At 66.4% G+C, this 219766-nt stretch carries 233 protein-coding genes, 2 tRNA genes and 1 riboswitch (2 of these 236 only partly in view); of the genes, 97 read left to right on the top strand and 138 right to left on the bottom strand.

The genetic code is table 11. From position 1 onward, the window contains the following. The 28 genes from ACP7C5_RS03340 to rpsL all read right to left on the bottom strand — a co-directional run. A protein-coding gene (locus ACP7C5_RS03340; protein WP_133189619.1) for a response regulator transcription factor crosses the window boundary here: on the bottom strand, positions 1-481 show its 5' portion. 212 nt of this gene lie to the left of the window's left edge; only the first 481 of its 693 coding nucleotides appear in the window; it begins with the start codon at positions 479-481; its stop codon lies beyond the left edge, outside the window. 234 nt (positions 482-715) lie between these two features. Next, positions 716-1366, bottom strand: coding sequence for an adenylate kinase (locus ACP7C5_RS03335; RefSeq protein ID WP_426263167.1), 651 nt, complete (start codon positions 1364-1366; stop codon positions 716-718). A gap of 42 nt (positions 1367-1408) precedes the next feature. Then, positions 1409-2761, bottom strand: a complete 1353-nt coding sequence (gene secY / locus ACP7C5_RS03330; protein ID WP_133189623.1) for a preprotein translocase subunit SecY — start codon at positions 2759-2761, stop codon at positions 1409-1411. Between the two features lie 269 nt (positions 2762-3030). Next, positions 3031-3573: a 50S ribosomal protein L15 gene (gene rplO / locus ACP7C5_RS03325; protein ID WP_426263166.1), complete on the bottom strand. Its 543-nt coding sequence runs from the start codon at positions 3571-3573 to the stop codon at positions 3031-3033. Positions 3574-3832: 259 nt separating this feature from the next. Then, positions 3833-4009, bottom strand: a complete 177-nt coding sequence (gene rpmD / locus ACP7C5_RS03320; protein WP_010164564.1) for a 50S ribosomal protein L30 — start codon at positions 4007-4009, stop codon at positions 3833-3835. Positions 4010-4014: 5 nt separating this feature from the next. Beyond that, on the bottom strand, positions 4015-4761 hold the full coding sequence (gene rpsE / locus ACP7C5_RS03315; protein ID WP_133189625.1) for a 30S ribosomal protein S5: 747 nt from the start codon (positions 4759-4761) through the stop codon (positions 4015-4017). Positions 4762-4763: 2 nt separating this feature from the next. Continuing rightward, a complete protein-coding gene (gene rplR, locus ACP7C5_RS03310; RefSeq protein WP_010185509.1) occupies positions 4764-5123 on the bottom strand; it encodes a 50S ribosomal protein L18 in 360 nt (119 codons plus the stop codon). Further along, complete coding sequence (rplF, locus tag ACP7C5_RS03305; protein ID WP_010185508.1) at positions 5123-5656, bottom strand: 50S ribosomal protein L6; 534 nt, start codon at positions 5654-5656, stop codon at positions 5123-5125. Before rplF ends, rplR begins: the two co-directional genes overlap by 1 nt. A gap of 1 nt (position 5657) precedes the next feature. After that, positions 5658-6053: a 30S ribosomal protein S8 gene (rpsH, locus tag ACP7C5_RS03300; protein ID WP_010185507.1), complete on the bottom strand. Its 396-nt coding sequence runs from the start codon at positions 6051-6053 to the stop codon at positions 5658-5660. A gap of 10 nt (positions 6054-6063) precedes the next feature. Further along, positions 6064-6369, bottom strand: coding sequence for a 30S ribosomal protein S14 (gene rpsN / locus ACP7C5_RS03295; protein ID WP_010185506.1), 306 nt, complete (start codon positions 6367-6369; stop codon positions 6064-6066). 1 nt (position 6370) lies between these two features. Then, positions 6371-6964: a 50S ribosomal protein L5 gene (rplE, locus tag ACP7C5_RS03290; protein ID WP_029625217.1), complete on the bottom strand. Its 594-nt coding sequence runs from the start codon at positions 6962-6964 to the stop codon at positions 6371-6373. Beyond that, on the bottom strand, positions 6957-7274 hold the full coding sequence (gene rplX, locus ACP7C5_RS03285; protein ID WP_133189627.1) for a 50S ribosomal protein L24: 318 nt from the start codon (positions 7272-7274) through the stop codon (positions 6957-6959). Before rplX ends, rplE begins: the two co-directional genes overlap by 8 nt. A gap of 1 nt (position 7275) precedes the next feature. Beyond that, on the bottom strand, positions 7276-7644 hold the full coding sequence (gene rplN / locus ACP7C5_RS03280) for a 50S ribosomal protein L14 (protein WP_010164574.1): 369 nt from the start codon (positions 7642-7644) through the stop codon (positions 7276-7278). Positions 7645-7788: 144 nt separating this feature from the next. Beyond that, positions 7789-8061: a 30S ribosomal protein S17 gene (gene rpsQ, locus ACP7C5_RS03275; protein ID WP_010185503.1), complete on the bottom strand. Its 273-nt coding sequence runs from the start codon at positions 8059-8061 to the stop codon at positions 7789-7791. A gap of 10 nt (positions 8062-8071) precedes the next feature. Continuing rightward, a complete protein-coding gene (gene rpmC / locus ACP7C5_RS03270) occupies positions 8072-8290 on the bottom strand; it encodes a 50S ribosomal protein L29 (protein WP_133189629.1) in 219 nt (72 codons plus the stop codon). Position 8291: 1 nt separating this feature from the next. Continuing rightward, positions 8292-8726, bottom strand: a complete 435-nt coding sequence (gene rplP, locus ACP7C5_RS03265) for a 50S ribosomal protein L16 (protein ID WP_010185500.1) — start codon at positions 8724-8726, stop codon at positions 8292-8294. A 10-nt stretch (positions 8727-8736) separates the two neighbouring features. Further along, positions 8737-9438, bottom strand: a complete 702-nt coding sequence (gene rpsC / locus ACP7C5_RS03260; protein WP_010185499.1) for a 30S ribosomal protein S3 — start codon at positions 9436-9438, stop codon at positions 8737-8739. After that, the gene (gene rplV / locus ACP7C5_RS03255) at positions 9438-9818 is read right to left on the bottom strand and encodes a 50S ribosomal protein L22 (protein WP_010185498.1); all 381 of its coding nucleotides are present in this window, start codon (positions 9816-9818) and stop codon (positions 9438-9440) included. Before rplV ends, rpsC begins: the two co-directional genes overlap by 1 nt. Then, positions 9818-10093, bottom strand: a complete 276-nt coding sequence (gene rpsS, locus ACP7C5_RS03250) for a 30S ribosomal protein S19 (protein ID WP_010164582.1) — start codon at positions 10091-10093, stop codon at positions 9818-9820. Before rpsS ends, rplV begins: the two co-directional genes overlap by 1 nt. A gap of 1 nt (position 10094) precedes the next feature. Then, positions 10095-10949 carry a 50S ribosomal protein L2 gene (gene rplB, locus ACP7C5_RS03245; RefSeq protein ID WP_133189631.1) on the bottom strand — a complete coding sequence of 285 codons (855 nt, stop codon included), beginning with the start codon at positions 10947-10949 and terminating at the stop codon, positions 10095-10097. 4 nt (positions 10950-10953) lie between these two features. Further along, entirely contained in the window at positions 10954-11265 is a 312-nt protein-coding gene (locus tag ACP7C5_RS03240; RefSeq protein WP_010185496.1) for a 50S ribosomal protein L23, read from the bottom strand. Further along, entirely contained in the window at positions 11258-11884 is a 627-nt protein-coding gene (rplD, locus tag ACP7C5_RS03235; RefSeq protein ID WP_426263165.1) for a 50S ribosomal protein L4, read from the bottom strand. Before rplD ends, ACP7C5_RS03240 begins: the two co-directional genes overlap by 8 nt. Positions 11885-11886: 2 nt before the next feature. After that, positions 11887-12642, bottom strand: coding sequence for a 50S ribosomal protein L3 (gene rplC / locus ACP7C5_RS03230; RefSeq protein WP_010185494.1), 756 nt, complete (start codon positions 12640-12642; stop codon positions 11887-11889). Positions 12643-12858: 216 nt separating this feature from the next. Further along, positions 12859-13167, bottom strand: a complete 309-nt coding sequence (gene rpsJ, locus ACP7C5_RS03225) for a 30S ribosomal protein S10 (protein WP_007406109.1) — start codon at positions 13165-13167, stop codon at positions 12859-12861. Between the two features lie 201 nt (positions 13168-13368). Then, positions 13369-14559 (bottom strand): elongation factor Tu, encoded by a 1191-nt coding sequence (gene tuf / locus ACP7C5_RS03220; protein ID WP_010185493.1) that lies wholly within the window; start codon positions 14557-14559, stop codon positions 13369-13371. Positions 14560-14677: 118 nt separating this feature from the next. Then, positions 14678-16774, bottom strand: a complete 2097-nt coding sequence (gene fusA / locus ACP7C5_RS03215) for an elongation factor G (RefSeq protein ID WP_189675332.1) — start codon at positions 16772-16774, stop codon at positions 14678-14680. Positions 16775-16854: 80 nt separating this feature from the next. Then, positions 16855-17325, bottom strand: coding sequence for a 30S ribosomal protein S7 (gene rpsG / locus ACP7C5_RS03210; RefSeq protein WP_133189639.1), 471 nt, complete (start codon positions 17323-17325; stop codon positions 16855-16857). A gap of 55 nt (positions 17326-17380) precedes the next feature. Continuing rightward, positions 17381-17752 (bottom strand): 30S ribosomal protein S12, encoded by a 372-nt coding sequence (gene rpsL, locus ACP7C5_RS03205; protein WP_019516007.1) that lies wholly within the window; start codon positions 17750-17752, stop codon positions 17381-17383. 263 nt (positions 17753-18015) lie between these two features. Here rpsL and glpD point away from each other — a divergent pair, with 263 nt between their 5' ends. The 3 genes from glpD to ACP7C5_RS03190 all read left to right on the top strand — a co-directional run bounded on the left by glpD (position 18016) and on the right by ACP7C5_RS03190 (position 21725). Then, complete coding sequence (gene glpD, locus ACP7C5_RS03200) at positions 18016-19506, top strand: glycerol-3-phosphate dehydrogenase (RefSeq protein WP_426263164.1); 1491 nt, start codon at positions 18016-18018, stop codon at positions 19504-19506. A gap of 64 nt (positions 19507-19570) precedes the next feature. Continuing rightward, the gene (locus ACP7C5_RS03195; RefSeq protein WP_426263163.1) at positions 19571-20635 is read left to right on the top strand and encodes an NAD(P)-dependent alcohol dehydrogenase; all 1065 of its coding nucleotides are present in this window, start codon (positions 19571-19573) and stop codon (positions 20633-20635) included. A gap of 157 nt (positions 20636-20792) precedes the next feature. After that, positions 20793-21725, top strand: a complete 933-nt coding sequence (locus ACP7C5_RS03190) for a rhodanese-related sulfurtransferase (RefSeq protein WP_426263162.1) — start codon at positions 20793-20795, stop codon at positions 21723-21725. A 150-nt stretch (positions 21726-21875) separates the two neighbouring features. Here ACP7C5_RS03190 and ACP7C5_RS03185 read toward each other — a convergent pair whose 3' ends face one another. The 8 genes from ACP7C5_RS03185 to ACP7C5_RS03150 form a co-directional block, all read right to left on the bottom strand. Next, complete coding sequence (locus tag ACP7C5_RS03185) at positions 21876-23408, bottom strand: aminoacyl--tRNA ligase-related protein (RefSeq protein ID WP_426263161.1); 1533 nt, start codon at positions 23406-23408, stop codon at positions 21876-21878. Positions 23409-23584: 176 nt separating this feature from the next. After that, the gene (locus ACP7C5_RS03180; protein WP_426263160.1) at positions 23585-24208 is read right to left on the bottom strand and encodes a DUF938 domain-containing protein; all 624 of its coding nucleotides are present in this window, start codon (positions 24206-24208) and stop codon (positions 23585-23587) included. Continuing rightward, positions 24205-24708, bottom strand: coding sequence for a DUF1453 domain-containing protein (locus ACP7C5_RS03175; RefSeq protein WP_426263159.1), 504 nt, complete (start codon positions 24706-24708; stop codon positions 24205-24207). The genes ACP7C5_RS03180 and ACP7C5_RS03175 overlap by 4 nt, the downstream gene beginning before the upstream one ends. 12 nt (positions 24709-24720) lie before the next feature. Next, positions 24721-26289 carry an aminomethyl-transferring glycine dehydrogenase subunit GcvPB gene (gene gcvPB, locus ACP7C5_RS03170; protein ID WP_426263158.1) on the bottom strand — a complete coding sequence of 523 codons (1569 nt, stop codon included), beginning with the start codon at positions 26287-26289 and terminating at the stop codon, positions 24721-24723. Then, positions 26286-27644 (bottom strand): aminomethyl-transferring glycine dehydrogenase subunit GcvPA, encoded by a 1359-nt coding sequence (gcvPA, locus tag ACP7C5_RS03165; protein ID WP_133189655.1) that lies wholly within the window; start codon positions 27642-27644, stop codon positions 26286-26288. Before gcvPA ends, gcvPB begins: the two co-directional genes overlap by 4 nt. Positions 27645-27745: 101 nt before the next feature. Then, positions 27746-28117 carry a glycine cleavage system protein GcvH gene (gene gcvH, locus ACP7C5_RS03160; protein ID WP_426263157.1) on the bottom strand — a complete coding sequence of 124 codons (372 nt, stop codon included), beginning with the start codon at positions 28115-28117 and terminating at the stop codon, positions 27746-27748. Between the two features lies 1 nt (position 28118). After that, positions 28119-29354: a glycine cleavage system aminomethyltransferase GcvT gene (gcvT, locus tag ACP7C5_RS03155; protein WP_426263156.1), complete on the bottom strand. Its 1236-nt coding sequence runs from the start codon at positions 29352-29354 to the stop codon at positions 28119-28121. A 163-nt stretch (positions 29355-29517) separates the two neighbouring features. Further along, a riboswitch (glycine riboswitch) is annotated at positions 29518-29620 on the bottom strand. A 65-nt stretch (positions 29621-29685) separates the two neighbouring features. Next, on the bottom strand, positions 29686-30363 hold the full coding sequence (locus ACP7C5_RS03150; RefSeq protein ID WP_426263155.1) for a hypothetical protein: 678 nt from the start codon (positions 30361-30363) through the stop codon (positions 29686-29688). 103 nt (positions 30364-30466) lie between these two features. On the opposite strand from ACP7C5_RS03150, the gene ispH (ACP7C5_RS03145) reads away from it, so the two are divergent. From ispH (ACP7C5_RS03145) to rnhA, 3 genes are read left to right on the top strand one after another with little or no spacing between them, the layout of a single operon-like run. Further along, a complete protein-coding gene (gene ispH, locus ACP7C5_RS03145) occupies positions 30467-31429 on the top strand; it encodes a 4-hydroxy-3-methylbut-2-enyl diphosphate reductase (RefSeq protein ID WP_426263154.1) in 963 nt (320 codons plus the stop codon). A gap of 3 nt (positions 31430-31432) precedes the next feature. Further along, positions 31433-32383, top strand: a complete 951-nt coding sequence (gene thrB, locus ACP7C5_RS03140; RefSeq protein WP_426263153.1) for a homoserine kinase — start codon at positions 31433-31435, stop codon at positions 32381-32383. Then, positions 32380-32844: a ribonuclease HI gene (gene rnhA, locus ACP7C5_RS03135; protein ID WP_133189665.1), complete on the top strand. Its 465-nt coding sequence runs from the start codon at positions 32380-32382 to the stop codon at positions 32842-32844. The genes thrB and rnhA overlap by 4 nt, the downstream gene beginning before the upstream one ends. 10 nt (positions 32845-32854) lie before the next feature. Here rnhA and ACP7C5_RS03130 read toward each other — a convergent pair whose 3' ends face one another. The 3 genes from ACP7C5_RS03130 to ACP7C5_RS03120 are packed head-to-tail and all read right to left on the bottom strand — an operon-like array spanning position 32855 to position 35127. Beyond that, entirely contained in the window at positions 32855-33028 is a 174-nt protein-coding gene (locus ACP7C5_RS03130; protein ID WP_189675341.1) for a YegP family protein, read from the bottom strand. A 45-nt stretch (positions 33029-33073) separates the two neighbouring features. Continuing rightward, complete coding sequence (locus ACP7C5_RS03125) at positions 33074-34168, bottom strand: NAD(P)/FAD-dependent oxidoreductase (protein WP_426263152.1); 1095 nt, start codon at positions 34166-34168, stop codon at positions 33074-33076. Next, entirely contained in the window at positions 34165-35127 is a 963-nt protein-coding gene (locus ACP7C5_RS03120; protein WP_322160203.1) for an alpha/beta hydrolase, read from the bottom strand. The genes ACP7C5_RS03125 and ACP7C5_RS03120 overlap by 4 nt, the downstream gene beginning before the upstream one ends. A 48-nt stretch (positions 35128-35175) precedes the next feature. Between ACP7C5_RS03120 and ACP7C5_RS03115 the strand changes: the two genes are divergently transcribed. The 8 genes from ACP7C5_RS03115 (at position 35176) to ACP7C5_RS03080 (ending at position 43173) form a co-directional block, all read left to right on the top strand. Beyond that, the gene (locus ACP7C5_RS03115; protein ID WP_426263151.1) at positions 35176-35658 is read left to right on the top strand and encodes an A24 family peptidase; all 483 of its coding nucleotides are present in this window, start codon (positions 35176-35178) and stop codon (positions 35656-35658) included. 35 nt (positions 35659-35693) lie between these two features. Further along, positions 35694-36725, top strand: coding sequence for a Flp pilus assembly protein CpaB (gene cpaB, locus ACP7C5_RS03110; RefSeq protein ID WP_189675345.1), 1032 nt, complete (start codon positions 35694-35696; stop codon positions 36723-36725). After that, positions 36725-38416, top strand: a complete 1692-nt coding sequence (locus tag ACP7C5_RS03105; protein WP_426263380.1) for a type II and III secretion system protein family protein — start codon at positions 36725-36727, stop codon at positions 38414-38416. Before cpaB ends, ACP7C5_RS03105 begins: the two co-directional genes overlap by 1 nt. Before the next feature lie 18 nt (positions 38417-38434). Then, entirely contained in the window at positions 38435-39076 is a 642-nt protein-coding gene (locus tag ACP7C5_RS03100; protein WP_133189677.1) for a CpaD family pilus assembly protein, read from the top strand. Further along, the gene (locus ACP7C5_RS03095) at positions 39076-40362 is read left to right on the top strand and encodes a pilus assembly protein CpaE (RefSeq protein ID WP_133189679.1); all 1287 of its coding nucleotides are present in this window, start codon (positions 39076-39078) and stop codon (positions 40360-40362) included. The genes ACP7C5_RS03100 and ACP7C5_RS03095 overlap by 1 nt, the downstream gene beginning before the upstream one ends. 83 nt (positions 40363-40445) lie before the next feature. Beyond that, positions 40446-41420, top strand: coding sequence for a type II secretion system F family protein (locus ACP7C5_RS03090; RefSeq protein WP_189675347.1), 975 nt, complete (start codon positions 40446-40448; stop codon positions 41418-41420). A gap of 4 nt (positions 41421-41424) precedes the next feature. Next, a complete protein-coding gene (locus ACP7C5_RS03085) occupies positions 41425-42423 on the top strand; it encodes a type II secretion system F family protein (protein WP_133189683.1) in 999 nt (332 codons plus the stop codon). A 93-nt stretch (positions 42424-42516) separates the two neighbouring features. Continuing rightward, entirely contained in the window at positions 42517-43173 is a 657-nt protein-coding gene (locus ACP7C5_RS03080; RefSeq protein WP_426263150.1) for a hypothetical protein, read from the top strand. 82 nt (positions 43174-43255) lie between these two features. Here the strand turns inward: ACP7C5_RS03080 and ppdK are convergent, their stop codons facing one another. From ppdK to ACP7C5_RS03065, 3 genes are all read right to left on the bottom strand, one after another. Beyond that, positions 43256-45919 carry a pyruvate, phosphate dikinase gene (gene ppdK / locus ACP7C5_RS03075; protein WP_426263149.1) on the bottom strand — a complete coding sequence of 888 codons (2664 nt, stop codon included), beginning with the start codon at positions 45917-45919 and terminating at the stop codon, positions 43256-43258. A gap of 80 nt (positions 45920-45999) precedes the next feature. Then, positions 46000-48399 carry a glycine--tRNA ligase subunit beta gene (gene glyS, locus ACP7C5_RS03070; protein WP_426263148.1) on the bottom strand — a complete coding sequence of 800 codons (2400 nt, stop codon included), beginning with the start codon at positions 48397-48399 and terminating at the stop codon, positions 46000-46002. A gap of 214 nt (positions 48400-48613) precedes the next feature. Next, positions 48614-49513, bottom strand: coding sequence for a glycine--tRNA ligase subunit alpha (locus ACP7C5_RS03065; protein ID WP_426263147.1), 900 nt, complete (start codon positions 49511-49513; stop codon positions 48614-48616). A 248-nt stretch (positions 49514-49761) separates the two neighbouring features. On the opposite strand from ACP7C5_RS03065, the gene ACP7C5_RS03060 reads away from it, so the two are divergent. The 6 genes from ACP7C5_RS03060 to pth all read left to right on the top strand — a co-directional run bounded on the left by ACP7C5_RS03060 (position 49762) and on the right by pth (position 53799). Beyond that, a complete protein-coding gene (locus tag ACP7C5_RS03060) occupies positions 49762-49977 on the top strand; it encodes a helix-turn-helix transcriptional regulator (RefSeq protein WP_133189689.1) in 216 nt (71 codons plus the stop codon). After that, the gene (locus tag ACP7C5_RS03055; RefSeq protein WP_426263146.1) at positions 49943-50392 is read left to right on the top strand and encodes a hypothetical protein; all 450 of its coding nucleotides are present in this window, start codon (positions 49943-49945) and stop codon (positions 50390-50392) included. The genes ACP7C5_RS03060 and ACP7C5_RS03055 overlap by 35 nt, the downstream gene beginning before the upstream one ends. Positions 50393-50422: 30 nt before the next feature. Further along, complete coding sequence (locus tag ACP7C5_RS03050) at positions 50423-51349, top strand: TraB/GumN family protein (RefSeq protein ID WP_426263145.1); 927 nt, start codon at positions 50423-50425, stop codon at positions 51347-51349. Further along, the gene (locus ACP7C5_RS03045) at positions 51346-52203 is read left to right on the top strand and encodes a TraB/GumN family protein (RefSeq protein ID WP_426263144.1); all 858 of its coding nucleotides are present in this window, start codon (positions 51346-51348) and stop codon (positions 52201-52203) included. The genes ACP7C5_RS03050 and ACP7C5_RS03045 overlap by 4 nt, the downstream gene beginning before the upstream one ends. A 252-nt stretch (positions 52204-52455) precedes the next feature. Further along, positions 52456-53139, top strand: coding sequence for a 50S ribosomal protein L25/general stress protein Ctc (locus tag ACP7C5_RS03040; protein WP_133189697.1), 684 nt, complete (start codon positions 52456-52458; stop codon positions 53137-53139). A 90-nt stretch (positions 53140-53229) separates the two neighbouring features. Then, the gene (gene pth, locus ACP7C5_RS03035; protein ID WP_426263143.1) at positions 53230-53799 is read left to right on the top strand and encodes an aminoacyl-tRNA hydrolase; all 570 of its coding nucleotides are present in this window, start codon (positions 53230-53232) and stop codon (positions 53797-53799) included. 15 nt (positions 53800-53814) lie between these two features. Here the strand turns inward: pth and ACP7C5_RS03030 are convergent, their stop codons facing one another. After that, positions 53815-55002 carry a JmjC domain-containing protein gene (locus ACP7C5_RS03030; RefSeq protein WP_426263142.1) on the bottom strand — a complete coding sequence of 396 codons (1188 nt, stop codon included), beginning with the start codon at positions 55000-55002 and terminating at the stop codon, positions 53815-53817. Between the two features lie 65 nt (positions 55003-55067). Between ACP7C5_RS03030 and ACP7C5_RS03025 the strand changes: the two genes are divergently transcribed. Further along, positions 55068-55682, top strand: coding sequence for a TIGR02466 family protein (locus tag ACP7C5_RS03025; RefSeq protein WP_426263141.1), 615 nt, complete (start codon positions 55068-55070; stop codon positions 55680-55682). 131 nt (positions 55683-55813) lie between these two features. Here ACP7C5_RS03025 and ACP7C5_RS03020 read toward each other — a convergent pair whose 3' ends face one another. After that, positions 55814-56464, bottom strand: a complete 651-nt coding sequence (locus tag ACP7C5_RS03020; protein ID WP_426263140.1) for a hypothetical protein — start codon at positions 56462-56464, stop codon at positions 55814-55816. A gap of 198 nt (positions 56465-56662) precedes the next feature. On the opposite strand from ACP7C5_RS03020, the gene ychF reads away from it, so the two are divergent. The 5 genes from ychF (at position 56663) to ACP7C5_RS02995 (ending at position 61802) form a co-directional block, all read left to right on the top strand. Beyond that, complete coding sequence (gene ychF / locus ACP7C5_RS03015; protein ID WP_133189705.1) at positions 56663-57763, top strand: redox-regulated ATPase YchF; 1101 nt, start codon at positions 56663-56665, stop codon at positions 57761-57763. A 38-nt stretch (positions 57764-57801) separates the two neighbouring features. Further along, positions 57802-58116 (top strand): hypothetical protein, encoded by a 315-nt coding sequence (locus tag ACP7C5_RS03010; protein WP_322160225.1) that lies wholly within the window; start codon positions 57802-57804, stop codon positions 58114-58116. A 49-nt stretch (positions 58117-58165) separates the two neighbouring features. Next, positions 58166-59788 (top strand): hypothetical protein, encoded by a 1623-nt coding sequence (locus tag ACP7C5_RS03005; RefSeq protein WP_426263139.1) that lies wholly within the window; start codon positions 58166-58168, stop codon positions 59786-59788. A gap of 251 nt (positions 59789-60039) precedes the next feature. Continuing rightward, entirely contained in the window at positions 60040-61314 is a 1275-nt protein-coding gene (locus ACP7C5_RS03000) for an ectonucleotide pyrophosphatase/phosphodiesterase (RefSeq protein ID WP_426263138.1), read from the top strand. A gap of 38 nt (positions 61315-61352) precedes the next feature. Continuing rightward, positions 61353-61802 carry a MaoC family dehydratase gene (locus tag ACP7C5_RS02995; protein WP_426263137.1) on the top strand — a complete coding sequence of 150 codons (450 nt, stop codon included), beginning with the start codon at positions 61353-61355 and terminating at the stop codon, positions 61800-61802. 41 nt (positions 61803-61843) lie between these two features. Here the strand turns inward: ACP7C5_RS02995 and ACP7C5_RS02990 are convergent, their stop codons facing one another. From ACP7C5_RS02990 to petA, 5 genes are all read right to left on the bottom strand, one after another. Next, complete coding sequence (locus tag ACP7C5_RS02990) at positions 61844-62275, bottom strand: hypothetical protein (RefSeq protein ID WP_426263136.1); 432 nt, start codon at positions 62273-62275, stop codon at positions 61844-61846. A 93-nt stretch (positions 62276-62368) separates the two neighbouring features. Beyond that, positions 62369-62905 (bottom strand): adenine phosphoribosyltransferase, encoded by a 537-nt coding sequence (locus ACP7C5_RS02985; RefSeq protein ID WP_426263135.1) that lies wholly within the window; start codon positions 62903-62905, stop codon positions 62369-62371. Positions 62906-63014: 109 nt separating this feature from the next. Next, positions 63015-63833 (bottom strand): cytochrome c1, encoded by an 819-nt coding sequence (locus tag ACP7C5_RS02980; protein WP_133189715.1) that lies wholly within the window; start codon positions 63831-63833, stop codon positions 63015-63017. Between the two features lie 15 nt (positions 63834-63848). Then, a complete protein-coding gene (locus ACP7C5_RS02975) occupies positions 63849-65156 on the bottom strand; it encodes a cytochrome b (RefSeq protein WP_189675365.1) in 1308 nt (435 codons plus the stop codon). 10 nt (positions 65157-65166) lie between these two features. Then, positions 65167-65739, bottom strand: a complete 573-nt coding sequence (gene petA, locus ACP7C5_RS02970) for a ubiquinol-cytochrome c reductase iron-sulfur subunit (RefSeq protein WP_133189719.1) — start codon at positions 65737-65739, stop codon at positions 65167-65169. Between the two features lie 188 nt (positions 65740-65927). On the opposite strand from petA, the gene ACP7C5_RS02965 reads away from it, so the two are divergent. The 3 genes from ACP7C5_RS02965 (at position 65928) to ACP7C5_RS02955 (ending at position 67887) form a co-directional block, all read left to right on the top strand. After that, a complete protein-coding gene (locus ACP7C5_RS02965) occupies positions 65928-66377 on the top strand; it encodes a tRNA (cytidine(34)-2'-O)-methyltransferase (RefSeq protein WP_426263134.1) in 450 nt (149 codons plus the stop codon). Between the two features lie 75 nt (positions 66378-66452). Next, entirely contained in the window at positions 66453-67292 is an 840-nt protein-coding gene (hemF, locus tag ACP7C5_RS02960; protein ID WP_426263133.1) for an oxygen-dependent coproporphyrinogen oxidase, read from the top strand. A gap of 4 nt (positions 67293-67296) precedes the next feature. Further along, entirely contained in the window at positions 67297-67887 is a 591-nt protein-coding gene (locus ACP7C5_RS02955) for a GNAT family N-acetyltransferase (protein ID WP_426263132.1), read from the top strand. Here the strand turns inward: ACP7C5_RS02955 and ACP7C5_RS02950 are convergent. Next, positions 67860-68600 carry a hypothetical protein gene (locus tag ACP7C5_RS02950; RefSeq protein WP_426263131.1) on the bottom strand — a complete coding sequence of 247 codons (741 nt, stop codon included), beginning with the start codon at positions 68598-68600 and terminating at the stop codon, positions 67860-67862. The two genes, ACP7C5_RS02955 and ACP7C5_RS02950, sit on opposite strands and share 28 nt — an antisense overlap. Further along, the gene (locus ACP7C5_RS02945; RefSeq protein WP_426263379.1) at positions 68597-69415 is read right to left on the bottom strand and encodes a hypothetical protein; all 819 of its coding nucleotides are present in this window, start codon (positions 69413-69415) and stop codon (positions 68597-68599) included. The genes ACP7C5_RS02950 and ACP7C5_RS02945 overlap by 4 nt, the downstream gene beginning before the upstream one ends. Positions 69416-69540: 125 nt before the next feature. On the opposite strand from ACP7C5_RS02945, the gene lipB reads away from it, so the two are divergent. From lipB to ACP7C5_RS02930, 3 genes are all read left to right on the top strand, one after another. Further along, a complete protein-coding gene (gene lipB / locus ACP7C5_RS02940) occupies positions 69541-70224 on the top strand; it encodes a lipoyl(octanoyl) transferase LipB (RefSeq protein WP_189675371.1) in 684 nt (227 codons plus the stop codon). A gap of 88 nt (positions 70225-70312) precedes the next feature. Next, positions 70313-70567 (top strand): hypothetical protein, encoded by a 255-nt coding sequence (locus ACP7C5_RS02935; RefSeq protein ID WP_426263130.1) that lies wholly within the window; start codon positions 70313-70315, stop codon positions 70565-70567. Positions 70568-70729: 162 nt separating this feature from the next. Then, positions 70730-71407, top strand: a complete 678-nt coding sequence (locus tag ACP7C5_RS02930; protein ID WP_426263129.1) for a hypothetical protein — start codon at positions 70730-70732, stop codon at positions 71405-71407. A 21-nt stretch (positions 71408-71428) separates the two neighbouring features. Here ACP7C5_RS02930 and queE read toward each other — a convergent pair whose 3' ends face one another. The 8 genes from queE to ACP7C5_RS02890 all read right to left on the bottom strand — a co-directional run bounded on the left by queE (position 71429) and on the right by ACP7C5_RS02890 (position 78506). Beyond that, complete coding sequence (gene queE, locus ACP7C5_RS02925; RefSeq protein WP_426263128.1) at positions 71429-72061, bottom strand: 7-carboxy-7-deazaguanine synthase; 633 nt, start codon at positions 72059-72061, stop codon at positions 71429-71431. 4 nt (positions 72062-72065) lie between these two features. Further along, on the bottom strand, positions 72066-72776 hold the full coding sequence (queC, locus tag ACP7C5_RS02920; protein WP_426263127.1) for a 7-cyano-7-deazaguanine synthase QueC: 711 nt from the start codon (positions 72774-72776) through the stop codon (positions 72066-72068). A gap of 180 nt (positions 72777-72956) precedes the next feature. Next, a complete protein-coding gene (locus ACP7C5_RS02915) occupies positions 72957-73388 on the bottom strand; it encodes a DUF3617 domain-containing protein (protein ID WP_426263126.1) in 432 nt (143 codons plus the stop codon). 90 nt (positions 73389-73478) lie between these two features. Continuing rightward, positions 73479-74393 (bottom strand): Hsp33 family molecular chaperone HslO, encoded by a 915-nt coding sequence (locus ACP7C5_RS02910; protein ID WP_426263125.1) that lies wholly within the window; start codon positions 74391-74393, stop codon positions 73479-73481. Positions 74394-74510: 117 nt separating this feature from the next. Then, on the bottom strand, positions 74511-75428 hold the full coding sequence (argF, locus tag ACP7C5_RS02905; RefSeq protein ID WP_426263124.1) for an ornithine carbamoyltransferase: 918 nt from the start codon (positions 75426-75428) through the stop codon (positions 74511-74513). A gap of 157 nt (positions 75429-75585) precedes the next feature. Next, positions 75586-76785: an aspartate aminotransferase family protein gene (locus ACP7C5_RS02900; RefSeq protein WP_426263123.1), complete on the bottom strand. Its 1200-nt coding sequence runs from the start codon at positions 76783-76785 to the stop codon at positions 75586-75588. 108 nt (positions 76786-76893) lie between these two features. Beyond that, positions 76894-77604 (bottom strand): efflux RND transporter periplasmic adaptor subunit, encoded by a 711-nt coding sequence (locus tag ACP7C5_RS02895; RefSeq protein WP_426263122.1) that lies wholly within the window; start codon positions 77602-77604, stop codon positions 76894-76896. 53 nt (positions 77605-77657) lie between these two features. Next, on the bottom strand, positions 77658-78506 hold the full coding sequence (locus tag ACP7C5_RS02890; RefSeq protein WP_133189749.1) for an ABC transporter permease: 849 nt from the start codon (positions 78504-78506) through the stop codon (positions 77658-77660). A 63-nt stretch (positions 78507-78569) separates the two neighbouring features. On the opposite strand from ACP7C5_RS02890, the gene ACP7C5_RS02885 reads away from it, so the two are divergent. Next, on the top strand, positions 78570-79331 hold the full coding sequence (locus ACP7C5_RS02885) for a GcrA family cell cycle regulator (protein WP_426263121.1): 762 nt from the start codon (positions 78570-78572) through the stop codon (positions 79329-79331). 110 nt (positions 79332-79441) lie between these two features. On the opposite strand, the gene ACP7C5_RS02880 is transcribed toward ACP7C5_RS02885, so the two are convergent. Next, positions 79442-80311 (bottom strand): outer membrane protein, encoded by an 870-nt coding sequence (locus ACP7C5_RS02880; RefSeq protein WP_322160259.1) that lies wholly within the window; start codon positions 80309-80311, stop codon positions 79442-79444. Positions 80312-80482: 171 nt separating this feature from the next. Here ACP7C5_RS02880 and parE point away from each other — a divergent pair, with 171 nt between their 5' ends. The 3 genes from parE (at position 80483) to ACP7C5_RS02865 (ending at position 85137) form a co-directional block, all read left to right on the top strand. Continuing rightward, positions 80483-82465, top strand: a complete 1983-nt coding sequence (gene parE, locus ACP7C5_RS02875; RefSeq protein WP_426263120.1) for a DNA topoisomerase IV subunit B — start codon at positions 80483-80485, stop codon at positions 82463-82465. Positions 82466-82532: 67 nt separating this feature from the next. Then, positions 82533-83852 carry a serine hydrolase gene (locus ACP7C5_RS02870; protein ID WP_426263119.1) on the top strand — a complete coding sequence of 440 codons (1320 nt, stop codon included), beginning with the start codon at positions 82533-82535 and terminating at the stop codon, positions 83850-83852. A 94-nt stretch (positions 83853-83946) separates the two neighbouring features. Further along, the gene (locus ACP7C5_RS02865) at positions 83947-85137 is read left to right on the top strand and encodes a hypothetical protein (protein ID WP_426263118.1); all 1191 of its coding nucleotides are present in this window, start codon (positions 83947-83949) and stop codon (positions 85135-85137) included. A 6-nt stretch (positions 85138-85143) separates the two neighbouring features. Here ACP7C5_RS02865 and ACP7C5_RS02860 read toward each other — a convergent pair whose 3' ends face one another. The 5 genes from ACP7C5_RS02860 to ACP7C5_RS02840 all read right to left on the bottom strand — a co-directional run bounded on the left by ACP7C5_RS02860 (position 85144) and on the right by ACP7C5_RS02840 (position 88519). Beyond that, the gene (locus ACP7C5_RS02860) at positions 85144-85419 is read right to left on the bottom strand and encodes a hypothetical protein (RefSeq protein ID WP_322160266.1); all 276 of its coding nucleotides are present in this window, start codon (positions 85417-85419) and stop codon (positions 85144-85146) included. Beyond that, positions 85416-85943, bottom strand: coding sequence for a GNAT family N-acetyltransferase (locus ACP7C5_RS02855; RefSeq protein ID WP_426263117.1), 528 nt, complete (start codon positions 85941-85943; stop codon positions 85416-85418). Before ACP7C5_RS02855 ends, ACP7C5_RS02860 begins: the two co-directional genes overlap by 4 nt. Then, positions 85940-86731 (bottom strand): LysR family transcriptional regulator, encoded by a 792-nt coding sequence (locus tag ACP7C5_RS02850; protein WP_426263116.1) that lies wholly within the window; start codon positions 86729-86731, stop codon positions 85940-85942. Before ACP7C5_RS02850 ends, ACP7C5_RS02855 begins: the two co-directional genes overlap by 4 nt. Positions 86732-86918: 187 nt before the next feature. Next, positions 86919-87317, bottom strand: coding sequence for a Co2+/Mg2+ efflux protein ApaG (apaG, locus tag ACP7C5_RS02845; protein WP_133189767.1), 399 nt, complete (start codon positions 87315-87317; stop codon positions 86919-86921). Beyond that, positions 87314-88519, bottom strand: coding sequence for a trans-sulfuration enzyme family protein (locus ACP7C5_RS02840; protein WP_133189769.1), 1206 nt, complete (start codon positions 88517-88519; stop codon positions 87314-87316). Before ACP7C5_RS02840 ends, apaG begins: the two co-directional genes overlap by 4 nt. Positions 88520-88576: 57 nt before the next feature. Here ACP7C5_RS02840 and ACP7C5_RS02835 point away from each other — a divergent pair, with 57 nt between their 5' ends. Together ACP7C5_RS02835 and ACP7C5_RS02830 are read left to right on the top strand one after the other, a co-directional pair. Continuing rightward, entirely contained in the window at positions 88577-89935 is a 1359-nt protein-coding gene (locus tag ACP7C5_RS02835; protein WP_426263378.1) for a phospholipid carrier-dependent glycosyltransferase, read from the top strand. Positions 89936-90149: 214 nt separating this feature from the next. Beyond that, complete coding sequence (locus ACP7C5_RS02830; RefSeq protein WP_426263115.1) at positions 90150-90590, top strand: hypothetical protein; 441 nt, start codon at positions 90150-90152, stop codon at positions 90588-90590. A 63-nt stretch (positions 90591-90653) separates the two neighbouring features. Here ACP7C5_RS02830 and ACP7C5_RS02825 read toward each other — a convergent pair whose 3' ends face one another. The 5 genes from ACP7C5_RS02825 to ACP7C5_RS02805 form a co-directional block, all read right to left on the bottom strand. Next, positions 90654-91754, bottom strand: a complete 1101-nt coding sequence (locus ACP7C5_RS02825) for a glycosyltransferase (protein WP_426263114.1) — start codon at positions 91752-91754, stop codon at positions 90654-90656. Continuing rightward, a complete protein-coding gene (gene leuB / locus ACP7C5_RS02820) occupies positions 91751-92803 on the bottom strand; it encodes a 3-isopropylmalate dehydrogenase (RefSeq protein WP_426263113.1) in 1053 nt (350 codons plus the stop codon). Before leuB ends, ACP7C5_RS02825 begins: the two co-directional genes overlap by 4 nt. A gap of 46 nt (positions 92804-92849) precedes the next feature. Next, complete coding sequence (gene recO / locus ACP7C5_RS02815; RefSeq protein ID WP_426263112.1) at positions 92850-93476, bottom strand: DNA repair protein RecO; 627 nt, start codon at positions 93474-93476, stop codon at positions 92850-92852. Positions 93477-93578: 102 nt separating this feature from the next. Further along, positions 93579-94334, bottom strand: coding sequence for an SDR family NAD(P)-dependent oxidoreductase (locus ACP7C5_RS02810; RefSeq protein WP_426263111.1), 756 nt, complete (start codon positions 94332-94334; stop codon positions 93579-93581). Between the two features lie 122 nt (positions 94335-94456). Next, positions 94457-94939 (bottom strand): (R)-mandelonitrile lyase, encoded by a 483-nt coding sequence (locus ACP7C5_RS02805; RefSeq protein WP_426263110.1) that lies wholly within the window; start codon positions 94937-94939, stop codon positions 94457-94459. Positions 94940-95083: 144 nt separating this feature from the next. Between ACP7C5_RS02805 and ACP7C5_RS02800 the strand changes: the two genes are divergently transcribed. Continuing rightward, the gene (locus ACP7C5_RS02800; RefSeq protein ID WP_426263109.1) at positions 95084-95992 is read left to right on the top strand and encodes a LysR family transcriptional regulator; all 909 of its coding nucleotides are present in this window, start codon (positions 95084-95086) and stop codon (positions 95990-95992) included. Between the two features lie 189 nt (positions 95993-96181). Here ACP7C5_RS02800 and ACP7C5_RS02795 read toward each other — a convergent pair whose 3' ends face one another. The 7 genes from ACP7C5_RS02795 to ACP7C5_RS02765 form a co-directional block, all read right to left on the bottom strand. Then, positions 96182-97102, bottom strand: coding sequence for a GNAT family N-acetyltransferase (locus tag ACP7C5_RS02795; protein WP_426263108.1), 921 nt, complete (start codon positions 97100-97102; stop codon positions 96182-96184). Continuing rightward, positions 97099-98055, bottom strand: a complete 957-nt coding sequence (locus ACP7C5_RS02790) for a polysaccharide deacetylase (RefSeq protein WP_426263107.1) — start codon at positions 98053-98055, stop codon at positions 97099-97101. The genes ACP7C5_RS02795 and ACP7C5_RS02790 overlap by 4 nt, the downstream gene beginning before the upstream one ends. A gap of 73 nt (positions 98056-98128) precedes the next feature. Next, entirely contained in the window at positions 98129-99532 is a 1404-nt protein-coding gene (locus ACP7C5_RS02785) for an NAD(P)H-dependent flavin oxidoreductase (RefSeq protein ID WP_426263106.1), read from the bottom strand. A 64-nt stretch (positions 99533-99596) separates the two neighbouring features. Further along, the gene (locus ACP7C5_RS02780) at positions 99597-100739 is read right to left on the bottom strand and encodes a glycosyltransferase (protein ID WP_426263105.1); all 1143 of its coding nucleotides are present in this window, start codon (positions 100737-100739) and stop codon (positions 99597-99599) included. A 194-nt stretch (positions 100740-100933) separates the two neighbouring features. After that, a complete protein-coding gene (locus tag ACP7C5_RS02775; protein WP_426263104.1) occupies positions 100934-102049 on the bottom strand; it encodes a glycosidase in 1116 nt (371 codons plus the stop codon). Continuing rightward, the gene (locus ACP7C5_RS02770; protein ID WP_133189793.1) at positions 102046-102807 is read right to left on the bottom strand and encodes an SDR family oxidoreductase; all 762 of its coding nucleotides are present in this window, start codon (positions 102805-102807) and stop codon (positions 102046-102048) included. The genes ACP7C5_RS02775 and ACP7C5_RS02770 overlap by 4 nt, the downstream gene beginning before the upstream one ends. Before the next feature lie 167 nt (positions 102808-102974). Next, positions 102975-103835: an alpha/beta fold hydrolase gene (locus ACP7C5_RS02765; protein ID WP_426263103.1), complete on the bottom strand. Its 861-nt coding sequence runs from the start codon at positions 103833-103835 to the stop codon at positions 102975-102977. A 70-nt stretch (positions 103836-103905) separates the two neighbouring features. Between ACP7C5_RS02765 and ACP7C5_RS02760 the strand changes: the two genes are divergently transcribed. The 9 genes from ACP7C5_RS02760 (at position 103906) to ACP7C5_RS02720 (ending at position 111596) form a co-directional block, all read left to right on the top strand. Then, the gene (locus ACP7C5_RS02760; RefSeq protein ID WP_426263102.1) at positions 103906-105264 is read left to right on the top strand and encodes a protein adenylyltransferase SelO; all 1359 of its coding nucleotides are present in this window, start codon (positions 103906-103908) and stop codon (positions 105262-105264) included. 190 nt (positions 105265-105454) lie between these two features. Further along, on the top strand, positions 105455-106867 hold the full coding sequence (astD, locus tag ACP7C5_RS02755) for a succinylglutamate-semialdehyde dehydrogenase (RefSeq protein ID WP_133189799.1): 1413 nt from the start codon (positions 105455-105457) through the stop codon (positions 106865-106867). After that, on the top strand, positions 106860-107315 hold the full coding sequence (locus ACP7C5_RS02750; protein WP_322160293.1) for a GAF domain-containing protein: 456 nt from the start codon (positions 106860-106862) through the stop codon (positions 107313-107315). Before astD ends, ACP7C5_RS02750 begins: the two co-directional genes overlap by 8 nt. Positions 107316-107389: 74 nt before the next feature. Next, positions 107390-107551: a hypothetical protein gene (locus ACP7C5_RS02745; protein WP_189675398.1), complete on the top strand. Its 162-nt coding sequence runs from the start codon at positions 107390-107392 to the stop codon at positions 107549-107551. 92 nt (positions 107552-107643) lie between these two features. Beyond that, positions 107644-108432 (top strand): uroporphyrinogen-III C-methyltransferase, encoded by a 789-nt coding sequence (gene cobA / locus ACP7C5_RS02740; RefSeq protein WP_426263101.1) that lies wholly within the window; start codon positions 107644-107646, stop codon positions 108430-108432. Beyond that, positions 108429-108725 (top strand): DUF2849 domain-containing protein, encoded by a 297-nt coding sequence (locus ACP7C5_RS02735; RefSeq protein WP_426263100.1) that lies wholly within the window; start codon positions 108429-108431, stop codon positions 108723-108725. The genes cobA and ACP7C5_RS02735 overlap by 4 nt, the downstream gene beginning before the upstream one ends. A 1-nt stretch (position 108726) precedes the next feature. Beyond that, the gene (locus ACP7C5_RS02730; protein WP_426263099.1) at positions 108727-110358 is read left to right on the top strand and encodes a nitrite/sulfite reductase; all 1632 of its coding nucleotides are present in this window, start codon (positions 108727-108729) and stop codon (positions 110356-110358) included. After that, positions 110351-110848 carry a DUF934 domain-containing protein gene (locus tag ACP7C5_RS02725; RefSeq protein ID WP_426263098.1) on the top strand — a complete coding sequence of 166 codons (498 nt, stop codon included), beginning with the start codon at positions 110351-110353 and terminating at the stop codon, positions 110846-110848. The genes ACP7C5_RS02730 and ACP7C5_RS02725 overlap by 8 nt, the downstream gene beginning before the upstream one ends. Beyond that, entirely contained in the window at positions 110841-111596 is a 756-nt protein-coding gene (locus ACP7C5_RS02720; RefSeq protein WP_426263097.1) for a phosphoadenylyl-sulfate reductase, read from the top strand. The genes ACP7C5_RS02725 and ACP7C5_RS02720 overlap by 8 nt, the downstream gene beginning before the upstream one ends. Before the next feature lie 225 nt (positions 111597-111821). Here ACP7C5_RS02720 and ACP7C5_RS02715 read toward each other — a convergent pair whose 3' ends face one another. Beyond that, positions 111822-113204, bottom strand: coding sequence for an RNB domain-containing ribonuclease (locus ACP7C5_RS02715; RefSeq protein WP_426263096.1), 1383 nt, complete (start codon positions 113202-113204; stop codon positions 111822-111824). Positions 113205-113214: 10 nt separating this feature from the next. Further along, entirely contained in the window at positions 113215-114717 is a 1503-nt protein-coding gene (locus tag ACP7C5_RS02710; RefSeq protein ID WP_133189813.1) for a replicative DNA helicase, read from the bottom strand. Positions 114718-114828: 111 nt separating this feature from the next. Here ACP7C5_RS02710 and ACP7C5_RS02705 point away from each other — a divergent pair, with 111 nt between their 5' ends. The 3 genes from ACP7C5_RS02705 to ACP7C5_RS02695 are packed head-to-tail and all read left to right on the top strand — an operon-like array spanning position 114829 to position 116472. Next, positions 114829-115311 (top strand): UPF0262 family protein, encoded by a 483-nt coding sequence (locus ACP7C5_RS02705; RefSeq protein ID WP_133189815.1) that lies wholly within the window; start codon positions 114829-114831, stop codon positions 115309-115311. Between the two features lie 19 nt (positions 115312-115330). After that, positions 115331-116020 carry a GH25 family lysozyme gene (locus tag ACP7C5_RS02700; RefSeq protein WP_426263095.1) on the top strand — a complete coding sequence of 230 codons (690 nt, stop codon included), beginning with the start codon at positions 115331-115333 and terminating at the stop codon, positions 116018-116020. Next, the gene (locus ACP7C5_RS02695; RefSeq protein ID WP_426263094.1) at positions 116017-116472 is read left to right on the top strand and encodes a cytidine deaminase; all 456 of its coding nucleotides are present in this window, start codon (positions 116017-116019) and stop codon (positions 116470-116472) included. The genes ACP7C5_RS02700 and ACP7C5_RS02695 overlap by 4 nt, the downstream gene beginning before the upstream one ends. Before the next feature lie 121 nt (positions 116473-116593). Here the strand turns inward: ACP7C5_RS02695 and ACP7C5_RS02690 are convergent, their stop codons facing one another. Further along, positions 116594-117265, bottom strand: a complete 672-nt coding sequence (locus ACP7C5_RS02690) for a hypothetical protein (protein ID WP_426263093.1) — start codon at positions 117263-117265, stop codon at positions 116594-116596. 118 nt (positions 117266-117383) lie between these two features. Here ACP7C5_RS02690 and dcd point away from each other — a divergent pair, with 118 nt between their 5' ends. Further along, positions 117384-117938 carry a dCTP deaminase gene (gene dcd / locus ACP7C5_RS02685; protein WP_189675407.1) on the top strand — a complete coding sequence of 185 codons (555 nt, stop codon included), beginning with the start codon at positions 117384-117386 and terminating at the stop codon, positions 117936-117938. A gap of 70 nt (positions 117939-118008) precedes the next feature. Here dcd and ACP7C5_RS02680 read toward each other — a convergent pair whose 3' ends face one another. From ACP7C5_RS02680 to ACP7C5_RS02650, 7 genes are all read right to left on the bottom strand, one after another. After that, on the bottom strand, positions 118009-119826 hold the full coding sequence (locus tag ACP7C5_RS02680; RefSeq protein ID WP_426263092.1) for a TadE/TadG family type IV pilus assembly protein: 1818 nt from the start codon (positions 119824-119826) through the stop codon (positions 118009-118011). A 26-nt stretch (positions 119827-119852) separates the two neighbouring features. Then, the gene (locus ACP7C5_RS02675; protein ID WP_426263091.1) at positions 119853-120548 is read right to left on the bottom strand and encodes a TadE/TadG family type IV pilus assembly protein; all 696 of its coding nucleotides are present in this window, start codon (positions 120546-120548) and stop codon (positions 119853-119855) included. Beyond that, the gene (locus ACP7C5_RS02670; RefSeq protein ID WP_426263090.1) at positions 120521-121189 is read right to left on the bottom strand and encodes a TadE/TadG family type IV pilus assembly protein; all 669 of its coding nucleotides are present in this window, start codon (positions 121187-121189) and stop codon (positions 120521-120523) included. Before ACP7C5_RS02670 ends, ACP7C5_RS02675 begins: the two co-directional genes overlap by 28 nt. A 781-nt stretch (positions 121190-121970) precedes the next feature. Beyond that, positions 121971-122399, bottom strand: a complete 429-nt coding sequence (locus ACP7C5_RS02665; RefSeq protein WP_133189829.1) for an ExbD/TolR family protein — start codon at positions 122397-122399, stop codon at positions 121971-121973. Positions 122400-122453: 54 nt separating this feature from the next. Beyond that, a complete protein-coding gene (locus tag ACP7C5_RS02660; protein ID WP_165954502.1) occupies positions 122454-122936 on the bottom strand; it encodes an ExbD/TolR family protein in 483 nt (160 codons plus the stop codon). Between the two features lie 92 nt (positions 122937-123028). Continuing rightward, entirely contained in the window at positions 123029-123817 is a 789-nt protein-coding gene (locus ACP7C5_RS02655) for a MotA/TolQ/ExbB proton channel family protein (protein WP_133189831.1), read from the bottom strand. A 69-nt stretch (positions 123818-123886) separates the two neighbouring features. Then, positions 123887-124555: an energy transducer TonB gene (locus ACP7C5_RS02650; protein ID WP_189675411.1), complete on the bottom strand. Its 669-nt coding sequence runs from the start codon at positions 124553-124555 to the stop codon at positions 123887-123889. A gap of 221 nt (positions 124556-124776) precedes the next feature. Here ACP7C5_RS02650 and ACP7C5_RS02645 point away from each other — a divergent pair, with 221 nt between their 5' ends. Next, entirely contained in the window at positions 124777-125628 is an 852-nt protein-coding gene (locus ACP7C5_RS02645; protein ID WP_133189833.1) for a hypothetical protein, read from the top strand. Positions 125629-125661: 33 nt separating this feature from the next. Here ACP7C5_RS02645 and ACP7C5_RS02640 read toward each other — a convergent pair whose 3' ends face one another. Together ACP7C5_RS02640 and ACP7C5_RS02635 are read right to left on the bottom strand one after the other, a co-directional pair. Beyond that, positions 125662-125979, bottom strand: a complete 318-nt coding sequence (locus ACP7C5_RS02640) for a Rossmann fold domain-containing protein (RefSeq protein WP_426263089.1) — start codon at positions 125977-125979, stop codon at positions 125662-125664. Further along, positions 125976-126347, bottom strand: a complete 372-nt coding sequence (locus tag ACP7C5_RS02635; protein WP_133189837.1) for a dihydroneopterin aldolase — start codon at positions 126345-126347, stop codon at positions 125976-125978. Before ACP7C5_RS02635 ends, ACP7C5_RS02640 begins: the two co-directional genes overlap by 4 nt. A gap of 151 nt (positions 126348-126498) precedes the next feature. Here ACP7C5_RS02635 and ACP7C5_RS02630 point away from each other — a divergent pair, with 151 nt between their 5' ends. The 4 genes from ACP7C5_RS02630 to ACP7C5_RS02615 are packed head-to-tail and all read left to right on the top strand — an operon-like array spanning position 126499 to position 129428. Continuing rightward, on the top strand, positions 126499-127011 hold the full coding sequence (locus ACP7C5_RS02630; protein WP_426263088.1) for a GNAT family N-acetyltransferase: 513 nt from the start codon (positions 126499-126501) through the stop codon (positions 127009-127011). A 46-nt stretch (positions 127012-127057) separates the two neighbouring features. Continuing rightward, positions 127058-127624, top strand: coding sequence for a DUF1285 domain-containing protein (locus ACP7C5_RS02625; protein WP_354286629.1), 567 nt, complete (start codon positions 127058-127060; stop codon positions 127622-127624). Then, on the top strand, positions 127621-128217 hold the full coding sequence (locus ACP7C5_RS02620) for a CoA pyrophosphatase (RefSeq protein WP_426263087.1): 597 nt from the start codon (positions 127621-127623) through the stop codon (positions 128215-128217). The genes ACP7C5_RS02625 and ACP7C5_RS02620 overlap by 4 nt, the downstream gene beginning before the upstream one ends. Then, entirely contained in the window at positions 128205-129428 is a 1224-nt protein-coding gene (locus ACP7C5_RS02615; protein ID WP_426263086.1) for a CCA tRNA nucleotidyltransferase, read from the top strand. Before ACP7C5_RS02620 ends, ACP7C5_RS02615 begins: the two co-directional genes overlap by 13 nt. Here the strand turns inward: ACP7C5_RS02615 and ACP7C5_RS02610 are convergent. Together ACP7C5_RS02610 and parC are read right to left on the bottom strand one after the other, a co-directional pair. After that, a complete protein-coding gene (locus ACP7C5_RS02610) occupies positions 129398-131068 on the bottom strand; it encodes a putative bifunctional diguanylate cyclase/phosphodiesterase (protein ID WP_133192052.1) in 1671 nt (556 codons plus the stop codon). The two genes, ACP7C5_RS02615 and ACP7C5_RS02610, sit on opposite strands and share 31 nt — an antisense overlap. 155 nt (positions 131069-131223) lie before the next feature. Beyond that, positions 131224-133470: a DNA topoisomerase IV subunit A gene (gene parC / locus ACP7C5_RS02605; RefSeq protein WP_133189847.1), complete on the bottom strand. Its 2247-nt coding sequence runs from the start codon at positions 133468-133470 to the stop codon at positions 131224-131226. A 112-nt stretch (positions 133471-133582) separates the two neighbouring features. On the opposite strand from parC, the gene ACP7C5_RS02600 reads away from it, so the two are divergent. From ACP7C5_RS02600 to purQ, 6 genes are all read left to right on the top strand, one after another. Continuing rightward, a complete protein-coding gene (locus tag ACP7C5_RS02600) occupies positions 133583-134455 on the top strand; it encodes an alpha/beta hydrolase family protein (protein ID WP_426263085.1) in 873 nt (290 codons plus the stop codon). 271 nt (positions 134456-134726) lie between these two features. Further along, a complete protein-coding gene (gene kynU, locus ACP7C5_RS02595) occupies positions 134727-135941 on the top strand; it encodes a kynureninase (protein WP_426263084.1) in 1215 nt (404 codons plus the stop codon). A 114-nt stretch (positions 135942-136055) separates the two neighbouring features. Next, on the top strand, positions 136056-136835 hold the full coding sequence (gene purC, locus ACP7C5_RS02590; protein WP_133189851.1) for a phosphoribosylaminoimidazolesuccinocarboxamide synthase: 780 nt from the start codon (positions 136056-136058) through the stop codon (positions 136833-136835). Positions 136836-136841: 6 nt separating this feature from the next. Next, positions 136842-138446, top strand: a complete 1605-nt coding sequence (locus tag ACP7C5_RS02585; protein ID WP_426263083.1) for a hypothetical protein — start codon at positions 136842-136844, stop codon at positions 138444-138446. 81 nt (positions 138447-138527) lie between these two features. After that, on the top strand, positions 138528-138758 hold the full coding sequence (gene purS / locus ACP7C5_RS02580; protein ID WP_010185224.1) for a phosphoribosylformylglycinamidine synthase subunit PurS: 231 nt from the start codon (positions 138528-138530) through the stop codon (positions 138756-138758). Beyond that, complete coding sequence (gene purQ, locus ACP7C5_RS02575) at positions 138755-139426, top strand: phosphoribosylformylglycinamidine synthase subunit PurQ (protein ID WP_354286613.1); 672 nt, start codon at positions 138755-138757, stop codon at positions 139424-139426. Before purS ends, purQ begins: the two co-directional genes overlap by 4 nt. A 129-nt stretch (positions 139427-139555) precedes the next feature. Here the strand turns inward: purQ and ACP7C5_RS02570 are convergent, their stop codons facing one another. Continuing rightward, the gene (locus ACP7C5_RS02570; protein ID WP_133189857.1) at positions 139556-140320 is read right to left on the bottom strand and encodes a queuosine precursor transporter; all 765 of its coding nucleotides are present in this window, start codon (positions 140318-140320) and stop codon (positions 139556-139558) included. An 80-nt stretch (positions 140321-140400) separates the two neighbouring features. Here ACP7C5_RS02570 and ACP7C5_RS02565 point away from each other — a divergent pair. Then, positions 140401-140477: transfer RNA gene (locus tag ACP7C5_RS02565), tRNA-Arg, on the top strand. Between the two features lie 5 nt (positions 140478-140482). On the opposite strand, the gene ACP7C5_RS02560 is transcribed toward ACP7C5_RS02565, so the two are convergent. The 7 genes from ACP7C5_RS02560 to ACP7C5_RS02530 all read right to left on the bottom strand — a co-directional run bounded on the left by ACP7C5_RS02560 (position 140483) and on the right by ACP7C5_RS02530 (position 147825). Further along, positions 140483-141487 (bottom strand): MBL fold metallo-hydrolase, encoded by a 1005-nt coding sequence (locus tag ACP7C5_RS02560; protein WP_426263082.1) that lies wholly within the window; start codon positions 141485-141487, stop codon positions 140483-140485. A 150-nt stretch (positions 141488-141637) separates the two neighbouring features. Beyond that, positions 141638-142495 (bottom strand): RDD family protein, encoded by an 858-nt coding sequence (locus ACP7C5_RS02555; RefSeq protein ID WP_322160390.1) that lies wholly within the window; start codon positions 142493-142495, stop codon positions 141638-141640. Then, positions 142476-143501: a stage II sporulation protein M gene (locus tag ACP7C5_RS02550; RefSeq protein ID WP_426263081.1), complete on the bottom strand. Its 1026-nt coding sequence runs from the start codon at positions 143499-143501 to the stop codon at positions 142476-142478. Before ACP7C5_RS02550 ends, ACP7C5_RS02555 begins: the two co-directional genes overlap by 20 nt. Beyond that, positions 143501-144811 carry a DUF58 domain-containing protein gene (locus ACP7C5_RS02545; protein ID WP_426263080.1) on the bottom strand — a complete coding sequence of 437 codons (1311 nt, stop codon included), beginning with the start codon at positions 144809-144811 and terminating at the stop codon, positions 143501-143503. The genes ACP7C5_RS02550 and ACP7C5_RS02545 overlap by 1 nt, the downstream gene beginning before the upstream one ends. Positions 144812-144953: 142 nt before the next feature. Beyond that, on the bottom strand, positions 144954-145934 hold the full coding sequence (locus ACP7C5_RS02540) for an AAA family ATPase (protein ID WP_133189867.1): 981 nt from the start codon (positions 145932-145934) through the stop codon (positions 144954-144956). Then, positions 145916-147127: a hypothetical protein gene (locus ACP7C5_RS02535; protein ID WP_426263079.1), complete on the bottom strand. Its 1212-nt coding sequence runs from the start codon at positions 147125-147127 to the stop codon at positions 145916-145918. Before ACP7C5_RS02535 ends, ACP7C5_RS02540 begins: the two co-directional genes overlap by 19 nt. After that, positions 147124-147825 carry a DUF4129 domain-containing protein gene (locus tag ACP7C5_RS02530; protein ID WP_426263078.1) on the bottom strand — a complete coding sequence of 234 codons (702 nt, stop codon included), beginning with the start codon at positions 147823-147825 and terminating at the stop codon, positions 147124-147126. The genes ACP7C5_RS02535 and ACP7C5_RS02530 overlap by 4 nt, the downstream gene beginning before the upstream one ends. Before the next feature lie 196 nt (positions 147826-148021). Between ACP7C5_RS02530 and ACP7C5_RS02525 the strand changes: the two genes are divergently transcribed. Further along, positions 148022-148492: a DUF2141 domain-containing protein gene (locus ACP7C5_RS02525; RefSeq protein WP_133189873.1), complete on the top strand. Its 471-nt coding sequence runs from the start codon at positions 148022-148024 to the stop codon at positions 148490-148492. Next, positions 148489-151083: an MMPL family transporter gene (locus ACP7C5_RS02520; protein WP_426263077.1), complete on the top strand. Its 2595-nt coding sequence runs from the start codon at positions 148489-148491 to the stop codon at positions 151081-151083. The genes ACP7C5_RS02525 and ACP7C5_RS02520 overlap by 4 nt, the downstream gene beginning before the upstream one ends. A gap of 153 nt (positions 151084-151236) precedes the next feature. Here ACP7C5_RS02520 and ACP7C5_RS02515 read toward each other — a convergent pair whose 3' ends face one another. Further along, positions 151237-152259 carry an MlaA family lipoprotein gene (locus tag ACP7C5_RS02515; RefSeq protein WP_426263076.1) on the bottom strand — a complete coding sequence of 341 codons (1023 nt, stop codon included), beginning with the start codon at positions 152257-152259 and terminating at the stop codon, positions 151237-151239. Between the two features lie 35 nt (positions 152260-152294). Further along, complete coding sequence (locus tag ACP7C5_RS02510) at positions 152295-152900, bottom strand: ABC transporter substrate-binding protein (RefSeq protein ID WP_426263075.1); 606 nt, start codon at positions 152898-152900, stop codon at positions 152295-152297. 282 nt (positions 152901-153182) lie between these two features. On the opposite strand from ACP7C5_RS02510, the gene ispH (ACP7C5_RS02505) reads away from it, so the two are divergent. After that, positions 153183-154139: a 4-hydroxy-3-methylbut-2-enyl diphosphate reductase gene (gene ispH / locus ACP7C5_RS02505; RefSeq protein ID WP_426263074.1), complete on the top strand. Its 957-nt coding sequence runs from the start codon at positions 153183-153185 to the stop codon at positions 154137-154139. Between the two features lie 8 nt (positions 154140-154147). Next, entirely contained in the window at positions 154148-155293 is a 1146-nt protein-coding gene (hpnH, locus tag ACP7C5_RS02500) for an adenosyl-hopene transferase HpnH (protein ID WP_133189883.1), read from the top strand. Here hpnH and ACP7C5_RS02495 read toward each other — a convergent pair. Genes ACP7C5_RS02495 through hpnA form a run of 7 tightly spaced genes read right to left on the bottom strand, consistent with a single transcriptional unit; the run spans position 155213 to position 163097 of the window. Continuing rightward, positions 155213-155989 (bottom strand): phosphorylase, encoded by a 777-nt coding sequence (locus ACP7C5_RS02495; RefSeq protein ID WP_426263073.1) that lies wholly within the window; start codon positions 155987-155989, stop codon positions 155213-155215. The genes hpnH and ACP7C5_RS02495 overlap by 81 nt on opposite strands. Further along, the gene (gene shc, locus ACP7C5_RS02490; RefSeq protein ID WP_426263072.1) at positions 155986-157935 is read right to left on the bottom strand and encodes a squalene--hopene cyclase; all 1950 of its coding nucleotides are present in this window, start codon (positions 157933-157935) and stop codon (positions 155986-155988) included. The genes ACP7C5_RS02495 and shc overlap by 4 nt, the downstream gene beginning before the upstream one ends. Positions 157936-157944: 9 nt before the next feature. Further along, on the bottom strand, positions 157945-159198 hold the full coding sequence (hpnE, locus tag ACP7C5_RS02485; protein ID WP_426263071.1) for a hydroxysqualene dehydroxylase HpnE: 1254 nt from the start codon (positions 159196-159198) through the stop codon (positions 157945-157947). Next, a complete protein-coding gene (gene hpnD / locus ACP7C5_RS02480; RefSeq protein WP_426263070.1) occupies positions 159195-160034 on the bottom strand; it encodes a presqualene diphosphate synthase HpnD in 840 nt (279 codons plus the stop codon). Before hpnD ends, hpnE begins: the two co-directional genes overlap by 4 nt. Continuing rightward, on the bottom strand, positions 160031-160882 hold the full coding sequence (gene hpnC, locus ACP7C5_RS02475) for a squalene synthase HpnC (RefSeq protein WP_426263069.1): 852 nt from the start codon (positions 160880-160882) through the stop codon (positions 160031-160033). Before hpnC ends, hpnD begins: the two co-directional genes overlap by 4 nt. Beyond that, on the bottom strand, positions 160879-162102 hold the full coding sequence (locus ACP7C5_RS02470) for a glycosyltransferase (protein ID WP_426263068.1): 1224 nt from the start codon (positions 162100-162102) through the stop codon (positions 160879-160881). The genes hpnC and ACP7C5_RS02470 overlap by 4 nt, the downstream gene beginning before the upstream one ends. Beyond that, positions 162099-163097 (bottom strand): hopanoid-associated sugar epimerase, encoded by a 999-nt coding sequence (hpnA, locus tag ACP7C5_RS02465; RefSeq protein ID WP_426263067.1) that lies wholly within the window; start codon positions 163095-163097, stop codon positions 162099-162101. Before hpnA ends, ACP7C5_RS02470 begins: the two co-directional genes overlap by 4 nt. A 355-nt stretch (positions 163098-163452) precedes the next feature. Here hpnA and hpnI point away from each other — a divergent pair, with 355 nt between their 5' ends. The 7 genes from hpnI to ACP7C5_RS02430 all read left to right on the top strand — a co-directional run bounded on the left by hpnI (position 163453) and on the right by ACP7C5_RS02430 (position 169897). Beyond that, the gene (gene hpnI, locus ACP7C5_RS02460; protein ID WP_426263066.1) at positions 163453-164610 is read left to right on the top strand and encodes a bacteriohopanetetrol glucosamine biosynthesis glycosyltransferase HpnI; all 1158 of its coding nucleotides are present in this window, start codon (positions 163453-163455) and stop codon (positions 164608-164610) included. A gap of 3 nt (positions 164611-164613) precedes the next feature. Next, positions 164614-166038 carry a hopanoid biosynthesis associated radical SAM protein HpnJ gene (hpnJ, locus tag ACP7C5_RS02455; protein ID WP_322160422.1) on the top strand — a complete coding sequence of 475 codons (1425 nt, stop codon included), beginning with the start codon at positions 164614-164616 and terminating at the stop codon, positions 166036-166038. Between the two features lie 9 nt (positions 166039-166047). Beyond that, positions 166048-166248 (top strand): hypothetical protein, encoded by a 201-nt coding sequence (locus ACP7C5_RS02450; protein ID WP_426263065.1) that lies wholly within the window; start codon positions 166048-166050, stop codon positions 166246-166248. Further along, positions 166245-167069, top strand: coding sequence for a hopanoid biosynthesis-associated protein HpnK (hpnK, locus tag ACP7C5_RS02445; RefSeq protein ID WP_426263064.1), 825 nt, complete (start codon positions 166245-166247; stop codon positions 167067-167069). Before ACP7C5_RS02450 ends, hpnK begins: the two co-directional genes overlap by 4 nt. Before the next feature lie 14 nt (positions 167070-167083). Continuing rightward, positions 167084-167986 carry a ferritin-like domain-containing protein gene (locus tag ACP7C5_RS02440; RefSeq protein ID WP_426263063.1) on the top strand — a complete coding sequence of 301 codons (903 nt, stop codon included), beginning with the start codon at positions 167084-167086 and terminating at the stop codon, positions 167984-167986. Positions 167987-168342: 356 nt separating this feature from the next. Continuing rightward, on the top strand, positions 168343-169317 hold the full coding sequence (locus ACP7C5_RS02435) for a lysylphosphatidylglycerol synthase domain-containing protein (protein WP_426263062.1): 975 nt from the start codon (positions 168343-168345) through the stop codon (positions 169315-169317). Positions 169318-169378: 61 nt separating this feature from the next. Beyond that, a complete protein-coding gene (locus ACP7C5_RS02430; protein ID WP_426263061.1) occupies positions 169379-169897 on the top strand; it encodes a hypothetical protein in 519 nt (172 codons plus the stop codon). Here the strand turns inward: ACP7C5_RS02430 and ACP7C5_RS02425 are convergent. Beyond that, positions 169881-170267: a winged helix-turn-helix domain-containing protein gene (locus ACP7C5_RS02425; RefSeq protein ID WP_426263060.1), complete on the bottom strand. Its 387-nt coding sequence runs from the start codon at positions 170265-170267 to the stop codon at positions 169881-169883. The genes ACP7C5_RS02430 and ACP7C5_RS02425 overlap by 17 nt on opposite strands. Before the next feature lie 115 nt (positions 170268-170382). Here ACP7C5_RS02425 and ACP7C5_RS02420 point away from each other — a divergent pair, with 115 nt between their 5' ends. After that, positions 170383-172434 carry an NAD(+) synthase gene (locus ACP7C5_RS02420; RefSeq protein WP_426263059.1) on the top strand — a complete coding sequence of 684 codons (2052 nt, stop codon included), beginning with the start codon at positions 170383-170385 and terminating at the stop codon, positions 172432-172434. Positions 172435-172446: 12 nt separating this feature from the next. Here ACP7C5_RS02420 and ACP7C5_RS02415 read toward each other — a convergent pair whose 3' ends face one another. The 5 genes from ACP7C5_RS02415 to ACP7C5_RS02395 form a co-directional block, all read right to left on the bottom strand. Then, entirely contained in the window at positions 172447-172887 is a 441-nt protein-coding gene (locus tag ACP7C5_RS02415) for a response regulator (protein WP_189675445.1), read from the bottom strand. Beyond that, complete coding sequence (locus tag ACP7C5_RS02410; protein WP_426263058.1) at positions 172884-173477, bottom strand: sensor histidine kinase; 594 nt, start codon at positions 173475-173477, stop codon at positions 172884-172886. Before ACP7C5_RS02410 ends, ACP7C5_RS02415 begins: the two co-directional genes overlap by 4 nt. Before the next feature lie 54 nt (positions 173478-173531). Then, a complete protein-coding gene (locus tag ACP7C5_RS02405; protein WP_426263057.1) occupies positions 173532-173990 on the bottom strand; it encodes a PAS domain-containing protein in 459 nt (152 codons plus the stop codon). Between the two features lie 148 nt (positions 173991-174138). Then, positions 174139-174471, bottom strand: a complete 333-nt coding sequence (locus ACP7C5_RS02400; RefSeq protein ID WP_133189919.1) for a DUF6481 family protein — start codon at positions 174469-174471, stop codon at positions 174139-174141. Between the two features lie 36 nt (positions 174472-174507). Further along, positions 174508-174597, bottom strand: a tRNA-Ser gene (locus ACP7C5_RS02395). A 147-nt stretch (positions 174598-174744) separates the two neighbouring features. Here ACP7C5_RS02395 and hspQ point away from each other — a divergent pair. Next, positions 174745-175125, top strand: coding sequence for a heat shock protein HspQ (hspQ, locus tag ACP7C5_RS02390; RefSeq protein WP_133189921.1), 381 nt, complete (start codon positions 174745-174747; stop codon positions 175123-175125). Positions 175126-175244: 119 nt separating this feature from the next. Here hspQ and ACP7C5_RS02385 read toward each other — a convergent pair whose 3' ends face one another. After that, the gene (locus ACP7C5_RS02385; protein ID WP_426263056.1) at positions 175245-178016 is read right to left on the bottom strand and encodes a TonB-dependent receptor plug domain-containing protein; all 2772 of its coding nucleotides are present in this window, start codon (positions 178014-178016) and stop codon (positions 175245-175247) included. 489 nt (positions 178017-178505) lie between these two features. Here ACP7C5_RS02385 and rplU point away from each other — a divergent pair, with 489 nt between their 5' ends. The 3 genes from rplU (at position 178506) to ACP7C5_RS02370 (ending at position 179873) form a co-directional block, all read left to right on the top strand. Beyond that, positions 178506-178868: a 50S ribosomal protein L21 gene (gene rplU, locus ACP7C5_RS02380; RefSeq protein WP_133189923.1), complete on the top strand. Its 363-nt coding sequence runs from the start codon at positions 178506-178508 to the stop codon at positions 178866-178868. A 13-nt stretch (positions 178869-178881) separates the two neighbouring features. Beyond that, entirely contained in the window at positions 178882-179154 is a 273-nt protein-coding gene (gene rpmA / locus ACP7C5_RS02375) for a 50S ribosomal protein L27 (RefSeq protein WP_426263055.1), read from the top strand. A 167-nt stretch (positions 179155-179321) separates the two neighbouring features. Continuing rightward, on the top strand, positions 179322-179873 hold the full coding sequence (locus ACP7C5_RS02370) for a GNAT family N-acetyltransferase (protein WP_426263054.1): 552 nt from the start codon (positions 179322-179324) through the stop codon (positions 179871-179873). Positions 179874-179990: 117 nt separating this feature from the next. Here ACP7C5_RS02370 and ACP7C5_RS02365 read toward each other — a convergent pair whose 3' ends face one another. Further along, a complete protein-coding gene (locus ACP7C5_RS02365) occupies positions 179991-180851 on the bottom strand; it encodes a metal-dependent hydrolase (RefSeq protein WP_426263053.1) in 861 nt (286 codons plus the stop codon). A 54-nt stretch (positions 180852-180905) separates the two neighbouring features. Here ACP7C5_RS02365 and ACP7C5_RS02360 point away from each other — a divergent pair, with 54 nt between their 5' ends. The 10 genes from ACP7C5_RS02360 (at position 180906) to lptG (ending at position 191231) form a co-directional block, all read left to right on the top strand. Continuing rightward, positions 180906-181502, top strand: coding sequence for a TetR/AcrR family transcriptional regulator (locus tag ACP7C5_RS02360; protein ID WP_133189927.1), 597 nt, complete (start codon positions 180906-180908; stop codon positions 181500-181502). Between the two features lie 28 nt (positions 181503-181530). After that, complete coding sequence (gene obgE, locus ACP7C5_RS02355) at positions 181531-182571, top strand: GTPase ObgE (protein WP_133189938.1); 1041 nt, start codon at positions 181531-181533, stop codon at positions 182569-182571. Between the two features lie 30 nt (positions 182572-182601). After that, on the top strand, positions 182602-183159 hold the full coding sequence (locus ACP7C5_RS02350) for a Uma2 family endonuclease (protein ID WP_133189940.1): 558 nt from the start codon (positions 182602-182604) through the stop codon (positions 183157-183159). A 43-nt stretch (positions 183160-183202) separates the two neighbouring features. Next, on the top strand, positions 183203-184321 hold the full coding sequence (gene proB, locus ACP7C5_RS02345; RefSeq protein WP_426263052.1) for a glutamate 5-kinase: 1119 nt from the start codon (positions 183203-183205) through the stop codon (positions 184319-184321). Between the two features lie 31 nt (positions 184322-184352). After that, positions 184353-185261, top strand: coding sequence for an NAD-dependent epimerase/dehydratase family protein (locus ACP7C5_RS02340; RefSeq protein ID WP_426263051.1), 909 nt, complete (start codon positions 184353-184355; stop codon positions 185259-185261). A 61-nt stretch (positions 185262-185322) separates the two neighbouring features. Continuing rightward, complete coding sequence (locus ACP7C5_RS02335; protein ID WP_010185174.1) at positions 185323-185565, top strand: acyl carrier protein; 243 nt, start codon at positions 185323-185325, stop codon at positions 185563-185565. Positions 185566-185569: 4 nt separating this feature from the next. Further along, positions 185570-186832: a serine palmitoyltransferase gene (gene spt, locus ACP7C5_RS02330; RefSeq protein WP_426263050.1), complete on the top strand. Its 1263-nt coding sequence runs from the start codon at positions 185570-185572 to the stop codon at positions 186830-186832. A 62-nt stretch (positions 186833-186894) separates the two neighbouring features. Next, entirely contained in the window at positions 186895-188847 is a 1953-nt protein-coding gene (locus ACP7C5_RS02325; RefSeq protein WP_426263049.1) for an ATP-binding protein, read from the top strand. A 90-nt stretch (positions 188848-188937) separates the two neighbouring features. Continuing rightward, positions 188938-190137, top strand: a complete 1200-nt coding sequence (gene lptF / locus ACP7C5_RS02320; protein WP_189675456.1) for an LPS export ABC transporter permease LptF — start codon at positions 188938-188940, stop codon at positions 190135-190137. Further along, complete coding sequence (gene lptG, locus ACP7C5_RS02315; protein WP_189675457.1) at positions 190134-191231, top strand: LPS export ABC transporter permease LptG; 1098 nt, start codon at positions 190134-190136, stop codon at positions 191229-191231. The genes lptF and lptG overlap by 4 nt, the downstream gene beginning before the upstream one ends. Before the next feature lie 168 nt (positions 191232-191399). Here lptG and ACP7C5_RS02310 read toward each other — a convergent pair whose 3' ends face one another. After that, on the bottom strand, positions 191400-192497 hold the full coding sequence (locus ACP7C5_RS02310; RefSeq protein WP_426263048.1) for a fatty acid desaturase family protein: 1098 nt from the start codon (positions 192495-192497) through the stop codon (positions 191400-191402). 126 nt (positions 192498-192623) lie between these two features. On the opposite strand from ACP7C5_RS02310, the gene ACP7C5_RS02305 reads away from it, so the two are divergent. Then, positions 192624-193781, top strand: coding sequence for an N-acetyltransferase (locus ACP7C5_RS02305; protein WP_426263047.1), 1158 nt, complete (start codon positions 192624-192626; stop codon positions 193779-193781). Between the two features lie 47 nt (positions 193782-193828). Here ACP7C5_RS02305 and ACP7C5_RS02300 read toward each other — a convergent pair whose 3' ends face one another. The 6 genes from ACP7C5_RS02300 to ACP7C5_RS02275 form a co-directional block, all read right to left on the bottom strand. Next, positions 193829-194083: a hypothetical protein gene (locus ACP7C5_RS02300; protein ID WP_133189954.1), complete on the bottom strand. Its 255-nt coding sequence runs from the start codon at positions 194081-194083 to the stop codon at positions 193829-193831. A 178-nt stretch (positions 194084-194261) separates the two neighbouring features. Then, on the bottom strand, positions 194262-195032 hold the full coding sequence (xth, locus tag ACP7C5_RS02295) for an exodeoxyribonuclease III (RefSeq protein WP_189675460.1): 771 nt from the start codon (positions 195030-195032) through the stop codon (positions 194262-194264). 30 nt (positions 195033-195062) lie between these two features. Continuing rightward, positions 195063-195401, bottom strand: coding sequence for an iron-sulfur cluster insertion protein ErpA (gene erpA / locus ACP7C5_RS02290; RefSeq protein ID WP_133189958.1), 339 nt, complete (start codon positions 195399-195401; stop codon positions 195063-195065). A 47-nt stretch (positions 195402-195448) separates the two neighbouring features. Further along, positions 195449-196642: a M23 family metallopeptidase gene (locus tag ACP7C5_RS02285; RefSeq protein ID WP_426263046.1), complete on the bottom strand. Its 1194-nt coding sequence runs from the start codon at positions 196640-196642 to the stop codon at positions 195449-195451. A 221-nt stretch (positions 196643-196863) separates the two neighbouring features. Further along, positions 196864-197346, bottom strand: coding sequence for a peroxiredoxin (locus ACP7C5_RS02280; protein WP_426263045.1), 483 nt, complete (start codon positions 197344-197346; stop codon positions 196864-196866). After that, positions 197343-200021, bottom strand: a complete 2679-nt coding sequence (locus tag ACP7C5_RS02275) for a glutamine-synthetase adenylyltransferase (protein WP_426263044.1) — start codon at positions 200019-200021, stop codon at positions 197343-197345. The genes ACP7C5_RS02280 and ACP7C5_RS02275 overlap by 4 nt, the downstream gene beginning before the upstream one ends. A gap of 128 nt (positions 200022-200149) precedes the next feature. Here ACP7C5_RS02275 and ACP7C5_RS02270 point away from each other — a divergent pair, with 128 nt between their 5' ends. Continuing rightward, the gene (locus ACP7C5_RS02270) at positions 200150-200287 is read left to right on the top strand and encodes a hypothetical protein (RefSeq protein WP_165954504.1); all 138 of its coding nucleotides are present in this window, start codon (positions 200150-200152) and stop codon (positions 200285-200287) included. Between the two features lie 16 nt (positions 200288-200303). On the opposite strand, the gene ACP7C5_RS02265 is transcribed toward ACP7C5_RS02270, so the two are convergent. The 3 genes from ACP7C5_RS02265 to ACP7C5_RS02255 all read right to left on the bottom strand — a co-directional run bounded on the left by ACP7C5_RS02265 (position 200304) and on the right by ACP7C5_RS02255 (position 202043). Next, positions 200304-200948 (bottom strand): sigma-70 family RNA polymerase sigma factor, encoded by a 645-nt coding sequence (locus ACP7C5_RS02265; RefSeq protein WP_133189967.1) that lies wholly within the window; start codon positions 200946-200948, stop codon positions 200304-200306. A gap of 76 nt (positions 200949-201024) precedes the next feature. Beyond that, on the bottom strand, positions 201025-201168 hold the full coding sequence (locus ACP7C5_RS02260) for a hypothetical protein (RefSeq protein WP_165954505.1): 144 nt from the start codon (positions 201166-201168) through the stop codon (positions 201025-201027). 68 nt (positions 201169-201236) lie between these two features. Then, positions 201237-202043, bottom strand: coding sequence for a response regulator (locus tag ACP7C5_RS02255; RefSeq protein ID WP_133189969.1), 807 nt, complete (start codon positions 202041-202043; stop codon positions 201237-201239). A 249-nt stretch (positions 202044-202292) separates the two neighbouring features. Here ACP7C5_RS02255 and ACP7C5_RS02250 point away from each other — a divergent pair, with 249 nt between their 5' ends. The 3 genes from ACP7C5_RS02250 to ACP7C5_RS02240 all read left to right on the top strand — a co-directional run bounded on the left by ACP7C5_RS02250 (position 202293) and on the right by ACP7C5_RS02240 (position 204514). After that, positions 202293-202469 (top strand): NepR family anti-sigma factor, encoded by a 177-nt coding sequence (locus ACP7C5_RS02250; protein WP_229839242.1) that lies wholly within the window; start codon positions 202293-202295, stop codon positions 202467-202469. A gap of 7 nt (positions 202470-202476) precedes the next feature. Beyond that, the gene (locus ACP7C5_RS02245; protein ID WP_426263043.1) at positions 202477-204072 is read left to right on the top strand and encodes a sensor histidine kinase; all 1596 of its coding nucleotides are present in this window, start codon (positions 202477-202479) and stop codon (positions 204070-204072) included. A 307-nt stretch (positions 204073-204379) separates the two neighbouring features. Further along, complete coding sequence (locus tag ACP7C5_RS02240; protein WP_189675467.1) at positions 204380-204514, top strand: entericidin A/B family lipoprotein; 135 nt, start codon at positions 204380-204382, stop codon at positions 204512-204514. A gap of 101 nt (positions 204515-204615) precedes the next feature. Here ACP7C5_RS02240 and tatC read toward each other — a convergent pair whose 3' ends face one another. The 8 genes from tatC to argS all read right to left on the bottom strand — a co-directional run bounded on the left by tatC (position 204616) and on the right by argS (position 211153). Beyond that, positions 204616-205395 carry a twin-arginine translocase subunit TatC gene (gene tatC / locus ACP7C5_RS02235; RefSeq protein WP_322160462.1) on the bottom strand — a complete coding sequence of 260 codons (780 nt, stop codon included), beginning with the start codon at positions 205393-205395 and terminating at the stop codon, positions 204616-204618. Then, entirely contained in the window at positions 205392-205859 is a 468-nt protein-coding gene (gene tatB / locus ACP7C5_RS02230) for a Sec-independent protein translocase protein TatB (protein WP_426263042.1), read from the bottom strand. Before tatB ends, tatC begins: the two co-directional genes overlap by 4 nt. Positions 205860-205878: 19 nt before the next feature. Next, a complete protein-coding gene (locus ACP7C5_RS02225) occupies positions 205879-206127 on the bottom strand; it encodes a twin-arginine translocase TatA/TatE family subunit (protein ID WP_133189979.1) in 249 nt (82 codons plus the stop codon). A 26-nt stretch (positions 206128-206153) separates the two neighbouring features. Continuing rightward, positions 206154-206741, bottom strand: a complete 588-nt coding sequence (gene scpB, locus ACP7C5_RS02220; protein ID WP_133189981.1) for an SMC-Scp complex subunit ScpB — start codon at positions 206739-206741, stop codon at positions 206154-206156. Continuing rightward, positions 206738-207481, bottom strand: coding sequence for a segregation and condensation protein A (locus ACP7C5_RS02215; protein ID WP_426263041.1), 744 nt, complete (start codon positions 207479-207481; stop codon positions 206738-206740). The genes scpB and ACP7C5_RS02215 overlap by 4 nt, the downstream gene beginning before the upstream one ends. Positions 207482-207559: 78 nt before the next feature. Further along, a complete protein-coding gene (locus ACP7C5_RS02210; protein WP_426263040.1) occupies positions 207560-208567 on the bottom strand; it encodes a glycoside hydrolase family 3 N-terminal domain-containing protein in 1008 nt (335 codons plus the stop codon). 190 nt (positions 208568-208757) lie between these two features. Beyond that, positions 208758-209429, bottom strand: a complete 672-nt coding sequence (locus ACP7C5_RS02205) for an SPOR domain-containing protein (RefSeq protein ID WP_426263039.1) — start codon at positions 209427-209429, stop codon at positions 208758-208760. After that, complete coding sequence (argS, locus tag ACP7C5_RS02200) at positions 209429-211153, bottom strand: arginine--tRNA ligase (RefSeq protein ID WP_426263038.1); 1725 nt, start codon at positions 211151-211153, stop codon at positions 209429-209431. The genes ACP7C5_RS02205 and argS overlap by 1 nt, the downstream gene beginning before the upstream one ends. A gap of 221 nt (positions 211154-211374) precedes the next feature. On the opposite strand from argS, the gene ACP7C5_RS02195 reads away from it, so the two are divergent. Next, positions 211375-213291 (top strand): CocE/NonD family hydrolase, encoded by a 1917-nt coding sequence (locus ACP7C5_RS02195; protein WP_426263037.1) that lies wholly within the window; start codon positions 211375-211377, stop codon positions 213289-213291. Positions 213292-213500: 209 nt separating this feature from the next. Here ACP7C5_RS02195 and ACP7C5_RS02190 read toward each other — a convergent pair whose 3' ends face one another. Together ACP7C5_RS02190 and ACP7C5_RS02185 are read right to left on the bottom strand one after the other, a co-directional pair. Further along, complete coding sequence (locus tag ACP7C5_RS02190) at positions 213501-214652, bottom strand: DUF1501 domain-containing protein (RefSeq protein WP_322160474.1); 1152 nt, start codon at positions 214650-214652, stop codon at positions 213501-213503. A gap of 3 nt (positions 214653-214655) precedes the next feature. After that, the gene (locus ACP7C5_RS02185; protein WP_426263036.1) at positions 214656-216206 is read right to left on the bottom strand and encodes a DUF1800 domain-containing protein; all 1551 of its coding nucleotides are present in this window, start codon (positions 216204-216206) and stop codon (positions 214656-214658) included. Positions 216207-216418: 212 nt separating this feature from the next. Here ACP7C5_RS02185 and ACP7C5_RS02180 point away from each other — a divergent pair, with 212 nt between their 5' ends. Continuing rightward, the gene (locus ACP7C5_RS02180; RefSeq protein WP_189675475.1) at positions 216419-216712 is read left to right on the top strand and encodes a hypothetical protein; all 294 of its coding nucleotides are present in this window, start codon (positions 216419-216421) and stop codon (positions 216710-216712) included. Between the two features lie 78 nt (positions 216713-216790). Here ACP7C5_RS02180 and ACP7C5_RS02175 read toward each other — a convergent pair whose 3' ends face one another. Both ACP7C5_RS02175 and ACP7C5_RS02170 read right to left on the bottom strand, forming a co-directional pair. Continuing rightward, entirely contained in the window at positions 216791-217963 is a 1173-nt protein-coding gene (locus tag ACP7C5_RS02175) for a deoxyguanosinetriphosphate triphosphohydrolase (RefSeq protein WP_426263035.1), read from the bottom strand. Positions 217964-217991: 28 nt separating this feature from the next. Then, positions 217992-219766 carry the 3' portion of an SPOR domain-containing protein gene (locus ACP7C5_RS02170; RefSeq protein WP_426263034.1) on the bottom strand. The gene runs 637 nt beyond the window's last position, so only the last 1775 of its 2412 coding nucleotides appear in the window; its start codon lies off the right edge, out of view; its stop codon occupies positions 217992-217994.

Below are 219766 nucleotides of genomic sequence, written 5' to 3'. Positions count from 1 at the left end.
ACTCGCGCGCGCCAAGCGCAATCGTTCGCCCCTGCCGGACGACGCTGCGCGCGAGCAGGTCGATCTCGAGGTCCCCAACCGACAGCTTGGTCGGCTGCCCCTCGGTGCCGCCCCGGTCGACGCGCCGGAAGATCGCGTCGATCCGCGCGGTCAGCTCGGCGAACGAGAAGGGTTTGACGAGATAATCGTCGGCGCCGGCGTTCAGCCCATCGATACGGTCGTCGACGGTGCCGAGCGCAGAGAGGATCAAGGCGGGGGTCGCGACGCCCGCAGCGCGAATCGCGCCGAGCATCGCCAGCCCGTTGAGGCCGGGCAGCATTCGATCCGCCACGATCAGGTCGAAAATGCCTTCGCTCGCCAGGAACAGCCCGTCGCGACCATCGCCGCAGGTCTGCACGACATAGCCCGCCTCCCCCAGCCCCTTGGCGAGATAGGCGGCGGTCGAGGCATCGTCTTCGACGATCAGGATTTTACGCGACATAGGTGGCATTCCGGGCGGTTTCCTCGTGCCTAGAATGAAATGAGGCTGGCGGAAAGCAAGCCTTCCGCCAGCCAACGACACTCCCGGGAGTGCGAGTGCCGATCTCGTCAAATCTTCCCGCCGCATGCACTCGGCGATGCACACCGTATGGCGCCGCGCGGCTGCCACGGCGGTGACGGCGAGGTGACGAAATCGTCATTTGGAATGAATCGGGGACCGAAGCGGGCGCCGCGGTCAGGCGGCGTCGAGGATCGCTTCGATCGCGTGCGTCACGGCACCGATCTCGCCCATGCCGTCGACGCGCGCGAGCAGGCCGCGTGCTTGGTAGATCGGGATGATCGGCTCGGTCTTGGCGCGATATTCGGCCATGCGCGTGCGAACGGTGTCTTCATTGTCGTCGGGACGACGCTTGAAGTCGTGGCTGCCGCAGACGTCGCAAGTCTCGGCGACCTTGGGCTGCTTGAAATGGTCGTGATAACCCGCACCGCACACCGCGCAGGTGTACCGGCCGACGATCCGCGCAACGAGCTTGTCCTCGTTGACCTCGAGCTCGATCACCTTGTCGAGCGTGCGGCCGCGGCCGGCGAGGATCGTGTCGAGCTGTTCGGCCTGCGCCGCGGTCCGCGGGTAGCCGTCGAAGATCACGCCCTGCGCGGGATCGAGCGACGCAAGCTTCTCATCGATGATACCCGAGACAATCGCATCGGAGACGAGCTCGCCCGCTTCCATCACGGCCTTCGCCTGCAATCCGACCGGGCTGCCCGACTTTACCGCCGCACGCAGCATGTCACCGGTCGAGAGCTGGATCATCCCGCGCGTCGCCTCGAGATGGCTCGCCTGGGTGCCCTTGCCCGCGCCCGGAGGCCCCAACAGAATGATATTCACGCCACAATCCCCTCTTCGACCCGCTCTTCGGCGGCGTCGCGCTCAGCGCAGACGCCCGCCCTTCAGCTTCGCCTTCTTGATCAGATCGCCATATTGATGCGCAAGCAAATGGCTCTGGATCTGCGTCACCGTATCCATCGTTACGTTGACCACGATCAGGAGGCTAGTGCCACCCAGGTAGAACGGGATCGCCAGCGCCGACACGAGATATTCGGGCAACAGGCAGATGATCGCGAGATAGCCCGCACCGATCACGGTGATCCGCGTCAGCACATAGTCGAAATAATTCTCGGTGTTCTTGCCGGGACGGATGCCGGGGATGAACCCGCCATGCCGCTTGAGATTGTCGGCGGTCTCTTCCGGATTGAACACCACGGCGGTGTAGAAGAACGAGAAGAACACGATGCCGGCACCGTAGAGCAGCATGTACACCAGGCTGCCGTGCTGGAGATACTGGTTGAGCGTGATGACCAGGTCACCATACCAAGTTTCCTTGGCGCCGGCGGTCTGCTTGCCCGCGAGCTGCATCACCGTCAGCGGCATCAGCAGCAGCGACGAGGCGAAGATCGGCGGGATCACACCCGCGGTGTTGATCTTGAGCGGCAGATGGCTGCGGTCCGACTGCATGCCGCGCTGCGTCTGGCGCTTGGGATACTGGATCAGGATGCGGCGCTGTGCGCGCTCCATGAAGCAGATGAACAGGATCAGGCCCGCGACGGCGACCGCGATCGCGATGATCGTGAAGCCGTTGAGGTTACCCGCGCGGCCGCCCTGCGCGAGATTGTATAGCGTGGTGGGCAGGTTGGCGACGATGCCCGCCATGATGATCAGCGACATCCCGTTGCCGATCCCGCGCGCGGTGATCTGCTCGCCGATCCACATCAGGAACATCGTGCCCCCGACGAGGCTTACGATCGAACCGACGATGAACATCGGGCCCGGATCGACCACCACGCCCTGGCTCTGGAAGCCGAGCGTGAGGAAATAGCCCTGGATGATCGTCAGCGCGACGGTGCCGTAGCGTGTGTACTGGTTGAGCTTCTTGCGCCCGCTCTCGCCTTCCTTCTTGATCGCGGCAAGCGTCGGCGACAGCGAGGTCGCGAGCTGCACCACGATCGAGGCGGTGATGTACGGGGTGACGCCCAAAGCGATCAGGCTGGCGCGCTTGAGCGAGCCGCCCGAGAAGGCGTTGAAGAAATCGAGCACGCCGCCGCTGGTGCGATTCGCGAGCTCGGTCAGCGCGGTCGGATCGATGCCGGGGAGCGGAACATAGCTCAGCAGGCGGAACACGATCAGCGCGCCGATGGTGAACCACAGCCGCTTCTTGAGGTCGGTCGCCTGTGCGAATTTCGACAGGCTGATGCTGGAAGCCATCTGGTCGGCTGCGGATGCCATGCTGCGTATCGTCCCGGTAACTCAGGTGTCAGGAAACAAAAAACGGCGGAAAGCGTTACCGCCCCCCGCCGCTCATATAGGGGCCCGTAAGGGCTTGTCTAACCTTGCGGTTATATTTCCCGGTGTTGCCGTGCATCCCAGCCCGCCACCCCCGCGAAAGCGGGGGTCCCGCTTCTCCTGCTATCGTACGCAGAAGAAGAAGCGGGATTCCCGCTTTCGCGGGAATGGCGGCGGTGGGCGTCGGCCAGGGAAACTCAGGCCCGAAGCGTTCAGGCCTTGAACGATTCCTTGTGCGCCTTGCGCTCGCGATACTTGACGCCCTTCTTGGCGGCAGCCTTTTCGGCAGCCGGCACGACGTGGATCACGTCGACCTTGCCGCCGAGCTTCTCGACTGCCTCGATCGCGCCCTTCGACGCGCCGGCGACGGTGAAGCTGAGCACAGCCGCCATCTCGCCCTTGGCGAGCAGACGGACGCCGTCCTTGCCGCCACGCGCCAGGCCAGCGGCCTTGAGTGCGTCATGGTCGAGCGTCGCGCCGGCTTCGATCTTGCCTGCGTCGACTGCTGCCTGGATCGCACCGAGGTTCACCTCGGCATAGTCCTTGGCGAAGATGTTGTTGAAGCCACGCTTCGGCAGACGCATGTGGAGCGGCATCTGGCCGCCCTCGAAGCCTGCGATCGAGACGCCTTCACGGCTCTTCTGGCCCTTCTGGCCACGACCGGCAGTCTTGCCCTTGCCCGAACCGATACCACGGCCGACACGCATCTTGGATTTACGCGCGCCCTGATTGTCGCGGATTTCATTGAGTTTCATGAGTGCACTCGCTTTCGCTTTTGTCGCGCTGATAAAATGGAGAAAGGGGCCGTTAGCCCCCTGCCCCGCGTTTGTCTATATCCGACTGTCCCCAGTATCCTCTCCCGCATGCGGGAGAGGCAACGGAGACTTGGTCCGCCTACTTCAGGCGGGCCTAGTCGTAGTCGGTGAGGGCCTTCTTTTTCTGCGAGCTTCGCAAAAGAAGAAGACCCTCACCCAACCCTCTCCCGCGAAAGCGGGAGAGGGCTTGAGAACGGGCTTACGCCTCGATCTTCACCATATGCGCGACCTTGCGGATCATGCCACGAACTTCGGGGGTATCCTCGAGCTCACGCGTCTTGTGCATCTTGTTGAGGCCGAGGCCGATAAGCGTTGCGCGCTGGTCGGCTTCGCGGCGGATCGGCGAACCGGTCTGCGTGATCTTGATGGTTGCCATGTCGCTTACTCCACAACCGCGGCCGCATCGGCCTCGGCAGTCTCGGATCCACCACGGCCCAGCAGGTCGGCAATCTTCTTGCCGCGACGCTGTGCAACCGACTTCGGCGAAACCTGCGAGGTCAGCGCCTCGAAGGTTGCCCGGATCATGTTGTAGGGGTTCGACGTGCCGACCGACTTGGTCACGACGTCGGCAACGCCGAGCGATTCGAACACGGCGCGCATCGGACCACCAGCGATGATGCCCGTACCCGCCGGCGCCGAGCGCAGCGTGACGAGACCGGCACCGAAGTGACCGTTACCGTCATGATGCAGCGTGCGGCCTTCCTTGAGCGGAACTCGGACCATTGCCTTCTTGGCAGCAGCCGTCGCCTTCGAGATGGCTTCCGGCACTTCGCGCGCCTTGCCATGACCGAAGCCGACCCGGCCCTTGCCGTCGCCGACGACGACGAGTGCTGCAAAGCCGAAGCGCTTGCCGCCCTTGACCGTCTTCGAGACGCGGTTGATGTGAACCAGCTTCTCGATCAGCTCTTCGCCGCCATCGTCGGCGCCAGGGCCGCCACGACCGCGATTGTCGCGACCGCCACGGTTGTCACGGCCGCCACGGTTCGCACCGCCGCCAGGACCACGACCGCCGCCAGGGCCGCCACGGTTGCCACCAGGGCCACCACGACCACGCGGCGCTTCCTGCTGCGGAACCGGTGCGCCGTCGGGCGACGCTGCGATTTCGTTCGGAATGTTGTCGTCAGCCATAATTAGAACTCCAATCCGGCTTCACGCGCGGCAGTCGCCAGCGCCTTGACCCGGCCGTGGAACAGGAAGCCACCGCGGTCGAACACGACCTGCGTCACGCCAGCAGCCTTGCAGGCTTCGGCGATGCGCGTGCCGACGCCGGTCGCTGCGTCGAGGTTGGCGCCGGACGTGTCGCGCACGTCCTTTTCCAGCGTCGAAGCGGCAGCGATCGTCACGCCCTTGGCGTCGTCGATGATCTGCGCATAGATGTGGCGGCCCGAGCGGTGGATCGACAGCCGCGGACGGCCCGAACCCCGTGCACGAAGCGCGGTGCGGTTGCGGCGGCGCCGCTTCTCGAAGAGAGACATACCCTTGGTCGACATTACTTCTTCTTCCCTTCCTTGCGGAAGATGAACTCGCCGTCGTACTTGATGCCCTTGCCCTTGTAAGGCTCGGGCTTGCGCCAACGACGGATTTCAGCTGCCAGCTGGCCGACCTTCTGCTTGTCCGAACCCGAGATCTCGATCGTCGTGTTGTCGGGGGTCTTGACTTCGATCCCCTCCGGCACGTCGATGTTGACGTCGTGGCTGTAGCCGAGCTTGAGGTTCAGGTTCTTGCCCTGCGCCGCAGCACGATAGCCAACGCCGTTGATCAGCAGCTTCTTGGTGAAGCCGTCCGACACGCCGGTGATCAGGTTCTGCACGAGGGTACGCTGCATGCCCCAGAACGCGCGAGCACGCTTGGTCTCGTTTGCGGGGTTGACCGAAACGCCACCCTCTTCGAGCACATAGCTGATCTCTTCGCGCAGCGGCATCGCGAGGGTGCCCTTGGGCCCCTTCACGGTGAGCTGCTGGCCTTCGATCGTCGCGGTCACGCCGCTGGGGATCGCGACCGGCTTTTTACCGATGCGGCTCATATCAGAACACCTCCGCGAGGACTTCGCCGCCGACATTCTGTTCGCGCGCTTCGGCGTCGGACAGAACACCGCGAGGCGTCGAGACGATGGTGATGCCGAGGCCGTTCATGACGCGCGGCAGTTCGGTCGAAGCCGAATAGACGCGACGGCCAGGCTTCGAAACGCGGGCAACGTGCTTGATCGCAGGCTGGCCCTCGAAATACTTCAGCTCGATGCGGATGCCGGCCGCAGGGCCCATCTGCTCTTCGCTATAGCCACGGATGTAGCCTTCGCGCTGGAGAACGTCGAGAACGCGGGCCCGCAGCTTGGAGCCCGGCGTCAGGACGGAGTCCTTGCGCGCGCGCTGGCCGTTGCGGATGCGGGTGAGCATATCACCCAGGGGATCGGTCAATGCCATCTGTTGATCCTTACCAGCTCGACTTCGTAACGCCCGGGATCAGGCCCTTGTTGGCCAGATCGCGCAGCTGAATACGGCAGAGGCGGAACTTGCGATAATAAGCGCGCGGACGACCCGTCAGCTCGCAGCGGTTGCGGATGCGCGTCGGGTTCCCGTTGCGGGGAATCTCGGCCATCTTCAGACGGGCTTCGATCCGCTCGCCGTCGCTGAGCGAGTTGTCGCCAGCGATTGCCTTGAGCGCCGCATACTTAGGCGCGTACTTCTTGACGAGCATCTTGCGACGCTCGTTCTTGTTGACAGAACTTACCTTCGCCATCTTATGCCGCCTTCTTTTCGGTCGCGTCTTCAGTGACTTCCGGCGGGAACGGGAAGCCGAACAGGCGGAGCAGCTCGCGCGCTTCGTCGTCGGTCCGTGCCGTGGTCGTGACGATCACGTCCATGCCGCGGATCTTGTCGATCCGGTCGTAGCTGATTTCCGGGAACACCAGCTGCTCCTTCAGGCCGCAGGCATAGTTACCGCGTCCGTCGAACGACTTGGGGTTGAGCCCGCGGAAATCGCGAACGCGCGGGAGCGCGATCGTGATGAAACGGTCGAGGAACTCGTACATGCGCTCACGACGAAGGGTAACCTTCACGCCGATCGGCATGCCTTCGCGCAGCTTGAACTGAGCGATCGACTTCTTGGCCTTGGTCACGACGGGCTTCTGGCCGGCGATCAGCTCCATTTCCTGGGCTGCCTGGTCGACCTTCTTCTTGTCCTGCGTCGCTTCGCCAACGCCCATGTTGAGGACGATCTTGTCGATGCGAGGAACTTCCATCGCGTTCTTGTAGCCGAACTTCTCGGTCATCGCAGCGACGATCTTGTCGTCGTACATGCCCTTCATCCGGGGCTTGGTTGCAGCATCAGCCACTGATCTTCTCCCCGGTCTTGACCGCAACGCGGACCTTCTTGCCGTCCTGGGTCTCGAAGCGAACGCGCGTCGGCTTGCCGTCGGCGGTCACATGCGCAACCTTGGAAATGTGCATCGGCGCTTCCGAACGCTTCAGGCCACCCTCGGGGTCGCCCTGGCTCGGCTTGGTGTGGCGCACAGCGACGTTGACGCCGGCGACAACGACCTTGCCGTCCTTCGGCATGGCCATCGTGACTTCGCCAGTCTTGCCCTTGTCGCGGCCCGACAGGACGATGACGCGATCGCCCTTCTTGATCTTAGCGGCGGCCATTTTACAGCACCTCCGGTGCGAGCGAGATGATCTTCATGTGCTTCTTGCCGCGGAGCTCGCGCACCACTGGGCCAAAGATACGCGTGCCGATCGGCTCTTCGTTCTTGTTGACCAGCACGGCTGCGTTCGAATCGAAGCGGATCACGGTGCCATCGGCCCGGCGAATGTCCTTCGCCGTACGCACGATGACGGCACGGTGCACGTCGCCCTTCTTCACGCGGCCACGGGGGGCAGCTTCCTTGACGCTGACGACGATGATGTCGCCCACGCCTGCAACACGACGCTTGGAACCCCCAAGCACCTTGATGCACATAACCCGCTTCGCGCCGCTGTTGTCAGCGACCTCGAGATTGGATTGCATCTGGATCATTGGATCCGCTTCCTTCTCATTCCAGGCACCGATTCCGACCGGTGCCGCCTAAACTCAGTCGTCACCCCAAGACCGGGGTAGCACGACTATTGCCTGACCCTTTCCATGCGGCCCCGGCTTTCACCGGGGGACCGCGCGGAGGTGTCAGGCGTCGACGTCGACCCGCTCAGGCGTCGCGTGGGTGTTAACCCGATCGATCACCTTCCAGGTCTTCAGCTTGGAGATCGGTGCGGTCTCTTCGATCCGCACGGTTTCGCCCTGCTTGAACTCATTGCCCTCATCATGGGCATGATACTTCTTCGTACGACGGATGATCTTGCCGTAGAGCGCGTGCTTGACCTTGCGCTCCACGTTCACGACCACCGTCTTGTCGCCCTTGTCGGAGACGATCAGCCCCGTCAGCACGCGCTTTGGCATGTCTAAATCCTTACTTTGCCGCAGCGTCGCGCGAACGCGTCGACTGCAGGGTCTTGATGCGAGCGATGTCGCGACGGACTTCCTTCACCCGGCTCGACTTTTCGAGCTGGTTGGTCGCCGCCTGGAAGCGGAGGTTGAACGCCTCACGCTTCAGGTTGCCGAGCTCTTCGCCCAGCTGGTCTTCGGTCTTGGCGACCAGGTCGGAACGACGCGTGTCGAGCTTTGCCATCTTATGCAACTCCCAGATGCGAGGTGTCGCCGAGACGGGCAACGACCTTCACCTTGATCGGCAGCTTCATCGCTGCGCGGCTGAACGCCATAGCGGCGATGTCACCCGGAACGCCATCGAGTTCGAACAGGATGCGGCCCGGCTTTACGCGGGCTGCCCAATATTCCGGCGAACCCTTGCCCTTACCCATGCGGACTTCGGCAGGCTTGCCCGAGACGGGAAGATCCGGGAAAACGCGGATCCACAAACGCCCCTGGCGCTTGATGTGACGCGTGATCGCGCGGCGAGCCGCCTCGATCTGGCGTGCAGTGATCCGGTCCGGCTCCATCGCCTTCAGCCCGTACGAGCCGAAGTTGAGGGTCGTGCCGGACTTGGCGTCGCCATGGATGCGGCCCTTGAAGGCCTTGCGAAACTTGGTCTTTTTCGGTTGCAGCATGATCTATTCCTTAGCGGCGCGGATCAGGCCGGACGCCGGAAGTCTGTGCTTCCATCATCAGCCGGTCGGTCGCCATCGGGTCATGACCCAGGATTTCGCCCTTGAAGATCCAGACCTTCACGCCGCACACGCCGTAGGCCGTGTGTGCAGTCGCTTCGGCATAATCGACGTTGGCGCGCAGCGTGTGGAGCGGAACGCGACCTTCGCGATACCATTCCGAACGCGCGATTTCAGCACCGCCGAGACGGCCACCGCAGTTGATCCGGATGCCCTCTGCGCCGAGACGCATCGCCGACTGGACCGCACGCTTCATGGCGCGGCGGAAAGCGATACGACGCTCGAGCTGATCGGCAATGCCCTGTGCGACGAGCTTCGAATCGACTTCCGGCTTGCGGATTTCGACGATGTTCAAGCTGACGTCGGACGTGGTCATCTTGCCGAGCAGGCGGCGCAGCTTTTCAATGTCTGCGCCCTTCTTGCCGATGATCACGCCGGGGCGTGCTGCGAAGATCGAGACGCGGCACAGCTTGGCCGGACGGTCGATCACCACCTTGGAAATCGCTGCCTGCGGCAGCGTCTTCATGATGAACGCCCGCATCTTGAGATCTTCGAGCAGAAGACGACCGTAGTCGGCGCCTTCGGCATACCAGCGGCTGTCCCAGGTGCGGTTGATCTGCAGGCGCAGACCGATGGGGTTCGATTTCTGACCCATTACGCTTCTTCTTCCATTTCGCGAACGACGATGCGCAGGCGGCTGAAGGGCTTGAGGATGCGGGTCGACTTGCCGCGGCCGCGCGTGGCGAACCGCTTCATGACGATCGACTTGCCGACCGAGGCTTCCGAGACGACGAGCGAGTCGACGTCGAGGTTATGGTTGTTCTCAGCGTTGGCGATGGCCGAGGCCAGCACCTTGCGCGCCTCGATTGCCATGCCCTTGGTCGAGAATTGCAGGATGTTCATCGCTTGGCCAACCGGCTTGTTGCGGATGAGCGCTGCAACGAGACCCAGCTTCTGCGCCGAACCACGGATCTGCGTGCCGACCGAGAGGGCTTCCTTCTCGCCGACCTTGCGGGGGGATTTCGCCTTAGACATTAGCGCTTGCCCTTCTTGTCCGCGGCGTGGCCGGGGAAGTAACGGGTGGGCGCGAACTCGCCGAGCTTCATGCCCACCATGTCCTCGTTGACCGAGACCGGCACAAACTTGCGGCCGTTATAGACGCTGAACGTGAGGCCCACGAACTGCGGCAGGATTGTCGAGCGACGCGACCAGGTCTTGATCGCACCGCGCGCATTGGTTTCCTGCGCGGTTTCTGCCTTCTTGAGCAGGTGGAGGTCCACGAAGGGACCCTTCCAGACTGAGCGAGCCATCTTAGCCCTTCCTCTTCGTCGAATGACGCGAACGGATGATCATCTTATCCGTCGACTTATTGTGACGGGTGCGCGCACCCTTGGTCGGCTTGCCCCATGGCGTAACCGGATGACGGCCACCCGAGGTACGGCCTTCACCACCGCCGTGCGGATGGTCGACCGGGTTCTTGGCGACACCACGCGTCAGCGGGCGGATGCCCAACCAGCGGCTGCGGCCTGCCTTGGCGAGGTTGGTGTTGCCGTTGTCGGGGTTCGACACGGCGCCGACCGTGGCCATGCAGTTCGCATGGAGGTAGCGCTGCTCGCCCGAGTTGAGGCGGACCATGACCATGCCCTTGTCGCGACCGACGACCTGCACATAAGTGCCGGCCGAACGCGCGATCTGACCGCCCTTGCCCGGCTTCATCTCGACGTTGTGGACGATCGTGCCGACCGGCATCTGGCCCAGTTCCATCGCGTTGCCCGGCTTCACGTCGGTCTTCTTGTCCGCGATGACCTTGTCACCGACGGCCAAGCGCTGCGGCGCGATGATGTAGGCAACGTTTTCCTTGCCATCGGCGGTCTGACCATAGTTGATCAGCGCGATGAACGCGGTGCGGTTGGGATCGTATTCGATCCGCTCGACCACGCCATCGACGCCCCAGTTACGGCGCTTGAAGTCGATGATGCGGTAGCGCTGCTTGTGACCGCCGGCGATGCCGCGCGACGTGATGTGGCCCTTGTTGTTACGGCCACCGGTCTTGCGCTTGCCTTCGGTCAGCGCCTTGACGGGGCCGCCCTTGTGCAGTGCCGAACGGTCGACGAGGATGAGCCCGCGGCGTGCCGGGCTCGTCGGGTTATAATGCTTCAGTGCCATCGGATCAGATCCCCGTCGTCACGTCGATGGACTGGCCGTCCTTCAACGTCACGATCGCCTTCTTGATGTCGGAGCGGGTGTAGGGCGCGCCCTTCCACTTCTTGGTCTTGCCCTTCTGGACGATCGTGTTGACCCCCAGAACGGTCACGTCGAACAGCGCTTCCACTGCAGCCTTGATCTGCGGCTTGGTCGCGTCGTTGGTGACCTTGAACACGACGGCGTTATGCTCGGAGAGCAAGGTCGCCTTCTCGGTGATGTGCGGAGCAACGATCACGTCGTAATGACGTGCGTCGATCCCGGTTTTTGGCTTAGCCATTGAAGCGCGCCTCCAGCAATTCGACGGCAGCGCGGGTCAGGACCAGCGTGTCGTGCTTCAGGATATCGTACACATTGGCGCCAGCCGCCGGCATCACGTTGATCGTGTGCAGGTTGCCCGCCGCCAGTGCGAAGCTCGTGTCGACCATGTCGCCGTCGATGACGAGCGCGGTCTTGCCGGTGCCGAGCTTTGCCCAATCCGCGATCAGCGTCTTGGTCTTGTTCTCGGCAACGCCCAGGCTGTCCATGACGACCAGCGTACCGGCCTGTGCATGCGTCGACAGCGCCATCTTGAGACCGAGTGCGCGGATCTTCTTGTTCAGGCCGGGGTTGAAGTCGCGGGTCCGCTGACCGTGCGCCTTACCACCACCGACGAAGATCGGAGCGCGGCGATCGCCGTGACGTGCCGTACCGCCGCCCTTCTGGCGACCGAACTTCTTGCCGGTACGCGCAACGTCGGAACGCTCACGCGTGCCGCTTGCGGTCGCACGGCGCTTCTCGAGCTGCCAGGTGACGACGCGGTGCAGGATGTCGGCGCGCGGATCGAGACCGAAGACCTCGTCGTTGAGCTCGACTTCCGTGCCGGCTGCGCCGTCGAAAGACTGAGATGTAACCTTCATGATCAGCCCTCCTGGCCGTCGGTCGCGTCCACGGTCGCGACGTCAGCAGGCGTCTCGGCGGGAGCGGTGTCGTTGGTGTTGGCAACCTGGCGGAGGCCGGCGGGGTACGGCGCATCGGCGTGACGCGCGACCTTGACCGAATCCTTCACCAGCAACCAGCCGCCCTTCGAGCCAGGGACCGAACCCTTGACGAAGATGAGGCCACGCTCGACGTCGGTCGAGACGATTTCGAGGTTCTGCTGGGTGCGGTTCTTGTCGCCCATGTGCCCGGCCATCTTCTTGTTTTTGAAGACCTTGCCCGGATCCTGGCGCTGACCGGTCGAACCGAGCGAACGGTGCGAGACCGAAACGCCGTGGGTCGCGCGCAGACCGCCGAAGCCCCAACGCTTCATGCCGCCCTGGAAGCCCTTACCCTGGGTCACGCCCTGAATATCGACGATCTGGCCGGAAACATAATGGTCGGCAGAGATGGTCGCGCCGACTTCGAGCACGGCATCATCGCTCACGCGGAATTCCGCCAGCTTCGCCTTGGGCTCGACTTCGGCCTTGCCGAAGTGGCCACGCTGCGGCTTGGCGACATTCTTTGCTTTTGCGGTACCTGCGCCCAGCTGGACTGCAACATACCCATCTCGATCGGCCTCGCGAACGGCCACAACTTGAAGATTTTCCAGTGCCAGAACGGTCACGGGCACATGGCGCCCGTCGTCCTGGAACCAGCGGGTCATCCCCATCTTTTTCGCGATCACGCCAGTGCGCATGATCAATGCTCCATACAATGCAGAGGCACCCCTCGGACCATTCCGAAGGGTGCGTACTCAGCCCAAACTTATTTTATACTGCGGCCCCGACCCGGGCTGGTGCTCCCCGCGTTGGCGGTGGAGCGTGTCGGGGGACGCAGACCCGGATAAATCCGGCGGTATCCCGTCTATTTGATGCCGCCGAAAGCGGCACCGAATCTCGTAGAGGAGCGGCCTTTAAGCCAGCTTGATCTCGACGTCAACGCCTGCGGCGAGGTCGAGCTTCATCAGCGCGTCGACCGTCTGCGGGGTCGGCTGAACGATGTCGAGCATGCGCTTGTAGGTACGGACCTCGAACTGCTCGCGCGACTTCTTGTCGATGTGCGGGCCGCGGTTGACCGTGAACTTCTCGATGCGCGTCGGCAACGGAATGGGGCCACGGATGAGCGCGCCGGTGCGGCGGGCAGTGTCGGCGATGTCGCCGGTAGCCTGGTCGAGCACGCGATGATCGAATGCCTTCAGACGAATGCGGATATTGCTGTCCATAGTCCCTACCGATGCGAAAGAGCGGGGCAACTCACCCATTCGTCATCCCGGCATCTCGCGCCGGGGATGACGGCTGAATGGCCGCCTCTACTGATTAAAACCAAAACTGGAGGCGGGCCACTACAGGGCCCTTCCATAAAAAGCAACAGCCCGCGCCTCTCATCGAGGCGCGGGCTGCACTTATTTCTATTGCTAGAAAATTTAGGCCGAAATGCCCGAGACGATGCCCGAACCAACGGTACGGCCGCCTTCGCGGATCGTGAAGCGCTGGCCGACGTCCATGGCGATCGGTGCGATCAGCTTAACGCCGAGCGCGATGTTGTCGCCAGGCATGACCATTTCGGTGCCCTCAGGCAGCTCGACGGTGCCGGTGACGTCGGTCGTGCGGAAGTAGAACTGCGGGCGGTAGTTGGCGAAGAACGGCGTGTGACGGCCACCCTCGTCCTTCGACAGCACATAGACTTCCGACGAGAACGCCGTGTGCGGCTTGATCGAGCCGGGCTTGCAGAGAACCTGGCCACGCTCGACTTCTTCACGACCAACGCCGCGGATCAGCGCGCCGATGTTGTCGCCAGCCTGGCCCGAGTCGAGCAGCTTGCGGAACATTTCGACGCCCGTGACCGTGGTCTTGCGCGTGTCGTTGATGCCGACGATCTCGACTTCCTCGCCAACCTTGACGATGCCGGTCTCGACGCGGCCGGTGACGACCGTACCACGACCCGAGATCGAGAACACGTCCTCGATCGGCATCATGAACGGCTTGTCGAGCGGACGCTCGGGCTGCGGCAGGTACGTGTCGACAGCTTCCATCAGCTTGAGGACGGCGTCATGGCCGATCTCAGGCGTGGTGTCGTTGAGCGCTGCAACAGCCGAACCGCGGATGACGGGGATGTTGTCGCCGTCGAAATCGTACTTCGAGAGAAGCTCGCGGATTTCCATCTCGACCAGCTCGAGGATTTCCTCGTCGTCGACGAGATCGACCTTGTTCATGAACACGACCATCGTCGGCACGCCGACCTGGCGTGCGAGCAGGATGTGCTCGCGGGTCTGTGGCATCGGGCCGTCGGTCGCCGAGACGACGAGGATCGCGCCGTCCATCTGTGCCGCACCGGTGATCATGTTCTTCACATAATCGGCGTGGCCCGGGCAATCGACGTGCGCGTAGTGACGTGCCAGCGTCTCATACTCGACGTGTGCGGTCGAGATGGTGATGCCGCGCTCGCGCTCTTCGGGAGCCTTGTCGATGTTGGCATAGCTGGTGAACGTGGCGCCACCGGTCTCGGCGAGCACCTTGGTGATCGCAGCCGTGAGCGACGTCTTGCCATGATCGACATGGCCGATCGTGCCGATGTTGAGATGCGGCTTGTTCCGCTCGAACTTTGCTTTCGCCATGATTTCCTACCTTATTGATTCGCTCGCGGCCTTCAGAGCTCCACGCGAACGCGGGCCCATAGCGACCTATTTCGGGATACGCTAGCCCTAGCGCCCAACCGGGCGCCAGGGCTTGCAATTACGCCAGCTTTGCCTTGACCTCGTCCGCGACGTTGGCCGGGACTTCTTCGTAATGCGAGAACTGCATCGAGTAGTTCGCGCGGCCCTGGGTGAACGAGCGGAGCGCGTTCACATAGCCGAACATGTTCGCCAGCGGGACCATCGCGTCCACCGACTGCGCGTTGCCGCGCGTATCGGTGCCCTGGATCTGGCCACGACGGCTGTTCATGTCGCCGATGACGTCGCCCAGATAATCTTCCGGGGTCACGACTTCGACCTTCATGATCGGCTCGAGCAGCTTGATGCCGGCCTTCTGCGCGACTTCACGCATCGCGCCACGCGCACAGATTTCGAACGCCAGCGCGGACGAGTCGACGTCATGGTAGGCGCCGTCATAGACGAGGATTTCGAAATCGATGATCGGGAAGCCGACCAGCGAACCCGTAGCCGCCGTCTCGCGGAAGCCCTTCTCGATCGCCGGGATATATTCCTTCGGAATATTACCGCCCTTGATCTCGTCCTTGAAGACGATGCCCGAACCGCGCTCGCCCGGCGTGACCTTGACCTTCACGCGACCGAACTGGCCGGTACCACCCGACTGCTTCTTGTGCGTGTAGTCGACGTCGACCGGCTTGCCGAGATACTCACGGTAAGCAACCTGCGGCGCGCCGACGTTTGCCTCGACCTTGAACTCGCGCTTCATGCGGTCGACCAGGATCTCGAGATGGAGCTCGCCCATGCCCTTGATGATGGTCTGGCCCGACTCGGCGTCCGACGAAACGCGGAACGACGGATCTTCGCGTGCGAGACGATTGAGCGCGACGCCCATCTTCTCCTGGTCGGCCTTGGTCTTGGGTTCGACCGAGAGCTCGATCACGGGCTCGGGGAATTCCATCCGCTCGAGGATGATCGGAGCGTTCATCGCGCAGAGCGTGTCGCCCGTCGTGGTGTCCTTGAGGCCTGCGAGAGCGACGATGTCGCCGGCATAGGCCACTTGGATGTCCTCGCGCTCGTTCGCATGCATCAGCAGCATGCGACCGACCTTTTCCTTCTTGTCCTTGACCGAGTTCGTGACCTGCGACGCGGTCTCGAGCTTGCCCGAGTAGATGCGCGCGAAGGTCAGCGTACCCACGAACGGATCGTTCATGATCTTGAACGCAAGCGCCGAGAACGGCGCTTCGTCCGACGAAGGACGCTCGTCGACGGTCGTGCCGTCGAGCTTGAGGCCCTGGATGGCCGGAACGTCGAGCGGCGAAGGCAGATAGTCGACGACGGCGTCGAGCAACGGCTGAACGCCCTTGTTCTTGAACGCCGAACCGCAAACGACCGGCACGAACGAGAAGTTGAGCGTGCCCTTGCGGATCAGCTTCTTCAGGTCGGCGGTCGAAGGCTCGTTGCCCTCGAGATACGCCTCCATCAGCGCGTCGTCCTGCTCGACAGCCATTTCGATCAGGTCGCTGCGATACTTGGCGGCCTTCTCGGCGAGATCCTCGGGGATCTCGGCATATTCGAACTTCGCGCCGAGGCTTTCTTCGAGCCAGATGATCGCACGGTTCTCGACGAGGTCGACGAGGCCCTTGAAGCCGCCTTCCATACCGATCGGGAGATACAGCACGGCCGGACGCGCACCGAGGCGATCGATGATCGACTGGACGCAGAAATAGAAGTCGGCGCCGGTACGGTCGAGCTTGTTGACGAAGCACATCCGCGGCACTTTGTACTTTTCAGCCTGGCGCCACACGGTCTCGGACTGCGGCTCAACGCCGGCAACGCCGTCGAAGCACGCAACCGCGCCATCGAGCACGCGGAGCGAACGCTCGACTTCGATCGTGAAGTCGACGTGGCCCGGGGTGTCGATGATGTTGATCAGGTGCTCTTCGCCCTTGCCTTCGCTGGCGCGCCACTTGCAGGTCGTCGCAGCCGACGTGATCGTGATCCCGCGCTCCTGCTCCTGCTCCATCCAATCCATCGTCGCGGTGCCTTCGTGCACTTCGCCGATCTTGTAGGACTTGCCGGTGTAATAGAGGATACGCTCGGTCGTCGTCGTCTTGCCGGCGTCGATGTGCGCCATGATGCCGATGTTGCGATAGCGTTCGAGCGGATGGCTGCGGGCCATGTCAGTGCTTCCTTAGCGATGTGGGGAGCCGGATGGTCCGGCTCCCCACGATATAGGTTACGATTGCAGCGAGCGCTAGCTTACCAGCGGTAGTGCGAGAACGCGCGGTTGGCCTCGGCCATGCGGTGCGTGTCTTCGCGCTTCTTGACCGCGTTGCCGCGGTTGTTGGCGGCGTCCATCAGCTCGCCCGAAAGGCGGGCCGACATGGTGTTCTCGCTGCGCGCACGGGCAGCCGAGATCAACCAGCGAATCGCCAGAGCCTGAGCGCGCTCGGGGCGCACTTCGACCGGGACCTGATAGGTCGCACCACCGACACGGCGGCTGCGGACTTCGATGCCGGGCTTCACGTTGGTGAGCGCGTCATGGAACACCGCGACGGGATCCTTCTTCGCACGGGCTTCGACGGTTTCCATCGCGCCGTACACGATCAGTTCTGCGACCGACTTCTTACCGTCGAGCATAACCGAGTTCATGAACTTCGAGAGGACCTCATCACCGTACTTAGGATCGGGGAGGATGATACGCTTTTCTGGGCGACGACGACGTGCCATTTCAATTTCCTTCTAAACTTCAGCCATTCGATGATCGGCTATCGAGCCGACCGGCTTACTTCGGACGCTTGGCGCCGTACTTGGAACGCGACTGGCGACGATCCTTGACACCCTGTGTATCGAGGACACCGCGCAGGACATGGTAGCGCACGCCGGGAAGATCGCGAACGCGACCGCCGCGGATCAGCACGACCGAGTGCTCCTGCAGGTTGTGACCCTCGCCCGGGATGTAGCTGATGACTTCGCGCTGGTTGGTCAGGCGAACCTTGGCCACCTTGCGCAGAGCCGAGTTCGGCTTCTTCGGGGTCGTCGTGTAGACGCGGGTGCAAACGCCGCGCTTCTGCGGGTTCTGCTCCATTGCAGGGACCTTGGACTTGGCCTTCTGCGGATCGCGGCCCTTGCGGACCAGCTGGTTGATTGTCGGCATTGAATCTCTTCACCTTGACTGTTGGTTACTTTGCTGGAGCCTTGACGCCCCCCCAGAACAATTCGGGGAATACAAAAAGGGCCGTTGGCAGCGAAACCGCCACCGGGCCCTGGAATGCATCCAGCAATGTTCAAGCACCGTCCCGGAGCAAAACTCCGGTCGAGCGGGGGTGCGCATACAATGCGACTCGGTTTGGGTCAACCGCGCACCGCTGCAATCTTCGGCGCTTCCGATGGGCCGATCATGCTGGTAAGGCCAGTCGCATGACACCATCACCCTATGACCTGCTCATCGTCGGCGGCGGGATCAACGGCTGCGCGATCGCGCGCGAAGCATCCCTCTTAGGGCTCAGCGTGCTGCTGGTCGAGCGCGACGATCTTGCCGCGCATACCTCGTCGGCCTCGACCAAGCTGATCCATGGTGGCCTGCGCTATCTCGAATATTACGAGTTCAAGCTCGTCGCCGAGGCGCTGCGCGAGCGCGAGCGGCTGGTGAAGGCGGCACCGCACATCATCCACCCGATGCGCTTCGTGCTGCCGCAGACCAATGCGGTGCGGCCGTGGTGGATGGTTCGGCTCGGGCTCTACCTCTACGATTTCCTCGGCGGCAAGATGACGCTGGCGCGCTCGCGCGGGCTGCGCAAGACCGACACCGCCTATCTCGCGCCGCTCAAGGGTGCGGCGACCGGGTTCGTCTATTCGGACGCGTTCGTCGACGATGCGCGGCTGACCGTGCTCAACGCGATCGATGCCGCCGCCAATGGCGCCGACGTGCGAGTCGGCACCGCAGTCGAGTCGGCACGGCGCGAGGATGGGCTGTGGCAGGCCGCGCTCTCTGATGGGAGGACGGTAAGCGCCCGCGCGATGGTCAACGCCGCCGGCCCGTGGGTCCACCAGATGCTCGGCAAGCTCGGCGTCAACGCCGCGTCGGGCGTGCGACTCGTCAAGGGCAGCCATATCGTCGTCCCCAAGCTGTTCGAGGGGACGCATTCGTACATCCTCCAGCAACCCGACCGCCGCATCGTCTTCGCCATCCCCTATCAGGGCGAGTTCACCGAGATCGGCACGACCGACATCCCGGTCGATGCGCCCGAGGACGCCAAGATCGACGATGCCGAGATCGCCTATCTCTGCGACGCGGTGAACCTCCACTTCAGCAAGCAGATCACCCCCGCCGACGTCACTTCGACCTGGTCGGGCGTGCGCCCGCTCTACGACGACGGCGCGAGCGAGGCGAAGGCGGTGACGCGCGACTATGTGCTCGAGCTCGACACCAATGGCCCGCCCCTGCTCTCGATCTTCGGCGGCAAGATCACCACCGCGCGCCATCTCGCCGAGGAAGCGATGGAGAAGCTCGCGACGCCGATGGGCTTCACCGCGCACCCGGTGAGCCGCGCGCGCGTTTTCCCCGGCGGCGCGATCGCCGATTTCGACACCTTCCTCGCAAGCGTTCGCGCGACTTGGCCGTTCCTCGGCGATGCCCGCGCCGAGCGGATGGCGCACGCCTATGGCGCGATGCTGGCAGAGCTGCTGGCCGAGGTGACGGGCGCCGACGAGCTCGGGCCGGACCTCGGCGGTGGCCTGACCGAAATCGAGGCGCGCTGGCTCCACGACCGCGAATGGGCGCGCACCCCCGACGATGTGCTGAAACGTCGCAGCAAGCTCGGGCTTCACTTGTCCGATGCCGCGCAGGCGCGTTTTGCCGAGCATTGGGATCGGCTCTTTTCTGCCGCGGTGCAGCAAGGCGCCTTGTAACGAGCGGTACACAACCCGATCTTGAGGACCTCGACATTCCGTTTCCAAATCCGAGGACTCCCCCATGACCACCACCGCCCACGCGTTCGCGGCGCCATCCGCCGACGCGACCTTCGCGCCTTTTTCGTTCGAGCGGCGCGACCTGCTCGCCGACGACGTCGCGATCGACATCCTGTTCTGCGGAGTCTGCCATTCCGACCTCCACACCGCGCGCGGCGAGTGGGGCTCGGTCAATTATCCGTGCGTCCCCGGGCATGAGATCGTCGGCCGCGTCTCGGCGGTCGGCAGCGACGTCACCAAGTTCGCGGTCGGCGATCTCGCCGGCGTCGGCTGCATGGTCGACAGCTGCGGCCATTGCCCGTCGTGCACCGATGGCGAGGAGCAATATTGCGAGACCACGGGTTTCGTCGGCACCTATGATGCGCCGGACACGCGCTCGGGCGGCTACACCTTCGGCGGCTATTCCGACCATATCGTCGTGAAGCAGGATTTCGTACTCAAGGTCGGGCATGACGAGGCCGATCTCGCTGCCGTCGCCCCGCTGCTGTGCGCCGGCATCACCACCTATTCGCCGCTGCACCACTGGAAGGTCGGTCCGGGCCAGAAGGTCGGCATCGTCGGTCTCGGCGGGCTCGGTCACATGGGCGTCAAGATCGCCAAGGCGATGGGTGCCGACGTCTATGTCTTCAGCACCTCGCCGAGCAAGCGCGAGGATGCCAAGCGGCTCGGCGCGACCGACCTGATCGTGTCGAAGGACGAAGCCGTGATGGGCGAACATGCCAACAGCTTCGACTTCATCCTCAACACCGTTGCGGCAAGCCACGATCTCGACCCGTTCCTCAACCTGCTCAAGCGCGACGGCACGATGACGCTGGTCGGCGTCCCCGAGACGCCGCATCCCTCGCCGAGCATCGGCGCGATGGTGTTCAAGCGTCGCTCGATCGCGGGCTCGCTGATCGGCGGGATCCAGGAGACGCAGGAAATGCTCGATTTCTGCGTCAAGCACGGCCTGACTGCGGATATCGAGATGATCGATATCCAGAACATCGACACCGCCTATGACCGGATGATCAAGAGCGACGTGAAGTATCGCTTCGTCATCGACATGGAGTCGTTGAAGGCGGCGTAACCCGGCCTGCTTCCCCCCACCCGTTCGCCCTGAGCTTGTCGAAGGGCAGCCCTCCCCTGGCGCGCGTTCGCCTGTGGCGAGGGCCCTCCGACAGGCTCAGGGCGAACGGATGGGTGTTGTTCACCTAATGCCTGAAACGCGTTAGAGGGGCCGTGCCATGACTGCCCCCTCCCCCATCACCGTCGCCGCGCTCTACCGCTTCGCGCGCTTCCCCGATCCGGCGGCGCTCCGTAAACCGCTGCTCGATCTCTGCTCCGCCAATGGCGTGCGCGGCACGCTGCTGCTGGCGCAGGAAGGCATCAACGGCACGATCGCCGGCCCGCAAGCCGGCATCGCCGCGGTCGTCGCGCACATCCGCACCCTGCCCGACTGCGCCGCGCTTGCCCCCAAATACAGCCACGCGGAAACGATGCCGTTCCACCGCCTCAAGGTCCGCCTCAAGCGCGAGATCGTGACGATGGGCGAACCCGACATCGACCCGCTCGGCGGCGTCGGCACCTATGTCAAACCCGCCGACTGGAACGCGTTGATCGATTCGCCCGACACGATCGTGATCGACACGCGCAACGCGTATGAAGTGAAGGTCGGCACCTTCGCCGGCGCGATCGACCCGGAGACCGCAAGCTTCAGCGATTTCCCCGCCTGGGCGCGCGCGCACCGCGCCGAGCTCGAGGGCAAGAAGATCGCGATGTTCTGCACCGGCGGCATCCGCTGCGAGAAATCGACCGCCTTCCTCAAGGCCGAGGGCCTCGACGAAGTGTATCACCTCGACGGCGGCATCCTGAAATATCTCGAGGAAGTGCCAGAGGCCGAGAGCCGCTGGCAGGGCGAATGCTTCGTCTTCGACGAGCGCGTCGCGGTCGGCCATGGCCTCGCACCGGGAACGCACGCACTGTGCCGCGGCTGCCGGATGCCGGTCAGCCCTGAGGACCGCCTTTCGCCGCTCTATGAGGAGGGCGTCGCCTGCCCGGCCTGCGCCGAGACGATCGACGCAACCAAGCGCGCTTCAGCCGCCGAGCGCCACCGCCAGGTCAAGCTCGCCGAAGCCCGCGGCGCGGCGCATGTCGGGGCTTCGTTCGAGAAGCTCTAGACTCGCTAGGATGCGGTTCCCCGGCGAAGGCCGGGGCCCAGTTGCGGGCGGTCAACGCTGGCGTTGCGCATGATGACGTTGGCCATCACGACTGGGCCCCGGCATTCGCCGGGGAACCGGGTCTTGTTAGCTGACCCGCCAGCCGCAGCCTCAGTACGACCGCCCGATCAGCACCCGCTCGACCGCAGGCTCGCCCGTGAAGACGCAAGTGCCGTCGATCGCGCCCTGCGCCATCGGCGCGTTGCGGATGGTGAGCTTGAGCTTCTTGAGCCGCTCGACGACACCGTCGAGCGCTGCGCCGGTCGGCTTCGACCATTGCACTTCGAGCCAGCCCGGGTTCTTCACGCCCTCGGCGAAATGCGTCTCGAGCGCTGCGAAATCAGCACCCGGAACGATGCTCGCCTCGAGCCGCGCACGCGCCTCGCTGTGCAGCGATCCCTGGATCTCCTCGAGCGTCGCCGAGACGGCAGCGACGAAATCACCCTGCGCGACGATCGCGCTGTCGAGCTTGCCATCGGCGCGGTACAGCCGGTCGCGGCGGATCACCGAGACGTTGCCGCCCGCCATGTCGCGTCCGCCGACTTCGATCACGATCGGCGCGCCCTTCTTGACCCAGCCCCAGCGCTTGGTCGCGGCCTTGCCGAACTTGAGGTCGAGCAGCGCGCGCACCGGCTCGCCGAGCGCCGATTGCTGCGCCAGCTCGGCCTGAAGCGCCTTGCAATAGTCGATCAGCGCTGCGTCCTCAGGGCTTTCGCGCAGCATCGGCACGATCACCACCTGCCACGGCGCGATCCGCGGCGGCACGCGCAGACCGTCGTCATCGCCATGCACCATGATCACGCCGCCGATCATCCGAGTCGACACGCCCCAGCTCGTCGTGTTGGCGAGCTCGAACACGCCCTCCGAATTCTGGAACTTGATGTCCTGCGCCTGCGCGAAGTTGGTGCCGAGGAAGTGCGAGGTGCCCGCCTGGAGCGCCTTGCCGTCCTGCATCATCGCCTCGATGCTGTAGGTCGAGACGGCCCCTGGGAAGCGCTCATTCTCGGGCTTCTCGCCCGCGACGACCGGCAACGCGAGGCAATCCTCGGCGAACGAACGATAGACTTCGAGCATCTTGAGCGTCTCTTCGCGCGCCTCTTCGGCGGTCGCGTGCGCGGTGTGCCCCTCCTGCCAGAGGAACTCGCTGGTGCGCAGGAACATCCGCGTGCGCATCTCCCAGCGCACCACATTAGCCCATTGGTTGATCAGCACCGGCAGGTCGCGCCACGACTGCACCCAGCGCGCGAACGCCGCGCCGATCACCGTCTCCGAAGTCGGGCGCACGACGAGCGGTTCCTCGAGCTTGGCGGTCGGGTCGGGCATCAACCCGCCCTTGCCGTCGCTCACCAGCCGGTGATGCGTGACGACCGCCATTTCCTTGGCGAAGCCTTCGACGTGATCGGCTTCCTTCTCGAAATAGGAGAGCGGGATGAACAGCGGGAAATAGCAATTCTCGTGACCGGTCGCCTTGATCCGGTCATCGAGCAAGCGCTGGATGCGCTCCCAGATGCCATAGCCCCACGGCCGGATCACCATGCAACCGCGCACGCCCGATTCCTCGGCGAGGTCGGCCTCCGCGATGACGGACTGGTACCAGGCCGAGAAATCGGCCTCGCGGGTGACGGGGAGTGCATGCTTGATCATGCTGGCGCGGATAGCGCGGAGAAGCGGCGGCGTCACCCCCGGGTGATCTCGATCCGGGCCGGCGGCCCCATCTCCGTTCGGGCTGAGCCTGTCGAAGCCCTGCCCTCCCCGCGCGAGCGCACGGAGGTCGAGCGCAGGCTTTCAGCACGCTCGGGGCGACCGGACGGGGGCCTTAGCTAACCAGCGCGCCGAAACACCAGCAGCAGATTGTTCGCGGGCATCGGTATCGTCTGCTCGAGCACGAACCCCGCAGCGGCCTCGCGTACCGCATCGACCGAGCGAATCCCCCACCGCGGATCACGCGCGCGGAGCGACTCGTCGAACGCCAGATTGCTCTGCGCCGTCGGCACGTCATACTGGAGAAACGGGCCATACAGGATCAGCGGCGCTCCTGCCGGAAGCAGCCGTGCCGCGCCCGCCATCAGCCCGAGCGTCGCTTCCCACGGGCTGATATGCACCATGTTGATGCACAGCACCGCATCGGCGCTATCGACCGGCCACGCAGCGGCGGCCGCATCGATCTCGAGCGGCGGCAGGACGTTCTCGATTCCCTCGCACCACGCCGCGATCGACACGCGCGCAGCGGCATCGGGGTCGCTCGGCTGCCAGTCGAGCGCGGGAAACTCCCCCGCAAAATAGGCGGCATGCTCGCCCGATCCGCTCGCGACCTCGAGCACGCTTCCCGACAACGGCAACACGCCGCGCAGCGTGTCTGCAATCGTCATCCGGTTGCGCAAGGTTGCCGGCGCATGGCGCCGCGCTTCGACGCCCGCCTCGGCCGGGATCCACGGCTCGCTCAAGCGGGTGCGCCTTCGAGCAGGCGTTTGGCGCGCAGGTACATCTCCAGCCGCTGCACCGCGAAGATGCCGAGCGACAGCGCCGCCAGCCCGTCGACCAGCACGCTGACGTCGAAATGGAGCGCGCTGCCCTCGGCCTGCGCGACCGTCTTGACCGCGATCAGCACGACGATGATCGCCAGCGCCCAGATCGAGCCCTTCTGCATCAGCAGCCCGGTCGCTGGATCGATATGGATCCGCATCGTCTTGCCGCGCTGCCAGCCGATTGCCCCGCCGATCACCAGACCGAGTGCCGAGACGGCCCAACCGAGCGCGCTCGGCGGGAAGCGGACGAACAGATAGGCGACGACCAGCGCATAGACCGCCGGCACGATCCACAATTGCTCGATCTTGAGCGGCCGCACGCGCATCAGGCTCCGTCCGCGGATCGCAAAGACGATGACGAAGACGACGGCCATGATGGCATATTGCTGCCAGCTGGCCTGCACCTGATGCACCTGCATATATTCCCCCCGTTATTCCGCGGCTTGCGCGAGTCCCGGGTCCTTCCATACCAGTATCGGCTTGCGCGCCGCCAGCGTTTCGTCGAGCCGGCTGCGCGGCGCGAAATGCGGCGCGGACTTGAGGCGCATATCACCCGCCTTGGCGCGCTCGGCGACCGAGCGGAGCGCCACGATGAACTGGTCGAGCGCGGCCTTCGATTCGGTCTCGGTCGGCTCGATCAGCATCGCGCCGTGGACGACGAGCGGGAAATACATCGTCATCGGGTGGAAGCCCTCGTCGATCAGCCCCTTGGCGACGTCGATCGTCGAGAAGCCGTCGGCGAGGCCATTATCCGAGAACAGCGCCTCGTGCATGCAAGGCCCCGAACCACCGAACGGCGCCTCGAGCGTCGAGTCGAGACTGCGCAGGATATAGTTCGCGTTGAGCACCGCATCTTCCGACACCTGCCGCAGCCCATCGGCGCCGTGGCTGAGGATGTAGGTCAGCGCGCGCGTGAACATCCCCATCTGCCCATGGAACGCGACCATCCGGCCGAACGCGCCGGCATGATGCTCGCCGGCGGTTTCCTCCTCGACGAGGTGGAAGCCATCGTCGGTCTTCTCGACGAACGGCAGCGGCGCGAAGGGGCTCAGCGCCTTCGAGAACACCACCGGCCCCGAACCCGGCCCGCCGCCGCCATGCGGAGTCGAGAAGGTCTTGTGGAGGTTGATGTGCATCGCATCGATGCCGAGATCGCCCGGCCGGACGCGCCCGACGATCGCGTTGAAGTTGGCGCCGTCGCAATAGACGAGCCCGCCTGCCGCATGCACCGCGTCCGAGATCACGCGCATGTCGCGCTCGAACAGGCCGCAAGTGTTGGGGTTGGTGATCATCACGCCCGCCACGTCGGGGCCGAGTCGCGCGATCAGCTTCTCGGTATCGACGCGGCCGTCGGCGGTCGCGGGAATGTCCTCGACGCTATAGCCCGCGAACGCCGCGGTCGCCGGGTTGGTGCCGTGCGCGCTCTCGGGGACGAGGATGATCTTGCGATGCCCCTCCCCGCGCGCCTCGAGCGCGGCGCGGATCGCCAGCACGCCGCACAGCTCGCCATGCGCGCCCGCCTTGGGGCTCATCGCGACCGAGTCCATGCCGGTGAGCGTGACGAGCCAGTGCGCCAGCTGCTGGATCACTTCGAGCGCGCCCTGCACGCTCTGCACCGGCGCGAGCGGGTGGATGTCGGCGAAACCAGGGAGCCGCGCCATCTTCTCGTTGAGGCGCGGATTGTGCTTCATCGTGCACGAGCCGAGCGGGAAGAAGCCGAGGTCGATCCCGTAATTCTGGCGCGACAGGCGCGTGTAGTGGCGCACCGTTTCGGGCTCGGACAAACCAGGAAGGCCGATCGGCGCGGTACGGGCGAGGTCGCCCAGCCGCGAGGTGGCGGCGACGGGTTCGACAAGGTCGACGCCTGTGGTCGTCGTATCGCCGATCTCGAAGATCAGCGCTTCCTCCAGCATCAGTGCCTTGTTGCCGGTGGTCGTTGGCGCAGCCTTACCGCCCGAGATCGGCGCTTCGGGGCGCCATCCGCTTGCGTTGATGCTCATGCCAGTACCTCCTGAAGCGCAGCGGCAAGGATTTCGACGTCCTCCGCGGTGGTCGTCTCGGTGACGGCGACGACGAGGCCGTTCGCCAGCGAATCCTCGCCCGGATAGAGCCGCCCAAGCGACACGCCCGCAAGGATCCCGCGATCGGCGAGCGTGCGCACGATCGGGCGTGCTTCCTTGGACAGTTTCAGCGTGAATTCGTTGAAGAAGTGCGTCGTCACCAGTTCGACGCCCGGCACCTGCGACAGCCGCTCGGCCGCCGCCACCGCGCCCGCATGGTTGATCGCCGCGAGCTGGCGCAGGCCAGCCTCGCCGAGCAAGGTCATGTGGATCGAGAACGCCAGCGCGCACAGCCCGCTATTGGTGCAAATGTTCGACGTCGCCTTCTCGCGGCGGATATGCTGCTCGCGCGTGCTGAGTGTCAGCACGAAACCGCGGCGCCCATCGGCATCGAGCGTCTCGCCGCACAGCCGGCCCGGCATCTGGCGAACGTACTTTTCCTTGCAGCCGAACAGCCCAACGTAAGGCCCACCGAACTGCAAGCCGACGCCGAGCGATTGCCCCTCGCCCACCACGATATCGGCGTCCATCTCACCCGGCGCCTTGATCGCGCCCAAAGCGACCGGCTCGGTCACGACGGCGATCAGCAGCGCCTTGTTGGCATGGCACGCATCGGCGAGCGGCTTCAGATCAGCGATGCGGCCGAGAATGTCGGGGTATTGCACCACGACGCACGACGTATCGGTGTCGATCGCCGCGATCAGCGCGTCGATATCGGTATCTGCCCCGAGCGTCGGTGCCGAAGTCTCGAGCGCATCGCCGGTGAACTTGGCCATCGTCTTGGCGACCGAGACATAATGCGGGTGGAGCCCCGACGAGAGGAGCGCCTTGCCGCGCTTGGTGATGCGCCGCGCCATGCCGATCGCCTCCCAGCACGCGGTCGAGCCGTCGTACATCGAAGCATTGGCGACATCGGTGCCGAGCAGCCGCGCGACCTGCGTCTGGAACTCGAACAGCATCTGCAGCGTGCCCTGCGCGATCTCGGGCTGGTACGGCGTATAGGCGGTGAGGAACTCGCCGCGCTGGATCAGATGATCGACCGAAGCGGGCACATGATGCTTGTACGCGCCGCAGCCGAGGAAGAAGGGCACCTCCCCCGCGGTGAGGTTTTTCCGCGACAGCGCGGTCATGTGGCGTTCGACCGCCATCTCGCTCGCATGCATCGGCAGGCCGGGGATCGGGCCCTCGAGGCGAGCGGCTTCGGGCACGTCGACGAACAGATCGTCGATCGTCGCGACGCCGATCACGCCGAGCATCGCGTCGCGATCGATTTGGGTCAGGGGCAGGTAGCGCATCAGAATTCCCGTCGCCCCGGCGAAGGCCGGGGCCGCTAGGTTTGGATTACGCGCCGGGCAAGACAACCCAGCGGCCCCGGCCTTCGCCGGGGCGACGCATCTTAAAGCTTCTCGACGAACGCCGCGTAGGCGATCTCGTCCATCAAACCGCTCAGCTCGTCCGGATCGGACAGCGTCAGCTTGAAGAACCAGCCGTCGCTCTCGGGCTCCTTGTTGACGAGGCCCGGCGTCTCGGTGAGCGCAGGATTGCCCTCGATCACCGTGCCCGACACCGGCGAATAGACGTCGGATGCCGCCTTGACCGATTCGACCACGGCGGCTTCGTCGCCCTTGGTCAGTGCCTTGCCCTCTTCGGGAACGTCGACGAACACGATGTCGCCGAGCTGGCTCTGCGCATATTCGGAGATACCGACGGTGCCGATATCGCCATCGACATCGACCCATTCATGGTCTTCGGTGAAATAACGGCTCATATCACTTGCCTCCTGCACGAACGTAGCGGTGGGGAATGAAGGGCATTGCGGTGACAGTCGCGGTGTGGACCTTCCCGCGCTGCGACAGCGAAACGGTGGTGCCTGGCGTCGCGAGCTCGGCCGGAACATAGGCCATCGCGATCGCCGCACCGACGCTCGGCGCGAAGCCGCCGCTGGTGACGCGGCCGATGTCGGCGCCGCTGGCATCGACGACGGTCGCGCCCTCGCGGACCGGCTGGCGGCCGGCGATCAGCAGGCCGACGCGCTTGGTCGTTGCACCGGCAGCACGCTCGGCAAGGATCGGTTCGGCACCCATGAAATCGCCCGCCTCGCGGCGACGCTTCGACAGCGCGAAGCCGAGATCGGCCTGGACCGGCGTCGTCTCGGGGTCGAGATCGTGCCCATAAAGCGGCAGCCCCGCTTCAAGACGGAGCGAATCACGCGCGCCAAGGCCGATCGGCTTGACCTCGGGCTCGGCGATCAGCGCATCGGCAAGCGCGACGACATGCTCGCCCGGCACCGAAATCTCGAAGCCGTCCTCGCCGGTATAGCCCGAGCGGCTGATCCACAGCGGCACGCCGTTCCAGTCGAACGCGCCGGCGGTCATGAACACCATCGCCTCGACGCCCGGCACCAGCCGCGCGAGCGCATCGACCGCCTTCGGCCCCTGCAGCGCGAGCAAGGCCTGCTCCTCGAGATGGTTGATCGCGATGCCATCGGGCAGGAATTCGAGCAGATGCGCGATATCGTCGATCTTGGTCGCGCCGTTGACGACCATGTAGAATGTCGGCGCGTCGGGATCGGTCGGCGACGCGTCGAGCGGCGACCAGCCTGCGGGCTCGGCGGGTTCGGCCGCTTCGTCATCCGCGGCGAACGGGCTCTCGCGCGGCAGATGCGTGACCATCAGATCGTCGAGAATGCCGCCATTCTCGGCGAGCAGCAGCGAGTAGCGCTGCTTGTTCTCGGCAAGCCCGGCAATATCGGCCGGGAGCAGCGCTTCGAGCGCGGCGACGACATCGGCGCCACCTTCTGCACGGAAGACGAGTTGGCCCATATGGCTGACGTCGAACAGCCCGGCCGATTCGCGCACCCAGAGATGCTCGGCCATGATGCCTTCATACTGGACGGGCATGTGATAGCCGGCGAATTCGACCATCCGCCCGCCCTGCGCGCGGTGCCATGCGTCGAGCGGCAGCGTCTGTGTCGCGATCTCGTCGGGAATCTCGGTGTCGCTCATGTCGGGCCTTCCGTGCTGGGACTACGGCGCGGCTCGACGCGATTGCGCCGATACCCACACCGCCCCCTCTGTCACGGATACCTGAGAGCTTTGACCTGCGTGTTGCAGGCTTACCCCTTCGGTGGCCCCCACCAACGCGGCGGAAGCGCTTTCCAGAGTGTCGTTAGCCCGCGCGGTCCGGTTGCCTGAGAGATTCCGGGGCGGTTGCTCCTTCGGCGGCCCGGCTGATCCTTGCGGACCCCCGGGCACTCTCCCGCGCGTGCCTATCCAGGTTGCCCTGCATCGACCAATTCGGTTTGACGCGCTGCAGCAAGCGAGTCAACGCGCCAGATCACCGCGTCGCGTTATATTTCATCTGATCGTCGGTCAGCTGGAATCCGACCAGCGCCTCGAAGGTCGCGCGGAGCACCGCCTGGCGGACTTCGGGGCGGCTCAGCGGATCGACCGCAGCATCGTCGCCGCCGGCCTTGCGCTTCTCGGTCAGCTTCTTGCGGACGTCGTCCGGGAGGGTCGCCGCCGCGCGCGATACCGTCGCAGTGCCGGTCCCCTGGACGACGGCGCGCGCCTGGCCAGCGTCGAAGTGCAGCACCGAACGGCCGATGCGCTTGGCAACGACGGCATTGCCGCCCTGCACCACGGTCACGAAATACGGCAGCGTCACGTCGCGCGCCGCCTCGGTACGGACGCGCCGCCCCTCGACCGAGAAGGTGACGGTGGTCACCACGTCGGCGCCGGTATCGTCGCAGGTCGAACGCACATTGGTCAGCACGGCAGTCACGTCGATCGCGCTCGAATCGCGGCTGGTGGCGGGGTCGAACAGCGTGATGTCGCCGGTATGCGCTGGGACAGCGACGCTCGGGCACGCGCTGCGGATCGCGGTGATGCCGCCGGTTTCGTCGAAGTCGCCCGTCGTTTTGCACCCCGCGAGCAGCGAAAGCGCCGACAGCAGGAACACTGGAGCGGCGATGGTCGATTTCCGGAGTGTCACGGGGGCACGCACCTTATTCATGCAAAAGGAATCCGCTGGCCGATGAGAATTCTCGGCACAGAGGGCGCTTCACCATAGGAACCGCCTTCCGCCCGCGCAAGCAATCGCGTAGGCTCCCTGCCTGATGGTGCCCGCTTCCAAGCCTAGACTCGATTTGATCATCGCCGCCCCGCGAGGCTTTTGTGCCGGGGTCGACCGAGCGATCCAGATCGTCGAGCTGACGATCGAGAAATACGGCGCGCCGGTCTATGTCCGCCACGAAATCGTCCACAACCGCTTCGTCGTCGACATGCTGCGCGGCAAAGGTGCGGTGTTCGTCGAGGAACTCGACGAAGTGCCCGAGGGCGTACCCGTGGTCTTTTCGGCGCACGGCGTTCCCAAGGCGGTTCCCGACAAGGCGACCGAACGCGGCATGATCTTCCTCGATGCGACGTGCCCACTCGTCTCGCGCGTGCATCGCCAGGCCGAGCGGCTGGTCGAGGCGGGGCGGCACATCGTGTTCATCGGCCATGCCGGGCATCCCGAAGTCATCGGCACCTTCGGCCAAGTGCCCGAAGGATCGATGTCGCTGATCGAGACCGTCGCCGATGCCGAGGCCTATGCCCCCGCCGACCCCGACAGCCTCGCCTTCCTGACGCAGACGACGCTGTCGATGGACGATACCGCCGCAGTGGTCGCGACCTTGCAGCGGCGCTTCCCCTCGATGCTCTCGCCGCGCGGCGAGGACATTTGCTACGCCACGTCGAATCGCCAGACCGCGGTCAAGGCGATCGCGCATGCGTGCGACGCGGTGCTGGTGATCGGCGCGCCCAATTCGTCCAATTCGGTGCGGCTCGTCGAAGTCGCCGAGCGCGAGGGCACGCCCGCGCGGCTGATCGAACGCGCCGCCGACCTCGACTTCGGCTTCCTCGATGGCGTCAAGACTTTGGGCATCACCGCCGGGGCGTCGGCCCCCGAACTGCTGGTGCGCGAACTCGTCGATCTGCTCGGCCAACGTTATGCGGTCAGCGAGCAAGAGGTCGAAACCAAGCGCGAGACGATCATCTTCAAGCTGCCGCGCGAACTCGACGCCGTCGCCGCTGCCTGACCGATGGCTGTCTACACTCCCGTCTCGGCCGAACTGCTGGCCGCCTTCCTCGCGCGCTATGATGTCGGCGAACTCGTCTCCTCCAAGGGCATTGCCGAGGGGGTCGAGAATACCAACTATCTCGTCGACACGACGACCGACCGCTTCATCCTGACGCTCTACGAAAAGCGCGTCGAAGGCGGCGACCTACCCTATTTCATGGATCTGCTCGATCATCTCGCCGCGCGCGGCAACCCCGTGCCACCCGCGATCAAGGACCGCGACGGCATTTCGATCCAGATGCTCGAGGGGCGGCCGGCCTGCCTGATCCAGTTCCTGCCGGGCGTATCGGTAACGCACCCGACCCCGGCGCAAGCGTTCGCCGCCGGGCAGGCGATGGGCCGGATGCACGCCGCGCTCGCCGATTTCACGCGCGAGCGCCCCAATTCGATGGGCGTCGCAACGTGGCAGCCGCTGCTCGAGCGCTGCGGCGCGGATCTCGATTCGATCGCGCCGGGGCTGCACGCCGAGGCAAGTGCGATGCTCGACACCGTGCTGCGCGACTGGCCGAGCGACTTGCCGACCGCGACGATCCACGCCGACCTGTTCCCCGACAACGTGCTGATGCGCGGCGATCAGGTCAGCGGGCTGATCGATTTCTATTTCGCGTGCACCGATATCCGTGCGTTCGACGTCGCGATCCTGCACAGCGCCTGGGCGTTCGATGCCGAGGGCCGCTCGGTCGATCGCGAGGTCGGCGCGGCGCTGATCGACGGCTATGATGCGAGCTTTGGCCTGTCGGATGCCGAACGCGGCCTGCTCGGCACGCTCGCCAAGGGCGCGTGCCTGCGCTTCTTCCTGTCGCGCGCGTGGGATTGGCTCAACACCCCGGCCGATGCGCTGGTGACACGCAAGGATCCGCTGGCCTATCTGCGGCGCTTCCAGACCTATGCCACGGACGACCTCTTCCCATGACCGATACTGCCGCCGAAATGACTCGCGTCGAAATCGCCACCGATGGCGCGTGCAAGGGCAATCCCGGCCCCGGCGGCTGGGGTGCGCTGATTCGTTCGGGCGCGACCGAAAAGGAACTGTCGGGCGGTGAAAATCCCAGCACCAACAACCGCATGGAGCTGATGGCGGCGATCGAGGGGCTCAACGCGCTCAAGCGCCCGTGCCGCGTTACGCTATCGACCGACAGCCGCTACGTGATGGATGGGCTGACCAAGTGGATCAAGGGCTGGCAGAAGAACGGCTGGAAGACCGCCGCGAAGCAGCCCGTCAAGAATGCCGAACTGTGGCAGGCGCTGCTCGACGCCGCCAAGCCGCACCGGATCGACTGGGTGTGGGTCAAGGGCCATGCCGGCCACCCCGACAATGAGCGCGCCGATCGGCTGGCGAGCGATGCCGCGGTGCTCGCCGGGCGACGCGGGTAAGGCCTCGGCCTCAGGCCTCTTCGACCGGCGCGCCCGGGCCGTTCTTGAGCACCGACTCGATCGCGTTCTTCGCGCCGGCCTTGCTCGAATAGCCTTCGGTCCACCAGATCAGCTCGGCATTGTATTTGAACTTTGCGACGTACTCGCCGGCTTTGTTCTGCTCGATCACGAACTTATGCGCCATCATCGCTCTCCCGGATGAGCCGCAGGCATAGCGCGAATTCGGTCGTTACGCTACCGCGACGAACCGACCCGGAGCATATCGCGCGGGATCGATTCCCGCGACGCTTGGATCAGGCTCCCTGCCGAGCAGCAGCGCAGCGGCCAGGGCGGCGGCGGCCGGCGCGGTCTGGATGCCGAATCCCCCCTGCCCGGCAAACCAGAAAAAGCCCGGCGACTCGGCCGCGAAGCCATAAACGGGCAAGCGATCGGGCGCGAAACTGCGCAATCCCGCCCAGCGCCGCTCGACGCGCGTGATCGTCCAGTCGACGACATGCTCGAATCGGTCGATCGCAATCGCGACGTCGAGTTCCTCGGGCTGGGCATCGCCGGGGAGTGCTTCGGTCTCGTCATGCGGACTCAGCCACAACCGCCCGCCTGCTTCGGGCTTGAAGTAGAAGCTTCCCGAAATGTCGGCGATATGCGGCAACGTATCGGGTGCGGCCGGGTCGGTCGCGAGCTGCACGACGGTGCGGCGGTACGCGGTGATCCCGATCGGCGCGACTCCGACGCGCCCAGCGACCTGATCGGCCCAGGCGCCCGCGGCGTTGACGAGGATCGGCGCGCTCACCGGCCCGCCCCCGGTCTGCACTTCCCAGCAATCGTTGCGCCGCTCGGCGCTTTGCAGCGGTGCCGAGACCAGCAGCGTCGCACCCGCGCGCTTGGCCTGGGCGAGGTAATGGGCGTGCAGCGCGGCGACGTCGATGTACGTGCTGCTCGCCTCGAGCACGCCGAGCGTCCATTCGGGACGCAGGCCGGGAACGAGCGCGTGCGGGTCGACTCGGTCGAGCGCGACGCCGCTCCCGGCAAATTCGGCAAGAAACGCGTCGATCGCGGGCGCATCCTCGGCGCGGCCAATATGGAGCGACCCGAGATCCTGCAGGAACCCGCCTGCCCGCAGCGCCGGCCCCGACGCCGTGGTCAGCGGCTGGATCCCCGGGCCGCCATAGGTTTCCGACCAGAACGCAGCCGACCGCCCCGTCGCGTGATAGCCCGCCACGTCCTCGGCCTCGAGCAGCACCACCGGCACGAACGGCGCGATCGCCGCGGCAAGGCTCGCGCCCGCGATTCCCGCACCGACGATTGCGACATCGTAGTGCTTCATGCGCGTGGTCCGGGTGCCCGCGCCGCCAGAAAGCCGTCGATCGCGCCCAGCGCGCGATTGCGCACCGCATCGACCTCGCGGAGAATTTCGTGCGCCGATTCCACGCCGAAGCGCGCGACCTGCGCATCGGGCAGCTTTGCCGCGACGCCGTAAGCGGCCTTGGGCGCGACGAGCTGGTCGTTCTCGGGCACGACGAACAGCAGCGGCACGGAGAGCGTTTTCAACCGCGAATCGGCGCGCAACCGTCGAGTCGAGCGGAATGCCTCGATCACCCAGCGCCAACTCGGCGGGCCAAGCAGCAAATCTGGCTTGCTCGCCTGCCAGAAGAGCTCGTCTTCGTAGCGATCCTGATCGTGCGTCAGCAGCGCCTGGCGGGTTTCGGTCGTCGCGGGCTTCTCATTGCCGCGCCACGCCGGCCGCGCGGCATCGCCGATCCCGCCGAGCAGGACCGCGAGGCGCTCGCCGAGCGTCGCACCGAGCGGGCTGTGTAGCCCCAGCATCGGCGCGACCAGCACCGCCGCATCGGGCTCCGCCGCACCCTCGACCAGCGCGCGCAGCAGCAAATGCCCGCCCATCGAGTGTCCGATCGCGACAAGCGGCCCGCCAGTGCCAGCGGCACTCTCGGCCCGCCATTCCGCCCAGAACGCGCGGAAATCGTCGATATAGAGCTGGAAATCGTCGACATGCCCGACATGCGGATTGGGCGAGAGCCGCCCCGAGCCGCCCTGCCCGCGCCAGTCGAACGAGGTGATCGACCAGCCTTGCGCCTGCCAATGCGCGAACGCCTCGAGATATTTCTCGAAGATATCGCCGCGCCCGCCCTGGAACAGCATCCGCCCGCGCGCGGGCCCGTTCGCTGGCCAGTCGAACCGGCGCAGCGCCCAGCCGTCGGGCGCAGTCCAGCGCGTGATCCGCGCCGCGGCGGGAATCGCGCGTCGATACAGCTGGGGGGAAACCATGGATCATGGTTACGGTTTCGAAAGGCCTGTCGTCTAGGCCTTTCCCGCATGCGTGGGGATACTCTTTCGATTGTGTTGGTGGCGACATTGGCGCTGATCCTGGTTTCGGCCGGGATCCAGGACGCGCGCACGCGTGATATCGCAAATTGGAAAAACGCCGCGATCGCATTGCTCGCGCCCTTCTATTGGTGGGCGTGCGGGCTCGCGGTGTGGCCCGACATGGCCGCGCAATTCGGGCTCGCGCTGATCGTATTCGCGCTGTTCATCGCCACATTCCAGTTGGGCTGGATGGGCGGCGGCGACGTCAAGATGATCGGCGCGCTCGCTTTGTGGCTGCCGCTGGTGCCGCTGGTGTGGATGCTGATCGTGATGTCGCTGGTCGGCGGCGCGCTGACCGCGGTGGTGATGATCGAGCATCGTCTCCGCCGTCGGACCACCCCGATCGAGATCCCCTATGGCGTCGCGATCGCAATCGCCGCCTTGTTCGCGCTTCGTGAACCGCTTTTTAACCACTTTGGTGTGAATGCTTAACGCGGGCTCAACCGCCCACGTTCGAAAGGTTCGAAATGGATAGTCGCAAGGTCCTATTGCTGGTGGGAGCGCTGATCGTCGCTGCGATCACCGCGTTCATGGCGCGATCGCTGATCGTCGGCAGTTCGGCGCCGCAAGCCAATGCCGTGGTCGCCGCTCCGGTGGTCGACGGGCCCGAAGTGCTCGTCGCGACCAAGGCGCTGCCGGTCGGCACGATCCTCGATGCCACTGCGCTGAAGTTCCAGCCCTGGCCAAAGGAGCTCGTCGAGAATGCCTATTTCATCAAGAAGGGTGGCTTCGATCAGCGTACGCTGCTTGGCACCGTGGTGCGCAACGCGATCACCGCCGGGCAGCCGCTGACGCAAGGCGCGCTGGTCAAGCCGGGCGACCGCGGGTTCCTCGCTGCAGCGCTCGGGCCTGGCATGCGCGCCGTCACCGTACCCGTGCAGACTCAGACGAGCGTCGCGGGCTTCGTGTTTCCAGGCGACCGAATCGATCTGATCCTGACGCAGGCCGTGGTGGGCGGCGGTGATGGTCCCCCGCTCAAGGCGGCCGAGACGATCATGCGCAACTTGCGCGTGCTCGCCACCGATCAGCGCACCGACAATGGCGTCGGCGAAGACGGCAAGTCGGTCGTCCGCACCTTCTCGAACGTGACGATCGAGGCAACGCCCAAGATCGCAGAACAGATTGCCGTCGCGCAGACGCTCGGCTCGCTGTCGCTGTCGCTGCGCTCGATCGCCGACAACAACAGCGATCTCGAACAGGCGATCGCCAGCGGCAACGTCACCATGCCCGAAGACCCCAAGGCCGAAAAGGCGATGCTCACGCGCATCGCGGCCTCGCCCTCGGCGGGTGGCGGCACGATGGCGACGGGTGCCGATGTCTCGCGCTTCCAGCGCAGCTCGGTTCCGGGAAAAGTAGCCCAGGCCGGCGCTCCAGGGGCCCCTGGCATGGTCGCTCCAAGCGGCGGTTTTCCCGGGGGGGGTGCGGTACGCGCCGGGCCGATGGTCCATATCGTTCGCGGCAATGCGGTGACCGATGTCGCCGTTGAGGGGAAGAAGTGATGCGCAACCTCGGCTTCCTGCACCGCGCCGTTTCGGCGACGGTCCTGACAGCGCTGGTCGCCAGCGCACCCGCTCCGCTCCTCGCCGCAGGCGGCAAGCCACCGCGGCGAGGCTCGCCCGCCCGCCCGGCCAGCCACGCCGTGACGCATATCGGATCGGCCCCCACGGGCACGGTGCGGCCGACCAACGAGGTTACGCTGTCGACCGGTCAGGGCGAGTTGATCAACCTGCCCGCCAGCGTCAGCGACGTGTGGATCTCGAACCCGGGTGTCGCCGACGTCTATGTCAGCAACCCGCACCAGATCCATCTGTTCGGCAAGGATTTCGGCGAGTCGACGATCTTCGCGACGAGCGCGAGCGGTGCTGTGATCTACGCCGCCAACATCCGCGTTAGCCAGAACCTGACCTCGATCGACCGCATGGTGAAGCTCGCCATGCCCGACAGCGACATCCGCGTCACCACGGTCGGCCAGATCGCGGTGCTGACCGGGACGGTCGCCTCGCCCGAGGACAGCGCCCAGGCACAACGGCTGGTGAGCGGACTGCTCAACCCCGGCGTCGTGCCAGGGGCCGAGACCGGGCTCAAGATCGGCGTGATCAACCGGCTGCGCGCGGCGACTCCGCTGCAAGTCAATCTGCAAGTGCGGATCGCCGAAGTCAGCCGCAGCTTCGTCAAGAATATCGGCGTCAATCTCGCCAACCGCCAGATCGGCAGCGGCGCGATCTTCAACCTCAATCAGGGCCGCGCGGCATCCATCACGACCGTCCCTGGCGTGCCCGGCGATCCGACGCTGATCGCGAGCGGCCTAAAGCCCGGCCAGACGCAATTCGCCTTCCCGGCCGCGACCGGCATGGGCACTGCGCTCGGGATCGCGGGGCGCGCGTTCGGCATGGATCTGCTCGCCTCGCTCGATCTGGGCGAACGCGACGGGCAAGTCTCGACGCTCGCCAATCCCAACATCACCGTGATCTCGGGCGAGACCGGCTCGTTCCTGGCCGGCGGCGAATTCCCGATCCCGATCTCGCAGGGGCTCGGCGCGGTGTCAGTCGATTACAAGCAATATGGCGTCAGCCTGTCCTACACGCCGACGGTGCTCTCCGACGGGCGCATCTCGCTCCACGTTCGCCCCGAAGTGTCGCAGCTGTCGTCGCAAGGCGCGGTCACGCTGTCGGGCGTCAGCATCCCCGCGCTGACGACGCGGCGTGCCGAAACGACGGTCGAGCTCGGCTCGGGCCAGAGCATGATGATCGCCGGGCTGTTGTCGAACAACCACAACAACTCGATCGACAAGGCGCCGGCGCTCGGCGACATGCCCGTCGTCGGCGCGCTGTTCCGCTCGAACGCGTTCCAGCGCAACGAGACCGAGCTGGTGATCGTGATCACGCCGTATCTGGTCAAGCCGGTCAACGCCGCCGACATCGTCCTGCCGACCGATGGCTATAAGGCGCCGACCGATCTCGGCCGCGTGTTCATGGGGCAATTGGGCGGCGGCACCACCGGCGGCGATCGTCCCAAGCCGACAATGGCCCCGCGCGACCCAATGCAGCCCGCCTTCCAGGCCGCGCTGCAAGTGCCGCAGCGCGCGCCTTCGGCACCGGGTGATCGCGACAGCGCACCGCTGCCCGCTCTTCCCGCACCCGCGGGCAAGCCCAAAAGGGGCGCCAATGTCGCGCCCGGTTTCAGCAACTAAGGCCGGAGGAACATGATCATGTTCAAGCGCAGTCTCTTGATCGCGACCACCCTCGCCCCCGCGTTGCTCGTCGGCGCATGCGCCGGCACGCAGAATCGCGGGCTCGAATCGGTCCACCAGCCGGTCGTCAGCCGCAGCGACTATGCACTCGACGTCGCGACCAGCGGCGGTGACCTCGCACCCGGCGAAGAACAGCGTCTCGCCGGCTGGATGGCCTCGCTCCGAGTCGGCTATGGCGACCGAGTCGCGATCGACGATCCCAACCCCTACGGCGCTGGCGTGCGCGAGGCGGTGGCGCGCCAGGTGGCGCATTACGGCTTGCTCGTCTCGGACGACGCGCCCGTCACCAACGCGCCGATCACCGCGGGCACCGTCCGTGTGGTGGTGACGCGGATGAAGGCGAGCGTCCCCGGCTGCCCCGATTTCAGCCGTGATAGCTCGACCGATTTCGAGGCGAACACGTCCTCGAATCATGGCTGTGCGAGCAACGCGACGCTCGCTGCGATGATCGCCAACCCGGCCGATCTCGTGCTCGGCCAGACGGGCAACGGCGTCGCCGATCAGTCCGCTTCGGCAAAGGCGATCGACAGCTTCCGCAAGGCCCCGCCGAGCGGCGCCGGCGGCACCACCATCAAGGCCGAAAGCGCCGGAGGCAAATAATGAACGCACCGTTCAATCCCGGCCGGATGGGTCTTCGCGATCCCTTCTCCGCTTATGTCTGCGACGAGACCACCGCCGAGACGCTACGGCCGATCGTCACCGAAATGGGCTGGGCGCCCGAAAAGGTGAACAAGGGCGGCCTGCGCAACGCGGTGCAATCGCTCTCGGTCTCGGCCTCGCCGCAGATCCTGTTCGTCGATCTGTCCGAAAGCGGCGACCCGCTCAACGACATCAATGCGCTCGCCGAGGTGTGCGAGCCCGGCACCGTCGTGATCGCGGCGGGCCAGGTCAACGACGTCCGGCTCTATCGCGATCTCGTCGTCAGCGGGATCCAGGATTATCTGCTGAAACCGCTCAACCCCGACATGCTGCGCGAGGCCTTCACCAACGCGCAGGCGATCCTCAACGCGCCGAAAGCGGTCGAAGCGGGGACCGAGCGTCCGCATATCTCGACCGCGTTTATCGGCGCGCGCGGCGGCGTCGGCGCGTCGAGCCTGGCGACCTCGGTCGCCTGGGTGCTGAGCGAAAAGGGCGCGCGGACCACGGCGTTGCTCGATCTCGACGTGCATTTCGGCACCGGCGCGCTGTCGCTCGATCTCGAGCCCGGCCGCGGCCTGACCGACGCGATCGAGAATCCGAGCCGCATCGACGGGCTGTTCATCGAACGCGCGATGGTCAAATCGAGCGAGCGCCTGTCGGTGCTGTCGGCCGAGGCGCCGATCAATTCGCCGCTGATGACCGACGGATCGGCCTTCTACCAGTTGCAGGAGGAAATGCGCGCCGCGTTCGAATGCACCGTGGTCGATCTGCCGCGCACCATGCTGGTCCAGCATCCGCACCTGATCTCGGACATTCAAGTCGCGGTGATCGTCACCGAACTGACTCTGGCGGCCGCCCGCGACACGATCCGGCTGCTATCGTGGATGAAGTCGAACGCGCCGCAGACGCAAGTCGTGGTCGTCGCCAACCGCGTCCAGCCGGTCGCGCAGCTCGAGATCAGCCGCAAGGACTTCGAGGGGTCGATCGAGCGCAAGATCGATTTCAGCATCGTGTTTGATCAGAAGCTCGCGGCGCAGTCCGCCAAGCTCGGCAAGCCGTTTGCCGAGGCGGGCAAGGGTTCGAAGACGATCCTGCCGATCATCGACCTCGCGACGAAATTGATGGCGGTCGGCGATTCGGCCGAGTCGATCGATACCGGCGGCAAGAAGAAACCTGCCGCCAAGGGCACTTCGCTCGTCGGCAAATTCGACTTCAAGGCGCTGGTGTCGCGCAAGAAGAAGGCGTGAAGCCACGCCGATGTCGGTTTTTGGGTCAGTTTTTGGGGGCGCCGTAAACGCCGTCGTAACGAAGCGGAGCGCTTGATAGGCTCATGGACTTGATGCCCATTCTTTCGCTGGGTGGCGGCGCGCTGATCATGCTGATGCTGGTCGCGTTCGCCTTTGCCGGCCCCTCGCCCGAACGCGCTCGAACGCGGCGTGTCGCGGCGATGCGCGCGCGTCACGGCGATTCGGCCAATACGCTGGTCGACGCCCAGATGCGCCGCATCTCGTCGCTGCAAGGCACCAAGATGGATGCTGCCGCGGCGCGCTTCCTGCCCCGCCCTGCGCTGCTCAAGAAGCGGCTGGCGATGACGGGCAAGACCTGGACCGTCGGCCAATACGGCATGGCGACGATCGGCATCGTGATGGGCGTGACGATCCTGCTGTCGATCATCGGGTTGCCGGTGCTGCTCGGGCTGCTGCTCGGCGTCGTGATCGGGGGTGGCGTGCCGCACATGGTCGTCGGCTTCTTCATCAAGCGCCGCATCGCGCAATTCACCAGCAAGTTTCCCGATGCGATCGAGCTGCTCGTGCGCGGCCTGCGCTCGGGCCTGCCGATCACCGAGACGATCGCGGTCGTCGGCGCCGAGGTCGACGGTCCGGTCGGCGTCGAGTTCAAGAGCATCACCGACAAGATGAAGATCGGCCGGACGATGGACGCCGCGCTGCAGGAAACCGCCGACCGGCTCGGCACGCCCGAATTCCAGTTCTTCGTCATCACCATCGCGATCCAGCGCGAAACGGGCGGCAATCTGGCCGAAACGCTCGCCAACCTCGCCAATGTGCTGCGCATGCGCAGTCAGATGAAGTTGAAGATCAAGGCGATGTCGTCCGAGTCGAAGGCGTCGGCCTATATCGTCGGATCGCTGCCGTTCATCGTGTTCGGGATGATCTGGATGATCAACGGCAGCTACATGCAGAACTTCTTCGTCGACCAGCGGCTGATGGTCGTCGGCGGCGGGGGGCTGCTCTGGATGGGGCTTGGCGCGTTCATCATGAGCCGCATGGTCAATTTCGAGATTTGATGCGATGACCCCACTCGATCATCCCGCTGGCCCCGTCATCCTTGGCGTCAACGTCTTCACCGTCGCGACCTTCCTCGCCGGCATCGCGGCGTTCATGGTGCTGCTCGCGGTCTATGCCGCGACCACCGCGCGCGACCCGATGACCAAGCGCGTCAAGGCGCTCAACGACCGGCGCGAGCAGTTGAAGGCGGGCATCACCGCATCGACCAAGCGCCGCGCCAAGCTCGTCACCAAGAACGAGACGACCGACCGGATCAAGGCGCTGCTGTCGGGCCTCAAGGTGCTTCAGGACAGCCAGGTCAAGGCGGCGCAGGTCAAGCTGATGCAGGCCGGCATCCGCTCGAAGGAATATGCCGTCGCGGTGATTTTCGGCCGGTTGATGCTGCCGCTCACCTGGGGCGTGTTCGGCGTCTATGTCGTGTACGGTACCGAGATGTTCGCTGGTTGGACGCCGTGGAAGGCGTACGCGCTGGTCGCGATGAACTTCGTGCTGTCGTACAAAGCGCCCGATATCTACCTCAACAATCTCGTCACCAAACGCTCCCAGGCGATCCAGAAGGGCTTGCCCGACGCGCTCGACTTGCTCGTGATCTGTGCCGAAGCGGGACTCACCGTCGACGCCGCGTTCAACCGCGTCGCGCGCGAACTCGGCCGCGCCTATCCCGAACTGGGCGACGAATTCACGCTCACCGCGATCGAACTCGGCTTCCTCTCGGAACGGCGCCAGGCGTTCGAGAACCTCGCACAGCGCGTCAAGCTCGACGCGGTCAAGGGCGTCGTCACGACGATGATCCAGACCGAGAAATACGGCACGCCGCTGGCGTCTGCGCTTCGCGTGCTGTCGGGCGAGTTCCGCAACGAACGCATGATGCGCGCCGAGGAAAAGGCCGCGCGCCTCCCCGCGATCATGACGATCCCGCTGATCCTGTTCATCCTGCCAACGCTGTTCGTCGTCATTCTCGGCCCGGCGGCTTGCTCGATCTCCGACGCGTTCAACCATTGACGACAGCGGCGGCGGGGGTGCCGGCAAGCGCCCTTGCCGCACGACGCGGTTACCGGCATTTTATCCCGCGACGCTATGTCGAGGGATGAGGCCATGCTGTTTACTACATCGGAGCAGTTCGTCGTATTGACGGTCGTGCTGTTGAGCGGGTGGCTGATCGGGTTTGCGAGCGCACCGAATGCCGCCAAATGGAAACGGCGCGCGCGGGCGCAGGCCGACAGCTCTGCGGCCTATCACCGCGATGCCGAGGACAAGCTCCGCGCGGCGCAGCAGCGCGCGACCGACCTGAAGGACGAGCTTGCGTCGCTGCGCGCCGACCATGCCGACGCCGAGCAGACGATCGCGCGGCTGCGGAGCGGCGCGAAGCACGATGTCACGCCAGAGGTCGTGCCGGCGACGGTTGCGCCGCCCCACGAGCCTGTTGTCGAAGCGGACAACGGCATTCCCCACGCCAGAGTCGATCCGCGCCCGGGGCGCGAGGATCTGACGCGGATCCGCGGGATCGACGCGCTGCTTGCGACGCGGCTGTTCAGCCTCGGCTTGGTGCGGTTCGAGGATATCGAGAAGCTCTCGGCCGCCGACGAAATCGCGCTCGAGCAGCGGCTCGCGTTGCCAGCGGGGCTGATCGCGCGCGACGAATGGCGCGCGCAGGCTGCGGCACTCCGCGCCGGATCGGCGGATGCGCCGGGGGAAAACGTCGAAACGGGCGCACTGCAGGCGCCTGAGGTACCGCCTCCACCACCAGCCTGAAGACGGCTGGCGACCCCCCTCCCCCGCTATGCGGAGGAGGGTTTCGGGAGCATGGCGCGCAACGCGGTGCGGCCGAGCCCGCTCAGCCCTGCTTTGCCAGCGCCGCCTGCGCCGCTGCCAGCCGCGCGATCGGCACGCGGTACGGCGAGGCCGAGACGTAGTCGAGCCCGGTCGCCTCGCAGAACGCGATGCTCGCCGGGTCACCGCCATGCTCGCCGCAAATGCCGAGCTTGATGCCGGGGCGCGCCGCGCGACCACGCTCCGCCGCCATCCCGATCAGCTGCCCGACGCCCTCGACGTCGAGCGAGACGAACGGATCGCGCGCGTAGATGCCGCGCTCGACATATGTCGTCAGGAAGCGCGCGGCGTCGTCGCGGCTGACGCCGAGCGTGGTCTGCGTCAGATCGTTGGTGCCGAACGAGAAGAACTCGGCCGACTCGGCGATCTCGCCCGCCATCAGGCAGGCGCGCGGCAGCTCGATCATCGTGCCGACGAGATATTCGATGCGGTGCCCCTTGTCGGCGAACACGGCTTCCGCCGCCTTGTCGACCACGGCCTTCATCAGCTCGAGCTCGCGCGCGGTGCCGACCAGCGGGATCATCACCTCGGGAATCGGTGCCGCGCCCGATTTGACCGCGACCTCGATCGCCGCCTCGAAGATCGCGCGCGCCTGCATCTCGTAGATTTCAGGATAGGTCACGCCGAGGCGGCAGCCGCGATGGCCGAGCATCGGGTTGAACTCGTGGAGCTCGGCAGCGCGACGCTTGAGCACGTCGATGTCGATCCCCGCCGAACGCGCGACTTCGGCGAATTCGGCTTCCTGGTGCGGCAGGAATTCGTGGAGCGGCGGATCGAGCAAGCGGATCGTGACGGGCAGGCCCGCCATCACCTCGAACAGCTGGACGAAATCGCTGCGCTGTGCGGGCAGCAGCTTGTCGAGCGCGGTGCGGCGGCCGGCTTCGTCCTCGGCGAGGATCATCTGGCGGACGTCGGTGATGCGTTGCGCATCGAAGAACATGTGCTCGGTGCGGCACAGACCAATGCCCTCGGCGCCGAATTCACGCGCGACCTTGGCGTCGAGCGGCGTCTCGGCATTGGCGCGGACCTTGAGGCGACGCACGCCATCGGCCCACACCATCAATGCGGCGAAATCGCCCGACAGTTCGGGCTGCACGGTCGGCACTTCGCCCGCCATCACTTCGCCGGTGGTGCCGTCGATCGTGACGAGATCGCCCTCGCGGATCGTCCGGTCGCCGACCTTCATCACGCCGGCCTTGGCGTCGATCGAGATCGAGCCAGCGCCCGAAACGCACGGCCGCCCCATGCCGCGCGCGACCACGGCGGCGTGGCTCGTCATCCCGCCGCGTGCCGTCAGGATGCCGCGCGCCGCGTGCATGCCGTGAATGTCCTCAGGCGAGGTCTCGGTGCGGATCAGGATCACTGAGTCGCCAGCGTTCGCGCGCTTTTCGGCGGTGTCGCTGTCGAACACCGCCTGGCCCGATGCCGCGCCGGGCGATGCGGGCAAGCCCTTGGTCAGCACATCGCGCGGCGCCTTGGGGTCGAGCGTCGGGTGGAGCAGCTGGTCGAGCGCGGCGGGGTCGATCCGCTGGACGGCTTCCTCGCGCGTGATCAACCCTTCCTCGGCCATGTCGACCGCGATCTTGAGCGCGGCCTTGGCGGTGCGCTTGCCCGAGCGCGTCTGGAGCATCCACAGCTTGCCCTGCTGCACGGTGAATTCGATGTCCTGCATGTCGCGGTAATGCGTCTCGAGCAGGTCGAACACCTTGGCGAGCTCGGCGAACACCACCGGCATCGCTTCCTCCATCGACAGCGGCTTGGCACCCGCCGCCTCACGCGCCGCGGTGGTGAGGTATTGCGGGGTGCGGATGCCGGCGACGACGTCCTCGCCCTGCGCATTGATCAGGAATTCGCCGTAATAAGCGCGGTCACCCTTGGCGGGGTCGCGCGTGAAGGCGACGCCCGTCGCTGAGGTGTCGCCCATGTTGCCGAACACCATCGCCTGGATGTTGACCGCGGTGCCCCAGCTCGCGGGGATGTCGTTGAGGCGGCGATAGACCTTGGCGCGCTCGGACTGCCACGAGCCGAACACCGCGCCGACCGCGCCCCACAGCTGGTCGTGGACGTCCTGCGGGAAGGGCTTGCCCCACTGCTTCTCGACCAGCGCCTTATATTCGGCGACGAGCGCGCGCAAATCGTCGGCGGTGAGGTCGGTGTCGAGGAAGTAGCCGCGGTCTTCCTTGGCGATTTCGAGCGCTTCCTCAAACGCGTCATGGTCGAGCTCGAGCACGACGTCCGAATACATCTGGATGAAGCGGCGATAGCTGTCCCACGCGAAGCGCGCGTCGCCGCTCGTGGTGGCGAGGCCCTCGACGGTCTGGTCGTTGAGGCCGAGGTTGAGCACGGTGTCCATCATGCCCGGCATCGAAGCGCGTGCGCCCGAGCGGACCGAGACGAGCAGCGGATCGGCAGAATTGCCGAAGCGCTTGCCCGTCACGCCCTCGATATGCGCGATCCCGGTGGCGACCTCGTCGCGCAGGCCTTGCGGAAACTGCCCGCCTTCGTCGTAATAGACCGCGCAGAAATCGGTCGAGATGGTGAAGCCCGGCGGCACCGGCAGGCCGATCGACGCCATCTCGGCCAAGTTCGCGCCCTTGCCCCCCAGCAGGTTGCGATCGCCCTTGCCGCCGTCCGAAACGCCGCCGCCGAACCGATATACGTACGTCATGGATATTCCCTACTCAGTGCCTGGGTTTTCGCTGGGGAGGCGTCGGCAAAAGTCGCGGTATGATCACATCATCGCGGGGGCTAGCCCTCGATCTTCGAGAAGTCGGCCACGTTGTGCACCGCAGCACGAACGCGATCAAGCAGCCCGAGCCGCGCCGTGCGCTTGGCGGGTTCGGGGTCGTTGACGATGACGCTTTCGAAGAACGTGTCGATCGGGGCGCGCAGCGTCGCGAGCGCGGCCATCGCGACTTCGAAATCCTCGCGCGCGATCGCTGCGGAGGCTGCCGGTTCGGCCGCGTCGAGCGCCGTCGCGAGTGCGGTTTCGGCAGGTTCTGGCGTGTAGGACGGTGCAGTGTGCGAACCCGCGCTCTCTTCAACCGTCACCCCAGCGAACGCTGGGGTCTCGTGGTTCTCCGGGTGCGCGCCCGCCGCGGAGACCCCAGCTTTCGCTGGGGTGACGGCCGGGGCGGACGTGCCGAAGCCCTCCTTCTTCAGGATATTCGCCGCGCGCTTGTACCCGGCGAGCAGGTTCGCCCCATCCTCGGTCCCGACAAACCCCTGCAACGCCCGCACGCGCGCGAGCAGGCGGACGAGATCGTCCTCGCCGCCGAGCGCGAACACCGCGTCGATCAGGTCGTGCCGAACGCCGGCTTCGCGCTGCTGGACTTTGAGGCGGTCGGCGAAGAAGTTAGTCAGCGCGGCGCTCGTTGCGGGCTCGTCGACAAGGGTTTGCGGAGACGCAACAATCCCGGTTGCGACGTCACGGGCGGCAAGTTCCTTTTCACCCCAAATCCAGCGCCGACCGGTGTCTTCTTTCGGTGCCAAGATATCAATGACGAAAGTCACCGCGTCAGAGAGCCGAAACCGCAGATCATTATTGGACGTCAGACTTTGCGCCGCAAGCATCGCTCGCCTTAACGCGAACGGATCTTTCGATCCGGTTGGAGGCAGACCCGCTGCGAAAAATCCGACCAGCGTATCAAGCTTGTCCGCCAAGCTCACCGCCACCGTTACCGGGTCCGTCGGCACGTCATCGCCCTGCCCGACCGGCTTGTAGTGATCGCGGATCGCCGCGGCGACGGCGGGGTGCTCGCCTTGCGCGGCAGCGTAATAGCCGCCCATCAGGCCCTGCAGTTCGGGGAATTCGCCGACCATGCCGGTGACGAGGTCGGCCTTGCACAGGCGCGCGGCGCGCTCGGCGAGCGACGCAAGATCCTCCCCGGCACGGGGAGGGGGACCATTTGCCTCTTCCGGCAAATGGTGGAGGGGGGCTGCAGCAGGAGAGGCACTCGCGTGTGGCACGCCCCCTCCACCACCCGCTGAAGAAGCAGGTGGTCCCCCTCCCCGTTCCGGGGAGGATTTAACGATCCCCTCCTCCACCAGCCACCGCGCGAGCTTGGCCACGCGGTCGACCTTGTCCGCCACCGTGCCGAGCTTTTCGTGGAACACGATCCGGTCGAGCTTGGCCGCCTGCTCCTCGAGCGGCACCTTGAGATCGGTCTCGTAGAAGAATTTCGCGTCGGACAGCCGTGCCGCGAGCACCTTGCGGTTGCCCTCGACGATCTTCGCGCCGCCGTCGGCCGCGTCGATATTGGCGGTGCAGATGAACGCGTTCGCCAAGGCGCCGTCGGTCGAGCGGCACACGAAATACTTCTGGTTCACGCGCGCCGTCAGCTGGATCACCTCGGGCGGCACTTCCAGGAACGCCTCATCGAAGCGGCCGAGCAGCGGCACCGGCCATTCGGTCAGCCCGGCATTCTCGGTCAGCAGCCCCTCGTCCTGCACCAGCTCGAGCCCGGCCTTGCGCGCGGCCATCGTCGCGCCGAGCGCGATGATCTGGCGGCGTTCGGCCTGGTCGACGATCACATGGCAGGCGCGCAATTTCTCGACATAGTCGTTCGCGTTGCCGATCGTGATGACGTGCGGATGGTGGAAGCGATGCCCAACGGTCGCGGCGCCGCTGGTTATGCCGGCGATCTCGCAATCGATCACGTCGTCGCCGAACAGAGCGACGATACCCTGCAGCGGGCGCACCCAGCGCAGCGATTCCATCGTGGTCGAGGCAGCGCCCCAGCGCATCGCCTTGGGCCAGGGGAAGGCGCGGACGATCGCGGGGATCGCCGCTGCCAGCACATCGGCGGTGGCGCGGCCGGGCTTGTCGATCACCGCAAACAGGATGCCGTCGCGCTCGACGAGCTGCTCGCGCGTCAGGCCGGTCTTGCGCAGGAAGCCTTCGAGCGCTTGCGGTGGCGCGCTGGTCTTGGGCCCCTTGGTCTCTTCCGACACGGCGGCGGTCTGCGCGGGGAGATCGCGCGCGATCAGCACCAGGCGGCGCGGCGTGGCGTAGGTCTGCAGCTCGCCGGGTTGGAGGCCAGCCTTGGCGAGCTCGGCGGTGAAGAGCTTGGCGAGATCCTCGCGCGCGCGATCCTGCATCCGCGCGGGGATTTCCTCGGAGCGCAGCTCCAGCAGAAAGTCCGTCATGCGCACACCCCGTCAGCGATCGAAACGCAACGGCTTCGCGGCTTCGCGTCTTCGCGTGAAAAAGAAGGTTGGTTCACGCGAAGGCGCGAAGACGCGAAGAAACTCTTCTTCTCCGCGTCTCCGCGTCTCCGGGCGAACAAGAAATTTGGTTCTCGCGGAGACGCGGAGACGCGGAGAGCCGAAGGAAGAGGCAGAGTGCCTGCGGCGCTGGCCATCACGCGGCGTTCCAGGCGGGATACTCGGCCTTCCAGCCCTCGGCATTCTTGTCCATCCACGCCTGGCAGCTGCCCTTCGCGAGATCGCGCACGCGGCCCATATAGGCCTGGCGCTCGGCGACCGAGATCACCCCGCGCGCCTGGAGCAGGTTGAACACGTGGCTCGCCTTGATCGCCTGCTCGTACGCCGGGATCGGCAGCTTGGCGGCAAGGCTGTTCTCGCACTCGGCGACATGCTTGCGGAAGGCGTCGAACAGGCTGTCGGTGTCGGCGACCTCGAAGTTCCAGGTCGACATCTCGACCTCATTCTCGTGGAACACCTCGCCATAGGTCACGCCGGCATCGTTGAACGCCAAATCGTACACATTGTCGACATTCTGCACGTACATCGCGAGCCGCTCCAACCCATAGGTGAGCTCGCCCGCGACGGGCTTCATGTCGAAGCCGCCCATCTGCTGGAAATAGGTGAACTGGGTGACTTCCATCCCGTCGCACCACACTTCCCAGCCGAGCCCCCACGCGCCGAGCGTCGGGCTTTCCCAATCGTCCTCGACGAACCGGATGTCGTGGACCAGCGGATCGATCCCGATCGCCGCCAGACTGCCGAGGTACAGCTCCTGCAGGTTCGACGGGCTCGGCTTCAGGATCACCTGATACTGATAGTAATGCTGCAGCCGGTTGGGGTTCTCGCCATAGCGGCCGTCGGTGGGGCGGCGGCACGGCTGGACGAAGGCGGCGTTCCACGGCTTGGGGCCGAGCGCGCGCAGCGTCGTGGCGGTGTGGAACGTCCCCGCCCCCATCTCCATGTCATAGGCCTGGAGGATGAGGCAGCCATGCTGGCTCCAGTATTCGTGGAGCTTGAGGATCATGCCCTGGAAGCTGAGGGGTCTGTCGGTCACGATGTCGGTCACGGGGGGGCTTTGGCGCAGGGCGACGGGAATTTCAACCGCGCGCTGGGCATTGCCGCCCCCGGTCAGCCTGCACTGACCTTTTGTCAGGGGTTCTTGACATGGACACGACTCAATGTCATTTAGTCATGGACAGCTGACAGAGTGTCAGCGTCGCATGATGGAGGGACCGATGTACGATCATTCAGCAAGCCCGACGTCGCCGCTCGCTTGACGATGCGGCTCCGATGGAAACCGCTATGAAGAACCGCTTGAAGGTGCTGCGCGCCGAGCGCGACTGGAGCCAGGCCGAGCTTGGCGGCCGGCTCGGCGTATCGCGGCAGGCGGTCAACGCGATTGAAACCGGCAAATACGATCCGTCGCTTCCGCTCGCGTTCAAGCTGGCGCGCCTGTTCGAAATGCCGATCGAGGAGATTTTCGATGACCAGACCGAAGATAGCCATGCCGCAGAGTGAGATCGGCCCCGGCGAAGCCGCCGATCGCGCGCGCTCGCGTCGCACGTTCATCACCTTCGCCGTGCTCAGCGTGCTCGGCGGCGCGGTCGGCTTCACCGCCGCGCTGATCGAGCCGCACGAGGCGACGCTCACCACCGGCGGCTCGCTGCCGGCGTGGTTCGCGATCCTTGCCGCGCTGCTGCTGATCGGCGCGGTGACGGCAGGCAGCCTCGTCTATTACCGCACGATCGACGAGCTCCAGCGGCTCGACAATTACTGGGCCGCGACGATGGGCGCCAACGTGCTGCTGATGGCCTATCCCGTCTGGCTGATCCTCTGGAAGGGCGGCCTCGTCCCCGCCCCAGATGCGATGACGCTGTATCTCGCGGTGCTGGTCTCGACCGGCCTCGCTTATGCCTGGCGCAAGCTGCGCTGACCTCGCCACACCTTTAAGAAGGATCGAACCATGAAGACGCTCGATTTCGGGCAGACGGTGATCACGCTCGCCGCACTGCTGCTCGCCGCCAACACCGCGCCGCAAGCTCCTGCCCCTGCCCCGGCGGCGCCCGCGCCCGTCGCCACCGTTCCCGCCGACCCCGCGCTCTGGGTGGTCAAGGACAAGGACACGACGATCTATTTGTTCGGCACGGTCCATGCGCTCAAGCCGAACCTCAGCTGGTTCGATTCGGCGGTGCGCAAGGCGTTCGACGCGAGCGGGCAGCTCGTGCTCGAAATCCCGTTGCCCACGCCCGAGCAGGCGCAGAAGGTGATCGGACCGCTCGCGATGGACCCGACCGGCCCCACGCTGACGCAGAAGCTCCCCGAAAAGAGCCGCGCGGCCTACGCCGCCGCGCTCGCCAAGCTCGGCGTTCCCGCCGCCGCGCTCGATCGCTTCGAGCCGTGGTTCGCTGCGGTGACGATGTCGCAGATCTCGCTGCAAAAGGCGGGCTACAGCGCCGCCGACGGTGCCGAGATGGCGCTCGACGCCGCCGCCAAGGCCGCGGGCAAGCCGGTCACCGGGCTCGAGACGCTCGAGCAGCAGCTCGGCTATTTTCACGATCTGCCACAGGCCGACCAGATGGCCTTCCTGCTCGAAAGCGTGAAGGACCTCGACAAGTTCGACACCACGATCAACGCGATGGTCGACAAATGGAAAGCCGGCGACGCCGAGGGCTTGAGCAAGCTGATGAACGAGGATCTGACCGGGCAGAAGAATCTCTACAAGGTGCTGCTGGTCGATCGCAACGCGCGCTGGGCGACCTGGATCGATTCGCGGATGAAGACGCCGGGCACGGTGTTCATCGCGGTCGGCGCGGGGCATCTCGCGGGCAAGGATAGCGTCCAGGCGCAGCTCGCCAAGCATCGCATCGTCGCGACGCGGATCCGCTATTGAGGTACGCGGCGCTGGCGATCGGGCTGGCGCTCGCCGCGTGCGCGCAGGCGCCCGAGATCCCGGCGCATCCAGCACTATGGCGCGTGGCGGACCGCGATACGACGATCTGGCTGTTCGGATCGATCCACGCGCTGCCGCCGCGCGTCGCCTGGCAGACGCCCACGGTGGCGGGCGCGATCGCGGCGGCGGACACGCTGATCCTCGAAGTGCCGCCCGCCGCCGACGCCGCGGCGCGCGCGCAGTTCCTGGCGCTGGCCGAGCAACCGGGTTTGCCGCCGTTGCTCGACCGGGTGGCGGCGGCCGATCGCGCGACGCTCGCGCGGGGCATGGCGGTCGCGGGGCAATCGCCGGAAACGCTCGATGGGTTGAAGACCTGGGCGGCGGCGCTGACGATCAGCGCCGGGGCCGGACATCTCTTCGACTCCGACGCCGCCAATGGCGTCGAGGCGGTGCTGACGCGGGCGTTTGCCGGCAAGGCGATCGGTGCGCTGGAGAGCCGCGAGGGGCAATTGCGGCTGTTCGACCGGCTGCCTGCCCAATCGCAACGGACGCTGCTGATCGCTGCAGCGCGCGACGCCCTTTCGGCGGCGAAGGGCGATGCCGCACTGCTCACCGCGTGGAAGGACGGCGATGCGGCGGGACTTGCCGCCGATGTCGCGCCGTTACAGCGCGATCCGGCGATGGGGGCGGCGCTGGTGACCGATCGCAACGCCCGCTGGGCGAGCGCGATCGTGCGTCGGCTGGCGCGGCCGGGGCGGGTGTTCGTCGCGGTTGGCGCGGGGCATCTGGTAGGGCCGGGGTCGGTCGTTGCGATGCTGCAGGCGCGGGGACTGAAGGTCGAGCGGGTCGAATAGGATAACGGGCGGGCGATATCGTGCGAAGGCTCACCCTCCACCCGTCACCCCAGCAAAAGCTGGGGTCTCGTGGTTCTCCGGGTGCGCGCCTTCCGGGGAGACCCCAGCTTTCGCTGGGGTGACGTGTGGGGCGGAAGCGCCGAACCGTCGTCTTGCACTTAAGCCTCCCCTCCCCTATAGCGCCGCGCTTCGGCCAGGGTCATCCCTGGAGGCTTGGCCGGAAACACCACAACCGTATTTCGGAGTAATGCAATGAGCGACCAATTGGAGCTCGCAGCCGAGACGCGCGAACAGGTTGGCAAGGGAGCCTCCCGTTTGCTTCGTCGCGAAGGCCGCGTCCCCGCCGTGATCTACGGCAACAAGCAAGAACCCCTCTCGATCCACGTCGAGGAAAAGGCGCTGATGCGTCTCCTCATGACGGGTCACTTCATGAATTCGGTCGTCATGGTCGACGCCGGTGGCCAGCAGATCCGCACCCTGCCGAAGGACGTCTCGTTCGACGCCGTCACCGATCGTCCGACGCATGTCGACTTCCTGCGCATCGGCGCGCACACCACCGTACACGTCAACGTGCCGATCGTGTTCGCTGACGAGGACGATGCCCCCGGTATCGCCAAGGCTGGCGGCGTGCTCAACATCACGCGCCACGAGCTCGAGCTGGTCTGCGACGCGGCCGACATCCCCACCGAGATCACGATCTCGCTGGCAGGTCTCGACGTCGGTGCCTCGATCCACATCTCGGACGTCAAGCTGCCCAAGGGCGTGACGCCGGCGATCGCCGACCGCGACTTCGCGATCGCGACGATCGTTCCGCCGACGGTTCCGACCGTCGAGGACGAAGAGCTCGAGGCTGCCGTTGCCGAAGCCCAGTCGGCTGAAGCAGAAGCCGAAGCCGCCGAAGCAGAAGCCGAAGCCGAAGGCGACAAGGCCGAGTAAGCAGCGGTCCCCTTGCGGGATGCGCACAATCGGGGCAGCGGAAGCAGACGCTTTCGCTGCCCCGTTCGTTTGAAAAGGTAGGCATTCGCCGTGCAAATCTGGGTTGGTCTCGGCAATCCCGGCGCGCAATATGCGCTCAACCGGCACAATGTCGGCTTCATGGTGCTCGACACGATCGCCGATCTCCACAGCTTCGGCGCGGTCAAGAAGGCGTTCCAGGGCTGGACCCAGGAAGGCCGCATCGGCGCGCAAAAGATCCTGCTCCTGAAACCCGCCACCTTCATGAACGAAAGCGGTCGCAGCGTCGGCGAGGCGATGCGCTTCTATAAGCTTGGCGAGGGCGACGTCACCGTCTTCCACGACGAGCTCGACCTCGACCCGTTCCGCGTCAAGGTGAAGACCGGCGGCGGCACCGCTGGCCACAACGGCCTGCGCTCGACCGAAGCGCATATCGGCAATGCCTTCCGCCGCGTTCGCCTCGGCATCGGCCACCCCGGCCATAAAGACAAAGTCAGCCCGTACGTGCTCGGCAATTACGCCAAAGCCGAAATGGATCCGCTCGCCGACATGCTCGGCGCGGTCGCGGCCGAAGCGCCGTGGCTCGCGAGCGGCGACGACGGGCGATTCATGAGCGACGTGGCGGTGCGCCTCGCGGGCTGAACGCCCGCCGCGCTGTCACATCTCGGGCGTGTAGCGTTCGAACAGCCGTTCGCGCACCAGCAACGCGATCAGCGCCGCGTGCTCGGCCACCGGCACATGCGCGAACCGCGCGCGCAATTCCTGCGCCGACAAGGCCGGCCGCGACAGCGCATATTCGGCCACCGCGCCGAACGTCCCGAGCGGATGCGCACCGCTCTGCGTGAGCAGGACCATCCCGCTATCGCGCCAATCGATCCGTGCAGGCCGTTGCGTCCGCGCATAGGACTCGAGCGCGGGCCGCTGCGGCAGCGTGAAGGCATGGGTGGGCCGAATCCGCGCACGCTGCGCGTCGATCACCGCATCGCGGACCAGCGGACTGGCGGCGAGTTCGCCGAGCCGCGTCGCGAGCGCGTGCAGCTGCGCCGCGAGCGGCTGGCCCGCATCGACCCGCGCATCCTCGAGATACGCGCGAAACTGCGGATCGCGCCGCGCCTCGGTCTCGAGCACGCGCAGTAGCGTAATCCCCGTCAGCGGCGCGACCGCGAAGGTGACGTGCAGCGACGCGCCGTCCTGCGCCAAGGCATCATGGTAACAGCCGCGCGGCAGATACAGCACGTCGCCCGGCCGCATCCGCACCTCGGCGAGCAACGGCCCGCGCGCCGCGTCGATCTGGCGCTGCACCTCTTCGCCACCGTGCGGTGCGACGAGCGGCGCGTCGGCACGGTTCTGATAGACGCGCCATACCTTCTCGCCCTCGCACTGCACCGCGAACACGTCGTGCACGTCGAAATGCGTGGCGAACGCCTGGACGCCCTTGAACGAGCAATAGACGTTCGCGTTGGTCAGCGCGGCGAACTGCTCGCCCAGCATTTGCGTCCAGTCTCGGATTTCGGGCGCGATGCGTTCGATATCGTTGGCGACCAGGCTGGCGCCCATGCCGAGGAACACGTCGACTCGTGCCGGATCGACCCGCCGCGCCTCGATCGGCATGGTCGCATCGCCGTCGAGGTAGAAATCGGGGACGATCGGTCGGCTGTTGAGGATCAGCTTGAGGTTCGACGCGGTCCAGTGCGCGCCGACCCCGAGCAGTTCGGCAAAGCGCGCCCAATCGAGCAGAGCGCCCCGCCCGCCCGGCGGCGCGGGAATATGCACGGGCTGCACGCCCCAATAGCTCGACTGGAAGACGGCGCTGTCGAGCGGCGCGACGAGATCTGCAAAGGTCACGTGCGAAATCTAGACGTGCATCCGACACCTTGGCAACGGCGTCGCACTGGAGGATAGGGCGCAGCATGAAGAATGCCTCGACCCGCAGCCTGTTCGCCACCCCGCTCTACGAGGCGAAGCTCAAGAACGCGGCGCTGGTCGCCGATCTCGAACGCTCGTGCCACGCGCTTGCCGAGGATGATCGCGCCGGACGGAGCTGGTCGAAGGCGCATGGCTATCGCGGCTACACCTCCTACGCCTCGCTCAACGACCTGCCGATGCGCGATCCGGCGTTCGCCGACCTGGTAAAGCTGCTCAACAAGCATGTCGCCGCCTTCGCAGAGGACTGTGGCTTCGAACTCGACGGCGGCAAGCTCAAGCTCGACAGCCTGTGGGTCAATGTGATGAAGCCTGGCGGCACGCATTCGGGGCATATCCACCCGCACAGCGTGATTTCGGGAACGGTCTACATCGCCGTCCCGCCGGGCGCAGGCCCGATCAAGTTCGAGGATCCGCGGCTGCCGATGATGATGGCCGCCCCGCGCCGCCGCGACGATGTCGCCGAGGCGCTCAAGACCTTCGTCTATGTCGAGCCGCAGGCGGGCAGCGTATTGCTGTGGGAAAGCTGGCTGCGCCACGAGGTCGCGCCCGGGACCGCGAAGACCGAACGCGTGAGCATCAGCTTCAACTATCGCTGGTAGCGTCGGCTAAGCACCCAATCGTCACCCCGGCCTTGTGCCGGGGCCCACCGTGCCGCGCGCATTGCGGCTGCGGCATTAGTATCGCGGTGGACCCCGGGACCAGCCCGGGGTGACGAGTCACGCTGTGGCGTTCAAAACGCGTAGGTCATCACCAGATCCGCCACCGGATTGCGCGCGCTATGGCTCTCCTCGCGCAGGCCCGGGACCGTCTCGTCGGCATACATCGCGGTCGAGCGGCCGACCATCATGCCCCCTTCGATCCCGACCTTCATCCGCTCGCTGACCGCGGCGTCATAGCCAAGCATCGCGACCGGCGCGTAATTTTCATACCCGTCTCGCAAATTTACCGCGCCGACCGGGAGCCGCATCAGCGCGGCGGTGCCAGCCGCGGCGCCCGGCCCGACATCCGAAGCGCGGTAGCGCATGTGATAGCTCGATCCGACCGAAACCCGCAGTCCACGATCGCCATGCGCATAGGCGTCCTTCATGCCGGTGCCGCGCGCGCGCAGAGACTGTTTGAGCGTCGTCACCGCGTTCGCCTGATAGCCCCGCGCCAGCCGCAGATCGTAGGAGACCGCAGGCTGGTCACCCGTTTCGGTATGCGGGGACATCGATACGAGCGCATGAGCGGTCGTGCCGCGCACAGCGGCGGGGTCTTGCGTGCTCGCCGGGTCTTCGAGCGAAACGATGTGCGATTCGAAGTCGGCCGCACTGGCAACGCCCGCCGCCGCGCCCGAAAGCAGGATCGTGACACAACAGCTCTGCAGAAACTTTCGGCGCATCGCATTGACCCCAGCAAGAAACTCCGACGTACGACTCGGCAAGCAAGCGACTTGATCCAGAATCAACAGCCTATGCCTTTGCGGGTTCCCGGCAAGGGCCTTCATCAAGGGCCTTCATGGTGCGACAGGCTGGTCTTTCGCGGCGCAACGCCGTATCGGGCGGGCTTTCACGCACATCATCGCACACCAAGGAATATCATGGGTTTTCGCTGTGGCATCGTCGGGCTGCCCAATGTCGGCAAGTCCACCCTCTTCAACGCGCTGACGCAGACCGCGGCGGCGCAGGCGGCGAACTATCCGTTCTGCACGATCGAGCCGAACGTCGGCAACGTCGCGGTGCCCGATCCGCGGCTCGACAAGCTCGCCGCGGTCGCGGGCTCGGCCAAGATCATCGAAACGCAGCTCGGCTTCGTCGACATTGCCGGGCTCGTGCGCGGCGCGTCGAAGGGCGAAGGGCTCGGCAACCAGTTCCTCGGCAACATCCGCGAGGTCGACGCGATCGTCCACGTGCTACGCTGCTTCGAGGATGACGACGTCACGCATGTCGAGGGCAAGGTCGATCCGATCGCCGATGCCGAGACGGTCGAGACCGAGCTGATGCTGTCGGACCTCGAGAGCCTCGAAAAGCGCGTCCCCAATTTGCTCAAAAAGGCTACGCAGGGCGACAAGGAGGCGAAGGTCGCCGCCTCGGTCCTGGGGCAAGCACTCGAACTGCTGCGCGAAGGCAAGCCCGCGCGGTTGACTGTGCCGAAGGACGAGGACGAGACGCGCGCCTTCAGCCAGGCGCAGCTGCTCACCGCCAAGCCCGTCCTCTATGTCTGCAACGTCGAGGAAGCGAGCGCCGCCAACGGCAACAGCCAGTCGGCGCGCGTGTTCGAAAAGGCCAAGGCCGAGGGCGCCGAAGCCGTCGTCGTCTCCGCCGCGATCGAAGCCGAGATCGCGACGATGGCCGCCGAAGAGCGCGGCGAGTTCCTGGCCGAGCTCGGGCTGACCGAGACCGGCCTGACGCGCGTGATCGTCGCTGGCTATCGGCTGCTCAAGCTGTTCACCTTCTTCACCGTCGGCCCGAAGGAAGCGCGCGCCTGGACCGTCCATGCCGGCGCCAAGGCCCCGCAGGCGGCAGGCGAGATCCACACCGATTTCGAGCGCGGCTTCATCCGTGCCGAGACGATCGCCTATGACGACTATGTCGCGCTTGGCGGCGAAACCGGCGCGCGCGATGCCGGCAAGCTGCGTCAGGAAGGCAAGGAGTATGTCGTCCATGACGGCGACGTGCTCAACTTCCGCTTCAACGTCTGACCTTGTCGTGCGGGCGGACACGGCGTAGCGCTGTCCCCGTGTTCGCCCGCCTGATCCTTGCGCTGCTCTTGGCAGCCTTTGCCTTCCCGGCATTCGCGAGCGCGCCGTGCCATGACGCGCCCGCGCCGAAGGCCACGGCGATGCATCATGCCGGCCACGCCGCGCCGGTCCGCGACGACCATGCGACCATCCCGCACATGTGCATCGGCTGCATACCGCCCGCGAGCCTTGCCGCGCGCGGCGTAACCGCGCCGCTGGCACCCGCCGCACCGCCACGGCGCATCGTTGCCGCGGCGTTCGACCCGGCGTCGGGCACGCCGCCCGCTTTGCCCCCTCCGCGCTCGAAAGCCTGAACCGGCGGGCCATGTGCCCGCTTTGCTTTCTTGTTCGTGAGGACCGACAATGACTCGATCGATGATGATCGCGGGCTGTGCCGTGGCGGCGTTGCTGCCGACGGGCGCGCTCGCGCAGATGATGCCCGGCATGAAGATGGACATGCCGATGCCCGCCAAGCCGAAGCCGAAACGCGCGGTTCCGGCGCCGGTGCATCAGCATGACGCTTCACCCGTGCATACGCCCGCTGCGGCTCCCGGCACTTCCCCCCTCCCCCCTTCCGCTTCCCCGGCGCAGGCCGGGGCCCAGTCGCGAGCGGCTGAAAATCACGCGCAGCACGCGCCGACACCCACCTCCACGCCTTCGCCCCGGCCGTCGCCGGCGAAGCAAGCAGAGGATGCCGCCACGGATCCGACATCCGAGGCGATGCCTGGCATGGCGATGCCGCCAGCAGCCCCCGCCGCCACAGGGCAGGTCGACCACGCGGACCACGTCGGCCACACCGAGCACACCAGCCACGACGTGGCGGCCATGCCCGGCATGACGATGGGCCCGCCCGACGGTGCCTATGCCGAAGGCTCGGGCACCGCGCGCAACCCCGGCAACGATGGGGCGATGCGGGGGTCGCACTTCATGGCGGGCGACTGGATGCTGATGCTCCACGGCTATGCCTGGGGCGTCTATACCGACCAGGGCGGGCCGCGCGGCGAGAATGAGGCGTTCGTCACCTCGATGGCGATGCTCTCCGCCGCGCGGGATTATGGCGGAGCGCGGTTGCAGCTGCGCTCGATGATGAGCCTAGAACCGGCGATGGGCGCGAAGGGCTACCCCAACCTCTTCGCCACCGGCGAAACCGCCGACGGCAGGATCCAGCTGACCGATCGCCAGCATCCGCACGACCTCTTCATGGAGCTGTCGGCGCGGCTCGATGTCGATGCCGGGCCCGGCAGCGTGTTCGTCTATGGCGGTCCCGTCGCCGAGCCGGCGATCGGACCGTCGGCGTTCATGCACCGCACCTCGGCGACCTATCAGCCGCTCTCGCCGATCACGCACCATTGGTTCGACAGCACGCATATCAGCTACGGCGTGGTGACGCTCGGTTATGCCGCGCCGCGCTGGCAGCTCGAGGCCTCGGCGTTTCGCGGACGCGAGCCCGACCAGTTTCGCTGGAACATCGAGCGCCCCAGCCTCGATTCGTGGAGCGTGCGCGCGACCTGGACCCCCTCGCCCGCCTGGGCGGTGCAGATCAGCCACGGCCGGCTCAAGAGCCCCGAACAGCTCGAGCCCGACCGCGACGAAGCGCGCACCACCGCGAGCGTGCAATATGCGCAGCACGGCGTCTCGGCGCTGCTCGCTTTCTCGAACAAACATCTGTTGCCCGGGCGCACGCTGACGGCATGGCTCGCCGAGGCGAATTGGGACATCGACCGGCACCACACGCTGTTCGCGCGCGCGGAAGACGTCGCGAATGACGAGCTGTTCCCCGACCGGACCGACCCGCTGCACGACCGCAAGTTCCGCGTCGGCAAGCTCGAGGGGGGCTATGCCTATCGGCTGCCGTTCGTCGGGCCGTTCGATCTCGCGCTCGGCGGGTCGGTCGGGGTGTTCGCCAAGCCTTCAGCACTCGATGCCGCATATGGCAAGATGCCGGTGAGCTTCAGCCTGTTCGCCAAGGTCTCGCTGGGGGGATAGGCGCACCATCGCGCCTGCCCTTCTCGTCTACCCTTTCCCCTTTTCTTCTTCTCTTCCCCGGCGAAGGCCGGGGCCCAGGAGCGAGCCGATCGCAAGCGAGCGCCGCGCTTTCTCGCCATTGTTCGACTGGGCCCCGGCCTTCGCCAGGGAAGAAGGAGGATCAAAAAGGGAGAACAGCAGGCGGCGCCCGCTAGGCGCGCCCAGCGCACCCTGTCATAGCGCCGACGCAATCGTGTCGCAGGGAATCGCACATGCGTTTTACCACCAAGATCATTGCCGCCGCCCTGTGCGCCGCTCTCCAGGCCTGCGTCACCGCGCCCGCCCCCGGACCGCGCCCCAGCGCGCTGCGCGAGGAAGCGCGGACGCCCGTCACGATCCTCGTCTCGATCGACGGCTTCCGCCCCGATTACCGCACCCGCGGGGTGACGCCGAACCTCGATGCGCTCGCCGCAAGCGGGATCAGCGCGGCGATGCGGCCGTCTTTCCCCTCCAAGACCTTCCCGAATCACTGGACGCTCGTCACCGGCCTCCGGCCCGATCGCAACGGCATCGTCTCGAACGCGATGGAGGACGTCGCGCGGCCGGGCGAGAAGTTCACGATGGAGGATTCGAAGGACCCCTTCTGGTGGAACGCCGCCGAGCCGCTCTGGGTCACTGCCGAGCGCGGCGGGGTCCGCAGCGCGACGATGTTCTGGCCGGGTTCGAACGTCGCGTGGGGCGGCACACTCAAGGGTCACGGCGCGACCAATGGCGGGGTGCGGCCCGAGGATTGGTGGCCATTCGACCAAGCGGTGCCGGGCGAACAGCGCGTCGCCGGCGTGATCGACTGGCTGCGCCGGCCGGCGGCGCAGCGCCCGCGCTTTATCACGCTCTATTTCGATACCGTCGACAGTGCGGGCCACAGCTTTGGCCCCGACGCGCCCGAGACGACCGAAGCGGTCAAGCAGATCGACGCCCAGATCGGGGCGCTCGTCTCGGGCCTGCGAACACTCGGCCAGCCCGCCAATCTAATAATCGTCGCCGATCACGGCATGGCCGCGACCAGCCCGGCGCGTACGATCGCGCTCGACAGCATTGCCAACCCGGCGGACTATCGCCTGTTCGAATCGGGGCCGTTCGCCAGCCTCTATGCGGTGCCCGGACATGAGGCGGCGCTCGAAAAGGCACTGCTCGGCCATCACGCGCATTACGATTGCTGGCGCAAGCGCGAGATCCCGGCACGGCTGCACTACGGCGCCAACCCGCGCGTGCCGCCCTATTTCTGCTTGGCCGAGACGGGCTGGTCGCTCACCGCGAGCACGCCGAAGCCCGATGCCAAGCCCGGCGGCAATCACGGCTTCGACAATGCCGCGCCCGAAATGGCCGCGCTGTTCATCGCCAGCGGCCCGGCGATCAAGCCGCTCGGCCCGCTGCCCGGTTTCGACAATGTCGATGTCGCGCCGCTGATCCGCGATGTGCTCGGCCTGCCCGCGGGGACCGGACTCGATGGCGACGACGCGCCGTTCCGCGCAGCGCTCGCCAAGTAGCGCTTGCCTTCGCCGCGGGCGCGCGAGACACTCGCGCGATGCAATATTTCGAAGATATCGTGGTCGGTACCAAAGCGTCGTTCGGCCAGTATGCAGTGCTGCACGACGAGGTCGTCGCATTCGCCAAGGCCTATGACCCGCAGCCGTTCCACCTCTCCGATGCGGCCGCCGCTGAGACGCATTTCGGCCGGCTGTCGGCGAGCGGGTGGCACACCTGCGCGATGACGATGGCAATGGTAGTCGAGAACCTCAAGGCACACGATCAAGCCGGTCTCGGCTCGCCCGGGATCGACGAACTGCGCTGGCTCAAGCCCGTTTATCCCGGCGACACGCTGCGCTGCGAAACCGAGATCCTCGACAAGCGCGCATCGCAGAGCCGGCCCGAGATGGGGAGCTATCGCAGCCGGATGACCGTGCTCAACCAGGACGATGTCACGGTGATGACCTTCGTCTCGATTGGCCTCATTCGCGCCCGACCCGCCGCGTAATGGTTCGACGCGGCGGATTCAGTAAGGACGACTGACGGCGGTCAGCGGTGATGCCCACCGCCGCGATTGCCGCCGCCGTGATAGCCGCCACCGCCCTGTGGCCCGCGCCCTGGCGACCCGCGGAACCCGCCACCCAGGCGCCCCTGGATGCCGTAATCGCGCCACATCGGGCGAACCTCGCGCCGCGCACCGCGCCACTGCTGCGAGCGGCCCTGCCAATAGCCACGCTGCTGGTCGTTCCAGCGGTGGCGGTAATTGTTGCGATCGTAGACATAATAGCCCGAGCCGGGGTAATAATAGTCGCCCTGCCAGCCCCAATACGGATCGGCGCTGTAGCCACCATAATAGGGATCCCACGCGCTTGCGCCGTAGCCGACCTGGACGCCGCCATAACCGTAATCGTCGACACAGCCCGAAAGCCCGCCGACGGTGACGAGGGCGGCTGCGGCGAGGGTTAGCTTGATAAAGGACATGGCGCGTTCCTGCTGGACGACGCGCCGGACATCATGCGGGGCGCGGGGGTTGATCCTCAACCCGGCGGCCCGTGCTTGGTTCCTGTCCGGTGCTCAGTGCCCGGGGAAGGCGATCAGCGAATCGACCGTAACGCCGTCGGTGCGCAACGCATCGGCGCCGCCCAGATCGGGCAAATCGACCAGGAACTGCGCTTGTTCGACCACCGCGCCTGCCTTGCGCAGCAGCCGCAGCGCGGCGCGCGCGGTGCCACCGGTGGCGATGAGATCGTCGACCAGCAACACGCGCTTGCCAGGTGCCAGCGCATCGGCATGCATCACGATGCGGTCGGTCCCATATTCGAGCGCGTAATCCTCGGCGATCGTTGCGCCGGGCAGCTTGCCGTCCTTGCGGATCAGCAGCACGCCGGCGTTGAGCGGGCGGGCAAGTGCGGCGGCGAAGATGAAGCCGCGCGCCTCGATCCCGGCGACGAGATCGATCGGCCCGAGCGTCGTCGCCGCCATCCGCGTGATCGCCTGCGCAAAGCCGTGCGGGTCTATCAGCAAGGTCGTGATGTCGCGAAACTGGATGCCGGGCTTGGGGAAGTCCGGGATCGTCCGGATCAGCGCCTTGAGGTCGTCATTGTCGGACACGAAAATTCCTCGTCGCCCCGGCGGAGGCGGGGCCGTTATGTCGGTTCGCGAACCAGGCGTTCCGCGAGTCAACGCAGCGGCCCCGGCTTTCGCCGGGGCGACGTATGGATCAGTGCTTAATGTCGCGCCAGATGTTCTGGTAGGCGCCGTAGGAAAGCACGCAGAACAGCAGCAGGAAGCCGAGGACTGCGAGGCCATAGCCATGCCGTGCCGGCAGGTTGGGCTCGGCCGCCCAGGTCAGGAATGCCGCGACGTCCTTGGCATTCTGGTCGACGGTCGATTTGGTGCCGTCGAGATAGGTGACTTGCCCATCCTGCGTCAGTGGTGGCGGCATCGCGAGGTTGAGGTTCGCGAAATACGGATTGTAGTAGAGGCCGTCGGGCACCTTCGCGTCGGGGAAGTGCTTGAGCAACGCAGCCGGCTGATCCTGATACCCCGTCAGCAGCGAATAGACATAGGCCGGGCCTTCATGCCGCGCCTTGGTGATCAGCGAGAGATCTGGCGGGTTGCCGGTGCCGGGATAATAGACCGCCGGGAAATAATCGGCCGGCGTGTTGGGACGCTCGGTCGTGTCGCCCGACTTGGGGTCGAACTGCTTGGCCTTGACCGCCCAGTCCGCCGCAAACTTCTTCACCTGACCCGCCGAATAGCCGAGCTGGGTCAGGTCGCGGAACGCGACGTGCTTGAGCGAGTGGCAGTTCGAGCAGACTTCCTTGTAGACCTGCAGGCCGCGCTGGAGCTGACGCTCGTTATACGTGCCGAGCAAGCCGTTCGAGGCGAGCTCGACGTCCTTGGGATGGCGATGGAATTCCTCGACCGCGGTGGGGGGCGCCGGGTCGGTGATGGCGCCCGAGACGGTGCCAAACAGCGCCCAGGCGAGGCAGGCGACGATACCGGCGCCGATGAGGATTGCGATTGCGCGAACCATTGGTCTGAATGCCCCTTATTCGGCCGGAACCGGGCTACCGCTGAGCGCGGTATGAGCCGGACTGGTGCCACCCTTTTTCGCCAGCACCGCCTCGGTGATCGAGTTCGGCAATGGCTGCGGCCGCTCGGCGCGCGAGACGATCGGCAGGATGATCAGGAAGTGTGCGAAATAATAGGCTGCGGTGATCTGCCCGAGCGCGACCTTGAACGGCGAGATCTCCGATCCACCGACCCAGCCGAGCACCAGCACGTCGACCACCAGGACGCAGAAGAAGATGCGGTACAGCGGGCGATAGTTGGACGATCGCACCGGCGAGCTGTCGAGCCACGGCAGGAAGAACAGGATCAGGATCGACCCGAACATCGCGAGCACGCCGAGCAGCTTGGCCGGAATGAACAGGAAGTCCGCGGTGAACGAGCGCAGGATCGCGTAGAACGGCCAGAAATACCATTCGGGGACGATGTGCGCCGGCGTCTGCAGCGCATTGGCCGGGATATAGTTGTCCGGGTGGCCAAGGCTGTTGGGCGCGAAGAACAAGAGCGCTGCGAAGATGAACAGGAACACGCCGAGCCCGAAGCCGTCCTTGGCGGTGTAATAGGGATGGAACGGGACGGTGTCCTGCTCGCCCTTCACGTCGACGCCGGTCGGGTTGTTCGAGCCAGGAATGTGCAGCGCCCAGATGTGCAGGATGATGACGCCCGCGATCACGAACGGCAGCAGATAGTGGAGCGAGAAGAAGCGGTTGAGCGCCGCGTCATCGGGGGCGTATCCGCCGAGCAGCCAGATCCGGATCGTCTCGCCGACCACGGGAATCGCCGAGAAGAAGCCGGTGATGACCTGCGCGCCCCAGAAGCTCATCTGCCCCCAGGGGAGGACGTAGCCCATGAACGCGGTCGCCATCATCAGCAGGAAGATCGTGACGCCGAGCAGCCAGATCATCTCGCGCGGTGCCTTGTACGATCCGTAGAAGAGGCCGCGGAAGATGTGGATATAGACTACGACGAAGAACATCGAGGCGCCGTTGGCGTGCGCGTAGCGCAGGAACCAGCCGCCGTTGACGTCGCGCATGATGTGCTCGACCGAATCGAACGCCACGCCGCCATTGGCCGCATAGTGCATCGCGAGAACGATGCCGGTGACGATCTGGATTGCGAGCGCGGCTCCTGCGAGCACGCCGAAGTTCCAGAAATAGTTGAGGTTGCGCGGCACGGGATAGCCCGCACCGACCGCGCCGTAGACGAGCCGCGGGAGCGGCAGGCGCTGGTCGATCCATTTGGTGAACCCGCTCTTGGGTTCGTAATGCTTGGCCCAGGGAAAACTCATATCGCTATCCTCAACCCACCACGACCGTCGTCGGCGACGTGAATTTGTAATCCGGCACGAGCAAGTTCTTCGGTGCCGGGCCTTTGCGGATGCGTGCCGCGGTGTCGTATTGCGACCCGTGGCACGGGCAGAAATAGCCGCCGAACTGGCCGCGATCCTCGCCACTGGTGATGCCCTGCGGGATGCAGCCGAGATGCGTGCAGACGCCCAGCGTGATCAGCCAGTTCTTTTGACCGCGCGTGCGCTGCTCGAGCGTTTCGGGGTCGCGCAGCGACTTGATGTCGACCTTGTCGGCGGCGGAGATTTCCGCGGGCGTCAGGTTGCGGACGAAGAGCGGCTGCTTGCGGAACGACACGACGACGCCCTGCCCGGCCTCGACCTTGCTGAGATCGACCTCGGTCGTCGCCAGCGCGAGCACGTCGGCCGACGGGTTCATCTGGTTGATCAAGGGGACGACGATGGCGAGCGCGCCCACGCCGGCGACAGAGACCGCCGCGATGTTGAGGAAATCGCGACGTCGCGGCTCCCCGTCATGGTGCGGTTCCTCGTGTAGGGGAACGTCCAGGGTGTTTCCGCTTGCCATCCACTCGCCCTTGTTCTTCGCCCCCCGCCACTGCGCGCGGTCGAGCGATCAATTTTTGACACGACGCCCTGCACGACGGATCCACAGGCACGCCTGAACGCTTCCCTCGATCGGGGAAGCTTGAGGGCTTTGTTAGCCGGGCCGCCTAGCTTTTGCCAACTGCATTTTAAGGGTGCTAGCGGGGCGGCATGCGTATTGCTCTTTATCAACCCGACATGGCCGGCAATGTCGGCGCCATCTTCCGGCTCGGCGCCTGTCTCGGCGTCGGCGTCGACGTGATCGAGCCGACGGGCTTTACCTGGAGCGAGAAGGCGCTCGCCCGCTCGGGGATGGATTATGCCGAACTGGTCGAGGTGCGGCGACATGTCGATTGGGACGCGTTCGTCGCGACTGTGCCGCAGCGAATCGTGCTGCTGTCGACGCGCGGCGGCGTGCGGCTCGACGCCGCACCGTTCCGCGCCGACGACGTGCTGCTGATGGGATCGGAGGGCAGCGGCGTTCCCGATGCGGTGCACGACCAGGCCGATCTTGCGGTGCGGATCCCGCTTGTACCGGGGATGCGCTCGCTCAATATCGCGGTGGCGGCGGGAATCGCGTTGAGCGAGGCGCTGCGCCAGACCGGCGGCTGGCCTGCCTAAATTCGCGCTCGGAACTCGGGGGAGGATGTGGAAAGCCATCTCGACTTGGGCGCGATCCCTCGTCACAACAGCGCCATGCAACTCGACCCCGAACAAACCACCGCCCGCCTTTGGTTCGAGCAATTGCGCGACCAGATCTGCGCCGAATTCGTCGCGATCGAACGCGAGGCCGGCTCGGACGCCGATTTCGACTACACCGCGTGGGACCGCACCGACCCGAGCGGTGGTGACGGCGGCGGCGGGGTGCGCGGCGTGATGAAGGGACGCGTGTTCGAAAAGGTCGGCGTCAACGTGTCGACCGTCGGTGGCGCGTTCGAGGGCGAATTCGCCAAGTCGATCCACGGCGCGGCCGAAGACCCGAGCTTCTTTGCGACCGGCATCAGCCTGGTCGCGCACATGGCCAACCCGCATGTGCCCGCGGTCCATATGAACTGCCGCTTCCTCGTGACCACTAAGCGCTGGTTTGGCGGCGGCGCCGATCTCAACCCGCCCTTGCCCTATCCCGAGGACACCGCCGAATTCCACGCCGCGATGAAGGCCGCGTGCGACCCGCACGGCGCGGACTATTACGAGCGCTATTCGAAATGGGCCGAAGACTATTTCTACATCCCGCACCGCAAGGTGCACCGCGGCGTCGGCGGGATCTTCTGCGACCATCTCGAGGGCGATTTCGCCGCCAATTTCGCTTTCATCCAGGATCTCTGCCGCGCGTTTCTCGACGTTTACCCGAAGATCGTGCGGCGGCGGATGAACTTGCCCTTCACGCCCGCCGACACCGCACAGATGCTCGAATGGCGCGGGCGCTATGCCGAATTCAACCTGGTCTATGATCGCGGCACGCTGTTCGGGCTCAAGACCGGCGGCAATATCGATGCGATCCTGATGAGCTTGCCGCCGCTCGCGACCTGGTCGTGAGCCAATGGGGCTGACCCCGGTTCGCGACGCAGAGGTCGCGGCGATCGTCACCACGCTCGAGATGCGGCAAAAGCCGCCGCTGCGCCCCCTCCCCGCCTCGCGACTGCGGCTCGCGCGCTGGGAGGCGCCGACGCCCGATCGCTACCGCGTTCTGTTCCGCCGCGTCGGTGCGCCGTGGCTGTGGTTCTCGCGCCTCGTGATCGACGAAGCCGCCCTGCGCGCGATCATCCATGATCCGGCCGTTGCGATCTATGCCGTGGTCGATCCCGCGGGGATCGAAGTGGGGATGGTCGAGCTCGACTTCCGCCAGCCCGCAACATGCGAAATCTCGTACTTCGCGCTCATCCCCGAACTTGCGGGTCAGGGCTTTGGCCGCTGGCTGATGGCGGAAACGCTCGCGCGCGCCTGGACCAAGGGAATCGCGCGCGTTTGGCTCCACACCTGCACGCTCGACCATCCGAGCGCGCTCAATTTCTACCGCGCGCAAGGCTTCACCGCGATCCAGCGGACGATCGAGACCTTCGCCGATCCGCGCATCACCGGGCATCTCCCGCCCGAGACGGCGCCTCAGATTCCGCTTCTGAGCCGCCGGTAGAGCGCGACCTCGAGCAGGATCGCGGCGACCGTCGCGACGCTGCGCGCGCCGCCATTGCACACGTCGAGCACTGCAGCGACGACCGGGTTGGCCATCGGCGCGCCGTTCATCGCCGAGCCGAGCAATTCGAACGGCAGCGCCAGCACGTCGCGCGCAATCAACGGCACGCACGCAAACGCCATCAGCGTGAGGCCATGCCCGCGCGTGAGTGCAAAGCTGCGCCGCCACGCCGCGATCACGCCGAGCGGCCGCTCGGCGACGAAGGCCGGGCCGATCGGCATCAACCGCCCTTTCAGATACAGGCCCGGAATCAGCAGCAGCGAGGCGATGTTGACGGGGAAGGTCACCACCAGCGCCAGCAGGATGTAGCGCGGCAGCAGCGGCAAAGCCTTGCGCAACGCGCCGGCGACATCGGGGCGGTCGCGATCGGTATAGAGCAGCAGCAGCGTCAGCGTTCCGAACAGCGACGCCAGCGTCAACGCGAGCACGAGCAGGTCGTTATGCCTCGACCACACAGCGACCGCATCGAGCCACGCCTGCAGCGCGACCGGATCCGAGCTCGACGCGGGCAACGGCGGGGTCGGGTCGACGAACATCACTTGCGCCACCCTCGGCACCAGCAGGAAGACGCCCCCGACCGCGATCAACAGGTCGCGATCGCGCTTCGCCATCGCCCAGGCGTCGCGCAGAACGGCGGCAGCATCGAGCTTCATGAGCGCGCGACGATCGCCTCGCGGGCGGCGAGATACAGCTTGGCGAGGAACACCACCGCGAGCAGCGAGAACAGCGTCGAGACGCCCGCGACGACGATCTGCGTCAGGATGCTGGCGAGCGTGACGGTCCCCTCGCCGCCGAGGACGAGCGCGAACACCGTCCCGAATACGCTCTTGGCCGCCGCCGAGGCGACCCATGAAACCACGCCGTACAGCATCACCACGCCGATCACCTTCCACGCGATATGCCGCGTCAATTCAAAACTCCGGCGATAGACGCCCAATCCGCGCCGCTCCTCGAGCACGATCGGGGTCACCAGCACCACGCAGCGCGCATAGGCCCAGAACAGCACGACGGCCAGTACGAGACTGTAGAGCGAGACGAACGCCATCGCGCCGCCATTGACGTCGCCCGGCTGCAGCGTGCCGGCAGAAAGCGCGGCCATGTTCATCCCGCTCAGGCCAAGCACGATCCCGATCGGCATCGCCAGCACCACGACCACCGCGAGCGTCACCAGCCCGATCCCGAGCACGGGCAGAAAACGGCGATTGGCGGCCTGCACCGCGGCAACGCGCGAGATCGCCGGATCGAGTGCGAGCGCGGTGAGCGCGAGCCCCGCCCAACTCGTCAGCAGCGACAGCAGCAAGACGATGATCCCGAGCAGCAGGTCGCCGCCATGCCCGCTCGATCCCATCAGCGGCATCAGCGTACCGATCAGCGCCAGCGGCACGAACAGCCCGAGCAGCACGATCGGCAGCATCGCGGCGCGGCGCTCGCTCAGGCAGTCCGTGGTGCGATCCCACACGGTGCTCATCGTCACGCTCACGTCGTTCCTCCCCGCTTCGCCGCGCGGCCCCGACCGCGCGCCCGCTCTTAGACCGACGCCGCCGCGCTTGCCAATCACTTGCGTCCGGCCTGCAGCCGGGCCACATCGCGCAGGTGACCGATCTTCGCGACGACATCGAATGGCGCATTTCCCCCGCGCCGATCCCCTATGCCGAGGCGCTCGCCGAGATGGAGGCGCGTGCCGCGGCGGTGGTCGAAGGCCGAGCGCGCGAGCTGATCTGGCTGCTCGAACATCCTGCGGTCTACACCGGCGGGACGAGCGCCGACCCGAGCGAACTGCGCGACCCGCAATTCCCGGTGGTGCAGACCGGGCGCGGCGGGCGCTACACCTATCACGGCCCCGGGCAGCGGATCGGCTATGTCGTGCTCGATCTCAACAAGCGCGGGCGTGACGTGCGCCAGTTCGTCCACGGTCTCGAAGGCTGGGTGATCGACACGCTCGGCGATCTCGGCATCACCGCCTTTCGTGCGCCGGGCCGCGTCGGCATCTGGACGCACATCGCTGGCCCGCTCGGCGGCGACCCGGTCGAGGCCAAGATCGGGGCGATTGGCGTGCGCGTTCGGCGCTGGGTGACGCTCCACGGCTTTTCGGTCAACCTCTCGCCCAACCTCGCGCACTTCGGCGGGATCGTGCCTTGCGGCCTCCCCGACTTCGCGGTGACGAGCGCCGAGATGCTCGGCCGGCCGACCGATTATGCAACTTTTGACGCAGCCTTGGCGTTGCGCCTTGCAGCGTTCCTGCAAACTCATTCTATCAGGCAACAAAACTGGGCTTGAGGGTCAGGCGTTTCCGGACTAATGTCCACCACGGTTTGGGTATTAAAGGTCTCGAGGCCAACCAACCATTTATCTAGGGAGCTTTCCAATGCGTGCATTCATTTCCAAGGTCGCTGCTGGTTCGATGATCGCTGTTGCGGCGATCGCGATTTCGGCATGCACCCCGAAGACCGAGACGACGACGACCGACAACACGATGGTCACCGACATGAACTCGACCGACACGATGGGCGCGACGACCAACGACACGATGACGTCGACCGACGCCGCTGGCAACGAAGGCATGATGGCAAACGACACCATGATGACCTCGAACACCACGACCACCACCAACGCAATGTAATCTTCCCGTCAGGGAACGATTATCGCGAGGGCCGTCCGGGCAGCCGGGCGGCCCTTTCGATTCGAGCGCGGAACGCCCGGGCATCGGCATGCGATGAAACGAAAAGAGTTGGGTTGCGCGTCAAAAAGCCGTAATCGCAGCATCGTTAACGAGAGGCTTTCAATGACCGTGTTGCGTAAACTGGCTGCGATCACCGCAATCGCGGGCGCCGCCCTCGCCGTCACCCCTGCGTCGGCACAGTTCTTTTTCAAACCGCATGATTTCAGTGGCCCGCCGATCCGTGGTGACGAGCCCGGCCTGCCGACGCTGCCGGGCGCAACCGACGAGGAAGTTCGGGCGAACCTCGTGTGGAACATGCGCTCGGCGCTCAACGTCGCGGCGCTGCAGTGCCAGTTCGAACCGAGCCTGTTGACGGTCGAGAATTACAACATCTCGCTGATCAACCATAAGGACGAGTTCAAGAAGTCGCTCGACATCCTGACCAAATATTTCACGCGCGTAAACAAGGGCCTCAAGCCCGGCCAAGCGGCGATGGACCGCTATGGCACGAAGACCTATTCGGCGTTCACCACGGTCAACGCGCAGCTCGGCTTCTGCCAGACCGCGGCAGCCGTCGCGACCGATGCGGCTTACGCACCGCGCGGCGAGCTGTACAAGGTCGCGGTGCGCGACATGAGTTCGCTGCGCAATGCGCTGATCCCGTTCGGCGAGGAGCGCTTCGCGCGCCGCGTCCGCGTCGACACGCGGCTGTCACTGCCGCGGCTCGACGACGCGTGCTGGGACAAGCGCGGCACCTGGCTCCAGCGCAAGTGCGGGGAATTCACGACGACGTTCCGCTGACGCGGCGCGTCAGGGCCTGCCTCAGCGCAGGCCCAGCGCCTTGTGCGCCTGTAACGTCAGCCGCCACTGCGGGCGCGCCATGACGAGGTCGATCGCGGCGGCGTGATTGGCCTCGGCAGCGATGCTGTCGAGCGGCTGGATCAGATGATGCGCGAAGTCCCAGCTTTCGAGCTCGGCGACATCGCTGCCCGGCTGCGGCCAGACGAGCTTCAATTCGTCGCCGCTGCGCTGGACAACTTCGCTCCCGGCCTTGGGGCTGATGCACACCCAGTCGATCCCGGGATGTACCGCGAGCGTCCCGTTGCTCTCGATCGCGATCTCGAAACCCGCGGCATGGAGCGTGTCGACCAAGGCATCGTCGACTTGCAGCATCGGCTCGCCGCCGGTGAGCACGACGAAGCGATGCGCCGGGTCAGCGCCCCAGAAGTCCGCGACCGCCGCGACCAGCTCGACCGCATCGGCGAATTTCGCGCCGCCCGCGCCGTCGGTTCCGACGAAATCGGTGTCGCAGAAGCGGCAAATCGCGCTCGCGCGGTCCTGCTCGCGCCCCGACCACAGATTGCACCCGGCAAAGCGGACGAACACCGCGCGCCGCCCGGCCTGCACGCCTTCGCCCTGCAGCGTGAGGAACATTTCCTTGACCGCGTACGACATCGGCTCAGACCGCGTATGCGGTGGGATCGGGAAACCCCGCTTCCGCGAAGCCCTTCTTGCGCAACCGGCAGCTGTCGCACACGCCGCAATGCAACCCACCGGGCGCGGGGTCGTAGCACGACCAGCTGAGCGCCGGATCAATCTTCAACCGCGCCGCTTCGCGGACGATGTCGGCCTTGGTCATGTCCTGTAACGGCGCATGGATGCGGAACGGGCTGCCCTCGACGCCTGCCTTGGTGGCAAGTTCGGCAAGCCCCTCGAACGCGGCGATGAATTCGGGACGGCAATCGGGATAGCCCGAATAATCGAGCGCATTGACGCCGATGAACAGATCGCGCGCGCCCGCCGCTTCGGCCCAGCCGAGCGCAAGGCTGAGGAAGATCGTGTTGCGCGCCGGCACATAGGTCACCGGGATCCCCGGCTGGACGCCGTCCTTGGGCACGTCGATATCGGCGGTCAGCGCCGATCCGCCGAACGCCGCAAGATCGAGCGGCAACATGACGTGTCGCTCGGCGCCGAGCACATGCGCGATCCGCCTTGCCGAAGCGAGCTCGAGCCGATGCCGCTGGTTATAATCGACCGACAGCGCGAGCAGCCGATAACCCGCCTCGCGCGCAAAGGCCGCCGCGACCATCGAATCAAGACCGCCTGAGACCAAGACGACCGCAAGCGGTGCGGCGCCTGCAGGCGCTGCCGAAAGGTTTTCGTTTGTCATAATATCCCGCGGGTACCCCCCGCCCTCGCATTACGCAAGTATAGCCCCGTCAGAAAAACGGGCCGCCCTTAGGCGGCCCAGGGGATGCCCATCTCTGGGCGATTGGGAGAAAAGCGTGCGCTCACAAGAATTGCACGAACCCGTCCTAGTGCCGAAAGATTGAAAAGACCTTTACTGCGATCACTTAAGGCGCGCGACACCTGCCGCGCAGTCGCCGACGCGACGCGCCTCATATTGCTCGTCGAACGGCGCACCGCTCAGAATGCCCTGCGTCTCGAGATTGAAGTTCCGCTGCGTCGCAACCTTGACGCTGGTCTGCCCATGGCCGGTCCCGGGGCAGACATAGGTCACCCGCGCGACATTGGCATCGTCGACCAGGACTTTGTGCTGGCACTGCGCATTGCCATGCCCGAACTGGATCAGCGGGCGTGCATCGGCGATGCAGATCGACCGCGGCGGCGCATCGCTATCGAGCGCCTTGAACTGCCATTCACCCGATTCGATCCGCGCCAGCGCGGCCAGTGTCGGCGCGCCCGCTGGCGCTGCGGCGGCCAAGCCGCCCGTCGCTGCCAAGCCCGCAATCATTGCGCGCACCACGTTTCGCACTTGCATTGTATCGATCCCTGTCCGGCGGCGCGCCTCCGCACGCCGGCTCGCTTCCAGACGCGTATCTGGGGATACACCCGGCGTGTTACAATGCGTTTACGTAACGATCTCGCTCGCGACGGGAACGGGGAATTTGGTCGCGCAAAACGCGCAATCGACGAAGATCACGCCGTTCTCATCGGCCATCGCCTGCTGCTCGGATGGCGGGAATTTGCCGAGCACTTGCGCGATGTAATCGGGCGAGCAGCGGCAGCCGCGCGCGAACGCGGTCTCGCCGTGGAGGCGGACTTCCTCTTCCTCGTTGAACAGGCGCCAGACGAGCGTCTCGAGCGGCAGCGCCGGGTCGGCAAGTTCGTCGGCCGCCATCGTCCCACCCAGGATCGCGACATGCTCCCACTCGGGATGGTCGAGCCGGGTGTGGAGCCGCTCGCGGCCATCCTCGCCCTCGGGGAGATGCTGGAGCAGCAACCCGCCCGCGACGCGCTTGCCATCGGTCGCGCGGCCGATGCCGACGCGCACCAGCGTCGGAATCTGCTCGGACTGGAGGAAATAATGCTCGGCCGCTTCGCTCAGCGAGCTGCCGTCGAGCGGGACGATGCCCTGATAGCGCTCGCCCGTCGTCGCCTGGTCGAAGGTGATTGCAAGATAGCCTGCACCGAACAGCGCGAACAGGCTCGGCTCTTCCGGCCCTGCCGCGAGGCGGTCGGCATCGTATTGGACATAGCCGCGCAGTTCGCCGCCGCGGTAATCGCACACGAGCAGCGTGACGATGCCGTTCTGCGTCTGCGCCTGCATCGTCAGCTGACCGCCGGCATCCTTGAGCGTCGAGCCGATCAACGCGGCGAGCGTCAATGCCTCGGCGAGCAACGCCTCGATCGCGGGCGGATAGGCGTGCGCCGCGAGGATGGTGTCGAGCACCGGCCCCAGCCGCACGATGCGACCGCGCGCGTGGCGCTGCGGGATGGTGAAGCCGAGCGCGCGGTCGGTGTCAGTGGTGATCGGATCGGTCATCGCAAACTTTCGTCACCCCAGCGAACGCTGGGGTCTCATGGGGCTCGGGAGCGCCCTACAGCCAGGAGATCCCGGCTTTCGCCGGGATGACGGATATGGTGGACGCTCAGCGCGGGTTCAACCGATCTGCCCGAAGCACCAGCGCAGTACCGATTTCTGCGCATGGAGCCGGTTCTCCGCCTCGGGCCAGATCAAGGATTGCGGGCCGTCGATCACCTCGGGCGTCACCTCCTCGCCGCGATGCGCGGGGAGGCAGTGGAGGAACACCGCACCGGGATTGGCCTGCGCCATCAGCGCGGCGTCGACTTGATACGGCAGCATCGCCTTGAGCTTGGTGTCGGCATGCGTCTGCCCCATCGAGATCCAGGTATCGGTGATGACGACATCGGCGCCCGCCACCGCCTCCGCGGGGTCCGAGACGACGCGCGCGCGCCCCGCGCCGCGGCCGATCACGGCATCGTCGGGCTGGAACCCTTGCGGGCACGCCGCGACGACGTCGAACTGCATCAGCCCGGCGGCCTCGACGATCGAGGCGAGGACGTTGTTGCCATCGCCGAGCCAAGCGACCTTGAGCCCCGGGAGCGGTTTGCCCGCTTCGAGGATCGTCAGCAGGTCGGCCATGATCTGGCACGGATGCGAATCGTCGGTCAGGCCGTTGATGACCGGGATCGTCGCATACTGCGCCATTTCCTCGAGCTTGGCGTGATCGTCGGTACGCAGCATGATCGCGTCGCAATAGCCCGACAGCACGCGCGCGGTGTCGGCAACGGTCTCGCCGCGGCCAAGCTGCGTGGTGCCGGAGTCGAGGATCACCGAGCTGCCGCCCAGCTGGCGGATCGCCATGTCGAACGACACACGCGTACGAGTCGAGCTCTTTTCGAACACCATCGCGAGCGTGTGGCCGGCGAGCGGTGCGTCGGCGTCGGGCTTGCCCTTGGGCCAGCCGGCGCGCTCCGCCTTGCGGTCGAGCGCATCGGCCAGCATCGCGGCCACGCCGTCAGGGCCGGCATCGGAAAGCGAGAGGAAGTTACGCATCCTAAATCCTTAATTCCCTCTCCCTCTGGGAGAGGGAGGGAGCGGCGAAGCCGCGGAAGGGTGAGGACAGGGTGTTGGCGTGCGTTGCCCTCACCCTTCCCACCCGGCTGCGCCGAGCGGGCCCCTTCCCTCTCCCAAAGGGAGAGGGAGTTTTAGCTCACGCCGCCACCGCCACGGGCGTGAAATCGCGCGCGCCGTCGCTCAGCTTCTGGACGAACTCGGCGATATGCGCGTCCTCGATCACCAGCGGCGGCAGCACGCGGACGACGTTCTCGCCCGCCGCGACCGTCAGCAGCCCGTGATGATCGCGCAGATGCGCCACGAAATCGCGCGCGACGACGGCATCGTTGAGCTTGATCCCGAACATCAGCCCCTTGCCGCGCAGGCTGTCGAAGATCTGGTCGTAATTCGGCATCATCTGCTCGACCGAGGCGCGCAACCGCTCGCCCATCGCGGTCACATGCTCGAGGAAGCCCGGCTCGAGCATCACGTCGAGGATCGCCTCGCCCGCCGCCATCGCCAGCGGGTTGCCGCCATAGGTCGAGCCGTGCGTGCCGAATACCATCCCCTTGGCCGCTTCCTCGGTCGCGAGGCACGCGCCGAGCGGGAAACCGCCGGCGATGCCCTTGGCCGAGGACAGGATGTCAGGGGTGATGCCGTAATGTTCATACGCCCACATCTTGCCGGTCCGGCCATAGCCGCACTGGACCTCGTCGAGCACAAGCAGCAGGCCGTGCTCGTCGCACGCCTTGCGCAGCCCTTGCAGGAACTCGGTGGTGGATGCCGAGACGCCGCCCTCGCCCTGGATCGTCTCGACCATGAAGCCAGCCGTCGTATCGTCGATCAGCGCGAGGGCTGCTTCGAGATCGTTGAACGGCGCATAGGCGAAGCCCGGCAGCAGCGGCTCGAAACCGTCGCGCATCTTGGGCTGGTTGGTCGCCGAGATCGCCCCCATCGTGCGCCCGTGAAAGGCGTTGTTGAAGGTGATCAGCGTCGTGCGCTGCGGATTGCCGTTGGCGTAGTGATAGCGCCGCGCGGTCTTGATCGCGCATTCGACCGCTTCGGTGCCCGAATTGGTGAAGAACACCGTGTCGGCGAACGAATTCTCGACGATGCGCTGCGCGAGATGCTCGCCCTGCGGCGAACCGTAGAGATTGGAGACGTGCATCAGCGTGGCTGCTTGCTTGGCGATCGCCTCAACCAATTTGGGATGGCCGTGGCCAAGCGCGTTGACCGCAATGCCGGCGGCGAAATCGAGATATTGCTCGCCTTGCTCGCCGTACAGATAGCAGCCTTCGCCTCGCACCGGGCGTACGCCGCACCGCGGGTACACAGGCATCAAAGCGGGGGTCGACACGGGCCGTCTCCTGAAAAAGCAAAAGGGCGACCCAACCGGTCGCCCGAATCCCGTTTTACGAAGATGCCGCCGCAAGCGCAACACCGCGCGGCATCGGCCGGGAAGACGCTATTGCGACGGGCCGACCGGCGCGATCTTCATGCCGTCGCCGAGTTGATCGACTCGCGTCAGCGCGACCCACTCGCCCTTTTGCAGCCCAGCGCTTACGCCGATGCCGTCGGGCGTCTGTTCGCCGAGCGTCACCGCGCGCCGCTGCACGCGCGCGCTCGCCAGATCGACGACATAGACCGCCGCGGCGCCTGTATGCGGACCGAGGATCGCGCTCGGCGGGACCGCGAGCATCGTCGTGCCCGCGCCCGTCGCGACAATTCGCGCGGTTGCCGACTGGCCAGCGGCGAAACGCGAATCACGCGGCAAGGTGATTTCGACCTCTGATGCGCCCGCCTTGGGCGGCGCGATCCGGATCACGCGCCCGACGACGACATCGCCGTGGAATGCCGGAAAGCGGATTTGCGCGCTTGCGCCGAGCGTGATGCGCGCCGCGTCCGCCGCGGGCAGCGTGGCGAGCAGGGCATAGCCGGCGTTGGCGGCCTTCGCCCCCGGTGCCGCGGTCCCCGGCATCGCCTCGAGCGCGCGCGCGGCGACCGTGCCGGGTCCGCTGACGGTTGCGGCAAACACCGTCCCGCCGACTTGTGCGATGCGGACTTGCGGTGCCTGCGGGGCTTGCGCCGTCGCCCCCGCCGTCGGGACGGCGTTTGGCGCAGCCTTGCCGCACGCCGCGACGAGCAGCCCCATTCCCAGCGCACACCAGATCCGCATCGCCAATTCCTTCTGCCCGCGCGCTACGCAAAGCGCGCGCGACACGGAACGCCTCAGTTCTTGATCTTCCAGCCCGAGCGCAGCAGCGCGTAGCACAGCGTCCCGAGCGCGACGTCGATCGCGAGGATCACCGCGCCGCCGACCAGCACGGGCGAGTCGGCGGTGCCGAGGAAGCCGTAGCGGAAGCCCGAGATGATGTAGAAGAACGGGTTTACATGGCTGAACGCGCGGAACGCGGGCGCGAGCGTATCGACCGAATAGAACGTGCCCGACAGCAGCGTCAGCGGCGCGATCACGAAATTCTGGACGGCGGCGGCATGATCGAACTTCTCCGCCCAGATCGAGGTCAGCACCCCGACCAGCGCCAGGAACGCCGAGCCGAGCAGCCCGAACCACAGGATCGCGAGCGGATGGACGGGCACGATATGGACGCCCGGCCACAAGGCCATCGCGACCGACACGGCGAGCCCCACGCAAATCGCGCGCGTCACCGCACCACCGACCATCGCGACGAGCAATTCGGCGGTCGACAGCGGCGGCATCAGATAATCGACGATCGTCCCCTGGATCTTGCCGACCAGCAGCGAAAAGCTCGCATTGGCGAACGCGTTCTGCAGCATCCCCATCACGATCAGCCCGGGCGCGATGAAATCAGCGAAGGGAACCGCGACCCCGCCGACCATCACCGGGCGCTTTCCGCCCGTCGCGACGGTGAAAATGATCAGGAACAGCAGCGTCGTGATCGCCGGCGCCCAGATCGTCTGCAGCTGCACCTTGAAGAAACGGCGCACCTCCTTGATATAGAGCGTTCGAAGACCGCCCCAATTGACATTCCGGATGACCGGAACGCCGGGAGCGTTCATTTGGGTACGAATTTCGCCGATTGGGGGCTGGCTGCTCATGGGGGTGTCGCTAAAGACTGCCGCCGCCGCCCGCAACCCCGGCATGACGATTGGGAAAATTGAATGAGCTGGACCGACGAACGCATCGATACGCTGCGCAAGCGCTGGGAAGCAGGCCAGACCGCAAGCCAGATCGCCGAGGAACTCGGTGGCGTCAGCCGCAATGCCGTCATCGGCAAGGCGCACCGCCTTGGCCTGCAGTCGCGTCCCTCGCCGGTCAAGCCGAACGAGCCAGCGGCCGCCACCGCCGCCGCGCCCGCACCGACGCCGGCACCCGCGCCCGCACCAGTAGCACCGCCCAAGGCCGCGGCCCCGGTCGCACCCGCACCCAAGCCAGCGCCGCCTGCCCCGCGCCCTGCGGTCGTCGCAGCGCCCCCGGTCGCTGAGATCGAAGACGAGGAGGAAGAAGAGGAGGTCGCGGTCGAGGCCGATAGCGACGACGACACCGACGAGGCCGACGCAGCCCCCGTCGTCGTGCGTCCCGCGCCCCCGATCCTGCGCTCGGTCGGCCCCGGCGGCTTCCTGCGCCAGGCGCCCGGCGAGCAGCAAGCGCCGATTACGCCAGCGCCGCCGCGCCGCCTCGTGCCCGCCAAGCCCTCGGCCGAAATGGCGGGCAAGACGACCTTGCTCGATCTCAACGACAAGATCTGCAAATGGCCGATCGGCCACCCGGGCGAACCCGACTTCCACTTCTGCGGCGAGAAGGTGAACCCCGGTTTCCCATATTGCGTCGGGCATTGCGGCCACGCGTATCAGGCGCAGCTGCCGCGCCGCGATCGCCGCCCCGCCCCGCCGCTCCCGTTCGGCGGCCCGCGCGCGCGCTGAACGCACGCGAAGCGTTACGAAAAAGGGGCGCCCGGCAGATGCCGGGCGCCCCTTTTTGTTTGCTTGCGTTCGTCACCCCGGGAAACGCCCGGAGTGACGCGTCGCGGTTCCTAGAAGCGGAAGTTCGCGGTCGCGCGCACGCTGTGCCAGCGGAACTTGTCGTCGCTGCGCTTGAAGTCGGTACCGCCAGTGTTCGGTGCGAGCACGAACGGATTGGTCGCCGGCGCAGTGCCCTGCGTCACACGAACGCGATACTCATCGTCCTTATACTGGTTGTACAGATACTCGAGACCGATCGAGAAGTGACGACCGAGCTTCTGCTCGATGCCGCCGCCCGCGACGAAGCCCCATGCGTCATGCCGGCTGCCATTGTCGGCGAAGGCATTGGCGGTGTTGCTCGTGGCAAAGCTCGACTTGGTCTTGGCATAGGCGCCGCCACCGGTCGCATAGAACAGCGTCTTGTCGAACGCATAGCCGGCGCGCAGGCGGGCATTGGCGTCGAAGTCGACCTTGCGCGTCATGACATAGCTGGCAGGCGTCGTGCTGAAGCCCGAGACGCTGTCACGCACCTGGCTCTTGCCGAACTCACCGACGACGCCGATCACGAAATGGCCATACTGCTTGTCGAAGCCGACGCGGCCCGAATAGCTGATATTGTCCTTGTCGTTGGTGCAGCCGGTCAGCGCGCCGGTGCTGGTCGCGCGACCGTTGCAGAAACCGGCGCCTGGCTGCGCGGCGGTCGGGGCGAAGGCATTCGCGCCAGCTGCGGTCGTTACCAGCTCGTTGAAATTGCCGTCACGGTTGCGGTCGAACAGGATGCTCGAGCCGACATCGTTGGGCTGCGCGTCGAAACCGACGGTGCCGCCGACATACAGGCCGTCGAACGGCTTGGGATCGGCCTCCTGCGCCAGGGCGGGGGCGGCGAAAGCGAGGCCGGCAACGAGCATGGTGGCGGCGGAAAGAAGAGACTTGGTACGCATGGAAACTCCTGGGTTGCTGCTTCAGCGCAGGAGAGACGTGCGAGCGCGGCGCTTGGCCGCATCGACATGAACATTCTGTCATGTTGATGCGAAAATATCACACTCGGCCGCTGCGACCGCGCCGTCACGCAGTGGTTGGCAGCGGTGCCACCGCGGTCCTATAGCAAGGACATGTCCGAAGACCTGTTCGCCGCCACCCCCAAACACCAGCCGACCGATTACGACGCCTCCTCGATCGAGGTGCTCGAGGGGTTGGAGCCCGTCCGCCGCCGACCGGGCATGTATATCGGCGGCACCGACGAGCGCGCCTATCACCATCTCGCCGCCGAAGTGCTCGACAATGCGATGGACGAAGCCGTCGCGGGCCACGCCACGCGGATCGAGATCGAACTGCATCCGGGCAACCGGCTGGTAATCGTCGACAATGGCCGCGGCATCCCGGTCGACCCGCATCCGAAATTTCCCGGCAAGTCGGCGCTCGAAGTGATCCTGTCCACGCTGCACTCGGGCGGCAAGTTCGACGGCAAGGCCTATGCGACGTCGGGCGGTCTGCACGGCGTCGGCGTCAGCGTCGTCAATGCGCTGTCGTCGGACACGATCGTCGAGGTCGCGCGCAACCGCGAGCTCTATCGCCAGCGTTTCTCGCGCGGCGAGACGCTCGGGCCGATCGAGCATGTCGGTGCCGCACCCAACCGGCGCGGCACGATGGTCAGCTTCATCCCCGACGAGCAGATCTTCGGCCCCGAGATGAGCTTCAAGCCCGCGCGACTGCACAAGCTCGCGCGCTCGAAGGCGTATCTGTTCGCGGGCGTCGAGATTCGCTGGAAGTGCGCGCCCGAGCTGATCGGCGATGACACGCCGGCCGAAGCGGTGTTCCAGTTCCCCGGTGGCCTTGCCGATCACTTGCGCGAACAAGTCGGCGCGCGCGAGTGCGCGACGAGCGACTTCTTCGTCACGCGCCAGGATTTCCCCGGCGCGGCGGGTCGCGTCGAATGTGCGGTCGCGTGGCCGTTGTGGAGCGACGGCTCGTACAGCTGGTATTGCAACACCATCCCGACCCCCGATGGCGGCACGCACGAAGCGGGGCTGCGCAACGCGCTCGTCAAGGGCATCCGCGCGTTCGGCGAGCTGGTCGGGCAGAAGAAGGCCAAGGAAATCTCGGCCGAGGACATCATGACCGGCAGCGAGCTGATGCTCTCGGTCTTCATCCGCGATCCGCAATTCCAGAGCCAGACCAAGGACCGACTCTCGAGCCCCGAGGCGACGCCGCTCGTCGAAAAAGCGGTGCGCGACCATTTCGACCATTTCCTCAGCAACAATATGGAGCGCGGCAAGGCGCTGCTGACCTATGTCATCGAGCGGATGGACGAGCGGCTCGCGCGCAAGGCCGAGCGCGAGGTCAAGCGCAAGACCGCGACGTCGGCGCGCAAGCTCCGCCTGCCCGGCAAGCTCACCGACTGCGCCTCGGCCGGACCCGAGGGCACCGAGATCTTCATCGTCGAGGGCGATTCGGCAGGCGGTTCGGCCAAGCAGGCGCGCGACCGCAAGACGCAGGCGATCCTGCCGATCCGCGGCAAGATCCTCAACGTCGCCTCGGCGACGATGGCCAAGATCGCGGGCAATTCGGAAATCGCCGATCTGATCCAGGCACTCGGCTGCGGGACGCGGAAAACCTGCGTGGCTGAAAACCTGCGCTACGAACGCGTCGTCATCATGACCGACGCAGACGTCGACGGCGCGCATATCGCCACGCTGCTGATGACCTTCTTCTTCCAGGAAATGCCCGAGATCGTCCGCGCGGGGCATGTCTATCTCGCGCAGCCGCCGCTCTATCGCCTCACCTCGGGCACCAAGAGCCTCTACGCGATGGACGACGCGCATCGCGAGCTGCTCGAAAAGACCGAGTTCAAGGGCAAGAAGGTCGAGATCGGGCGCTTCAAGGGTCTCGGCGAGATGAACCCGATGCAGCTGCGTGAAACGACGATGGACCCCAAGTCGCGCGCGATGCTGCGGATCACGCTGCCGCAGGAATATGAGGACCGTGCGGGCGTCAAGGATCTGGTCGACCGGCTGATGGGCACCAACCCCGCGCACCGTTTCGCCTTCATCCAGGAAAATGCCGCGCGGCTCGACGAAGCGGCGATCGACGCCTGAGCGAGGCTTTTCGACCCCGCACCACTGCGATACGCTGCGATCCAGGCTATGTGACGGGGGACACACGATGATTCGCAAGGTCGTTTTGCTGGTCGCGATCTTGGGCCTCGGTGCGCCCGCCGTTGCGCAGACCCTGCCGGCGGCAGCGACCGTGGCGAGCGACCCGCTCCGCCCGCGCGCGCAGGCGCTGCTCGGGATCCTCGGTGGCGGCGGCGACACCGCGGCGGAATTCGACCCGACTTTCCTGGCGCAAATCCCCGACGCGAAGATCCGCACGATCGCCAAGCAATTGTCGGACGCCTTCGGTGCGCCGCTGGCGATCGAGTCGCTGACTTCTGCGACTCCGCAGAAAGCCAGTCTCACCGTCCGCTATGCGCGTGGAAGCGTGGCGATGACTATGACGGTCGAGCCGAGCGCGGCGCATCGCATCACCGGCCTGCTCGTCACCGGCACGACCTCGCGCGAGGCATCGCTCGACCAGATCGTCGCGACGATCGGCAACTTGCCGGGAGTCGCCGGGTTTGCCCTCGTGCGGCTCGACGACCGTGTGCCGCGTCAACTGCTTGCCGCAAGGCCCGATACGGATTTTGCGATCGGCTCGGCGTTCAAGCTCGCCATCCTGTCAGAGGCGATCCGCGCAACCAATGCGGGCGAACGGCGGTGGGACGATCTCGTCACGCTCGACGGCGCCCCGCTCCCCGGCGGGTTTTATACGCAGCAGCCTGCGGGCACCAAGGTCACGCTGCGCGAACTCGCGCAGAAAATGATCTCGGTAAGCGACAACAGCGCGACCGACATTCTGCTCGCCGCGCTCGGCCGCGCGAAGGTCGAGGCGATGTTACCGGTGATCGGCTGGCGCCATGCTGCGCGCAATCGCCCGCTGCTCGGCACACTCGACGTCTTCAAGCTCAAGGGGATTCCGGGCGGAGCACTCGGCAAGCGGTGGCTGGCGCTCGACGAAGCGGGACGCCGTGCGCTGCTCGCCAAGGACATCGCCGCAACGCCGCTGGGCGCGATCGACCCGCGGATGTTCCAGCGGGGCGTACCGGTAATGCTCGACATCGAATGGTTCGCCAGCCCCGCCGACCTCGTTCGCACGATGGACTGGATCCGCCGCAACACCGGAACCGGCCCCGGCGCGGAGGCTCGCGCGATCCTCGGCGTCAACCCCGGGGTCGGCCCGGCGCAAGCGGCGCGCTGGGGCTATGTCGGCTACAAGGGCGGGTCGGAGCCGGGAGTGATCGTGATGACGCTGTTGCTGCAGTCCAAGGCGGGCGCCTGGTATGCGCTGGCGGCAAGCTGGAACAATCCCGCGGCGGCGGTCAATGATGCACGCTTCGTGGCATTGGTCAGCAGGGCGGTGGATCTCGCTGCAGCAAACCCGTGATCTTGATGGCGATTACTGCGTATTACTTTGGAATCGACATATATCCTTTCGAAGCATAGCTTTCCCGCCAGCTATAGCAGCCAGGAGTGTTGCCATGTTTCGAACGACGTCGTTTGCCCTGGTCGCATTGCTCACCACTGGCGCAGCGTCCGCACAGCAGCCGCTCCCGGCACCATCGACCAGCGGCCGCGACATCGTCGTCACGGGAACACCGCTCAAGGATCTGCGAAACGCGCTCGCGCGGTGTCTCGAGCAGCATTGCCCGCCCGACAAGGACATCGACGCCACGCTGGCGGTGGCGGAGGCGCAGTTCGTCGCCGGCCAATACCGTGATGCGCGCGCGACGATGCTCAAATCGATCGATCGCAACCGGCGCTTCGCCAAGACCTATCCTGAGCCCGTGTCCGACCTCTATCGCGCGCACTCGCGTGTCGCGGCGCATCTTGGCGAGGATGGCGCCTATTTCGGGAGCGCGCTCGACGTGGTCAGCACGCTGAAGGCCGGTTTCGCGGATGACGATTGGCGCGTGCTCGGCGCCAAGCTCGAGCTGGGAGACGCGTACTTCAAGACCGGACGGTTCGAGGACGCGGTCGGCCTGTATCGCACCGTCGCGCGCCGCGCGCACGAGCTGCACCTCGGCCGGGCGGAAGGCATGGCGCTGCTTAGCATCGCCAACGCCTATGTCGCCGCCTCGCGTGTTCGCAACGACGGCTATTACGCAGCGGCGCTGAAAGCGTGCGACGCCGTTCGCGCCGCGACCGACCCCGCGATCGCGCCATTCGGCGCCGCCGCGACCGTGCTCAAGGCAAAGCTCGCGGTGAGAACCGGAGAGCCCGGCGCGGTCGATCGGCTCGTCGCGACCTATCGCACGCTGGCGAAAGGCGCGACCAAGCCGGTGCTGCTCTACGCCCCTACGATCGATCGTCCGATGCTGGCCTATCTCGAATTCCCCGACGGCGAGGCGATGAAGGGAGGCGAGCCCAATTTTGCGGATCAATGGGTCGATATCGGCTTCAACATCGCGCCCGACGGCACCGTCGACGAGGCCGAGGTGCTCCGCCAGAGCCCTCACTATTCGGGCAAATGGGCGCAACCCGTGATGACTGCGATCCGTGGCCGGCGGTATGCGCCAAACGCAACCGGGCCAGGCACGTCGCGAGTCGAGCGCTACACCTATACCGCGACGTGGGAGTTCGAGACCGGCTCGCGGATTCGAACGCGCCGGCCGGTCCCCAAGATCGAAGTCCTCGACTTGACGAGCGATGCCGCCCTTCCCTCATCCTGACGCGCGTTACCGCTGCATCCGCGCCTGATGGTATTTCGCGCGCACGACGATCCCCGCGAGCAGATGCAGCGCCGCCACGCCTAGCAGGAACAGCGGCAGGATCATCGGCACTTGCGGCCAATAGCGTGCGCGCAACGCCGCGAGCAGCGCACCCGCGACCGCGAGCGCGACGCCCATCCAGCGGATCGGCCGCGCGACCATCCGCAGCTCAGCCTTGTAGGCGGCGCGCTGTACGGGGTCGTTGAGGTCGGGCGGCGGCGCGGCGGCCGGGTCTTGCGTCATCGATTCGTCCATTCGCTAGCGAGGAGTCCCCACAGGATCGTGTCGCGGACCCCGATATGCGTTTCCCACTCCGCGCGCAGCCGTCCCTCGCGCTGGAAGCCGAGCGATTCGAGCAGCGCGTTGGAGGCGGTATTGTCGGGGTCGGTATCGGCAAACACGCGGCGCTGTTGCTCGACGCGGAACAGCTGATCGAGCACCGCTCGCACCACTTCACGCGCAATCCCGCTGCCCCACTGGTCGCGCGCCAGCATGTAGCCGATCTCGACCACGCCCGGCCGCTTCTCGCCCGCCGCGACGAAGCCGATCGCGCGATCGTCGCCGTGCAGCGTGATCGCCCAACCGCGCCACCCATTGTCCGACTCAGCGAACTTCGCACGGGTCTGCTCGACCGACACGTGCGGGCCGTGCGACCAATAGGTCATCAGCTCGGGATCGGCGAAGCTCGGAAACAGCGCGTCGGCGTCTGCGACGGTGCGCTCGCGCAAGCGCAGCCGGGCGGTTTCGAGGACCGGGATCGGCGTCATGCCGTCAGCGCGGCGACGAGCGTCTTGACCTTCTTCTGCCGCCACTGCGGCGTCGGCGCGACGAGCCAATAGCCGAGCCGGTACGCCTTCGCCTCGCCCAAGGCGACGACGCGCCCGCTCGCCAGATCGGCAGCGGCGAGCAGTTCGGGCACGGTCGCGCGCCCCAGCCCCTGCGCCGCGGCATCGAGCGCAAGGCCTGCGTCGCCGACCCGCACGAGCGAAGTCGCTTCGTCGTCGACGCAGCCCGGCCAGGCGATCCGCGTATCGACGCCACCGCCGGCACGCTCGACGGTCACCATTCCGGCCGAGGCGATCGCCTCGCCCTCATGCCCGCCCGGGCCATCGCCCCAGCGGATCGCGAGATCGAGATTGGCTTCGGTGAAGTCGATCGTGTCGTCGGCGGAGATCAGCACGAAACGCAGTTCGCCGTCGCCGCGCGCGATTTCGGCGAGTCGCGGCATCAGCCATTTCTCGGTCAGATCGCGTGGCGCGGCGATCGTCAGCGACTTGCTCGTCTGCCCCGCCTGCATCGCGCGGACGGCCTCCTCGAACTGGAGGAAGCCGTGGCGGAGCGGCGCGAGCCCGGCCTCGCCTTCCGGTGTCAGCTCGAGCCCCTTGGTGGTGCGACGGAACAGCACGACGCCGAGCGTATCCTCGAGTGCGCGGATCTGCTGCCCGACCGCGGCGGGGGTGACGGCGAGCTCATCGGCGGCGCGCGTGAAGCTCAGGTGGCGCGCCGCGGCGTCGAGCACGCGCAAGCCGTTGAGCGGGAGGTGCGTGCGCTTCACTTCTTGCTCCCCTCCCGCTTGCGAGTTTCGGGTGAGCAGCGCCCCGCGCTGCTCAGGCTGTGCCGGGGGCACAGCCGACCCGAAACTGGGCTGGGGGAGGGAAGTGCCTGCCAAGCAACGATGCCGTTGCGGCACGTCCCTCCCCTAACCCCTCCCGCACGCGGGAGAGGGATAAGAGAGCGCGCGCTCACGCCCCCACCGCCGGCGCAAGCAGCGCGAATTTCGGAATATCGACATCGAACGCCGAGCCATCCTCGGCGATCATCCGATAGCTGCCGAGCATCGACCCGGTCGGCGTCGAGAGCGGGCAGCCCGAGACATAATCGTAGCTCTCGCCCGGCGCGATCATCGGCTGTTCGCCGATCACGCCTTCGCCCTCGACCGAGTGCCGTGCGCCGCGCCCATCGGTGATCGCCCAGTGGCGCGTCAGCAGCTGGACGCCCATCGCGCCGGCATTCTCGATGCGGATATGATACGCCCAGAACCACCGCCCGCGCGCAGGCTCGGACTGCTCCGGCAGGAAGCTCACCGCAACGCGGACGATGACCCCGCGCGTCTCGGCGACGTACGGGAACAGCGCCTTCACAAGCCGGCCGCCGTCAGGGCGCCGTCGAGATCCTCGATCACGTCCTGCGGATCCTCGAGCCCGACGTTGAAGCGCAGCAGCCCCTCGGTCACGCCCATTTCGAGCCGCTTGTCCTCGGACACGCCGTAATGAGTCGTCGACGCGGGATGCGTCATCAGCGAGCGCGAATCGCCGATATTGTTCGAGATGTCGACCAGGCGCAGGCCGTCGAGCAGCGCATGCGCTTGTTTACGATCGGCCACTTCGAACGCGAAGATCGGCCCGCACGCGTCCATCTGCGCCATCGCGAGCGCATGCTGCGGATGGCTCGCCAGCCCCGGATGCAGCATGCGGGGCACGCGCGTCTCGAGGAAGGCACCGACCTTGAGGCTGTTCTCGCTCTGCCGGCGAATGCGCAGGTCGAGCGTCTCGAGCCCTTTCAGCACCACCCAGGCATTGAACGCGCTAAGCGTCGGCCCGGTGTTGCGCGTGAACGGCAGCAGCGTGTTGGTGATGAAATCCTCGGTCCCGCAGACCGCACCCGCGAGCACGCGCCCCTGCCCGTCCATCATCTTGGTCGCGCTATACGCGGTGACGTCGGCGCCGAATTCCATCGGCCGCTGCAGCGCGGGCGTGGCGAACGCATTGTCGACAACCGAGGTGATGCCGCGTTCGCGCGCGATGTCGCACACGGCTTTGAGATCGACGATGTCCATCGTCGGGTTGGCAGGCGTTTCGAAGAAGAACACCTTGGTATTCGCCTTCGCCGCATCCGCGAACGCTTGCGGGTCGCGCGCATCGACGACGGTCGTCTCGATCCCGAACTTGGGGAGCAGCGTATCGACCAGCCAGCGGCACGACCCGAACGCCGCGCGCCCGGCGACGACATGGTCGCCGGTCTGCAGCTGGCACAGCAGCACCGCGGTCATCGCCGCCATCCCCGTCGCCATGGTGCGGCATGCTTCCGCCCCCTCGAGCAAGGCGATGCGGCCTTCGAGCATCTCGACCGTCGGGTTCTGCAACCGCGAATAGGTCATGCCGTCCTGCTCGCCGGCAAAGCGCGCGGCAGCGTCGGCGGCGCAATCATAGGCATAGCCCGAGGTCAGGAAGATCGCTTCGGACGTCTCCCCGAACTCGCTGCGCGCGGTGCCGCCGCGCACGGCTTGGGTGGCGGGGCGCCATTGGCGCGTGATGCTCTGGTCCTGGCCGGTACGACGTTTCATGGGCGTTGCTTTGCCGGTGGCGGGGGGCGCGCGTCAATGGGGTGCCGGCCTATGCGCTTGAAAGCCGCGCTGTTCGGCGGGATAGATGCGCAGGTGAGCGCCGTTTCCTCCATAGCCCCCTCCCTCTCGGCACGCCCCCGCCCGTATCGCGCCGCCGCGCTGATCGCGCTGCTCGCGCAGCTGCTGTTCAGCTATCGCCTCACCATCCCGACCAAGCTGATGTTCGACGAGGTCCATTACGTCCCCGCCGCGCGCACGCTGATCGCGCTGGCGGGGCCGCGCAACATCGAGCATCCGCTGCTCGCCAAGGAGATCATCGCGGGCGGCATCCTGCTGCTCGGCGACAACAGCCTGGGGTGGCGCTTCTTCTCGACGCTCGCTGGGACCGCGACGGTGCTTGGCGTGTTCGCGATCGTCTGGCTGATGCTCGGGCGCGTGCGGCCGGCGGTGTTCGCCGCGCTGTTCGCGCTGTTCAACTTCACCGTCTTCGTCGAGGCGCGGATCGCGATGCTCGACGGCTTCATGGCGGCGTTCACGCTGCTCGGCATCGCCAGCCTGTTATGGGCGATGCGCGCCGACACCGCGCGCGGCGCCTGGACGCGCTGGATCCTCGGAAGCGCGCTGCTCGGCCTCGCGGTCGCCGCGAAGTGGATCGCGGCGCCGTTCATCGCCTATGCAGCACTCGGCTTCGTCATCGTGCGGCTGGTCGATGCACGGCGCAGCGGGCGCTCGGTCTTCGCCGCGCTCAATGCCCGCCCCACCGGCGGCACGCACCGCCACTGGGGCGGCATGGCGGCAATCCCGGCGATCCTGGTGCTCGGCGCCGTCAGCATCGGCGTCTATGGCGCGACCTTCGCACCGGCTTTCTTCTACACGATCGATCCGCTGACGTGGCGCACGCTGCTGCCGTTCCAGGCGACGATGTACGCCCAGCAGACGCAAGTGCTCCCCTCGCACACCTATCAGTCGCGCTGGTGGAGCTGGCCGCTGATGCTCCGCCCGATCTGGTATCTCTACGAACTCACCGACGGCGCGCAGCGCGGCGTGTTGCTGATCGGCAATCTGGTCGTGCTATGGGGCGGGCTCGTCGCGGTCGCGGCATGCCTGTATCGCGGCGCGCGCGCGCGCGACCTGCGCTTGCTTGCGGCGGCGGGGCTGTGGATCGGCAGCTATGTCGTGTGGATCATCATCCCCAAGTCACTCGGCTTCTTCTATTATTACTATCTGCCGAGCATCTTCCTGTGCATCGCGCTTTCCGTCGCGCTCGACCATTTCGGGCGCGGGCGGCAGTGGGACATGGCGGTGCTCGGCGGATGCGTCGCGCTGTTCGCGGTGTTCTACCCGATCCTCTCCGCGATGCCGCTGTGGGGCCCGAATGCGTTCCGGGTGTGGACGTGGTTTCCGAGCTGGGTCTAGCGGGGGTCGGCAGCGCGCAAGTCGGTTGACTCGATTGACCCCAAGACGTGATGTTTACGATCGCGATCGTTTCCGTTTCTGCGCTAATGCAGCGATCCGGGTTCGACGATTTCAAAGAGCAGTTTGGTACATACCATGAACGGCAGATGTAGGACAGCGCCTTGTCCGCTTTCGACCAATTGCGGCCGTTCGAGAATGCTGCGATCGTTCTTTTATGATGGACGATTGGCTCCCGGAGATTGAGAGCGCGCTGCTGGGGCGGCGCTGCGAAGGTGTTCGCCGCGATCCCGACTGGACCATAAACTTGGCTGGCGGCGGAAGCATCGCGCTCCCGCTTCCGCGGCGGATCGTCGCCGATAATAGAGTCGCCGATAATAGAATTGCATTCGCGAGAGATGATGACGGGCAATGGTTCGGGCTGCCTACCCCAGTTGACGGCGAGGCAAAGGCCGATAGCTTCGTCGCATCGCGGTCCATTACGCGCATAGGGATAAACCGGCAGACACTCGACCTTACGATCTTTTTTGACAACGGGGTGCGACTCGACGCCTTCAGTAACTCCTCTGGTTACGAGGGGTGGCGTATTTACCTACCGCCAGAGAATGGCAGTTTGAACGTTGTCGCTCTTGGAGGCGGCGAGGTAGCGATGTGGTAACGGCAGCTTTCCACCACTTTCGGACACTCACGCACCCAGTGGACGTGGGCCGTAGCCAGCCCCCTAATACCGCCCCCACACGAACCGCGACGACAGCGCGTAATTCCACACCGCCGCGACGAGCAGCCCCGCGACCGCCGAATAGGCCCATGTCCCATGCTCCATCCGGAACAGGAAGAACGCCACCCCCACATTCGCCGCCGCGCCGACCGAGCAGACCAGGCAGAACGAGATCCACCCGTCGAGCAACGCGCGCGCGCCCTTGAGGCGGCGTTCGCGGTAGGTCAGCGCGTTGTTGAGGAAGAAGTTGAAGGTCATCGCCAGCACCACCGCGACGACCGTCGCCGACACGAACGCGACCCCCGCCTTGCGGTAGAGCGCGTAGAGCACGGCGAGATGCACCAGCGCGCCGAGTGCGCCGATGCCGGTGAACATCACGAAGCGGACCGGCACGATCCGCCCGAACAGCCGGTCATAGAGCGCGATCAGGAATTCCATCGCGACGACGTAATCGAGCTTGCTCTCGCCCTCGGTGCGCAGCCGGAAGGTGTAGGGTAGTTCGAGGAATTTGAGCGGGCGCGGGCTCGCGGTCATGATGTCGAGCAGGATCTTGAAGCCGATCGCCGAGAGGTGCGGGATCAGGTCGCGCGCGATCTGCGTGCGCAGCATGAAGAAGCCGCTCATCGGGTCGCTCAGATCGGCCTTGAGCACGCGCCGCGACAGCCGCGTCGCCAGCGCCGATTTCTTGACGCGGTCCTGGTCCCAATCGCCCGTCCCGCCGCCCGCGACGAAGCGCGAGCCGATCACCACGTCGAGCGCGGGATCGGCCTGGAGCGCGTCGAGCATCGCGGGCAGGATCGTCTCGTCATGCTGGAGATCGCCGTCGATCACCGCGACGACGGGCGCAGCGGTCGCGCACATCCCCTCGATGCACGCCGACGACAGCCCGCGCCGCCCGAAGCGCTGGATCACGCGGACGCGCGGGTCGGTCAGCCCGAGCTCGCGCGCCGCCTGTGCGGTGCCGTCGGGGCTGTCGTCATCGACGAAGATCGCCTCCCACGCACGCCCGCTGAGCGCCGCGTCGAGCTTGGCGATCAGCAGCGGAACGTTGCGCAGCTCGTTGAACGTCGGGATGACGACCGCGAGCTCGAGGCGTGGGATCATTGCAGCGCGGCCAGCACCGCATCGCCCATCGCGCTCGTCGAATGGCTGCCGCCGAGATCGGGCGTGCGCGCGCCGCTGCCGATCGCCGCGATCACCGCCGCCTCGATCCGCTGCGCCGACGCCGCGTCCGACAGCGAATGCCGCAGCAGCATCGCCGCCGACAGGATCGCCGCGCACGGATTGGCCTTGCCCTGCCCGGCAATGTCGGGCGCCGAACCGTGGATCGGCTCGTACAGCCCGCACGTGCCGGTCCATTCGTTGAGCGACGCCGAAGGGAGCATCCCGATCGAGCCGACGCACATGCTCGCCTGGTCGGAGAGGATGTCGCCGAACAGATTGCCCGTCACCACCACGTCGAACGCGCCGGGATTGCGCACCAGCTGCATCGCGGCATTGTCGACATACATGTGGGTGAGCTTGACCTCGGGATAATCGAGCGCGACCTCGTTGACGATCTCGCGCCACAGCTGCGACGTCTCGAGCACGTTGGCCTTGTCGACCGAGGTCAGGATTTTCTTGCGGCGGTTGGCCATCTCGAACCCGACGCGCGCGATGCGGGCGACTTCGGCCTCGTCATAGCGCATCATGTCATGGCCTTCGCGCAGGCCCATCTTCGTGTGGCCGCGGCCCTTGTCGCCGAAATAGACGTCGCCGGTGAGTTCGCGGACGATCACCATGTCGATCGAGCGTGCGACTTCCGGGCGCAGTGCAGACGCATCCTCGAGCCCCGGGAACATCGTTGCTGGGCGCAGGTTCGCGAACAGACCGAGCGCCTTGCGCAAGCCCAGGATCGCCTGTTCGGGGCGCAGCGTGCGCTCGAGCCCGTCCATCTCGGGATCGCCGACCGCGCCGAACAGGATCGCATCGGCGCGGTGCGCGAGCTCGAGCGTCTGTGGCGGGAGCGGATGGCCGAGCGCGCGATACGCCGCGCCGCCGACGAGACCGGGTTCGAACTGATGGCCGAGGCCGAGCGCTTCGAGCACGCGGCGGGCTTCGTGGGTGACTTCGGGGCCGATGCCGTCGCCGGCGAGGATCGCGATCAGTGCCAAGGTGCAGTTCCCTTCGATTTCCCCGCCAATGCCGAGCCGCGGCGCGTCACGCAACCGCCCTTTTCAGCCGCTCGACCAGCCGCGTACGCGCGGCGAGTGTCACCGCGCGGCGATCGACCAGGATCGAAGCCTCGAGCGCGTCGCCGGTCAGCGCGAGCGCCTCGAAGATTTCGTCCCACTCCGGCGCGACACCCGTGGTCAGCGCGGGCGGCAGCATGTCGCGCTCCAACCCATAGCCGAGCTCGGCAAGCACCAGCAGTTCGTAGCGCGCGAGCGCCAGCGCCCAACCGCGCGCCGCGGGCGCCGCCGCGATCACGCCGATCGTCCCGTCGAGCGCGGCATAGAGCCGCGGATACGGCTGCGCCTCAGGCAGCGCGGCGGCGGTGAGCGTGGTCACCCATTCGAGCGCGAGCGCGGGCAGCGGCTCGGCATAGAGCGGCGCGCGGCTGGTGACGAGTTCGACCGTGAGGCTGGCGAGCTGATCGTCGGTGCGCGCCCGCCATTCGCCGATCACGCGATTGGCGGGCTGGAGGATCGGCCGGATCCGCGTCGAGCGCCCGCCGCGGACATAGCCCGCCTGCAGGCCATGCTCGGCGGTCAGCGCTCGCACGATCGCGCCGTGTTCGCCGTGATGGCGGATCGCGAGGATCAGGGCTTCGACGCGCAAGTGCATGGCGGCGGTTTAACGTGGGTGGGGGGATACGCTAGGGGGCGGATGGCGCGCAGGGGACGTCTGAGCCTCCGCAACCCTGTTGGCGCGTGCGCGGCCCCCCCCTTACAGCGACCAGCCACCATCCACGCAGATCGCCGCGCCGGTCACGAACGCGCCGAGATCCGCGCTCATCCACAGCACCGCATCGGCGATTTCCTCGGGCTTTCCGAGGCGGCCAACCGGTTCGAGATCGATCGCCTTCTGGATGTCGCCGTTGGTAAAGCGGTCCATCATCGGCGTCTCGATATTGCCCGGCAGGATCGCGTTCACGCGGATATTCAGCTTGGCATAATCGAGCGCGGCGGCCTTGGTCAGCCCGATGATCGCGTGCTTCGAGGCGGTGTAGGACGCGCCACCCGCCACTCCGCGAACGCCAGCGCCCGACGACGTGTTGATGATGACCCCGCTGCCCTGCCGCACCATTTGCGCCAGTTCGTGCTTCATGCAGACGAAGGTGCCGCGCAAGTTGATGTCGAGGATGCGGTCCCACTCGCTCAGCGAAATCTCGTGGACTGGCGCGGGTTTGTTCTCGACACCGGCATTGTTGAAGGCGATGTCGAGCCGGCCGAAGGTCTCGACCACCCGGCCGACGGCCGCCTCGATTTGGTCGGGCTGCGACACGTCGCACGCGATGACCAAGGCCTCGGCGCCGGCGCTTCGCACGGCATTCGCGGTTTCGGAAAGACCGTCTTCGGTGCGGTCGAGGATGGCGACGCGTGCGCCCTCCGCCGCAAACGCGATGGCCGTGGCGCGGCCGATGCCGCTGGCGGCACCGGTGATGAAGGCGACCTTGCCGGGGAAACGCTGCGTGTCTGACATGGAAAAACCTTTCTAGGGGAGGTGTTGAGGGCAGTCAGCCGGGCGCACCCTGCGACGATGTCCGGATCGTCCTTCCGAGCCGCCCTTCCAGCGGGCGCGCGACGCTGACTCGCGGCGCGATCTCACTCCGTGCCAAGCGGCGCGCGATAGTCCGCCTCGGTCACGGGCTCCATCCACGTCACCGGCGTGCCGTCGACCGCTTCCTGGATGGCGATATGCGTCATTGCCTGATGCGCGGTGGCGCCGTGCCAGTGCTTGTGGTCTGCGGGACACCACAGGATGTCGCCCGCCTGAAACTCGAGCTTTGGTCCACCCGCGATTTGCGTCCAGCCGACGCCCTCGGTCACGATCAGCGTCTGACCGGCGGGGTGGCTGTGCCACGCGGTCCGCGCACCGGGCTCGAAATGGACGATCGCCCCGGACACGCGCGATGGCGCCTCGCGCTGGAACTGGCCGGTGATGGTGACCTTGCCGGTGAAATACGCGGCCGGTCCGTCGACGGTCTTCAGGTCCGCCTTGCGTGCGATGGTCATGTCGGTCGCTCCTTGCTGCGCCTGCGCGGTGACGGACGGCAGCAGCGCGAAGCGGCAAAGGCCGATCTTCATGGGGGTTGCCGCCTTCTCGATCCGCCGATCGTCACACCGACGATCGTCACGACTGGCAAGATAGGGTGGACGAAGCGCTCGAATTAGCGCCCTCGCCAGCAACGAGACGATGAACAGTGTTCAACAATGGTGTAGAAGGCCGGGATGCAGCTGAGCCGAGCGGACCTGGCGGACTTCGCCTATTTTCTGGCGATCGCCAAACACGGGAGCTTCCGACGCGCTGCCGTCGCGATGGGCGTCACCACGTCTGCCCTCAGCCACGCGATCACCGCGCTGGAGGGCCGCCGCGGCGTTCGACTGTTGAACAGAACGACGCGCAGCGTCGCGCTGACCGCAGCCGGCGAAGAGCTCCGCGCGGCGATCGAAGCCCCCATGCAGAGCATTGCCGCCGCCGGCGAAACCCTCGACCGGTATCGCGACGCACCTGCCGGCCGCGTCAGGATCAACGTCCTCGAAGATGCTGTCGACCTGCTGCTCAAGCCGGTCATGCCGATTTTCGTCGACCGCTATCCCGACGTCGCGATCGACATCAGCATCAGCAATCGCCTGATCGATGTCGTCGGCAGCGGTTTCGATGCCGGCATCCGCTATGGCGGCACGGTGCCCGAGGACATGATTGCGCAGCGCCTGTCGCCCGATCTTCGCTGGGTCGCCGCCGCATCCCCGGACTATCTTGCGCGCTTCGGTGTGCCGGCCGACCCGCAGGACCTGCGAAATCACCGCTGTGTCGGCATCCGCCTGGGGAACGACCAGGTCTATGACTGGGAGTTCGAGCGCGACGGCTATGACTGCGCGATCGCGACACCCGGCCCGCTGACGGTTGATTCAAGCCACGCTGCGATCGCGTTCGGGTTGTGCGGCGCGGGGATCGTGTACGCGAGCGAGGCGGTTCTCCGCGCGCATCTCGAGCGTGGGACCTTGCAGCCGGTGCTGACGGAGTGGACGACCGTCGGCAGCGGTTTCCACGTCTATTATTCGGGGCGTCGGCACTTGCCGACCGGGCTGCGGCTGTTGATCGATCTCATCAAAGAGCTGCGACCGCTCAGGGAGTAGGCGGGCGGCGTTCCCTTTACGGGGCGTGCCAACCGCACCGCCGTGGTCTTGCACACTCGATTTGTGCCGCACCGATCCCTCACTTTGAAAGTGTCGGAACCCACCCGCCAGGCGGCGTCGAATCTGCCATCGTACCGCGAGGCCAATCGAGCCAGGCAAGCACGGTTCGTCGCACTCGCTCTGCATGCGCTAGCGCCGCAACCGCCGCGCGACCCGCTCGAGGCCCAGTCGCGTCACGCCGTGCTTGGCCCACAGCGCCCCCCGGTCGAACGCCTCGAGCGCGGTGATCGTCGCGCGGTTGGCGAGCGTCGGGCGGAGCAGCAGCACGTCGACGCACGCAACGCCCGCGGTGGCGAAGCTGCGCTTGTGCTGGCCGTCGCCCTCGGTGAAATCGAAACGGGTGAGGCCGGGCTCGGCATAGAGGTCGCGCATCGCCTCGAGCATCAGCACGCCGCCGGGCGACAGATCGTTGAACGCCGGGTCGTGCCCGACATGGTCGTAGCGGACCGTCCCGCCTTCGATCGGGCAGTAGAGATACGCCGCCGGCTCGCCTGCGACATAGAGCAGCCAGGCGCGCACCTGGCCCGCCGCCGCGAGCGCGGTCATCGTGTGCACGAACGCCGGATCGTCGGGCAAGCCGCCGCCGAGCAAGCGCTCCTGATAGGTCCGCTGCGAGATCCCGCGCGCGACCGCATGAAAGGCGCCGAGTTCGTCGGCGGTGCGGAAGCGGCGGACGTCGAGCGCGCCGCCCGACAGCGCGATGACGCGTTTGGTCTTGCGCTTGAGCCCCGAGCGCGTGTTGCCCGAAAGCGCGGCTTGATAGGCCGCAAAACCGATCGTCAGATCGGCATAATGCCGCGGATAGCGTTGCCGGACATAGCCGATCATCCCGCCCGCCGCGCCGCGCAGCGACGCGAGACCGTGTTCGGGAAGCGAGGTCACGGCATAGCCATCGGCACCGCGCGCAAGCGGCGGGAGGATCGGGAGCGGGCCGTCGAGCACCGTGTCGAGCGACAAAGGAAGCCGCACCAGCCGGCGCGCAATCGAGCCCAGCGTGCGCGCGCCGATCTGGAAGCGTAGCGGAACCGCTTCCGCAGCAAGCGGCGTCACGCCGCGCGCTCGGCCACCATGTTCGACCATAATTGCTCGGCCTGGCGCCAGCGCGTGCGCAGCGGATCGGGGCCGAGCGGCACGTCGTTCTGCTCGAGCCGGAGCGCGGGGCGGTCGGCGAAATGCACCGTCGGCATCGCCTCGGCGCGTTCGGCGAGCAAGCCGCACAGCGCTTCGAAGCGCCGGACGTGCACCGTATTGGGCCGCGTCCCCGCGCGATTGGCGAGCTCGAAGCCGTGGCTGACGATGTTCACCGCGGCATGGCGATGGAGCTCGGCATGGTCGAGCGCGGCGCGCATCTCGCCGACCGACAGCGCGCAGATCTGGAAGTTGCGCAACGCGCCGGGCCGCTCCTCGATCACCGTGACGGGAATCTCGATCACGCCGTCGATCCGCACCGGCGCGATGTGGCGCGCGGGCAAGTCGATCGCGCTCGGCCACGGATGTTCGCCGCCATTGTGGCTGGCGTCATAGCTGAAACCGAGCTCGGCGAGCGCGCGCAGCGTGTCGGCGTTGGCGCTGTACGACCCGGCGCGGAACGCAATCGGATTGGGCGCGCCGATCGCGGTGAGCAAGTCGGTCGCGCCCGAGATCAAAGCGCGCTGTTCTGCGAAACTGTATTCGGCGAGCTCGAAGCGCGATGCGCTTGCGCCGCCGTCGCCCGACACCGCGCTCGTCCAATTGGGGTGGAGGTGGAGCTGCACCTCCTGCCCCGCGGCGAGAATCTTTTCGACGATGCCGCGCAGCGGCGCGAGCCCGAAGGTGAGCGCCGGCATCGGATCGACGAAGAAGCACGCCTTCAGCCCGTGCTGCGCGAGCATCTCGAGCTTGTAGCTGACGCCGACACCGGCCGGCTCGAGCGAGCGCTCGAAGATCTCGGCCCTCGCGAGGCCATCGCTGTGGTGCCGCCACATCACTTCGGTGTCGATCGTCAGGAATACGGGCGTTGTCATCCCGTCCAGCCATAGCCGGACGGGCGTAAAGATTTCGCAAAGTCCGTATGTTGCATTTTGTTTCTGACCCGGATCAATCTCCGGTGAGGATGCGATCGACCAACTGCTTGACGGTCGGGACGAAGCCGTTCGAGTAGAACGGATCGCGCTTGAACTGATACGCGCCGTGTCCGGCAAACATCAGATTCTGCTCGACATCGCCGCCATGCGCGATGTCCTGCAGCGTCTTCTGGATGCAGAAGCTGCGCGGATCGGCAAGCCGGCCGGTCGAATTCGTCTCGGTGTCCGACCACGACGAGAAGGCACACTGGCTGAGGCAGCCCATGCAATCGGCCTGATCCTTGCGGATCACGCCCTTGTCGACTGGGGTTACGAAGACGAGCGTGTTGTCGGGCGTCTTGAGCGCATCGGTGAAACCCTCGCCGAACCACTGCCGCGCGCGCAGCAAGTCGTTGCGCGTGACCCAGAAGTTCTTGCCCTTGACGCCGACGTCGAGCTGATAGGTGTGGTCGCCCGCACTTTGCGTCGAAAAGGCGATCTGGCGCTCCGAACGCTCCTGCAGGTGGCGCAGGAACGGGTTGAGCACCGCGCTTGAATAGAATCCGGTCGGCGAGAAGCGATGCAGCAGCACTTCGCCTTCCTGGATGTTGGTCAGCCGCGCCTTCCACTCCTGCGGGATCGGGCTTTCCTGCGTCAGCAAAGGCCGCGTGCCGAACTGGAAGGCGATCGTGCCGAGCTCGGGATTGTCGATCCAGTTCGCCCAGTCGCGCAGATACCAGACGCCGCCTGCCATCACGATCGGCACGCTGTCGGGAATCCCGCCCTCGCGCATCGTGTCGCGCAGCGCCTTCACGCGCGGATACGGGTCCTGCGGCATCAGCGGGTCTTCGGCGTTCGACAGGCCGTTATGCCCACCCGCGAGCCACGGATCCTCATAGACCACCGCCGACAGCCAGTCGGCTGCCTTCGAATAGGCGCGCTTCCACAATGCGCGGAAGGCGCGGCCCGAGCTGACGATCGGGAGATAGCTGACTTCGTACGACGCCGCGATCTCGGACAGCTTGTACGGCATGCCGGCGCCGCAGGTGACACCCGCGACGAGCCCGCGCGTGCGCTCGAGCACGCCGTGCAGGATCCGCTGCGCGCCGCCCATTTCCCACAGCACGTTGATGTTGATCGCGCCCTTGCCACCGGCGATGTCGTACGCCTTGCGGACCTGCTGGACGGCGCCCTCGATGGCGTATTCGATCAGCTCTTCGTGGCGCTCGCGCCGCGTCAGCGCCTTGTAGACCTGCGGGATGATCTTGCCGTCGGGGTCATAGCTGTCGGCATTGACCGCCGACACCGTGCCGATGCCGCCCGCCGCCGCCCAGGCGCCAGCGCTCGCATGATTGGTCGCAGCGACGCCCTTGCCGCCCTCGACGAGCGGCCAGACCTCGCGGCCGCCATAGACGATGGGCTTCAAACCAGTGAACAACGTGACCGCCTCCGACTTAACTTACGTTCTGTTATACGCTTTGGACGCCCGATCGGGCAAATCTCTAATCCCCGAACGCCCCGGGACGTCCGATAACGCTGCCATAGAGCTGTGCATAGCGCGCGATCATCGTCGCCTCGTCATACTCGGCGACCGCCTTGCGCCGGTTGAGCTCGCCGAGCCCCTTGCGACCCTCGGGAGTCGCCTGCGCGAGCGATTCGAGCGCGTCACGGATCAGCACTTCCTGGTCGCGGCGTTCGATGAAGCTGCTATTCTCGGGCGCGACCATCTTAAGTACGTCGCCGACCGGGGTCGAGACGATCGGCAGCCCCGCCGCCATGCCTTCGAGCACGCAGATCGGGAATTGCTCGGACTTGGACGACAGCGCCATGATGTCGAACAGGCCGATATAGTCGTGCGGGTTGGGCAGGAAGCCGGTTAGCAAAACCTGGTCGGCGACGCCCATCCGCTCGGCGGCATCGAGGATCGCCTGGCGTTCGGGCCCCTCCCCCACGATGATGAGGCGCGCGCGGCTCGACATGCCGCCGAACGCGCGGACGAGCAGCGGCAGGTTCTTGACCTCGCGCAGACCCGCCAGCGTGCCGATCACCAGTTCACCGGGCTTGCGCTTGAAGCCGGGGATCGCATTGGGCTTGGGCGGGATCGCATAGCGCGCGGTGGCGATGCCGTTGGCGATGCGATGGACGCGCTCGCGCGGCTGTTTCCACGTCTTCAACGCGATGGTTTCGAGCGTCTCGGACGGCACGACCAAGGCGGCGGCCTTGGTCAGCGCGAAGCGGCGATAGATATTGCGCTCGGCCTTGAGGCCTTTCGCCTCGTCGGCGTTGAAGCCGTCTTCGTGGTGCACCAGCGGCGGCACGCCGTTCGACGAGACACGCCGCGCCATCGCCCCGTCGATCGCGCCCCAATTGTAGGTCAGCACGAGGTCGAAGCGGCGCATGTACGCCGCAATCGCCTCGTAGCGCTTGACCGAGGGCGAGCCGGTCAGCGGCGGCGGGTTCTGCGCGATCTCGTAATCGATGCCCTTGGCGATCGCGTCTCGCGCGCCGTACTGGCCATCCATGCTCGACACGATCGTGTGGCGTGCGCGGTCGCCGAACGCGTTCATCAGACGCACCGCGCGCGCTTCCTTGCCGCCGAGCGAGAAGGTCGAGTGCAAGTGCAGGATGTTGACGGGCCGGCTCATTTCCGCGCGGCGTTAGCGTGAAATGACGGCGGCGTCATCTGTTGGTGTGGGGGAGCAAGACCGCCCTCCTGCTTCTTGCTCCCCTCCCGCCTGCGGGAGGGGCTGGGGGAGGGACGTGCCGCCAGCCCAGCGCACGAGTTCCAGGTCGGTCCCTCCCCTAGCCCCTCCCGCAAGCGGGAGGGGGATGAGGCAAATCAGGCGAACGCGGTCTTTGGTATATGCGTGATCCGGCAGCCGAGGTCCGCCTCGCCACTCGCCACCACATAGTGATCTCCTGCATCGGCGATCCCGGTCGTGAACACGACATTGTCGAGATACATCAGATCCTTGATCGGCTCGGTCAACGCCGGGTTGGCCTCGATCAGCGGATCGTGGCAGGTGCGCAGCACCACGCTCGGATCGTCGCGATCGAGCACCGACCAATAGGTGCGGTACACGCCGACCACGCCCATCGGCTCGACGCCGTGCCACAGCGTCAGCCAGCCCTCATCGGTCAGGATCGGCGGTGCGCCGCCGCCCATCCGCGCGGTCGCCATCGTCTTGGCGTGCGGGCGGATGCCGGGCTTGTCGTACGGCTTCCAGTGGAGCGCATCGGGCGAGCTGGCGAGGTTGATCGATGGCCCCGAACGCCACTCGCTCCCCGGCGGATAGGCGAAGTACAGATCGCCGAGCGGGCGCGTCTGCGCATAATATTTGCCGCCGATCAGCCCTTCGAAGATCAGCATGTCCTTGTTCTGGTGATCGAGCACGATCCCCTCGAGCTTCCAGTCGAGTGCGTCGGCGGACGTGTACAGCGTGGTCGAATGCCGCTCGGGGCTGACCGAACAGGTCGTCATCAGATAGCGATCGCCGACCTTGCTGATCCGCGCATCCTCGACGCCGTAGCATTGGTACGGCGCCTGCGGTGCGATCGCCTTGTCGTAATGGACCTGCTCGACCTTGGTCCCGTCGGCGTTGAGCTCGACCGGCAGCAGCCACGACAGCGAGGTCAGCGCCATCACCTTCCACCCGCCACCGCGCATCATGAATTTGCGCGGGTCGGCGGTGTCGACATATTCGAGCGGCCAGGCGTCGAGCGCATAGCTGTGCTCGGTCCAGCGGATCGCATGGATGTGCTGGTCGTGGATCGGCGTCTTGAGCGCCTCGGCGACGCGCACCATCAGCAGCAGATTGCCATTGGGCAGCCGCGTCATCCCCGGGTTGAACGCGCCGAGCACATAGGTCTCGGCATCGACCTTCCCTGCCAGCGGCGAACGGGAAAGATCGACGTCGCCGGGCGAGAAGATCAGCGCATCATGCGAAAAGGTCATTCACCCTCCTGCGCCCGCGGGGAAATCACGAGCTGTTGGATCACGGTCCGCCGTGGCTGGGTCAGCATATAGTGCACGCCGACCGCAATGTCCTCGGCACGGAGCGAGGTTTCCTCGTGGATCATCTTGCGCTGCTCCTCGGGGGTGATGTCGGGGAGCTGCATGTTCGAGCCGGTCTTGCCGGGCTCGATCAAGCCGACCTTGATCCCCTTGGGGCCGAGTTCGCGGCGGAGTGCTTCGGAGAAAGCGGCGATGCCCGCCTTGATCCCGGCATAGACGGTCGAGCTCGGCCCGAGCACGTGCGCGCTCATCGAGCCGATCAGGATGATGTCGCCATGCCCTTCGAGCTTGTCGACCGCGGCGTGCGCGCTGAGCAGATAGGCGGTGAAATCGACCGCGATCGCATAGCGCAGCTCTGGCTCGCTCATTTGCGTGAGGCCACCGGCAGCGACCGCGGCATTGATGACCGCGCAGTCCATTCCGCCGAGATAGTCGCTGGCCTGCTTGAAGAAGCTCAGCACGTTCTCGGGATCGGACAGCTCGGTGGTGATCCCGTCGGCCTCGCCGCCGACTTCGCGGATGCGCTCGAGCGCATCGTCGAGATATTCGGGATTGCGCCCGCAAATGAACACCTTGGCACCCTCGGCTGCGAGGAGAACCGCGATCGCGCGACCGATTCCGGTGGTGCCCCCGGTGATGGCGACGCGCTTGCCTTTCAGGCTGGTCACGGCGGTATGCGCGTCGGTAACGGTCTTCATGCAGGGCTCCTGTTATGTCGTATGGAGACGCGCCGATGTGCGCGCGGTTCCGCTTCTTCTACGCCCCCTGGAAGGGAGGGGTCGGGGGTGGGTCGGCCCACGGCGGCGGCGGCGCTCTCTTCAGGCCGCCCCACCCCCAGCCCCTCCCTTCCAGGGAGGGGAGGAAACTAGATCGCGATCCGAGACAATAGACGATCGATTCCCGCCACCGCGGCGGGTTCGCTCAAGCTCGGCGCATGGCCGACTTGGTCGATCGTGACAAGCTCGCCATGGTCGAGCGCCGCGACCATTTTCTCTGCGGTCGCCGCGGAGAGCACGTCCGACGCGGCGCCGCGCACGATCAGCGTCGGCACGTCCTTCAGCACCGCGAGCGCGCGCCACATGTCGGGGCCGGCTTCGTTGCCAGGAACGCGGAACGGCTCGGCGATCTTCATGTCGTAATCGAGCACGATCCGCCCCGCGCTGTTGAGCCGGTACAACCGCTTGGCCATTTCCAGCCAATCCTCGAGCGTGAAGCCGGTATAGACGTCGCCATTCGCCTCGGCGACCGCGCGCGCGGCGTGGAGCCAGGTCGGCCAGGTGTTCGACTTGCCGACATAGCCGCGGATCCGCGACAAGCCCTCGGCCATGATGTCGGGCCCGACATCGTTGAGCAGCACGCCCGCGACACTCTCATGCCCGGTACCGGCGAGCAGCATCGACACGATCCCGCCGAGCGACGTGCCGAACGCGACGTAGCGATCGACACCGAGCTCGCCGAGCAGCGCCTCGACATCCTGGACGTAGCTGAGCGGGACATAGCTCATCGGATCCTTGGCATAGCCGCTCTCACCGCGCCCGCGCAGATCGATCGCGATCACGCGCCACTGCGGCGACAGCCGACGCGCGAGCGCGTCATAATCGCGCGCGTTGCGCGTCAGGCCGGGCAGACAGAGGATCGGCGGGCGATCGGCTGGCCCCGGATAATCGCGGCAATGCAGCCGGACGCCGTCCTTCGACCACCAATATCGATTTTCATAAGACGACATGGTCTGGTCCTGAGCCTGGGGCCAATTTCACGGGGTTGCGTCCGGCGGTCGGCGCCCTCCATATCCACGCATGAGCATCCCCCCGCAAGACTCTCGGCCCGAAACGACCATCCACCAACTGGGCGACGGTTTCTACGATCCGGTCGCCGCAGCCGCCTTTCCGCAGACGCTGCTGCGTTTCCGCAACGATTGCGCCGCCGCCGAGGTCGGGCTCGATACCGTGAGCGACGCCGACTGGCTGCGGCATTTCGGGCGGTTCGATCCGCTCCCCGGCAGCCTCGAGCAGCCGCTCGCGCTGCGCTATCACGGCCACCAGTTCCGCAACTACAATCCCGAGATCGGCGATGGCCGCGGCTTTCTCTTCGCGCAGCTACGCGACGATCATGGGCGGCTGATGGACCTCGGCACCAAGGGCTCGGGCACGACGCCGTGGAGCCGCTTCGGCGACGGACGCCTTACGCTCAAGGGCGGAATGCGCGAAGTGCTCGCAACCGAGATGCTGCAGGCGCTCGGCGTCAATACCTCGCGCACCTTCTCGCTGATCGAGACCGGCGAAGCGCTCGAGCGCGGTGACGAGCCCTCCCCGACCCGCTCGGCGGTGATGGTGCGGCTCAGCCACGGGCATATCCGCATCGGCACGTTCCAGCGGCTCGCCTATCTGCGCAATGCCGAAGCGATGGAGCGGCTCGTCGGCTATGTGCTGCGCAACCTCTATGGCGAGGAGCCGGGCGGAGATGCGCCAGTCCGCTTGCTCGATCTGGTGGTCGATCGCACCGCGACGCTTGCCGCCAGCTATATGGCGGCGGGCTTCGTCCACGGCGTGCTCAACACCGACAACATCAATGTGACGGGCGAGAGCTTCGACTACGGCCCTTGGCGTTTCGCGCCAACCTGGGACCCCGCGTTCACCGCCGCCTATTTCGACCATGCCGGGCTCTACGCCTTCGGCCGCCAGCCCGAGGCGATCCATTGGAACGCGACGCAACTCGCGATCTCGTTGCGGGCTTTGGTCGAGGCCGAGCCGCTGATCGCGGTGCTCGATACCTTTGCCGAGCGCTATCAGAGTGCCGTCTCGGCGGCGATCCTGTGGCGGCTCGGCGTCGTGCCGCGCGATCCGACGAGCGACCGTGCGCTCGTCCAGACGATCGAGCGCGGGTTGCGCACGAGCGGCCTGGGGATCGACCGCTTCTATTTCGACGCGTTCGGCGGCGTCGCCCCTCAAGGCGAGGCGTTTGCCGAGCTGCGCGCGGCGCTCGAGCCGTATGCGCCCCGCAAAGCGCGCGATCATGCCTATTGGCAGAGCGAGCCGTGCGCGATGCTGATCGACGAGGTCGAGGCGATCTGGGCGGCGATCGACCAGCGCGACGACTGGGCGCCGTTCGACGCCAAGATCACGCAGATCCGCACTATGGGCGAAGAGCTGGCCTAACCCCTCTCCCCCTGTGGGAGAGCGAGGGAGCCCCGCAGGCGCGGAAGGGTGAGGGGGTGTGGCGGCGGCCGCGCCATCGACGTCCCCCTCACCCTTCCCACTCGCTAAGCGATCGTGCCCCTTCCCTCTCCCACAAGGGGAGCGGGAGAAGAGTAGATTCCCATCCCAATCTCAGGCAAAGACCCAATAAATGTCGTCAGAACTCCTTTCCTACGAACCCGCCACCGGCGCCGAGCTCTGGCGCGGCGCGATCGGCGATGTCGATGCCGAAGTCGCCGCCGCGCGCGCCAGCTGGGCTGGCTGGGCGGCGCAACCGCTCGCCTATCGCGTCGAGGCGCTGCGCCGCGTCGCCAATGTCGTGCGCGCCCGCGCCGACGCCTTTGCCGACATCATCGCGCGCGAAACCGGCAAGCCGCTGTGGGAAGCGCATACCGAGGTCGATTCGGTCATCGCCAAGGTCGATATCTCAGTGACGGCTTATGCCGAACGCACCCCGCAGCGCCGGCTCGAGGCGCAGATGGGCAGCCGCATGGCGCTGCGCCACAAGCCGCACGGCGTACTCGCGGTGCTCGGGCCGTACAATTTCCCGGCGCATCTGCCCAACGGGCACATCATCCCCGCGCTGCTGGCGGGCAATGCGGTGGTGTTCAAGCCGTCGGAAAAGACCCCCGCGACCGGCGAATTCCTCGTCGGCTGCTTCCATGCCGGCGGGATTCCCGAGGGCTGCCTGCGCCTGCTGATCGGCGGCGCGGCCGAGGGCAAGGCGCTCGCCGCGCATGACGGGATCGACGGGCTGCTCTTCACTGGTTCGGCGCACACCGGCATCGCGCTCAACCGCGCGTTTGCGACACGCCCCGAGAAGATCCTCGCGCTCGAAATGGGCGGCAACAACCCGATCATCGTGTGGGATTCGCCCGATCTCCACGCCGCCGCGGTCGTCGTCGTCCAATCGGCGTTCACTTCGGCAGGCCAGCGCTGCACCGCCGCGCGCCGGCTGATCGTCGACCAGAAGCTCTACGATCCGCTGATGGCCGAGGTGACCAAGCTGATGAAGCGGATCATCGTCGACGAGCCACATGCCAATCCCGCACCGTTCATGGGCCCGGTGATCGACAATGACAGCGCCGACCTGCTGTCCGAAAGCTTCCTCGAGCTGATGATGCGCGGCGGTCGCCCGATCCAGCATCTCGAACGGCCGATCGCCAACCGCCCCTTCCTGCGCCCCGCGCTGATCGACACGACCGAGATGAACGACCGGCCCGATATCGAGCTGTTCGGGCCGATCCTCCAGGTCATCCGCAAGACCAGTTTCGAAGATGCGATCACCGAGGCGAACAACACGCGCTATGGCCTGTCGGCCTCGCTGCTCAGCCAGGACCCGGCGCTGTACGACCAGTTCTGGGCGAATGCGCGCGCCGGGATCGTCAACTGGAACAAGCCGACCAACGGCGCCTCGTCCAAGGCGCCATTCGGCGGCATCGGCTGGTCGGGCAACCACCGTCCGAGTGCCTATTACGCGGCGGACTATTGCGCCTACCCTGTGGTATCGAGCGAAGCCGATCAGGCGCGCGCGAGCATCGGGGTGGGGTTACGCGATGGGTGAAGACGCATTCCGCGTCGAACGGTTGCGGGCGGATCCCGCGGTCACAGCGATGCTGGAGCGGATCTGCGACATCACCACGATGGGCTTCGCCGCCGTCGCGCGCGTCACCGATACCCAGTGGATCGCCTGCCAAGTCGTCGACCGGATCGAGTTCGGGCTCGAAGCGGGCGAGGAACTCGCGCTGAAGACCACGATCTGCGACGAGATCCGGGGAAGCGGGCGCGCCGTGATCATCGACACGGTGTCGGGCAATCCCGATTGGCGGACGCATCCGACGCCGATGCTCTACGGGTTCGAGAGCTATATCTCGTTCCCGATTCGCCTGCCCGATGGCACATTCTTCGGGACGCTGTGCGCGATCGATCCGCAGCCCCGATCGATCGGGACCCCGGCCATAGCGGCGCTGTTCGAACGCTTCGCCGCGGAAATCGGGGCGTTGCTGGCCTGAGCGGCACCTTTGGTCGCAAAGCCGTGGAACCGTAGGCGTTCCAATGCTTTGGGCCTGGCGTGAAACACGACAAAGTGGCCGATGGCCCCACTCCCCGCGCGCGCAAACTGAAACTCGAGTCGGACAACTGCCTGGCCATCGCGATCCGCGAACGCGAGCCCGAAGTCGCCGCGATGCTGATCGACGAAGCCGCCAAACTCGCGCGGCGCGTCAAGGAGTTGCACGACAAAGCGTGATCCCCCAGCGGAGAGGTCGGCAAAAGTTTGGCTACCCCGCCCCCAAGCAAGCTTGAATTGAAGCGCGCGCTGGTCCAGCCCATCTGACAACGATGGCCATATTGCTCGATCCTACCGCGCGCGGGCGCGTTATCCTGGTTGGCGCCGGTCCCGGCGACCCGGGTTTGCTGACCGTTCGCGCGGTTGCCGCACTTAGCCAAGCCGATGTCGTGGTGCATGACGGGCTGATCGATCCGCGCGTGCTCGACCTCGCGCCCGCCAGCGCGCAGCGCATCTCGGTCGCCAAGCGGCGCGCGCGCCACACGCTGCCGCAAGAGGCGATCAACGCGCTCATCGTCGCGCAGGCGAAGGCCGGCGCGGTCGTCGTGCGGCTGAAGGGCGGCGACTCGTTCATCTTCGGGCGCGGCGGCGAGGAAGTCGAAGCCGTGCGCGCCGCCGGCCTGCCGGTCGAGGTGATCCCCGGCGTCTCGGCCGCACTCGGCTGCGCGGCGGAGGCGATGCTGCCGCTCACCCACCGCGACCATGCGAGCGCGGTCAGCTTCGTCGCGGGCCAGTGCAAGGGGCTGTCCGACCAGGACTGGTCGGGATTGGCAGGCAAGGGCCGGACGCTCGTCATCTATATGGGCGTGGCCACTGCCGACGACATCGCCGACAAATTGATGCGCGATGGCGTTGCCCCCGAAATGCCCGTCGCGGTGCTCGAGCGCGGGACGCTCAGCGGCGCGCGCGCGATCCGGACGTTGCTCGCCGATCTCGGCCAGATGGTCGCGCGCGAGACAGTGGCGAGCCCGGCGATCATCGTCGTCGGCGAAGTCGTCGAATTGTCCGACGCCGAGGATAAGCTCGGCGCCTGGGCCAAGATTGCGGAGTCCGTTGCGTGAAAGTGTTGACCGGGAATGATTTGCCGACAGGCGACGTGGTGTGGTGGACCGGCTCGGGCTGGTCGCGCCATATCGAGGATGCGTGCGACGTCGCCGACCAGGGCGAGAGCATCGCGCATGCCGAGCAGGGCGCGCGCCGCGTCAACGTCCCCTATGTGATCGACGCGACGCTCACCGCCGACGGCCCCCGCCCCGCGCACATCAAGGACCGCATCCGCGCGCTCGGTCCTACGGTGCGCGCCGATCTGACGTTGAAGCCGGCCGATCCGATGGCTGGAAGCTGGGTAATCTGAGATGTACAAATACGACCAATACGACCAGCAGATGGTCGACACCCGCGTCGAGGAATTCCGCGACCAGGTGAAGCGCCGGCTTGCGGGCCAGATCACCGAGGACCAGTTCAAGCCGCTCCGGCTGATGAACGGGCTCTATCTGCAGCTCCACGCCTATATGCTGCGCGTCGCGATCCCGTATGGCACGCTCGACAGCCGCCAGATGCACATGCTGGCCCATGTCGCGCGCAAGTACGATCGCGGCTATGGCCATTTCACGACACGGCAGAACCTCCAGTTCAACTGGATCAAGCTCGAGGACGCGCCCGACATCCTCGCCGAGCTCGCGACGGTCGAGATGCATGCGATCCAGACGAGCGGCAATTGCATTCGCAACATCTCGTCGGACCAGTACGCCGGCGCCGCTGCGGACGAAGTGACCGATCCGCGCGTGTGGGCCGAGCTGCTGCGCCAGTGGAGCACCTTCCACCCCGAATTCACCTATTTGCCGCGCAAGTTCAAGATCGCGGTGATCGGTGCCGACGAGGATCGCGCGGCGATGCGGCTGCACGACATCGGCATCCAGATGGTCCGCCGTGACGGCGAGCTCGGCGGCAAGATCTTCGTTGGTGGCGGCATGGGCCGCACGCCGATGATCAGCCATGAGATCCGCGATTTCGTCGGCAGCGACGATCTGCTGAGCTATCTCGAGGCGTGCCTGCGCGTCTACAATCGCTACGGCCGGCGCGACAATATCTACAAGGCGCGGATCAAGATCCTGCTCCACGAGATCGGCCCCGACGAATATCGCCGCCAGGTCGAGGAGGAGTTCGTCGCGGTCAAGGCGCTCGGGCTCGATCCGCCCAAGGCCGAGTTCGACCGGATCACTGCCTTCTTCGCACCCCCCGCGTACGAAGCGGATGCAGCGGACGCGATCGACCGCAGCGACCCCGATTTCGCGGTCTGGGTCGACCAGAACACCGCCGAGCACAAGCAGCCGGGCTATGCGATCGTCACGATCAGCCTCAAGCCGACCGGCGGCATCCCCGGCGACGCGACCGCCGAGCAGATCGACCTCATGGCCGATCTCGCCGAGCGCTATAGTTTCGACGAACTGCGCGTGACGCATGCGCAGAACATCGTCCTGCCGCACGTCCGCAAGGCCGATCTCTACACGATCTGGCAGCAGCTCGACGCGGCCGGCCTCGCGCCCGCCAATCTTGACCTGATCAGCGACATCATCGCCTGCCCCGGGCTCGATTATTGCAGCCTCGCCAATGCGCGCTCGATCCCGCTCGCGCAGAAGATCACCGAGCGTTTCGCCGATCCCGCCCGCCAGCGCGACATCGGCGAGTTGAAGGTCAAGATCAGCGGCTGCATCAATGCCTGCGGGCATCACCATGCCGGGCACATCGGCATTCTCGGCGTCGACAAGAAGGGCGTCGAAAATTACCAGCTCTCGCTCGGCGGATCGGGCGCGGAGGACGTGAGCCTCGCCAAGATCACCGGCCCGGGGTTCGACGAGGACGGCGTGGTCGACGCCGTCGAAAAGGTCACCACCGTCTATCTGGCGCAGCGCGAGGGCGGCGAACGCTTCCTCGATACCTATCGCCGCATCGGCATGGAGCCGTTCAAGGAAGCGCTTTATGGATAAGCCCGTCACCGTCGCCCCGGCGCAGGCCGGGGCCGCTGCGTTGGACGCGCAGGCCAAGCCTCAGGGTGGCCCCGGCCTGCGCCGGGGCGACGCGAGTTTCGACGAGCCTGCCGTGACGCTCGACGCATTTCTCGACTCGCAGACCAACGCGACCGCGGTGCGGCTCGAGGCGGGCGATGACGCGCGCGCGCTGCTGCCGTATCTCGACCGGATCGCGCTGATCGAGGTGAGCTTCCCGAGCTTCCGCGACGGGCGGGGCTATTCGTCGGCGCGAATTTTGCGCGAGGCGGGTTATACCGGCGAATTGCGCGCGCAGGGCGATGTACTGGTCGACCAGATGCCGCTGATGCAACGCTGCGGCTTCGACAGCTTCGCGCCCGAATCGGAAATCGACCCGGCAACGCTCGAGGCGTCGCTCAAGCGCTACGAGAACGTCTATCAGAAGGCCGCCGACGGGCGTGTGCCGATCTGGGCGCGGCGGCATGGGTAACGCACTGCGCAAGCTCGACCTGATCGACGTCGCGCCCTTCTCGCCCGCCGATGCCGCGGCGATGGAGGCGCGTTTCGACGGCGTCGACACGCGCGACATGCTCGGCGAGTTGCTGACGGGCGAATTGAAGGGGCGCGTCGCGGCGGTTTCGTCGTTCGGCGCGGAGAGCGCGGTCCTGCTCCACTTGATCTCGCAGGTCGACAAGGACATTCCGGTCATCTTCCTCAACACGCAAAAGATTTTCGGTGCGACGCTCGCGTATCGCGACGAACTTTCCGAGACGCTCGGCTTCACCGACCTGCGCGTGTTTCGCCCCGATCCGCGGCTGCTCGCGGCGAAGGATGCGACGGGCTTGCGCTGGAATTACGACCCCGACGGCTGCTGCGACCTGCGCAAGGTCGAGCCGCTGCGGCGGGCTTTGGCGCCGTTCGACGCGTGGATTTCGGGCCGCAAGGGCTTCCAGGCGGGCACGCGCCAGGCGATGCCGCGCTTCGAGGAGGATGAGGGTCGGTTGAAGCTTAATCCGCTCGCGGCGTGGGACAAGGCCAAGCTCGACGCCTATTTCGAGGAGCACAAGCTCCCGCGCCACCCGCTCGAAGCCGAAGGCTATCCCTCGATCGGCTGTGCGCCGTGCACGAGCAAGGTGTTGCCGGGCGAAGACCCGCGCTCGGGCCGCTGGCGCGGGTGGGAGAAGGTCGAGTGCGGGATCCACGTGCCCGAGAAGCCGGGCGAGGAGCCGGTTTTTTAGGAGTCACGCGAAGACGCGAAGGCGCGAAGAAGGGTTTGTTCGCGCAGAGGCGCGGAGGACGCAGAGAGGCAGCGCACTCGGCACGGGCATCTCGCCCTTTCGTAGCCCGAATTTACGAAGGCCGCTCCGCGGCAAACGCACCGCCTCCGCGTCCTCCGCGCCTCTGCGCGAACGAATCTTCTGCCTTTTCTTCGTGCCTTCGCGCCTTTGCGTGAAAGATCTTCCTCAAGAAACCCGTTCGAACTGCAAAGTCCGCGCCGCCGTGTCCGCCGTCACCAGCCGTACCGAGATCGTCTCACCCGGCTTGCCCTCGGTCTTGACGCTCGTCAGCACCGCAAGATCGCACAACTGAACCCGCGCGCCGTGCGCATCCGCGTCTACGATCACCGCGGAGAAGATCTCGCCCTCGCGCCCCTGCAGCACCGCCGTCTCGGCCAGGTCGATCACCGCACGGTCGATCCGCCCGCCGATCGCATCGGCGCGCGCCATCACCGGCGGGAGCGTCTCGAACGCCTGCGTCACCACCTCGGGAACTGGCTGTCCGTTGGCGATCGCCAGCGCGGCGCGCACGACATAGCGATCCGCCAGCCGGCGCAGCGGCGCCGTCGCATGCGCATAGGTCGCCGCCATCGCCGCGTGCCACGGGACCACGCCGTCGCGGTACGGCGTATAGGTCGCCCCTCCCCCGCTGCGGCGCTCGGCAATCATGAAGGCGGCTTGCGCCGGTTCGGCGGCAGACAGCGTCGCGACGAACTGCGGAAGCGTCAGCGCGGCCGGCCACTCCAACCCAAGCCCCAGCGCGACATTGCGCAGCCGTTGCACTGCGCGATCGTCCGGCCCGGCCATCACGCGGAACAGCCCAGTATGGTGCGCGTGCAACAGCGCAGCGACCGCAAGGTTGGTCGCGAGCGACAGCGCGGCGTTGCGGTCCTCGGAAACCAACCGTGGTTCGAACGCCAGCCGATACCCGCCCTTCCCGTCAGCAATCACATCCTGCTGTGGCGGATCGACGCGACTCGCGCCGCGCGCATCCTCCGCAGCGGCGATGCGGTTGGCGAGTTCGGCGAAATCGGGCGGGAGATCGGCCTCGGTCACGCTGTCATACGCAAGCTTCGCTCGACTGCGAATGATCGCGCGCTCGGCCCCGTCGAGTGTCGGAGTCCCATCGGGCGCAACGCGCACCGTAAACACCACCGCCGGCCGCGGTCCGCTCGGCAAGAGGCTCGCCGCGCCCTCGGCGAGCACCGGCGGATAGAGTCCCGCCTTGCCGTCGGGGAGATACAGCGTCGTGCCGCGCTTCCACGCCTCGGCGTCGATCACCCCGCCATCGTCGACGAACCACGCCACGTCGGCGATCGCATAGTGGAGCAACAGGTCCGCCCCGCTCCGCTCGATCGCGAACGCCTGATCGAGATCGGTCGAACTCGCCGGGTCGAGCGTGACGAAGGGCATGGCCGTCCGATCGACATGCGCGCTCGGCACGCGCTTGGCGGCTTCCTCCGCTGCCGCGAGCACCTGCGGCGGAAACGACTCGGGCACGCCGAACTGCGTACGGATCAGCGGCAGCCCCGCGGCCAGTACCGCGTTCGAATCGACGAGCGTCTTCAACCGCGCAGCCTCAATAGCCGCCGCCACCGACCACGACGTCGCTGAAGCGCGTGATGTGCGGCTCGAACTTGAGCATCACCTTGCCGGTCGAGCCGTGACGCTGCTTGGCGATGATGAGTTCCGCTAGGCCATCGACGCGCGAGAGATGCTCGGACCATTGCGCATGCTTGTCCTGCACGCCCGCCGGGCTGTTCGCGCTCGGGATCTCGGGCTGCGCCATGTTGAGATAATAATCCTCGCGATAGACGAACATCACCATGTCGGCGTCCTGCTCGATCGATCCCGATTCGCGCAGATCCGACAGCAGCGGGCGCTTGTCCTCGCGCTGCTCGACCGCGCGGCTGAGCTGCGACAGCGCCATCACCGGCACGTTGAGATCCTTCGCGACGCCCTTGAGGCCACGGCTGATCTCCGAGATTTCCTGCACACGCCCGTCGCCCGAACTCTTCGCCGAGCCCGACAGCAGCTGGAGGTAATCGACGATGATCAGCCCGAGCTGGTTGTTGTGCCGCCGCTGCAATCGCCGCGCCCGCGTGTGGAGCGAGGCGATCGAGAGGTTGGCGGTATCATCGATGAACAGCGGCAGATTCTCGAGCTCGGCCGCGGTCGTCGCGAGCGCCTGGAACTCATGCCGGCTGATCTTGCCCGAACGCAACACGTCCGAATTGATTCGCGCCTGCTCCGACAGCACGCGCCCCGCCAGCTGATCCGCCGACATTTCCAGGCTGAAGAACGCGACCTTCGCGCCGAGCGAGCGCTCGGGGTCGATCCCGTCGGCCATGTCGCGCATCCAGCGCTGCGCCGCGTTGAATGCGATGTTGGTGGCGAGCGAGGTCTTGCCCATGCCCGGACGCCCGGCGAGGATCATCAAGTCGGAGCGGTGCATGCCGCCGATCTTGGTGTTGATGCTCTCGATTCCCGTCGTGATGCCCGAGATATGCCCGCCCGAATTGAGCGCCACCTCGGCCATCTTGAGCGTCGTCTTGGCGGCCTGCAGGAAGCTCTTGGTCTGGCTCTCGGTCGCGCCGTCCGACGCGACCTTGTAGAGTTCCTCCTCGGCCGCTTCGATCTGCGCGCGCGGGTTGACCTCTTCCGACGTATCCATCGCGCGATCGACGAGGCCGCGGCCGACCGTCACCAGCGTACGCAGCATCGCGAGATCGTAGATCTGCTTGGCGAACTGCCGCGCGCCGATCAGCCCCGCGCCCGAGCCGGTGAGCTGCGCGAGATAGGCGGGGCCGCCCAGTTCGCGCATCCCGGCGTCCTGTTCGAACATCGGGCGCAGCGTGACGGGGCTCGCGAGCATGTCGTTGCCGCGCAGCGTCTTGATCGCGCTGAAGATGCGGCCGTGGAGCGGCTCGAAAAAGTGTTCCGCGTCGAGCCGGTCGATCAGATCGTCGGCGAGGCGGTTGTCGATCATCATCGCGCCGAGCATCGCGGCTTCGGCTTCGACGTTCTGTGGTAGCGATACGGTTTCGGGAACGGGCGGTGTGGGGAGGAATGCTGTGGCCATGGCGCTCTCATCCCACTCGCCGCCTGCCCACTCAAGCGGATTGCGCTCACCCGGGTGTGAATCCCGTGGGCGGATGTTGTCCCCTGGCCCCGCCCCCGCTACGGCGTAATCATGGCCGATCCGCGCATCATTGCCGTGACCCTCGACGAACGCACGATCCTGTGGCGGTCGGCCGATATCGAGCAGGAACGCCGCATCGCGATCTTCGATCTGATCGAGGGCAACCATTTCGCGCCGCAAAGGGCGTATCCCGATGGCTATGCCGGCCCCTACCGGATCGCGCTCAGCGTCGAGGAAGGCCGGCTCGGCATCGCGATCCACCGCGCGGACGACAGCCATCTCGAGACCTATGTTCTCGGCATGGGGCGCTTCCGCCGCCCGATCAAAGACTATTTCGCGATCTGCGACAGCTATTACCAGGCGATCCGAAACGCGACACCGGCGCAGATCGAGACGGTGGACATGGCGCGGCGCGGCATCCACAACGAAGCGGCGGAGCTGCTCAAGGAGCGGCTGGAGGGCAAGATCGAGATCGACTTCGACACCGCCCGCCGGCTGTTCACGCTGATCTGCGTACTTCATATCAAGGGCTGACCGCCCGAACGGGACTATCGTGGTAAAATATCGCCTGTGGGGCATCCGGGTCGGGCTGTACGCCACGATCGCCGGCGTACTTGCCCTTGCTGCCATCATTCTCTGGGTGCTCGCGCTGAGCTGGCGGCCCACCGACCGCTTCGCGTTCCAGGGGCTCGACGTGTCTGCCGCCAATGGCGAGATCGACTGGTTTGCCGTCAAGCGCGGCGGCGCCGATTTCGCCTATGTCCGCGCAACCGCCGCCGATCAGCGCGACCCGCGCTTCGAGGCGAACTGGGCGGCGGTCGCCGAGACGGGAATGCGCCGCGGCGCGAGCCATGCCTATTCGCTGTGCCGCCTCGCCGCCGACCAGGCCAACGCCTTCAACACGATCGTCGCGCGCGACGATGGCGCGCTCCCCACCGCGCTCGAGCTCGATTTCAGCGACGATTGCACCGCGCGGCCGACCGCGCCGATCGTGCTCGACGAGCTTCGGCGCTTCATCACGATGGTCGAATCGCATACCGGCAAGCCGCTGCTGATCAAGGTCAGCAAGCGCTTCGACGCGGCCTACGGCGTGACGCTGGCGATTGCGCGCCCGGTGTGGGCGATGCAGGATTTCTTCCCGCCCGATTATCCGGCAAGGCGCTGGCGGATGTGGCAGGCAAGCGACATGCGGCGCATCGACGGAGTCGATGGGCCGGTCCATTGGGATGTAGTGGCACCATGACGATGCAAGAGACCTTGATCACCGCAGCGCGCGCCGCCGCGTTGAACGCACACGCCCCCTATTCGCGCTTCGCGGTCGGCGCGGCGGTGCTGCTCTCCGATGGGCGGATCGTGACCGGCGCGAATTTCGAGAATGCGAGCTATGGCCTGTCGCTCTGCGCCGAAACGGTCGCGCTCGCGACGGTCAACAGCGCGGGCGATTTCCGCGACGTGGTCGAGATCGGCGTGATCGGCGGCGCGATGGATGCCGAGGGGCGTCCGACGGGAACCGCGCCGGTCGGCCCGTGCGGCCGCTGCCGCCAGGTGATCAACGAAGCCGCGCAGATCGGCGGGCGCGATGTCGTCGTGTGGTGCGGCGCGGCCGAGGGCGACGCGGTCGAGCGCTATCTGCTGAGCGAATTGCTGCCGCATGCTTTCGGACCGGCGGATCTGGGGTTGGGGCCGAAAGCGTAATCGCGAGGTTGCCGCTCCCCGGCGAAGGCCGGGGCCCAGTCGCGAGCGTTCGGTAGTCGAACGCGACGCCACCCCTGCAACGCCCGCATCTGGGCCCCGGCCTTCGCCGGGGAGCGTCGCGTCAGTCCACCTTCGATGCCCGAGCGAACAGCGCATCGACCGACCCGCCGTTCGCGCGCAACGCTGCCTCCACCCGCTTGCGCCCGTCATAATAGCGCAGCGCCGGAACGCTGCGATGCTCCGCCTTGAGCAACGCCGCATCTCGGTCCGACAGGCTCCCCCCGCCCGCCACCAGATCGCAATATCCCTCGCGCAGCCACGCTGGATAGACGACATCGGCGGCGACGCCGTAGCGCGCGCGGATCAGCCCGTGGGTGCGCTCGTGCGCGATCACGCCCGACAGGCTGCGCTGTCCCGCGATCGCCCCGCCGTTGAAAACCACGTCGCGCGCGGCATCGCTGCGGTTGACGACGATCGTCTCGCCAAACCCGCGCGAGAGCGCGAACGCACCCGACGTCTGCAAGGCGAGCGCCCGCCAGCGCCAGCCGCCATCGGTCAGGAAGATGCGCCGACCATAGCCCGACCCGAAGATCGCGCTCTTGCGCAGCAGCGCGTCGGATTGCGCCAGAAGCTGCGGCATCGTCGCCGGCAGCGCCCGTTCGGAATAGACGACGGTATCGCCGATGATCTGGCGATGCGGGAAGGCCAGCACCTCGGGCGCGAGCACCACGGTGCCCAGCCCGACCCCGGCCAGCACAAGCCCGCGATTGAAAAGCCTATGCCATCGACGCATCGATCTATCTCCCCGTATGTGTATTATTATGCCAGCACACCATAGTCCACGCAATAGCGCCTTGCCCGTCCCCGCATTTCCGGCGACAGGCTGGCGGCAACCAACAGGGAGCCTTTACATGTCGATCATGTCCGACCGCTGGATTCGCGAGCAGGCGCTGACCACCGGGATGATCGAGCCGTTCGTCGACGGCCAGAAGCGCGACGGCTGCATCAGCTACGGCCTGTCGTCCTACGGCTATGACGCGCGCGTGTCGGACGAGTTCAAGGTCTTCACCAACATCGACAGCGTGATCGTCGACCCCAAGGACTTCGCCGCCAACAGCTTCGTCGACCGCAAGACCGATTGCTGCATCATCCCGCCCAACAGCTTCGCGCTGGCGCGCACGGTCGAGTATTTCCGCGTTCCGCGCGACGTGCTGGTGATCTGCCTCGGCAAGTCGACCTATGCGCGCTGCGGGATCATCGTCAATGTCACCCCGCTCGAGCCCGGCTGGGAGGGGCATGTCACGCTCGAATTCTCGAACACCACCCCCCTGCCCGCCAAGATCTACGCCAATGAAGGCGCGTGTCAGTTCCTCTTCCTCGAAGGCAACGAGCCGTGTGAGACGAGCTATGCCGACCGCGCGGGCAAATATATGGGACAGCGCGGGGTCACGCTGCCGCGGTTGTAAGCGCGCCGCCGCGGACGCGTGCCGCACGACGCGGGCGCGCGCGTCGGCAACGGTCGATCGGATTGCACGATCACTGGACCAGGCGCGAAGTCTGGAGCGCAGTGGAGAACAGCTGCTGGAGTGCTGTGATGATGCTGTCGTTGGCGGTCACCGTCTGCACAAGCGCGGCCCCGTTGGTCCCGGGGGAGGCGCACTGCTGCAACGCGGTCAACACCTTGTCCGAGGTTCCCGCACTGCTGCCCGAATACGGCGCGGGAGGGGGTGGCAGGAATGGCGCGACATTGGTTTGCGACCAAGCATCGTTGGCCAGCGCCTCGGGCAGATACTGGGTGTAGAGGATTGCGATCTTGATCCCCTTTGCCTTGATCGCCGTGCAGATCGTCTGATCACTGCTCCGCAGCGGCCCGAAATAGCGGCTGGGCTGGTCCACCATGCCATCTGTCACGAGGAACAGGATTTTCTGTGGAGTGACCCCGGGCGCGCCTGAACCAGCCGTCGGGATGAGGCCGTTCATCGTCGTCAGCATATTGGATATTTCGGTGGCTTGATCGTTGGTGTTCGTCGTGCTGGTCGGTTGGCTGTTCTGCCACCATAAATCATCGTTCGGAAACAACGAGGCTGCCGAGAAATTGCTGCCATACGATGCGACATTGGTGAGCGTATTCAGCGTTTTGACGGGGGAGGTGTTCCCCGACCGCGTCCAGTCGAACGAGAACATCTGCGCTTGATAGGTGACTTTGAACTGCTGGGCCTGATTCGCAGCAAAGGGGATCAATTGGCTGGCCGCGGAGACCACGTCATCCTTGCGCAACGTGATGCTGGCGGGACTCCCATAGAGGAGCCCGTAATTGTGCGTCAGCCAATAGCCGTCCGCCCAATAGCCGGTGTCATAGGTAGACGACGAACTCGATGTGCTCCCGGTCGTGCTGGTCGTGGTTGAAGTGCCGAATGGCGGCGTGATTTTGACGACCGTCGTCGGGGTGGAAGCTGTCGTCTTGGTGATCGTCACCGGCCCGCTGTTACTATCGGTGATGGAGTAGGTAACCACGGTTGCGGTCGTCACAGTGGTCGTCGTTGTCGTTGGGTTTAACCACGTCCCACCCGTTGTGCTTGTGCCAGAAACCGATGACGATGACGCAGGATTTAGCGGTTTTTGCGAACTATCGAAGAGAAGCTTGGTCGTTGGATTATAGAGATAGTAGACGTTCTGGTTGGATGCGCCGGCGGTATAATAGATAGACGACAATAATACCTGCAGCCCCGCGCTGTTCGTGACATTGATCGAATCATTGTGCGGCAACGATTCATGGCAGGAAAAGGCGCAGCCGGTAACTTTCTGGATCTTGCTGATCCCGTCCGACGTCGCGGGCAGAAGCATCGATGGGGAATTGTCCATCGCCAGGTAGAAATCGACATTGGGCGGCTGCGCTGCATTGGCCGTCGCGGTGCCACGCACCGTCAGCGTCGTCGCGCCGAGAATGCCGCCAAAGATGTTGATCGATTGTGCGGTGTAGGCGACGGTTGCCGTGCGGAGCGCCGCCAGTGTCTGGCCGCTGCCCGAGGCGCTGGCCGTTATGGTGACGGTCCGTTGTATCCCCTGATAGCCGCCGATCGCCAAGGCTTGGGCGTCGAACATGGCATAGGCTGCATCCGACGGATCAGTACCCGTCCGCAGGATCATCGCGGGCGAAACCGCCGCCAGCGCCGCGGCATCGGCCGCGGAGTTCAAATGCGTCTGGAGCCGCATGGCGCGCGCATAGTCGATACCGAAACCCGTCGCGAAGGTCAGCGGAATGATGGCAAACCCCATGATCATGAGAACGCCACCCCTTCGGTCGGCGTTCAGCCGACGAAGGAGCCTCACCACGGCGACCCAGGGCTGAAACATGCGAGCGCTCTTCATCATCCGTACACCTAGTAAAGACGAGGGGACATGTAGATAGTGTCGGTCAGCATCATCGTCGGCAAGGACAAGACGCTCACGCCTGGCGTATAGCGGTAGTTGACGGTCCCGACGAACAGCCAGCCACCCGCGGTACCGACTTGGGTCTTGGTGCTGGTGCCCGGCGCGAAGTTCGTGCACACGTTCGAGCCGTCCGGCGAAACGGGAACCATCGGGGCCGTGACCATCGAACTCGGGATCGAGATCACATTCACGGCAGACTGTGTCTGGTTCGCGGGGAGTGTCCCGGCGGTGTGCGTCGACGTCACCGCCGACACGGCACTGCCATCGACGGTCTGCGTTTGAGCCTGGGTCCAAACGACATAGGCGTGCGTCGCGTCGCAGATTCGCAGGAGCGAGATTTGCTCGGTTGCATTGTTGAGCGCGTACGGCGCCAGGGCAACCGCGCTCGCGCTGAGGTACGACGTCGCGCTCGCGTCTTGCGGCTTGTTGTAGATGATCGCTGGCGACATGGTTCGGCTGACCAGGTCGACCAGCGAACGCGTCGCCGTGGTAACCTTGCGCGTCGACGAGATCATATCCATCGTGGCGTACCCGCCAAGATACATCACGATGAGCACGGGCAGGCACATTGCAAACTCGACGAGGGCGACCCCGCGCGTGCTATCGACCAGGCGCCTCAGCACGAGGTCTGCCCCGAATTGCATGAATAAGCCTCGGTCGTTGATACAGACGTCGCCACGAGCATGCGATTGCCGTTGGGCTGGTTCGTAAGGTTCAAACCCAAGGGGCCGACGCCCGTCGGCCACAGATAGATGAGTTGCAGGACAACGATCTGGCTTTGCCCGTTGCCGTTGGACTGGGGGTTATAGCCGGTATTCGTCGACGTTATGACACCTTGGCTGTTGTAGGTGAACGTCGGAGCCGTCGTGCTCGCGACATTGTACGTGTTCGCGGTGCTGACGTTGACCGTGAGCCGACTGCACGACAGCATCGGTGGCAGCAACGGCGCAATGGTGACGGCAGCGCCGCTCGCGTTGGTGCCCGTGGTCCCGTTGCAGATCGCATTCTTCAAGTCGCTCGCGGACATTCCGACGGTGCCGTTGGCCAGCCGGATCGTTTGCGCGGATCCTGTCAGCAACAAGCGCGCCGACGCCAGCGCCGCCGTCTCCAGCATCTGCTGCGCCAGGAAGATTAATGCAGTATAGAGGATCGCGAGCACAAGGCCGATGAAAGCCGGCCCGACAATCGCGAATTCGACCGCGGCAGTCCCATCGCACCGTTTCGCAATAGTCGCGACGCGCGAGAGACCGCATGATGCCCGGTTAATTGCGCGCAAAAGCTTCACCGACGGTCCCCTTGCGGTATCGATAAGTCTCTTCTGCTTCAGATTTCGTTAATGCTCCTGGAAAAACAGTATTAAATGGGACGGATCAGCCAATCCTCATGAGGTTCCGTCTGATCGGATCGACCTCAAACACAAATCAAGTTTCATTTTTGCGATGCCGGCGCCAGCAAGCTGCTTCGGCGCAAGCATAGCCGGGCGGCTCCGCACTTCGCTCGAAATAGCGTGGTGCAAGCGGCTATTGCCCAACATCCACGAACGGGCGCTTTTGGGAGGGTGTAAAGCGTACGCCACGGACGGGCGGTCGAACGCGAAATTGGCGCAATCCTACATCGATCGGGTCGCGATATTTTCGGGCTGGTCTTTCCTATCGGCGACTCCGAAGGCCCCGCGGCGGAGCCAGCATCGGACGCGCAGCAGCGCGTCGCGCCGCTGGTGACACCTCTGGATCAGGCAAGATTTGGCGACGATCGACGTTATAAAACAGGCGTCTGGGGGGGGCGATCGAGCCAAGCGCCCGGAGCGCGACAGGTGCGATTGGCCGGCTTTTCGCGCCGCTGGCCAGCACTCCTGCGGCTTGCCGCCACGGCTTGTGGCGATGGCGACTTGGGGGGGGCGGTCACCGCCGAGCGCGGACCGCCCGATCGCCCGCGGATATCCGCCCGGTCGTTGCAGCGGGAATGCGGAGACCCGGCGGTACGCCCCCGCCTGTCGCGGCGTCACCGCCAAAAAAAAGGCGGCCCCGAAGGACCGCCCTGATTGTGCGTCGATGGTCGCGAACGCCTTAGAAGTCGTTGCGATACTGCTCGTTGCCGATGAAGCCGAGCTTCGAGACGTTCGACCGCTTGATGATCGCGAGGATCTGGTCGACCTTCTCGTACTTTGCCGCCGGGTCGGGCTGGAAGTGCAGCTCGGGCTCGGGGTTCAGCTGCGTCGTCTGCGTCAGATACTGCTGCAGCGTTGCCGGGTCGGTCGCCGCGCCGTTCCACAGCACGACGCCGTCGGGCTGGATCACGATCTTGTTCTTTTGCGGGTCGATCAAGGGCTTGGTCTGGTTCGGGTCATTGATCGGAAGATCGACCTTCACCGCGTGCGTCTGGATCGGGATGGTGATGATGAACATGATGAGGAGCACGAGCATGACGTCGATCAACGGCGTCGTGTTCATGTCCATCATCGGCTGGTCGTCAGCACGCCCTGCGCTAATTGCCATGTCAGTTACTCCCTGCGGCGAGGCCGCAAATCAAATGCGCTGCTGCAGCAGCGATCACGAAGACGGACCGCCCGTGGGAGGGGGTTCCGAAATGAAGCCAACCTTGGCGAAGCCTGCCGACTGCATCGTGTAGATTGCACCGCCAATGCAGCGATACGGAGTCTCGACGTCGCCGCGGATATGCGCCTCGGGAAGGTCGTCGGTCGTCAAATTCGCGGCGCCGCCGGCCTTGTCGACGATTTCCTTGAGCTTGTCGGTCGCACGCTTGAGCAGTTCCTCATGCGTCACCGGCGTCTGGCCCCAGAACACCGCGCAGCTGCCGTCTGGCTTGCGCGTGATCGAGAGCGACACGTTCTCGGGCTTGGTCACGGTCGGATCGTAGCGCACGTCCGGGAGCTTCAGCTTGACGGTCTGCACGATCGCCGGGATCGTGATGAGGAAGATGATGAGCAACACCAGCATGACGTCGACGAGCGGCGTCGTATTGATGTCGGACATCGGGGCGTCATCGCCGCCGCCACCTGTACTAATCGCCATGAAAGGCCATCCTATTCGTATCGGTCAGGCCGCCCGACATACCGGGCGGCGAAGGAAGCGGGGCCGCCGAGCGGCGGCCCCGTTCGGTAGTCTTAGACGCGGGTCTGCACGCCGCCGGCCTGGCCAGCCGTCGTGGTCGTCACAGCGGGCTTCGCTGCAGCAACCGGAGCCTTCTTGCCCGGTGCATGCGGACGAACCGCACCGTTCGAAGCAAGGTAGCCGAGCACGTCGTTCGAGAAAGCCGAGAGATGCTCGGCGATCGCCTTGTTGCGACGCTGCAGCCAGTTGAAGGCGAGCACGGCCGGAACCGCGACGACCAGACCGAAGGCGGTCATGATCAGCGACTCACCGACCGGGCCTGCGACCTTGTCGATCGATGCCTGGCCAGCCTGGCCGATGCCGATCAGTGCGCGGTAAATACCGAGAACGGTACCGAACAGACCGACGAACGGTGCGGTTGCGCCGACCGTTGCGAGGAAGGCGAGACCGCCACCAAGCTGCGAGTTGATGATCGCTTCCGAACGCGCGAGCGAGCCGTGCAGCCAGTCATGCGCTTCGACCGGATCGGTCAGACGCGAATGCTGCTCCTGGGCTTCGATGCCGTCGTCGACGATCTGCTTGTAGGCCGAGTTCTTCTCGAGCTTGGCAGCGCCTTCGCGCAGCGAGTTCGACGCCCAGAAGGTCGCACGGACGCGACGGCCCTGGTTGATGATCTTCTGCTGCTCGAAGATCTTGGTGAACAAGATGTAGAGCGTGAAGAACAGGAAGATCGTGAGGATGCCAGCGGTCGTCCAGGTGACGGGGCCGCCCTGCTTCATCGCGTTCATGAAGCCGAAATTGTCTGCGGCGTTGGCACCGGCAGCGAGGATGATGGTGGACATTAGGGGGACTTCCTTCTCGACAAGATGACCGTGGGGCCCCTTCCCGGGCCCGCACGGCTAGGATTGGTTTTATTCTGGCAAGCGCCACACGACGTTGCGCGACGACGCGGAACGGATGGGGTTGCCGCTCTGGTCCATCGCCGGCGAATACCGCCCGCGACGCGTGATGTTCGAGCAGGCCGCGCGATCGAGCGACGAGTTGCCGCTGGATGCGACGACGACGCAGTTCTCAACACGACCAGCGGTATTGATTTCCCACTTGATCTTGCTGGTACCCTGCGCCTCTGCGCTCAGCGCGTCGGAAGGATAATCGTCGGTGGTCACCCACTGCGACGGATCGCCCTTGGGGCCCGCGGCCTTGCTGACCACGGGTGCGGGGGGTGCCGCGACCGGGACAGGAGCAGGCGCTGCGGCGCGAACCGTGATCGGCGCAGCCGGCGGCGGCGTGACGACCGTAGCGATCGGCGGCGGCGGCGACTGGACGCGCACGATCGGCGGCGGCGACACGACCGGTGGGGTCTGCAGCTGCGGCTGTTCGGGCGGCGGGGGGGGCGGCTTGTCTGGTGGAGGGGGCGGCGGTTCGACGACGTCGAAGGTGTTAAGCTTCTCGGTCACCTTTTTGATGTACTTGAAGGTCAGCCCGTTCACGAAACCCCACGCGAACAGCGCGACAATGACCGAAACGATCACGATCGACACCACTTTGCTGCCACTCGTATTGCGATCAGCGTATGCCATTCAGAAACGAAACTCCTCTATTCCGGCACGACGGTCCAAGCCGATCCGTAACGTCCGCTCGTTATCCGGCCTGTCATGGGCTAGTGTATCCTGGACAGACCACAACCTCTATCGTGCCAAAAACCACGACGCAAACGCTTTGTCTCACGCAACAAACGTACAACCTCACCGTGGCAGAATTATTTCTGTTTAAAAATGTCGTGACCAGCTAATCCAGCAGCATGCCGATACCGCTTAAATTCGCTCTCGCAGCCGCCCTGCTCGGCTTGCCCGCAACCCTCGCCGCGGGGCAGCAAACCCGTGCAAATCCGACAGATGTCGCGATTCCGGCGTTATATTATGCCGACTATGCCGACCTCGTCGTCGCGGCGCCGGTGATCGTCGATGCGACGATCCGCAGCCAGCTTCGGCTCAAGCCTGCCGATGCACCGGACCTCCCACCGAATATCGTGCGACTGTACGTCGAGGCCGACGTCACCGCGCTGATTCGCGGCACCACCGCCGTTCCGCCGCGGCTCGGCTACACGCTCGACGTCCCGCTCGATGCCCATGGGCGAGTCCCGCGCTATCGCAAGGCGCGGGTGCTGTTGTTCGCGCGCAGTGTCGCAAGCAACGCTGGCCAGGTCCAGCTCGTCCGGCCCGACGGGCAGCGCAGCTGGACCCCGACGGGCGACGGGCTCACCCGCCGAATCGTCCGCGAAGTGCTCGCCCCCGACGCGCCGCCAACGGTGACCGGCATCGGCAATGCCGTCCATACGCGCGGCGATCTGCCCGGCTCGGGCCAGACGCAGATCTTCCTTACGACCAGCGACAGCCGTCCGATCTCGTTCGATATCGAGCGCAAACCCGATCAGCCGCCGCATTGGGTGATCGCGCTCAGCGAAGTGGTCGACCAATCTGCCCCACCACCGGCGCGCGATACGCTCTTGTGGTACCGCCTCGCCTGCACCCTGCCCGCCACGCTGCCCGACACCTCGGTCCCGCAAAGCGGCGACGATGCGACGATCGCGCGCGAAGATTATGCGCTGGTCGTGCGCGAGCTCGGCGCGTGCGAGCGCGGGGGGCGACGCTAGAAACACCCCCGGGCGCAAGGCCGAAGCGACACCTTAGCGAACCTCGAGCACCTGCCCCGTCGTCGAATGTGCGCTGACGAGATAGTCGGCCGCAGCGACCACGGCGTCGCAGTTCGCATCCGCCGCCACATCGAGCGCGGCAAGGCGCGTGTGCGGCGCAAGTTCGACCGCGAGCGGTGTGACCGCCGCCAGCAGCATGGCGCGATCGAGCGCTGCAACGCTCGCGTCGATCACCAGCAAGATCATCCCGGATTCGCGCGGCACCGTACGCACGGCGGCGACCGCGTCGCGATCATCGCCGAAAACCAGTGCCGCGCGCGTGCCCACCGCCGCCGCAAGCGCCGCCCTCACCGCCGGTTCCGCACCAGGGTAATGCCGATCGACTCGCCCGCCTCGGCGATGGCGAGCTTGACGATCGACACCTCGACGCGCGTGACCCGGCTGTCCTGCAGGAACAGCGTCTCGCAAATATGGTCTGCCACCGCCTCGACCAGCTTGAAATGTACGCCCGTCGGCAGCGCGGTCGTCGCCGCGTGCTTGAGGTCGAGATAGTTCTTCGAGGCGGCCAGCGGCGTCTCGGGATCGAAGCGATCGGGCACCGCCAGATCGACCGTCAGCGAGATCCGCAGCGGCTGCGGCAAATGCGTCTCCTCCGAATAGATGCCGGTCAGCACCATCACTTCGAGGTCGTGCACGTTGAGCGTCAAACGGTCGGTCAAATCGATCCCAATCCTGGTCGTATCGCCGCGCCCCATAGCAGAAGTCGCCGTGTGAGGAACCTTTGCCCTACGATGACGCTTGCGTTGGGGCAGATCGGGGGTAAAGCGCGCGGCCCGCGTGCTGCCATGCGGCCATGAAGGATCAACGCCCGTGATCGAGGTCTTGCCGATTGCCGCTGTCGCGCCCGACGCCGTCGAGGCGTTGCTCGACCGTGCCTTCGGGACCGACCGCCACGGCCGAACGGCATACCGAATCCGCGAAGGCATGGCCGCGATCCCCGCGCTGAGCCTCGCCGCGGTCGAGGACGGCGCGTTGATCGGCACGATCCAGTGCTGGCCGATTCGCTTCGCCGGTGACGACGGCGGCGACGTCGCGATGGTGCAAGTCGGCCCCGTCGCGGTCGCGCCCGACCGCCAGCAAGGCGGCATCGGCCGCATGCTGACCGCGCGCGCGCTGGCCGCAGCCGAAGCCGCGGGGCTCGACGATGCGCTGACGCTGATCGGCGACCCCGAATATTACAGCCGCTTCTTCGGCTTCGACGCAACGCGCACAGCCGCGTGGCGCGTGCCCAGCCCGGTCGAGCGGCATCGCCTGCTCGCCCGCGGCGCGAACGTTCCGACCGGCGCCGGCCTGCTCGGACCGCGCGTGGCAGCCTTGGTCTGACGCGACGCGGCTTTACGAGGCGGCGCGCCTGTCCTACCGCGCCCCCATGCCCATGGAGCCGATCCCCGACCTTTCCGCTTTGTCGCTCGCCGACATTGCCCGCCTTGCCGAAGAGCAGAAGCTGCCCCCGGTCGAGCGCTGGAACCCGACGCATTGCGGCGACAGCGAAATGCGCATCGCGCGCGACGGGACGTGGTTCCACCAGGGATCCCCGATCGGACGCCAGGCGATGGTGCGGCTCTTCTCGACGATCCTGCGGCGCGAGGCCGATGGCGGCTATGTGCTCGTCACCCCGGTCGAGAAGCTCGACATTGACGTCGAGGACGCGCCGTTCGTCGCGGTCGAGCTGAAAGCATCGGGCGAAGGGCGTGCCGCGATGCTGACCTTCCGGCTCAACACCGGCGATCTCGTCACCGCCGATGCCGATCATCCGCTGCGCTTCGAACCGCGCGACGACGGCCCCCGCCCCTATCTGCGCGTGCGCGGCGAGCTCGACGCGGTCGTGGCGCGGACGGTCTATTACGAACTCGCGCAGCGCGCGATCGATGGCGGCGAAACCCCGCCCGGCGTGTGGAGCGGCGGCGCGTTCTTCGCGCTGGAGCCCGCGGCATGACGCTCGTCGAACGGCTTCGCCAGGCGATGGTGATCGGCCACGCCGACACCGTGCTGCTCACCGGCGACCATGTCGATGTCGAGTCGATCGCGAGCCCGCTCGCCCAGGCCGCGGTGCTGATCCCGGTGACCGATCGTGCCGAACCCGGCGTGATCCTGACGCTTCGCACCGACACGCTGTCGCGCCATGCCGGACAAGTCGCCTTCCCTGGCGGCCGCGTCGATTCGGGCGATGCCGATGCGATCGCCGCCGCCTTGCGCGAAGCCGAGGAAGAGATCGCGCTGCCGCGTGACCGTGTGACGATCGTCGGCGAGGCCGACCGCTATCGTACCGTCACCGGGTTCGAGGTGACGCCGGTGATCGGCGTCGTACCGCCCGATCTGGTGTTCACCCCGGCGATCGCCGAAGTGGCCGAAGTGTTTGAAGTCCCGCTCGGCTTCCTGCTCGATTCGGGCAACCACATCGAAGCGAGCGTCGAGTGGCAGGGGCGCAACCGGCATTATTACGAGATCCATTGGGACGGCCACCGCATCTGGGGCGCGACTGCGGCGATGATCGTCAATCTGTCGCGACGACTGCGATGGAACGGCTGATCCTTCCCGCCGCCGCGTGGCGGACGCGGGCGGGATTGCCCGAACTGTGCGACGTGCTCGGTGCTGCGCGCGGTGAGACGCGCTATGTCGGTGGAGCGGTGCGCGACACGCTGCTCGGAATCGACGTCGCCGATGTCGATCTGGCGACGCGCCATACCCCCGAAGACGTGATCGACTTGCTCGCTCGGGCGCGGATCAAGGCGGTTCCGACGGGGCTAGCACATGGCACGATCACCGCTGTCCTCGCCGATGGCGCGCCGATCGAAGTGACGACGCTGCGCCGCGACACCGCGACCGACGGCCGCCATGCGACGGTCGCCTTCACCGACGATTGGCGCGAGGATGCGGCGCGGCGCGATTTCACGATCAACGCGCTCTATGCCGATCCGGCGAGCAGCGAGATCTTCGACTATTTCGGCGGGCTCGACGATCTCGCGGCGCGGCGCGTGCGCTTCATCGGCGATCCGTTGCAGCGCATCGCCGAGGATCATTTGCGCATCCTGCGCTTCTTCCGCTTCCATGCGCGCTTTGGTGACGCACCCGATGCGGCGGGGCTCGACGCCTGCACGCAGCGCGCCAACGATCTGATGGCGCTGTCGCGCGAACGGATCTCGGCGGAATTCCTCAAGCTGCTCGTCGCGCCCAACGCCGTCGCGACGCTTGCGCTGATGATCGCGCGCGGCATCCTGCTGCCGGTGCTGCCCGAGATCGACGATTCTGGGGTAAGTCGCCTCGCCCGTGTCGCTGCGGCCGAAGTGCAAGCCGGACTCGCGCCCGATCCGCTCCGCCGCCTCGCGGCAGTGCTGCCACGCGACCCCGTGCTCGGCGAAAACGTCGGTGCACGCCTCAAACTGTCGAACGCGCAGCGCAAGCGGATCGTCTCGGCGCTGACCGATCCGACCGACTCGCCGCATCCGCTCGCCTATCGCCTGGGGCGCGACGGCGCGCTCGACCGCTGGCTGCTGACCGTCGAGGATGCGGCGGATGCGGTGCGCGGCGCACGCGAGATCGTCGCCTGGGATATCCCGCGCTTCCCGCTGACCGGGGGGGCGCTCGTCCAGCGCGGCGTCAACAAGGGGCCCGACGTCGCGCGCTTGCTCAAGCAGATCGAGGATCGGTGGGTGGCAGAAACCTTCCCCGACGCAGCGCGCGCGAACGCGATCGCCGACGAAGCCGTCGCTCAGTGGCGGTCCTCGACCAGCATCGCATAAGCCGCCTCGGCCTCGAGCGGCCGCGCGTAGAGGTAGCCCTGGCCGTAAGTGCAGCCCAGCGCCGCCAGCGTCTGCGCGAGTTCGTTGGTCTCGATCCCCTCGGCCGTCGTCTTCATGCCGAGCGCTTGCGCCAGCGACAGGACCGCGCGGACGATCGCGATCTTGTCGCGATCGGCGAGCATCCCGCTGACGAAGCTGCGATCGATCTTGAGAATGTCGATCGGCAGCTTCTGGAGATAGGCGAGGTTCGAATAGCCCGTCCCGAAATCGTCCATCGCGATCGTCGTACCGAGTCGCTTCAAGGCATGCATGATCCCGGCGATTCGGTCGGGATCGGTGACCAACGCACTTTCGGTCAGTTCGAGCGTGAAGCGCGAGCCCTCGAGTCCGTAAGCCGAGAGCGCAGCCTCGACGACGGGGGCGATGGTATCGCGCTGCAGCTGGATCGCCGAGAGATTGACCGCGAGTCGTACGCCGCAATGGCCGCCACAGCGGGCATCCCACTGCGCGAGCGTCGCGGCGGCTTCCTGGATCGCCCAGCGCCCGAGCGGCACGATCAACCCCGATTCCTCGGCGACCGGGATGAAATCGTTGGGCGAATATTCCACGCCGTTCTCGTCGCGCCAACGCGCGAGCGATTCGAACGCGACGAGCTGCCCAGTCGAAAGGTCGCGAATCGGCTGATAGGTCAGCCGCATCTGGCCGCGCTCGATCGCGCGGCGCAGCGCGGTTTCCATGCCGAACTGTTCGCGCGCGATGTCGAACGCCTGCGTCTGATAGGCTTCGGTCTTGCCCGTCGCCTTCGACCGCTTGACCGCGAATTGCGCGTGGCGGATCAATTCCTCGCCATCTTCGATCGCCGCCGCGCCGAACGAAATGCCGATCGAGCAGGCGACGCGAATCTCGAAGTCGGAGAGGCGGAACGGCGTCGACAGCGCGCCCTGGATTCGCCGCGCGACGCGCTCGGCATCGCCGACCCCGTCCTCGAGCGTGAGCAGGATGCCGAATTCGTCGCCGCCGGTGCGTGCGAGCACGTCCTGTGCGCGCAAGGCGCCCTTGAGCCGACGCGCGACGGTGATGAGCAGTTCGTCGCCCGCCATCGATCCGAGACAGGCATTGACTCGACTGAAGCGATCGAGATCGATCACCAACACGGCGTAATTCGCACGCTCGGTCGGTTCTTCTAGCAACATTTCGAGCCGATCGCTGAACCCGGCACGGTTGGGCAGCCCGGTCAGACTGTCGGTGAGCATCTCGCGCCGCAGATTGTGTTCGGTGCGCAATTCGGCGGTCTGGTCGACCAACGCGAGCATGCAGCGCTGCAGTGGGTTGCGTTCGAGCCGTGCGAGCGTTGCCTGGTAATAATGGCAATCGACCTTGTCGCCGAACTCGACCGAGAATTCGGTGCGCAGCGTGTCGCCCTCGATGAACGCAACGATCTGCGGCTCGATCTGCGCGATCAGCGAACGCCGCCGGTCGTTCATGCCGAGGCCGGCAATTTCATACGCGCGGTTGGCGATCTGAACCGTCACCCCCGAGTCGCCGAGCGCGACCATTGCCGCGGGGATCGGCAAAAGGTCGATCATCCGAGCCGCCATCGCCACCGATGTCGGGTAAGCCTCCAGCGCCGCCGAGGGCATCGGAGGGGTCGCATGCGTCAGCACGGGATTGGACTTCGGCGCCATAGTCCTGGCGATAGGGTCGATTCGTTAACATCCCTCTTAGTCGAAACGATTTTCCCCGATTTCCGCCAGAAATCCGATGCTTTGCAAACAGATGGGCGCGGTTGTTCGCGCTAGAATCGATTGTCGCGCGGGAAGCCGTTGGGCGGCATCCGCCCCGCCGCGCCCCGCGCTGCGCGCCACGGCGCGAGGTCGGTTTCGGTGCGCGTCCGGCCGGTATCGCCCCCCATCGGCCAGCTCAGTCCGTCGGCAAAGACGAAGGTGATCGCATCCGACAAGCCGCCATCGCGGAAGCGCATCAGCTGCACCCCCTGCCCGCGCGACAGCTCGGCAAGCTCGCTCAGCGGGAAGACGAGCAAGCGGCGATTGTCACCGATCGCCGCGACATAATCGTGCGCCGGATCGACTGGGCGGACGAGCTTGAGCTTGGCGCCGAGTCGCGGCGTGACGACGGTCTTGCCCTTGCGCGTCTCGGCGATGATGTCGGCGGTGCGCACGAGGAAGCCGCGCCCGTCGGTCGCCGCGACGAGCAGCTTTTCGGCAAGGCTCGCGCGGAAGATCTCGACGATGTCGACATCGCCATCGAGGTCGATCATCAACCGCACCGGCTCACCGAAACCGCGCCCGCCCGGCAGCCGATCGGCCGCGAGCGTGTAGAAACGGCCGTTCTCGGCGGCGATCATGATCTTGTCGGTGGTCTGCGCGGTGAAATCGAACGCCGCGGCGTCGCCGTCCTTGAACTTCACGGCGGCGACCCCGGCGGCATCGAGATGCCCCTTCATCGCGCGAATCCAGCCGCGCTGCGACAGGATCACGGTGATCGGCTCGCGCTCGATCATCGCTTCCAACGGGATGTCGCGCGCGGGGGCGGCCTCGGCGACGGTGGTGCGACGGCGGCCGAGCTTGGTTTCGGGGCCATAGCGCTCGCGCAGCTTGCCGAAATCCTTCTTGAGCCGCGTGCGCTGCCGCGCTTCGCTGCCGAGCAGCGCCTCGAGCCCCGAGCGCTCGTTCTCGAGCCCGTCGCGCTCCTTGCGCAGCTCCATTTCCTCGAGCCGACGCAGCGATCGCAACCGCATGTTGAGGATCGCCTCGACCTGGCGGTCATTGAGCTCGAACTCGGCCATCATCACTGGCTTGGGTTCGTCCTCGGTGCGGATGATCTCGATCACGCGGTCGAGATTGAGATAGGCGATAATATAGCCGTCGAGCAGCTCGATCCGGTCGCGGATCTTGTCGAGCCGATGCGCGGTGCGGCGCTGGAGCACGATGAACTGGTGCGTGATCCACGCGAGCAGCGCCTGGCGCAAGCTCATCACGCGCGGCGTGCGGTCGGCGTCGAGCAGATTGAGGTTCATGCTGAAGCGGACCTCGAGGTCCGTCATCTTGAACAGGCTCTCCATCAGCATGTCGGGCTCGACCGAGCGGCTGCGCGGCTCGATCACGACGCGGATTTCCGAATCCGATTCGTCGCGGACGTCGGCGAGGATCGGCAGCTTCTTGTCGTTGATCAGCGCGGCGATCTGCTCGATCAATTTGCCCTTCTGCACGCCGTACGGGATCTCGGTGATGATCGCGTTCCAGCCGCCCCCCTTCTCCTTCTCGATGCTCCAGCGCGCGCGGAGGCGAAAGCCGCCGCGGCCGGTGGCATAGGCCTCGGCGATCGCCGCGGGCGAATCGACGACGAGCCCGCCGGTCGGGAAATCGGGCCCCTGGATATGCTGCAGCATCGCGGCATCGTCAGCCTCGGGCTGGTCGATCAGCATGATCGCCGCGTCGTACAGCTCGGCGACATTGTGCGGCGGGATGTTGGTCGCCATGCCGACCGCGATCCCCGCCGCGCCATTGGCGAGCAGGTTGGGGAAGGCGCCGGGGAAGAGCTCGGGCTCCTGCTCTTCGTTATTGTAGGTCGGCTTGTAGTTGACCGCGTCCTCGTCGAGGCCCGCCATCAGGTCCATCGCGACCTGCGTCAGCCGCGCCTCGGTATAGCGGAAGGCGGCCGCGCCATCGCCGTCGATATTGCCGAAATTGCCTTGGCCCTCGACCAACGGGTAGCGCACCGAGAAATCCTGCGCGAGGCGGACCATCGCGTCGTACACCGACGAATCGCCGTGCGGATGATATTTGCCGATCACCTCGCCGACGACGCGCGCCGATTTCTTGTACGGCGTGCTCGGGTCCATCCGCAGCTGGCGCATCGCCCATAGCAGGCGGCGGTGCACCGGCTTCATCCCGTCGCGCACATCGGGCAGCGAGCGCGCGGTGATCGTCGAAAGCGCATAGACGAGGTAGCGATCGCTCAGCGCGCTATCGAACGGCGCGTCGACGATGGCGTTGAAGGGATCGGTCACATCGGTTGGCATCCTCCGGCGATAGCAGCGCTATTCGCCGGTGGCGAGATGCCAGCGCGGCGTTTACAGGCGAGGCATGCTGCGTCTTCTCCCGCTCGCCCTGATCGCTGTATCGACAGCCTCCATGTCTCAGACCCCGCCCCCCGCTGCCGCCGCACCTGCGCCCGCCGCGCTGCTGACCTGGCCCGACCTGACCAAGCGTCCCCAGCCCGCCCCCGATGCGACGATCGATTATGGCCCCGACGCCTTGCAGAAGGTCGACGTCTGGCTGCCCGCCGGCGCTGGCAAGCATCCCGTCGTGGTGATGGTGCATGGCGGCTGCTGGACGACAAGCATCGCCGATCGCCGGCCGATGAACTGGATCGCCGACGATCTGCGGCGCGACGGCATCGCGGTGTGGAACGTCGAATATCGCGGCGTCGATAAGAGCGGCGGCGGCTATCCGGGGACCTTCCTCGATGCGGGCGCGGCGGCGGATGCGCTGCGAACGCATGCCGCGCAGTTCCATCTCGACACCAAGCGAATCGTCGTCGTCGGGCATTCGGCGGGCGGGCATCTTGCGTTGTGGCTCGCCGGTCGGTCGCGGATCGCGCCGACGAGTCCGCTCTATACGGCGCACCCGCTGAAGATCGCGCGTGTCGTCAGCCTCGGTGGATTGCCCGATCTCGAGGCGACTGCGGCGAGCCCCGACAATGGCTGCGGCGTCGAGGTGGTCGCTCAGCTCGTCGGCAAGCCCGGTGCGCGGGCGGATGTCTATGCCGACACCTCGGTCCCCCGGCTGCTGCCGCTCGGCGTGCCGCAGGATCTGGTCAACGGGCGCGAGGACAAGATCATCCCGGTGCGACTCGGAACGGACTATGTCGCGGCGGCGCAGGCCAAGGGCGACACGGCGACGCTGCATCTGGTCGAGCGGACGGGGCATGTCGAACTGATCGCGCCAGAGAGCGCGGCCTGGGCGCGAGCGAAGGCGCTGATTGAGGCGGGGCTGAAGAAGTGAGCGTGCTGTCCTCCCGGATTTCGACCGCCGCCCGCCGCATCACACCTCCCCTCCCTGGAAGAGCGTCGGGTGAACAGCGCCCCGCGCTGTTCAGGTCATGCCGGGGGCATGACCGACCCGACGCTGGGCTGGGGGTGGGTCGGCCCGTTGCCGCGGGCAGCACCCGCCCTAGGCCGACCCACCCCCTACCCCTCCCTTCCAGGGAGGGGAGTCGGTTGCGCTCCGCCTCGCGCGACCCAGTCAAGCAACACTTCTCCAGCAAGGCATCCGCATGACCCGCGACGAAGCCCGCGCGCTCGACGCCGCCGACCCGCTCCGCACCTATCGCGACCGCTTCGCGCTCCCCGCAGGTGTGATCTACCTCGACGGCAATTCGCTCGGCCCGCTCCCCCGCGCCACTGCGCCGGCGCTCGCCGACATGGCGCAGCGGCAATGGGGCGAGCGCCTGATCCGCAGCTGGAACGAAGGCTGGATCGACGCACCGCAGCGCATCGGCGGCAAGATCGCAGCGCTGATCGGCGCCGAGCCCGACGAAGTGGTCGTCGCCGATTCGACCTCGGTCAACCTGTTCAAGCTGCTCGTCGCCGCGCTCCGCCACGCGGCGCCCCGCACGACGATCGTCAGCGAGACGGGCAATTTCCCGACCGACCTCCACATCGCCGAGGGCGCGGCGGGCTGCGTTCCCGGCGCGCGCCTCAACGCGGTCGCACGTGCCGATATCCCCGCAGCGATCGACGGCGACACCGCGTTGCTGATGCTCACCCACGTCCACTACAAGACCGCCGAGCGATTCGACATGGCGGCCTGGACCACCCGCGCGCACGACGCTGGCGCCCTCGCGCTCTGGGACCTAAGCCACAGCGTCGGCGCAATCCCGCTCGATCTCAATGGCGCCGGCGCCGATCTCGCGATCGGCTGCGGCTACAAATATCTCAACGGCGGCCCCGGCGCGCCGGCCTTCCTGTTCGTCTCGCGCCGGTTGCAGGAGCAGCTCGCCAGCCCGCTCTCGGGCTGGATGGGCCATGCCGCGCCGTTCGCGTTCGGCGACGCCTACAGCCCCGCCCCCGGCATCAAGCGCTGGCTCGCCGGCACCCCCTCGATGCTGGCGATGGCCGGGCTCGAGGCCGGGATCGACCTCTGGCGCGACATCGACCAGCAGCACGTCGCCACCAAGAGCGCCGCCCTGTTCGACGCGCTTGCCGCGATCGGGGCAAACCTCGGCCTCGAATGCGTGTCACCCGCCGACCCGAGCGCGCGCGGCAGCCATATCAGCTTCCGCCACCCGCAAGCCTATGCGCTGTGCCAGGCGCTGATCGCGCGCGGCGTGATCGGCGATTTCCGCGATCCCGACATCCTGCGCTTCGGGCTGACGCCGCTGTATCTCGGCTTCGAGGACGTGGTCCGCGCGGGCGCGATGCTCGGCGAAATCCTCGGCGACGGCAGCTACGCCGATCCGGCGTTCGCCACGCGCAACGCGGTCACTTGACGCCCGCGCCAAGCTGATTGCACCCCCGGCATGCATCCGGTATAGCCGCTGCTCTTCCTGCCCCGGCCCGCGATCGCGTTGCCGGGGCCGCTTCATTTAAGGGTTTCCGCGCACATGGCACGCCGCCGCCAGATTTACGAAGGCAAGGCCAAGATCCTCTACGAGGGTCCGGAGCCCGGCACGCTGATCCAGTATTTCAAGGATGATGCGACCGCTTTCAACGCCCAGAAAAAGGGCACGATCAGCGGCAAGGGCGTGCTCAACAACCGGATTTCCGAGCACATTTTCACGCTGCTCGGGCTCATCGGCGTGCCGACGCACTTCATCCGCCGGCTCAACATGCGCGAGCAGTTGATTCGCCAGGTCGAGATCATCCCGATCGAAGTCGTCGTGCGCAACGTCGCGGCGGGCTCGATCTCGACTCGCCTCGGGATCGAGGAAGGCACGCAGCTGCCGCGCACGATCATCGAATATTATTACAAGGACGACGCGCTCGGCGATCCGATGATCACCGACGAGCATATCGCCGCGTTCGGCTGGGCGGGCCAGGAGGAGATGCATGACATCGCCGACCTCGCGATCCGCATCAACGATTTCCTGTGCGGGCTGTTCGCCGGGATCGGCATCCGGCTGGTCGACTTCAAGCTCGAATTCGGACGCGTGTGGGATAACGACTATCCGCGCATCCTGCTCGCCGACGAGATCAGCCCCGATGGCTGCCGCCTGTGGGACATGACGACCAATGAGAAGCTCGACAAGGATCGTTTCCGTCGCGATCTCGGCGGTGAAGTCGAAGCGTATCAGGAAGTCGCGCGCCGGCTGGGCCTGCTGACCGAGGAGACCGACGGTGCGGTGCTCGATCTCGAGCAGCATCGTTTGAACAAGGGCAAGTAAGCCCCAATGCAAGCGCGGGCGCTGGCGCGGGCGGCCTGGCCGTTCGCGGCGCTCGCTCTGGCGTATCTGCTGACGGTGTGGCGTGTGGTCGGGCTTCCCGGCCTGCGCGACCCTTCTCTGCTCTACTGGCACGATTGGCAGGACCAGGCGTTGTACGTGCGCTCGGCGAGCGCGCTGGCGGCGGGGAACTTCGATCCCGCTGTCCATTATTATCCGCTGCTCTACCCGCTGCTCGGCATGCCGTTCCTGCAGGCGTGGCCGAGCCAGCCCTTCTTCCTCGTCGATCTCGCCTGCTATCTGCTCGCCTTCGCCGGGTTCCGGAGCGTTGCGCGCGCATTCGGCGTGCCCGGCGCGGGGGCGGCACTGCTGTTCGCCGCGACGACGCTCGCCCAATTCGGCATCGCCAAGCTGTGGATCGAGCCCTGGACGACGACACCCTCGGCGGCCTTGCTATGGCTCGCGCTCGGCGCGATGGCGCAACTATGGGCGAATCCGCGCATGTCCGTACCCCGGCGAAGGCCGGGGCCCAGTCGCGATGCCCCGGCTAACGAAGCGCTGCCCGAGCCTACGGCCCGCGCCACCACCACATCCCGCTGGCCCGCGAGCATCATCGGCATCACGCTCGGGCTGATCCCGTTCGCTCGGCCCGGCGATGCGATCATCGGCGCGATCATCGCGCTCTCGGCGGCGGCAGCGCTCTACCGTGCGCGCGACGGGCGCGCCGCTGGTATCGCAATCGGCAGCTTCGCGATCGCCTTTGCGCTCCTCGCCACGCTCTACATCGCAATCTATGGCGCCGCGCCCAGCCCCTACATGCTTTACTCGGCGCAATACGGCTTCACCTTCGCCTGGCTCGGCTGGAAGGCGTATGTCGTACTGGTCAACCCGCGCGGCTGGTTCGGCGAGGGGATGGGGTTGCTCGAATATGCGCCGTGGCTGCTGCTCGGCGGCGCGGGGCTGATCGCGGCGTGCCTCGCGACGCCGCCTGCGCGACGGCCCGTGACGCTCACCGTCGCCGCTGCGGGGGTGATCTACGGCGTGCTGATGCTGGCGTATGTCGATCTGCTGCCGACCGGCCTGTGGCGCTTCAACAATCTGCACTATTTCAAATGGGTGTTGCCGCTGTTCGGCCTGTTCGCGCTGCGCTTTCTGCTCGACGCGCGCCGCCGCCCGATCCTGCTGATCGCGCTAGCCCCCGTACTGCTCGCGCTGACGATCCGGCTCGAACCCATTCGCGTCGGACCGAGCGAGCCCGCGCGGATGGTGATCTTCCCCGCCCCCACCGCGGCGGAATGGATCCCGACCTATTTCGCTACCGCCTGGATGGCCGACACGACCGGCGAGCTGCGCAATTCATTCGACTATCACCAGATCCTGGTGTCCGGCCGAGTCCATGCCGTCGCGCTGCGCCGCGCCTTCAGCGGCGACGAACGCTGGCTCGGTGACGCGCATGTCCGCGCCTTGCTCGCAGGGAAAGATGATGGCGGCTTCGCGCCGCTCTATCTGACCGGTCCGTGGCCCAAGCCCGCGCTCGCCCGCTACGGCATCGCGACGACGATCGGCCTGCCACACTGGTTCGGCGGCGCGCCTGCCGTACCCAAGGCCGAGTGAGCCGCGCGCGTAAAGCTTGCGACACGGGCCGCGGGTCGCCATAGGCTTGCGCGCTCAACCGTCGTAGCCAGGACAAGCCCCATGAAGCTCCGCATTTTCGTCACGCTGAAGCCCGGCGTGCTCGATCCGCAGGGCCGCGCGATCCACAAGGCGCTCGGCACTCTCGGTTTCGCCGGCGTCAACGATGTCCGCGCGGGCAAGCTGATCGAACTCGACGTCGCCGACGACACCACCGACGAGCGCGTCGATGCGATGTGCCGCGAGCTGCTCGCCAACACCGTCATCGAAAACTATCGGGTCGAGCGCGTATGAAGACCGCAGTCCTCGTCTTCCCCGGCTCGAACTGCGACCGCGATATCGCGACCGCGCTCGAGCAGGTCGGCGGCACCGCGCCGACGATGGTGTGGCACGCCGAAACCGAGCTGCCCGACGGCGTCGGCCTGATCGCGATTCCCGGCGGCTTTTCCTATGGCGATTATCTCCGCTCGGGCGCGATCGGCGCGCGATCGCCGATCATGCGCGCGGTGAGCGACGCGGCGGGGCGCGGCGTGCCCGTGCTCGGCATTTGCAACGGCTTCCAGATCCTGACCGAGGCCGGCCTGCTGCCGGGCGCGCTGATGCGCAATGCCGGGCTCGACTTCGTCTGCCGCGACGTCGCGCTGACGGTCGGCACCAGCCAGAGCGTCTTCACCAGCCGCTACGCCGCGGGCGAGCAGATCGTCTATCCGGTCGCGCATCACGATGGCAATTACTCGGCCGACGAAGAAACGCTCGACCGGCTCGAGGGCGAAGGCCGCGTTGCGTTCCGCTATGCGGGGCCGGTCAACGGCTCGGCGCGAGGCATCGCCGGCGTGCTCAGCCCGGCGGGCAACGTGCTCGGCCTGATGCCGCACCCCGAGCGCCGGATCGAAACCGCCGCGCATGGCGGCGACGACGGCCGGCGCATGTTCGAGGGCCTGTTCGAGGCGGTCGGGGCGTAACAAACCGTCGTCACCCCGGGCTTGTCCCGGGGTCCACCGGGACGCGCGTGCTGCGCCCGTTGCGAACGCGGCACGGTGGGCCCCGGCACAGGGCCGGGGTGACGAGTTGAGGCAAAACCGAAGCAGCCGCTACACCCGCGCGCGGAACGGCGAGAAGTCGGTCCCGCGGTCGTAAACGTCGACCCCCTCGCCGCGCTTGAGGAAGTTCACCACGAGATAGGTGAACGGCGTCAGCAGCACCTCCCACGACACCTTCAACAAGAACTGGCTGACCATCACCGCGAGCATCGCCTCGACGGGCCAATCGGGCGCGCCGTAGAAGGCGAGCGGGTAGAAGATCAGGCTGTCGAACCCCTGCGCCACGACGGTCGAACCGATCGTCCGCGTCCACAGCATCCGGCCCTCGGTCAGGATCTTGAGCTTGGCGAGCACGAAACTGTTGGCGAATTCGCCGACCCAGAAGGCCGTCACCGAGGCGAGGATGATGCGCAAGCCGGTCGCCGCGGCAGGATCGACGAAGATCGAGCGGCCGAAGACATATTCATAGGCCGCCTGCCCGTTCCACGCCGCCGCCGGCGGCAACGCGACGACGATCTGCTCCATCAGCGCGAGGAAGATCAGCGCGCCGAACCCCGCCCACACGCAGCGCCGCGCGCGGGCATAGCCGTACACCTCGGTCAGGATGTCGCCGATCACATAGCTGACCGGGAAGAACAGGATTCCCGCGCCGAACGGCCAGGGCCCGATCCACGGCAAGTCGATCACCGAGCGTTTCCCCGCGCCGACGACGTTCGACAGCAACAGGACGACGACGAAGGCGACCATGACGAAATCGAAATAGCGGAATTCGCGACCGCGCGTCTGCTCCGCGGTGATCGTTTTCAAACCATCCATGTCGTTTCGCTCCCTGATCGACCCAAGCTATGAAGCCGGTTTCGCGCGCACGCAATCCGCGCTAATGGCACAGCCAGTGCGCGCCCGTAGCTCAGTTGGATAGAGCAAGGAGCTTCTACCTCCTCGGTCGGGGGTTCGACTCCCTCCGGGCGCGCCAACGCCTCAGGCGGCCACGCCGCTCGCCCCTCGATCCATGTCGTACACCCCGCCCGGTTCCGCCGCGACGAAGCGCGATGCCGCGATCCCCGCCGCCGACAGCTCTGCGCCCAGCGCCAACCGCGGCGCATCGTGCGCTTCGTCGGTCAGCTGGAACGTCCCCCAATGGATGCCGAGCGCCTCCCCCGCTTCGACATCCTCGAAAATTCGCACGGCTTCCGCCGGATCGACATGCTGCTCGGCCATGAACCAGCGTGGTTCGTACGCACCGATCGGGATCAACGCGACGTCGGGCGCACCGAGCCGCTCGCGGACGCTGCCGAAGATCGCGCCGTCGCCATAGCCCGTGTCGCCGACGAACCACACCGTCCCGACCGGCGTCGTGAGATAATGCCCCGCCCACAGCGCCATCCGCACGTCGGTCGGCCAGCGATTCGCCCAGTGCCGCGCCGGGGTCAGCGTCGTTGCGAAGCCCTCAGCCAGTGCCAGGCTGTCCCACCAGTCGCCGACGACGCAACGTGCCTCGGGGATCGCCGCGCGGATGATCGCGTCGTTTCCGAGCGGCATCGCCATCAGCGGCGCGTGCGCGGCGTGGAGCCGGCGCAGCGTGGCGAGATCGAGATGGTCGTAATGGCAGTGGCTGAGCAGCACGATGTGGATCGGCGGCAGATCTTCGAACGCGATCCCCGGCGCGGTGACTCGCTTGGGGCCGAGGAAGGAGAAGGGGCTCGCGCGCTCCGACCACACCGGGTCGGTCAGGATGTTGACCCCCGCCGCCTGGATCAGCAGCGACGCGTGGCCCACCATCGTGACGCGCAAGCCCGCGTGCCGCGCGACGGGCTTGGCCGGCGCGACGGACACCGACGCCGGCCAGCGCGCCGCGCCGTTCGCCAGTTTCCAGCGCAGCACCGCACCAAGCCCAGCATCGCTCGATGGCTGGCCAGGGTTGAAGAAGCGCACGCCGTCGAAATGGTCGCTCGGCGGGCCGGAATAATAGCGGTTACGGGGCATGGGCTGCGCCTGGATCGGGGTTCAACAGACACGCCTCCTCACCGTCATCCCGGCCTTGTTCCGGGCCCCACCGTTCCGCGCGCGCGTCCGCGGCAGCACGCGTATCCCGGTGGCCCCCGGAACAGGTCCGGGGTGACGAAGGATGGGGGATCACGCGAACTTGTCGGCGCGCCGCCGCCCGACGAGCAGCCCGCGCTCCAGCCGCCCGCACAGCGCCGCATAATAATCGGTCAGGAAGCCGCGATCGTCGTGGTCGTCGGGCAGCCCCGCCTTGCGCCGGATCGTCGCGGCGACGGTGACGATCGCCTCCTCGCTCCCGCCGCGCAGCACTTCCTCGAGCATCTGCAGCTCATACACGCCGTACAGCCCGAGCGCCGCCTCGCTGAACACGCGCCGCTCGCGCTCGACCGGCACCACCAGATCCGACCCGAGCTTTCCGCGCACCGTATGCACGACCCACGTCCCCGCAAGCAGATCGCCGACGCGCAGCCGGTCGCGGTTGAACAGCGGGAAGAACAGGAAGATGCCGCTCCAGCCCAAAGCGAACAGCGTCAGCGCGCTGTCGGCCCAGCCATGCACCGCCTGGCTGCCGAGAAAGCTCAGCGGCAGGAACAGCTCGATCTCGCGCATCGCGTTGCGCGCGATCACCGCGCCGCCGGTCAGCCGCGCCCCGTCGCGCGCGACGACGCGCAGGCCGACGAGCCGCTTGCCCGGCGTCGCCCCGCTCCCGCTCAGCTCGAACAGCGCGAACCAGCCGTTGCGCAGCACGAAGAAGCCGAGCAGCCACAGCACCGCAAACGCGCCTTGATGACTCGCCCAGGCGAGATACGCGATCGCGATCGTCGCGACGATCAGCACGACGAGAATCGCCAGCAGGTCGATCACGAACGCCCCCGCGCGCTCGCCCGCGCTGCCGAGCTCGATCCGCAGATCGACGCCCTCGGGCGTGACGAAGCTGCGCCGCAGCGACAGCGGCGCCTTGCGCGCCTTACGCCGCAGCCACGCCATCGCGGCGACTCCTCGGCAGATAGAAATAGAGCAGCCAGCCGACGAGCATCACCGAGCCGATCGCATAGCGCGCGAGATCGTTGGTCACCGTCTGCCGTCCAATCCCTTCGAGCAGCCCGGCGACGAGCAGCATCACGACCGCACCCCCCATTACGGTCGCGCCCGTCTTGCCCGCCTGCACCGCCGCGTCGCCCCGCGTCGCGCGCCCGGGAAAGGCGATCGCGGTGCCGATGCGGAACCCCGCCGCACCCGACAGGATGATCGCGAACAGTTCGGTCGTGCCGTGGATCGCGATCCAGCCGGCAAAGCCGAACCCGAGCCCCTTGGGCACGAACACCGCTAAAAACGCGCCGAGCATCAGCCCGTTATATGCGATCAACAGCGCCGTCGGGACCGCAAAGGCAAAGCCCAGCGCGAACGAGAAGATCGCGATCTGCGCGTTGTGCGTGAAGAGATAGGCGGCGAAGATCGTCAGCATGTCGTCATGCTTGCCGTACAGCGTGCCCCGCAACGTCTCGACCGAGGCCGACGGATCGCGCCCGCCCGCCATCTCCTGGCCGACCAGCCCGAAGAACCAGCCGGGATCGGAGCGCACCAGCAGATAGCCGACGACCGCGCCCGCCACCGTCAGCAGCAGCGACACGAGCGTCTCGCGCCACACCGCGCGGACCGCGGCGGGCCATGTCTGCGCGAAGAAAACGCCCAATTGCCGCACCGCCGAGGTCGGCACGCCGTACAACTGGAAATAGGCGCGCGTGCACAGCTGCTCGAGATAGGTCACCAGCGCGCGATCGAGCGACGTCTCGCGCGCGATCGACAAGGAGGACAGGGCTGTGCGGTACAGCACGGGCAAAGCGAGCAGATCGTCGTCGCTCAGCGCCTTGATCGAGCGTTTCTCGATCCGCGTCACCAGCGCTTCGAGCCGCTGCCAGTCGGCGTCGTGCGCCGCACGGAAACGGCTGGCGTTGACCGTGGCGGGTTGCGCGGTGAGGAAAGCGGTGGCCATCAGAGCAGATTCCTGCGTTTCAGCGCGACATAGCCCGCGACCAGCTCCTCGCCGACGCGGTCGTGTGCGCTTTCGATCACATGCACGCCGAGATGCTGGAGCCGCGTGAGCACCAGCTTGCGATCGCGCAGCAGCGCAGCGGCGGTGACGGCGCGCGTCACGTCGTCGGCGTTGGTCGGCGCCGCGTCGACAAGGCGCTCGACCTCTTCGTCGCGCAGCACGACGACGAGCAGCAAATGCCCCTTGAGCAACCGGGCCGCCGCCCGGACCAGAAAGTCGGCCGAGGTCAGATCGGTGAATTCGGTGAACAGCACGATCATCGAGCGCCGCGTCAGCCGCGCGGCGAGCGTGGTCAGCGCGAAGCTGTAGTTGGTCTCCTCGCCGCTATAATCGATCGCGGCCGCAAGCCGCTGGAGATTGGCGAAGGCGGGCATTCCCGAAACCAGCCCGCTCGCGATCCGCGGCCGCGAATCGAACGCGTGGAGCGCGACGCGGTCGCCGAGTTTCAACGCGATCCAGGCAGTCAGCAGCATCGCCGACACCGCGCGATCGACGCGCGGCAGACCGGCGACAGGCTCGGACATCTGCCGCCCGGAATCGATCGCGAAGACGATCTGGTTGTTGCGCTCGCTGCGATATTCCTTGGCGTGGAGCTTGGTCTGGCGCGCCGACTGTTTCCAGTCGATCGACCGGCGGTCCATTCCCGAGCGGAACTCGACCAGCGCATCGAAGTCGGTGCCGTCGCCGCGATCGATTTGCGCGAGCAAGCCCGACAGCGCGTGGCGCTGGAACATCTGCGCGCCGCGGTCGTGCAGCGCACGGATGTCGGGGAGGATCGGCAGCGTCACGTCGGCGGGGAGGATCCGCTGCTGCCACGCCAGCCCGAAGCCCCCGCGCCACCGGAGCCACAGGCGGTCGACTCGCGCGGTGCCACGCCGCAGCGTGGTGAGCGGGAGCAGCGCTTCGCCGCGCCCGTCGTGCAGCGTGAGCCACAGCCGTCCGTCATTCTCGAGCGCGAGCAACGGTCCGCCATCGAGCGCTACCTCTGCACTGCGCGGCGGCCGGCCGCCCGCGATCGCAACGCGGATCGTCGCGTCGACCGTCGCACCGACCGGGGCAGTCGTCGGGACCGAAAGGCTGGCGGTCGCGGTGCGGTGCGCGCTGAAAGCATCGAACGCGGTGAGCAGCAGCACCGCGATCGGCCAGGCGAGCCCGACATACCAGCGACCGGGGAGCGCCACCGCGATCAGCAAGGCCACCGGCGCGCCAGCTGCTGCGGCCAGGACTGCGGTACGCGTGGGGTAGATCATTGCGCGATTGCCCGCTGCACGCGCACCACGCCCGCCCCCGTCATCCCCGCGAACGCGGGGATCCCGCTTCTTCCCGCCGCCGAAGGAGAAGCCGGACCCCCGCGTTCGCGGGGGTGACGGCGGATGGGGGGAGCGCGCAGAATCACCGCGGCGCTTCGATCGTTTCGATGATGTGGCTCACGACATCCTCGATCGCGCGCCCGTCGATTTCAGCAGCCGGCGACAGGATCAGCCGATGCCGTAGCAACGCCGGCGCAAGCGCCTTCACATCGTCGGGGATCACGAAATCGCGCCCGTCGAGCGCTGCCCGCGCCCGCGCCGCGCCCGCCAGCATCGCGCCCGCACGCGGCGACGCGCCGCTCTCGAGATCGGCGACATCACGCGTCCCCCGAATCAGCGCGGTGATGTAATCGATGACCTCATCGGCGAGCCGCACCTGCCCGACCACCGCGACCGCCGCGCCGATCACGCCCGCGTCGGACACCTGCGCGACGCCCCATTCCGCCGGCTCCATCGCGTGCGCGGCGCTGCCGTGCGCGGCGATGATCCGGCGTTCCTCGGCGGCACTCGGATAATCGACCGTCTGCTTGAACAGGAAGCGATCGAGCTGCGCCTCGGGCAGCGGATACACCCCCTGCTGCTCGATCGGGTTCTGCGTCGCGACAACCATAAAGCGTTCGCCGAGCGACAGGCTTTGCCCATCGATCGTCACGGTGCGCTCCTGCATCGCCTCGAGCAATGCCGCCTGCGTCTTGGGCGGGGTGCGGTTGATCTCGTCCGCCAGCAGCAGGTCGGTGAAGATCGGCCCGCGCGTCAGCGTGAAGCTGCTCGTCTGGAAGTTGAACAGGTTCGCGCCGATGATGTCGCCCGGCATCAGATCGGGCGTGAACTGAATCCGCCCGTAATCGAGCCCGACCACCCTTGCGAAGCTCCGCGCAAGCAGCGTCTTGGCGGTTCCCGGCGGGCCTTCGAGCAGCACGTGTCCGCCCGCGAACAGCGCGACGAGGAGGATCTCGACGGTCTGCTCCTGCCCGACCACCGCCTTGCCGATTTCGTCGCGAATCGCCACGCCGAGCGCCGCCACGTCTTCGACCGTTTCGAATGTCACCGCGTCTTCTCCCATAACCAATGATGCAGCGCTTGCGCCGCCGCGAGCATCGCGCGCGGATCGCGCGCCGCCTGTGCCTCTGCCGCCAGCGCGCTGAAACGCGCCCGCCCCCTCAGGCCGTCGAGATAGCCGTCGACCGCCGCGCCCTGCAGCCGCGCGGGCACGCCGAACACGCCGCCGGCGCGCTCGCGCACCAGATCGACATAGCGCGGGCCAAGCCGCCCCTGCCGTCCGGCCTTGCGGACGAGCGCTGCGGCATTGTCGATCAGCGCGGTCTTGCCGAACGCGATCGCGCGCGCGCGCCGCCGCGCCGGGCCGAAGCGCGCGGTCGCCTGAACGCCTGCGAGCAGCACCGCCGCCGCCAGCGTCAGCGTCATCGCGAGGAACGGCGGATCGAACAGCAGCTTGAGCGGGCTCGGCGATGCGCCGAAGCCGTTGAGCGTGACGTCGAAGGTGATCGTCTTCGCGCCGGTCGCATTCAGCCAGTCGAGCAACTCGAGCGCCGCACGCGCCCGCGCTGCATCGCGCATGCCGATGTTCGACAACAGATCGGGATCGGCGAGCACATAGAGCGGCCCACCACCGATCTGGCCGAGCACGATATGCCCGTCCGCGTCGGTCAGGATCGGGCGCACGTCGAGGCCAGTGATCGTCTGCACCGGGCGCGGCGCGGCAAACGCGATGCTGCGCGGCATCCACGACAGCGCGCGCAGCGGACGCCCGCCGCTCGCGTAGCGCGTGACCTTGAGCTTGTATTGCGGCGCGAGGACACGCTCGACATCATCCACATCCCGGAAATCGACGAAGCGCGCCCAGCCGGAATGCGTCGGATCGACCGACGTGCGCCATTTCGGCAGGATGACGAGCGTCGGCTTGGCACCGCGCGCGGCAAGCGCCTTGGTCATGTCGGTCGCGCCGGTTTCGGGGGTCAGCACGACCAGATCCTCACCCGCCAGCTGCCGGGGATTGCGGACGACCTGCGGGTTGCGCCCCGTCGCCTCGGCGAGCCGCACGATCCCGCTATAGCCGACCGCCGCGTTCGACAGCGCGTGCGCGCGCCCGTCGCGGCCCGAGCGCAGATCGGGCGCGTAGGCGCCGAGCACGAGCATCGCGATGAACGCGAAGATGCCAACCGCGAGCAGGATCGCGACGGTCCGCACGCTGAACGCATTCGCTCCACTTGCCCCGCTGACCGTGACGTCGCTCATCCCCGCCATGATCCCGGGAGCGCGAAGTCGCGATAGGCGGCGCGCGCCTGCGTCCAGTCCGATGCATCGACCGGGCGCCCGCCGAACAGGCTGCGCTCGACCAGCCGCGCGATCCCGGCGAACAGGTCGCGGGCGGAAAACGGGATCGCGCTCGACGCGCTCAATTCGCGGCTGGTCAGCGCCGGGCGGACGAGCTGCGGCCGGCGCCGCGCGATATCGTCGATCGAGCGGCGCAACAGATGATGCACCGCTTCGGCATAGCGCCCTTCCGCCGCAAGCAGATCGGCCTCGCGCAGCCATTCGTGGACCGGCGCTGCGTCGGGTGCCCAGGCTTCATCGATCGGCTGCGACTCCGTCGGACGCCGCCGCACGAAGCGCGGCCAGCGCCATTCGCCATGCCGCACACGGGTATACACCGCCCAGAGAATCGCGATCGCGACCAGCCCCAGCACGCCCCACAACAGGATCCGCGCATAAGGCCAATGCGGCATGCGGGAACCGATCCACAGCAATGCGCGCCCGACGGGCTCGAACAGCTTGCCGAGCCATTTGCCGAGCTGGACCAGCCATTCGGGCGGCTGGGGCGGCGGCGGCGCGCGCTGGAGCGTGAACTGCACCGCAGGATCGGCCTTGAGCGCGGCGTGCGCGGCGGCAAAGCGGTCGGTGGCGGTTGCCACCTGCGATGTCCCTTCGCTCACGTATATTCCTCTGCGACGCGCTGCTGCGGTGCGCACAAGAGTAGAGCAACCCGACCGCCGCGCAATCGCCAATCGCGGTCGTATCGGTCGCCGTGTTGCAGTGCGGAACGGCTTAAGCCGGGGTTCAGCGCACCACCCGCAAACGCTCCCGACCAGCCGGTTTCATTCCGGTTCCAATCTGGTCTAAAGGGCCGCCATGCAACCTTTCTCTTCGCTTCCGCGCGCAGCAAAGCTGCTGATCGTTTCGCTGCCGGTATTCGCGCTGACCGCCGGCCAGGGGTCGAGCGGCCAGCTCCACATCGCGGTCGACAACGTCCGCGATCGCACCGGTCGCGTCCATGTCGATCTCTGCACGCAAGCGCAGTATCTCAAGGATTGTCCGATCTCGGGCGAAGCGCCCGCGCGGCTTGGCCAGACCATCGTGACGGTGAGTGGCCTAAAGCCGGGTCGCTACGCCGCAGAGGTGTATTACGACCAGAATGGCAACAACAAGCTCGACCGCGCGGTGTTCGGCGTGCCGAAGGAAGGCGTCGGCTTCTCGAACGATGCCAAGATCAAGCTCGCCGCGCCGAAATGGGAGGAAGCCGTGTTCGACTATGACGGGCAGGAAAAGACGATCCGGCTGAAGCTGCGCTATTTCATCGGCCCGAACGCGCCCGCCAAGTGATCGCCCGCTTGCTCCAGCAGCTCGTCGCGCTCGGCGTGCGGCGTCCGTTCGCGGTGCTCGGCCTGTGCCTCGCGCTCGTCGCGGGGGCGGCGGTCTTTGCCGCGGGTCATTTCGCGATGACCACCGACACCGCGGCGCTGATCTCGCCCAAGATCGCCTGGCGACAGAATGAGAAAGCGGTCGAGACCGCGTTTCCGCAACTGTCCGACGTCCTGCTGGTGATCGTCGACGGCAAGACCCCCGAACTCGCCGAAGCCGCGACCGCCAAGCTCTCCGCCGCGCTCGCTGCGGACACGACGCATTTTCGCCGCGTCCAGCGACCCGATGGCGGCGCCTATTTCGACCGCGAAGGGCTATTGTTCGGCTCGACCGCCGAGGTGCAGGCGTCGACCAAGGCGCTGATCGGCGCGCAGCCGCTGCTCGGGCCGCTCGCCAGCGACCCGTCGCTGCGCGGGATCGCGGCTGCGTTCTCGACGATGCTGACCGGAGTCGAGCGCGGGGACGTACCCCTCTCGCGGATCGCGCGGCCGATGCGGACGATGGCCGCTGCGCTCGACGCATCGGCGGCGGGCAAGCCCGCCTATTTCTCGTGGCAGGAGCTGTTCGCCGAACCGGGTTCGGGCGCCACGCCGCCGCGTAGGCGCCTGATCCTCGCGCAGCCCAAGCTCGATTACGGCGCGCTGCAGCCCGGCGAGGACGCCGTCGCCGCGATCGTCGCGCAGGCCAGCAAACTCGGGCTCGATCCGGCGCACGGCGTGAGCGTGCGAACGACCGGCGAAGTCCCGCTCGCCGACGAGGAGTTCGCGACGCTCGAGGAGAATATCGGGTTCGTCGGGCTGGTGATGGCCGCCGCGATGCTGCTGACCTTGTGGTTCGCGACGCGCTCGGTGAAGATCGTCGCGGGGATCGTCGTGACGATCGTCGCGGGGCTCGTGGTCACGACCGCGCTGGGGCTGCTCGCGGTCGGCGCGCTTAATCTCATCTCGGTCGCGTTCATTCCGTTGTTCGTCGGGCTCGGGGTCGATTTCGGCATCCAGATCTCGGTGCGCTTCAACGCCGAGCGGCTCGACGGCGCCGATACCGGGGCAGCCCTCCAGCGTGCCGCGACCGCGCTCGGCGCGCCGCTCGCGCTTGCCGCGGGGGCGGTGTTCCTCGGTTTCGGCGCGTTCCTGCCGACCGACTATATCGGCATCGCCGAGCTCGGCATCATCGCCGGGCTCGGGATGGTCGTCGCGCTGGTGGCGAGCGTCACGCTGCTGCCTGCGATGCTGATGCTGCTCAAGCCCGGCGCGCCGCGCCGCGAAGTCGGCTTCAGCGCGGCCGCCCCGCTCGACCGCTGGCTGCACACGCATCGCAAGACGGCGCTGTGGGCGTTCGCCGCGTCGATGGCGGGGAGCATCGCGTTGCTCCCCTTCGTCCAGTTCGACTTCAACCCGCTGCATTTGCGCGCCAAGGATGGGCCGGCGATGGTCGCGCTGACCGACCTGATGCGCGATCCACTGCGCACGCCGAACACGATCAACGTGCTCGCGCCCAATGCCGATGCGGCAAAGGCGCTCGCGGCGAAGCTGCGGATCTTGCCCGAGGTTGCCGAGGCGGTGTCGGTCGACGGGTTCGTGCCCGAGGATCAGCCCGCCAAGCTGGCGGTGGTGCAGGACGCCGCCTTGCTGCTCGACGCTGCGGTCAATCCGTTCGACGTGACGCCGCCGCCAAGCGATGCCGAATCGGTGACGGCGCTAATGAAAGTCGCCGGCGAACTGCGCGCGAGCGCGACTGCGCATCCCGGTGCCGCCGCGGCCGATGCGCGCCGGCTCGCGACGGCGTTCGATCGCCTGGCGCGCGCTGCGCCCGCTGAACGGACAAAGGCGAGCGCGCTGCTCGTCACGCCGCTCGGCACGATGCTCGACCAGATCCGCGCGACGCTCCAGGCCGAGCCGGTGACGCGCGCGACGCTGCCGCCCGAGATCGCCGGCGATTGGGTGTCTAAGGACGGCCGCGCGCTCGTCCAGGTCTTCCCCAAGGGCAATAGCAACGACAATGCCGTGCTCCGCCGCTTCACCAAGGCCGTCCGCGCGGTCGCGCCGACCGCCAGCGGCCTGCCGGTCGCGACGCAGGAAGCCGCAGGGACGGTCGCGTGGGCGTTCGTCGAGGCGGGCATCCTCGCGCTCGTGCTCGTCAGCGGCCTGCTGTTCGTCGTGTTGCGCGATGCGAAGGAAGTCGCCTTCACGCTTGCGCCGGTCGTGCTGTCGGGCTTCCTGACGCTCGGGAGTTGCGTGCTGATCGGACAGCCGATCAACTTCGCCAACATCATCGCCTTCCCGTTGCTGTTCGGCGTGGGGGTCGCGTTCCACATCTATTTCGTGATGGCGTGGCGCGATGGCGCGACCGATCTGCTGCAATCGAGCCTGGCGCGCGCGGTGCTATTCAGCGCCCTCGCGACGGGGAGCGCGTTCGGCAGCCTGTGGCTGTCGCACCATCCGGGGACGGCGAGCATGGGCAAGATCCTGATGATCTCGCTCGCGTGGACGCTGGTCTGCGCGCTGATCTTCGAGCCAGCGTTGCTCGGCCCGCCGCGAGCGAAGAAGGCGTAGCCCGCTTGCTCCCCTCCCGCCTGCGGGAGGGGCTGGGGGAGGGAACGACCTGGATCCCCTGCGCTCCGCTTGAGGCACGCCCCTCCCCTAACCCCTCCCGCAGGCGGGAGGGGGATGGTTTGAGGCTGGCGGCGCGCTCGACGCGCGACGGCGCTATCGCTGGACGGCGGTCGTCGCCGGAGCAGGGGGAACCGACGGCGTCGGGTTGACCGGCGCTGCGGGATCAGCCGGAAAATCATCGACCGGCGTTTTCTCCGCAGACGGCGGCGTTGGCGCCGCCGCCGGATCCGCCGGGAAATCGTCGGGCTTGGCCGCCGGAGTCGCGCTCGCCGGCGCAGACCCTGCTGCCGGATGCACCAGCGAATCCGCCGCCGGATCGGTCAACGGATCGTCGAGCGCGATCGACGCAGCGGCCTTGGCGCCATGACTTTCCGCGATGCTCACTGCGCGGTCCTGCAGATAGGCCGATCGCAGCGTCGCATACGGATCGATCGCGCCGCCGAGCAGCGCCTTCAGCGCGCCATCCGATTCGACACGCAGATCGAGCCCGGTCAGAACAGCCTCCGACACGCGATATTCGGCGCGGTCGAAGGGCGTGCCGATCGTGAAGGCATAGGTCTGCCCTTGCGCGATGCCCGCCCCGAAATCGCGGAAATCGCTCGGGCCGACCAGCGGCAGGAAGATGTAGGGCCCCGGCCCCAGGCCGTAATGGCCGAGCGTCGTGCCGAAGCTGTTGTCGTGATGCGGCAGGTTGAATTCGCGCGTCTTGGCGACATCGAGCACGCCGCCGATCCCGATCGTCGAATTGACGAGAAACCGCCCGATGGTCTTGATCGCGCGCTTGGGCTTCAGCTGCAGCATGTCGTTGGCGAACACCAACGGCTCGCCGACATTCGAGAAGACGTGCCGTATGCCGGTGCGCAGCGGCTTGGGGACCACCGTCTTGTACAGCATCGCGATCGGCCGGAACGCGATCCGGTCGAGGAACTGGTGGATCGAGAACATCGTCCGGTTGAAGCCCTCGAGCGGATCGCCCTTGGTCCGGTGATGCCGCGGCCGCGCCGCGCTCGCGGCGGCGGGGGCCGGTGCGGGCACTGCCGCACGCGACGTGACCGCTACCGGCGCCGCGACGTCCTGCGCCATCGCCACGGGTGCGACGAACAGCGCGAGCGCCATCGCTATCGCACTGCTCGTCCCCCGCAGCCGCAAGATCAGCGTCCGCCCTTGGCCGAAAGATCGTTCAGGTGGCTGATCAGCGCCTTTGCGCCGCCCTTGGCGAAGATCGTCGCGAAGTCCGCGCGGCGCGTTGCGAGCTGGCTGATCGCGTTCTTGTAATAGACATCGACGATCCGCCACGAACCGCCGCTCTGGCGCAGGCGATAGCCGATCGACACCGGATCGCCCTTCGGCGCGGCGAGCGTCGTGCGCACCACCTTGTCGGTTCCGCGCGTCTCGACGGTGGGATCGATCTTGAAGCTCTCGCCGCCGTAGCTGTCGAAGTTCGCCGCATATTGCGCGACCGTCAGCCGCCGCATCGCCGCGACGAGCGCGGTCTGATCGGCCGGCGCGACCTTGAGCCAGTCGGGACCGACCGACAGCCGCGTGATCAGCGCGACGTCGAAGGTCTGGTCGACCACGGGCCCGATCCGCGCCGCGCGGCCCGCGGTGCCGAGCGTCTTGCCGCCCTTCATGATCGCGAGCAGACCGTCGTCGAGCGTCTGGACCGGCGCACGCGCAGGGTCATTGGCCTGGGCGGCGAGTGGCGCAGCGAGGACAAGCGCCACGGCAGGCACGATCACTCTGAGAGAAAACGTCATCGAAAGCTCCTATTGGGATATTCCGGGGGGCCGCCTGGGCAGCGCCGGTACCACTGTCCTGCCGCTAGCACAAACGGCTGTAGCGGCGATGAACGCGCTCGCGCCGGGCGGGTTGCACGACGCTCGTCGCGGCACCGCCCCGCGCCGACGGCTTTTTTGCGTTCCCCTCATGTTGCAACGCGGCTAAGATAGCTATCTGGGAGGCATAGATGACGGATTAGCGCGAATGCTGTAGGGCGTTCGTGCCCGGTTCGGCATTCGAGCGGACGGAAGGAACGGTGTTTGCAGGTCATTCTCGCCAACCCACGCGGTTTTTGCGCTGGGGTCGTACGGGCTATCGAAATCGTCGAGCGGGCGATCGATCGCTACGGTGCGCCCGTCTATGTCCGCCACGAAATCGTCCATAACCGCCACGTCGTCGATACGCTGCGCGCCAAGGGCGCGGTGTTCGTCGAGGAATTGTCCGACGTGCCCGAGGGCGCGATGACGGTCTTCTCGGCGCACGGCGTCGCGCGCTCGGTCGAGGACGAAGCCAAGGCGCGCAAGCTCCCGGTGTTCGACGCGACCTGCCCGCTCGTCACCAAGGTGCATCTGCAGGGCCGCCGCTACGCCAAGGACGGCCGCACGCTGGTGATGATCGGCCATGAAGGCCATGCCGAAGTCGTTGGCACGCGTGGCCAGGTCGATGCGCCGGTCCATCTCGTCTCGACCGAGGCCGATGTCGCCGCGCTCGACCTGCCGACCGATACGCCGATGGCCTATATCACGCAGACCACGCTTAGCGTCGACGACACCAAGAGCGTCATCGCCTCGCTCGGCGAGCGTTTCACCAACCTGATCGGCCCCGACGTGTCGGAGATCTGCTACGCGACGCAGAACCGCCAGAGCGCAGTGCGCGACCTCTGCAAGGTCGCCGATCTGATCCTCGTCGTGGGCTCCGAAAACAGCTCGAACTCGAGCCGCCTGCGCGATCTCGGCGCCGACGAAGGCTTGCCGAGCTATCTCGTCGCCGATGGCAGCGCGATCGACCCGGCATGGTTCGAGGGCATCGAGCGCGTCGGGCTGACGGCAGGCGCGTCTGCCCCCGACGAACTCGTCGAAAGCGTGATCGCCGCCTTGCGCAAGCTCGGCCCGGTCGAGGTGACGCAACTCTCGGGCGTCGTCGAATCGCTCGAATTCGGCCTGCCGCGCGAACTGCGCGACCCTGCCCCTACCAAACGCGCCGCCGTCGGCGCATAGGAACAGCCATGACGCTTCCCCTCGCTCCGCTCATGCGCATCGGCGCCTACACGCTCAAGAACCAGATCATGGGCGGCAAATACCCGCTCGTGCTGATGCTCGAGCCGCTGCTGCGCTGCAATCTCGCTTGCCCCGGCTGCGGCAAGATCGATTATCCCGACGCGATCCTCAACCAGCGCCTGTCGTATGAGCAGTGCATGGAAGCGATCGACGATTGCGGCGCGCCCGCCGTGTCGATCGCGGGCGGCGAGCCTTTGCTCCACCGCGACATGCCGCGGATCGTCGAGGGCTATATCGCGAAGAAGAAGTTCGTGATCTTCTGCACCAACGCGCTGCTGCTCAAGAAGAAGATCGACGACTACAAGCCGTCGCCGTATTTCACCTGGTCGATCCATCTCGATGGTGACAAGGGCATGCACGATCACGCCGTCGACCAGGACGGGACGTACGAAATCGCGATCGACGCGATCAAGCTCGCCAAGTCGAAGGGCTTCCGCGTCCAGGTCAATTGCACCGTGTTCGAGGGCGCATCGGCCGAGCGGCTCGCCGGGTTCTTCGACATCATGGAAGAGCTGGGCGTCGAGATCACCATCTCGCCGGGCTATTCGTACGAGCGCGCCGCCGACCAGGAGCATTTCCTGACGCGCGAGCGCACCAAGAACTTCTTCCGCGACGTCTTCTCGCGCGGCGATGGCGCGCGGGCGTGGAGCTTCACCAACTCGCCGCTGTTCCTTGATTTCCTCGCGGGCAACCAGACCTACGAGTGCACGCCGTGGTCGATGCCGCTGCGCACCGTCTTCGGCTGGCAGAAGCCGTGCTACCTCGTCGGCGAGGGCTATGTGCCCACATTTGCCGAGCTGATGGAAGGCACCGACTGGGATCAGTACGGCGTCGGCAAATATGAAAAGTGCTCGAACTGCATGGTGCATTGCGGCTTCGAGGGCACCGCTGCAGCAGACGCCGTGCGCAATCCGCTGAAGATGTTCACCGTCGGCCGCAAGGGCATCCGCACCGAGGGGCCGATGGCGCCCGACATCGACCTCAGCCATGCGCGCAAGGCCGAGGACGTCCACTCAACGCATGTCGAGGCTGAGCTCGCGAAGATCAAGGCGGCCGATCCCGACGGCTTCAAGCGCACCCAGCGCGCGGCTTAAACTGCGGAACGCCGCACCGGCATCGCGGCCGGTGCGGAGGAGCGCGAGGAGCTGTGCGGGGTTTTTCGCCAGCGATTTGAGGATCGCGCCGAGCGCGACGCTGCCGTCGGGGTTCATGCCGACGAGCGCTGCCGGCGGGAGCGCGTGGTCGGCGCTGTCGGAGATCGTGCGCAGGATCGCGAAGGGCAGTCCGTGGCGCGCGGCGACTCGCGCGGCGATGTGCGATTCCATGTCGACGGCGATCGCGCCGGTTTGCGCATAGAGCGCCGCTTTTTCCGCGGCGGAAGCGATGATCGTATCGGCACCGACGATTGTGCCAGCGTGCGCCTCGGGAAGATGGTGCGCGATCCATCGCACGAATTCGCGCCCAGTCCCCTTCTCCGTCACCCCGGGCTCGCCCCGGGGTCCACCGTGCCGCGCGTGCTCGGGCCGTAGATTTTGCGGCACGGTGGACCCCGGAACAGGTCCGGGGTGACGGCTGTCGTGGAGGGTGCCCACCACGACATCGCCGGCACGCAATGCCGGATCGAGCGCGCCCGCGACGCCGCACGACAGGATCGCGGTCGCCCCAGCCACAGCCGCCTCGAGCTCACGCTCCAACCGCGCCGCATCCCCGCCACCAGCGACCACCACAACACCCGGCCGCGCAATAATGGCCGCCTCGCGGTGCAGCCCGCAGGCGACGAGCAGCGTCACATCCCGAACGCCGGCCGGCCCGCATTCGAGCGCTTCAAATTGCGATATCGCGCCACCGCCCATAACGGGAAATACGCCGGATACCCGTGATACCGGAGGTAAAACACGCGCGGGAAACCGCCGCCCGTATATTTCTCCTGCCCCCACAGCCCATCAGCCGCCTGCGTCGCGATCAGATGCTTCACCCCACGCTCGACCGCGGGATGATCGACCTTCCCCGCCGCCATCAGCGCGAGCAGCGCCCAGCCGGTCTGCGATGCGGTCGACGCCGCAGGCGTATAGCCCTTGTAATCGAGCGCATAGCTCTCGCAATCCTCGCCCCAGCCGCCGTCGAGATTCTGGATGTGGAGCAGCCAGTCGGCCCCTTTCCGCACCATCGGATGCTTCGCATCGAGCCCCGCGGCGTTGAGCGCGCACAGCACCGACCAGGTGCCGTAGATGTAATTCACCCCCCAGCGCCCGAACCAGCTGCCGTCGGCCATCTGCTCCTTCTCGAGGAAAGCGAGCGCGGCCTTCATCCGCGGCGAATCGGTCTCGCCCAGCTGCGCGAGCATCGACACGACGCGCGCGGTGACGTCGCTGGTCGGTGGGTCGAGCAGCGCGCCATGATCGGCGAAGGGGATGTTGTTGAGGTAATGATAGCTATTGTCGGCATCGAACGCGCCCCAGCCGCCGTCCTTGCTCTGCAAGCCAACGGTCCATTCCACACCGCGCGCGATCGGCTCGTCATAGCGCAAGCCACCGCGATCCTTTGCGCGGTCCATCGCCATCACCACGACGGCGGTGTCGTCCAGATCGGGATAATGCGCGTTGTTGTACTGGAACGCCCAGCCGCCCGGGCGCACGTCGGGTTTTTCATCGGCCCAGTCGCCCTTCACGTCGAGCACCTGGAGCGGCTTCAACCACGCCAGCCCCGCCATCGCGCGCGCCTCGGCGTCGTCGCCGCCCGCCTCGAGCATCGCATGCGCGGCAAGCGCGGTATCCCACACCGGCGACACGCACGGCTGGCAATAGGCCTCGTCGTCCTTGATCACGAGCAGCCGCTCGACCGATTCGCGCGCGATCGCCCGCATCGGATCGTCCGCCGGGCAGCCCAGGCAATCGAGCATCATCACGCTGTTCGCCATCGCCGGATAGATCGCGCCCAATCCGTCCTCGCCGTTCAACCGCTCGGTGACGAAGTCGAGGCACGCGCGGATCGCGCGCCGCCGCGTGCGCTTCGGCCAGAGCGGCTCCACCGCCTTGAGCACGACATCGACCCCGCCGAAGAACGCCGTCCAGGCGCGCTTGGTCCCCGCCGCCCGGCTTTCGAGCGGCGCGCGCTTGTGCGTGTAGAGTTCGTCGACGCGCACGCCCGAAACGTTGCGCGCAACGGGCTTCTTCGCGGCGAGCACGAGCAGCGGGACGATCACCGTCCGCGCCCAATACGACATCTTCGAGAGATGGACCGGGAACCAGCGCGGCAGCAGGATCAGTTCGACCGGGAGCGTCGGCACCGTCCGCCAGTCGGCGCAATCGAACAAAGCGAGCTGGATCCGTGTGAACACGTTGACCGCCGCCGCGCCCCCCGCCTTGTGGATGGCGGCGCGCGCCTGCACCATGTGTGGGGCGTCGACCGGATCGCCGATCATCTTGAGCGCGAAATACGCCTTCACGCTCGCGCTCACGTCGAACGCGCCGCCGTGGAACAGCCCCCAGCCGTGATGGCTCGCCGACTGGATTCGGCGCAGATAGGTGCCGATCTTGCGCTCGATCTCGACGTCGCGCGGCTCGCCCAGATAGTGCTTGAGCAGCACATATTCGGCCGGGATCGTCGCATCGGCCTCGAGCTCGAACACCCAATGCCCGTCGGCACGCTGGAGCTCGCCCAGAGCCGCCGCGGCACGGCTCGCGGTGGCGTCCGCCTCGTTCACCAGGCTCGCGCGGTCGATCGTCTCGATAGTCATGCCCCGCCCTTAGCCGACCGCGGCGCCACGCGCCAAGCGGGCAGCGGTCTCACCCGATCGCAAGGCGCCCTCGATCGTCGCGGGGAGCCCGGTCTGCGTCCAGTCGCCCGCGAGGAACAGGTTGCGCCAGCGCGTGCGCGCGGGCGGGCGCTTGGCATCCTGCTCGGGCGTCGCCGCGAAGGTGGCGCGCTTTTCCTTGACGATCTGCCACGGCGGCAGCGTCGCGGGCAGTTTGTGGATCACCGCGATATCTGCCCAGATTCGCGCCGCGAGCTCGGCGCGGTCGAGCTCGACCAGCGCGTCGGCCGCGCTGATCGTTACCGACAGCCGATCGGGAAAGGCGAAGATCCATTCCGCCGTCCCGCCGAGCACGCCGAGCATCGGCGCGACGCCGGGCGGCGGGACATAAGCGAAATGCGCGTTGACGATCGCGCGGAAGTCGGTCGGGACGAGCAGACCCGGCACGAGCGCTTGCGCGACCCATGGCGGCACCGCGAGGATCACCGACTCGCCGGGCGCCAGCGGCTCCTCGCCCGCGCCGAAATCGAGCGCGACGACGCGGTCGTCGGCAAACTTCAGCGCGCGCAGCCGCCGCCCGAGCGTCAGGTGCGTCCCCTGCCCCTCGAGCCACGTCAGCGCAGGGTCGACGAACGCCGCCGCTAGTGTCGGCTCGGCAATCCGCGGTCGGCTCGCGCGTCCGCCCATCGCCAGCGACTCGCGCATCACCGCCGCGGTCAGCCGCGCCGATCCGTCTGCCGCCGCGGTGTTGAGCACCGCGAGCAGGATCGGTTCGATCAATTTGTCCCACACCGCGCCGCGCGGCGCGACGCGATCGGCAACGGTCTGCCCCGCGCCACCGCCGAGCAACCCGCCGAACCGCAGATAGTCGCTCGCGCGCGTGCCCGGCACGCGGCGGCCATCTCGGAAAATCCACCACGGCAGCCGCCCGTCATTGATGCGAACCGACCAGCGCGCGCCCGTCGCGCGATCGACGAACGCGAAGTCGGCGTGCAGTGGCCCGCTCAACCGGTCGAGCGCGCCGATCGCGCCGAGATAGGCGTTGACCGCGCGATTGCCCGACAAGACGAGGTGGTTGCCATTGTCGATCGTGCGGCCGAGCTGCGGATCGTGATAGCTACGGCACCGCCCGCCGGCCTGCGCGGCGCCGTCGATCAGCTCGGCCGCGACGCCTGCGCGCGCAAGATCGACCGCGGCGCCGAGCCCCGCCATTCCCGCGCCGATGATCCGGACCCGCGCGCTCAACGGAACAGCATCAGCCGCAACACGGTGAAGATCAGCGCGGGCTTGTTGACCTTGATCCGGGTGCGCGGCGGCGCCCAGCCGATCGCCTCCATCCGCACCAGAATCGGCGCGTACACCGCCGCCATCAGCCGCGGTGCGATGAGATGCCCACGCGGCCGCGCGTCGAGGATCGCTTGCGCCGCGGCGAAATGCGTGTGCGCCTTGGCCGCGAGCACCCGCGCTGCGGCATCGACACGCGGATCGCCGACCACGGTGATCGGATCGAGCAGTTCGACCCCTGCCGCCAGCAGCGCCTCGCGCGGCAGATAGACGCGCCCGATACCCGCGTCTTCGTCGACGTCGCGCAGGATGTTGGTGAATTGCAGCGCGAGCCCGAGATGGTGCGCAAGCGCGACGCCGACCGCGTCCTCCATCCCGAAGATCTTGACCGACAGTCGCCCGACCGCCGAGGCGACGCGGTCGCAATAGAGTTCGAGCTCGGCCATCAAGGGCCAGCGGATATCGCGATCGACATCCATCGCCATGCCGTCGATTACCGCCAGAAAATCGGCCTTGTCGAGCGCGAAGCGGCGCACCGCCTCGGCGACGAGCGCCGCGCGCCCGGGATTGCCGCCCGCGTACAGCGATTCGATATCGGCACGCCACGCGTCGAGCGCCGCCATCCGCGCGGGCCGGTCGCCGATCTCGTCATCGGCAATGTCGTCGACTTCGCGGCAGAAGGCGTAGACCGCGTACATCGCCTCGCGCTGCACCTTGGGGAGCACGCGCATGCCGGCATAAAAGGAGCTGCCGGAGACTTGCGCCTGGAGTTGCGCGGGGGTCGCCTTGGGGTTCATCCCCGCCCCTTAACCGTTTGCGACACCGCCGCCAACGCCGCAAGCCCGAGCGCTTCATATGGGCGGTGGTGGACGCGCTGCGACAGCGGGTCGCGCGTCTTGAGCCGCTGCGTCAGGCTTACCGCGAGCCGGTGGATGATCGCGACTTCAACCGCGAGGCGGCGATCGTGGATCTGCCCGGCGAACCCGGCGGATTCGTCGAGCAAGTGCTGACTGCGCGTGGCGAGATCGCGGATCGTCGCCAGCAGGCCCGGCGTGGCGACGGGCTTTTCGAGGTCGTCGAGCCGCGCGCCGTGCTGCGCCATCAGGTCGAGCGGGAGATAGACTCGCCCGATCGCGCGATAATCCTTCGCGCAGTCCTGCGTGTGGTTGATCACTTGCAGCGCCGCGCACAGCGCATCGGATGCGGGCCAGGTCGCCTGGTCCTCGCCGTGGACGTCGAGCACGTAGCGCCCGACAGGCATCGCAGAATAGCGGCAATAGTCGATCAGCGCGGCCCAGTCGGCGCAGCGGTTTACCGTGCAATCGCGCTCGAATGCGGTGAGCAGGTCGAGCGCGTGCTGCGGGCTGATCCGGTGCGCCTCCATCGTCGTGCGCAGCGCGACCGAGGCCGCGTCGGCATCGCGCGTCCCCAGGATCGTCGCACGCATCGCGCCGAGCAGTGCGAGCTTTTCGTCGGCCGAGACCGCCGGATTGTCGGCCACGTCGTCCGCGCCGCGAGCGAAGCGGTAGAAGGCCATTACGGGCGCGCGATGCTCGGGCTTGAGCAGCACCGAGGCGACGGGGAAATTCTCGTCCTTATGCCCCTTGCCCGAGGCGAGCGCATCGGCGGTGGTCGCGCCGCTCATGCCGCGAGATCCGCCTGGACGCGGCCCTTCCACAGCCCGCCGCGCCCGCGGACATGCTGCCACGCCGAGAGCAGCGTACATCCGGCATAAAAGGTCGCGATGGCAGGCAGGAGCAGTCCCCAAAATGGCGAGCGGCGGTAGAAGCGCACCATCGGCTGGAACGCCAGCGCCATCAACGCCCACGCGGCGATCGCAGCATATTGCGCGGGGCCGCGCGCGGCAATCGCCAGCACGGGCGGCGCGAGATAGGTCAGCCCGAGGCCGAGCGTCGTGCCCGCGAGCAGCAGCGGCGAATAATGGAGTTGCGCATACGCCGAGCGCGAGATCATCGCCGCGACCGAGCCCCATGTGTCGTAGCGCCGGATGCTCTTCGCGCGATCGGTCAGCCCGAGCCAGACCGGCCCTTGGGTCTTCATCAACGCGCCGAACGCGCAATCGTCGATCAGCGCCGCGCGCACCGCGGCGATCCCGCCTGCCGCTTCGAGCGCCTTCCGTTCGACCAGCATAACGCCGCCCGCCGCCGCGCCCAGCCCGCGCCCGCGGCGGTTCACCGTGGCGAACGGGTAGAGCATCTGGAAGAACCAGACGAATGCCGGGATCAGCGCGCGCTCGGCCAGACTCTTGCAGCGCAGCCGCGCCATCAGCGAGACAAGCACACGATCGTCCTCGACTGCGCGCGTGACGAGGCTGCGCAGCGTGTCGGGGGCGTGGGCGATGTCGGCGTCGGTGAGCAGGAGGTAGTCGGGCGCGTCGCCCGCGGCGGCGATCCCTTGCGAGACGGCCCAGAGCTTGCCGGTCCAGCCGGACGCGAGCGGCGCGCCGGTAACGACGCTTAGCCGGTCCGACCCGAGCGCGCGGGCGATATCGGCGGTGCCGTCGCTGCTCGAATCATCGACCAGCACGATACGGAAATCGCCGGGATAATCCTGCGCGGCCAGACTCCCGATCGAGCGCGCGATCACCTCCGCCTCGTCGCGTGCGGGAACGATCGCCGTGACCGACGGCCACCCTTTACCGTCATGCCGGGCTTGACCCGGCATCCATGCGAGACCTTCGCCCCCACGGCGGTCGTTCGGTTCGGCAGCCGGCTCGCATGGACCCCGGATCAAGTCCGGGGTGACGGGACCGTCCCGCTCGCGCGTCAGCCAGAACCCATCGCGCGCAAACACCAGCACCAGCCAGATCGCCAGCGACACCCCCGCCACCCCCAGCACGATCACGCCAGCATCCCCGCCTGCGCAAACCACGCGATCGCCTCGCTCAAAGCGTCACGGTAAGGCCGCGCGCGATACCCCAGCTCGGCCTCGGCCTTGGCACTCGAATAGTACATATCGTGCGCCGCCATCCGCAGCGAATCGAGCGTCAGGAACGGGTCTTTCCCCGTCACGCGCGCCACCTGCTCATTGACCCACGCCAGCGGAAACAGCGGCGCGCGGGGAATCCGCACCGTCGGCGGCTTGCGGCCGACGATCCCGGCCACGCTCGCCAGCATCTCGCGCAACGCGACATCCTGCCCGCCCAGCACATAGCGCTCGCCGATCCGCCCCTTCGCCATCGCCGCGATATGCCCGTCCGCGACGTCATCGACATGGACGAGGTTGAGCCCGCTCTCGACGAACGCCGGCATCCGCCCGCTCGCCGCCTCGACGATGATCCGCCCGGTCGGCGTCGGGCGCGCATCGCGCGGACCGATCGGCGTCGACGGGTTGACGATCACCGCGCGCAGCCCCTGCTCGCGCACCATCCACTCGACCAACCGCTCGGCCACCACCTTGCTGCGCTTGTACGCGCCAACCGCCTGCTCAGGCGTCGCGGGGCGAGTCTCGTCGGACGGTCGGCCATCATGGGGCAGCAAGGTCGCGACGCTGCTCGTATAGACGATCCGCTCGACGCCGGCGGCAAGCGCCGCCTCCATTACCGTCGCGGCGCTCGCACGGTTGTTGCGGACGATCTCCTCGGGGTCGCGCGCCCAGATGCGATAGTCGGCGGCGACGTGATACAGGTGCCGCACACCGGCCATCGCCTGCGCCGTCGCGACGGGATCGCGCGCATCGCCCTCGACGAGCTCGCCCGGAAAGTCGGCGAGGTTGGTCCGCGCGCTGCTCGCCCGCACCAGCCCGCGCACGTGCGCGCCCGATGCTGCCAGCTTGAGCGCGACCGCCGAACCGACGAAGCCGGAAACCCCCGTTACCAGTGTGATGTCTGCGTCCGCCACCGTATCTCCTTGCCGCCGCGCTGTAGAACGCCGCGGCGTCCAGTCAAACCTCCGCGATGCGTCCACCGCGTTCCGGCGACGGCAATCCTCCCCCGCCAGGGGGAGGATCGGTTGCCGGAAACGCCGCATAATCTGCCGTTACCCAAACACAGCGTTGCCACATCACCGTCACCCCGGCCTTGTGCCGGGGTCCACCGCGCCGCGCGCGCGCCGCAGCACGTCAAGGCGCAGCGTCGTTGCCCGGTGGGCCCCGGCACAAGGCCGGGGTGACGACAGGAAGCGCAAAGACATGACGCGCTTTTCACATTTTGCACCGCCTAGCCCACCCCGCTCCGGCAGCGTAAGGGCCACCATCGTGCAGCATCTCCCAATCCTTATCGGTACGGCGCTCGGCTGGCTGGCGATTGCGATCGCCGCGTGCGGGGTCGGCTTCCTGCTCGTCTCCGCGCACACGTTCCGCGACTTCTTCGCCGCAGCCGTCCCCGCGCCGGCACGCAAAGAAGCCGTCACTTTGCTCAAGCCGCTCTACGGCGCCGAACCGCGGCTGTTCGACAACCTCGCGACCTTCCTCGCACAGACACACGGCGGGCCATTGCAAATCGTCCTCGGCGTGCAGCGTGCGGACGATCCCGCGATCGGCGTGGTTACCGCGCTCAAGGCAGCACACCCGCAAGCGGATATCGAGCTCGTCATCGACGCGACCAGCCACGGCGCGAGCGGCAAGCTGTCGAACCTCATCAACATGGACCGCGTCGCACGCCATCCGATCCTGATCCTCAGCGACAGTGATATCGCGGTCGCGCCCGATTATCTCGCGCAGCTGCTCGCCGCGCTCGATGCCCCAGGCGTCGGAGCCGTCACCTGCCTCTATCGCGGGCGCGGCGATGCCGGTTTCTGGTCGCGGATGGCCGCCGTCGGCGTCAGCTATCAGTTCCTGCTCGGCGCGACCTTCGGCGTCGCCAAACGGCTCGCCACGCCGTGCATGGGATCGACGATCGCGCTGCGGCGCGAGACGCTCGACGCGATCGGCGGGTTCGCCCGCTTCGCCGACGTGCTCGCCGACGATTACGCGATCGGCGCGAGCGTTCGCGCGCTCGGGCTGGAGGTCGCGGTGCCGCCGATGCTCGTCACCCATGCCTGCGACGAGAGCAGCGCCGACGCCCTATGGCGCCACGAGCTGCGCTGGGCGGCCACGGTGCGCGATCTGACCTTCTGGCCCTACGTCGGCAGCATCGTCGGCCTGCCGCTCCCCGTCGCGGTGCTGGCCGCGCTCTATTGGCCCGCCGCCGGCGGCATCCTCGCACTTGCAGCAATTTTCGCGCGCTGGGTGGTTGTGCGAAGCGTCGATGCGGCGGTAGGGAGACCGGCCGCGTCGTTCGGAATCGCGTTGCTGCATGATTTCGCCGCTTTTGCGGTCTATATCGCCAGCTTCTTCGTCCGGTCGGTTGATTGGCGCGGGGCGACCCTTACAATGAAGCAGGACGGCCGCATCGCAGCGGCCACGGAGCACTAAGACATGTTGCGGACCCTTTTTCTCCAGGCTCCCTCGTTCGACGGTTACGACGGCGGTGCCGGTGCGCGCTACCAGATGAAGCGCGAAGTGAAGTCGTTCTGGTATCCGACCTGGCTCGCCCAGCCCGCCGCGATGGTCGAGGGCTCGAAGCTGATCGACGCCCCCGCGCACGACCAGTCGTGGGACGACATCAAGCATGAGATGGACGAGCGCGACCTCGTCATCCTCCACACTTCGACCCCGTCGTTCCGTCAGGACGTCCACACCGCCGAGCTGATCAAGCAGCGCAACCCGCGCATCAAGATCGGCTTCATCGGCGCCAAGGCCGCGGTCGAATCGACCAAGGTGTTAGAGACCTCGACCGCGATCGACTTCGTCGCGCGCAACGAGTTCGATTTCACGATCGTCGATGTCGCCAACGGCATGCCGCTGCGCGAAGTCGAGGGGATCAGCTGGCGCGACGACGACGGCGCGATCATCCACAACAAGGACCGCAAGGTCATCGAGGACATGGACAGCCTCCCCTTCGTCTCGCCGATCTACAAGCGCGATCTGCAGATGGAGAAGTATTTCGGCGGCTATCTGCTCCACCCCTACGTCTCGTTCTACACCGGCCGTGGCTGCAAGAGCCGCTGCACCTTCTGCCTGTGGCCGCAGACCGTCGGCGGGCACAACTACCGCACGCGCTCGATCGGCCATGTGATCGAGGAAGTGAAATACGTGATGGAGGCTTTCCCGCAGAACAAGGAAATCTTCTTCGACGACGACACGCTGACCGACAACCTTCCGCGCGTCGAGGAGCTCGCGATCGAGCTCGGCAAGCTGGGCGTGACCTGGTCGTGCAACGCCAAGGCCAATGTGCCGTACAAGACGCTCAAGATCCTCAAGGAAAACGGCCTGCGGCTGCTGCTCGTCGGCTATGAGAGCGGCAACCAGCAGATCCTGCACAACATCAAGAAGGGCCTGCGCGTCGACGTCGCGCGGCAGTTCACCAAGGATTGCCACGCACTCGGCATCGTCATCCACGGCACCTTCATCCTGGGGCTGCCGGGCGAGACCGAAGAGACGATCGAGGAGACGATCAACTACGCCAAGGAGATCGATCCGCACACGATCCAGGTGTCGCTGGCGGCGCCCTATCCGGGGACGTTCCTCTACAAGCAGGCGGTCGAGAACAATTGGTTCGACGGTGGCGACCACCTGCTGACCGATGGCGGCACGCAGATCGCGCAGCTGTCCTACCCGCATCTGCCGTCGGCGCTGATCTTCGACAAGGTTGAGGAGTTCTACAAGCGCTTCTACTTCCGCCCGTCGAAGATCTGGGACATCGTCCGCGAGATGCTGACCGACTGGCAGATGATGAAGCGTCGCCTGCGCGAGGGCGTCGAATTCTTCGACTTCCTGCGCCGCCGCAAAGAGCCTGCCTGAGCCGAACCGATGACGATGACGCTTGCCGGAATGACGGTCAACGAGCGGCTCGCCGCGACGGGCCGGGTCGAGCTGTGGGAGGACGCCGTTCGCGCGCGCGATCGTAGCGCGATGATCGCGCTGCTGCGGCGAATCGCCGTGCCCAACCCACAGAACGTCGCCGATGCCGTGCTCGCCGACCCGGTGTTCTACGGTTTCGCGCCGGCGTGAAGACCGCCATCATCACCGCCGACGATTTCGGCGTGTCGATCGAGGTCAACGCCGCCGTCGAGCAGGCGCATCGCGAGGGCGTGCTGACCGTCACCAGCCTGATGGTGACGGGCGCAGGCGCGGCGGATGCGGTCGAGCGCGCGCGGCGAACACCGACGCTCGGGGTCGGGCTGCACGTCGCGCTTGCCGAGACACCGCCCGCGCTGCCGCCGGCGCAGATCCCCGATCTGGTCGATGCGCACGGCAAGTTCCGCATCGAGTCGCTCCCCGTCGCTCTGAAACTCGTCGGCTTGAAATCGGTCCGCCGTCAGCTCGAGGCCGAGATCGAAGCGCAATTCGCGTTGTTCGAAGCGACCGGCCTCCCGCTCGATCACGTCAACACGCATAAGCACATGCACACGCACCCGGTCATCGCCGGCGTGCTGCTCGACGTCGGCTTGCGCCACGGCATGACGGCGATGCGCGCGCCGATCGAGGATCGCACGACACTGGCCAAGTTCGAGCCCGTCAGCGGCATCGACATCGCCCGGCCCTTCGCCAAGCTCGTCCAGGTCGCGGCGCGCAAGCGTGGGGTCAAGGTGCCCGACCGCGTCTTCGGCCTCGCCTGGTCGGGCGCGATGCATGCCGAGCGGCTGCGCGGCGTGCTGGCGCATCTACCCGACGGCGTCAGCGAGATCTATCTGCACCCTGCCACCGGCCCCTATCCGCTATCGGCGCCGGGCTATCAGTACGAAGCCGAATTCGCCGCCTTGCTCGATTCCAGCGCGCGCGCGATCGTCGCCGAGCGTGGTATAACCCTGGCGCGTTTCGCCGATCTGTAACCGGGAGAGACCCGATGAACTTCATCCCCAAATCCATGGCCCCCGCCGGCCCCGCCCCCGGCACGCGCGTTCCGCTCGGCAGCGATGCGCACAAGACCTTGTTCTGCCGCACGATGCTCGACACGCACGACCCGTATCGCCCCGCGCTGATCGACTGGCCGGTGATCGACGAGGAAACGCGCCAGCGCATCGTCTCGCTGCCGATCTGGGACATCGCTGTCGCGACCGAGGGTCGCGCGGGCATGAACGTCAAGACGTACGGCGAGCAGATCGCCGACCCGCTGCTCCGCGACGCGATCGACATGAACGCGTATGAGGAGAGCCGCCACAAGATCGTGCTCGCCGACATGGTCACCTTCTACGGCATCGAGCTCCAGCCCGAGGAAGAGTATAAGCGTCCGCGCGACCCCGAGTTCGCCTTCATGCGGACGGGCTTTTCCGAATGCATCGACAGCTTTTTCGGCTTCGGGCTGTTCAAGATCGCCAAGGATACCGGCTTCTTCCCCGAGGAGCTGGTCGAGACGTTCGAGCCGGTGATGCGCGAGGAAGGACGGCATATCCTGTTCTTCGTCAACTGGGTCGCGTGGCACCGCCGCACCATGCCGCTGTGGCGCCGACCGTGGTTCGAGCTGAAGGTCTGGGCGGTGTGGATCGCGCTCATCTGGGAACGGATCGACATGGCCAAGGGCATGGGCGACGACAATACCAAGGCGCAGGAGAACAATTTCACGCTCAACGGCTCGAAGGAGCTGGGCGTCGAGATCGAATTCCCCGAGCTCGCGGCGATCTGTCTTGCCGAGAACGACCGGCGGCTGTCGGTCTATGATCAGCGGCTGATCCGTCCGAAGTTTGTCCCTGGCGCGATCCGGCTGGTGTTGCGCTTTATGGGAAAGAAGAAAGCTGCCACAGCGGCTTAACTCTTTCGGAGATGGCGATACGTGGCTGGGGTTGAAGGGTTCGCGCAGAGGCGCAAAGGCGCAGGGGAGTCGCGCGCGTCGCGAAGCGCCGGCGCCCTTTCCGGCCTGAAAGCGAGCGCGTCGCGCAAAGCGCGCGCACCCGCTCTGCGCCTCTGCGCCTCTGCGCGAACCCTCGCCCGGCCAACCCTTGCGCGCCGCCCTGAAGACGGCCACCCCGCCACCCCACTTCCGTCACCCCGGCCCCGTGCCGGGGTCCACCGTGCCGCGCTCGCTCGGCCCGCAGGCCGCGCATCCCGGTGGAACCCGGGACAAGCCCGGGGTGACGAAGGTAGCCCAGCTCCAGTATCGGGCACACGATGAGCCGCTCCGCCCGTATCGGGCTCCTCCTCGCAACGATCGTCGGCCTCGCCGTTGCTGCGGGGACCGTCGGCACCGTCGGGATCGGGCAAGTGCTCGCCGCGATGGGGTCGATCGGCTGGATCGGCATGGCGACGTTCGTGCTCTGGTCGGCGGGCGTGCTCGGCCTGCTCGGCATGGCGTGGCTCGCGGTCGCGACCGACCAGCCGAGCGAGCGGCTGTGGCTGTTCGTCTGGGCGCGCACCACGCGCGAGGCGGCGACCGACATCCTCCCCTTCTCGCAGCTCGGCGGCCTCGTCGTCGGGGCGCGGACGCTCGCCGCGTTCGGCGTGCCACAGCCGGTGATCTACGCCTCGATGATCGCCGACATGACGACCGAGATGGCGGCGCAACTGATCTTTACGCTCGGCGGCGTCGCGGTGTTGCTGATGGTGCTGTCACACGCCCCGGTGCAACAAGGCATCGTCTCGCTCGCGCTCGGCGGGGTGGCGGCGATGATCGCGCTGATGCTGCTGTTCGTGTTCGCGCAGAAGCCGGTGCTGAAACTCGCCGGCTCGCTCGGTGCACGGATGCTCCCCGGATCGGTCGCGGCGATGGCGGCGGTGCGCGACCAGCTCGACGCGATCTATCGCGAGCCCAAGCGTGTCCTTCTCGCCTTCGCCTTCAACCTCGCGGCGTGGCTGGCGAGCGCCACCGGGGCGTGGATCGCGCTGCAGTTCATGGGCTCGCACGTCCCGCTGTGGGCGGTGCTGATGATCGAAGCGCTGATCTTCACGCTGCGCAGCGTCGCCTTCGCGATCCCCGGCGCGATCGGGGTGCAGGAGGCGGCCTATGTGCTGATCGGCCCGCTCGTCGGTCTGCCGCCCGCGACCGCGCTCGCGCTGTCGCTGCTCAAGCGCGCGCGCGACGTGATCATCGCGGTGCCGGCGCTGCTCGCCTGGCAGGTCGGCGAGGCGCGGCGCGTCGTCTCGTGAATTGCCCGACTTCTCGGGCGATCGTATAGCCCGGGCGATCCTCCGGCAAAGGCGACCCCCGATGCGTTCCCTGTTCCTGCTGTTCGCCCCCGTCCTCGTCGCCGCGCAGGCGGCGCCGATGGAGCACGCGCCCGAGACCTGCCCGACCCCCGCCGCGCCGCTCCCCGCCGATCTCGCGGCTTGGAAGACCGGCCCGAGCCTCGCCGCCGCGACCGACCGCAATACGCTCGCCCGCACGCGGCTGACGGTCGGCCGTCGCACCGAGTTGATGCTCGCGCCGAAGGATTCGGTCCGCTACCCGTTCACGCCGTCCAAGACCGGCGAGCCGACCAGCCTCGGCGGCATGGCGAGTTTTTCGATCGCGCGGACCGGCACCTACCGCGTGATCCTCGGCACTCCGGCATGGATCGACGTGGTCAAGGGCCGCAAGGCGCAGACCTCGACCGCCCACGCACACGGCGTGGCGTGCAGCGGCATCGCCAAGATGGTCGACTTCAAACTCGCGCCCGGTCGCTACGTGCTCCAGATCGCCGGCAGCAAGGCCGCCGCCGCGCCAGTGCTGATCATCCGTCGTCCCTGACCGGCGGTAGCGGCACCGCGCGCAGCAAAGCGTCGAGCTCGGCCATAGCGCCGCTCCCCGCCGATTCGGCCAGCGCCGCCTCCAACGTGCGGTAAGCGGCGAGCACCGCTACGCCCGTCGGCGTGAGCGAAGCCCCCCGCCTCGCCCCGCCACCGGCGACGGTCTCGACCAGTTTCTCGACGAAACACCGGTTCATGCTGTCGACGAGCAGCCAGCTGCGCCGATAGCTCATCCCCATCGCGCGCCCCGCGCCCGAGATCGACCCCTCGCGCGCGATCGCGTCGAGCAGATCGGCCTTGCCCGGCCCCATCGCCAGTTCGTCGCCGCAATAGAGCTGCGCCTTGATCTTGAGGCGGCCGATCCGGCTCATCGCGCCAGTCCGAGGCGCGCGCGTACGCGGATCTGCATTGTCGAACCTCCTGGTGATGGCCAACCGACCGTGCAGGGTGTCGCTTTCAAAAGCAAAGCCCGTTAAGCGCGTGTGGATGGCGAAGGCGCACCCGTTCCATTCGATCCACAGCCACGGGCTGATCCGCGTCGGCGCGGCGACCCCGCGCGCGACCGTCGGCGATTGCGCCGCCAATGCGGCGGCGACGATCGCGCTCGCCGAGCAGGGCCATGCGCAAAGCGCCGACCTGCTCGTCTTCCCCGAGCTCAACCTCACCTCCTACGCGATCGACGATCTGCATTTGCAGACCGCGCAGCAGCGCGCGACCGAGGCGGCAATCGCCGCGGTGGCGGAGGCGACGGCCAAGCTGCGCCCCGTCCTCGTGCTCGGCGCGGCGCTGGTCCGCAACGGGCGGCTCTACAATTGCGCGGTCGTGATGGCGCGCGGGCGGATCCTCGGCGTGGTGCCCAAGACCTTCCTGCCCAATTACCGCGAATATTACGAGAAGCGCTGGTTCGCGAGTGGCGCCGGATTGCCGGTCAGCGACATCACACTCGCCGGGCAGACCGCCCCGTTCGGCACCGACCTACTCTTCGCCGCCGACGATCTCGCCGATTTCGTACTCCATGCCGAGATTTGCGAGGATTATTGGGCGCCGACCCCGCCCTCGACGATGGGCGCACTCGCCGGCGCGCTGATCTGCTGCAACCTGTCCGCATCGAACATCGTCGTCGGCAAGGCGCGCGAACGCGCGATGCTGTGCGCCTCGCAATCCGCGCGCGCGGTATGTGCTTATGTCTTTTCCGCCGCCGGCTCGGGCGAGAGCACGACCGATCTCGCCTGGGACGGCCAGGGCATGGTCCACGAACTCGGCGAGCTGCTCGCCGAATCGACGCGCTTTGGGCGCGACTCGGAGCTGGTGCTCGCCGATGTCGATGTCGGGCGAATCGCGCAAGAGCGGATGCGCGTCGGTACCTTCAACGATTCGGCACGGCTCGCGGGCAACCCCGAGACGCGCTTCCGCCGCATCGGCTTCACCCACCAGCCCGATTTCGGCGACATCGGCCTGCTCCGCGACCAGCGCCGCTTCCCGTTCGTCCCCAACACGCCCGAGAAGCTCGACGAGGATTGCTACGAGGCCTTCAACATCCAGGTCGAGGGCATCCTCAAGCGCTTTGAAGCGGCCCGCGCCGAACGCCTCGTCATCGGCGTGTCGGGCGGGCTCGATTCGACACACGCGCTGATCGTCGCCGCCAAGGCGATGGACCGCCTCGGCCGCCCGCGCGACCATATCCTCGGCTTCACCATGCCAGGCTTCGCAACGAGCGACGGGACAAAGGACAACGCCTGGGCGCTGATGCGCGCGCTCGGCGTGAGCGGCGCCGAGATCGACATCCGCCCCGCCGCGCGCCAGATGCTCGGCGACATGGGCCACCCGTTCGCGGATGGCAAACCGACCTATGACGTGACCTTCGAGAACGTCCAGGCGGGCCTGCGCACCGATTACCTCTTCCGCCTAGCGAACCAGCGCGGCGGGCTCGTGGTCGGCACCGGCGACCTGTCAGAGTTGGCGCTCGGCTGGTGCACCTACGGCGTCGGCGACCAGATGAGCCACTACGCGGTCAATGCCGGCGTGCCCAAGACGCTGATCCAGTTCCTGATCCGCTGGTGCATCCGCACGAATCAGTATGACGGCGCGACCGACGCGATCCTCGAGGCGATTCTCGCCACCGAGATTTCGCCCGAACTGGTGCCGGCCGGCGCCGACGGTGCGATCCAGAGCACCGAGGCGCGAATCGGGCCGTATGCGCTCAACGATTTCTTCCTGCACCACGTCGTGCGCCACGGCATGGCGCCCTCGAAGATCGCCTTCCTCGCACTCCACGCCTGGCGCGACGCGAGCGCGGGCCGCTGGCCGCGCGATTTCCCGGCGGCGGGCCGAGTCGCCTATGACCTTCCGACGATCGCCGGCTGGCTCGAGAAATTCCTCCACCGCTTCTTCGCGACGAGCCAGTTCAAGCGTTCGGCGATCCCCAACGGCCCCAAGGTCTCGTCGGGCGGCGCGCTCAGCCCGCGCGGCGACTGGCGCGCGCCGTCGGACGGCACGGCGCGGGTGTGGCTCGAGGAACTGGCGCGCGGGCTGCCGTAACGGCGTCGGCGCTCAGCCCCAGCGTGTCTTGAGATGCGGCGAGGCGACGAGGCTCGCCGGACGCGGGATCGACGGTGGTGGATCGAACGCCCCGTCCGCCAGATATTTGATCGCGTTGACGACACCGGCATGCGAAAACGGCTTGGCGATGACGCCGTGCGCGCCCGAGAAATCCGCCGGGATCTTCGAGACGTTCGCGGTCACGAAGATGATCAGCGTATCCGGCCAATGCTGGCGGATATAGCTGCACACCTCGAAGCCGGTCGAATTGTGCGCCAGATGAAGATCGACGAATGCGAGCTGCGGATTGAGATCGTCGGGCAGCGCCTGAACGTCCTGCAGGCTGGCGGCCTCGGCGAGGACGCGATGCCCGCTATCCTCGATCATCGCCTCGATATCCATCGCCAGGAGCATTTCGTCCTCGACGACCAGCACGTCCATGGTCCGCGTCATGATCGCATCTCGGTCTTGGGGAAGGTGATCGTCACGCACGTGCCGGGCTTGGCGTCGCGCCACGTCGCCTCGGCATTGGCCTGCCGCGCGAGACGCGTGATCAGCGACGTGCCGATGCTCCGGCTCCGCTGGCTCGAGGGCATGCCGGGACCGTCGTCACAGATCTTGATGATCCCGTGATCCTCCTCGCCCTCGACCAGCAGGCTCAAACTCCCCGACCGGCCGTCGGCAAAGGCGTGCTTGACGGCGTTGGTGAGGATCTCGTTGAGGATCAAGCCGAGCGCCGAGGCGTTCGCCGCATCGACGAACAGCGGTTGCGCCTTGATATCCAGATCGATGTCGCCCCGGCCGCTCGACCCCACCACGTCGGAAATCAGATTTTCCGCAAAGCTGCCGATATCGAACCGCGCGATATCGGACGATTGATAGAGCTGGCGATGCACCACCGCCAACGCGTCGACGCGCTCGAGCATCGAATCGAGCTTGGCCGCGATCGACGGATCGTCGATCGTGCGGACTTGCAGGCGCAGCAGCGATCCGATCATCGTCAGATTGTTTTTGACGCGATGATCGACCTCGTGGAGCAACAACGTCTTTGCCTCGAGCGCGGCGCGCAGACCGGCGGTGCGACGCTCGACTTCGCGCTAGACCAGCAGTTTCTGGTCGTTGATGATATTCTGCGCCTCGACGCGCTCGGTCACGTCGAACTGCGAGGCGAAGAAGAAGCGCACGACGCCATCGGCGTCGCGGACGGGCGACAGATACAGCGCGTTCCAGAAGGTCGTGCCGTCCTTGCGATAGTTCAGCAAGTCGACGTCGACGGCGTGCCCGTCACGGACCGCGTCGCGGATTTCCGCGATCTTTGCAGGATCGGTGTCGGGCCCCTGGAGGAACCGGCAATTGCGACCGATGATCTCTTCGCGATCATAGCCCGTCAGGCGCTGAAACGCGACGTTGCAGAAGACGATCGGATTGTCGGGCTGTGCGGGGTCGGTGATGACCATCGGCATGCGCGTCGCGCGAACCGCAGCGGCGAACGGATCGCCGCGTCCGTGTTCATACTCGAGCACGTCGGTAAGATGCCAGTCGTCGCGTTGTCTCAAGATCACCTCCGGCGTCTAGCCGGATGGCTGCGCGCGGAATGAAACGTCAGTTAATAAAAAGCGTTCCTCACCAGCGCACTGGCGCTCACGCTATCGCGATATGCGGATCGCGTCGAACGGGGAGACGCCCCCCGTTCGCGCCGGACGCTTACTTGCGGCTTTTCCGCGCGGCGTAACGCGCGTCGCGCGCCGCCTTCTTGTCGATCTCGGCCTGGATCGCGGCCTGCTCGGCATCCTTGATCGCCTGCTCGGCGGCGGCGGCCTTGGCGAGCTTGTCGAGCCGGGCCTGTTCGAGCGCGGCCTTTTTCTCTTCGCGCTTCTTGGCTTCGGCCTCTTCCTTCGCTTCACGCGCGGCGGCGCGGGCAGCGACGACGGCGGGATCGACCGGCGGCTTGGCCTTCAACTTCTCGAGGGCGCGCTGCTTGGCGTCGGCCGAGAGGGCGGCGCGGTCTTTGAAGGAAGGTTCTTTGTAGGATGCCATGTGGCGGGCTTTAGCCTTGTCTTGCAGATAAGGAAATGGCGGAGAGGGTGGGATTCGAACCCACGGTACCCGTGAGGGCACGCCGCATTTCGAGTGCGGTACATTCGACCACTCTGCCACCTCTCCGCGAGGTCATATGATGCCGTCTGTGAGGGAGACCCACGAAGCGGCACCGGTCGGTGAGCGGGGGCCACTAACGCAGTCGATCGGGGAGCGCAAGGCTTTGCCGCAGCATTCTCTTGTGCAGCGCGGAACAGGGCCTAAGTTAGACCCATGCACCGCACCCCGATTACCTCCCCGCCCTTCTCCGCCGAAATTCCGCTGGCGCCGATCAGCCACGCACGCTTCGCGATTGGCGACGTCGTGCGCCACCGCATGTTCGATTTTCGCGGCGTGGTCTTCGATGTCGACCCGGTCTTCGCCAACAGCGACGAATGGTATGACGCGATCCCGGAGAACATCCGCCCGCGCAAGGACCAGCCCTTCTACCATTTGCTCGCCGAGAACATGGAGTCGAGCTACGTCGCCTATGTCAGCCAGCAGAATCTGGTGCCCGACGATCTCGACGAGCCAGTCGATCATCCGGCGATCTCGGGGCTGTTCGGCGAATATGAGGACGGCAAATACCCGTTGCGGCGCGAACACCGCCACTGATTCGCGCCTGCGTGTGACGAGGAGAAAGGGGCGGTGGATCGTGCGATCCGCCGCCCCTTTTCGTTGATCGTGTCGCAACCCAGGCCCGTGAGCATCGCTGCCCCCGGATCATGCTACCCTCAGTATTTGACGCGCAGGCGGGCGTAGTAGAACCCGCCGTTCATGCCGAACGGTCCGCCCGAGCGTGGATAGACCTGGCCGTCGTTCAGCCCGCCCGAAAGCGCATAGATCGGGTTGACCGGCGATGCCTTGATCTTGTCGGGGAAGGTGTTGAACAGGTTGTTCGCGCCCAAGGTCAACGTGAAGTGCTCGGCAAAGGTGTAGCTGACGTCGAGGTCGAACAACGCCTTTCCCCCGAAGATCTGCGACGGCGGCGCCGTCGTTGCGCCGGCGGCCGGTGCGACGAGGTTGTACTCGAGCGCGTTCGACCATTCGCCGAAATAATTGGCGCGCGCGTTGATCGAGAAGTCGTCGACCTGCCACCCCGCCGAGGCGGTAATGCGGTGGCGCGGCGCGAGGTTGGCGATGTTATATTGCTGCTGCAAGCTGACCAGCGGCTGTCCGGTGGTCGTCAGCTTGATGTTCTTCGCCTTCAAATTGTTGTAGCTATACGCCAGCGTGAAGTTGATCGGCCCGCCCAGCAGCTTGGTGCGATAGTTCGCCACCGCCTCGACCCCCTTTGACGAGACGTCGAAGCCGTTGGTGAAATAGTTCACCACACCGCCCAGACCGACCGACGCGAGCGCCGGCAGCGCCGTGATGTTCGCCGGGGTCACCGTGAAGTTCTGCGAGATGCCGATGCGGTTTTTGATCTGGATGATGTAGCCATCGACCGTCAGCGAGAGCGCGCTGGTCGGCTTCAGGACGATACCCGCCCCATAATTGGTCGACCGCTCGGGTTTGAGCAGCCCGGCGCCGTAGAATTGCGCGATCGTGCTCGACGTTGGATAGGTCCCGGTCTGCACCTGATTGCCGCCGAGGAAGTTCGTCGTCACGACCTGCGTGTTGTTCTGGCCCGGCGAAGGCGCGTGGAAGCCGTTGCCGACCGTTGCGCGCAGCGACACCGCGTCGGTTACGCGGAATAGCGCATTCGCCTTGCCCACCAAGACGCCGCCGAAGGTGTTGTAGTTTTCGTACCGGCCCGCAAAGCCGACCGTCAGCGCCTTGGTGATGTCGGTTTCGGCACCGACGTAGAACGCATAGCTTTTCTGGGTCGACACGCCCGCAAAGTTCGGGCTGGTGCCGCCATAGCCGCTGGCGGCCGGCGACTGGGTCGCGGTGACAGGCTGGACGGCGCCGTTGAGCAGGACCGGCACGCCGGCTGCATCGCGCACGATGGTGCGCTGGTACACGCCCGGCGCGACCAGGTCATAGAGTGGCTGCGACGCAAAGGGCCCCGCACCATAGGATTGCAGGTCACCGGTCGTCTTTTCATACCGCTCGCGGCGATACTCCGAACCAGCCGAAAGCACGATCGGGCTGTCGAAGCCGACTTCGAGCGGATAGGTGAAATCGGCGTTCAGCGTGATTTCGCTTTGGATCAGCTTGCCGAACTGAAAGCTCGTCTGGCTCTGCGGGCCGTAGGATGCCGACAGCGAGTTGTTCATCGACAGGTCGAGCGAGTTGCGGCTCAACGTCCCCGACAGGTCGTAGGTGAAGCCGCTGCCGGTCTTGCCCTTGAAGCCCAGCGTCCCATAGATTTGATCGACCTTACCGATGAAGCGCGGCGTAAAGCCACCCGGATAGAGGCTCGCGAAACTGTAGGTCGCGCCGTTGTTCAGCGGGAATTGCGTCGACGCCGAATTGACAAAGCCACCCGTCGGGCAGGTCGCATTGCCTGCAGGGCAGGCCGTCGTGAAGATCGGGTTGAACGATCCGTTGCGGCTCAATGTCACCGTTGAGTTCGCCGTGCCATCGTTGCGAACGAACCCGCCGTTCGTCTGCGACGGGCGATAGTTGAAGCTCTGGTTGGTCTCGCTATGCGCCAGGTTTCCGGTGAAATAGATTTGGCTCTGCGCGCCCACGTCGAGCGCCGCATTGGCGAACAGCTTGTAGCCATGGCCCGGCGAGGTTCCCCAGATCTGCGCCGGGTTCGGCACGGTGAGCGCGGGGTTGTTCGCCTGGATGGTGATCGCGCTGGCGCGCGTAACGCCGCGGCTGGTCTGGCCCTGGTCGTAATATTCGCCCGCAAGGCTGACGAAGCCACGTTCGCCGAGCTTCAGCCCACCATATCCCGAAAAGATCTTGCTTTCGCCGTCGCCGCGATAGGTCTGTCCGTAAAGCGCCTGCGCCTCGAAGCCGACGTCCTTGCGAATCGAATAGTTGAGCACCCCCGCCAACGCGTCGGCGCCATATTGCGCGGTCGCGCCGTCGCGCAGCACTTGCAGATTGCCGATCGCGATCGCGGGGATGTTGCCGATGTCGGAGCCTTGCGACCCGAACGACAGCGCCGTGTCGGCACCGGTATAAACGTTGACGAGCGCCGAACGATTGTACCGCTTGCCGTTGATCATGACCAGGATCTGGTCCGCCCCCAGGCCGCGCAGCGACGGCGCGCGCACGAAGGTCGATGCGTCGGAGATGGTGTTCTGCGGGACGAAGAACGACGGAACGAGGTTCCGGACGGCGTCGAGCATGTTCACCGCCGGCTGCTGAGCCAGCTCGGCTGAGCTGATCACATCGATCGGCGATGCCGAATCGGTGACCGATCGATCGGTCCGGCGCGTGCCGATGACGACGATATCGCTCGGCGCTTCCTGCGCAACGGCGGCTCCCGCTGCGGTGGTCAGCGCCTGTGCCGGCGGCTCGGGCGCCGTGGCGGGTGCCGCGAACGCAGGTGATGCGCTCAGACCGGCAGCAAGTGCCAGCAACGAAATGGACTGTCTGAACATCACGGCTATTCCCCCTGTTTTGATAGATTTCACCTGAACCTATACCGTATCGTGCACCGCCCGGATCGGAAGCGCACAGTCCCCCCTGCCGTTCAACCCGGCATTTACAGAAATTCTATTCGACTTCAGACATGCGCTTCTTCAGCGAACACAGAGACTTCTGCGCCGCAGCCTGCACTTTGGAAACCATGCGCTGCTAGAGACTCTCCGGCACTGGTGCTGCGCCGGATTCGTCTTCGCCTCGTCTGCTCCGAATCGGATTGCGCCACAGGTCGTTTAGCGATGCAACATAAACTTCACGATCGGGCATCCACTCATCCAAAATAGGGCGATTTCGGCCCTACTATTGCGTTTGAGCAACGCTTTTGCAGCGCATCGCCCGCACCTCGGCGGTTGACAGCGAGCTCGCTCTCGCATAGCTGGCGCTTCTTTCCCGCGCTCGGCTTGCCGTTGCGTGGAGCACAGGTATTTTTGAAGGTGATGAGGGCCATGTTCGCAATCGTGCGCACAGGCGGCAAGCAGTATCGCGTTGCCGCCGGAGACAAGATCGTCGTCGAGAAGCTCGACGGCGAAGCTGGGGCGTCGATTACGCTCGGTGACATTCTGCTCGCGGGCGAAGGCTCGGAGATGGCATCGCTCGAGGGCCTGACGGTCACCGCAGAGATCATCGCGCAGGCGAAGGCCGACAAGGTCATCGTCTTCAAGAAGCGTCGTCGCCACAACTATCGTCGCAAGAACGGCCATCGTCAGCGTCACACGATCCTGCGCATCACCGCGATCGGCGACCATAAGGCAGCCGACAAGAAGTCCACCGAAGCAGCGGCGCCCGAAGCGTCGGCCGCTCAGGCGTAAGGAGTAATCCCAGATGGCACATAAGAAAGCAGGCGGCTCTTCGCGCAACGGTCGCGATTCGGCAGGCCGTCGCCTTGGCGTCAAGAAGTTCGGTGGCGAAGCCGTCATTCCGGGCAACATTCTCGTGCGTCAGCGCGGCACCAAATTCTACCCGGGCGTCAATGTCGGCATCGGCAAGGATCACACCCTGTTCGCGCTGACCGAAGGTCGCGTGACTTTCCACCAGGGCAAGCTCGGTCGCACATTCTGCTCGGTAGAGATGCCGGCAGCGATTGCCGCTGAATAACATCGGGTAACCGGACGGGTTGCCCACCAGGGCGACCCGGGACCGCGCAAGCGGACCGAACAAGGGAGACGGGTCGCCCCGGCTCCCTTTTTTCATGCTCCCTCCCCACCCATTGTCCTTCGTTCGTCATGCAAGACGGGCAAAGGGCGGCGACGAGGAGAGTATCGATGTTTGCTCGGACCCCGAGACTGACGCTGCGGCCCGGCTGGCCGGAGGACGCGGCTGCGCTGACGCAGGCGATCGCGCATTACGACGTGGCCTGCATGCTGTCGCGACTGCCCTGGCCCTACACCAAGGCCGATGCCGAGGCGTGGCTCACGCGCGCGCCGGGTGCGGACGAGGTCAATTGCCTGATCTTCAGCCATGAGCACGCGTATCCCGAACTGGTCGGTGCGATCTCGATCCTCCAGCGCGACCCCGGCGGCGCGCACGAGCTCGGCTATTGGCTGACGCCGAGCGCGCGCGGGCGTGGCTATGCGACCGAGGCGGGCAAGGCGATGCTCGGGATCGCCCGGTATGCGATGGGTCTCGACCGGCTGCGCGCCAACCACTTCATCGACAATCCCGCATCGGGCAAAGTGCTGGCCAAGCTCGGCTTCCGCCCGACTGGAGAGGCGATGCTGCACAGCATCGCGCGCGGCGCCGAGGCACCATGCGCGACGCTCGAGCTCGATCTGGCCGAAGAGACGCACGGCGCAGTCTTCAGCCTGGCGGCTTGAGGCTGCGTCACCCCGGCCTCGTGCCGGCGTTCATGCGAGGTACGCGGTGTTAGCGGTGAGCGCGACACCGCAGCCTCGCATGACGCCGGATCGATCCCGACACGACGGGGCGTGCGGTCAGGCCGCGACCGCCACGCGCGGCAGAACCGCATCGGCATAATCGCTCTCTGCGAGTGCGATCAGCTTGCGGTCATCGTGGTTCCATGGGTGGAAGCCCGGCAGGAAAAAGGCGACCCACGCGCCGAGGATCTTTCGCGCCATCCCCGGCTTGCCGAGCGCGTACCACACGATGCCGCAATGCGCGCGTACACCCGTGATCCCGTCTTGCCGCAGCAGCTCGAGCATCCCCTTATAGCGTCCAGAGAAGAACTTCTGCGTCGTGCCGATCATCACCAGCGCCTTGATCTTCCAGCGCATCCAGCGACTCCAGTCGCGCGTCGCATGGAGCCAGGTGTCGTAGGCGACACCCTTATGCTCGATTTCCTCGGCTGCGTGCCAGCGCCACAGCGCCGCCGCCTGCTCATCACCGCCTGCCAGGTGGCACGGATCGGCAATCAGTTCGTGCGCCAGCATCGCGGTAAAATGTTCGAGCGCCATCGTCGCGGCGAGGCTCGCGATCGGCGGACGGCCCTTGGTCAGCGCGAGCGCCTGGTCGATATGCTGTTCGAGCAGCTTGGTGTCATATCCCTGGTCGGTGACATGGCGATTGAACGCGACATGCTCGCGCGTGTGGATCACTTCCTGCTTGATGAAGGCCTGGATTTCGGCGTGCAGCCGCGGCGGCGTGCCCTCGCGGAAATTGCGGACGCTGTCGACGAAGAACCCCTCGCCCTTCGGAAACGTCACCGACAGCGCGTTGTAGAACGCGGTCGCGAACGGATCGTTGTTGAGCCACCAGCGCCGCATCTGGACGCCGCGGCCGAAGCGCAGGTCGCGCGGGGTGATGGTGAGATCGGCGGGACTGGTTGCTTTCGCCACGAAAACCTCCAAACAGCAAGACAACAGGCCTCGAATTAAGCGTTACTTACAACAGTGTCAATAGTCCGCAAACGTCTCAGCCCCGAAGAATCGCGCGAGGCCGCGATCGAGGCCGCCCGCGCCCTGCTCGTCGAACAAGGTCCGCAGGCCGTCACGCTAAAGGCCGTCGCTGCGCGAATCGGGCGGACGCATGCCAATTTGCTCCATCATTTCGGTTCGGCGGCGGATCTGCAGAAGGCGCTGATCACGCATCTCGCCGATACGATCACCGCGCAGATCGGCGCCGCCGCCAAGCGCGCGCGCGCGGGCGAGCAGGATCCGCGCGTCGTCGTCGACATGACCTTCGACGCTTTTGCGCAAGGTGCGGGGGCGATGGCGAGCTGGATGATCCTGACCGGCAACGAGGATGCGCTCGACCCGATCCTCGAGGCGATTCACCGGCTGGTCGACGATCTCGCCGCCGATCCCGACATGGTCGGCGGCAAGCCGATCCACGAGGAAACGCTGCAACTCGTGCTGATGGCGCTGGGTGATTCGCTGCTCGGCGGGCCGATGGCGAAGGCGCTCGGCTTGCCGCTCGGCAAAGCGCGCGAGCTCGCGCTCGAACAGCTGATATCGGCGCGCGTGGCGCTTCCCGCAGCGACTGGCTAAAAATCGTATCTTCGGCTAAGGGCCGCCGATGCATTTTCTAGACCAAGCAAAGATCTTCGTCCGGTCGGGCGCGGGTGGCCAGGGCGCCGTCAGCTTCCGCCGCGAAAAGTTCATGGAATATGGCGGCCCCGACGGCGGCAATGGCGGCAAGGGCGGCGACATCATTTTCGAGGCCGTCCCCGGTCTCAACACGCTGATCGACTTCCGCTACACCCAGCATTTCCGCGCACCGCGCGGGCATGGCGGTTCGGGCTCGAACCGCACCGGCGCTGGCGGCGATGATCTGCTCATCCGCGTTCCGGTCGGCACCCAGGTGCTGTCCGAGGACAAGGAGGAAGTCCTCGCCGATTTCACCGTGCCCGGCGAGCGCGTCGTCTTCCTGCGTGGCGGTGACGGCGGTCGCGGCAACGCGACCTACAAGACCTCGACCAACCGCGCGCCGCGCCAGCACGGCACCGGCTGGCCGTATGAAGAGATGTGGATCTGGCTGCGGCTGAAGCTGCTTGCCGATGCGGGTCTCGTCGGGCTGCCCAATGCCGGCAAATCGACCTTCATCAATGCGGTGACCAATGCGCAGGCCAAGGTCGGTGCCTATCCCTTCACCACCGTGCGCCCGCAATTGGGCGTCGTGAGCCGCCACAATCGCGAATTCGTGATCGCCGACATTCCCGGCCTGATCGAAGGCGCGGCCGATGGCGCGGGGATCGGCGATCGCTTCCTCGGGCATATCGAGCGCTGCAAGGTGCTGCTGCATCTGGTCGATGCGACCGAGGACGATCCTGTGGGTAACTACCGGATCGTCCGTGGAGAACTCGACGCTTACGGCGCGGGGCTTGTGGATAAGCCGCAAGTCATCGGGCTCAACAAGATCGACGCCTTGGATCCCGCCGAGGTCAAGAAGCTCGTCACCAAGTTGAAGCGCGCGAGCAAGGCCGATGTCTTGCCGATGTCGGGCGCAGGCGGCACGGGGATCGAAGCGGTGGTCGAGCGGCTGATCGAGGAAATCGGTCCGCCCGAGGGCGCACCGGCGCGCGATGATGATTCGCCGGGGGAATGGTCGCCGGTTTGAGACCGGTAGCGGGTATGATATGAGCAGGGCATGGCTACGCGTCCTGTCTATCCGCTGCTGACCGCCGAGCAATTCCTTGAAATCGACTTCGGCGATCTCAAGGCGGAACTCGACAATGGCGTGATTCGGATGATGGCGGGCGGGACCCAACGCCACGCTCGTGTGCAGAGCAATCTCATCGTAGCGCTCGCCCCACGTCTTCGCGGGACGGGCTGCGCCGCCTATGGACCCGACATGGCGACCAGAACGCGCGATATGTCGATCCGCTATCCCGATGTCAGTGTGTTTTGCGGGCGCGAAAGCGCTGAGCATGACGCCGACACGTCCGCGCCCGACCCACGAATCCTCTTTGAAATTCTATCTGACGGCACGGCCCGAACGGACCTGGGGATCAAGCTCGCCGAATATCGGGCGCTGCCGAGTGTTGATACGATTGTCTTTGTCGACATCGCGATCGAGCGCTTGCGCGTGATCCAACGTACCGGTCCCAACGGGTGGAACGACACCACGCATAGCCTTCCGCTCGATCTCCCCCTCCCCGCACTCAGTCTCACGATCGCGCACGACGAGATCTTCGCGCGCGACTGAACGCGGTTGGCGCACGCCGCGCTGCGCGCTAACGCTCGTCGCAATGTCCGTCTTCGCCCCCGCCGCTTGCCCGCGCCTGATCGTCAAGGTCGGTTCGTCGCTGCTCGTCGCGCCCGATGGCACGGTGCGGCGCGGCTGGCTGGCGAGTCTCGTCGCCGATATCGCCGCGCGCGCGCGCGCTGGTCAGGAGATCGCAGTGGTCTCCTCGGGCGCGATTGCGCTTGGTGCGCGGCGCCTGAAGCTCCCCAAGGGCGGGCGCGCGAGCCTCGAAGATGCGCAGGCCGCCGCCGCGACCGGGCAGATCGCGCTGTCGCAGGTGTGGGCGGAACTGCTCGGCGCCGAGGGGCTGACCGCAGCGCAGATGCTCGTGACGCTCGACGATCTCGAGGACCGACGGCGCTATCTCAATGCCTCGGCGACGCTCGGGCGATTGCTGTCGCTCGGAGTCGTGCCGGTGATCAACGAGAATGACAGCGTCGCCACCGCCGAGATTCGCTTCGGCGACAACGACCGTCTCGCCGCACGCGTCGCACAAGCCGCGGGCGCACACGGCGTGATCCTGCTGTCGGACATTGACGGGCTGTACGATGCCAACCCCAACACCAACCCGAATGCCACGCTGATCCCGCGCGTCGAGCGAATCGACGCACGAATCGAGGCGATGGCCGATGGCGGGTCGGGCTCGGGCATGGGCTCTGGCGGGATGGTCTCGAAGATCGCAGCGGCGCGAATCGCGACCGCAGCGGGAGCGCATCTCGCGATCGTGTCAGGGCATGTCGACCATCCGCTCGCCGCATACGACACGAGCGGGCGCGGAACGGTGTTCGTCGCCGAGAAAACCGCGCCGGCGCGGAAAGCCTGGCTCGCGGGCGGGCTGACCGCCAAGGGCGACATCACGATCGATGCCGGCGCCGCGGCCGCGCTGCTCGGCGGCAAGAGTTTGCTCGCGGCAGGCGCGACATCGGTTTCGGGCGGCTTCGCACGCGGCGATCTGGTCGCGGTGGTCGGTCCCGACGGGCGCACGCTCGCGCGGGGGTTGAGCGAGTATGACATGGCCGACGCAATCGCGATCACCGGCAAGCGCAGCACCGATCATGCCGCGATCCTCGGCTACGCGCCGCGCGCCGCGTTGATCCATCGCAACCACATGGCGTTGCTGTGACGCGCTCCGTCCTGCTGAAGGAATTCAATTCATGAGCGTCCTCGCCCTAACCGGCGGCACCGGCTTCGTCGGATCGCATGCGATCACGCTGGCGCTCGCCGCGGGACACGACGTCCGCGCCCTCACCCGCCGCCCGCAGCCGCCGCGCGCAGGCGTCACCTGGATCGAAGGCGCGCTCGACACGCAGGATGCGCTCGATCGCCTCGTGATGGGCGCGGACGCGGTCGTCCACATCGCGGGCGTGGTCAACGCACCCGACCGCGCCGGCTTTGCCGCGGGCAATATCGCCGGCACGCAAGCGATGATCGATGCCGCGACTCGCGCTGGCGTGCAGCGCTTCGTCCACGTCTCCTCGATCGCCGGACGCGAGCCGTCGCTGTCGAATTACGGCTGGTCGAAAGCCGAATCCGAACGCGTCCTCGCCGCGTCGGGGCTCGACTGGGTCGTGGTGCGTCCCCCCGCGATCTATGGGCCCGGCGACATGGAGATGCGCGACCTGTTCCGCATGGCATCACGCGGCGTCGCCTTGCTCCCGCCAGGCGGGCGTGCGTCGATCATCGCCGCCGATGACATCGCCGATCTGCTGATCGTCCTCGCCACGAACGCAACGCCGCGGCTGATCCTCGAACCCGACGACGGCCGCCCCAATGGGTGGAGCCATGCCGAGATGGTCCGCGCGATGGGGGTCGCGGCCGGACAACACCGCGTGCTGCCGATCGCGCTCCCCAAGGCGATCCTGACGCTCGGCGCGAAACTCGATGGAGCGTTTCGCGGCACGGGTGCCAAGCTCACCGCCGACCGCGTCGGCTATCTTTCGCATCCCGACTGGGTCGCCGACCCCGCCAAACGCCCCGACCCCGCCCTATGGCATCCCAAGGTGGCTACGGCTGCGGGGTTTGCCGAGACGGTGGCGTGGTATCGCGCCAACGGCTTGCTATAGGCTTGCTGCAAAACTGCCGCATTTGTGCGGCAACGACGATGAGAGTTATCAAGGACCGACCATGAGCGACCGCCAGGCCATTTACGATACCGTCACCGCACAGATCGAACCCTTCAACAAGAAGGGCGTCACGCTGAGCGATGCGACGACCTTCCAGGGCGATCTCGAATGGGACAGCCTGACCGTGATGGATTTCGTCGCCGCGATCGAGGACGAATTCGACATCATCATCACGATGAACATGCAGGCCGAGATCGAGACCGTCGGCCAGCTGGTCGACGCCGTTGCCAAGTTGAAGGGGTGATTCGATGACCGATGCCGGCCTTGTCGCAGAGAAGCTGCCCGTCGATCCCGTCGAGGTCGCGCCGGAACGCGACCTGATGTCGAAATTCGACGCGCTGATCGCCGAACGCCAGGCGCTGATCGACACTGGCGTCACCGATCCGTTCGCGATCGTGATGGAGCAGGTCAAGTCGCCGACCGAGGCGGTGATCGCCGGGCGCGACACGATCCTGCTCGGCACCTACAATTACATGGGCATGACCTTCGACGCCGACGTGATCCAGGCAGGCAAGGACGCGCTCGACCAGTACGGATCGGGCACCAACGGCAGCCGGATGCTCAACGGCACCTTCCGCGACCATATCGAAGTCGAGGACGCGCTGCGCGATTTCTACGACGTGTCGGGCGCGATCGTCTTCTCGACGGGCTATATGGCCAATCTCGGGATGATCTCGACGCTCGTCGGCAAGGGCGAATACGTCATCCTCGACGCCGATAGCCACGCCTCGATCTATGACGGCTGCAAGCAGGGCAATGCCGAGATCGTCCGCTTCCGCCACAACGACGTCAACGATCTCGACAAGCGCCTCGGGCGCTTGCCCAAGGACGCCGGCAAGCTCGTCATCCTCGAGGGCGTCTATTCGATGCTCGGCGACATCGCGCCGCTCAAGGAAATGGTCGCGGTCGCCAAGAAGCACAATGCGATGGTGCTGAGCGACGAAGCGCATTCGATGGGCTTTTACGGCCCCAACGGGCGCGGCGTATACGAAGAGCTCGGCTGCGAGGGCGATGTCGATTTCATCATCGGTACCTTCTCCAAATCGGTCGGTACGGTCGGCGGCTTCTGCGTGTCGAACCACCCCAAGTTCGAGGCGATCCGCCTCGCGTGCCGCCCCTATATCTTCACGGCGTCGCTCCCCCCTTCGGTCGTCGCGACCGCGGCCACCTCGATCCGCAAATTGAAGCATGCGCACAAGAAGCGCGCGCAGCTGTGGGAGAATGCCCGCTCGCTGCATGCCGGGCTGAAAGCGCTCGGCTTCAAGCTCGGCACCGAAACCTCCGACAGTGCGATCATTGCGATCATCCTCGATGACCAGGAACGCGCCGTCGCGATGTGGCAGGCGCTGCTCGACGGCGGGCTCTACGTCAACATGGCGCGCCCGCCCGCGACTCCGGCAGGCACCTTCCTGCTGCGCTGCTCGCTCTGCGCCGAGCATACGCCCGCGCAGATCGCGACCGTGCTCAAGATGTTCGAAACCGCGGGCCGAAGCCTGGGCGTGATCGGCTGAACCCTCGACCAGACCGCCGCTCGGGCCTATTCACCAGTTTTGCCATAGGTTAGACTGATCCGATGAGCGGGACAGTGGGCGAAGCGAGCGACGAGGATACGTCGCGGTCGATCTGGCGCACCATCACGCTGGTCGTGGTGGCCGCGCTGGGCGTGTTCGTGCTCGTCGCGCTGATCCTGACGCTCGGCGACGCCAATCGCCAGCGCGACCGTGCGCTGAAGCTGCAGACGCACAGCTACGAGGTGATGATCCTTTCGGCGAACCTGTCGGGAACGATCGCGCGCGCCGAGGCGTCGCTCGGGCGTTATGTCATCAGCGCCGATACCAATCTCGGCCAGACCTATTCGGCCGACTGGCAATTGGCGGGCCAGCAACTCGCGCGGCTCGACCGGATCACGCGCGACAATGCCGAGCAGCAAGCGCTGATCCTCCCGTTGCGTCGCGCTTTCGACGCGCGCGGCGCCGAGCTGTCGACGATCGCGCTCAATACTTTCTACAAGCGCAACGGCCAGGCGATCCCGCTTTATTACAAGGCCCGCCAATCGGCCTCGCTGAGCCAGATCGACGACCTGCTCGACAAGATCGGCGCGCAGGAGCGCGCGCTGCTCGCCGACCGCACAGGGGATGCGATGCGCTCGGTCGCCCGCTCGAGCGGCCTTGCCAGCACGCTGTCGGTGCTCGGCATCCTGCTGCTCGTCGGCGCGGTCGCGCTCGGCTGGCTGACCGTCACCGCGCTCGGCCAAAGCGCGGTCGCACGCGCCGAGGCCGATGCCGAACGCGACCGCGCGATCGAGCTCGAGGCCGCGGTCGAGCGCGCCTCGGCGGTATTGCTCGCGCAGGAAAGCAAGCTGCGCCAAGTCCAGAAGATGGAAGCCGTCGGCCAGCTTACCGGCGGCATAGCGCATGATTTCAACAATATGCTGGCGGTCGTGCTGGGGGGGCTGGAGCTCGCCAAGCGCCAGCTCGGGGCCGAATCGAGCGCCGCGCACCGGCATATCGACAACGCCACCGAAGGGGCCAATCGCGCCGCCGCGCTCACGCGCCAATTGCTCGCTTTCTCGCGCGAAGAGGCGCTGCGCACCGAACCGATCGAGCCCGTCGCGCTTGTGCTCGGCATGTCGGACTTGCTCGATCGCACACTCGGTGACGGCGTATCGGTCGCGGTCGATGCCGCGCAGGACGCCGCCTGGCTGGTGCGCTCGGATCGCCATCAGCTCGAAAACGCCGTGCTCAACCTCGCGGTCAACGCGCGCGATGCGATGAACGGGCGCGGCAAGCTGACGATCACCGCGGCCGGGGTCACGCTTGCTGAAGGTGCGGTCGGGACGTGCCATGCCGGCGACTATGTCGCGCTGAGCGTCGCCGACAGCGGCTGCGGCATGAGCGCCGATCTGCTCGAGCGCGTGTTCGAGCCGTTCTTCACCACCAAGCCGGCGGGCAAAGGCACGGGGCTCGGCCTCAGCCAGGTGTTCGCCTTCGTCCGCCAGGCTGACGGCCAGGTCGGGATCGAATCGGTCGTCGACCAGGGGAGCATCGTGACGATGTACCTGCCGCGCTACCGCGAAGGATCGGCGGTCGCGCCGCGGGTCGAGACCGCGCCCGATACAATGATCGAGCATCTAGCCCTCGACATTCTGGTGGTCGAGGACGATCCGCGCGTGCTCGCCGCGACGATGGGCGCGCTCGAGGAACTTGGCCATCGCCCGATCGCGTGCGACGATCCGCTCGCCGCGCCGGGGATGCTGGCACAGGCCGCGCATGTCGACTTGCTCGTGTCCGATGTCTTGATGCCGGGGCAGACCGGCCCCGAAATGGTGGCGGCGTTGCTGCCGGCAAACCCCGAGCTCGCGGTGCTGTTCGTCACGGGCTATGCCGGCGAGGCGGGCGGCGAGGCCGAATTCGGCGGGCATCACGTGCTGCGCAAGCCTTTCACGCTGGTCGCGCTCGAACGCGCGGTCGCCGCCGCGATCGCCGCGCGTGCTGCAACGATTCTAGACCGCCTTGCCGCCGCGTGATTTGGTAGCTGACGCGGCGTCTGCGGCTCGATATAGCCGCGCGATGCGGGTGTTCCCCTCCCTCCGTCCAGAAGCCCTTCGCCCCAGCTCATGAAGTCCATCGACCGCTATCTGGTGCGATTGATCGCGGTGCCGCTCTTTGCGACGCTCGTCATTTTCGCGATGCTGCTCGTGCTCGACCGCATGTTGCGGCTGTTCGATTTCGTCGCGACCGAGGGTGGCCCGGTCAGCGTGGTGTGGCGGATGCTCGCCAACCTGCTTCCCGAATATTTCGGGCTCGGCATCCCGGTCGGGCTGCTGCTCGGCACGCTGCTCGCCTTCCGCAAGCTCGCCACCTCGTCCGAGCTCGACGTGATGCGCGCGGTCGGCATGAGCTACCCGCGGATGCTGCGCGTGCCCTATATGTACGCGATCGCGCTCTGCGCCCTCAATTTCGCGATCGTCGGCTTCGTTCAGCCCGACGCGCGTTACAATTATGAGAAGCTGCGCTTCGAGCTGCGCACCGGCGCGCTCGGCGCGTCGATCAAGGTCGGCGAGTTCACGCATTTCGGCAACGACATGACGCTCAGGATCGAAGAAAGCCACGACAATGGCCGCCGCCTGTCGGGCATCTTCCTGCGCAAAGACGACAATAAGGGCGGCTCGATCGCGGTGACCGCCGAGACCGGCCAGTTCTTCGCGACCGACAATCCCGACGAGATCATCTTCCGGCTGACCAACGGCACGCTGGTACGCACCGAAGCCAAGGTCGCGACGCCGCGCGTGCTGCGCTTCAGCAGCAACGATTTGCCGATCCCGCTGCCCAAGACCGAGAATTTCCGTGTCCGCGGCGGCGAGAATCTCGAGCGCACGCTGCCCGAGCTCGCGCGCATCGGCAGCGACCGCAAGGCCGACAAGGAACTGCGCGACACCAGCCGCGCCGCCTTCCACTTCCGCACCGCCGAAGTGCTGTCGATCCTGCTCCTCCCGCTGCTCGCACTCGCGCTCGGCATCCCGCCCAAGCGCTCGACCTCGGCGCTCGGCGTGTTCCTCGCGATCATCATGATCGTCGCCTATCACAAGGTGAACGAATATGCGCAGGCAGTCGGCGGGCTCGGCAAGATCGATCCGGTACTGGCGATCTGGATCCCGTTCACGGTGTTTGCCGGGCTGACGCTGTGGATGTTCTACACGATCGCCTATGTCCCCGGCGGGCAACCGATCGGTGCGCTCGAACGCGTCTTCTCGAAGCTCGCGAAATCTGTCCGCAAGCTGCTCCCCGGTCGTCGCGATAAGGGCGCCAAGGCATGATCTCGCTCGAACTGTTCCCGTCGCGCACCGTCTCGCTCTACATGGGCAAGATGTTCCTGATCCGCACCTTCGCGGTACTGGCGATGTTCGTGCTCGTGCTCCAGGCGCTCGACCTGCTGAGCGAGAGCGGCCACATCCTGGCCTATGCCGGCAATGGCCAGGCCGAGATCACGCGCTATCTCACGCTGCGCATCCCCGAGATCATCGCTACCTTCCTGCCCTTCTCGGTGCTGCTCGGCACGATCATCACGCTTTCGACGCTCAACCAGAACAGCGAAGTCATCGCGCTGAAAGCATCGGGACTGTCGGCGCACCAGATCCTCGCGCCGTTGCTCGTCGCGAGCCTCGGCGTCGCGATCATCTCGTTCAGCTTCAACGACCGCATCGTCAGCCGCGCGACCGCGACGCTCAACCAGTGGCAGAAGGTCGATTACGGCCCGATGCCGATCGACCGCGGTGACCGCGCCAATGTCTGGGTGCGCGACGGCGACGATCTGATCCAGGTCGAACAGGTCCGCGGGCATGGCGATGCCGCCAAGCTCGGCGGGATCACGCTGTTCGACCGCGAGGGCGGCAGCCTCGTCGCGGTCGTCTCGGCGAAGACCGGCGTGCGCGTGTCGGGTGGCTGGAAGGTCGGTCCTGCGACGCGCTTCGACGTGGCGAGCGGCAAGCTGACCCGGCTCGCCTCGGTCGTGATCGGCCGCGACGTACGGCCCGATCAGTTCACGCTTGCGACGATCGACGCCAACGGGCTGTCGTTCGGCGGGCTCCACGCAGCGATCGCCGATCTGAAGGCCGGCGGACGCCCGACCAAGGCGCTCGAGGGTGCGATGTGGCACAAACTGTCGGGGCCGCTGTCGTCGATGCTGATGCCGCTTCTGGGAGCAGTCGCGGCGTTCGGGCTGGCGCGCTCGGGCAAGCTGTTCGTCCGCGCGGTGATCGGAATGATGCTCGGCTTCTTCTACTTCGTCGCCGATAATTTCGCGCTGGCGATGGGCAATCTCGGCGCGTACCCGCCGTTCCTGGCCGCGTGGGCGCCGTTCCTGCTGTTTCTGATGATCGGCGAAGCGGTCCTGATCCGAACCGAGGAATAAGCGCCTGCCGCCATCGGGACAGGCGCGCGACGCCATTGCATCGTAGGGAATAGTGGGTCCCCGGCAAAGGTCCGGGTCCAGGCGTGGTGGGCTCGCTCGTGAGCAGTGGACCGGCATGCTACTGGGCCCCAGCCCTCGCCGGGGAACGCGCGAGCCGGAGGGGCGAACCTAGCCGCGGCGTCCCATCGTGCTGCGCATCAGCCGTGAGACCAGCCCCGGCAGCCCCTTATAGCTCGCCTTGTGATACGGCGATTCGGGTGCGAGCGCAGCCGACAAGCGCCGGTGCGCCTCGGCCAGGCCGTGATACGGCACGCCCGGGATGAGATGATGCAGCGCGTGATAGCGCAGACCGACCGGCGCCCACAGCACGGGCAGCAAAGCCGGCGGCGGCACATTGACCGTGTCGAGATATTGCGCCGTGACGGTCATCGTCTCCCCCTCATTCTCCCACAGATGCGCGACGAGCGTGCGGACCTGGTTGAGGACATAGGTGACCGACAGGATACCGCCGAAGATCAGCGCCTGATGAAGCGGCAGCACGCCCGTCGCGATCACGCCGATCAGCACGATCGCCCAAACGCTGCACGCAATCTCGAGCAGCAGCATCTGCCGCGCGACCTCGCCCTCGGGCATGCGGCGGCGGAACGACGGGTTGATCGACAGCGACGAATAGCGCTCGATCAGCGTGCGGCGCAGACCCGGCACGACGAGCGACAATGGGCTCAGCACGCCGAAGCGGACCAGCAACGCGATCGGCGCGAGCAGCGCGGTCAGGATGAACACCGGCAACGTCCACGGCTTCATCAAAGCGAGCGGCAGATATTCGGGATCCTCGACCGTGCCGTAGCGCGTGCGCGCGTGGTGAAGGTTGTGGACGCCCTCATACATGAAGCTCGGCACCAACAGCGGCACGCCGGCGATCAGGTTCCAGCCCAGCCGGAAGCCGGGCACCGATGCGTGCCGCATATGCGTGATTTCGTGGATGAAGCTGCCCGCACGATACAGGCCGAGGATCGCGACCAATGCCGCAACGAGACCGAGGCCAAGCGACGGAGTCGTCATCGCGATCGCCAAGCCAGCGTAACCGACTCCCGCCGAAAGCAGGAAGTCGGTCCAATAGATCAGCGGGCGTGGCGCGTTGAGATCGCGCGTCAATTCCGCGACCGTGCGCAACATCGCACGATCGTCGGCAATGCTCGACAGCGCGACGCGCGGAGCAATCGTTGGCGCGGCCGCGCGCTGATCCAGGGAAATCGAAGCGTTCATGGAGTGTGCCATTGCAAGAAGATAGTGGCTAGACGGTGGCAAAACAGGGGGGAGCTGCGCGATTGCTTGACAGTGAGCGGGCAGACCCGGAAGGGCGTTGACCGATCTTCTCGAGGTGAACCGCTCATGGCCCCTGCCCCGCTAACCATCCGGCCGATCGACAGCAAGGCCGATCGCAAGCGCTTCGTCGACCTGCCGTTTCGGCTCTACGCGAACGACCCCAATTGGGTTCCACCGCTGAAAGGCGAAGCGCTCGGGCTGATCACGCCCGAAAAGAACGGCTGGTTCAGCCATGCGATCGCGCAGCTCTTCCTCGCCGAGCGCGGCGGCAAGGTCGTCGGACGGATTTCGGCGCATATCGATACGCTCGCGCTGACGATGGATCCGTCCAAGGGCTTCGGCCCCGGCTGCGGACAATGGGGCCTGTTCGATGCCGAGGACGCGACGATCGCGGCGGCGCTGATCGCGGCGGCCGAGGGCTGGCTGCGCGACCAGGGCATGACGCGCGCGCTCGGGCCGATCAGCATGTCGATCTGGGAAGAACCGGGACTGCTGGTCGAGGGCTTCGATCATCCCCCGACGATCATGATGGGCCATGCCAAGCCCGAATATCGCGGCTGGATCGAGGCGGCGGGGTATCACAAGGTCAAGGAGCTGCTGACCTACGACCTCGACATCACCAAGGACTTCCCGCCGCTGCTCCAGCGGATCATCGCGTCGGGCGAAAAGAACCCGCGAATCCGCATCCGCAACGTCGACAAGACCAAATTCGAGGAAGAAGCCGCGATCATCCTCGCGATCCTCAACGATGCATGGGCCGACAATTGGGGGTTCGTGCCCCTCACCCCGCCCGAGATCAAGGATGTCGGCGTCAAGCTGAAGCCGATCGTGTTCAACGATCTCATCCGCATCGCCGAACTCGACGGACGCCCGGTCGCGTTCATGATCGACCTTCCCGATCTCAACGAAGTGATCAAGCCGCTCCAGGGCAACCTGCTCCCCTTCGGCTGGGGCAAGATCCTGCTGTGGCTGCGCAAGCCGAAGGTGCGCACGGTCCGCGTGCCGTTGATGGGGGTGCTCAAGGAGCTCCAATCCTCGCGGCTCGCCAGCCAGCTCGCCTTCATGCTGATCCAGTACATCAAGGATGCCTCGGTCGAGCATTACGGCGCGACGCGCGGTGAAATCGGCTGGATCCTCGAGGACAATCAGGGGATGCGCTCGATCGCCGATGCGATCCAGTGCACGATCAACAAGCGCTACTGGATCTTCGAAAAGACGCTGTAGCGCAGGCGGTCGATGGTGCCGCGCGGGTCGCGGCACCATCCGATCGGTCAGTCAGCCTTGGCGAGCGGATCGACACCTTCGTCGGCAAGCCAGTCGGCGCGCGTCTTGCAGGTCCGGCGTGGAATTCGCGAACCGGTGACCTGGTTGACGACGCAATAGCGCGTCACGCGTTGCGCCGTCGGTGCGCGCGTGCCAGCCTCGATCGACTGCGAGGATGGCGTCGCCGCCGGGCGGGCCTCGCCGGCGAAGGGGGCGGTTGCGATGCTCAGGGCGCTGGTGGCGAGAAGCAAAAAGATGGTCATGGTCTGTCCTCCGCAAAGTTCGCGAGTTCCGCTGAACGGCTCGCGACTCAAGCAGTGCATTAGTCATGCCAAACACTTAATACTCTGATTTACCTAGATATTTTTCGATTCTTTCATTCAGATGAATGGCCTCTCATACCAACCTCCGGCGGATAATACCGACTGTCGGTGGCAAACCTCAGCGCAGCGTCACCCAAGTCGGCGCATGGTCGCTTGCCTTCTCGCGCGCGCGATACGCCTTGTCGACGCCGGCATCGAGCAGCCGATCGGCTGCCATCGGGCTGAGCAGCAGGTGATCGATACGGAAGCCGGCATCACGTTGCCATGCGCCTGCCTGATAGTCCCAGAAGGTCCACACCCCGCCACCCGGGTGGCGTGTGCGCAGCGCATCGGTCCAGCCTTGCGCGACGAGCGTGCGGAAGCCGGCGCGGCTCTCTGGCTGCATCAGCGCATCGTCCTGCATCGCGCGGACCGAATAGGTGTCGTCGTCATTGGGAATGACGTTGTAATCGCCCGCGAGCACGACGGGCAGTTCCTCGGCGAGCAAAACGCGCGCCCGCGCGGCGAGGCGATCGATCCAGCGCAGCTTGTAGTCGAATTTGGGCCCCGGCTGCGGGTTGCCGTTGGGGAGGTAGATCGAGGCGACCACCAGCCCGTCGATCTCGGCCTCGAGATAGCGGCTGTGCTCGTCCTCGGGCTCACCCCCGAGGCCGCGCTGGCGCTCGACCGGATCCTGCCCTTTCGCTAGGATCGCGACGCCGTTCCAGCTCTTCTGGCCGTGCCACAGCACGCCGTAGCCCGCCGCGCGGATGTCGGCCTCGGGGAAGGTCTCGTCGCTGGTCTTGAGTTCCTGCAGGCACACGACGTCGGGCTGCTGCTCGGCGAGATATTCCAGCAGGCGCGGCAGGCGCGCCTTGATGCCGTTGATGTTGAATGTAACGATCTTCACGTGGCGCTGCCCCTTGGTTGGGGCCGGACGTTACACCGAGAAGCTGGAACCGCAACCGCAACCCGACGCCGCCTGCGGGTTGGTCACCTTGAACGCGGCGCCGCCGAGTTCCTCGACATAATCGACGGCCGCGCCGCGGACGAGATCGAGGCTGATCGAATCGACCACAAGACGCACGCCGTCCTGCTCCGCGACGGCATCATCGGCATCGACCGAATCGGCAAAGCCGAATTTATACTGGAAACCCGAGCATCCCCCGCCATCGACCGACAGCCGGAGGATCGGCGGCTTGCCTTGCTTGCCCGCGATCATCGCGACGCGAGCGGCGGCAGAGGGCGTGAGCGCGATTTCGGGAGCGAGTGTGGCCATGCCGCCAAGATAAGCCTTTGCAGCGCCAACGGCAACCAGCGCGCAGATCAGTCCGCCGCGGCAGGCCCGCCGACCGAGACCGGGATCGTCGAGATCGACTTGTCCTGCGCCGCGACGAGATAGTCGGCGGTCTGCAGGAACGGCACGGGGTTCACCGCACGACCGTCGATCCGTACTTCATAATGGAGGTGCGGCCCGGTCGAACGCCCGGTCGATCCCATCAGCGCGATCAGCTGACCGCGATGCACGCGCGTGCCCGGCTCGACCAGGATCTTCGAGAGATGGCCGTAGCGCGTCTGGATCCCCTTGCCATGATCGAGCTCGACCATGTTGCCATAGCCACCGGCACGCTCGGCGCGATCGACCATGCCGTCGGCGGTGGCGTAGATCGGCGTGCCGACCGGGCCAGGGATATCGACGCCGGCATGCATCGCGGCGGTGCCGCGGAAGGGATCCGAGCGGATCCCGTAATTGCTGGTGTAATTGAGATGCGCGACGGGCTGCGCCGAGGGGATCGCGATGACGCCCTGCTGGAGCGTATCGAGCTTCTTCCACGTCATGAACAGCGAGCGGAACTGCGTGTCGGCGCGTAGGTCGGCTTCGGTCGCGGCGCTGTCGGCGGCTTCGTACGGGCCACCCATTGCGGGCTGCTTGGCGACGATCCGCGCCGGGTTGAGGCCGAGGCTGCGGACATGCGCGACAGCCTTTGCAAAGCGCTGGTCGACGACACGGCGCGCCTGCACCGCGACCGCGACTTGCTGCTGTTCGATCTTCTTGAGCGGCGCGACGACATCGGCGGCGAGCGCATCGGCCTTGGGATCAACGCTAGGGGTCGGCTTGGTCAGTGCAGCGACATCGCCCTTGCCCGACACGACCGCGACAAGCAGCGCCTGGCGCTGGTCGATCCGCGCGGCGTGCGCCTGTGCCGCGGCTTTGATCGTCGCGACGTCGGCCTGCATCTTGCTGACGCGAACGCGCAGCTGCGCGACCTTGGCTTCGGGCGAGAGCGGCGCATCGACGATACCGCTCATCGCTGCGGCGCCGACCGCGGCCTGCGCCACGCCGTAAGCCGAGAAGCACAGCGTCACGCCAGCGACACCCGCCATCATCGCCTGCGCACGACCGCCCAGGCTGAAGCGCTTGAGATCACGTCCGTCATGGAAGATGAAATCGCGGGTCTTGAAATATGCCTTCAGACGCGACGCAAGTCGCACACCAGACTCGATCGAAATTCGGTTCATTGGACCCCGGCGATCAAATTGCGTTTGCCGGATAATGCCAGCGCCCGCCCCACTTTCGATCCGGCTACAACCCCCTGCACCCGGACACGCAGTGTGTGACCGATAGCGCGCGTGTCACGCAAGGGCTGGATAGGTCCGGCGCGGCCAAGCGGCTGATCGCCACGGCGAGTCGTTTAGCGCATCGTAAAAATACTGATGGAATCGACAGATGCGGGGAACCGTCACGCGATTGCGCGAACCGCCTCGAGCACTTCGGCGACATGGCCGGGCACGCGCACCTTGCGCCAGGCGCGCACGAGCACGCCCTTCGCATCGAACAGGAACGTCGCGCGCTCGATCCCCATATAGGTCTTGCCGTACATCTGCTTCTCGACCCAGACGCCAAACGCCTCGAGCACGACCGCGTCCTCGTCGCTCGCCAGCGGTACCGCGAGATCGTATTTGGCGATGAACTTCTGGTGCTTCGCGGGCGTGTCCCGCGATACCCCGAGCACGTCTGCGCCGAGCGCATCGAAATCCGCCTGATGCGCGCTGAAATCCTGCGCTTCGCGGGTACACCCGCTCGTATCGTCCTTGGGGTAGAAATAGAGCACGAAGATCCGGCCGCCCCGGTCGCGCAAGGCGGTGCGCGCGCCGTCGGGCAGGACGAGTTCGAGATCCGGCAGCGAATCGCCCAAATCGACGGTCGTCTGGGTGTTCGTCATGGTGTTGGTTCCTCAACATGCTTGAGCCAGGCGGACACCTCCTGCCGCGTCGTCTCGAGCGAGGCAACCACCGCGGGCCAATCCGTCATGCCGAGCGCCTGCGCGACGAGCGCTTGCGTCGCGGGCCCCGGCGCACGCGCATCGGGCGCGACCAGCCGCAGCGTGACGAGCAGCCGCGTCAGCAGATCGTGCGCCGGGAGCATCGCCGCGGGCGCCAGACCCGCCGCGTCCAGCGCAGCGATCGCGCGGCGCAAATTGGGATCGAGCCCCTGCCCACTTTGCAGCTGCACCATGTGCACCGCGAATTCGAGATCGACGAGCCCGCCGGGGAGCAGTTTGGCATCGAGCGGCCCGAGCGGCGGCTTGTGCGCGGCCATATCGGCGCGCATCTTCGTCCCCTCGGCGACGACGTCGCGCCGTGGTCGATCACCGCGCAGCACCGCGCCAACGATCGCCGAAACCGCCGCCTCGGCGTGCGCACTTCCGAACACGCACCGCGCGCGCGCGAGCGCCATATGCTCCCACGTCCAAGCGCTTTCGCGCTGGTAGCGTGCGAACCCGTCGAGCGAGACGCTGAGCGGCCCTTGCGTCCCCGACGGGCGCAACCGCGTATCGACCTCGTAGAGCGGCCCCGATGCGGTCGGCACCGACAGTGCGGCGCTGATCCGTTGCGCCAGCCGATTGTAATACAGCACTGCGCCGAGTGGCTTGGCGCCGTCGGATTCGGCGAGATAATCTCCGGTGAAGAGATAGATCAAGTCGAGGTCCGACGCGTGCGTCAGCGCCCCGCCGCCCATCCGGCCGAGCGCGAGAATGACCAGCTCGCTGCCCGGCACATGGCCATGCGCGAGTGCGAACTCGGCAATCGTGGCGGTGGCGAGCACGCGGATCGCGGCCTCGGCGACGCGCGCATAGCCGGCCGAGACGATCAGCGGATCCGACACGCCCGCGATGATCTGGGTACCGAGCGCAAAGCGCTTTTCGCCGACGATGCGCCGGACATGGTCGAGCTGCACCTGGTAATCCGCACCGCCGCGCATCTCGCCCGCGAGCATCGCGACATCCTCGACCGGATCGAGCGCAGTCGCGTCGATCAGCCCGTCGATCAGCTCGGGCCGCCGCGCGAGATCCTCGGCAAGCGTCTCGGCATGGCTGAGGATCAGACCGAGCAGCCGCGCGAGCGCTGGCCGTGCCTCGAGCAACCGGAAGAAATTGACCGCGCTCGACAGTCGCGCGAGCATCCGGTCGAGCCGCACGATCGCGCCTTGCGGATCGGGCGCGCCACCGAGCGCCGCAATCAGACCGGGCAACACCGCCTCGAGCGCCGCGCGCGCCGCCGGGCTGCGCAGCGCGGGGTAGCCGCCGCCACGCCATTGCTCGATTCGCTGCGCCGCAAGCTTGGTCTCGACAAAGCCCGCTTCGGCCAATTGCGTATCGAGCCGATCCCCCTCGAACGACAGCGCATCGCCCTCTTCGGGGTCGAGCGCGTCATAGCTGCGCGCCGTCGCGGTCACCGCCGGGCGAAGCAGATCGAGCAACGCGCCGGCATCGGCAACACCGTGCAGCTTCGCGACGCCATCGAGCGCCTCTCCGGTCGGGAGTTGATGCGTCTGGCGGTCCTCGATCATTTGGACGCGGTGTTCGATCGTGCGAAGCAACGTATACGAGTCGCTCAGCGCCACCGCCTCGTCCGGATCGACCCAGCCCGCCGCAGCAAGCACCGCCAACGCACCGCGCGTATCGGCGACGCGCAGCGCGGGATCGCGGCCGCCGTGGATCAGCTGGTGGATCTGCGCGAAAAATTCGACCTCGCGGATGCCACCGCGCCCGCGCTTGAGATCGTAGCCCGGGCCGAACGCCTGCCCCTGCGCGTAATGATCGCGGATCCGCCGCGAGATACAACGAATCTCGCCGATGGCGCCGAAATCGAGCGCGCGGCGCCACACAAACGGCTGCACCGCGGTCAGGAAGCGCTCGCCCAGCGCAATGTCCCCCGCTGCCGCACGCGCACGGATGAAGGCGGCGCGCTCCCATGGCAGCGCCAGCGATTCGTAATAGGAAATCGCTGCATCGACCGACAAGGCGATCGGCGTGATCTCGGGCGACGGGCGCAGCCGCAAGTCGACGCGCAGGACATAGCCGTCGCCATCCCGCGCCTGCAGGATCTCGACGACGCGCTTGGCGATGCGGACCGCGGCTTCCTCGGGCGCCTCGCGCGCGCGATGCGGCAGCGTCGCGGGATCGAACAACAGGATCGGATCGATGTCGGAGGAATAATTGAGCTCGTGGCTGCCCTGCTTGCCGAGCGCGATTCCGGTAAAGCCGATCGGGGCGGCGCCAGGCGTGCGTTCCTCGATCGCGGTCAGGATCGCGGTATGCAGCGCGCGATCGGCAAAGTCCGACAAAGCGCGCGTGACCGCCGACAAATCCTCGCGCCCCGACAGGTCGCCGATCGCGACTCGCAGTGCCAGCCGCCGGCGCTCCAGCCGCAGCCGGCGTGCCGGCGGCATCGTCAGGTCTGCGATCTCGATCGTGCGCAGCGCGGGTAGGACGCCGCCCGCAAGGCTCTGCGCCAGTTCAGGCTCGCGTTCGAGCAAGACAGCGAGGAACGGCGACCAGCGCCTGGCGCGATCGACGGCTGCAACAACATCTTGATCGGAGACAGCGTTTTTCATGGTCGAGATCATGCCTTGAGCCAGGACAGGCCAAATAGCACGCAACTAACGGTGTGGTCGGCCGTTGTTGACATATGTCAAAGTCCTATGCCTCGACTGGACAAAACCTGCCCACCACGGCGTATCTCGTGGCGGCGCCAGCTCGCTCGGACATCATCTCGTCGGCGCTCCGCAGTGCGTATCCGCAAGCGCACGCAGCGACCGACCCGTTCAGCGACATCCTTGCGGTCCTCGACACGATCGACCTGCAAAAAGTGCGGCGCTGAGCGCGCGACACGACGGCTAGCGTCGCTCGCGGCTCAATTCATCGACTTCGCCCATGATCGTGTCGAGCGCGGACATACCGGGCTCGTTGCTGTGGGTACGCCGCGATGCGAGCGAATTGTCGTTCATCACGGCTTCCAGCGCGACGCGACCACGCGCGACCCGGCTCTTGATCGTGCCGACCGCGACGCCGCAGATCTCCGCCGCCTCTTCATAGGCAAAACCGCCCGCGCCGACGAGGATCAGGGCCTCGCGCTGGGGCTGGGGAAGATGCAGCAAGGCGCGCTGCATGTCCCCGAGCTCGACATGCTTGTCCTGGCTCGCCGGCGCCGCGAGAATCCGATCGGCGACCAGATCGTCCCATTCACCCTTGAAGCGCGACCGGCGCATCTGGCTCAGATACAGGTTGCGAAGGATGATGAAGGTCCAGGCGCGCATGTTCGTACCAGCCTGGAAGCGCAGCCGCGCCGCCCATGCCTTCATCAGCGTTTCCTGGACGAGATCGTCTGCGAGATCGCGATTGCCTGAAAGCGACCGACCAAAGGCGCGCAGGTGCGGAATGACCTGTGCCAGCTGCGCCTTGAATTCCGGGTCAGAGAGCGAAACATGCTCCACCACGGGTTCGGGCGCATCATCTTCGTCATGGTCGATCGCGTCGGTCATGTAATCCAGTCTCGGCTTTGCAGAGCTCAAATGGGGGCATCGGACATCAATGTCCAATACGACCGGCTAAGCGACTTTATCGTTGGGAGAAAAACAGCAGGACCGCGAAGATCACAATGATCAGGGTCAGCGAAATGCCCAGCACGTACCGCGTGACATGGGGCGTCGAACCGGCGCGGGCATCTTGCTTGCTCAGTTCGATCGGATCGTCATGGTCCATGCGCGCCCCCTGTCGTTGTGGTTCCGTATCGTATGGAACCCAACACACCGGGGCGCGAATGGGTTCCCTCAGATGACGGGAACGGTTGCCTGGTCGAAGAACAGCGCTTGGGCGATTGCCGCCTTGACCGTCGAACGCTGGAACGGCTTGGTGATGAGGAAGGTCGGCTCGGGCCGTTCGCCGGTCAGCAAACGCTCGGGGAACGCGGTGATGAAGATCACGGGAACTTCGAACTCGGCGAGGATGTCCTTGACCGCGTCGATGCCCGAACTGTCATCGGCCAACTGTATATCGGCGAGCACCAGGCCAGGACGATCTTCCATCGCCAGCGCGACGGCTTCGTCGCGCGTAACCGCAACGCCTGTCACGTCATGGCCAAGATCGCGCACGATCGTCTCGATATCCATCGCGATGATCGGCTCGTCCTCGATAATCAGCACGCGCGCGCGCGTCTGCTTCTCGATTTCGGCAAGGGCTTCGGTGACGAGCAATTCGACTTCGCTCGTATCGACATCGATCAGATAGGCCGCGTCCTCGGGCGTGAAGCCTTCCATCGCGGTCAGCAGCAAGGCCTGACGCGACAACGGGGTCATCCGCGCGAGCCGCGCCCGCGCGATCGATTCCTGACCGTCGAGATCGCCCGCGCTCATGTTCTCCGGAGTCTCGTCGTAATTCGTCGAGGTCCAAATCGCCTGGAACATACGATACAGGCCGAGGCGCGGATCGACTTCGCGTGGGAACTCGTCGGGAGCGGCAACGATCGCTTCGAGCGTAGCGCGCACATACCGGTCGCCGTGCGTCTGGCTCCCGGTCAGCGCACGACCATAGCGACGCAGGAACGGAAGATGGGGGGCAAGCTGCTGTCCTAACGACATGACTGTCGGGGTCTCCCTGAGGTAATGATCGGGGGACCTTGTGGAAGCGGCCCCCTGGCAATGCAACGCGTTTTCGTACGCCAAAAAACCGGAATTAAAATCGCGTCGAGTGCGGAACCATCGAACGCTTATTTGGTTTCATGCTGGAACATCGGTCGTTGCGATTGTCCGACAGTCGATCTACGAGCCGTTTGTTACGGTACCATATTCACACGACCGGGTCTTCCGGTGTGACCCAGGGGGACTGCATTGCGTTCGGGCGACGAATCTTCGAAGAAGCCGGTTGCGGCGCGCGCGTCCAATCCTGGTGCGAAGGTTCAAAGCAAGGACCGCGATATGGGTGCGGCCTTGCGGACGGTGTATCAACGCACTGTCGAAGAGACGATTCCGCCCGAGATGCTGGACTTGCTGGGCAAACTAGACTGAGCGTTGCATGACTGACATCGCTGGCGACACCGCTCCCCCTCTTCAGTCCGGGCGGATCGGTGGCGCGCTCGACCGGATTCCGACCGGCGCGAAGGTCTTTCTGATCCTCGGCATCTGTCTTTTGCCACTGGCGATCATCGCCTTTTTCGCGACAATCCGAACCGCACAGCTCGCCGACGAAGCCACCCGCGCGCAGATGCAGGTCACCGCCACCGAAAGCGCGCGTAAGCTCGCAATCGAGCTGGTAGGTGACATGACCGCGCTGCGGGTTTCGCTCAACGCCCTCGAAAGCGATCCCGGCGACGCGCCGAGCTGCGCGCGTGCGCAAGGCGTTTTCGCGCCGCAAGCCGCGATGGGTACTCGATTCGTCATCTCCGACTCCACTGGACGCGTGATCTGCGGCGAGCCGCTTCGCGCGGGGGCAGCACCCGGCGCGACCAAGCCGGGCACTGCGATTGCCGCGCATCTCATCCCCGGCCAGGGCCTGACGCTTTCGACCACAAGCACCAGCGGCCGGACCAACGCCGCCGCGTTTTTCCCGACGCGCGTGCTCGCGGCCACCGCGATGCCGAGCAACGCGCCGCTCCCCTATGAAGCGCATCTGGTGCTCGATCGCGACGCGCTCCTGCTCCACGCCTTGCCGCCGCGGACCGCGCTCGAACGCCGCGCGACGATCAATACCGTCATCGGCGTGGGGTCCGTCGTCCTGACCACCGAAGTGCAGGGTGCGCCGATCACCTCGCCGGTGCTGGTCGCGCTGTTGCTGCCGATCATCATGTGGGCCGCCGCCGCCGGCATCAGCTGGTTCGTCGTCGACCGCCTGCTGATCCGCTCGCTGCGCCAATTGCGCACGCGTGTCGCGAACTTCGTGCCGGGCGAGGAAATCGATCCGGGCACGATGCAAGCCCTGCCCGCGCAGGAAATCCGCGAACTCGGCGAGACCTTCCGCGCGATCAGCCGGACGGTCGCCGAGCACGAAGCCGGCCTCGCCGAAGGACTGGTCCGCCAGACCAAGCTGACGCGCGAGGTGCACCACCGCGTCAAGAATAACCTTCAAGTCATCTCGAGCCTGATCAATTTCCACGCCCGCGCGGCCCGCAGCGTCGAGGCGACGCAGGCCTATGCTTCGATCCAGCGCCGCGTCGACGCGCTGGCGGTGGTGCATCGCAACCATTTTGCCGAGCTCGAGGAAAATCGTGGGCTATCGCTGCGCTCGGTGCTCGGTGAATTGGCGGCGAACATCCGTGCGACCGCGCCCGAGGACGCACCGATCGCGATCCAGCTCGACATTGCGCCCTACCTCGCCAACCAGGACGTCGCGATCGCGATCGCCTTCTTGCTGACCGAAATCATCGAACTCGCGATGACGGTAAATCCCACAGCCAACATGCGCATCTCGATCGCCGCCGCCGATGTGGCCGATCGCGCCGTCCTGCGGATCAACTCGCCGGCGCTGGTCGACAACGACCGGATGCGCGCGTTGGTGGCCGAGCGCTATGGCCGCGTCATCGAGGGGTTGTCGCGCCAATTGCGCTCGAAGCTCCATTACGATCCGATGGTCGGAGCATACGAGATCGCAGTCGCGGTGACCGGGCGCGATTGATCCGCCCGGCGGGACCGAAAAAATCGCCGACGCGCATCTTTTCTCGGAACCGATCATCGCGATGGCCGTTTGGATATTCGGATAGCGAATTTATGCCCCCCCGCTCTCGCTATCCAAGACATGGGCCCGGACGCGCTACCCCTCCCCCCCCCCCGGGTCGCGCTTCCGGGCCCAATTATTTCCTGCACCTTATCGCCCCAAACGTACGGGCGCCGCGATAGCGTTGCGGAACGATTCCCCACATCGATCATTGGACGCATGAGGCCGCCAGCTTATGGCTGCCCCGGCATTTTTCAGGAGTATTATCATGCGTAAGGCTACCTCGTTCGCGATCCTCGCCGCCGCCCTGCTCGTCGGCGCGTGCAACACCGTCGAAGGCGTTGGCAAGGACGTGAAGTCGGCTGGCGACACTGTCGCAAAGACCGCCGACGGCGCAAAGTAAGCCGCGCTTCAGCAATACGGAAAAGGGCTGTTCCCGCGTTCGGGAGCAGCCCTTTTTCGTGTCAGTCGTATTGAGGTGCCGCTACGCGTGCGGCGCGAAGATCAGCTCTCGACGAGCTCGGTCGACGCGTCCTTCACACGCTTTCGCTCGGTGAACCAGATCGCCACGAGCGCGAGCTCGTACAGCGCGACCAGCGGGATCGCGAGCATGATCATCGAACCCGCGTCGGGCGGCGCCAGCACCAGCGCGAGCGCGAAGCAGCCGACGATCGCATAGCGGCGCCCACTCACCAGCTGCTTGCGCGTCACGAGCCCCGCGCGCTCGACCAACATCAGCAGGATCGGCATCAGGAAAGCGAGCCCGAACGCGAACAGGAACTGCATCACGAAATCGAGATACGACGCGACCGAGGTCATCGCCTCCTGCTGCACCCCGCCGAGATTGCCCTGGAAGCTGTAGAAGAAACGCAGCGCCGACGGGATGGCGACGAAATACGCCATCGTCGCGCCGACGATGAACAGCACCGGCGTCGCGAACAGGAAGGGCAGCAGCGCGCGCTTCTCCTTCATGTACAGGCCAGGCGACACGAACGCCCACAGCTGCATCGCGATGACCGGAAACGCGATCATCAGCGCGGCGAATAACGCGACCTTCAGCTGGACGAAAAAGCCGTCGAACACGCCGACCGTAATCAGCTTGGTCTGCCCGGCAAGCAGCAGCGGATGGACCAGAACGGTGAAGATCTCGCGCGAGAAGACATAGGTGCCGATGAACACCAGCAGGATCGCGACCAGGCAGAAGAACAGCCGCTTGCGCAGTTCGACAAGGTGATCGAGCAGCGGCGCGCGGCTGGCTTCGAGATCATCGACGGGTGCGTTCACGGATGCGCCCTAGGGTTATGCTCGGCGGTTTCGGGCTCGGCCGGGTGCGGCGCGGCGTCATGCGCGCCGGGGCCGGCAGGTTGGGCGATGACCGGCGGTGCCGTCAACGCCGGGGTCTCGACCATCATCGGCGGGGCATCGCCCTCGGTGCCATCATAGCCGACATCGGTCTCCGCGCCCGATTCAAGATGCGGATGCCCGGAAAGCGCGGCGCGCTGCGACGGCTCGGGCGGATGCTCGCGCATGATGCGCTCATTCTCCGCCGCCCACTTCTTTTCCATTTCCTGCAGCTCGGCCTCGCGCACCATCGTGTCGAAGCCCGAGCGGAACTGGTTCGCGACGCCGCGCACCTTGCCGACCCAATGGCCGGCAAAACGCATCGCCTTGGGCAGATCCTTGGGCGGGATCACCAGCAAGGCCACGACCCCCAGCAGGATCACTTCGGACGATGCGACATCGAACATGGCAGCGCGGTGCCGCTGATCAGATTTCGGTGTCGCGGATGCGATTGCCGTCGCGGTCGAACACGGGGTCCGCCGACGCCTTGGCTTCGATCCGGCCCGGAACACCATTGGGTTCGCGCTTGGGTTCGTCGTCCTCGGCCATGCCCTTCTTGAACGACTTGATGCCCTTGGCGACGTCACCCATCATGTTCGAGAAACGGCCGCCACCAAGGACCAGGATCGCGATCCCGCCGAAGATCAGCCAGTGTACAATACTCAAACCACCCATGATCGGTCTCCTAAGGTCATCCCTATCTAGTCCTCCTCGTCGGAAACTTCCACCTCCGCGTCGGAGTCGATCCGCTCGAAGGCGAGATCGACCGGGTCGAGCAACCCCGCCGCGCGCAGATCGTCGATCCCCGGCAGATCGCGCCGGCTCGCCAATCCGAAATGCGCGAGGAATTCCGGGGTCGTCGCATAGAGCAGCGGCCGTCCCGGCACCTCGCGCCGCCCGGCAGGCCTGATCCAGCCCGCTTCCATCAATACGTCCAAGGTGCCCTTAGAGATGCCGACGCCGCGAATTGCCTCGATTTCGGCGCGCGTCGTCGGCTCGTGGTACGCGATGATCGCGAGCGTCTCGATCCCGGCGCGGGTGAGTTTGCGCGGTTCCTCGTGGGTGCGGCGCAGCAAGTGCGCCATGTCGGGCGCGGTCTGGAAGTGCCAGCGCTCGCCGCGCTTGACGAGTTCGATCCCGCGCCCGGCATAATCGGCCTGCAGCGTGGCGAGCGCGGCGCGCACCTCGACGCCCTGCAGATGCGTGCGGATCGCGTCCGCGGTCATCGGTTCGGTCGCGGCGAACAGGACGGCCTCGACCGCGCGGACGACCGGATCGGGTGCACTCACGCCCGCGGCTCGACGGGTGTGCGCAGGTATAACGGCGCGAAGGGCGATTGCTGGCGGAGTTCGGCCCGGCCTTGCTTGGCGAGTTCGAGCGCGGCGACGAAGCTCGAGGCGAGCGCCGATTTGCGGAACACGCCCGTCGCCGCCGGCGGGAGGAAGGTCTCGATCGTCCGCCATTCCATCGTGATGCCGAGCAGCCGCCCGACGCGCTCGAGCGCGGCCTCGAGCGTCATCACCTCGCGCTGCGCGACGATGTGCATGACGGGGCGGGTCCGCGCGGTGATCACACCGTACGCCGCGATCAGATCGTAGATTTCGGCCTGCCACAGCGCCTTGCGCTGCGTGCGCAGTCCCTCCGGCGCGCCGCGCGGGAAAACGTCGCGCCCGATCCGGTCGCGCGCGACCAGCCGCGCGCCCGCCTCACGCATCGCGCTGAGCCGTTCGAGGCGGAGTTGCAGGCGCAGCGCGAGCTCTTCGGGATTGGGCTCTACCTCGGGATCGCGGGGCAAAAGCAGCCCCGATTTGAGATAGGCGAGCCACGCCGCCATCACGAGATAATCCGCCGCCAGCTCGAGCTTGATCGCGCGCGCCTCCTCGACGAAGCGGAGATATTGATCGACCAAGGCGAGGATCGAGATCGCTTTCAGATCGACCTTCTGATTGCGCGCGAGCGCGAGCAGGACGTCGAGCGGGCCTTCCCAGCCGTCGAGATCGAGCGTCAGCGTTGCGGGGTCTTCGGTCATTGCGGGAACGGTAGCAAAGACGCTCGCCGAGCGGCAGCCCCTTCTAAATCCTCACCTGGTACCGCGGCGAGGGGGAAGTCAGGTGAGCGCTAGCAACGCGTCGCGTTTGGCAATGAGCGCGGCGAAATCGCCGTCGCCACGCACCCCCGCCACGCTCGCCATCGCGCGATCGAGCCGCGCGCGAGAGATCGCAGAAATCTCCCCGAGCCGCGCGGCGATATCCTCCATCTCGTCCATCCGCCCCCAGCAATCGAGCACCAGGTCGCATCCCGCAGCGATCGACCCCGCCGCCTTGTCGCCGGCCGTGCCCGACAGCGCCTTCATGTCGATATCGTCGGTCATCAACAGCCCATCGAAGCCGATCCGCTGGCGGATGATCTGCTCGATCACGACGGGCGACAGCGTTGCGGGGCGCGCCGGGTCCCAGGCCTCGAACACGATGTGCGAGGTCATCCCCATCGGCGCATCGCTGAGCCGCGCGAACGGCTGGAGATCGATTTCGAGCTCGGCATCCGTGGCAGTGACGGTCGGCAGATGATAATGCGTATCGAGCTTGGCGCGGCCATGTCCCGGCATGTGCTTGACGACACCGACCACGCCGCCGCGCTGCAGCCCGTCGAGCGTCGCCTTGCCGAGGGCTGCGACGCGCATCGGGTCCGAGCCGAAAGCGCGCGTAGCGATCGCCTCGGTCGTATCAGGCTGCGCCACGTCGAGCAGCGGCAGGCAGTCGACGTTGATGCCGACCTCGGCAAGCATCAGCGCGATCGCTTCGGCATTGGCGCGCGCAGCCTCGATCGCCGAGATCGGCGCGACGTCGTAGAGCCGGTCGAACGCGGGGCCTGCCGGAAACGCGGGCCATTCGGGCGGCCGCATCCGCGCGACGCTGCCGCCTTCTTGATCGATCAGGATCGGCACGTCGTCGCGCCCCGACAGCGCGCGCAAGCTGTCGGTCAGCGCGCGGAGTTGCGCACGGTTTTCGATGTTGCGCTTGAAGAGGATGTAGCCGGCGGGATCGGCAGCAGTGAAAAAGCTGCGCTCGGCAGGCGACAGTTCGAGGCCGGATAGGCCGAAGATGACGGGCTTCATGCCACGGGCTTAGCAACAAGCGCGGGGCTTCGCACCATTCCGAATGCGACCCGCGCCATTCCTTCCGATACGTCACCCCGGGCTCGTCCCGGGGTCCACCGGGACGCGCGTGCTACGCTCCCAACCCTTGCGGCCCCGGTGGACCCCGGCACAAGGCCGGGGTGACGGGTACCGCGCGGAGCCGTCGCGATCAGCCCCGCGGCACGAAGCAGGCCTGCCCCGCCGCCGCCAGCTTCGCGCACAGGCTCGTGGCCTGGCCCGCGCTGCCGGCATTGACGCGCAGGCGATAGACGGTCTTGCCGCCAACCTGCGCCGCCTGGACCGACTTGCCCATCGGCGCGAGATCGGCATGCTTTTTCGAGATCGCGCGCCAATTCGTATCGGCTTCGGCCTCGCTGCCGAACGACCCGAGCTGCACCAGCGCGCCGCCCGACGCCTTTTCGGCCGACGGGATTTTGGCGACGGCCTTGCTCGCGCCAGCCTCGGCCTTGGCAATCGGAGCCTTCTTGCCCGCGATCGGCTTTTCGGGAAGCGCCTTCATGTCGATCGCGGCGTTGCCGGTGGCGGCGCCGTTGCTCGTCGCGATCGCACTGTCGCCTTCGCCGTCGACCTTGATGCCACCGGGATCGTCGGGCTTGACCTTATAATCGCCCTCTTGCGCCGCGATCATCGCGCCATTGCCGTCGACGCCCTGGTGCTGCTTGTAATATTGATAGCCGAAGATCACCGCCGCGACGACGAGCAGCGCCGCCACGATCAGGCCGATGATCTTCACGACCGACGGGCCATCGTCATAATCGTCCTCGACCGTTTCGAGCCAGGGAAGGCGATCCTCGTCGCGCATATCGTATTCGCCTGCCATCAGTTCATCTCCTGGACCGCCTGGACGCCCATGATGCCCAACCCGTTACGGATAATCTGCCCGATTGCATCGGCCAAGAAAAGCCGCGCGCACGTCATCGCCGGATTATCGGGCAGGAGGAAGCGCCGGTCGGGCCGATCGTTGCCGACGTTCCACAAAGCATGGAGCGAAGCGGCCAAGTCGTAGAGATAAAAGGCAATCCGGTGCGGTTCGCGCGCCGCAGCAGCGGTGTCGACGATCCGCGGGAACTGCGCGGCGAACTTCACCAGCGCGAGGTCCTCCGTGTCAAGTTGGGACAAGTCGACCGTATCGCAGACGATTCCCGCCTCCGCCGCACGCCGATGGAGCGACGCGACGCGCGCATGCGCGTAGTTCACATAGAAGACCGGATTGTCCTTCGACGCCTCGACCACCTTGGCAAAGTCGAAATCCATCTGCGCATCGGCCTTGCGTGTCAGCATGGTGAAGCGGACGACGTCCTTGCCGACCTCGTTGACGACATCGGCGAGCGTGACGAAATTGCCCGCGCGCTTCGACATCTTGATCGGCTCGCCAGCGCGCATGAGGCGGACCATCTGCACCAGCTTGACGTCGAAGCGCGTCTTGCCGCCGGTCAGCGCCTGCACTGCGGCGACGATCCGCTTGACGGTGCCGGCATGGTCGGCGCCCCAGATGTCGATCAGCGCGTCGGCGGATTGTGCCTTCTGGAAATGGTACGCGAGATCGGCGCCGAAATAGGTCCACTGCCCGTTCGACTTCTTGATCGGCCGATCCTGGTCGTCGCCGAACTGGGTCGAGCGGAACAGCGGGAGCACGACGGGCTCCCAATCTTCGAGCTCCTGGCCCTTGGGGGCTTCGAGCACGCCGTCATAGATCAGATCGCGCGAGCGCAATTCGGCCTCGGCCTCCTCGGGCTTGCCCGCTGCCTGCAGCTCGGCTTCGGACGAGAACAGGTCGTGATGGATGCCGAGCAACGCCAAATCGGCCTTGATCAGCACGAGCATCGCCGCGACCGCCTTGGTGCGGAACAGCACGAGCCACTCGTCTTCAGGCTTGCCGACATAGGCGTCGCCGAATTCGGCGGCGAGCGCCTGGCCGACCGGCACGAGGTAATCGCCCGGATACAGCCCCTCGGGGATCTCGACGGTCTCGCCGAGCGCCTCGCGGTAGCGCAGGTGCACCGAGCGGGCGAGCACGTCGACCTGGCCGCCGGCGTCGTTGACGTAATATTCGCGGATCACCTTGTGGCCCGCGAATTCGAGCAGCGCAGCGAGCGCATCGCCGACGACCGCGCCACGGCAATGCCCCATGTGCATCGGCCCGGTCGGGTTGGCCGAGACATATTCGATGTTGACCGTGGTGCCCGCGCCGCGGTTCGAGCGGCCGTAATCGTCGCCACCATCGCGGATCGCCGACAGTTCGGCACGCCACGTATCGTCGGTCAGGCTCATGTTGATGAAGCCCGGCCCGGCGATCGACACCTTCTCGACCTCGTCGAGGCCGGCCAGCTGCGCGACGATCTTCTCGGCGAGCGCGCGCGGGTTGGTCTGCGCGGGCTTGGCGAGCACCATCGCGGCATTGGTGGCGAGATCGCCATGCGTCGTGTCGCGCGGCGGCTCGACCGTGATGTTCGCGCGGTTGAGCCCGGCGGGCAGGTCGCCGCTGGCTTCAAGGGCATCGAGCACCGCATCGATATGCGCGGCGAAACGGGTGTAGAGGGTCATTGGGGCACGTCCGGTGGTGTCTGCGAGCGCGGCGCATAGCGGATACGGGGGGCGGCTTCAAACACTCCTACCCGCCACGGGGAGCGTGACCCTTTTGCCCCTTCAGCAAAAGGGTGGAGGAGCCGCAAGGTCCCCTCCCCATTCCGGGGAGGATTTGGGTGGTTGATCGCAGCATCACACTGCGCCTACCAACGGCGCATCTCCCTTCCGAAAGGTCGCCCATGAATCGCACCGCTCTTCTGCTCGCCGCCACCGCCGCGGTGATCGCGCTCGCGCCGGTCCACGCCCAGCAGAAGGCGCCGGCCGCAGCCGCGGTCGGCGGCGACATCCCCGCCAAGTTCAGCCCGCCCGATGCGCAGAACGATTACGTCAAGCGCGAGGTGATGATCCCTATGCGCGACGGGACCAAGCTCTACACCGTGATCGTCTACGCCAAGGGCCTGACCAACGCGCCGATCGTCCTCACGCGCACGCCGTACAACGCCAAGGGGCGCGCGCACCGTACGGACTCGGCGAGCGAGCTGTCGACGCTGCCGCTCGCCGACGAGATGTTCGTCAAGGGCGGCTATATCCGCGTCTATCAGGACATTCGCGGCAAATACGGCTCGGAGGGCGACTATGTCGTCACGCGTCCGGTCATCGGCCCGCTCAATCAGACCAAGGTCGATCACACGACCGATGCGTACGACACGATCGACTGGCTGGTGAACAAGGCGAACCTGCCGGAATCGAACGGCCGCGTCGGGATGATCGGATCGTCCTACGAGGGCTTCACCGTGGTGATGGCGCTGCTCCATCCGCACCCCGCGCTGAAGGTCGCAGCACCGCAAAGCCCGATGATCGACGGCTGGATGGGCGACGACTGGTTCCACTACGGCGCGTTCCGCTTGCCAAATATCGGCTGGCTCGGGTCGCAGACTGGCTACAAGGGCGAGGGCAAGGCGCCCCCGTCGGGTGGCTATGACGATTACGATAATTTCCGCACGATCTCGGCGGGCGATTGGGCGAAGAAGTCGGGTTACGACCAGCTGCCGTACTGGAAGCGGATGGTCGAGCATCCCGCATACGACAGCTTCTGGTCGGGCCAAGCGCTCGACACCTTGCTCGCGGCGAGCCCGTCGAACGTTCCCACGCTGTGGGAACAGGGCCTGTGGGATCATGAGGACATGTGGGGCGGGATCCACAGCTATGAGGCACTCGTCAAAGCCGGGCATCAGTCGAACAATTATCTCGTGATGGGCCCGTGGCGCCACAGCCAGGTCAATCGCGAGGGCCGCACGCTCGGACCGCTGACGTGGAACGGCGACACCGCGCAGCAATATCGCGAAGACATGGTGCTGCCGTTCTTCAACCAGTATCTGAAGGACGGTCCGGCAGTCACGCTGCCCGCCGCCGCAATCTATAACACCGGGGCGAACCACTGGGACAGTTTCCCCAAATGGCCGCTGTCGTGCGACGCCGGCTGCGACACGCCGCTGACCCCGCTGTATCTGCAGGCCGACAAGGGCCTCGGCTTCGAACGCGCGGCGAGCGGTGGCGACAGCTATGTGTCGGATCCCGCCAACCCCGTCCCCTACCTGCCGCGTCCGATCAATTTCGACGATGGCCGCTGGGGCGACTGGCTGGTGTCCGACCAGCGCTCGGTCGATGGCCGCACCGACGTGATGAGCTATTCGACCCCGGTGCTGACCAAGACCGTCAAGGTCTCGGGCGTGCCGTGGGCCGACATCTTCGCCAAGACGACCGGCAGCGACGGCGATATCGTCGTCAAGCTGATCGACGTCTATCCCGACGAAGTGGCGAGCAACCCCAAGATGGGCGGCTATCAGCTCGCGATCAGCCTCGACATCTTCCGCGGGCGGTACCGCGAGAGCTTCGCTAAGCCCAGCGCGATCCCGGCGAACAAGACGCAGCAGTATCGCTTCCGTCTGCCAGCGGTGAACCATGAGTTCCTGCCGGGGCACAAGATCATGGTGCAGGTGCAGTCGTCGCTGTTCCCGGTCTATGACCGCAATCCGCAGACCTTCGTGCCCAACATCTTCCTCGCGAAGCCTGCGGACTACAAGAAGGCGACGGTGACGATCGAGCATGGCGCCGCCGGCGCGAGCGCGGTGTTGCTGCCGGTGGTGACGAAGTAAGCAACGCTTTTGCGCTGCCCCCTCCCCCGTTCGGGCTGAGGCTGTCGAAGCCCTGCCCTCCCCACGCGACCGCGTCGCGCGGGGCACGGGCCCTTCGACAAGCTCAGGGCGAACGGGATAGGGAGCACCGGCGCTCCGGGGCGCGGAAGACGCCTGTCATGCCGGGCTTGAGCCGGCATCCATGGATCAAGTCCGGGGTGACGGCTGCCTCACACCAACCCGTCGACCGCCTTCGTCCCCTTGCTCAGCGGGAACAGCGCCGCCATCGCGCGCGCCGGCTCGACGCCGAAATGCCCCGCCACCGCGCCCGCGATGAACGCGTCGAGCTGCAGCGTCGGCTTCAGATCGCGCCCCTCGAACAAAGCCGCCGCTTGCAGCCCCGGCCAGTCCGCCAGCACCCGTCCGCCGCGCACCGCCCCGCCGAGCAGCATCGCCGAGCTGCCCGTGCCATGATCGGTCCCGCCGGTGCCATTGACCGCGACCGTCCGCCCGAACTCGGTCGCGACGAGCACCATCGTGTCGCTCCACAACGGCCCGAGCCCCGCCTGCAGCGCGCCGATCATCCCATCGAGCCCCTTCAACTGCGCGCCGAGCCGCTGGCGCTGCTGCGTATGCGTGTCCCACCCGCCGGTCTCGATCATCGCGATCCGCGCGCCATTGGCGGGCGCGAGCAGCCGCGCGGCAAGCGCGCCCGTCGCCACCGCATTGGCGCCGCCGCCCGCCGCGAGGTCGCTGGTGAGCTCGCGCGTGCTCATCGCCTCGCTCCACAGCCCGTGGAGCTGCGCGTCGCCCTGATAGAGCATCGCCACGCGCTGCATCAGATCGTCCGACGCCTGCGGCAGGTTGGAGGGGGCATAGGACGACACGTCATGCTTGCCGCGCAGCGCGAGCGGCACCGTCGCCGACACCGCGATCGCCTTCGCTTCGGTCGGCGGCAGCACGCCGAGCAGCCGGTTGAGCCAGCCATCCTTGACTTGATACGCGCTGAGCCCGCCGCTCTCGAGCACGTTCTGCCCGTCGAAATGCGAGCGGTCACGGTACGGCGAGGCCACGGCATGCGCGAACAGCGCCTGCTTGCGGCCATAGAGCCCCTGCAGCGCCGTCATCGTCGGATGCAACGCGAACATTCCGTCGAGCTTGGGCGCGCTCGCGAAATCGGCGGCGAGATCGCCACGCGCGCCGACGAACGCCGGATCGCCGACCGGCGCGACGATACCCATCCCGTCGGCTGCGCCGCGCTGGATGATGAAGATGAAGCGCTTGTCGGTCTCGGCCTTGGCGAATGCCATGCGCGGAGCAAGCGCGAGCGCGAGCGCCCCCGCACCGAGGAACGCGCGACGATCAAGAATAGGGGAATACATGGCCTATCTCCGCATGAATTCAGGAGCGACGAGCAGCAGCGCGAGCGCTTGCGCCGGACTCTCGCAATTGGCGAGCGCCGTGCTCGTCGCCGGGGTTACCGCACCGGGCAGGATCTTGGGGCCAAGCGCGCGCGCGTCGACGCTTGCCGCGCGCGAGGCGAAGCGTTCCGCCGCCTCGACACGGCGCAGCACCGCATCGGGCCCGGCCCAGCTGCCGGCGATATCGTCGTAGCCGATCGGCTGCCCCGGCTTCCACGTCGGCTGGCCGAGCTGGTTAAGCAAGCCCACCATCGCCTGTGGATCGGCGGTCTTCACGTTCAGCGCGCGCATCGACGAGATCGTCCACTCCCACGGCGTCTTGAACTTGAGCGGTTGCTCGACCCACGCCTCGGGCGAAGCGATCAGCGCGCGATACACGCTCGGCAGATCGCCGCCCGATTTGACGAATGCCGCCTGCAGCCGCGCGACCATTGCCGGCGGCGGGGTGTCGCCCGCGAAATGCCGCGCAAGCTTTGTCGCGATATGGCTCGCGGTGGCGGGCGCAACCGCCACGTCGGCAAGCACCGCGCTCGCCTGCTCGACTCCGCCTGCGGGATAGGTCTTGCCCATCACCATGCGGTCGCCTGGTTCGTGCAACGGTGCGGCAAAGACGAAATCGCCCGGCAAGCCATCGGTCCCGGCGGCGCGAGCGCCCGGCCCCTGCCCGATCCCGGCGACGGTCCAACCCGTCATCGCGCGCGCGAATTCGGTGACGTCGGCCTGGCTATAGCCCGTCCGCACGCCGAGCGTATGCAGCTCGAGGATCTCGCGCGCGAGATTCTCGTTGAGGCCGACCTTGCGCCCACCATTCCCGGCCGCGCGTGCGGCGATCCGTTGACCGAGCGGCGAATTCGGACCGACCGACACCGCCTGATCGAGATAGAGCAGCATCGCCGGATGCTGCTCGACTGCCATCAGCATGTCGTGGAAACTGCCGAGTACATGCGGCCGGATCGCCTCGAATTCGAGCGTTCCCGCGAGCCCGACCACCTGGAGCTTATCGGCCGAGACCGCAAAATGGTTCGCCCAGAAATGGACCAGTCGCTCGACGAACGGCGTGTCGGTGATCAGCGCCTGCGTCACCCGCGCGCCGACCGCGCCGGCATAATCCCCGCGCCCGGTGCGCGCGGCGAACTGACGCGCCTGCTTCATCGCATCGTCGGGCATCGGCTTTGCGGCCGGCGGCGACGGCGCCATCCCCGGCGGCTGGATCGACTGCGCGCCCATCTGCAATCCCGCGGGTGCCGATCCCGGCATCGGCGCGACTGCGGCAGGAGGACCAGGCGGCACGCCCGGTTTGCCACCTTGCTGCGCGCGCAGCGCGCGCTGCTGGCGGAAATAGTCGGCGAGATCGGCCGATACCGCCGCGCTCGTCGGCGCCGAGGCGATCGCATCGGGACGGGGATCATAATGCGCGAACTGCCCGTTGAGCCATGCAACCGGGTCGGTCGGAATCGGCTGATCGCCGCGCGCGCCCAAACCGAACCGATTGAGTGCGATACTTGCCTTCGTCATCACCGCGTCCTTCTTTACGCCGTGCGGAGGTATCACCGCAATCTGTCGCAGAATTATGCCCGCTACGGTCAGACGCTTTCGTTTCTTGCAACTGGTCGCGCATTCTTTGCGCTTGGGCTCATGCTGCACCGCAATATGTTAGCCCCATCACCACAAACCATCTTCTGTGGAGAGGATGCGCGATCGGCTTTCGAAATTCGGAAGGAACGATCATGATCAAGACCATTTTCGCCGCTACGGCCCTGCTAGCTGCCACGGTTTCGCCTGCGCTTGCCACGGATTCCGCCAGCCACACCTTTACGCGCGACGGCGAGACCTACACCTACAAGACGATCGACAAGGGCGACCACGTCCTGATCAGCGGCCGCCGCCAGTCGGGCAGCGCGTTCGAGCTCAACGTCCGCGGCGACCAGGTGACTGGCGTCTCGGGCGGGACCCCCGTCTCGTTCGTCGTCCCCAACGCGCAGGCCAAGCTGACCTCGTCGACCGAGCTGGCATTCCGCTAAGCCGTTCGGGCCGGGCGTGTTGCTCCGACTGCCGATGGCAAGCGGAGCGACACGCTCAAGCCGTATCGAGTGCCGGGTTCAGAAACCTTCGGGCAAATCGATTGGGCCGACCACCTCGCGGTAGCGTGACACTGCATAATGATCGGTCATCCCGGCGATGAAATCGGCGATGTGGCGGCTGCGCCACGGCTCTTCAGCCGGGATCCGCGCCGCCCAATCCGCCGGCATCCGTCGCGCATCGGCGCGATAGGCGGCAAACAACCCTGTTACGATCCCTTCCGCCGCGCGCGCCGCCTCGAGCTGGCGCGGGTGGTGGTAGAGATTCGCGTACATGAAGCGCTTGAGGATCCGCTCGTCCTCGCGCATTTCGGGCGAGAAGCCGACCAGGCAGCGCCCCGCCGCGCGCACGTCGGCGCTATCACCAATCCCGACCAGCCGCGACCGAGTCTCGGCGATCAGATCGTTGACCATCGCGCCGATCTGCGAGCGAATCAGCTCGCCGACCAGCCGCGCGGGTGCGACATCGGAAAAGCGCGCGCGTACGGCATCCCAGCCGCGCGCGATCAGCGGCACTTCGAGCAATTGCTCGAGCGTCAGCAAACCAGCACGCAGGCCATCATCGATATCGTGATTGTCATAGGCGATGTCGTCGGCAATCGCCGCGACTTGCGCCTCGAGGCTGGACCAATTGCCCAGATCGAGCGGAAACGCCGCGTCGCAATCCGCCAGTGCCCAGCGGGGGCGCTTGACCGGCCCGTTATGCTTGGCGAGCCCCTCGAGCGTTTCCCATGTCAGGTTGAGCCCGTTCCAGCGCGGATACGGGCTGTCGATCGTCATCAGCGCGCGCAGCGTGTTGCCGTTATGGTCGAACCCGCCCTGCTCGGCCAGCGCCGCCTGAAGCGCATCCTCGCCGGCGTGGCCGAACGGCGGATGGCCGATGTCGTGCGCGAGCGACAGTGCCTCGGTCAGATCCTCGTTGAGGCCGAGCGTGCGCGCGATCGTGCGCGCGATCTGCGCGACTTCGAGGCTGTGCGTCAGCCGGACGCGGAAATGGTCGCCGTCGGGCGCCATGAACACCTGCGTCTTGTGGCGCAGCCGGCGAAAGCTGATCGAATGGATGATCCGGTCGCGGTCGCGCTGGAAGGCATCGCGGGGCCCGCGCGCGCCACCGGGCGTGCTCCCCTTTTGTTCTTCATGGAGGCGACCGCGGCTGCGCTCCGGGTGAGAGGCCCAGGGCGCAAGCAGCGTCATACCGGTCGGTAGTCCATCAATCGAAGGGTCATTTGGCGCCGAGCTTGGAGATCTTCTGGCCAGCGTCGCTGACGAAGACGAAGCCCGATACGCCGTCCTTGGCGATCTTGTTGACGAACGCCTGCGCTTCGTCGTCGGTCTTGAACGGGCCGGTCAGGATACGGTTGGTCGCGCGCAGCGGCGTCGTCCAGCCGCTGCGGCCGGCGAGTTGCTTGTTGCCGCTGCGCAGCTTCGACCATTGCTTGGGCAGATCGTTCTCGTTCGCGCCGCCCGCGACCTGGACCCAGATCCGCGACGGCTCGAGCAGCTTGGGATCGTTCTTGCGCTTTTCCTCGGCCGCCTTCTTGGCATCCGCCAGTTTCTTGTCAGCGACGGCTTTCTTCGCGTCGGCGATCTTCTTGTCGGCAGCGGCCTTCTTGGTCTCGGCGAGCTTCTTGTCGGCAGCCGCCTTCTTCGCTTCGGCGAGCGCCAGCTGATCGGCGGCTTTCTTGTCGGCGAGCTTCTTCTCGGCTGCCAGCTTCTTCTGCGCCGCTACTTCATCGCCTCGGGTCGTATCCACGGGCGGGACCACAGCGCGCGCACGCTCGATCGGTGCGGGGGTCGGGCTCGGCGCGGTTTCGACCGGCGACTCGTTGGCGGGCACCTTGATGTCGGAGATGATCGCCGCGAGGATCGAATCCTCGCTGCGGACGGGTGTCGGCGCCGCTGGCGTAGGCGCGACCGGGGTTGGCGCGACGTCAACCGGTGCAGGCGTCGCTGCAACGATCGTCGCGCTTTCCGCCGCCGCTGCGAGCGTACCGCCGGGCGGCGCCGTGGCGGTCTGAGTCGGAGCAGTCGCCTGCGACGGAACAGCCGCGCCCGCCGTGCTGGTGCTTGGTGCTGCGACCAGCCCGCCCGGCAGCGCGCCGAGGCGCGTCGTCGACGCCGCTGTGCCATGATCGCCGACAGGCAGCGGGATGTTCGACGCGGCGAGCACAACCGGCGCGGCCGTTGCCGAGGCAACCGCTGTCGGCGCGGGCGCTCTCACCACCGGAGCGCTGACTTGCGGCACCGCGACGGGCAGCGGCGCAGCGACGGTCGCTGCCGGCGCCGCGATCGTGGCCTGGGTCGGGGCAGCCGCCGTCTGGACCGGACGCGACGGCACGGTCACGCTCGGCGTCGTGGGAAGGGCGCGAAGCTGCGCCATCGCTGCGGTGTTCGCGGCTTGCGCGGCCGTCACCGGCGCGCGTTGGACGTAGCGCGGCGCGGGCAGCGCTTGCGTGTAGGGCGAGGCCGGCAGCGGCTGCACATACGGCGTGGCGGGCGCGCGCTGCGGTTGCGCGTAGGGCGATTGCACCGCCGGCGTACCCGGCAGGCGCTGGACAAAGGTCGCCGTCGGCGCGCCCGTCATCGGCGTATTGGCGGCAAGCGCGGTGCGCGGCGCGATCGCTCCGTACGACGGGGGTGCGGGCAGCGGCGGCGGTGGTGGTGGCGCCACGCTCGCGACGACCTCGACGCGTCCACGATTGCGGCGCGCTTCCTTGGCGCGGCGGCGTTCCTCGCGCGCGTCGACCACGACGGGTGCCTTGACCACCGCCGCGACCTGAACCGGCGCGGTCGGATCGGGGCCGAGCGCCGCGAGCGGGGGCACGAGCCGCGCGTCGTTGACGCGGTCGAGGCTCGGCCGCACTTCGCCGAAATGCACCGCGAACGCGCGGTCGGCGGGGCGCAAACTCGACAGGATCTCGAAGAACGGCTGCAACCCTTGCGCCATCCCGCTCGGCATCATGCTCGTCGCGATCTTCTCGGCGCCGGCCTTGTCGC

Source organism: Sphingomonas sp. PWP1-2, from assembly GCF_049898305.1.
GTDB lineage: Bacteria > Pseudomonadota > Alphaproteobacteria > Sphingomonadales > Sphingomonadaceae > Sphingomonas > Sphingomonas glacialis.
This window is presented reverse-complemented; position numbering and strand designations above follow the sequence as displayed.

What these genes read in the sequence shown, in the direction of transcription:
- secY (WP_133189623.1), bottom strand. Translation starts at nt 2,761, where the DNA reads ATGGCATCCGCAGCCGACCAGATGGCTTCCAGCATCAGCCTGTCGAAA.
- rplO (WP_426263166.1), bottom strand. Translation starts at nt 3,573, where the DNA reads ATGAAACTCAATGAAATCCGCGACAATCAGGGCGCGCGTAAATCCAAG.
- rpmD (WP_010164564.1), bottom strand. Translation starts at nt 4,009, where the DNA reads ATGGCAACCATCAAGATCACGCAGACCGGTTCGCCGATCCGCCGCGAA.
- rpsE (WP_133189625.1), bottom strand. Translation starts at nt 4,761, where the DNA reads ATGGCTGACGACAACATTCCGAACGAAATCGCAGCGTCGCCCGACGGC.
- rplR (WP_010185509.1), bottom strand. Translation starts at nt 5,123, where the DNA reads ATGTCGACCAAGGGTATGTCTCTCTTCGAGAAGCGGCGCCGCCGCAAC.
- rplF (WP_010185508.1), bottom strand. Translation starts at nt 5,656, where the DNA reads ATGAGCCGCATCGGTAAAAAGCCGGTCGCGATCCCCAGCGGCGTGACC.
- rpsH (WP_010185507.1), bottom strand. Translation starts at nt 6,053, where the DNA reads ATGGCATTGACCGATCCCCTGGGTGATATGCTCACCCGCATCCGCAAC.
- rpsN (WP_010185506.1), bottom strand. Translation starts at nt 6,369, where the DNA reads ATGGCGAAGGTAAGTTCTGTCAACAAGAACGAGCGTCGCAAGATGCTC.
- rplX (WP_133189627.1), bottom strand. Translation starts at nt 7,274, where the DNA reads ATGGCCGCCGCTAAGATCAAGAAGGGCGATCGCGTCATCGTCCTGTCG.
- rplN (WP_010164574.1), bottom strand. Translation starts at nt 7,644, where the DNA reads ATGATCCAGATGCAATCCAATCTCGAGGTCGCTGACAACAGCGGCGCG.
- rpsQ (WP_010185503.1), bottom strand. Translation starts at nt 8,061, where the DNA reads ATGCCAAAGCGCGTGCTGACGGGGCTGATCGTCTCCGACAAGGGCGAC.
- rpmC (WP_133189629.1), bottom strand. Translation starts at nt 8,290, where the DNA reads ATGGCAAAGCTCGACACGCGTCGTTCCGACCTGGTCGCCAAGACCGAA.
- rplP (WP_010185500.1), bottom strand. Translation starts at nt 8,726, where the DNA reads ATGCTGCAACCGAAAAAGACCAAGTTTCGCAAGGCCTTCAAGGGCCGC.
- rpsC (WP_010185499.1), bottom strand. Translation starts at nt 9,438, where the DNA reads ATGGGTCAGAAATCGAACCCCATCGGTCTGCGCCTGCAGATCAACCGC.
- rplV (WP_010185498.1), bottom strand. Translation starts at nt 9,818, where the DNA reads ATGTCTAAGGCGAAATCCCCCCGCAAGGTCGGCGAGAAGGAAGCCCTC.
- rpsS (WP_010164582.1), bottom strand. Translation starts at nt 10,093, where the DNA reads ATGGCTCGCTCAGTCTGGAAGGGTCCCTTCGTGGACCTCCACCTGCTC.
- rplB (WP_133189631.1), bottom strand. Translation starts at nt 10,949, where the DNA reads ATGGCACTGAAGCATTATAACCCGACGAGCCCGGCACGCCGCGGGCTC.
- ACP7C5_RS03240 (WP_010185496.1), bottom strand. Translation starts at nt 11,265, where the DNA reads ATGGCTAAGCCAAAAACCGGGATCGACGCACGTCATTACGACGTGATC.
- rplD (WP_426263165.1), bottom strand. Translation starts at nt 11,884, where the DNA reads ATGAAGGTTACATCTCAGTCTTTCGACGGCGCAGCCGGCACGGAAGTC.
- rplC (WP_010185494.1), bottom strand. Translation starts at nt 12,642, where the DNA reads ATGCGCACTGGCGTGATCGCGAAAAAGATGGGGATGACCCGCTGGTTC.
- rpsJ (WP_007406109.1), bottom strand. Translation starts at nt 13,167, where the DNA reads ATGGACAGCAATATCCGCATTCGTCTGAAGGCATTCGATCATCGCGTG.
- tuf (WP_010185493.1), bottom strand. Translation starts at nt 14,559, where the DNA reads ATGGCGAAAGCAAAGTTCGAGCGGAACAAGCCGCATCTCAACATCGGC.
- fusA (WP_189675332.1), bottom strand. Translation starts at nt 16,774, where the DNA reads ATGGCCCGCAGCCATCCGCTCGAACGCTATCGCAACATCGGCATCATG.
- rpsG (WP_133189639.1), bottom strand. Translation starts at nt 17,325, where the DNA reads ATGGCACGTCGTCGTCGCCCAGAAAAGCGTATCATCCTCCCCGATCCT.
- rpsL (WP_019516007.1), bottom strand. Translation starts at nt 17,752, where the DNA reads ATGCCGACAATCAACCAGCTGGTCCGCAAGGGCCGCGATCCGCAGAAG.
- glpD (WP_426263164.1), top strand. Translation starts at nt 18,016, where the DNA reads ATGACACCATCACCCTATGACCTGCTCATCGTCGGCGGCGGGATCAAC.
- ACP7C5_RS03195 (WP_426263163.1), top strand. Translation starts at nt 19,571, where the DNA reads ATGACCACCACCGCCCACGCGTTCGCGGCGCCATCCGCCGACGCGACC.
- ACP7C5_RS03190 (WP_426263162.1), top strand. Translation starts at nt 20,793, where the DNA reads ATGACTGCCCCCTCCCCCATCACCGTCGCCGCGCTCTACCGCTTCGCG.
- ACP7C5_RS03185 (WP_426263161.1), bottom strand. Translation starts at nt 23,408, where the DNA reads ATGATCAAGCATGCACTCCCCGTCACCCGCGAGGCCGATTTCTCGGCC.
- ACP7C5_RS03175 (WP_426263159.1), bottom strand. Translation starts at nt 24,708, where the DNA reads ATGCAGGTGCATCAGGTGCAGGCCAGCTGGCAGCAATATGCCATCATG.
- gcvPB (WP_426263158.1), bottom strand. Translation starts at nt 26,289, where the DNA reads ATGAGCATCAACGCAAGCGGATGGCGCCCCGAAGCGCCGATCTCGGGC.
- gcvPA (WP_133189655.1), bottom strand. Translation starts at nt 27,644, where the DNA reads ATGCGCTACCTGCCCCTGACCCAAATCGATCGCGACGCGATGCTCGGC.
- gcvH (WP_426263157.1), bottom strand. Translation starts at nt 28,117, where the DNA reads ATGAGCCGTTATTTCACCGAAGACCATGAATGGGTCGATGTCGATGGC.
- gcvT (WP_426263156.1), bottom strand. Translation starts at nt 29,354, where the DNA reads ATGAGCGACACCGAGATTCCCGACGAGATCGCGACACAGACGCTGCCG.
- ACP7C5_RS03150 (WP_426263155.1), bottom strand. Translation starts at nt 30,363, where the DNA reads ATGAATAAGGTGCGTGCCCCCGTGACACTCCGGAAATCGACCATCGCC.
- ispH (WP_426263154.1), top strand. Translation starts at nt 30,467, where the DNA reads ATGGTGCCCGCTTCCAAGCCTAGACTCGATTTGATCATCGCCGCCCCG.
- thrB (WP_426263153.1), top strand. Translation starts at nt 31,433, where the DNA reads ATGGCTGTCTACACTCCCGTCTCGGCCGAACTGCTGGCCGCCTTCCTC.
- rnhA (WP_133189665.1), top strand. Translation starts at nt 32,380, where the DNA reads ATGACCGATACTGCCGCCGAAATGACTCGCGTCGAAATCGCCACCGAT.
- ACP7C5_RS03130 (WP_189675341.1), bottom strand. Translation starts at nt 33,028, where the DNA reads ATGGCGCATAAGTTCGTGATCGAGCAGAACAAAGCCGGCGAGTACGTC.
- ACP7C5_RS03125 (WP_426263152.1), bottom strand. Translation starts at nt 34,168, where the DNA reads ATGAAGCACTACGATGTCGCAATCGTCGGTGCGGGAATCGCGGGCGCG.
- ACP7C5_RS03120 (WP_322160203.1), bottom strand. Translation starts at nt 35,127, where the DNA reads ATGGTTTCCCCCCAGCTGTATCGACGCGCGATTCCCGCCGCGGCGCGG.
- ACP7C5_RS03115 (WP_426263151.1), top strand. Translation starts at nt 35,176, where the DNA reads ATGCGTGGGGATACTCTTTCGATTGTGTTGGTGGCGACATTGGCGCTG.
- cpaB (WP_189675345.1), top strand. Translation starts at nt 35,694, where the DNA reads ATGGATAGTCGCAAGGTCCTATTGCTGGTGGGAGCGCTGATCGTCGCT.
- ACP7C5_RS03105 (WP_426263380.1), top strand. Translation starts at nt 36,725, where the DNA reads ATGCGCAACCTCGGCTTCCTGCACCGCGCCGTTTCGGCGACGGTCCTG.
- ACP7C5_RS03100 (WP_133189677.1), top strand. Translation starts at nt 38,435, where the DNA reads ATGTTCAAGCGCAGTCTCTTGATCGCGACCACCCTCGCCCCCGCGTTG.
- ACP7C5_RS03095 (WP_133189679.1), top strand. Translation starts at nt 39,076, where the DNA reads ATGAACGCACCGTTCAATCCCGGCCGGATGGGTCTTCGCGATCCCTTC.
- ACP7C5_RS03090 (WP_189675347.1), top strand. Translation starts at nt 40,446, where the DNA reads ATGGACTTGATGCCCATTCTTTCGCTGGGTGGCGGCGCGCTGATCATG.
- ACP7C5_RS03085 (WP_133189683.1), top strand. Translation starts at nt 41,425, where the DNA reads ATGACCCCACTCGATCATCCCGCTGGCCCCGTCATCCTTGGCGTCAAC.
- ACP7C5_RS03080 (WP_426263150.1), top strand. Translation starts at nt 42,517, where the DNA reads ATGCTGTTTACTACATCGGAGCAGTTCGTCGTATTGACGGTCGTGCTG.
- ppdK (WP_426263149.1), bottom strand. Translation starts at nt 45,919, where the DNA reads ATGACGTACGTATATCGGTTCGGCGGCGGCGTTTCGGACGGCGGCAAG.
- glyS (WP_426263148.1), bottom strand. Translation starts at nt 48,399, where the DNA reads ATGACGGACTTTCTGCTGGAGCTGCGCTCCGAGGAAATCCCCGCGCGG.
- ACP7C5_RS03060 (WP_133189689.1), top strand. Translation starts at nt 49,762, where the DNA reads ATGAAGAACCGCTTGAAGGTGCTGCGCGCCGAGCGCGACTGGAGCCAG.
- ACP7C5_RS03055 (WP_426263146.1), top strand. Translation starts at nt 49,943, where the DNA reads ATGACCAGACCGAAGATAGCCATGCCGCAGAGTGAGATCGGCCCCGGC.
- ACP7C5_RS03050 (WP_426263145.1), top strand. Translation starts at nt 50,423, where the DNA reads ATGAAGACGCTCGATTTCGGGCAGACGGTGATCACGCTCGCCGCACTG.
- ACP7C5_RS03040 (WP_133189697.1), top strand. Translation starts at nt 52,456, where the DNA reads ATGAGCGACCAATTGGAGCTCGCAGCCGAGACGCGCGAACAGGTTGGC.
- ACP7C5_RS03025 (WP_426263141.1), top strand. Translation starts at nt 55,068, where the DNA reads ATGAAGAATGCCTCGACCCGCAGCCTGTTCGCCACCCCGCTCTACGAG.
- ACP7C5_RS03020 (WP_426263140.1), bottom strand. Translation starts at nt 56,464, where the DNA reads ATGCGCCGAAAGTTTCTGCAGAGCTGTTGTGTCACGATCCTGCTTTCG.
- ychF (WP_133189705.1), top strand. Translation starts at nt 56,663, where the DNA reads ATGGGTTTTCGCTGTGGCATCGTCGGGCTGCCCAATGTCGGCAAGTCC.
- ACP7C5_RS03005 (WP_426263139.1), top strand. Translation starts at nt 58,166, where the DNA reads ATGACTCGATCGATGATGATCGCGGGCTGTGCCGTGGCGGCGTTGCTG.
- ACP7C5_RS03000 (WP_426263138.1), top strand. Translation starts at nt 60,040, where the DNA reads ATGCGTTTTACCACCAAGATCATTGCCGCCGCCCTGTGCGCCGCTCTC.
- ACP7C5_RS02995 (WP_426263137.1), top strand. Translation starts at nt 61,353, where the DNA reads ATGCAATATTTCGAAGATATCGTGGTCGGTACCAAAGCGTCGTTCGGC.
- ACP7C5_RS02990 (WP_426263136.1), bottom strand. Translation starts at nt 62,275, where the DNA reads ATGTCCTTTATCAAGCTAACCCTCGCCGCAGCCGCCCTCGTCACCGTC.
- ACP7C5_RS02980 (WP_133189715.1), bottom strand. Translation starts at nt 63,833, where the DNA reads ATGGTTCGCGCAATCGCAATCCTCATCGGCGCCGGTATCGTCGCCTGC.
- ACP7C5_RS02975 (WP_189675365.1), bottom strand. Translation starts at nt 65,156, where the DNA reads ATGAGTTTTCCCTGGGCCAAGCATTACGAACCCAAGAGCGGGTTCACC.
- petA (WP_133189719.1), bottom strand. Translation starts at nt 65,739, where the DNA reads ATGGCAAGCGGAAACACCCTGGACGTTCCCCTACACGAGGAACCGCAC.
- ACP7C5_RS02965 (WP_426263134.1), top strand. Translation starts at nt 65,928, where the DNA reads ATGCGTATTGCTCTTTATCAACCCGACATGGCCGGCAATGTCGGCGCC.
- hemF (WP_426263133.1), top strand. Translation starts at nt 66,453, where the DNA reads ATGCAACTCGACCCCGAACAAACCACCGCCCGCCTTTGGTTCGAGCAA.
- ACP7C5_RS02955 (WP_426263132.1), top strand. Translation starts at nt 67,297, where the DNA reads ATGGGGCTGACCCCGGTTCGCGACGCAGAGGTCGCGGCGATCGTCACC.
- ACP7C5_RS02950 (WP_426263131.1), bottom strand. Translation starts at nt 68,600, where the DNA reads ATGAAGCTCGATGCTGCCGCCGTTCTGCGCGACGCCTGGGCGATGGCG.
- ACP7C5_RS02945 (WP_426263379.1), bottom strand. Translation starts at nt 69,415, where the DNA reads ATGAGCACCGTGTGGGATCGCACCACGGACTGCCTGAGCGAGCGCCGC.
- ACP7C5_RS02935 (WP_426263130.1), top strand. Translation starts at nt 70,313, where the DNA reads ATGCGTGCATTCATTTCCAAGGTCGCTGCTGGTTCGATGATCGCTGTT.
- ACP7C5_RS02930 (WP_426263129.1), top strand. Translation starts at nt 70,730, where the DNA reads ATGACCGTGTTGCGTAAACTGGCTGCGATCACCGCAATCGCGGGCGCC.
- queE (WP_426263128.1), bottom strand. Translation starts at nt 72,061, where the DNA reads ATGTCGTACGCGGTCAAGGAAATGTTCCTCACGCTGCAGGGCGAAGGC.
- queC (WP_426263127.1), bottom strand. Translation starts at nt 72,776, where the DNA reads ATGACAAACGAAAACCTTTCGGCAGCGCCTGCAGGCGCCGCACCGCTT.
- ACP7C5_RS02915 (WP_426263126.1), bottom strand. Translation starts at nt 73,388, where the DNA reads ATGCAAGTGCGAAACGTGGTGCGCGCAATGATTGCGGGCTTGGCAGCG.
- ACP7C5_RS02910 (WP_426263125.1), bottom strand. Translation starts at nt 74,393, where the DNA reads ATGACCGATCCGATCACCACTGACACCGACCGCGCGCTCGGCTTCACC.
- argF (WP_426263124.1), bottom strand. Translation starts at nt 75,428, where the DNA reads ATGCGTAACTTCCTCTCGCTTTCCGATGCCGGCCCTGACGGCGTGGCC.
- ACP7C5_RS02895 (WP_426263122.1), bottom strand. Translation starts at nt 77,604, where the DNA reads ATGCGGATCTGGTGTGCGCTGGGAATGGGGCTGCTCGTCGCGGCGTGC.
- ACP7C5_RS02890 (WP_133189749.1), bottom strand. Translation starts at nt 78,506, where the DNA reads ATGAGCAGCCAGCCCCCAATCGGCGAAATTCGTACCCAAATGAACGCT.
- ACP7C5_RS02885 (WP_426263121.1), top strand. Translation starts at nt 78,570, where the DNA reads ATGAGCTGGACCGACGAACGCATCGATACGCTGCGCAAGCGCTGGGAA.
- ACP7C5_RS02880 (WP_322160259.1), bottom strand. Translation starts at nt 80,311, where the DNA reads ATGCGTACCAAGTCTCTTCTTTCCGCCGCCACCATGCTCGTTGCCGGC.
- parE (WP_426263120.1), top strand. Translation starts at nt 80,483, where the DNA reads ATGTCCGAAGACCTGTTCGCCGCCACCCCCAAACACCAGCCGACCGAT.
- ACP7C5_RS02870 (WP_426263119.1), top strand. Translation starts at nt 82,533, where the DNA reads ATGATTCGCAAGGTCGTTTTGCTGGTCGCGATCTTGGGCCTCGGTGCG.
- ACP7C5_RS02865 (WP_426263118.1), top strand. Translation starts at nt 83,947, where the DNA reads ATGTTTCGAACGACGTCGTTTGCCCTGGTCGCATTGCTCACCACTGGC.
- ACP7C5_RS02860 (WP_322160266.1), bottom strand. Translation starts at nt 85,419, where the DNA reads ATGACGCAAGACCCGGCCGCCGCGCCGCCGCCCGACCTCAACGACCCC.
- ACP7C5_RS02855 (WP_426263117.1), bottom strand. Translation starts at nt 85,943, where the DNA reads ATGACGCCGATCCCGGTCCTCGAAACCGCCCGGCTGCGCTTGCGCGAG.
- ACP7C5_RS02840 (WP_133189769.1), bottom strand. Translation starts at nt 88,519, where the DNA reads ATGAAACGTCGTACCGGCCAGGACCAGAGCATCACGCGCCAATGGCGC.
- ACP7C5_RS02830 (WP_426263115.1), top strand. Translation starts at nt 90,150, where the DNA reads ATGATGGACGATTGGCTCCCGGAGATTGAGAGCGCGCTGCTGGGGCGG.
- ACP7C5_RS02825 (WP_426263114.1), bottom strand. Translation starts at nt 91,754, where the DNA reads ATGATCCCACGCCTCGAGCTCGCGGTCGTCATCCCGACGTTCAACGAG.
- recO (WP_426263112.1), bottom strand. Translation starts at nt 93,476, where the DNA reads ATGCACTTGCGCGTCGAAGCCCTGATCCTCGCGATCCGCCATCACGGC.
- ACP7C5_RS02810 (WP_426263111.1), bottom strand. Translation starts at nt 94,334, where the DNA reads ATGTCAGACACGCAGCGTTTCCCCGGCAAGGTCGCCTTCATCACCGGT.
- ACP7C5_RS02805 (WP_426263110.1), bottom strand. Translation starts at nt 94,939, where the DNA reads ATGAAGATCGGCCTTTGCCGCTTCGCGCTGCTGCCGTCCGTCACCGCG.
- ACP7C5_RS02800 (WP_426263109.1), top strand. Translation starts at nt 95,084, where the DNA reads ATGCAGCTGAGCCGAGCGGACCTGGCGGACTTCGCCTATTTTCTGGCG.
- ACP7C5_RS02790 (WP_426263107.1), bottom strand. Translation starts at nt 98,055, where the DNA reads ATGACAACGCCCGTATTCCTGACGATCGACACCGAAGTGATGTGGCGG.
- ACP7C5_RS02780 (WP_426263105.1), bottom strand. Translation starts at nt 100,739, where the DNA reads ATGAGCCGGCCCGTCAACATCCTGCACTTGCACTCGACCTTCTCGCTC.
- ACP7C5_RS02775 (WP_426263104.1), bottom strand. Translation starts at nt 102,049, where the DNA reads ATGACCTTTTCGCATGATGCGCTGATCTTCTCGCCCGGCGACGTCGAT.
- ACP7C5_RS02770 (WP_133189793.1), bottom strand. Translation starts at nt 102,807, where the DNA reads ATGAAGACCGTTACCGACGCGCATACCGCCGTGACCAGCCTGAAAGGC.
- ACP7C5_RS02765 (WP_426263103.1), bottom strand. Translation starts at nt 103,835, where the DNA reads ATGTCGTCTTATGAAAATCGATATTGGTGGTCGAAGGACGGCGTCCGG.
- ACP7C5_RS02760 (WP_426263102.1), top strand. Translation starts at nt 103,906, where the DNA reads ATGAGCATCCCCCCGCAAGACTCTCGGCCCGAAACGACCATCCACCAA.
- astD (WP_133189799.1), top strand. Translation starts at nt 105,455, where the DNA reads ATGTCGTCAGAACTCCTTTCCTACGAACCCGCCACCGGCGCCGAGCTC.
- ACP7C5_RS02750 (WP_322160293.1), top strand. Translation starts at nt 106,860, where the DNA reads ATGGGTGAAGACGCATTCCGCGTCGAACGGTTGCGGGCGGATCCCGCG.
- cobA (WP_426263101.1), top strand. Translation starts at nt 107,644, where the DNA reads ATGGCCATATTGCTCGATCCTACCGCGCGCGGGCGCGTTATCCTGGTT.
- ACP7C5_RS02730 (WP_426263099.1), top strand. Translation starts at nt 108,727, where the DNA reads ATGTACAAATACGACCAATACGACCAGCAGATGGTCGACACCCGCGTC.
- ACP7C5_RS02725 (WP_426263098.1), top strand. Translation starts at nt 110,351, where the DNA reads ATGGATAAGCCCGTCACCGTCGCCCCGGCGCAGGCCGGGGCCGCTGCG.
- ACP7C5_RS02720 (WP_426263097.1), top strand. Translation starts at nt 110,841, where the DNA reads ATGGGTAACGCACTGCGCAAGCTCGACCTGATCGACGTCGCGCCCTTC.
- ACP7C5_RS02710 (WP_133189813.1), bottom strand. Translation starts at nt 114,717, where the DNA reads ATGGCCACAGCATTCCTCCCCACACCGCCCGTTCCCGAAACCGTATCG.
- ACP7C5_RS02705 (WP_133189815.1), top strand. Translation starts at nt 114,829, where the DNA reads ATGGCCGATCCGCGCATCATTGCCGTGACCCTCGACGAACGCACGATC.
- ACP7C5_RS02695 (WP_426263094.1), top strand. Translation starts at nt 116,017, where the DNA reads ATGACGATGCAAGAGACCTTGATCACCGCAGCGCGCGCCGCCGCGTTG.
- ACP7C5_RS02690 (WP_426263093.1), bottom strand. Translation starts at nt 117,265, where the DNA reads ATGCGTCGATGGCATAGGCTTTTCAATCGCGGGCTTGTGCTGGCCGGG.
- dcd (WP_189675407.1), top strand. Translation starts at nt 117,384, where the DNA reads ATGTCGATCATGTCCGACCGCTGGATTCGCGAGCAGGCGCTGACCACC.
- ACP7C5_RS02680 (WP_426263092.1), bottom strand. Translation starts at nt 119,826, where the DNA reads ATGTTTCAGCCCTGGGTCGCCGTGGTGAGGCTCCTTCGTCGGCTGAAC.
- ACP7C5_RS02675 (WP_426263091.1), bottom strand. Translation starts at nt 120,548, where the DNA reads ATGCAATTCGGGGCAGACCTCGTGCTGAGGCGCCTGGTCGATAGCACG.
- ACP7C5_RS02665 (WP_133189829.1), bottom strand. Translation starts at nt 122,399, where the DNA reads ATGGCAATTAGCGCAGGGCGTGCTGACGACCAGCCGATGATGGACATG.
- ACP7C5_RS02660 (WP_165954502.1), bottom strand. Translation starts at nt 122,936, where the DNA reads ATGGCGATTAGTACAGGTGGCGGCGGCGATGACGCCCCGATGTCCGAC.
- ACP7C5_RS02655 (WP_133189831.1), bottom strand. Translation starts at nt 123,817, where the DNA reads ATGTCCACCATCATCCTCGCTGCCGGTGCCAACGCCGCAGACAATTTC.
- ACP7C5_RS02650 (WP_189675411.1), bottom strand. Translation starts at nt 124,555, where the DNA reads ATGGCATACGCTGATCGCAATACGAGTGGCAGCAAAGTGGTGTCGATC.
- ACP7C5_RS02645 (WP_133189833.1), top strand. Translation starts at nt 124,777, where the DNA reads ATGCCGATACCGCTTAAATTCGCTCTCGCAGCCGCCCTGCTCGGCTTG.
- ACP7C5_RS02625 (WP_354286629.1), top strand. Translation starts at nt 127,058, where the DNA reads ATGCCCATGGAGCCGATCCCCGACCTTTCCGCTTTGTCGCTCGCCGAC.
- ACP7C5_RS02620 (WP_426263087.1), top strand. Translation starts at nt 127,621, where the DNA reads ATGACGCTCGTCGAACGGCTTCGCCAGGCGATGGTGATCGGCCACGCC.
- ACP7C5_RS02615 (WP_426263086.1), top strand. Translation starts at nt 128,205, where the DNA reads ATGGAACGGCTGATCCTTCCCGCCGCCGCGTGGCGGACGCGGGCGGGA.
- ACP7C5_RS02610 (WP_133192052.1), bottom strand. Translation starts at nt 131,068, where the DNA reads ATGCCCTCGGCGGCGCTGGAGGCTTACCCGACATCGGTGGCGATGGCG.
- parC (WP_133189847.1), bottom strand. Translation starts at nt 133,470, where the DNA reads ATGCCAACCGATGTGACCGATCCCTTCAACGCCATCGTCGACGCGCCG.
- ACP7C5_RS02600 (WP_426263085.1), top strand. Translation starts at nt 133,583, where the DNA reads ATGTCTCAGACCCCGCCCCCCGCTGCCGCCGCACCTGCGCCCGCCGCG.
- kynU (WP_426263084.1), top strand. Translation starts at nt 134,727, where the DNA reads ATGACCCGCGACGAAGCCCGCGCGCTCGACGCCGCCGACCCGCTCCGC.
- purC (WP_133189851.1), top strand. Translation starts at nt 136,056, where the DNA reads ATGGCACGCCGCCGCCAGATTTACGAAGGCAAGGCCAAGATCCTCTAC.
- ACP7C5_RS02585 (WP_426263083.1), top strand. Translation starts at nt 136,842, where the DNA reads ATGCAAGCGCGGGCGCTGGCGCGGGCGGCCTGGCCGTTCGCGGCGCTC.
- purS (WP_010185224.1), top strand. Translation starts at nt 138,528, where the DNA reads ATGAAGCTCCGCATTTTCGTCACGCTGAAGCCCGGCGTGCTCGATCCG.
- purQ (WP_354286613.1), top strand. Translation starts at nt 138,755, where the DNA reads ATGAAGACCGCAGTCCTCGTCTTCCCCGGCTCGAACTGCGACCGCGAT.
- ACP7C5_RS02570 (WP_133189857.1), bottom strand. Translation starts at nt 140,320, where the DNA reads ATGGATGGTTTGAAAACGATCACCGCGGAGCAGACGCGCGGTCGCGAA.
- ACP7C5_RS02560 (WP_426263082.1), bottom strand. Translation starts at nt 141,487, where the DNA reads ATGCCCCGTAACCGCTATTATTCCGGCCCGCCGAGCGACCATTTCGAC.
- ACP7C5_RS02555 (WP_322160390.1), bottom strand. Translation starts at nt 142,495, where the DNA reads ATGGCGTGGCTGCGGCGTAAGGCGCGCAAGGCGCCGCTGTCGCTGCGG.
- ACP7C5_RS02550 (WP_426263081.1), bottom strand. Translation starts at nt 143,501, where the DNA reads ATGGCCACCGCTTTCCTCACCGCGCAACCCGCCACGGTCAACGCCAGC.
- ACP7C5_RS02545 (WP_426263080.1), bottom strand. Translation starts at nt 144,811, where the DNA reads ATGATCTACCCCACGCGTACCGCAGTCCTGGCCGCAGCAGCTGGCGCG.
- ACP7C5_RS02540 (WP_133189867.1), bottom strand. Translation starts at nt 145,934, where the DNA reads ATGGGAGAAGACGCGGTGACATTCGAAACGGTCGAAGACGTGGCGGCG.
- ACP7C5_RS02535 (WP_426263079.1), bottom strand. Translation starts at nt 147,127, where the DNA reads ATGAGCGACGTCACGGTCAGCGGGGCAAGTGGAGCGAATGCGTTCAGC.
- ACP7C5_RS02525 (WP_133189873.1), top strand. Translation starts at nt 148,022, where the DNA reads ATGCAACCTTTCTCTTCGCTTCCGCGCGCAGCAAAGCTGCTGATCGTT.
- ACP7C5_RS02515 (WP_426263076.1), bottom strand. Translation starts at nt 152,259, where the DNA reads ATGGCGCTCGCGCTGTTCGTCGCACCCGTGGCGATGGCGCAGGACGTC.
- ACP7C5_RS02510 (WP_426263075.1), bottom strand. Translation starts at nt 152,900, where the DNA reads ATGACGTTTTCTCTCAGAGTGATCGTGCCTGCCGTGGCGCTTGTCCTC.
- hpnH (WP_133189883.1), top strand. Translation starts at nt 154,148, where the DNA reads ATGACGCTTCCCCTCGCTCCGCTCATGCGCATCGGCGCCTACACGCTC.
- shc (WP_426263072.1), bottom strand. Translation starts at nt 157,935, where the DNA reads ATGACTATCGAGACGATCGACCGCGCGAGCCTGGTGAACGAGGCGGAC.
- hpnD (WP_426263070.1), bottom strand. Translation starts at nt 160,034, where the DNA reads ATGAACCCCAAGGCGACCCCCGCGCAACTCCAGGCGCAAGTCTCCGGC.
- hpnC (WP_426263069.1), bottom strand. Translation starts at nt 160,882, where the DNA reads ATGAGCGGCGCGACCACCGCCGATGCGCTCGCCTCGGGCAAGGGGCAT.
- hpnJ (WP_322160422.1), top strand. Translation starts at nt 164,614, where the DNA reads ATGTTGCGGACCCTTTTTCTCCAGGCTCCCTCGTTCGACGGTTACGAC.
- ACP7C5_RS02450 (WP_426263065.1), top strand. Translation starts at nt 166,048, where the DNA reads ATGACGATGACGCTTGCCGGAATGACGGTCAACGAGCGGCTCGCCGCG.
- ACP7C5_RS02440 (WP_426263063.1), top strand. Translation starts at nt 167,084, where the DNA reads ATGAACTTCATCCCCAAATCCATGGCCCCCGCCGGCCCCGCCCCCGGC.
- ACP7C5_RS02435 (WP_426263062.1), top strand. Translation starts at nt 168,343, where the DNA reads ATGAGCCGCTCCGCCCGTATCGGGCTCCTCCTCGCAACGATCGTCGGC.
- ACP7C5_RS02430 (WP_426263061.1), top strand. Translation starts at nt 169,379, where the DNA reads ATGCGTTCCCTGTTCCTGCTGTTCGCCCCCGTCCTCGTCGCCGCGCAG.
- ACP7C5_RS02425 (WP_426263060.1), bottom strand. Translation starts at nt 170,267, where the DNA reads ATGAGCCGGATCGGCCGCCTCAAGATCAAGGCGCAGCTCTATTGCGGC.
- ACP7C5_RS02420 (WP_426263059.1), top strand. Translation starts at nt 170,383, where the DNA reads ATGGCGAAGGCGCACCCGTTCCATTCGATCCACAGCCACGGGCTGATC.
- ACP7C5_RS02415 (WP_189675445.1), bottom strand. Translation starts at nt 172,887, where the DNA reads ATGACGCGGACCATGGACGTGCTGGTCGTCGAGGACGAAATGCTCCTG.
- ACP7C5_RS02400 (WP_133189919.1), bottom strand. Translation starts at nt 174,471, where the DNA reads ATGGCATCCTACAAAGAACCTTCCTTCAAAGACCGCGCCGCCCTCTCG.
- hspQ (WP_133189921.1), top strand. Translation starts at nt 174,745, where the DNA reads ATGCACCGCACCCCGATTACCTCCCCGCCCTTCTCCGCCGAAATTCCG.
- ACP7C5_RS02385 (WP_426263056.1), bottom strand. Translation starts at nt 178,016, where the DNA reads ATGTTCAGACAGTCCATTTCGTTGCTGGCACTTGCTGCCGGTCTGAGC.
- rplU (WP_133189923.1), top strand. Translation starts at nt 178,506, where the DNA reads ATGTTCGCAATCGTGCGCACAGGCGGCAAGCAGTATCGCGTTGCCGCC.
- rpmA (WP_426263055.1), top strand. Translation starts at nt 178,882, where the DNA reads ATGGCACATAAGAAAGCAGGCGGCTCTTCGCGCAACGGTCGCGATTCG.
- ACP7C5_RS02370 (WP_426263054.1), top strand. Translation starts at nt 179,322, where the DNA reads ATGTTTGCTCGGACCCCGAGACTGACGCTGCGGCCCGGCTGGCCGGAG.
- obgE (WP_133189938.1), top strand. Translation starts at nt 181,531, where the DNA reads ATGCATTTTCTAGACCAAGCAAAGATCTTCGTCCGGTCGGGCGCGGGT.
- ACP7C5_RS02350 (WP_133189940.1), top strand. Translation starts at nt 182,602, where the DNA reads ATGGCTACGCGTCCTGTCTATCCGCTGCTGACCGCCGAGCAATTCCTT.
- proB (WP_426263052.1), top strand. Translation starts at nt 183,203, where the DNA reads ATGTCCGTCTTCGCCCCCGCCGCTTGCCCGCGCCTGATCGTCAAGGTC.
- ACP7C5_RS02340 (WP_426263051.1), top strand. Translation starts at nt 184,353, where the DNA reads ATGAGCGTCCTCGCCCTAACCGGCGGCACCGGCTTCGTCGGATCGCAT.
- ACP7C5_RS02335 (WP_010185174.1), top strand. Translation starts at nt 185,323, where the DNA reads ATGAGCGACCGCCAGGCCATTTACGATACCGTCACCGCACAGATCGAA.
- spt (WP_426263050.1), top strand. Translation starts at nt 185,570, where the DNA reads ATGACCGATGCCGGCCTTGTCGCAGAGAAGCTGCCCGTCGATCCCGTC.
- ACP7C5_RS02325 (WP_426263049.1), top strand. Translation starts at nt 186,895, where the DNA reads ATGAGCGGGACAGTGGGCGAAGCGAGCGACGAGGATACGTCGCGGTCG.
- lptF (WP_189675456.1), top strand. Translation starts at nt 188,938, where the DNA reads ATGAAGTCCATCGACCGCTATCTGGTGCGATTGATCGCGGTGCCGCTC.
- lptG (WP_189675457.1), top strand. Translation starts at nt 190,134, where the DNA reads ATGATCTCGCTCGAACTGTTCCCGTCGCGCACCGTCTCGCTCTACATG.
- ACP7C5_RS02310 (WP_426263048.1), bottom strand. Translation starts at nt 192,497, where the DNA reads ATGAACGCTTCGATTTCCCTGGATCAGCGCGCGGCCGCGCCAACGATT.
- ACP7C5_RS02305 (WP_426263047.1), top strand. Translation starts at nt 192,624, where the DNA reads ATGGCCCCTGCCCCGCTAACCATCCGGCCGATCGACAGCAAGGCCGAT.
- ACP7C5_RS02300 (WP_133189954.1), bottom strand. Translation starts at nt 194,083, where the DNA reads ATGACCATCTTTTTGCTTCTCGCCACCAGCGCCCTGAGCATCGCAACC.
- erpA (WP_133189958.1), bottom strand. Translation starts at nt 195,401, where the DNA reads ATGGCCACACTCGCTCCCGAAATCGCGCTCACGCCCTCTGCCGCCGCT.
- ACP7C5_RS02285 (WP_426263046.1), bottom strand. Translation starts at nt 196,642, where the DNA reads ATGAACCGAATTTCGATCGAGTCTGGTGTGCGACTTGCGTCGCGTCTG.
- ACP7C5_RS02280 (WP_426263045.1), bottom strand. Translation starts at nt 197,346, where the DNA reads ATGACGAACACCCAGACGACCGTCGATTTGGGCGATTCGCTGCCGGAT.
- ACP7C5_RS02275 (WP_426263044.1), bottom strand. Translation starts at nt 200,021, where the DNA reads ATGAAAAACGCTGTCTCCGATCAAGATGTTGTTGCAGCCGTCGATCGC.
- ACP7C5_RS02265 (WP_133189967.1), bottom strand. Translation starts at nt 200,948, where the DNA reads ATGACCGACGCGATCGACCATGACGAAGATGATGCGCCCGAACCCGTG.
- ACP7C5_RS02260 (WP_165954505.1), bottom strand. Translation starts at nt 201,168, where the DNA reads ATGGACCATGACGATCCGATCGAACTGAGCAAGCAAGATGCCCGCGCC.
- ACP7C5_RS02255 (WP_133189969.1), bottom strand. Translation starts at nt 202,043, where the DNA reads ATGTCGTTAGGACAGCAGCTTGCCCCCCATCTTCCGTTCCTGCGTCGC.
- ACP7C5_RS02245 (WP_426263043.1), top strand. Translation starts at nt 202,477, where the DNA reads ATGACTGACATCGCTGGCGACACCGCTCCCCCTCTTCAGTCCGGGCGG.
- ACP7C5_RS02240 (WP_189675467.1), top strand. Translation starts at nt 204,380, where the DNA reads ATGCGTAAGGCTACCTCGTTCGCGATCCTCGCCGCCGCCCTGCTCGTC.
- tatB (WP_426263042.1), bottom strand. Translation starts at nt 205,859, where the DNA reads ATGTTCGATGTCGCATCGTCCGAAGTGATCCTGCTGGGGGTCGTGGCC.
- ACP7C5_RS02225 (WP_133189979.1), bottom strand. Translation starts at nt 206,127, where the DNA reads ATGGGTGGTTTGAGTATTGTACACTGGCTGATCTTCGGCGGGATCGCG.
- ACP7C5_RS02215 (WP_426263041.1), bottom strand. Translation starts at nt 207,481, where the DNA reads ATGACCGAAGACCCCGCAACGCTGACGCTCGATCTCGACGGCTGGGAA.
- ACP7C5_RS02210 (WP_426263040.1), bottom strand. Translation starts at nt 208,567, where the DNA reads ATGAAGCCCGTCATCTTCGGCCTATCCGGCCTCGAACTGTCGCCTGCC.
- ACP7C5_RS02205 (WP_426263039.1), bottom strand. Translation starts at nt 209,429, where the DNA reads ATGGCAGGCGAATACGATATGCGCGACGAGGATCGCCTTCCCTGGCTC.
- argS (WP_426263038.1), bottom strand. Translation starts at nt 211,153, where the DNA reads ATGACCCTCTACACCCGTTTCGCCGCGCATATCGATGCGGTGCTCGAT.
- ACP7C5_RS02195 (WP_426263037.1), top strand. Translation starts at nt 211,375, where the DNA reads ATGAATCGCACCGCTCTTCTGCTCGCCGCCACCGCCGCGGTGATCGCG.
- ACP7C5_RS02190 (WP_322160474.1), bottom strand. Translation starts at nt 214,652, where the DNA reads ATGTATTCCCCTATTCTTGATCGTCGCGCGTTCCTCGGTGCGGGGGCG.
- ACP7C5_RS02185 (WP_426263036.1), bottom strand. Translation starts at nt 216,206, where the DNA reads ATGACGAAGGCAAGTATCGCACTCAATCGGTTCGGTTTGGGCGCGCGC.
- ACP7C5_RS02180 (WP_189675475.1), top strand. Translation starts at nt 216,419, where the DNA reads ATGATCAAGACCATTTTCGCCGCTACGGCCCTGCTAGCTGCCACGGTT.
- ACP7C5_RS02175 (WP_426263035.1), bottom strand. Translation starts at nt 217,963, where the DNA reads ATGACGCTGCTTGCGCCCTGGGCCTCTCACCCGGAGCGCAGCCGCGGT.